Source organism: Thalassospira sp. MCCC 1A03138 (assembly GCF_002115785.1).
Classification (GTDB): Bacteria; Pseudomonadota; Alphaproteobacteria; order Rhodospirillales; family Thalassospiraceae; genus Thalassospira.
The window spans coordinates 691,166-921,851 of record NZ_JFJY01000001.1 but is presented as its reverse complement, the minus strand read 5'-3'; the positions used below and the strand labels follow the sequence as shown (position 1 = coordinate 921,851).

General features: G+C 55.2%; 216 protein-coding genes, 1 tRNA gene and 2 riboswitches (2 of these 219 cut by a window edge). Of the genes, 86 read left to right on the top strand and 131 right to left on the bottom strand.

Annotated elements, in window-relative coordinates:
* A protein-coding gene (locus tag TH468_RS04295) for an AraC family transcriptional regulator (protein ID WP_085642320.1) crosses the window boundary here: on the bottom strand, nucleotides 1-738 show its 5' portion. Its footprint begins 396 nt before the window's first position; only the first 738 of its 1,134 coding nucleotides appear in the window; it begins with the start codon at nucleotides 736-738; its stop codon lies off the left edge, out of view.
* Nucleotides 739-853: 115 nt separating this feature from the next.
* Between TH468_RS04295 and TH468_RS04290 the strand changes: the two genes are divergently transcribed.
* From TH468_RS04290 to TH468_RS04265, 6 genes are all read left to right on the top strand, one after another.
* The gene (locus TH468_RS04290) at nucleotides 854-2,962 is read left to right on the top strand and encodes a methyl-accepting chemotaxis protein (protein ID WP_085642319.1); all 2,109 of its coding nucleotides are present in this window, start codon (nucleotides 854-856) and stop codon (nucleotides 2,960-2,962) included.
* 284 nt (nucleotides 2,963-3,246) lie between these two features.
* Nucleotides 3,247-4,380 (top strand): efflux RND transporter periplasmic adaptor subunit, encoded by a 1,134-nt coding sequence (locus tag TH468_RS04285; protein WP_246832206.1) that lies wholly within the window; start codon nucleotides 3,247-3,249, stop codon nucleotides 4,378-4,380.
* A gap of 1 nt (nucleotide 4,381) precedes the next feature.
* Entirely contained in the window at nucleotides 4,382-7,534 is a 3,153-nt protein-coding gene (locus tag TH468_RS04280) for an efflux RND transporter permease subunit (protein ID WP_085642317.1), read from the top strand.
* A gap of 1 nt (nucleotide 7,535) precedes the next feature.
* Nucleotides 7,536-8,987 (top strand): efflux transporter outer membrane subunit, encoded by a 1,452-nt coding sequence (locus TH468_RS04275; protein WP_085642316.1) that lies wholly within the window; start codon nucleotides 7,536-7,538, stop codon nucleotides 8,985-8,987.
* Between the two features lie 100 nt (nucleotides 8,988-9,087).
* On the top strand, nucleotides 9,088-9,711 hold the full coding sequence (locus TH468_RS04270; protein ID WP_085642315.1) for an alpha-ketoglutarate-dependent dioxygenase AlkB: 624 nt from the start codon (nucleotides 9,088-9,090) through the stop codon (nucleotides 9,709-9,711).
* 274 nt (nucleotides 9,712-9,985) lie between these two features.
* Nucleotides 9,986-11,026 (top strand): LacI family DNA-binding transcriptional regulator, encoded by a 1,041-nt coding sequence (locus TH468_RS04265; protein WP_085642314.1) that lies wholly within the window; start codon nucleotides 9,986-9,988, stop codon nucleotides 11,024-11,026.
* Here TH468_RS04265 and TH468_RS04260 read toward each other — a convergent pair.
* The gene (locus TH468_RS04260; protein ID WP_085642313.1) at nucleotides 11,023-11,619 is read right to left on the bottom strand and encodes a DNA-3-methyladenine glycosylase I; all 597 of its coding nucleotides are present in this window, start codon (nucleotides 11,617-11,619) and stop codon (nucleotides 11,023-11,025) included. The genes TH468_RS04265 and TH468_RS04260 overlap by 4 nt on opposite strands.
* Here TH468_RS04260 and TH468_RS04255 point away from each other — a divergent pair.
* The 4 genes from TH468_RS04255 to folD all read left to right on the top strand — a co-directional run bounded on the left by TH468_RS04255 (nucleotide 11,618) and on the right by folD (nucleotide 13,481).
* Entirely contained in the window at nucleotides 11,618-11,839 is a 222-nt protein-coding gene (locus TH468_RS04255; protein ID WP_085642312.1) for a hypothetical protein, read from the top strand. The genes TH468_RS04260 and TH468_RS04255 overlap by 2 nt on opposite strands.
* A gap of 108 nt (nucleotides 11,840-11,947) precedes the next feature.
* Nucleotides 11,948-12,244: a YggT family protein gene (locus TH468_RS04250; protein ID WP_007089155.1), complete on the top strand. Its 297-nt coding sequence runs from the start codon at nucleotides 11,948-11,950 to the stop codon at nucleotides 12,242-12,244.
* 8 nt (nucleotides 12,245-12,252) lie between these two features.
* On the top strand, nucleotides 12,253-12,585 hold the full coding sequence (locus TH468_RS04245; protein ID WP_085642311.1) for a DUF167 family protein: 333 nt from the start codon (nucleotides 12,253-12,255) through the stop codon (nucleotides 12,583-12,585).
* Complete coding sequence (gene folD / locus TH468_RS04240) at nucleotides 12,582-13,481, top strand: bifunctional methylenetetrahydrofolate dehydrogenase/methenyltetrahydrofolate cyclohydrolase FolD (protein ID WP_085642310.1); 900 nt, start codon at nucleotides 12,582-12,584, stop codon at nucleotides 13,479-13,481. Before TH468_RS04245 ends, folD begins: the two co-directional genes overlap by 4 nt.
* A gap of 97 nt (nucleotides 13,482-13,578) precedes the next feature.
* Here the strand turns inward: folD and TH468_RS04235 are convergent, their stop codons facing one another.
* The 4 genes from TH468_RS04235 to TH468_RS04220 are packed head-to-tail and all read right to left on the bottom strand — an operon-like array spanning nucleotide 13,579 to nucleotide 17,577.
* On the bottom strand, nucleotides 13,579-14,613 hold the full coding sequence (locus tag TH468_RS04235) for an NAD/NADP octopine/nopaline dehydrogenase family protein (RefSeq protein WP_085642309.1): 1,035 nt from the start codon (nucleotides 14,611-14,613) through the stop codon (nucleotides 13,579-13,581).
* Between the two features lie 38 nt (nucleotides 14,614-14,651).
* Nucleotides 14,652-15,941, bottom strand: a complete 1,290-nt coding sequence (locus TH468_RS04230; RefSeq protein ID WP_085642308.1) for a TRAP transporter large permease — start codon at nucleotides 15,939-15,941, stop codon at nucleotides 14,652-14,654.
* 10 nt (nucleotides 15,942-15,951) lie between these two features.
* Nucleotides 15,952-16,431, bottom strand: coding sequence for a TRAP transporter small permease (locus TH468_RS04225; RefSeq protein ID WP_071240886.1), 480 nt, complete (start codon nucleotides 16,429-16,431; stop codon nucleotides 15,952-15,954).
* A 60-nt stretch (nucleotides 16,432-16,491) separates the two neighbouring features.
* Nucleotides 16,492-17,577 carry a TRAP transporter substrate-binding protein gene (locus TH468_RS04220; protein ID WP_139834627.1) on the bottom strand — a complete coding sequence of 362 codons (1,086 nt, stop codon included), beginning with the start codon at nucleotides 17,575-17,577 and terminating at the stop codon, nucleotides 16,492-16,494.
* A gap of 52 nt (nucleotides 17,578-17,629) precedes the next feature.
* On the opposite strand from TH468_RS04220, the gene TH468_RS04215 reads away from it, so the two are divergent.
* Nucleotides 17,630-18,541: a LysR substrate-binding domain-containing protein gene (locus TH468_RS04215; RefSeq protein WP_085642306.1), complete on the top strand. Its 912-nt coding sequence runs from the start codon at nucleotides 17,630-17,632 to the stop codon at nucleotides 18,539-18,541.
* Between the two features lie 11 nt (nucleotides 18,542-18,552).
* On the opposite strand, the gene TH468_RS04210 is transcribed toward TH468_RS04215, so the two are convergent.
* Nucleotides 18,553-20,481: an SLC13 family permease gene (locus TH468_RS04210; protein ID WP_085642305.1), complete on the bottom strand. Its 1,929-nt coding sequence runs from the start codon at nucleotides 20,479-20,481 to the stop codon at nucleotides 18,553-18,555.
* A gap of 216 nt (nucleotides 20,482-20,697) precedes the next feature.
* On the opposite strand from TH468_RS04210, the gene TH468_RS04205 reads away from it, so the two are divergent.
* Entirely contained in the window at nucleotides 20,698-21,921 is a 1,224-nt protein-coding gene (locus TH468_RS04205) for a winged helix-turn-helix domain-containing protein (protein ID WP_085642304.1), read from the top strand.
* A gap of 105 nt (nucleotides 21,922-22,026) precedes the next feature.
* On the opposite strand, the gene TH468_RS04200 is transcribed toward TH468_RS04205, so the two are convergent.
* The 7 genes from TH468_RS04200 to TH468_RS04170 form a co-directional block, all read right to left on the bottom strand.
* Nucleotides 22,027-22,797 carry an SDR family NAD(P)-dependent oxidoreductase gene (locus TH468_RS04200; RefSeq protein WP_007089149.1) on the bottom strand — a complete coding sequence of 257 codons (771 nt, stop codon included), beginning with the start codon at nucleotides 22,795-22,797 and terminating at the stop codon, nucleotides 22,027-22,029.
* A 77-nt stretch (nucleotides 22,798-22,874) separates the two neighbouring features.
* Nucleotides 22,875-23,882: an ABC transporter ATP-binding protein gene (locus tag TH468_RS04195; protein WP_085642303.1), complete on the bottom strand. Its 1,008-nt coding sequence runs from the start codon at nucleotides 23,880-23,882 to the stop codon at nucleotides 22,875-22,877.
* Between the two features lie 39 nt (nucleotides 23,883-23,921).
* Nucleotides 23,922-24,752, bottom strand: a complete 831-nt coding sequence (locus tag TH468_RS04190; protein ID WP_085642302.1) for a carbohydrate ABC transporter permease — start codon at nucleotides 24,750-24,752, stop codon at nucleotides 23,922-23,924.
* Nucleotides 24,753-24,762: 10 nt separating this feature from the next.
* The gene (locus tag TH468_RS04185) at nucleotides 24,763-25,635 is read right to left on the bottom strand and encodes a carbohydrate ABC transporter permease (RefSeq protein WP_007089146.1); all 873 of its coding nucleotides are present in this window, start codon (nucleotides 25,633-25,635) and stop codon (nucleotides 24,763-24,765) included.
* A 148-nt stretch (nucleotides 25,636-25,783) separates the two neighbouring features.
* Nucleotides 25,784-27,097, bottom strand: a complete 1,314-nt coding sequence (locus TH468_RS04180) for a sugar ABC transporter substrate-binding protein (protein ID WP_007089145.1) — start codon at nucleotides 27,095-27,097, stop codon at nucleotides 25,784-25,786.
* A gap of 195 nt (nucleotides 27,098-27,292) precedes the next feature.
* Nucleotides 27,293-28,246 (bottom strand): sugar-binding transcriptional regulator, encoded by a 954-nt coding sequence (locus TH468_RS04175; protein ID WP_085642301.1) that lies wholly within the window; start codon nucleotides 28,244-28,246, stop codon nucleotides 27,293-27,295.
* Between the two features lie 172 nt (nucleotides 28,247-28,418).
* The gene (locus TH468_RS04170) at nucleotides 28,419-29,438 is read right to left on the bottom strand and encodes an aspartate-semialdehyde dehydrogenase (protein ID WP_085642300.1); all 1,020 of its coding nucleotides are present in this window, start codon (nucleotides 29,436-29,438) and stop codon (nucleotides 28,419-28,421) included.
* A gap of 418 nt (nucleotides 29,439-29,856) precedes the next feature.
* On the opposite strand from TH468_RS04170, the gene TH468_RS04165 reads away from it, so the two are divergent.
* The 4 genes from TH468_RS04165 to sigJ all read left to right on the top strand — a co-directional run bounded on the left by TH468_RS04165 (nucleotide 29,857) and on the right by sigJ (nucleotide 33,206).
* Nucleotides 29,857-31,092, top strand: coding sequence for a cyclopropane-fatty-acyl-phospholipid synthase family protein (locus TH468_RS04165; RefSeq protein ID WP_246832205.1), 1,236 nt, complete (start codon nucleotides 29,857-29,859; stop codon nucleotides 31,090-31,092).
* Between the two features lie 146 nt (nucleotides 31,093-31,238).
* Nucleotides 31,239-31,664 carry a hypothetical protein gene (locus TH468_RS04160; RefSeq protein ID WP_085642298.1) on the top strand — a complete coding sequence of 142 codons (426 nt, stop codon included), beginning with the start codon at nucleotides 31,239-31,241 and terminating at the stop codon, nucleotides 31,662-31,664.
* A gap of 110 nt (nucleotides 31,665-31,774) precedes the next feature.
* Complete coding sequence (locus tag TH468_RS04155; RefSeq protein ID WP_085642297.1) at nucleotides 31,775-32,209, top strand: carboxymuconolactone decarboxylase family protein; 435 nt, start codon at nucleotides 31,775-31,777, stop codon at nucleotides 32,207-32,209.
* Nucleotides 32,210-32,324: 115 nt separating this feature from the next.
* Nucleotides 32,325-33,206 carry an RNA polymerase sigma factor SigJ gene (sigJ, locus tag TH468_RS04150; RefSeq protein ID WP_246832204.1) on the top strand — a complete coding sequence of 294 codons (882 nt, stop codon included), beginning with the start codon at nucleotides 32,325-32,327 and terminating at the stop codon, nucleotides 33,204-33,206.
* A 56-nt stretch (nucleotides 33,207-33,262) separates the two neighbouring features.
* Here the strand turns inward: sigJ and TH468_RS04145 are convergent, their stop codons facing one another.
* The 21 genes from TH468_RS04145 to ccoN all read right to left on the bottom strand — a co-directional run bounded on the left by TH468_RS04145 (nucleotide 33,263) and on the right by ccoN (nucleotide 54,494).
* Nucleotides 33,263-35,302 carry a hypothetical protein gene (locus tag TH468_RS04145; RefSeq protein ID WP_085642295.1) on the bottom strand — a complete coding sequence of 680 codons (2,040 nt, stop codon included), beginning with the start codon at nucleotides 35,300-35,302 and terminating at the stop codon, nucleotides 33,263-33,265.
* Nucleotides 35,303-35,460: 158 nt separating this feature from the next.
* Nucleotides 35,461-36,564 (bottom strand): 3-isopropylmalate dehydrogenase, encoded by a 1,104-nt coding sequence (gene leuB / locus TH468_RS04140; protein WP_085642294.1) that lies wholly within the window; start codon nucleotides 36,562-36,564, stop codon nucleotides 35,461-35,463.
* An 89-nt stretch (nucleotides 36,565-36,653) separates the two neighbouring features.
* On the bottom strand, nucleotides 36,654-37,265 hold the full coding sequence (leuD, locus tag TH468_RS04135; protein WP_007089130.1) for a 3-isopropylmalate dehydratase small subunit: 612 nt from the start codon (nucleotides 37,263-37,265) through the stop codon (nucleotides 36,654-36,656).
* A gap of 5 nt (nucleotides 37,266-37,270) precedes the next feature.
* Nucleotides 37,271-37,459, bottom strand: a complete 189-nt coding sequence (locus TH468_RS04130; RefSeq protein WP_007089129.1) for a hypothetical protein — start codon at nucleotides 37,457-37,459, stop codon at nucleotides 37,271-37,273.
* A gap of 11 nt (nucleotides 37,460-37,470) precedes the next feature.
* On the bottom strand, nucleotides 37,471-38,877 hold the full coding sequence (gene leuC, locus TH468_RS04125) for a 3-isopropylmalate dehydratase large subunit (protein ID WP_085642293.1): 1,407 nt from the start codon (nucleotides 38,875-38,877) through the stop codon (nucleotides 37,471-37,473).
* A 581-nt stretch (nucleotides 38,878-39,458) separates the two neighbouring features.
* Nucleotides 39,459-39,863 carry a 50S ribosomal protein L19 gene (gene rplS / locus TH468_RS04120; protein ID WP_007089127.1) on the bottom strand — a complete coding sequence of 135 codons (405 nt, stop codon included), beginning with the start codon at nucleotides 39,861-39,863 and terminating at the stop codon, nucleotides 39,459-39,461.
* Nucleotides 39,864-39,866: 3 nt separating this feature from the next.
* Complete coding sequence (gene trmD / locus TH468_RS04115) at nucleotides 39,867-40,583, bottom strand: tRNA (guanosine(37)-N1)-methyltransferase TrmD (protein WP_007089126.1); 717 nt, start codon at nucleotides 40,581-40,583, stop codon at nucleotides 39,867-39,869.
* Nucleotides 40,584-40,586: 3 nt separating this feature from the next.
* Nucleotides 40,587-41,261 carry a ribosome maturation factor RimM gene (rimM, locus tag TH468_RS04110; RefSeq protein ID WP_085642292.1) on the bottom strand — a complete coding sequence of 225 codons (675 nt, stop codon included), beginning with the start codon at nucleotides 41,259-41,261 and terminating at the stop codon, nucleotides 40,587-40,589.
* A gap of 45 nt (nucleotides 41,262-41,306) precedes the next feature.
* Nucleotides 41,307-41,711: a 30S ribosomal protein S16 gene (rpsP, locus tag TH468_RS04105; protein ID WP_007089124.1), complete on the bottom strand. Its 405-nt coding sequence runs from the start codon at nucleotides 41,709-41,711 to the stop codon at nucleotides 41,307-41,309.
* Between the two features lie 126 nt (nucleotides 41,712-41,837).
* Nucleotides 41,838-43,322, bottom strand: a complete 1,485-nt coding sequence (gene ffh, locus TH468_RS04100) for a signal recognition particle protein (RefSeq protein ID WP_085642291.1) — start codon at nucleotides 43,320-43,322, stop codon at nucleotides 41,838-41,840.
* 232 nt (nucleotides 43,323-43,554) lie between these two features.
* A complete protein-coding gene (gene panC, locus TH468_RS04095; protein WP_085642290.1) occupies nucleotides 43,555-44,424 on the bottom strand; it encodes a pantoate--beta-alanine ligase in 870 nt (289 codons plus the stop codon).
* A 42-nt stretch (nucleotides 44,425-44,466) separates the two neighbouring features.
* Nucleotides 44,467-45,315 (bottom strand): 3-methyl-2-oxobutanoate hydroxymethyltransferase, encoded by an 849-nt coding sequence (gene panB / locus TH468_RS04090; RefSeq protein WP_085642289.1) that lies wholly within the window; start codon nucleotides 45,313-45,315, stop codon nucleotides 44,467-44,469.
* A gap of 212 nt (nucleotides 45,316-45,527) precedes the next feature.
* Nucleotides 45,528-46,226 (bottom strand): cyclic nucleotide-binding domain-containing protein, encoded by a 699-nt coding sequence (locus tag TH468_RS04085; protein WP_007089120.1) that lies wholly within the window; start codon nucleotides 46,224-46,226, stop codon nucleotides 45,528-45,530.
* 81 nt (nucleotides 46,227-46,307) lie between these two features.
* Entirely contained in the window at nucleotides 46,308-46,496 is a 189-nt protein-coding gene (ccoS, locus tag TH468_RS04080) for a cbb3-type cytochrome oxidase assembly protein CcoS (RefSeq protein WP_085642288.1), read from the bottom strand.
* Nucleotides 46,493-48,877: a heavy metal translocating P-type ATPase gene (locus tag TH468_RS04075; protein ID WP_246832211.1), complete on the bottom strand. Its 2,385-nt coding sequence runs from the start codon at nucleotides 48,875-48,877 to the stop codon at nucleotides 46,493-46,495. The genes ccoS and TH468_RS04075 overlap by 4 nt, the downstream gene beginning before the upstream one ends.
* 44 nt (nucleotides 48,878-48,921) lie before the next feature.
* A complete protein-coding gene (locus TH468_RS04070; RefSeq protein ID WP_085642286.1) occupies nucleotides 48,922-49,440 on the bottom strand; it encodes a FixH family protein in 519 nt (172 codons plus the stop codon).
* A gap of 59 nt (nucleotides 49,441-49,499) precedes the next feature.
* The gene (ccoG, locus tag TH468_RS04065; protein WP_085642285.1) at nucleotides 49,500-50,996 is read right to left on the bottom strand and encodes a cytochrome c oxidase accessory protein CcoG; all 1,497 of its coding nucleotides are present in this window, start codon (nucleotides 50,994-50,996) and stop codon (nucleotides 49,500-49,502) included.
* 231 nt (nucleotides 50,997-51,227) lie between these two features.
* Nucleotides 51,228-52,100, bottom strand: a complete 873-nt coding sequence (ccoP, locus tag TH468_RS04060; protein ID WP_071240870.1) for a cytochrome-c oxidase, cbb3-type subunit III — start codon at nucleotides 52,098-52,100, stop codon at nucleotides 51,228-51,230.
* Nucleotides 52,101-52,115: 15 nt separating this feature from the next.
* Nucleotides 52,116-52,277, bottom strand: a complete 162-nt coding sequence (locus TH468_RS21970; protein WP_085642284.1) for a cbb3-type cytochrome c oxidase subunit 3 — start codon at nucleotides 52,275-52,277, stop codon at nucleotides 52,116-52,118.
* Nucleotides 52,278-52,293: 16 nt separating this feature from the next.
* On the bottom strand, nucleotides 52,294-53,022 hold the full coding sequence (gene ccoO / locus TH468_RS04050) for a cytochrome-c oxidase, cbb3-type subunit II (protein WP_007089113.1): 729 nt from the start codon (nucleotides 53,020-53,022) through the stop codon (nucleotides 52,294-52,296).
* Nucleotides 53,023-53,036: 14 nt separating this feature from the next.
* The gene (ccoN, locus tag TH468_RS04045; RefSeq protein WP_085642469.1) at nucleotides 53,037-54,494 is read right to left on the bottom strand and encodes a cytochrome-c oxidase, cbb3-type subunit I; all 1,458 of its coding nucleotides are present in this window, start codon (nucleotides 54,492-54,494) and stop codon (nucleotides 53,037-53,039) included.
* 472 nt (nucleotides 54,495-54,966) lie between these two features.
* Between ccoN and TH468_RS04040 the strand changes: the two genes are divergently transcribed.
* The 3 genes from TH468_RS04040 (at nucleotide 54,967) to pgk (ending at nucleotide 57,675) form a co-directional block, all read left to right on the top strand.
* Nucleotides 54,967-55,410 carry a hypothetical protein gene (locus TH468_RS04040; RefSeq protein ID WP_051682292.1) on the top strand — a complete coding sequence of 148 codons (444 nt, stop codon included), beginning with the start codon at nucleotides 54,967-54,969 and terminating at the stop codon, nucleotides 55,408-55,410.
* A 50-nt stretch (nucleotides 55,411-55,460) separates the two neighbouring features.
* Nucleotides 55,461-56,306: a diaminopimelate epimerase gene (gene dapF / locus TH468_RS04035; RefSeq protein WP_085642283.1), complete on the top strand. Its 846-nt coding sequence runs from the start codon at nucleotides 55,461-55,463 to the stop codon at nucleotides 56,304-56,306.
* A 175-nt stretch (nucleotides 56,307-56,481) separates the two neighbouring features.
* On the top strand, nucleotides 56,482-57,675 hold the full coding sequence (gene pgk / locus TH468_RS04030) for a phosphoglycerate kinase (RefSeq protein WP_085642282.1): 1,194 nt from the start codon (nucleotides 56,482-56,484) through the stop codon (nucleotides 57,673-57,675).
* Nucleotides 57,676-57,728: 53 nt separating this feature from the next.
* On the opposite strand, the gene TH468_RS04025 is transcribed toward pgk, so the two are convergent.
* The 10 genes from TH468_RS04025 to gpmI form a co-directional block, all read right to left on the bottom strand.
* Nucleotides 57,729-58,703, bottom strand: coding sequence for a squalene/phytoene synthase family protein (locus TH468_RS04025; RefSeq protein ID WP_085642281.1), 975 nt, complete (start codon nucleotides 58,701-58,703; stop codon nucleotides 57,729-57,731).
* 117 nt (nucleotides 58,704-58,820) lie between these two features.
* Nucleotides 58,821-59,519, bottom strand: coding sequence for a hypothetical protein (locus TH468_RS04020; protein WP_139834625.1), 699 nt, complete (start codon nucleotides 59,517-59,519; stop codon nucleotides 58,821-58,823).
* An 82-nt stretch (nucleotides 59,520-59,601) separates the two neighbouring features.
* Nucleotides 59,602-60,438 (bottom strand): alpha/beta fold hydrolase, encoded by an 837-nt coding sequence (locus TH468_RS04015; RefSeq protein WP_085642279.1) that lies wholly within the window; start codon nucleotides 60,436-60,438, stop codon nucleotides 59,602-59,604.
* Between the two features lie 48 nt (nucleotides 60,439-60,486).
* Nucleotides 60,487-61,293 carry a methyltransferase domain-containing protein gene (locus tag TH468_RS04010; RefSeq protein ID WP_085642278.1) on the bottom strand — a complete coding sequence of 269 codons (807 nt, stop codon included), beginning with the start codon at nucleotides 61,291-61,293 and terminating at the stop codon, nucleotides 60,487-60,489.
* A gap of 75 nt (nucleotides 61,294-61,368) precedes the next feature.
* Nucleotides 61,369-61,560, bottom strand: a complete 192-nt coding sequence (locus tag TH468_RS04005; RefSeq protein ID WP_007089103.1) for a hypothetical protein — start codon at nucleotides 61,558-61,560, stop codon at nucleotides 61,369-61,371.
* 86 nt (nucleotides 61,561-61,646) lie between these two features.
* Nucleotides 61,647-62,243 (bottom strand): RNA pyrophosphohydrolase, encoded by a 597-nt coding sequence (locus tag TH468_RS04000; RefSeq protein ID WP_085642277.1) that lies wholly within the window; start codon nucleotides 62,241-62,243, stop codon nucleotides 61,647-61,649.
* Between the two features lie 38 nt (nucleotides 62,244-62,281).
* On the bottom strand, nucleotides 62,282-63,745 hold the full coding sequence (locus tag TH468_RS03995; protein WP_085642276.1) for a divergent polysaccharide deacetylase family protein: 1,464 nt from the start codon (nucleotides 63,743-63,745) through the stop codon (nucleotides 62,282-62,284).
* Nucleotides 63,746-63,846: 101 nt separating this feature from the next.
* The gene (locus tag TH468_RS03990; RefSeq protein WP_037990521.1) at nucleotides 63,847-65,151 is read right to left on the bottom strand and encodes a S41 family peptidase; all 1,305 of its coding nucleotides are present in this window, start codon (nucleotides 65,149-65,151) and stop codon (nucleotides 63,847-63,849) included.
* Nucleotides 65,148-66,497 (bottom strand): murein hydrolase activator EnvC, encoded by a 1,350-nt coding sequence (locus TH468_RS03985; RefSeq protein WP_246832203.1) that lies wholly within the window; start codon nucleotides 66,495-66,497, stop codon nucleotides 65,148-65,150. Before TH468_RS03985 ends, TH468_RS03990 begins: the two co-directional genes overlap by 4 nt.
* Nucleotides 66,475-68,067, bottom strand: coding sequence for a 2,3-bisphosphoglycerate-independent phosphoglycerate mutase (gpmI, locus tag TH468_RS03980; RefSeq protein ID WP_085642275.1), 1,593 nt, complete (start codon nucleotides 68,065-68,067; stop codon nucleotides 66,475-66,477). Before gpmI ends, TH468_RS03985 begins: the two co-directional genes overlap by 23 nt.
* Before the next feature lie 274 nt (nucleotides 68,068-68,341).
* Nucleotides 68,342-68,441: riboswitch (glycine riboswitch) on the top strand.
* Between the two features lie 3 nt (nucleotides 68,442-68,444).
* Nucleotides 68,445-68,571, top strand: a riboswitch (glycine riboswitch).
* A 70-nt stretch (nucleotides 68,572-68,641) separates the two neighbouring features.
* On the opposite strand from gpmI, the gene TH468_RS03975 reads away from it, so the two are divergent.
* Nucleotides 68,642-70,057 (top strand): L-serine ammonia-lyase, encoded by a 1,416-nt coding sequence (locus tag TH468_RS03975; RefSeq protein ID WP_007089097.1) that lies wholly within the window; start codon nucleotides 68,642-68,644, stop codon nucleotides 70,055-70,057.
* Nucleotides 70,058-70,209: 152 nt separating this feature from the next.
* Entirely contained in the window at nucleotides 70,210-70,743 is a 534-nt protein-coding gene (locus TH468_RS03970; RefSeq protein WP_085642467.1) for a dihydrofolate reductase family protein, read from the top strand.
* A 6-nt stretch (nucleotides 70,744-70,749) separates the two neighbouring features.
* Here the strand turns inward: TH468_RS03970 and TH468_RS03965 are convergent, their stop codons facing one another.
* The 5 genes from TH468_RS03965 to TH468_RS03945 all read right to left on the bottom strand — a co-directional run bounded on the left by TH468_RS03965 (nucleotide 70,750) and on the right by TH468_RS03945 (nucleotide 74,395).
* Nucleotides 70,750-71,406: a hypothetical protein gene (locus tag TH468_RS03965; protein ID WP_085642274.1), complete on the bottom strand. Its 657-nt coding sequence runs from the start codon at nucleotides 71,404-71,406 to the stop codon at nucleotides 70,750-70,752.
* Nucleotides 71,407-71,508: 102 nt separating this feature from the next.
* Nucleotides 71,509-71,967 (bottom strand): 23S rRNA (pseudouridine(1915)-N(3))-methyltransferase RlmH, encoded by a 459-nt coding sequence (rlmH, locus tag TH468_RS03960; RefSeq protein ID WP_085642273.1) that lies wholly within the window; start codon nucleotides 71,965-71,967, stop codon nucleotides 71,509-71,511.
* A 92-nt stretch (nucleotides 71,968-72,059) separates the two neighbouring features.
* Nucleotides 72,060-72,449: a ribosome silencing factor gene (rsfS, locus tag TH468_RS03955; RefSeq protein WP_007089093.1), complete on the bottom strand. Its 390-nt coding sequence runs from the start codon at nucleotides 72,447-72,449 to the stop codon at nucleotides 72,060-72,062.
* 54 nt (nucleotides 72,450-72,503) lie between these two features.
* On the bottom strand, nucleotides 72,504-73,112 hold the full coding sequence (locus tag TH468_RS03950; RefSeq protein ID WP_085642272.1) for a nicotinate-nucleotide adenylyltransferase: 609 nt from the start codon (nucleotides 73,110-73,112) through the stop codon (nucleotides 72,504-72,506).
* A complete protein-coding gene (locus TH468_RS03945; protein ID WP_085642271.1) occupies nucleotides 73,109-74,395 on the bottom strand; it encodes a glutamate-5-semialdehyde dehydrogenase in 1,287 nt (428 codons plus the stop codon). Before TH468_RS03945 ends, TH468_RS03950 begins: the two co-directional genes overlap by 4 nt.
* A 304-nt stretch (nucleotides 74,396-74,699) precedes the next feature.
* On the opposite strand from TH468_RS03945, the gene TH468_RS03940 reads away from it, so the two are divergent.
* A complete protein-coding gene (locus TH468_RS03940; RefSeq protein ID WP_085642270.1) occupies nucleotides 74,700-76,556 on the top strand; it encodes an ABC transporter ATP-binding protein/permease in 1,857 nt (618 codons plus the stop codon).
* Here the strand turns inward: TH468_RS03940 and TH468_RS03935 are convergent.
* Nucleotides 76,546-77,502: an AEC family transporter gene (locus TH468_RS03935; RefSeq protein ID WP_210402204.1), complete on the bottom strand. Its 957-nt coding sequence runs from the start codon at nucleotides 77,500-77,502 to the stop codon at nucleotides 76,546-76,548. The two genes, TH468_RS03940 and TH468_RS03935, sit on opposite strands and share 11 nt — an antisense overlap.
* A gap of 127 nt (nucleotides 77,503-77,629) precedes the next feature.
* Between TH468_RS03935 and TH468_RS03930 the strand changes: the two genes are divergently transcribed.
* The gene (locus TH468_RS03930; protein ID WP_168177065.1) at nucleotides 77,630-78,247 is read left to right on the top strand and encodes a DUF4269 domain-containing protein; all 618 of its coding nucleotides are present in this window, start codon (nucleotides 77,630-77,632) and stop codon (nucleotides 78,245-78,247) included.
* Here the strand turns inward: TH468_RS03930 and TH468_RS03925 are convergent.
* From TH468_RS03925 to nadB, 4 genes are all read right to left on the bottom strand, one after another.
* Nucleotides 78,237-79,319 carry a sensor domain-containing diguanylate cyclase gene (locus tag TH468_RS03925; RefSeq protein WP_168177064.1) on the bottom strand — a complete coding sequence of 361 codons (1,083 nt, stop codon included), beginning with the start codon at nucleotides 79,317-79,319 and terminating at the stop codon, nucleotides 78,237-78,239. The genes TH468_RS03930 and TH468_RS03925 overlap by 11 nt on opposite strands.
* A gap of 43 nt (nucleotides 79,320-79,362) precedes the next feature.
* A complete protein-coding gene (locus TH468_RS03920) occupies nucleotides 79,363-80,448 on the bottom strand; it encodes a sensor domain-containing diguanylate cyclase (RefSeq protein ID WP_085642266.1) in 1,086 nt (361 codons plus the stop codon).
* Nucleotides 80,449-80,525: 77 nt separating this feature from the next.
* Entirely contained in the window at nucleotides 80,526-80,975 is a 450-nt protein-coding gene (locus tag TH468_RS03915) for an MOSC domain-containing protein (protein WP_085642466.1), read from the bottom strand.
* Between the two features lie 50 nt (nucleotides 80,976-81,025).
* Complete coding sequence (gene nadB, locus TH468_RS03910) at nucleotides 81,026-82,672, bottom strand: L-aspartate oxidase (protein WP_246832202.1); 1,647 nt, start codon at nucleotides 82,670-82,672, stop codon at nucleotides 81,026-81,028.
* 228 nt (nucleotides 82,673-82,900) lie between these two features.
* Between nadB and TH468_RS03905 the strand changes: the two genes are divergently transcribed.
* Nucleotides 82,901-83,320 carry a GFA family protein gene (locus TH468_RS03905; RefSeq protein ID WP_085642265.1) on the top strand — a complete coding sequence of 140 codons (420 nt, stop codon included), beginning with the start codon at nucleotides 82,901-82,903 and terminating at the stop codon, nucleotides 83,318-83,320.
* A gap of 20 nt (nucleotides 83,321-83,340) precedes the next feature.
* Here TH468_RS03905 and TH468_RS03900 read toward each other — a convergent pair whose 3' ends face one another.
* The 9 genes from TH468_RS03900 to TH468_RS03860 form a co-directional block, all read right to left on the bottom strand.
* The gene (locus tag TH468_RS03900; protein ID WP_085642264.1) at nucleotides 83,341-84,324 is read right to left on the bottom strand and encodes an SAM-dependent methyltransferase; all 984 of its coding nucleotides are present in this window, start codon (nucleotides 84,322-84,324) and stop codon (nucleotides 83,341-83,343) included.
* Nucleotides 84,325-84,402: 78 nt separating this feature from the next.
* Entirely contained in the window at nucleotides 84,403-85,158 is a 756-nt protein-coding gene (locus TH468_RS03895; protein ID WP_085642263.1) for a carbonic anhydrase, read from the bottom strand.
* A gap of 222 nt (nucleotides 85,159-85,380) precedes the next feature.
* Nucleotides 85,381-86,682 carry an esterase-like activity of phytase family protein gene (locus TH468_RS03890; RefSeq protein WP_085642262.1) on the bottom strand — a complete coding sequence of 434 codons (1,302 nt, stop codon included), beginning with the start codon at nucleotides 86,680-86,682 and terminating at the stop codon, nucleotides 85,381-85,383.
* 183 nt (nucleotides 86,683-86,865) lie between these two features.
* On the bottom strand, nucleotides 86,866-87,468 hold the full coding sequence (locus tag TH468_RS03885; RefSeq protein WP_085642261.1) for a flavin reductase family protein: 603 nt from the start codon (nucleotides 87,466-87,468) through the stop codon (nucleotides 86,866-86,868).
* A 91-nt stretch (nucleotides 87,469-87,559) separates the two neighbouring features.
* Nucleotides 87,560-88,849 (bottom strand): amidohydrolase family protein, encoded by a 1,290-nt coding sequence (locus TH468_RS03880; protein ID WP_085642260.1) that lies wholly within the window; start codon nucleotides 88,847-88,849, stop codon nucleotides 87,560-87,562.
* Between the two features lie 69 nt (nucleotides 88,850-88,918).
* A complete protein-coding gene (locus tag TH468_RS03875; protein WP_085642259.1) occupies nucleotides 88,919-89,860 on the bottom strand; it encodes an ABC transporter permease in 942 nt (313 codons plus the stop codon).
* An 11-nt stretch (nucleotides 89,861-89,871) separates the two neighbouring features.
* Nucleotides 89,872-90,942: an ABC transporter permease gene (locus tag TH468_RS03870; RefSeq protein ID WP_085642258.1), complete on the bottom strand. Its 1,071-nt coding sequence runs from the start codon at nucleotides 90,940-90,942 to the stop codon at nucleotides 89,872-89,874.
* Complete coding sequence (locus tag TH468_RS03865) at nucleotides 90,939-92,531, bottom strand: ABC transporter ATP-binding protein (RefSeq protein ID WP_085642257.1); 1,593 nt, start codon at nucleotides 92,529-92,531, stop codon at nucleotides 90,939-90,941. The genes TH468_RS03870 and TH468_RS03865 overlap by 4 nt, the downstream gene beginning before the upstream one ends.
* A gap of 124 nt (nucleotides 92,532-92,655) precedes the next feature.
* Nucleotides 92,656-93,669 carry a BMP family protein gene (locus TH468_RS03860; protein ID WP_085642464.1) on the bottom strand — a complete coding sequence of 338 codons (1,014 nt, stop codon included), beginning with the start codon at nucleotides 93,667-93,669 and terminating at the stop codon, nucleotides 92,656-92,658.
* 464 nt (nucleotides 93,670-94,133) lie between these two features.
* On the opposite strand from TH468_RS03860, the gene TH468_RS03855 reads away from it, so the two are divergent.
* Together TH468_RS03855 and TH468_RS03850 are read left to right on the top strand one after the other, a co-directional pair.
* Nucleotides 94,134-95,234 carry a site-specific DNA-methyltransferase gene (locus TH468_RS03855; protein WP_037990538.1) on the top strand — a complete coding sequence of 367 codons (1,101 nt, stop codon included), beginning with the start codon at nucleotides 94,134-94,136 and terminating at the stop codon, nucleotides 95,232-95,234.
* 142 nt (nucleotides 95,235-95,376) lie between these two features.
* A complete protein-coding gene (locus TH468_RS03850) occupies nucleotides 95,377-95,586 on the top strand; it encodes a hypothetical protein (protein WP_062951580.1) in 210 nt (69 codons plus the stop codon).
* Between the two features lie 83 nt (nucleotides 95,587-95,669).
* Here the strand turns inward: TH468_RS03850 and mutY are convergent, their stop codons facing one another.
* Nucleotides 95,670-96,740 carry an A/G-specific adenine glycosylase gene (gene mutY / locus TH468_RS03845; RefSeq protein WP_139834624.1) on the bottom strand — a complete coding sequence of 357 codons (1,071 nt, stop codon included), beginning with the start codon at nucleotides 96,738-96,740 and terminating at the stop codon, nucleotides 95,670-95,672.
* Between the two features lie 80 nt (nucleotides 96,741-96,820).
* Between mutY and TH468_RS03840 the strand changes: the two genes are divergently transcribed.
* The 8 genes from TH468_RS03840 (at nucleotide 96,821) to TH468_RS03800 (ending at nucleotide 104,837) form a co-directional block, all read left to right on the top strand.
* Nucleotides 96,821-97,444, top strand: a complete 624-nt coding sequence (locus tag TH468_RS03840; protein WP_085642256.1) for a DUF721 domain-containing protein — start codon at nucleotides 96,821-96,823, stop codon at nucleotides 97,442-97,444.
* A 233-nt stretch (nucleotides 97,445-97,677) separates the two neighbouring features.
* A complete protein-coding gene (locus TH468_RS03835) occupies nucleotides 97,678-98,274 on the top strand; it encodes a thioredoxin domain-containing protein (RefSeq protein WP_085642255.1) in 597 nt (198 codons plus the stop codon).
* A 74-nt stretch (nucleotides 98,275-98,348) separates the two neighbouring features.
* Nucleotides 98,349-101,882, top strand: a complete 3,534-nt coding sequence (smc, locus tag TH468_RS03830) for a chromosome segregation protein SMC (protein WP_085642254.1) — start codon at nucleotides 98,349-98,351, stop codon at nucleotides 101,880-101,882.
* 489 nt (nucleotides 101,883-102,371) lie between these two features.
* A complete protein-coding gene (locus tag TH468_RS21900) occupies nucleotides 102,372-102,725 on the top strand; it encodes an AtpZ/AtpI family protein (RefSeq protein WP_007089068.1) in 354 nt (117 codons plus the stop codon).
* Between the two features lie 33 nt (nucleotides 102,726-102,758).
* The gene (locus tag TH468_RS03815) at nucleotides 102,759-103,481 is read left to right on the top strand and encodes a F0F1 ATP synthase subunit A (RefSeq protein ID WP_007089067.1); all 723 of its coding nucleotides are present in this window, start codon (nucleotides 102,759-102,761) and stop codon (nucleotides 103,479-103,481) included.
* Between the two features lie 60 nt (nucleotides 103,482-103,541).
* Nucleotides 103,542-103,766: an ATP synthase subunit C family protein gene (locus TH468_RS03810; protein WP_007089066.1), complete on the top strand. Its 225-nt coding sequence runs from the start codon at nucleotides 103,542-103,544 to the stop codon at nucleotides 103,764-103,766.
* 74 nt (nucleotides 103,767-103,840) lie between these two features.
* On the top strand, nucleotides 103,841-104,326 hold the full coding sequence (locus TH468_RS03805) for an ATP synthase subunit B' (protein ID WP_007089065.1): 486 nt from the start codon (nucleotides 103,841-103,843) through the stop codon (nucleotides 104,324-104,326).
* 4 nt (nucleotides 104,327-104,330) lie between these two features.
* Entirely contained in the window at nucleotides 104,331-104,837 is a 507-nt protein-coding gene (locus tag TH468_RS03800; RefSeq protein ID WP_007089064.1) for a F0F1 ATP synthase subunit B, read from the top strand.
* Between the two features lie 100 nt (nucleotides 104,838-104,937).
* Here TH468_RS03800 and TH468_RS03795 read toward each other — a convergent pair whose 3' ends face one another.
* Nucleotides 104,938-105,903, bottom strand: a complete 966-nt coding sequence (locus tag TH468_RS03795; RefSeq protein ID WP_085642252.1) for a glutathione S-transferase family protein — start codon at nucleotides 105,901-105,903, stop codon at nucleotides 104,938-104,940.
* A gap of 166 nt (nucleotides 105,904-106,069) precedes the next feature.
* Between TH468_RS03795 and TH468_RS03790 the strand changes: the two genes are divergently transcribed.
* Entirely contained in the window at nucleotides 106,070-107,002 is a 933-nt protein-coding gene (locus tag TH468_RS03790; RefSeq protein WP_085642251.1) for a LysR family transcriptional regulator, read from the top strand.
* A gap of 2 nt (nucleotides 107,003-107,004) precedes the next feature.
* Here the strand turns inward: TH468_RS03790 and TH468_RS03785 are convergent, their stop codons facing one another.
* From TH468_RS03785 to TH468_RS03770, 4 genes are read right to left on the bottom strand one after another with little or no spacing between them, the layout of a single operon-like run.
* Entirely contained in the window at nucleotides 107,005-109,080 is a 2,076-nt protein-coding gene (locus tag TH468_RS03785) for a hypothetical protein (protein WP_085642250.1), read from the bottom strand.
* Nucleotides 109,077-111,794, bottom strand: coding sequence for a DUF4159 domain-containing protein (locus TH468_RS03780; protein WP_085642249.1), 2,718 nt, complete (start codon nucleotides 111,792-111,794; stop codon nucleotides 109,077-109,079). The genes TH468_RS03785 and TH468_RS03780 overlap by 4 nt, the downstream gene beginning before the upstream one ends.
* Nucleotides 111,791-112,744 carry a DUF58 domain-containing protein gene (locus TH468_RS03775; RefSeq protein WP_085642248.1) on the bottom strand — a complete coding sequence of 318 codons (954 nt, stop codon included), beginning with the start codon at nucleotides 112,742-112,744 and terminating at the stop codon, nucleotides 111,791-111,793. The genes TH468_RS03780 and TH468_RS03775 overlap by 4 nt, the downstream gene beginning before the upstream one ends.
* Before the next feature lie 3 nt (nucleotides 112,745-112,747).
* On the bottom strand, nucleotides 112,748-113,785 hold the full coding sequence (locus TH468_RS03770; RefSeq protein WP_139834623.1) for a MoxR family ATPase: 1,038 nt from the start codon (nucleotides 113,783-113,785) through the stop codon (nucleotides 112,748-112,750).
* A gap of 115 nt (nucleotides 113,786-113,900) precedes the next feature.
* Here TH468_RS03770 and TH468_RS03765 point away from each other — a divergent pair, with 115 nt between their 5' ends.
* Genes TH468_RS03765 through TH468_RS03745 form a run of 5 tightly spaced genes read left to right on the top strand, consistent with a single transcriptional unit; the run spans nucleotide 113,901 to nucleotide 117,431 of the window.
* On the top strand, nucleotides 113,901-114,482 hold the full coding sequence (locus TH468_RS03765) for a DUF1285 domain-containing protein (protein ID WP_085642247.1): 582 nt from the start codon (nucleotides 113,901-113,903) through the stop codon (nucleotides 114,480-114,482).
* Nucleotides 114,479-115,114, top strand: a complete 636-nt coding sequence (locus TH468_RS03760; protein WP_085642246.1) for a CoA pyrophosphatase — start codon at nucleotides 114,479-114,481, stop codon at nucleotides 115,112-115,114. Before TH468_RS03765 ends, TH468_RS03760 begins: the two co-directional genes overlap by 4 nt.
* Before the next feature lie 19 nt (nucleotides 115,115-115,133).
* A complete protein-coding gene (locus TH468_RS03755) occupies nucleotides 115,134-115,421 on the top strand; it encodes a hypothetical protein (RefSeq protein WP_085642245.1) in 288 nt (95 codons plus the stop codon).
* A gap of 52 nt (nucleotides 115,422-115,473) precedes the next feature.
* Entirely contained in the window at nucleotides 115,474-116,784 is a 1,311-nt protein-coding gene (locus TH468_RS03750; protein WP_085642244.1) for a CCA tRNA nucleotidyltransferase, read from the top strand.
* A 2-nt stretch (nucleotides 116,785-116,786) separates the two neighbouring features.
* Nucleotides 116,787-117,431, top strand: a complete 645-nt coding sequence (locus TH468_RS03745) for a GDSL-type esterase/lipase family protein (protein WP_085642243.1) — start codon at nucleotides 116,787-116,789, stop codon at nucleotides 117,429-117,431.
* 24 nt (nucleotides 117,432-117,455) lie between these two features.
* Here TH468_RS03745 and TH468_RS03740 read toward each other — a convergent pair whose 3' ends face one another.
* From TH468_RS03740 to TH468_RS03725, 4 genes are all read right to left on the bottom strand, one after another.
* Nucleotides 117,456-117,797 (bottom strand): hypothetical protein, encoded by a 342-nt coding sequence (locus TH468_RS03740; protein WP_063095297.1) that lies wholly within the window; start codon nucleotides 117,795-117,797, stop codon nucleotides 117,456-117,458.
* 125 nt (nucleotides 117,798-117,922) lie between these two features.
* A complete protein-coding gene (locus tag TH468_RS03735) occupies nucleotides 117,923-119,764 on the bottom strand; it encodes a GGDEF domain-containing protein (RefSeq protein WP_085642242.1) in 1,842 nt (613 codons plus the stop codon).
* Nucleotides 119,765-119,977: 213 nt separating this feature from the next.
* Complete coding sequence (xerD, locus tag TH468_RS03730; RefSeq protein WP_085642241.1) at nucleotides 119,978-120,916, bottom strand: site-specific tyrosine recombinase XerD; 939 nt, start codon at nucleotides 120,914-120,916, stop codon at nucleotides 119,978-119,980.
* 12 nt (nucleotides 120,917-120,928) lie between these two features.
* Nucleotides 120,929-122,863 carry an antifreeze glycopeptide gene (locus TH468_RS03725; RefSeq protein ID WP_085642461.1) on the bottom strand — a complete coding sequence of 645 codons (1,935 nt, stop codon included), beginning with the start codon at nucleotides 122,861-122,863 and terminating at the stop codon, nucleotides 120,929-120,931.
* A 611-nt stretch (nucleotides 122,864-123,474) separates the two neighbouring features.
* Here TH468_RS03725 and TH468_RS03720 point away from each other — a divergent pair.
* From TH468_RS03720 to TH468_RS03695, 6 genes are all read left to right on the top strand, one after another.
* Complete coding sequence (locus TH468_RS03720) at nucleotides 123,475-124,077, top strand: shikimate kinase (protein ID WP_007089047.1); 603 nt, start codon at nucleotides 123,475-123,477, stop codon at nucleotides 124,075-124,077.
* Complete coding sequence (gene aroB, locus TH468_RS03715) at nucleotides 124,074-125,213, top strand: 3-dehydroquinate synthase (RefSeq protein ID WP_085642240.1); 1,140 nt, start codon at nucleotides 124,074-124,076, stop codon at nucleotides 125,211-125,213. Before TH468_RS03720 ends, aroB begins: the two co-directional genes overlap by 4 nt.
* A gap of 123 nt (nucleotides 125,214-125,336) precedes the next feature.
* Nucleotides 125,337-126,611: an HlyC/CorC family transporter gene (locus TH468_RS03710; RefSeq protein ID WP_085642239.1), complete on the top strand. Its 1,275-nt coding sequence runs from the start codon at nucleotides 125,337-125,339 to the stop codon at nucleotides 126,609-126,611.
* Nucleotides 126,612-126,847: 236 nt separating this feature from the next.
* The gene (locus tag TH468_RS03705; protein WP_085642238.1) at nucleotides 126,848-127,297 is read left to right on the top strand and encodes a CBS domain-containing protein; all 450 of its coding nucleotides are present in this window, start codon (nucleotides 126,848-126,850) and stop codon (nucleotides 127,295-127,297) included.
* Nucleotides 127,298-127,426: 129 nt separating this feature from the next.
* On the top strand, nucleotides 127,427-128,014 hold the full coding sequence (locus TH468_RS03700) for a DUF2889 domain-containing protein (RefSeq protein WP_085642237.1): 588 nt from the start codon (nucleotides 127,427-127,429) through the stop codon (nucleotides 128,012-128,014).
* Between the two features lie 74 nt (nucleotides 128,015-128,088).
* Complete coding sequence (locus TH468_RS03695; RefSeq protein WP_085642236.1) at nucleotides 128,089-129,429, top strand: hypothetical protein; 1,341 nt, start codon at nucleotides 128,089-128,091, stop codon at nucleotides 129,427-129,429.
* An 8-nt stretch (nucleotides 129,430-129,437) separates the two neighbouring features.
* Here the strand turns inward: TH468_RS03695 and TH468_RS03690 are convergent, their stop codons facing one another.
* The 3 genes from TH468_RS03690 to TH468_RS03680 form a co-directional block, all read right to left on the bottom strand.
* Complete coding sequence (locus tag TH468_RS03690) at nucleotides 129,438-130,019, bottom strand: cytochrome c (protein WP_085642235.1); 582 nt, start codon at nucleotides 130,017-130,019, stop codon at nucleotides 129,438-129,440.
* A complete protein-coding gene (locus TH468_RS03685) occupies nucleotides 130,019-131,272 on the bottom strand; it encodes a sorbosone dehydrogenase family protein (RefSeq protein WP_085642234.1) in 1,254 nt (417 codons plus the stop codon). The genes TH468_RS03690 and TH468_RS03685 overlap by 1 nt, the downstream gene beginning before the upstream one ends.
* 150 nt (nucleotides 131,273-131,422) lie before the next feature.
* Entirely contained in the window at nucleotides 131,423-131,713 is a 291-nt protein-coding gene (locus tag TH468_RS03680; protein WP_210402203.1) for a BolA family transcriptional regulator, read from the bottom strand.
* A 160-nt stretch (nucleotides 131,714-131,873) separates the two neighbouring features.
* On the opposite strand from TH468_RS03680, the gene TH468_RS03675 reads away from it, so the two are divergent.
* The 4 genes from TH468_RS03675 (at nucleotide 131,874) to gluQRS (ending at nucleotide 136,551) form a co-directional block, all read left to right on the top strand.
* Nucleotides 131,874-132,518 carry a J domain-containing protein gene (locus tag TH468_RS03675; RefSeq protein WP_007089038.1) on the top strand — a complete coding sequence of 215 codons (645 nt, stop codon included), beginning with the start codon at nucleotides 131,874-131,876 and terminating at the stop codon, nucleotides 132,516-132,518.
* Nucleotides 132,519-132,713: 195 nt separating this feature from the next.
* Nucleotides 132,714-133,721: a cobaltochelatase subunit CobS gene (gene cobS / locus TH468_RS03670; protein WP_085642232.1), complete on the top strand. Its 1,008-nt coding sequence runs from the start codon at nucleotides 132,714-132,716 to the stop codon at nucleotides 133,719-133,721.
* Nucleotides 133,722-133,775: 54 nt separating this feature from the next.
* Complete coding sequence (gene cobT, locus TH468_RS03665; RefSeq protein WP_037990567.1) at nucleotides 133,776-135,692, top strand: cobaltochelatase subunit CobT; 1,917 nt, start codon at nucleotides 133,776-133,778, stop codon at nucleotides 135,690-135,692.
* A gap of 19 nt (nucleotides 135,693-135,711) precedes the next feature.
* The gene (gluQRS, locus tag TH468_RS03660) at nucleotides 135,712-136,551 is read left to right on the top strand and encodes a tRNA glutamyl-Q(34) synthetase GluQRS (RefSeq protein WP_085642231.1); all 840 of its coding nucleotides are present in this window, start codon (nucleotides 135,712-135,714) and stop codon (nucleotides 136,549-136,551) included.
* Here the strand turns inward: gluQRS and TH468_RS03655 are convergent.
* Nucleotides 136,526-137,470, bottom strand: a complete 945-nt coding sequence (locus TH468_RS03655) for a LysR family transcriptional regulator (protein WP_085642230.1) — start codon at nucleotides 137,468-137,470, stop codon at nucleotides 136,526-136,528. The genes gluQRS and TH468_RS03655 overlap by 26 nt on opposite strands.
* 105 nt (nucleotides 137,471-137,575) lie before the next feature.
* Between TH468_RS03655 and TH468_RS03650 the strand changes: the two genes are divergently transcribed.
* Together TH468_RS03650 and TH468_RS03645 are read left to right on the top strand one after the other, a co-directional pair.
* Nucleotides 137,576-138,175, top strand: a complete 600-nt coding sequence (locus TH468_RS03650; protein WP_085642460.1) for a short chain dehydrogenase — start codon at nucleotides 137,576-137,578, stop codon at nucleotides 138,173-138,175.
* A 200-nt stretch (nucleotides 138,176-138,375) separates the two neighbouring features.
* The gene (locus TH468_RS03645; protein ID WP_085642229.1) at nucleotides 138,376-140,442 is read left to right on the top strand and encodes a bifunctional diguanylate cyclase/phosphodiesterase; all 2,067 of its coding nucleotides are present in this window, start codon (nucleotides 138,376-138,378) and stop codon (nucleotides 140,440-140,442) included.
* Between the two features lie 89 nt (nucleotides 140,443-140,531).
* Here the strand turns inward: TH468_RS03645 and TH468_RS03640 are convergent, their stop codons facing one another.
* Nucleotides 140,532-140,723, bottom strand: a complete 192-nt coding sequence (locus TH468_RS03640; RefSeq protein WP_007089031.1) for a hypothetical protein — start codon at nucleotides 140,721-140,723, stop codon at nucleotides 140,532-140,534.
* 496 nt (nucleotides 140,724-141,219) lie between these two features.
* On the opposite strand from TH468_RS03640, the gene rpmB reads away from it, so the two are divergent.
* Together rpmB and TH468_RS03630 are read left to right on the top strand one after the other, a co-directional pair.
* The gene (gene rpmB, locus TH468_RS03635) at nucleotides 141,220-141,513 is read left to right on the top strand and encodes a 50S ribosomal protein L28 (protein WP_037990572.1); all 294 of its coding nucleotides are present in this window, start codon (nucleotides 141,220-141,222) and stop codon (nucleotides 141,511-141,513) included.
* A gap of 371 nt (nucleotides 141,514-141,884) precedes the next feature.
* Nucleotides 141,885-142,451 carry an HNH endonuclease gene (locus TH468_RS03630; protein WP_007089028.1) on the top strand — a complete coding sequence of 189 codons (567 nt, stop codon included), beginning with the start codon at nucleotides 141,885-141,887 and terminating at the stop codon, nucleotides 142,449-142,451.
* An 85-nt stretch (nucleotides 142,452-142,536) separates the two neighbouring features.
* Here the strand turns inward: TH468_RS03630 and TH468_RS03625 are convergent, their stop codons facing one another.
* From TH468_RS03625 to TH468_RS03610, 4 genes are all read right to left on the bottom strand, one after another.
* On the bottom strand, nucleotides 142,537-144,684 hold the full coding sequence (locus TH468_RS03625) for a TonB-dependent siderophore receptor (protein WP_085642228.1): 2,148 nt from the start codon (nucleotides 144,682-144,684) through the stop codon (nucleotides 142,537-142,539).
* Nucleotides 144,685-144,786: 102 nt separating this feature from the next.
* Nucleotides 144,787-145,689: an AraC family transcriptional regulator gene (locus TH468_RS03620; protein ID WP_085642227.1), complete on the bottom strand. Its 903-nt coding sequence runs from the start codon at nucleotides 145,687-145,689 to the stop codon at nucleotides 144,787-144,789.
* 250 nt (nucleotides 145,690-145,939) lie between these two features.
* The gene (locus tag TH468_RS03615) at nucleotides 145,940-146,446 is read right to left on the bottom strand and encodes a disulfide bond formation protein B (RefSeq protein ID WP_085642226.1); all 507 of its coding nucleotides are present in this window, start codon (nucleotides 146,444-146,446) and stop codon (nucleotides 145,940-145,942) included.
* A gap of 14 nt (nucleotides 146,447-146,460) precedes the next feature.
* Nucleotides 146,461-147,048 (bottom strand): YqaA family protein, encoded by a 588-nt coding sequence (locus TH468_RS03610; RefSeq protein WP_085642459.1) that lies wholly within the window; start codon nucleotides 147,046-147,048, stop codon nucleotides 146,461-146,463.
* A gap of 222 nt (nucleotides 147,049-147,270) precedes the next feature.
* Here TH468_RS03610 and TH468_RS03605 point away from each other — a divergent pair.
* Nucleotides 147,271-147,356: transfer RNA gene (locus TH468_RS03605), tRNA-Leu, on the top strand.
* A 398-nt stretch (nucleotides 147,357-147,754) separates the two neighbouring features.
* Nucleotides 147,755-148,042 carry a helix-turn-helix domain-containing protein gene (locus tag TH468_RS03600; protein WP_085642225.1) on the top strand — a complete coding sequence of 96 codons (288 nt, stop codon included), beginning with the start codon at nucleotides 147,755-147,757 and terminating at the stop codon, nucleotides 148,040-148,042.
* A gap of 124 nt (nucleotides 148,043-148,166) precedes the next feature.
* On the opposite strand, the gene TH468_RS03595 is transcribed toward TH468_RS03600, so the two are convergent.
* The 5 genes from TH468_RS03595 to TH468_RS03575 are packed head-to-tail and all read right to left on the bottom strand — an operon-like array spanning nucleotide 148,167 to nucleotide 152,762.
* A complete protein-coding gene (locus tag TH468_RS03595; protein ID WP_085642224.1) occupies nucleotides 148,167-149,210 on the bottom strand; it encodes an L-idonate 5-dehydrogenase in 1,044 nt (347 codons plus the stop codon).
* 3 nt (nucleotides 149,211-149,213) lie between these two features.
* Nucleotides 149,214-150,488 (bottom strand): TRAP transporter large permease, encoded by a 1,275-nt coding sequence (locus TH468_RS03590; protein WP_085642223.1) that lies wholly within the window; start codon nucleotides 150,486-150,488, stop codon nucleotides 149,214-149,216.
* Complete coding sequence (locus TH468_RS03585; protein WP_210402202.1) at nucleotides 150,485-150,994, bottom strand: TRAP transporter small permease; 510 nt, start codon at nucleotides 150,992-150,994, stop codon at nucleotides 150,485-150,487. The genes TH468_RS03590 and TH468_RS03585 overlap by 4 nt, the downstream gene beginning before the upstream one ends.
* Before the next feature lie 55 nt (nucleotides 150,995-151,049).
* On the bottom strand, nucleotides 151,050-152,024 hold the full coding sequence (locus TH468_RS03580; protein ID WP_085642221.1) for a TRAP transporter substrate-binding protein: 975 nt from the start codon (nucleotides 152,022-152,024) through the stop codon (nucleotides 151,050-151,052).
* 27 nt (nucleotides 152,025-152,051) lie between these two features.
* Nucleotides 152,052-152,762 carry a GntR family transcriptional regulator gene (locus TH468_RS03575; protein WP_085642220.1) on the bottom strand — a complete coding sequence of 237 codons (711 nt, stop codon included), beginning with the start codon at nucleotides 152,760-152,762 and terminating at the stop codon, nucleotides 152,052-152,054.
* A 128-nt stretch (nucleotides 152,763-152,890) separates the two neighbouring features.
* On the opposite strand from TH468_RS03575, the gene uxuA reads away from it, so the two are divergent.
* Both uxuA and TH468_RS03565 read left to right on the top strand, forming a co-directional pair.
* Nucleotides 152,891-154,114 (top strand): mannonate dehydratase, encoded by a 1,224-nt coding sequence (gene uxuA, locus TH468_RS03570; RefSeq protein WP_085642219.1) that lies wholly within the window; start codon nucleotides 152,891-152,893, stop codon nucleotides 154,112-154,114.
* Nucleotides 154,111-155,562 carry a mannitol dehydrogenase family protein gene (locus TH468_RS03565; protein WP_085642218.1) on the top strand — a complete coding sequence of 484 codons (1,452 nt, stop codon included), beginning with the start codon at nucleotides 154,111-154,113 and terminating at the stop codon, nucleotides 155,560-155,562. Before uxuA ends, TH468_RS03565 begins: the two co-directional genes overlap by 4 nt.
* Before the next feature lie 211 nt (nucleotides 155,563-155,773).
* On the opposite strand, the gene TH468_RS03560 is transcribed toward TH468_RS03565, so the two are convergent.
* The 17 genes from TH468_RS03560 to TH468_RS03480 form a co-directional block, all read right to left on the bottom strand.
* On the bottom strand, nucleotides 155,774-157,558 hold the full coding sequence (locus TH468_RS03560; RefSeq protein ID WP_085642217.1) for an adenine deaminase: 1,785 nt from the start codon (nucleotides 157,556-157,558) through the stop codon (nucleotides 155,774-155,776).
* Nucleotides 157,555-158,484, bottom strand: a complete 930-nt coding sequence (locus TH468_RS03555; RefSeq protein ID WP_085642216.1) for a nucleoside hydrolase — start codon at nucleotides 158,482-158,484, stop codon at nucleotides 157,555-157,557. The genes TH468_RS03560 and TH468_RS03555 overlap by 4 nt, the downstream gene beginning before the upstream one ends.
* Complete coding sequence (locus tag TH468_RS03550; protein ID WP_085642215.1) at nucleotides 158,484-159,518, bottom strand: ABC transporter ATP-binding protein; 1,035 nt, start codon at nucleotides 159,516-159,518, stop codon at nucleotides 158,484-158,486. The genes TH468_RS03555 and TH468_RS03550 overlap by 1 nt, the downstream gene beginning before the upstream one ends.
* The gene (locus tag TH468_RS03545) at nucleotides 159,511-160,290 is read right to left on the bottom strand and encodes an ABC transporter permease (protein ID WP_085642214.1); all 780 of its coding nucleotides are present in this window, start codon (nucleotides 160,288-160,290) and stop codon (nucleotides 159,511-159,513) included. The genes TH468_RS03550 and TH468_RS03545 overlap by 8 nt, the downstream gene beginning before the upstream one ends.
* Nucleotides 160,287-161,144 carry an ABC transporter permease gene (locus TH468_RS03540; RefSeq protein ID WP_246832201.1) on the bottom strand — a complete coding sequence of 286 codons (858 nt, stop codon included), beginning with the start codon at nucleotides 161,142-161,144 and terminating at the stop codon, nucleotides 160,287-160,289. The genes TH468_RS03545 and TH468_RS03540 overlap by 4 nt, the downstream gene beginning before the upstream one ends.
* A gap of 79 nt (nucleotides 161,145-161,223) precedes the next feature.
* A complete protein-coding gene (locus tag TH468_RS03535) occupies nucleotides 161,224-162,249 on the bottom strand; it encodes an ABC transporter substrate-binding protein (RefSeq protein ID WP_246832200.1) in 1,026 nt (341 codons plus the stop codon).
* Nucleotides 162,249-163,286 carry a LacI family DNA-binding transcriptional regulator gene (locus TH468_RS03530; protein ID WP_139834622.1) on the bottom strand — a complete coding sequence of 346 codons (1,038 nt, stop codon included), beginning with the start codon at nucleotides 163,284-163,286 and terminating at the stop codon, nucleotides 162,249-162,251. The genes TH468_RS03535 and TH468_RS03530 overlap by 1 nt, the downstream gene beginning before the upstream one ends.
* 263 nt (nucleotides 163,287-163,549) lie before the next feature.
* Nucleotides 163,550-164,794, bottom strand: coding sequence for a HAMP domain-containing sensor histidine kinase (locus tag TH468_RS03525; RefSeq protein ID WP_085642456.1), 1,245 nt, complete (start codon nucleotides 164,792-164,794; stop codon nucleotides 163,550-163,552).
* Nucleotides 164,795-164,856: 62 nt separating this feature from the next.
* Nucleotides 164,857-165,537, bottom strand: coding sequence for a response regulator transcription factor (locus TH468_RS03520; RefSeq protein ID WP_085642212.1), 681 nt, complete (start codon nucleotides 165,535-165,537; stop codon nucleotides 164,857-164,859).
* Nucleotides 165,538-165,610: 73 nt separating this feature from the next.
* Entirely contained in the window at nucleotides 165,611-166,204 is a 594-nt protein-coding gene (locus TH468_RS03515; protein WP_085642211.1) for an NTP transferase domain-containing protein, read from the bottom strand.
* Entirely contained in the window at nucleotides 166,201-167,196 is a 996-nt protein-coding gene (locus tag TH468_RS03510; protein WP_085642210.1) for an XdhC family protein, read from the bottom strand. The genes TH468_RS03515 and TH468_RS03510 overlap by 4 nt, the downstream gene beginning before the upstream one ends.
* 72 nt (nucleotides 167,197-167,268) lie before the next feature.
* Nucleotides 167,269-169,437 (bottom strand): xanthine dehydrogenase family protein molybdopterin-binding subunit, encoded by a 2,169-nt coding sequence (locus TH468_RS03505; protein WP_085642209.1) that lies wholly within the window; start codon nucleotides 169,435-169,437, stop codon nucleotides 167,269-167,271.
* A 3-nt stretch (nucleotides 169,438-169,440) separates the two neighbouring features.
* Nucleotides 169,441-169,902, bottom strand: a complete 462-nt coding sequence (locus tag TH468_RS03500; protein ID WP_062951502.1) for a (2Fe-2S)-binding protein — start codon at nucleotides 169,900-169,902, stop codon at nucleotides 169,441-169,443.
* Between the two features lie 105 nt (nucleotides 169,903-170,007).
* Entirely contained in the window at nucleotides 170,008-172,728 is a 2,721-nt protein-coding gene (locus TH468_RS03495) for a sensor histidine kinase (protein WP_085642208.1), read from the bottom strand.
* Between the two features lie 2 nt (nucleotides 172,729-172,730).
* Nucleotides 172,731-172,955: a hypothetical protein gene (locus tag TH468_RS03490; RefSeq protein WP_062951500.1), complete on the bottom strand. Its 225-nt coding sequence runs from the start codon at nucleotides 172,953-172,955 to the stop codon at nucleotides 172,731-172,733.
* A 24-nt stretch (nucleotides 172,956-172,979) separates the two neighbouring features.
* Nucleotides 172,980-173,363, bottom strand: a complete 384-nt coding sequence (locus tag TH468_RS03485; protein WP_231858231.1) for a response regulator transcription factor — start codon at nucleotides 173,361-173,363, stop codon at nucleotides 172,980-172,982.
* Nucleotides 173,364-173,431: 68 nt separating this feature from the next.
* Nucleotides 173,432-175,015, bottom strand: coding sequence for a helix-turn-helix domain-containing protein (locus TH468_RS03480; protein WP_085642207.1), 1,584 nt, complete (start codon nucleotides 175,013-175,015; stop codon nucleotides 173,432-173,434).
* 201 nt (nucleotides 175,016-175,216) lie between these two features.
* Between TH468_RS03480 and TH468_RS03475 the strand changes: the two genes are divergently transcribed.
* The 5 genes from TH468_RS03475 (at nucleotide 175,217) to TH468_RS03455 (ending at nucleotide 180,407) form a co-directional block, all read left to right on the top strand.
* A complete protein-coding gene (locus TH468_RS03475) occupies nucleotides 175,217-176,578 on the top strand; it encodes an ABC transporter substrate-binding protein (protein ID WP_085642206.1) in 1,362 nt (453 codons plus the stop codon).
* A 133-nt stretch (nucleotides 176,579-176,711) separates the two neighbouring features.
* The gene (locus tag TH468_RS03470) at nucleotides 176,712-177,728 is read left to right on the top strand and encodes a branched-chain amino acid ABC transporter permease (protein WP_085642205.1); all 1,017 of its coding nucleotides are present in this window, start codon (nucleotides 176,712-176,714) and stop codon (nucleotides 177,726-177,728) included.
* A 1-nt stretch (nucleotide 177,729) separates the two neighbouring features.
* Nucleotides 177,730-178,893, top strand: coding sequence for a branched-chain amino acid ABC transporter permease (locus TH468_RS03465; RefSeq protein ID WP_085642204.1), 1,164 nt, complete (start codon nucleotides 177,730-177,732; stop codon nucleotides 178,891-178,893).
* Nucleotides 178,894-178,896: 3 nt separating this feature from the next.
* Nucleotides 178,897-179,658 (top strand): ABC transporter ATP-binding protein, encoded by a 762-nt coding sequence (locus TH468_RS03460; protein WP_085642203.1) that lies wholly within the window; start codon nucleotides 178,897-178,899, stop codon nucleotides 179,656-179,658.
* On the top strand, nucleotides 179,655-180,407 hold the full coding sequence (locus tag TH468_RS03455; RefSeq protein ID WP_085642202.1) for an ABC transporter ATP-binding protein: 753 nt from the start codon (nucleotides 179,655-179,657) through the stop codon (nucleotides 180,405-180,407). The genes TH468_RS03460 and TH468_RS03455 overlap by 4 nt, the downstream gene beginning before the upstream one ends.
* A gap of 119 nt (nucleotides 180,408-180,526) precedes the next feature.
* Here TH468_RS03455 and TH468_RS03450 read toward each other — a convergent pair whose 3' ends face one another.
* Nucleotides 180,527-180,997 carry an Lrp/AsnC family transcriptional regulator gene (locus TH468_RS03450; protein WP_085642201.1) on the bottom strand — a complete coding sequence of 157 codons (471 nt, stop codon included), beginning with the start codon at nucleotides 180,995-180,997 and terminating at the stop codon, nucleotides 180,527-180,529.
* Between the two features lie 142 nt (nucleotides 180,998-181,139).
* Here TH468_RS03450 and hppD point away from each other — a divergent pair, with 142 nt between their 5' ends.
* The gene (gene hppD / locus TH468_RS03445; protein WP_085642200.1) at nucleotides 181,140-182,252 is read left to right on the top strand and encodes a 4-hydroxyphenylpyruvate dioxygenase; all 1,113 of its coding nucleotides are present in this window, start codon (nucleotides 181,140-181,142) and stop codon (nucleotides 182,250-182,252) included.
* A gap of 498 nt (nucleotides 182,253-182,750) precedes the next feature.
* Nucleotides 182,751-183,059 (top strand): hypothetical protein, encoded by a 309-nt coding sequence (locus TH468_RS03440; RefSeq protein ID WP_085642199.1) that lies wholly within the window; start codon nucleotides 182,751-182,753, stop codon nucleotides 183,057-183,059.
* A gap of 176 nt (nucleotides 183,060-183,235) precedes the next feature.
* On the opposite strand, the gene TH468_RS03435 is transcribed toward TH468_RS03440, so the two are convergent.
* From TH468_RS03435 to TH468_RS03425, 3 genes are all read right to left on the bottom strand, one after another.
* Complete coding sequence (locus tag TH468_RS03435) at nucleotides 183,236-184,549, bottom strand: TRAP transporter large permease (RefSeq protein ID WP_085642198.1); 1,314 nt, start codon at nucleotides 184,547-184,549, stop codon at nucleotides 183,236-183,238.
* On the bottom strand, nucleotides 184,549-185,016 hold the full coding sequence (locus TH468_RS03430; RefSeq protein ID WP_246832199.1) for a TRAP transporter small permease: 468 nt from the start codon (nucleotides 185,014-185,016) through the stop codon (nucleotides 184,549-184,551). The genes TH468_RS03435 and TH468_RS03430 overlap by 1 nt, the downstream gene beginning before the upstream one ends.
* Nucleotides 185,017-185,081: 65 nt before the next feature.
* On the bottom strand, nucleotides 185,082-186,140 hold the full coding sequence (locus TH468_RS03425) for a TRAP transporter substrate-binding protein (protein WP_085642196.1): 1,059 nt from the start codon (nucleotides 186,138-186,140) through the stop codon (nucleotides 185,082-185,084).
* Nucleotides 186,141-186,327: 187 nt separating this feature from the next.
* Between TH468_RS03425 and TH468_RS03420 the strand changes: the two genes are divergently transcribed.
* Complete coding sequence (locus TH468_RS03420) at nucleotides 186,328-187,224, top strand: IclR family transcriptional regulator (protein WP_085642195.1); 897 nt, start codon at nucleotides 186,328-186,330, stop codon at nucleotides 187,222-187,224.
* Here the strand turns inward: TH468_RS03420 and TH468_RS03415 are convergent.
* Entirely contained in the window at nucleotides 187,181-187,618 is a 438-nt protein-coding gene (locus tag TH468_RS03415) for a MarR family winged helix-turn-helix transcriptional regulator (protein ID WP_085642194.1), read from the bottom strand. The two genes, TH468_RS03420 and TH468_RS03415, sit on opposite strands and share 44 nt — an antisense overlap.
* A 79-nt stretch (nucleotides 187,619-187,697) precedes the next feature.
* Here TH468_RS03415 and hmgA point away from each other — a divergent pair, with 79 nt between their 5' ends.
* The 3 genes from hmgA to maiA all read left to right on the top strand — a co-directional run bounded on the left by hmgA (nucleotide 187,698) and on the right by maiA (nucleotide 190,808).
* Nucleotides 187,698-189,077, top strand: a complete 1,380-nt coding sequence (gene hmgA, locus TH468_RS03410) for a homogentisate 1,2-dioxygenase (RefSeq protein WP_085642193.1) — start codon at nucleotides 187,698-187,700, stop codon at nucleotides 189,075-189,077.
* A gap of 64 nt (nucleotides 189,078-189,141) precedes the next feature.
* Nucleotides 189,142-190,161 carry a fumarylacetoacetate hydrolase family protein gene (locus tag TH468_RS03405; protein WP_085642192.1) on the top strand — a complete coding sequence of 340 codons (1,020 nt, stop codon included), beginning with the start codon at nucleotides 189,142-189,144 and terminating at the stop codon, nucleotides 190,159-190,161.
* A complete protein-coding gene (gene maiA, locus TH468_RS03400) occupies nucleotides 190,158-190,808 on the top strand; it encodes a maleylacetoacetate isomerase (RefSeq protein WP_085642191.1) in 651 nt (216 codons plus the stop codon). Before TH468_RS03405 ends, maiA begins: the two co-directional genes overlap by 4 nt.
* Here maiA and TH468_RS03395 read toward each other — a convergent pair.
* Nucleotides 190,805-191,059: a hypothetical protein gene (locus tag TH468_RS03395; protein WP_085642190.1), complete on the bottom strand. Its 255-nt coding sequence runs from the start codon at nucleotides 191,057-191,059 to the stop codon at nucleotides 190,805-190,807. The genes maiA and TH468_RS03395 overlap by 4 nt on opposite strands.
* A 213-nt stretch (nucleotides 191,060-191,272) precedes the next feature.
* Between TH468_RS03395 and TH468_RS03390 the strand changes: the two genes are divergently transcribed.
* Nucleotides 191,273-191,710 carry an Lrp/AsnC family transcriptional regulator gene (locus tag TH468_RS03390; protein ID WP_062949586.1) on the top strand — a complete coding sequence of 146 codons (438 nt, stop codon included), beginning with the start codon at nucleotides 191,273-191,275 and terminating at the stop codon, nucleotides 191,708-191,710.
* A gap of 54 nt (nucleotides 191,711-191,764) precedes the next feature.
* On the opposite strand, the gene TH468_RS03385 is transcribed toward TH468_RS03390, so the two are convergent.
* Together TH468_RS03385 and TH468_RS03380 are read right to left on the bottom strand one after the other, a co-directional pair.
* On the bottom strand, nucleotides 191,765-193,006 hold the full coding sequence (locus tag TH468_RS03385; RefSeq protein ID WP_062949584.1) for a saccharopine dehydrogenase family protein: 1,242 nt from the start codon (nucleotides 193,004-193,006) through the stop codon (nucleotides 191,765-191,767).
* Nucleotides 193,007-193,057: 51 nt separating this feature from the next.
* Nucleotides 193,058-194,155 carry a carboxynorspermidine decarboxylase gene (locus tag TH468_RS03380; protein ID WP_085642189.1) on the bottom strand — a complete coding sequence of 366 codons (1,098 nt, stop codon included), beginning with the start codon at nucleotides 194,153-194,155 and terminating at the stop codon, nucleotides 193,058-193,060.
* Nucleotides 194,156-194,676: 521 nt separating this feature from the next.
* Here TH468_RS03380 and TH468_RS03375 point away from each other — a divergent pair.
* From TH468_RS03375 to TH468_RS03365, 3 genes are all read left to right on the top strand, one after another.
* Nucleotides 194,677-195,150, top strand: coding sequence for a nuclear transport factor 2 family protein (locus TH468_RS03375; RefSeq protein ID WP_085642188.1), 474 nt, complete (start codon nucleotides 194,677-194,679; stop codon nucleotides 195,148-195,150).
* 7 nt (nucleotides 195,151-195,157) lie between these two features.
* Nucleotides 195,158-195,748 (top strand): TetR/AcrR family transcriptional regulator, encoded by a 591-nt coding sequence (locus tag TH468_RS03370; RefSeq protein WP_085642187.1) that lies wholly within the window; start codon nucleotides 195,158-195,160, stop codon nucleotides 195,746-195,748.
* Nucleotides 195,749-195,876: 128 nt separating this feature from the next.
* A complete protein-coding gene (locus tag TH468_RS03365) occupies nucleotides 195,877-196,362 on the top strand; it encodes a VOC family protein (protein ID WP_085642186.1) in 486 nt (161 codons plus the stop codon).
* Between the two features lie 7 nt (nucleotides 196,363-196,369).
* Here the strand turns inward: TH468_RS03365 and TH468_RS03360 are convergent, their stop codons facing one another.
* The gene (locus tag TH468_RS03360; protein WP_085642185.1) at nucleotides 196,370-197,401 is read right to left on the bottom strand and encodes a LacI family DNA-binding transcriptional regulator; all 1,032 of its coding nucleotides are present in this window, start codon (nucleotides 197,399-197,401) and stop codon (nucleotides 196,370-196,372) included.
* Between the two features lie 185 nt (nucleotides 197,402-197,586).
* On the opposite strand from TH468_RS03360, the gene TH468_RS03355 reads away from it, so the two are divergent.
* The 5 genes from TH468_RS03355 to TH468_RS03335 all read left to right on the top strand — a co-directional run bounded on the left by TH468_RS03355 (nucleotide 197,587) and on the right by TH468_RS03335 (nucleotide 203,578).
* Nucleotides 197,587-199,140, top strand: coding sequence for a sugar ABC transporter ATP-binding protein (locus tag TH468_RS03355; protein WP_085642184.1), 1,554 nt, complete (start codon nucleotides 197,587-197,589; stop codon nucleotides 199,138-199,140).
* The gene (locus TH468_RS03350; RefSeq protein ID WP_085642183.1) at nucleotides 199,133-200,146 is read left to right on the top strand and encodes an ABC transporter permease; all 1,014 of its coding nucleotides are present in this window, start codon (nucleotides 199,133-199,135) and stop codon (nucleotides 200,144-200,146) included. Before TH468_RS03355 ends, TH468_RS03350 begins: the two co-directional genes overlap by 8 nt.
* Nucleotides 200,147-200,210: 64 nt before the next feature.
* Nucleotides 200,211-201,179 carry an ABC transporter substrate-binding protein gene (locus TH468_RS03345; RefSeq protein ID WP_085642182.1) on the top strand — a complete coding sequence of 323 codons (969 nt, stop codon included), beginning with the start codon at nucleotides 200,211-200,213 and terminating at the stop codon, nucleotides 201,177-201,179.
* A gap of 143 nt (nucleotides 201,180-201,322) precedes the next feature.
* Nucleotides 201,323-202,378, top strand: a complete 1,056-nt coding sequence (locus tag TH468_RS03340; protein ID WP_085642181.1) for a sugar phosphate isomerase/epimerase — start codon at nucleotides 201,323-201,325, stop codon at nucleotides 202,376-202,378.
* 36 nt (nucleotides 202,379-202,414) lie between these two features.
* Nucleotides 202,415-203,578, top strand: a complete 1,164-nt coding sequence (locus TH468_RS03335; RefSeq protein WP_062958672.1) for a Gfo/Idh/MocA family protein — start codon at nucleotides 202,415-202,417, stop codon at nucleotides 203,576-203,578.
* A 126-nt stretch (nucleotides 203,579-203,704) separates the two neighbouring features.
* On the opposite strand, the gene TH468_RS03330 is transcribed toward TH468_RS03335, so the two are convergent.
* On the bottom strand, nucleotides 203,705-205,300 hold the full coding sequence (locus tag TH468_RS03330) for a hypothetical protein (RefSeq protein ID WP_139834621.1): 1,596 nt from the start codon (nucleotides 205,298-205,300) through the stop codon (nucleotides 203,705-203,707).
* 419 nt (nucleotides 205,301-205,719) lie between these two features.
* Between TH468_RS03330 and TH468_RS03325 the strand changes: the two genes are divergently transcribed.
* From TH468_RS03325 to TH468_RS03295, 6 genes are all read left to right on the top strand, one after another.
* The gene (locus TH468_RS03325; protein ID WP_085642179.1) at nucleotides 205,720-206,685 is read left to right on the top strand and encodes a D-glycerate dehydrogenase; all 966 of its coding nucleotides are present in this window, start codon (nucleotides 205,720-205,722) and stop codon (nucleotides 206,683-206,685) included.
* 203 nt (nucleotides 206,686-206,888) lie between these two features.
* Complete coding sequence (locus TH468_RS03320) at nucleotides 206,889-208,052, top strand: TRAP transporter substrate-binding protein (protein WP_085642178.1); 1,164 nt, start codon at nucleotides 206,889-206,891, stop codon at nucleotides 208,050-208,052.
* 360 nt (nucleotides 208,053-208,412) lie between these two features.
* The gene (locus tag TH468_RS03310; RefSeq protein WP_007088957.1) at nucleotides 208,413-208,985 is read left to right on the top strand and encodes a TRAP transporter small permease subunit; all 573 of its coding nucleotides are present in this window, start codon (nucleotides 208,413-208,415) and stop codon (nucleotides 208,983-208,985) included.
* A 44-nt stretch (nucleotides 208,986-209,029) separates the two neighbouring features.
* A complete protein-coding gene (locus TH468_RS03305) occupies nucleotides 209,030-210,451 on the top strand; it encodes a TRAP transporter large permease subunit (protein ID WP_085642176.1) in 1,422 nt (473 codons plus the stop codon).
* 12 nt (nucleotides 210,452-210,463) lie between these two features.
* Complete coding sequence (locus TH468_RS03300; RefSeq protein ID WP_085642175.1) at nucleotides 210,464-211,825, top strand: amidase; 1,362 nt, start codon at nucleotides 210,464-210,466, stop codon at nucleotides 211,823-211,825.
* Nucleotides 211,822-212,007 (top strand): hypothetical protein, encoded by a 186-nt coding sequence (locus tag TH468_RS03295; protein ID WP_007088954.1) that lies wholly within the window; start codon nucleotides 211,822-211,824, stop codon nucleotides 212,005-212,007. The genes TH468_RS03300 and TH468_RS03295 overlap by 4 nt, the downstream gene beginning before the upstream one ends.
* A gap of 60 nt (nucleotides 212,008-212,067) precedes the next feature.
* Here the strand turns inward: TH468_RS03295 and TH468_RS03290 are convergent, their stop codons facing one another.
* The 13 genes from TH468_RS03290 to TH468_RS03230 all read right to left on the bottom strand — a co-directional run bounded on the left by TH468_RS03290 (nucleotide 212,068) and on the right by TH468_RS03230 (nucleotide 225,125).
* The gene (locus TH468_RS03290) at nucleotides 212,068-213,255 is read right to left on the bottom strand and encodes a sulfotransferase (protein ID WP_085642174.1); all 1,188 of its coding nucleotides are present in this window, start codon (nucleotides 213,253-213,255) and stop codon (nucleotides 212,068-212,070) included.
* Nucleotides 213,252-213,995 (bottom strand): hypothetical protein, encoded by a 744-nt coding sequence (locus tag TH468_RS03285; protein WP_085642173.1) that lies wholly within the window; start codon nucleotides 213,993-213,995, stop codon nucleotides 213,252-213,254. Before TH468_RS03285 ends, TH468_RS03290 begins: the two co-directional genes overlap by 4 nt.
* A gap of 30 nt (nucleotides 213,996-214,025) precedes the next feature.
* Nucleotides 214,026-214,310 carry a hypothetical protein gene (locus TH468_RS03280; RefSeq protein ID WP_085642172.1) on the bottom strand — a complete coding sequence of 95 codons (285 nt, stop codon included), beginning with the start codon at nucleotides 214,308-214,310 and terminating at the stop codon, nucleotides 214,026-214,028.
* Nucleotides 214,307-215,704 carry an arylsulfotransferase family protein gene (locus TH468_RS03275; RefSeq protein ID WP_085642171.1) on the bottom strand — a complete coding sequence of 466 codons (1,398 nt, stop codon included), beginning with the start codon at nucleotides 215,702-215,704 and terminating at the stop codon, nucleotides 214,307-214,309. Before TH468_RS03275 ends, TH468_RS03280 begins: the two co-directional genes overlap by 4 nt.
* Nucleotides 215,705-215,971: 267 nt before the next feature.
* Nucleotides 215,972-216,466 carry an Lrp/AsnC family transcriptional regulator gene (locus tag TH468_RS03270; protein WP_085642170.1) on the bottom strand — a complete coding sequence of 165 codons (495 nt, stop codon included), beginning with the start codon at nucleotides 216,464-216,466 and terminating at the stop codon, nucleotides 215,972-215,974.
* A complete protein-coding gene (gene doeB / locus TH468_RS03265) occupies nucleotides 216,463-217,467 on the bottom strand; it encodes a N(2)-acetyl-L-2,4-diaminobutanoate deacetylase DoeB (RefSeq protein ID WP_085642169.1) in 1,005 nt (334 codons plus the stop codon). Before doeB ends, TH468_RS03270 begins: the two co-directional genes overlap by 4 nt.
* A gap of 107 nt (nucleotides 217,468-217,574) precedes the next feature.
* Nucleotides 217,575-218,756: an ectoine hydrolase DoeA gene (doeA, locus tag TH468_RS03260; RefSeq protein ID WP_071239610.1), complete on the bottom strand. Its 1,182-nt coding sequence runs from the start codon at nucleotides 218,754-218,756 to the stop codon at nucleotides 217,575-217,577.
* Nucleotides 218,757-218,815: 59 nt separating this feature from the next.
* A complete protein-coding gene (gene eutC, locus TH468_RS03255; RefSeq protein ID WP_085642168.1) occupies nucleotides 218,816-219,808 on the bottom strand; it encodes an ectoine utilization protein EutC in 993 nt (330 codons plus the stop codon).
* A 5-nt stretch (nucleotides 219,809-219,813) separates the two neighbouring features.
* Nucleotides 219,814-220,803 (bottom strand): hydroxyectoine utilization dehydratase EutB, encoded by a 990-nt coding sequence (gene eutB / locus TH468_RS03250; protein ID WP_085642167.1) that lies wholly within the window; start codon nucleotides 220,801-220,803, stop codon nucleotides 219,814-219,816.
* Between the two features lie 10 nt (nucleotides 220,804-220,813).
* Complete coding sequence (locus tag TH468_RS03245; RefSeq protein WP_085642166.1) at nucleotides 220,814-221,596, bottom strand: Asp/Glu racemase; 783 nt, start codon at nucleotides 221,594-221,596, stop codon at nucleotides 220,814-220,816.
* 97 nt (nucleotides 221,597-221,693) lie between these two features.
* Nucleotides 221,694-222,977, bottom strand: a complete 1,284-nt coding sequence (locus tag TH468_RS03240) for a TRAP transporter large permease (protein ID WP_085642165.1) — start codon at nucleotides 222,975-222,977, stop codon at nucleotides 221,694-221,696.
* A gap of 12 nt (nucleotides 222,978-222,989) precedes the next feature.
* On the bottom strand, nucleotides 222,990-223,574 hold the full coding sequence (locus TH468_RS03235) for a TRAP transporter small permease (RefSeq protein WP_246832198.1): 585 nt from the start codon (nucleotides 223,572-223,574) through the stop codon (nucleotides 222,990-222,992).
* A 153-nt stretch (nucleotides 223,575-223,727) separates the two neighbouring features.
* Entirely contained in the window at nucleotides 223,728-225,125 is a 1,398-nt protein-coding gene (locus TH468_RS03230; protein WP_085642163.1) for a PLP-dependent aminotransferase family protein, read from the bottom strand.
* A 239-nt stretch (nucleotides 225,126-225,364) separates the two neighbouring features.
* On the opposite strand from TH468_RS03230, the gene dctP reads away from it, so the two are divergent.
* On the top strand, nucleotides 225,365-226,384 hold the full coding sequence (dctP, locus tag TH468_RS03225; protein WP_085642162.1) for a TRAP transporter substrate-binding protein DctP: 1,020 nt from the start codon (nucleotides 225,365-225,367) through the stop codon (nucleotides 226,382-226,384).
* A gap of 111 nt (nucleotides 226,385-226,495) precedes the next feature.
* Here dctP and TH468_RS03220 read toward each other — a convergent pair whose 3' ends face one another.
* Nucleotides 226,496-226,867, bottom strand: coding sequence for a hypothetical protein (locus TH468_RS03220; protein WP_085642161.1), 372 nt, complete (start codon nucleotides 226,865-226,867; stop codon nucleotides 226,496-226,498).
* 253 nt (nucleotides 226,868-227,120) lie between these two features.
* Between TH468_RS03220 and TH468_RS03215 the strand changes: the two genes are divergently transcribed.
* Nucleotides 227,121-227,732 carry a TetR/AcrR family transcriptional regulator gene (locus TH468_RS03215; protein ID WP_085642160.1) on the top strand — a complete coding sequence of 204 codons (612 nt, stop codon included), beginning with the start codon at nucleotides 227,121-227,123 and terminating at the stop codon, nucleotides 227,730-227,732.
* Between the two features lie 132 nt (nucleotides 227,733-227,864).
* On the opposite strand, the gene TH468_RS03210 is transcribed toward TH468_RS03215, so the two are convergent.
* Nucleotides 227,865-229,265, bottom strand: coding sequence for an aspartate aminotransferase family protein (locus tag TH468_RS03210; protein WP_085642159.1), 1,401 nt, complete (start codon nucleotides 229,263-229,265; stop codon nucleotides 227,865-227,867).
* A 39-nt stretch (nucleotides 229,266-229,304) separates the two neighbouring features.
* Nucleotides 229,305-230,686, bottom strand: partial view of an NAD-dependent succinate-semialdehyde dehydrogenase gene (locus TH468_RS03205; protein ID WP_085642158.1) — the 3' portion only. Its footprint extends 106 nt past the window's final position; the window shows 1,382 of its 1,488 coding nt (coding positions 107-1,488); the start codon falls outside the window, past its right edge; it ends in the stop codon at nucleotides 229,305-229,307.

The following is a 230,686-nucleotide window of genomic DNA, read 5'->3' as shown; positions in this document are numbered from 1 at the left end:
GGCACTGTATAAAAGCTGGCTATCGCGTTCGAGTAGGGTTGTTGTCTGGTGAAGATCAGGTCGGAACATGCGGTGCAGGGATTGCAGTTGCAGATGCAGTTCCGGATCATCGACCACATGATTGCCAAAAAACGGCAGGCCGGTGCTTTTGGGGGACAGTTCAGCCACCAGATCGCCAAAGATTTCGTGCGCGATGAACATGATCTGATACTGGTAGCCGTCATCACAGGCCGGGCCGCCGTCATGGACCTGCATCGGGTTCATCATCAGCAACTGACCCCGCCGGGCGACATAGTTGGTGCCGCCGGTCATGAATTGTTCGGCCCCGTTCAGGATGGTGCCGAACGCATAATAATCATGACTGTGTTTGGGAAAGGAAAAGCGTTTGTAATCGGCTTCGAACAGATCAATGCCGTCTGCCGCCCGCCAGTGACGGGCGACTTCGCGGGAGGGATTTGATTTCCGTGCGCCGCGCGACGGATCATGTCGAAGTGAATGCGCCATGGCGCAAGTATAAACATCCGATGGCCTTTCGGCTTGGACAATATTGTCACCGATACATTTACCGGTTTTGCCGGTTTGATCGACCAGAAGCGAATCGGTAAACAGAGTGTAAATTTTGCCCGAAAGGGCCGCGGACATAGGGATATGGTGCGCCTGAACGATGGTATAGAGTGCTTTCGTGTCGGGGATTTTGCGGCGCGGCAAATGTTCGAATGAACATTCAAAAGTCCCCATCTGTCCGTGTTGTCATAGACAAATGCGGATTTCATCTAACTGTTACAAAAACGACGGGAAACTCGGGTTAGAGACACGGGAAATATGTCCCCCATTCCGGATCATTGGAGATCCCATGTTTCTTGACCGTATTCGTATCGGTTACCGCATTTTTGCGGGGTTTCTTGCGCTTGTCATCATGCTGATCGGGTTAAGCGCCCTTTCATCATGGTATCTGCTGGGTTTTGGTGGTCATGCGGACCGTATTGCCAAAAGTACGCAGCTTGTCGGGCTTGCAAACGAATATGCGTTGAAGCTTGAACGGTTGTCGAACCAGGTTCTGCTGTTTGCCCAGACGGTTGATCCGCTGGATCGTGACGGGATTGCAACATTGCGCGAAAGTGCCGAGGCCAGCGGTAACAGGCTGATCAATCAGCTTCGTGCCGAAGGCGACGTGGCAAAGGCCGATGCGCTGGAAAGCCTTAATGCAGAATATATCGCGACGTTGGAGCCGCTTGTTCTGCGGGCGGAAAACCTGACGGCGGCGTCCGATACCATGCTGCTTGGGGCGCATCAGCTTGGCAAATCGGCGGGCGAACTGGTTGATTTCATCACCAAACGCGATCCTGCCCTTGCCGAAAAATATGTCGACAAGCTTGGTTCGGCCAACCTGAGTGCCATCGTCAACAGTTTGCAATATGCCATTTTGCGTACCCCGGAAGCGCTTGATGCGGCACGCACGGAAACCTCGACCCTGACCGACCTTCAGGAAGAAATCAAAAACGCCATAGGCGGGCTGAAACGCGCGGACAAGAAGCTGTTTTCCTATGCGGTGCGCGACAATGACCTATTGAAGCAGGGCGCGAACCAGCTTGAGGGGTCAATCGGTGGCTTCCGTCAGTCGATGGATGATTTCAAGTCAGCCGTCCGCGAAGTGCAGGCGATTACCCAGAATATCCGCGAGGAAGCGGTAGCGGGCCAGAACATGCTGGTTGAGGCGGCGCATAGTGAATCTGAAAACAAAGCGATCACCAATATGGTGGTGGCCGGGATCGGCGCGCTGATTGCCTTTGGTCTGGCGATCACGATTGCGCTTAGCATCCTGAGGCCGCTACGCCGGGTGAATGGCGATATGACGCGGTTGAGCGAAAACAACACCGATATCGATCTGGTCGATTTCAATCGCGGCGATGAATTTGGCGCGATGTCGCGCACGGTTGCGATCTTCCGCGAAAATGCGCTTAAGATCGAACAGATGGCCGAGGAACGCATTGCCCTTCAGCGCGAGGAAGAAGAAAAACGGCGCGCATCACTGGGGGCGATGGCCGAAACCATCGAAGGCGAAACCGCAGGTCTTGTGCAATCCGTCACCCATCAGGTGACCCGGATGCGCGAAGCGGTGGGCGAAGTTGCCGCTGCCGCCGAACGTGTGACCGGCCAGACCGAAATGGCGACCAATGCGGCCGAACAAAGCCAGTCGCACGCCCATTCGATCAGCGAGGCGGCAACGCGGCTTTCCGATGCCATCGGGTCGATTGCCAACCGTGTTGACCGGCAGCGCGCCATTGCTCAGAACGCGGTGGGATCGACCCAGCAATCCGCCGAGGCGGTCGATGACCTTCGCGAAGTGGCGACCAGCATTGAGCAGATTGTCGATCTGATCCGCGGGATTGCGGGGCAGACCAACCTTCTGGCGCTTAACGCGACCATCGAGGCGGCACGCGCGGGCGAGGCGGGCAAAGGCTTTGCCGTGGTCGCAGCCGAGGTCAAGAACCTTGCAGGTCAAACCGCGCAGGCAACCGAGCAGATCACAGCCCATGTCAGTGCGATGGGCAATGTGACGGATCGTTGTGTTCGGTCGATGGAAGATGTCGGTGTGACCGTGCGCGACATGATGTCGATTTCCGAAGAAGTGGCAGGTGATGTTGAACATCAGCGCCGCGAGACCGAGGAAATCAGCCTTGCGATTGCATCGGCCAGTGATGCCGCCCTTCATGTCAGCAATGCCATCCACGAGGTATCGCGCGATATTGAGGTGACGCGGAAACTGAGCATCGATCTGACACGTCGTGCCGATGAGGTTGACCGTAATGTGACGGAACTTTCGGGGTCGCTTGACCGGGCGGTGGAATCGGCGGCCAGTGATGGCACAGAGGATGATGACGGTGATGTGCCCGTCACGGCAAAGGATGGGCGATCCAATCTTGTCGATTTTCCGGGGATGTATATTCGCGGTGCTGCCTGACAGGATATCCGGTTTCCGGTCCGGTCAGAAGCACCCCAGAAGAAGCTCAGAAGAACCTTAGAAGCCCGCGCAAAAATGTGCGGGCTTTTTTGTGCGAAAATCTGGTTTATCAATCGGACCGGGGCATCCTTGCGTATTACCTGATCAGTACAAGTTGCGACATTTCTGATACAATTTTCCGGTCGCTGCCCTTCGGGAACTAACGTAATGTCTATGGTACTGACATTAAGACATTTTCAGCGATGTCTTTGCATCATTTCAGAACACACAAGAACGGGCATTCGATGTCACGCACAGGTAGGCTAGTCGTATTTCTTTTGATCATTGCCGCAGTTGGGGGCGGCTGGTTTGCCTATGACAGGGGCATGCTGCCCTTTGTTGCGTCAAACGGCCCGTCGGATGCGGACGGTGCAACGCGCACGGGCAACCCGGCGCTGCCAGTGATTGCCGAATATGCCAGCGTGATGGAAGAAAAGACGGTTGTTGAGGCGGTCGGCACCGGCCGGTCAACATTGGGTGTTTCGATTTATCCGGCGGTTTCGGGCGAAGTCAGTGATGTTCTGTTTCATGCCGGTGAAAAAGTCGCGCGCGGTCAGGTTCTTTTGATCCTTGATTCGGATCGGGAACGGCTGGCGCGGGATCTGGCATCGGTTCAGGTCAAGGATGCCAAGCAGCTTCTGGATCGTTACGAGCAGGCAAGGCCGCTTGGCGCGGTATCGGCAAGCGAGGTGGATGCGGCACGCACCGCCCTTGCCGAGGCGCGCATAAGGCTGGATCAGGCCGAGGTTGACCTTGCGGACCGCACCATTCTGGCACCGTTCAATGGCACGGTTGGCATTCCGCAGGTGGAGCCGGGCGACCGTGTGGACAGTTCCACATTGATTGCGACACTGGATAATGTTGAAAGTGTTCTGGTGGATTTCGAGGTTCCCGAAACCCGGTTTGACAATGTGAAGATCGGTCAGTCGCTTCGGGTGGAGACATGGAGCCTTCCGGGGGAATGGTTTGAAGGGACGGTTGATTCCATTGCCAGCCGCATTGATCCCGAAAGCCGGACATTTAAAGTGCGTGCACGCATTCCGAACCCGACCGGGCGGCTTTTGTCGGGGATGTCGTTTGCGGTTTATGTCGATATCGAAGGCAAGACCTATCCGTCGGTGCCGGAAATTTCGGTTCTGTGGGGTGATGGCGGGACCTATATCTGGCGGATCAAGGATGACAAGGTCGAACGTGTTCCGGTCCGGGTCGTAAAGCGGACACAGGGACGTATCCTGCTTGATGGGCCGATTGACAAGGGTGACCTTGTGGTCGTTGAAGGCGTGCTTCGCCTGCGGCCGGGCCGTGATGTGGCGGCAACCATCCGCGGCGGTGATGAAACCGGTGTTGCCCAGCGCAACGACACCGGCGAAGGGTCGTAAGATGCAGGACGGGAATCAGAACGAAAACCAGAATGATCTGGCGTCACTCAGCATCCGTCGCCCTGTTCTTATTTCCGTGGTGTCGCTTTTGATCATTCTGGCGGGTCTTGCCGCCATGCTGGGTGTTGAAATCCGCGAGCTGCCCAACGTTGATCAGCCGACGGTCACGGTTTATGCGACCTATGACGGGGCATCGCCCGAAACGGTTGATGCCGAGGTCACAAGCCTTCTTGAAGGGGCAGCGTCGCGCGTCAGTGGTGTCAAACGCATCAGTTCAAACAGCGAAGAAGGCACGTCGCGGGTTCGCGTCGAATTTTATCCTGACATTGAAATCAATGACGCCGCCAATGACATTCGCGAGGCGGTCAGCCGCGCGTCAAGAACCCTTCCCGATGAGGTCGAGGATGTCCGCGTGGTCAAGGCCGATGCCGATGCCAGTGCGATCATGCGGCTTGCGGTGGTCAGCAACCGCCTGACCGAGGAAGAGCTTGCCAATATCGTTGATGACCAGATCAGCCCGGCGCTGCTTTCCGTGCCCGGTGTGGCCGAAATCACGATCAATGGCGAACGCGAAAAGGTTCTGCATGTCCGGGTCGATCCGCTGCGACTGGCGAGTTACGGCTTTTCGGTTCAGGACGTTGCGGATGTCCTGAAAACCGCCAAGTTCGACATTCCCGCCGGCAGTTTTGATTCCAGCGATCAGAAGCTTTTTGTCCGGGCGGATGCGTCGGTCTGGGAGGTCGAGGACGTCAAACAGATGTTCATCCGCAATCAGGTGCGGCTGGGTGATGTGGCGGATGTCTATTACGGGCCCGATGATGCGACATCCTATGTGCGCCTTGATGGCCGGACCGTGATCGGGCTTGGGGTTGTCAGGCAGGCGCAGTCAAACACCATTGCGATATCGGATGGCATTCGCGAGGTGGCCGAACGGCTGAACAGCCAGTACGACGATATCGATGTTTTCGTGAACTCGGACGATGCGGTGTTTATCGAAGGCGCGCTTTGGGAGGTTCTGAACAGTCTGGCGCTGGCGATCATTATCGTGATCGGGGTTCTGTATCTTTTCCTGCGGTCCTTTACCGCGACCCTGATCCCGACAGTGACCATTCCGATCGCGCTTGTCGGGACGGTGGCCGCGATCTGGATGATGGGTTTTTCGATCAATATCCTGACGTTGCTGGCGCTTGTTCTGGCGACGGGGATGATTGTTGATGATGCGATTGTGGTGCTGGAAAACATCCAGCGCCGCCGTCATCAGGGATTGGGATCGATGGCGGCCGCGGTTCTGGGGACGCGGCAGGTGTTTTTTGCGGTGATTGCCACCACCCTGACGCTGGTGTCGGTGTTTGTGCCGATTTCGTTTTTGCCAAGCACGGCGGGGCGGCTTTTCAGGGAATTCGGTTTCGTGCTGGCGTTTTCGGTGGCGGTGTCGTCGTTTGTGGCACTGTCGCTGTGTCCGATGCTGGCGTCGCGTTTAAAGCATATTGACCCGCATGACGGGGACAAGGATGCCAAGCCGAACTTTCTGGAACGGGTCGGGTTTTACTGTTCGGGGATTTACAAAAACATTCTTGAATGGGTTTTGCGGTTCCCGCTGATTACCCTGATCGTGTCGATCTTTGCCGGTGTGCTGGCCTTTGGGGTTTATAACAGCGTCACGCAGGAACTTCTGCCCGACGAGGATCGCGGCCGTATTCTGGTGTCGCTGCGCGGGCCGGACGGGGTTGGCATTGATTACATGGACCGGCAGGTCGAAACGGTTGAAAACATCCTGCGTCCGATTGTCGAAGCCGGGGATGCCTATAACATCTATACGATTGTCGGTCTTTGGGACCCGAACCGTGCGCTGGTGATTGCGCCCCTGGTGCCGTGGGATGAACGCAGCCGCAGCCAGCAGGAAATCACCGGTTCGATCCGTGGGGCGCTTGATGCACTGCCCGGTGTGCAGGCCTTTGTCTATCAGCCCAACAGCCTTGGTTTGCGTGGCGGTACCGGCGAGGGATTTGAGTTTGCCCTTACGGGGACGAATTACCGCACACTGGCGGCGAATGCGCGCGCCATGCAGCAGGAGCTTGAGGCGAATTATCCGCAGTTTGTCGGGCTTCGGGTTTCCTATCAGACGACACAGCCGCAATTGCTGGTGAATATTGACCGGCAGCGGGCATCCGACCTTGGCATTCCGATCGAAAGCCTTGATACGACGCTGCGTGCGATGATCGAAGGATATGAAGTTACCGAGATTACGGTCGATGATGAAAACATCCCGGTCAAACTGCGCAGCAGTGCGGGCAGCATCAATGATCCGTCGGATCTGGAGAATCTGTTTGTCAGCAACCGGGATGGTCGTATTTTACCGCTATCTTCGGTGATCAATCTGAGCGAAGAGGCGGTGGCATCGGAACTGGATCGCGAGGGACAGCAGCGCGCGGTCAAGATTTCGGGCAACCTTGCGCCGGGATATACGTTGCAGCAGGCAGTGGTCGATATTGATCAGGTCGGTGACAAGGTCCTGCCGCCCGGGGTGAATGTTCTGTTCCTGGGCGATGCGGCGACACTGGGCGAAACATCGCATGATGTGCAGATCACCTTCCTGATTGCGGTTCTTGTGGTGTTGCTGGTTCTGGCGGCACAGTTTGAAAGCTTCATGTCTGCCCTTGTCGTGGTTCTGACCGTTCCATTCGGTCTGGCTGCGGCGATTTATGCGCTGGGCATCAGTGGCACATCGATCAATATCTACAGCCAGATCGGGTTGGTGATGCTGGTCGGGCTTATGGCCAAGAACGGTATTCTTGTTGTCGAATTTGCCGATCAGTTGCGCGATGCCGGGAAATCAGTACGCGAAGCGGTGCATGATGCGGCGATGATCCGCCTGCGCCCGATCATGATGACAATGATTTCAACCGTTCTGGGTGGTTTGCCGCTTGTGCTTGGCACCGGGGCCGGGGCGGAGGCGCGTGCCGCGATTGGCTGGGTGGTGTTTGGCGGGCTTGGTTTTGCAACGGTCTTTACCCTGTTCCTGACACCGGTTTTATACCTTTTGCTGGCACCGCTGGTTTCAGCCCGTGCCGATGGCGGCAAGAAACTGCAAAGCCAGTTGCGGGCTGCGGAAAGCATCCCGGACAAGGGCGAGATTGAAGGAAGTGCCAGCTAGAATGTCTGTAAAACGTCTTTCAATCTGTTGTGCCCTGCCGCTTATGATCGGACTTTCGGCCTGTCAGACGGTCGGGCCTGATTATGTTGCGCCGAAATTTGATCTTGTCGGGGCCTATACCCCGGCAGTACCGGTGATTGCCGCCAATCAGGCCGATCATGGCCGTTGGTGGGAAAGTACGCGTGATCCGGTTCTTTCTGAGCTGATTGCGCTTGGACTTGCCAATAACCTTGATTTGCGGATCGCGGCCAGCCGGATTGAGGAAGCCCGGGCGGTGGCGCGCGGTGTTTCGGGGGCAAATGGCATCGAGGTCGGCGCCAGTGTTAACGGCGATGCCGAACGCGGCACATCGTCGCGCGAACGTGGCAGCCAGACCACCGATATCGGATACCGGGCCGGGATTGATTTTTCATGGACGGCGGATGTCTGGGGCGGGCAGCAGCGCGAGGACGAAGTCGCGTTGGCGGATTATCTGGAACAGGTGTATCTGCGCGAAGACGTTTACCTGACGGTGATTGCCGATATCGTGCGCAACTATATCGAGCTGCGCGGTACGCAGAAACGGCAGGAATTGCTGCGCAGTTCGCTTGATCTGCAACGCCAGACCAGCAACATCGTGCAGGTCCGGATGCAGACGGGGCTGGCGTCCGAACTTGATCTTTCGCGTGCACGTGCCGAGGTTTCCGATATCGAGGCGACATTGCCGACATTGCAGACCGATATTGACCGGTCAATCAATGCGATTGCCATTCTTCTGGGGGCGCAGCCGGGAAGCTATCGCGACCGTCTGGTCGATGTGCAGCCCCTGCCGGAATTTGACAGTGCGCCGCCGATTGGCATTCCAGCCGACCTTTTGCGCCGTCGCCCTGATGTCCGCGCGGCCGAGCTTTCATTGATTTCCGCCACCGCCGAAATCGGGGTTCAGACCGCCGATCTTTATCCTGAATTGACGCTGGACGGGTCACTCGCGCTTGGGGCAACGGGGTATGGCTCTGGCCCGATTGTGCGAACCGCCATGGCCGCCATCGGGGCGCTGATTGATGCGACGCTTTATGATGGCGGTGCCCGGCAGGCCGATATCGATGTTGCCGAACAACAGGCGCAGCAGGCATTTTACAGCTATCAGCAGACGCTTCTGGTCGCCATTCAGGATGTTGAAAGTGCGATTTACGGCTATGTCGGGGCGGTTCAGCAGCGCGATTCCCTGATTTCATCGGTGCAGTATCACCGTCAGGCGTTCGAGCAGTCGCGGGTGCGGTATGTTCAGGGGCTTTCAAACTTCCTTGATGTTCTTGATTCGCAACGCACCCTGACGCAGTCCCAACAGGACCTGGCGGATGCGGAAACCGATCTGGAACTGGAAACCATCAATCTTTATGCCGCTGTCGGGCTGAGCGTTGATGATGTCGAACGTTATGCCGATAAGGCTGGGATTGACATGAATAATGGCTAACGCCGCCAAACATCTGTAATAACGCTGATTTCCATAAGCTGTTGCTTGTTTTCGCCGTCAGTTCGGCCTAGGTCTTGGGTATCGTGAACCGGGGAAGAAAATGACGGGCGATCTGTTTGCCAATGAGCCACCACACAATCTGCTGCCCTTTGACGGGGAGGCATTGCTGCTGCGTGAAGTCATGGCGGCAGGTGATGCGGATCGTGCGTTTGAACGGCTGTTAAGCGGCATTGTCTGGCAGCAGGAAATTGCCAGGCTGATGGGGCGCGAGATTGCCGTGCCGCGATTGACGGCATGGTATGGTGACGTGGCCTATCGTTATAGCGGTGTTTATCACCCGGCATCACCATTTCCGAAAATTGTCGTGCCACTTCGTGAACTGGTCGAAGAAAAATCCGATGCGTCGTTTAACACGGTTTTGCTGAACCAGTATCGCGACGGGCGCGACAGCGTTGCATGGCATGCCGATGACGAGGATGTGCTGGGCGAAAATCCGGTTATTGCCAGCCTGTCATTTGGTGAAGAACGCCGGTTCCATTTTCGGCACAAGAAAACCGGGGATCGGGTCAGTGTCGATCTGCCGCATAATTCGTTGCTGATCATGCGGGGTGCGACACAGCATCACTGGTTACATCAGATTCCCAAAACCGCGCGCCAGATCGGGCCCCGGATCAACCTGACATTCCGTCATACCGCACCGGAAAACAAGGTGCGCGACCGATGATTTCGGGGGGCTCTGAAAAAAAGCCGCCCCGGTCAGGGCGGCTTGAAGTCAGCAATTCGAGATTGCCGGGAAAACCGTCAACACCGGGGTGCAAACGGACAAACATATCGGCTGTTGCGCAATCGGTGCGTACAATAATGAATCGATTCAATGAATGCAGTGTGGCGGTCCGAAAGGGGTTCTGTCAATATCGGGATGAACCGATTCAAAAAAATGTCGCGTGATTGCCGGTTAATCCGCAAGCCGGGGTGAATAAAGGGGAGACATCGCAAGCATGGCAAAACGGGTACGTCTTCTGGATGTGGCCAAGGCGGCCGGGGTATCGCAGGGCACGGCATCAAATGCCTTTGGCAAGCCTGATCTGGTTCGCAAGGAAGTCCGGGAACGCATTCTGGAAGTTGCCAGAGAGCTTGGTTATCGCGGGCCGCATGTGATGGCGCGGATGCTCCGCACCGGTAAGGCCGGGGCGCTTGGCGTGGTGTTTCCCGATAACCTTGAATATGCGTTCAGTGATCCGGTGGCGATTGAGCTTCTGCGCGGTGTCGGGCGGGAATGTGCCCGTCAGGCGGTCAATATGATGATCATTTCCGCCGAAAACCCCGAACAGGCGATTACCGCGATCAACAATGCCGCCGTTGATGCCTTTCTGGTGCATTGCTATTCCGATGACAATGACATCATTTCCGCCATTCAGCGCCGCAACCAGCCATTGGTCTGCATTGATACCGATATTGCCGGGGCGGCGGGAACCGTGGTGCTGGATGATTTTGCCGGGGCGGAAATGGCGGCCCAGCATTTGATTGATTGCGGCGCGCGCAAATTCGCCATCCTGTCCCTGCAGGCCAACAAGGCGGAAAATTTCGGCCCGATGAATGCCAAGCGCCGCGGGGCGGTTAGCCACCGTGTGGTGCGCGAACGGCTTGGCGGATATCACGCGGCCCTTAAAAAGGCTGGGATCGCGATTGAGGATATCGTCCATATCGAATGCGAAAACATGTCATCGCACAGTGCCGAAATGGTCGAAACCATGTTGCGCGATCATCCGGAAGTCGACGGTATTCTGGCGATGTCCGATGTGATTGCCATTGGTGCTCTTGATGGTGCGCGCGCAAGTGGCCGAAAAATCCCCGAGGATCTTAAGGTCATCGGCTTTGATGGCATTGCGGAGGGCGAACGCACCGACCCGCCATTGTCGAGCATCCGCCAGGATTCCGTTGAAAAGGGGCGTTTGGCGGCCGAAATGGCGCTTGGCGAGGCGGAAAGCGACAGCCGCGTACTTGAAACCAGCCTGCTTGTCCGTGGATCGACGGCCTAAGCCGATTTACCCGAAAGGGCCGCGTAGCAGTGGCAATCGGTGGTGTGGTCCATCACAAGGCCGGTGGCCTGCATGAAGGAATACATGATTGTCGTGCCGACAAACTTCATGCCGCGTTTTTTGAGCTCCTTGGACAGGGCGTCGCTAAGTGCGGTGGATACGGGGACGTCAGAGATGGCTTTCCAGTGGTTGATGACCGGTTTGCCGCCGATGAAATCCCAGATATAGGCATCGAAGCTGCCAAATTCCTTCTGGATTTCGATGAAGGAGTTGGCATTAAGGATGCTTGCCGCGACCTTGGCCCGGTTGCGGATGATGCCGGGATCGGCCAGAAGGGCCTGTTGTTTGGCCTCGTCATACCTGGCGATCTTCTGGACATCGAAATTATCGTAAGCCGCGCGATAGGTATCGCGCCGCGCAAGGATCGTCAGCCAGCTTAAACCGGCCTGCGCACCTTCGAGGATCAGCATTTCGAAGAAGTGCCGGTCATCATGAACCGGAACGCCCCATTCCTGATCGTGGTAATCGACGTAAAACGGCTTGTCGAGATGGGTTTCGGCCCATTTGCAACGGGGGAGCGTATTCGCCGACATGATCGATCCTTCTTTGTCGTTTGATGGCTGCGCATTTTTGGATGGGATCGGCGGGGCTGGCAAGCCTGATGACTTTATCCTGACATTTCTCCTGACAAAAACTGTCGGGGCGGGGATGTTCTGTGAACTATTTTGGCGAAAAGGTCATGCCAAAATCGCGCAATGTCTGGTGAAGCATGTCACATCATGTGGAAAACTTGATGAAAGCATCGGAAAATAGGTGCTCTGTGCTTGCGCCCGGAGCCAAGGCCGACTAGGTTTTGCAGCGTGTTAACTGTAATTCCGATCAGATCGGCCCGATCTGGACCGACTGCTACAAGGAGCGGCGATGCTGGCGATTTTTTGGCTTATTGACACCGTTATCGGTATCTACATTTTCATGCTGATTGCGTCGGCAATCCTGTCATGGCTTGTGGCATTTGACGTGATCAATTCCAGCAACCGGTTCGTTTATATGGTTGGCGATTTCCTCTATCGGATTACCGAACCGGCATTACGACCGATCCGCCGGATCATTCCGAATCTGGGCGGCATCGATATTTCGCCGATCATCCTGATCCTGATCCTGCAGTTTGCCAATATGCTGATCCAGACAGACGTGCGCGCGGCGTTGCTGGGTTACTAAGCCCGCAGATGGGTAAACCGTTCTGCGAGAAGCTTTCGGATGGCACCGGCATCAAGGTGTTTTTGCGGCTGACGCCAAAGGCTTCGCGAAATGCGATTGCCGGTGTGGGCGTTGATGGCAACGGGCAGCAGCAGATCAGGGCGACGGTTACGGCGGTGCCTGAAAATGGCAAGGCGAACATCGCCCTGATAAAGCTTTTGGCAAAAACGGCCAAATGGCCTAAATCGTCAGTCGAAATTGTTGCCGGACATACGGACCGCAACAAGGTGCTGGAAATTTCAGGCGATCCGGACGCACTCATTGCGCAACTTCATGAATTGACGGGCGGACAAGACATATGAGCGACGCAAAAATCATCGACGGCAAAGCATTCGCGGCCAAATTGCGCGGCGATATCGCAGCAGAAGTGGCCAAGATCAAAGATGCGCACGGCGTTACGCCGGGCCTTGCGGTTATTCTGGTCGGTGAAGACCCGGCAAGCCAGGTTTATGTCCGTAACAAGGGCAAGCAGACCCTCGAATGCGGCATGAATTCGTATGAGCACAAGCTTTCCGCCGATACGTCGCAGGAAGATCTTCTGGCGCTGATCGCAAAGCTGAATGCCGATCCCAAGGTTCATGGCATCCTGTGCCAGTTGCCGGTGCCCAAACATATCGACGATCAGGCGATCCTTGCCGCGATTGATCCGGCCAAGGATGTTGACGGCTTCCATGTCGTTAATGCCGGTGCGCTGGCAACCGGGGGCGAGGGCTTTGCCCCCTGCACGCCTTATGGCTGCCTGATGCTGCTCAAAGACACGCTTGGTGATCTGTCGGGGATGCGCGCGGTGGTGGTGGGCCGGTCCAACATCGTTGGCAAGCCGATGGCGCAGTTGCTTCTGAAAGAAAGCTGCACGGTGACCATCGCCCATTCGCGTACCCGTGACCTGCCCGAAGAAGTCCGCCGTGCCGATATCGTCGTTGCCGCGGTGGGGCGCCCGAATATGATCAAGGGCGACTGGATCGCGCCGGGGGCCACCGTGATTGATGTTGGTATCAACCGCGTTGAAGGTGCCGAGGGCAAAATGAAGCTGGTCGGGGATGTCGAGTTCGAAACCGCATCCAAAGTCGCCGGGGCTATTACCCCGGTTCCGGGCGGTGTCGGCCCGATGACGATCGCGTGTTTGCTCAACAATACCCTGATTTCGGCATGTCGTGCCAATGGCCTTGCGGTGCCGAACCTTGGTTTTGATAGCTAACGTTTGCAAGCTCATGACACAAGCATGAAAGGCGACCCGAGCGGGTCGCCTTTTTCGTTTTGTTTATATTGGTAACAAACCTGATCGTCCGGGAGGCTTAGGCTGCATGGTCGAGCACAGAATCAAGTTCCATCAGAACTTGATTCATCATGTTGTTTCCTTCCCAGAGGTCGCGGCCGAGATAGGTTGACAGGACCTGAATTCCCGCTTCGTGCAATGTTAGCGGTTTTCCTATCCGACGTGCGAGTGCGCACAGGGGAACCAAACCGAACGGTACATCTTCGGTGATGTATCGTGTATCGAGCGAGATCGGTCCTTTCGTTCCGGGTGCACGGGCGTATACCTGTTGTGCCATTTCCGAAACGCTGCCCGGTACGATACCAGGAAAGGTCATGAGATAATGTGCGAACACGTCGCGCACTTCGTAACCAAGGCATTTTGCCAATGCAGTTCGTTCGAGATCGAGCTGTTCGATCATGCGACCCACGACAGGGGTGATACACTGGTAATTCTCCCAGTCCTCGCCCCGCTCGATGCGCGTCAGGTTGGCTAGTGAATTTGCCAGATGGATCGGCGGGTTCAGGTTGCTAAACCCGATCATTGCCGGATGCGCCACCATTCGGAAGCGATCTCCAAACAGTGTTTTGCATAATTCCAATGCCTTGGCCGGATCATCAAATCCGGCCGATGCCATGTCAATTGTATCGCGTATTGTACCGATACGGATATCGTTGGTTTTTCTCTGTGCGGTTGCAACGGTGGTAGACCACGAGATGCTTTTTGCCTGTCGGCTCGCCATTCTAAGCGCGGAAGACAGATAGAGAGAAGCAAAGGACAGTTCCGCACTAAAGATAACCACTTGGTCATTATGCAAGAGAGGAGCCAGTGCCTCTATTGTGGACTGCGTGCCTGTTGCACATCGTGTGAGCACAAGCGTATCTGCGAATGCAACAGCCTGCTCTGCGGAGTTCGCCGTCGGGATGTCCCTGCTTTCTTCGAGGCACCCTGTAAAGTGCCATTTTTTTTCGTCAGGATGGCTTTCGGACCATAATCTGACCTCGTGCCCTGCCTTCATAAGCAAGGCACAATAAGTCAGCCCGACGGGACCGCCGCCGATCACTGTTACTTTCATGATAACTCCTTAGGTACGACGCTGTTCGGCGCAGAATGTCAAAAGGCTTCCGGGAAAAATGTCTTTGGCAGGTACAAGAATATTTCCGGGAGAAAGATCACGAACATGATGATCGAGATCGTTATTGCGACGATGGGCAACACTGCGAGGAAAGCACGTGGCATATCTACTTCGCCAATTTGTGCTGCGATGAGCAGACATATGCCGTAGGGTGGTGTGGTAAGGCCAATGGCAAGCGACAGGCAGACCACGAGTGCAAGATGGATGTCGGGAATTTGTGCGATGACACCCAGCTCTTTGATGATCGGCAGGAAAATAATCACTGCTGTCATCGGGCTTAGGACGGTTCCGACGACCAGGGAGAAAATCATCAGCATGATCAGTACCCCCCAGTCTTGATGGGACACGGAGGCGATTAACTCAGCGACATCCCGTGCGACGCCCAGATAGGAAATAAGCCACCCCATTATCCCGGCTGCAGCGACTGCAAACATCGGCAAGGAATAGGCAACCACGGTTTCACATAAAATGGTGAAGAGGGCACTGGGCCGAATGGTGCGATATACGATCACCGCTAAAACCAGTCCCACGAGTGCAGCGATTGCCGATGCTTCGGTGGCGGTAAAGACGCCGCTTGTAATCCCGCCAAGAATAATCAGCGGAATAAGAAGGGCAGGTGCAGCGCGGCGCGTTGATTTTCCGCGTTCTTTCCATGGCATTTTGACGGTGTTTACCACCCCGTGACGCGAGGCCACGAAATAGGTGTAGCCCATCTGGCCAAGACCAATAAGGATTCCGGGAAGGATGCCGGCCATGAACAGTCCTGCGATAGAAACATTCCCAAACGCCCCATAGATGACGAAAAGAATGGACGGGGGAATGATGACGCCCAGTGTCGAAGATGTGGCGGTCAGGGCGACCGCAAATGGGGCAGGATAGCCAGCCTTTTTCATCGCCGGGATCATAATGGCGCCGACACTGGCGGTATCGGCCGCGGCCGATCCCGACATGCTGGCAAACATCATGCTGACGAGCACGTTGATGTGCCCCAATCCGCCTTTGATGTGCCCGACCATGGATTGAGCAAAAACCATGAGACGATCGGTAATTCCGCTGTCATTCATCAGGCGTCCCAACAGCAGAAAGAACGGGACTGCAAGTAGCGCAAAGGAATTCAGGTTTGAAAGCATCTGGTTTACGACCGATACAGTCGGCAGACCCAGATATAGTACGGTCGCTAGCGAGGACAGCCCTATGGCAAATGCAATTGGCACCCGCAGAAGAATGAGGGACAAAAAGCCAGCGATCAGGATAAGGATCGGAGTCATTTCGGCAGCCTTAGGAATGTTTGGGGAAAAGGCGGCACCAGGTGTCTGCGACGAGTTCAATCGCAAAAAATGCCATGGCCGCACCAGAGACGGTGACAACGATATTCTGGAAAAACATCGGATAACCGAGCGAAAATGAGAAGCGTCTCCAGCTCATTTCGGCATAGGTCAGACCGTCTGTAGCGAGTACGTAGATCAGGGGCAGGCAGAGTACCAAGGCAAGAAGCGTGAGTGCCAGATTGGACCGCACGAAATGCACCGGGAAAATTTCCACCACGTAGTGAGCGCCTCTTCGGAAACCCACGGTCGCCCCCAGAAAAACGCTCCATATAAAACAGAACATCGCGATTTCATCGGTCCAGATAAAGCTGCCGGGCAGAAAGTTTCGCGAGGCAATTTGGAACAGGACACAAGCGATGAAGGCAAGAAAGAACAGGCCACCAGCGATAAAGTAAACCCGCTCGACAACAGAGTTGAATTTGTGAAGCATAACGGTCTCCCAGATTTTGTTGCGGCGGTGCGGATCATTGTCGACCGCCGCAACAAGAGATCATTTCAGTGCACGAATGGCGTTTAAGACCTCGGTCGCGCCGATTTCCTTGGCGACTTCGTCGTGCAGCGGTCGAACCACTTCAATGAAGGGAGTCTTGTCAACTTCGGTTACGGTCACTTTGCCTGAATCGATAAGGGGCTGCAGCAGCGAGCTGTCATATTCGATGCCCTTGTCAATCCCTACGACGGCGGCTTTGGCAGCAGCAGCCCGGAAGATTTCTTTGTCATCATTGGAAAGTCGGTTCCATGCGATGCTGCTGATTGTGATGTGACTGACCAGGAACTGATGCTGGGTCTTTGAGTGATAGGGCGCAACTTCATAAAGCTTGTTTCCTACATAGGCACTAATAGAGCTTTCGAAGGCGTTTGCGACACCGGTTTGCAGTGCGGTGTAGAGTTCGGTGAAGGGCAGCGAGACTGGCTGTGCTCCGCTGGTTTCCCACATCACGGCATCCAGACGCGACCCTGGAACTCGCATTTTAAGGCCAGAAAGATCTTCGAGATTTGCGACTTCGTGCTGGTTGTTCGACAGGTTGCGGATGCCGCCACCGGTCAGAGCCAGCAATTTCAGGCCATTTTCGCTTTGCTCGTAGACACGGTTAAAATACGAGACAACCTCGCTATCGGGAGCCATTGCCTTACGGAAAATGTCGATATTTGGGAACAGATAACTGATGCTGAAAAGCTGAAATTCGGGGAAGAACGGTGTTGCTTCCTGAGTGCCGCCGATCAGCAGGTCGATTGTGCCTAATCGCATTTCGTCAAGGGCAGTTGCATCGCGCCCAAGAGTGGCGCCACCAAAGATTTCGATTTTAACCCGACCGTTGGTCGCGGTTTCGACTTCGGATTTGAGGGTTTCAGCGGCATCAAGCCAAGGATGAGGCGGATTGCCCTGAGTGGATAAACGCAGGGTTTGCGCGTCGGCGGCGAACGTGGTCGTAGTAAGAACGCATGCCGCAAGCGCGAGCATAAGATATCTCATCGGGTTGGTCTCCCTGATTTCAAGTAGCAAGTTTTCTTGTGCTCTGAAGGTCGTTCCATCGAGCATGAACCAAGAGTGAGTAAAATTTAAAATAATGTCCAATAGCGATTTTATATGCCATTATGATTTCATGTTATACTAGGTAGCAGGAAATATGGCGTCACGTATCACCATTCGACAAGTTGAGGCATTTCGCCTTTTGATGACCAGCGGGACGATGACCGAAGCGGCCGAGAGGATGTCGATCTCTCAGCCTGCTGTCAGCCGCCTGATTTCCGATCTTGAAGCAACGCTGGACATGCGGCTTTTTGAGCGTTCCGGTCCGCGGCTTCAGGCTACTCCTGCCGCATCACGTCTGGTGGGGGAGGTTAATCGTGTCTTTGTGGGGCTCGACTTTGTAGAAGAGGCGGCAAGGCGTATACGCCGTTTTCCAATGGATCCCTTCCGCATTGCAGCTCCGCCTTTCCTATCGCATACATTTGTCGCTCATCTTGTTGCTAGCGTGGTCAAGGAAATTCCGGAATTGACCATCAGTCTTCATACGGATGATTCGCATGCCATTGCCGATCAGATTTCGCGCGGCGAACATGATTTGGGTTTCTGCACATTGGGTCCTGTTACGCAAGATATCAGGGTTATGTATCGTGCAGTGATCGGATCCGTTGCCCTGATACCATCAGATCACCCGCTGGCGTCCAAATCGACAATCAATGAATTTGATCTCGATGGTGAGAATATCTTTGTCTTAGGACGCAGTGGCGCAATAAGACCCCAGATCAATGAGATTTTTGAAAAAGCCCAAGTCGAGTTGAAAATCGCTGGTGAGGTTCTTCATGCGTCTTCTTGCGCCAGTTTTGTGGCTGAGGGTCTGGGAATTGCCATTCTGAATACGATCTCAGCACGTATGGCTCCCGAAGGGCGTACAGTGATCCGCCCGTTCAGTCCGGCGGTTACCCAAGAATTTGCCGCCATAACGCCTTCGCGTGTGACCGCCCCAAGAATAACCGATGCTTTTGTCCGACATTTACCCGAGGTGCTTGAGTATCAAGGCCGTATTGAACCTTAGCCCGCATTCCGTTACAGCGGCCAAACCCATAGAAGCATAGGCACCCCAACCGCCACCACGATGATTTCAATCGGCAGGCCGAGCCGCCAGTAATCACCAAAGCGGAAGCCGCCGGGGCCGAGGATGAGTGTGTTGTTCTGGTGGCCAATCGGGGTCAGGAAGGCGCAGGATGCGCCGATGGCGACCGCCATCAGGAAGGCGTCAGGATTGGCGTCGAGTTGTGCGGCACTGCCAATTGCAATCGGGCACATGACGGCCGCCGTGGCGGCATTGTTCATGAAATCCGAGAGTGTCATGGTGATGATCAGGATCAGGCCAAGGGCGATGATGGCATTCCCCTGTGCGACCCAGTTTAACAGGAAGCGGGCAACCAGATCGGCCGTGCCGGTGGTTTCCATGGCATTTGCCACCGGGATCAGGGCGGCAAGCAGGACAATCACCGGCCAGTCCACCGCGTCATAGACATTGCGCGGTGCCACCACGCGCGCCACCATGGCGATCAGAACCCCGATGGCAAAGGCAACGGCAGCGGGCATGACGCCAAAGGCGGCAGCACCGATGGCCGCGGCCATGATGCCCGTGGCCTTTAGCGCCTGAGCATTGTCGGGGATGCGAAGCGCGCGTTGCGCCAGCGGCACACAGCCAAGGCGCGATGCAAAATCATGAATGGCTTCGGGCGGACCTTGCATCAAAAGCACGTCGCCGGCCTTCATTGACATGGTACGCAACCGCGCCATCGAGCGTTGCCCCTGCCGCGACACCGCCAAAAGGTTTACGCCATACCGGGTGCGCAGATGGATATCGGTGGCGGACCGGCCGATAAAGCCGGAGTTCGGCAAAATCGCCAGTTCCATGAGCGCAATGTCATCGGACTGGATCGCGCCGCGTCGGCTGTTATCCGGGTTTTCCGCATCTGTTTGGGGTGTTTTGGCATGTTTTTCGGTCTTCGAAGACGCTGTGGCCGTAGATTTTGCATCAGAATCGGCTTTTTCATTCGAATTTTCGGCTTTTTCGAGTTGTTTAGCTTCCTTTTCCTGCGCTTCGAGGTCGCGTAATTCTTCTTCGAGTTTCAGATCAAGGGCGGAAAGAGCTACGGCAAGTGCTTCGGGGTCGGCCTCGATGATCAGGATGTCGTTTTCATAAAGTTCGCGATAAGGGTTGGGGGCGGGAATGCGTTTTTCGTTGCGGATCAGGCCGATGACCTGCGCGTCGCCCTTTTCAAGTTCGCGGTTTACATCGCGCAGCATCATGCCGATCGCCTTGCTGCCCGCGGCAATACGCGCCTCGGTCAGGTAGGAGCCGGTTTCAAAGCCCTCGGCCCCTGCGCGTTCGCGGGTGGGAACAAGCCAGCGGCCAAACACCATTACGAAAACCAGACCGGCGGCGGCAACAACAATCCCGACCGGAGTGTAGTCAAACATCGTAAAGCCGCCCTCGCCGGCCTCGGCGCGGAAACCGGCAACGATCAGGTTGGGCGGGGTCCCGATCAGGGTGGTCATGCCGCCTAGGATAGATCCGAAGGCCAGAGGCATAAGGATTTTGCCCGGTGGCAGGTTCTGTTTGGCGGCGATTTGCAGGGCGACGGGCATCAGAAGGGCCAGCGCGCCGACATTGTTCATGAAGGCCGACAGGATGGCGGCCAGCAGGCTGAGGGCAGCCATGGTCACGACCGGACCGGCGGATTGCGGTAGAACCATGCGGGTCAGGTTATCGACCGCGCCTGATTGCTGAAGTGCCGATGACAGGATCAGGATACAGGCAACCGTGATCACCGCCGGATGACCGAAACCCTGAAAGGCCCCATCAACCGGCACTAGCCCCGCGACCACGCAGCAGAGCAGGGATGCCATCGCAACCATGTCATGACGCCAGCGCCCCCACAGGAACATGACGACCGTTCCGACAAGAATGGCAAGGATCAGGATTTGTTTGAGTTCCATGGATGCCTGTTTGGTTGCTTCATCGGGTTGAAAACATGGTCAGGATCAAAGATGGCAGAAACATAGATGCCACAAGGCATAGAAACCGCGGGGAATAGAAACCGGCCATAGGAAACGATCCGACCCACCGAAATGTTCCTGCAATCTACTGACATAATTGTCAGGAGGGTATGATACCATCACACTGTTTTTCTTTGCGATTTTTCAAAGGCCACCATGATTAACGACAAAGCCGCGATTTCCGTGTCCGCCCGACAGGCGCGCAATCTGGCCCTTGCCGCGCAGGGGTTTGATCAGGACGAAAGCCGCCCGGTGACCAAGCGCCGGATCATGAAAGCCATTCGCCAGACCGGCATGTTACAGGTCGACAGTGTCAATGTTCTGACGCGTGCGCATTATATGCCGGTTTTTTCGCGGCTTGGCGTTTATGACCCGGCGGACCTTGATCAACTGAGCTGGGGCAACGCCCGGCAGCGGCGGTTGTTTGAATATTGGGGCCATGAGGCATCGATGATCCCGGTCGAGGATTACGGGTTTTATCGCTGGCGCATGGCGGATGCCGCCGAGGGCAAAGGCACCTGGGGGCAGATCGCCAAAATGATCCGTGATCATCCTGAATTTGTGCGCAGCATTCTGGATCGGATCGAAAAGGAAGGGGCACTTGCCGCCAGTGATCTGGAACAGGAAGGCGCATCAAGTTCGAAATGGTGGGGATGGTCGAAAACCAAAACCGCGATGGAATTCCTGTTCTGGAGCGGGCAGGTGATGGCGCGCAAACGGCGCACCAGTTTCGAGCGGGTCTATGATCTGCCCGAACGGATCATCGGCCCGGAGGCGCTTGAACCTGCCATGCCGCGTGCCGAAGCCCAGCGTGCCCTGATCCGCAACGGGATTGCTGCGATGGGCATCGCGACCGAGGCTGATCTTCGGAAGTATTTCCGCCTGCCGACAGAGGATGCCAAGGCACGGGTTGCCGAAATGGTCGAAGACGGCACTTTGTTGCAGGCGGATGTCGAGGGCTGGAAACAGCCGGGATATTTGTGCCCGCATGTCAATCCGCGCTGCCGGGCAAAGCCAACCGCCCTGATGGTGCCGTTTGATCCGATCATGTGGGAACGCGACCGGGTGGAACGGATTTTCGGTTTCAATTACCGGATCGAAATTTATGTCCCGGCGGAAAAACGGCAATATGGCTATTACGTTCTGCCGTTCATGCAGAAGGGGGAATTTGTTGCGCGAGTTGATCTGAAATCAGATCGGCAGGAAGGGGTTCTTCGGGTGCAGAGCGCGCATCTGGAAGACGCTTGTGATGCGGCCACCGTTGCGGGCGATCTGATGGTGCATCTGTCGCGACTGGCGCGGTTTTTGGGGCTTTCGGGTGTCGCGGTTGTCCCGTGCAATCCGTTTTCGGTGTATCTTGCCGGTCAGCATCAAGGCTAAAAAGGTGAACGGGGCGTAGGTCCCACAACCACGCCCCGTTCCACCACGGTCCTGACCTGATCGCAGAAGCTTCAGGACAATGCGATCAACAGTTTTACCTGTGCCTTACCAGCAGGTATAACCCCCATCAGCCAGGACAATGGAGCCGGTCATCAGGCTGGACGCGTCGGATGCCAGGAACAGCACAACCGATCCGATTTCCTCGGTCAGGCCAAGGCGGGCCATCGGGGTACCATTGATCCAGGCGTCATACATGTCCGGCTTGGATTTCACGAATTCATTTAGCGGTGTTGCGATATAGGTCGGTGCAACCGCATTGACGCGCACGCCGCGTCCGCCCCATTCGGCAGCCAGCGATTTGGTCAGATGATGCACGGCGGCCTTGGATGCATTGTAATAGGCCTGTTCCTGCGGCTTGTTGACGATGAAGCCCGACATGGAGCCGACATTGACGATCACACCGTTTTTCTTGGCCAGCATCTGTTTGCCAAATTCGCGGCAGCACCAGAATGTGCCGTTCAGGTTGACGTCAATGACGTTAAGCCAATGTTCATCGGTCACGGTTTCAGCCGGGGTTTCGGAACGTGCGATACCGGCATTGTTGACCAGAATGTCCACGCCGCCTTCACGGCCCATTTTTTCGGCACTGGTGCGGACCTGATCGGTGTTGGTGACATCCATGATGTCGATATCGGCGGTGTAGCCCTTTGATTTCAGGTAATCACGGCCTTCTTCGGCCACACCTTCGCTGATGTCACCGATAATGACATGCGCGCCTGCTTCGGCCAGTGCCTCGCAGCATGACAGGCCAATTGCGCGACCGCCCCCGGTGACATAGGCGCGGCGTCCGGTAAGATCGAACTTTTTAAGGTACATTTTGGTCTCACATTCTTGTGGTGGTCAGGCGGGGTCGCACGGCGTGTGGGGTAATGCGGCCCGGTTGTTTGGAAATCCTAGAGCTTGCCCAGTGCGATGCCGTTCGCGTCAAAACGATGGATGCGGTCCCGTTCCGGGGTCAGCCAGATCTTGTCATGTTCGCCCAGCGGAACTTCGCCGGTTGCACGCACGGTCATCGGCCCAAAGCCGTCTGCATTGACGTGCAGATAGGTTTCGGCACCAAGATGTTCGGCAATCTTGACGGTTGCGGGAAGATCGCCGCTTTCGGTACTGACGGCGACATGTTCGGGGCGAATGCCGACTTCGTGGCAGTCATATTTTCGGGCGTAGTCGCCACCGAGGAAGTTCATTTTCGGCGACCCGATAAAGCCCGCGACAAACTTGTTGGCGGGATTGTTATACAGTTCCATCGGTTTGCCGACCTGCTCCACCCGACCTGCCTGCAACACAACAATCTTGTCGGCCATGGTCATGGCTTCGACCTGATCGTGGGTCACATAGATCATCGTGGTTTTCAGTTCCTGATGAAGGCCGGTGATTTCAAGGCGCATATTGACGCGAAGGGCTGCATCAAGGTTTGAGAGCGGTTCATCAAACAGAAAGGCCGCCGGGTTACGCACAATCGCACGACCGATTGCGACACGCTGGCGCTGCCCCCCGGAAAGCGCGCCGGGGCGGCGTTCCAGATAGTCTGTCAGGTTAAGGATTTTGGCCGCGTTCTGGACCTTTTCGTCGATGACAGCCTTGCTTTCCCCGGCCATTTTCAGGCCAAAGGCAATGTTGTTATAGACCGTCATGTGCGGATAAAGCGCGTAGGACTGAAACACCATCGAAAGACCGCGTTTTGCCGGTGCCTCGTTGGCGACGTCAGTACCGTTGATCAGGATTTTGCCATCAGTGACGTCTTCAAGACCGGCGATCAGGCGCAGCAAAGTGGATTTGCCACAGCCTGATGGGCCGACAAAGACAACAAATTCACCATCATTGATATCAAGATCAACACCCGGAATAACATCCAGCGTTCCAAAGGTTTTCTTGACTTTTTCCAGTCGGATAGCACCCATTTCGGTGTTCCTTCTTGTTGAATTTCGATCAGGCGGCGGTTACTTGACCGCGCCAAATGTCAGGCCACGAACAAGCTGTTTCTGCGAGAACCAGCCGATGATCAGAATCGGTGCAACCGCCATCGTCGATGCGGCTGAAAGCTTTGCCCAGAACAGCCCTTCGGGACTGGAATAGGAGGCAATGAAAGCGGTCAGCGGGGCAGCATCGGCGGTGGTCAGATTCAGGGTCCAGAAAGCTTCGTTCCAGGCCAGGATGATGTTGAGCAGCATGGTCGATGCAATGCCCGGAACCGCCATTGGCAACAGCACAAAGATGATTTCCTTGGGCAAAGTGGCCCCATCCATGCGGGCGGCTTCAAGGATGTCGGACGGGATTTCCTTGAAATAGGTGTAAAGCATCCAGACCATGATCGGCAGGTTCATCAGGAACAGAACCATGATCAGACCGAACCGGGTATCGAGCAGGCCCCAGTCGCGAAACACCAGATAGATCGGGACCAATACGCCAACCGGCGGCATCATCTTGGTCGACAGCATCCAGAGCAGGGCATCCTTGGTCCGTTTGGTCGGATTGAATGCCATCGCCCATGCACAGGGCACGGCAAAAAGCAGACCCACCAGGGTGGAGCCAACCGAGAGGATGACCGAATTCATGGCAAAGCGGAAATAATCGGACCGTGCCTGTACCTCGGCGTAGTTTTCCAGCGTCCAGTCGAACGACATGAAGCTTGGCGGGATCGATACGGCTTCAAGCTCGGTCTTGAAGCTGGTCAGGACCATCCAGAAAATCGGGAAGAAAATCAGAAGCCCGACAATCCAGGCAAAGATCGAAAAACCGATATGGCCAAGGGCTGTTTGTTTGTTTTCCATCTCGTGTCCCCTACCTGTCCAGGTTCTTGCCAATGAGGCGGATCAGGAAGATCGCCACGATATTTGCCAGAACGACAGCAACGATACCGCCCGCCGATGCGCCGCCAATGTCGTATTGCAGCAGGGCCTGCGTATAGACGAGGAAGGCGATATTGGTGGTTGCAAGCCCGGGACCGCCACCGGTTGTCACGAAAATCTCGGCAAACACGGTCAGCAGGAAGATCGTTTCGATCAGCACGACCACCGTGATCGCACGGCTGAGGTGGGGTAGCGTGATATAGAAGAAAATCGAAACCGGGCCGGCACCATCCATCTGGGCGGCTTCCTTTTGGTCGCGGTCAAGCGATTGAAGGGCGGTCAGCAGGATCAGCACGGCAAAGGGCAGCCATTGCCACGATACCATGATGATGATGGCCGTTAGCGGGGCTTCGGAAAACCAGTCGATTGACTGGAAGCCAAGCGAATTGGCAATCCAGGCAAACATGCCCGACACCGGATGCATCAGAAGGTTTTTCCAAACCAGCGCATTCACGGTCGGCATGATGAAGAAGGGGGCAATCACCAGCAGGCGCAGGATACCGCGGCCGAAAATCGGCTGATCAAGCATCAGGCCCAGCAGAACACCGCCGACCACCGTGATCACAAGTACCGATCCGACAAGCAGAAGCGTATTGGCCAGCGACGCAAAGAACGCCGGGTCGGTCAGGAAGAATTCATAGTTCAGCGTACCAACCCATTCTTCCATACCGGGCGAAAGAAGGTTGTAACGCAGGAACGAAAAATAAATTGTCATGCCCAACGGCACGATCATCCACAAAAACAAGGCGATGATCGACGGTGCAGACATAATGCGCCCGGTCAGGGTAGAGGACCGTGTCGACATGATGTGCTCCCTGTTTGAAGTCCCTGTTGCCTCGATCCGGATGGAAAGAGGGTGGCGGTCAGAAGTGCCGCCACCCCAAGTTCATCAGGTCAAGGAGGCACAGGCCAGAATTCATTGCACTAGGTGCGGCATCCTGGCCCGTCATGCATCAGTAGTAACCAGCCTTGCGCATGGTGCGGTCGGTGCTTGACTGTGCGGATGCAAGCGCATCTTCAACAGTCGAGGAACCGGCCAATGCGGCAGAGAACTGCTGGCCTACCGTGGTGCCGATACCCTGGAATTCAGGGATCGCGGCAAACTGAACGCCGACATAGGGCTTCGGCTTCATGGTCGAATTGATCGGATCGGCACTGTCGATGGCGAGAAGGGTTTCGTCAGCGAAAGGTGCGGCTTCCAGATATTTCGGGTTTTCGTACAGGGACATACGGGTACCCGGCGGAACGTTGGCCCAGCCTTCTTTGGAGGCTACGAGTTCGAGATAGTCTTTCGAGGTTGCCCAAGCGATGAATTTCTGGGCGGCTTCGACTTTCTGGGAGCCGGTCGGAATGCCAAGGTTCCATGCCCAGAGCCAGTTGGCACCAGTGCAGGTCTCAGCACAGGGGGCTTCGGTGAAGCCGACCTTGTCGGCAACGGTCGATTCTTTGGGGTTGCTGACAAAGGATGCTGCAACGGTTGCATCAATCCACATGCCGCATTTGCCCGAGTTGAACAGCGAAAGGTTTTCGTTAAAGCCGTTCGAGGTTGCGCCCGGAGGACCATATTTGCCGAGAATTTCGACATACATGTCGAGGGCGTTTTTCCATTCGGCACTGTCGAAGGTCGGGTTCCAGTTCTCGTCAAACAGGCGTGCGCCATAGGCATTGCCCATGGTGGTGATCAGCGCCATGTTTTCGCCCCAGCCGGCCTTGCCGCGCAGGCAGATGCCATAAACACCGTTATCCGGGTCATGAAGCTTTTTGGCGATGTCGAGAGTCTGGTCCCAGGTCAGGCGACCATTGATGGTGATGCCTGCTTTTTCAAACAGATCGGTGCGGTACATCATCATCGAGCTTTCGGCATAGAAAGGTGCCGCATAAAGCTTGCCATCGTTGCTTACGGCGGAACGGATGGCGGGCATGATGTCATCGGTATCGTAATCGGCACCAAGGTTATCGAGCGGTGCCAGCCAGCCCTTTTCGGCCCAGATCGGAACCTCGTAGGTGCCGATGGTCATGATGTCATACTGACCGCCCTTGGTGGCGATGTCGGTGGTAACACGCTGACGCAGGGTGTTTTCTTCGAGCGTAACCCATTCAAGGGAAATGTCGGGGTTTTTGGAGGTGAAGTCATCCGTCAGCTTTTGCATGCGGATCATGTCACCGTTGTTCACGGTAGCAATGGTAAGTTTTGTTTCGGCATTGGCGGAGAATGCGACACCGCCTGCCAACAGCGCGCAAAGCGCTGCTCCCGTTACGCGTTTCATAGTTCCTCCCAAAGGACTGTGTACCCGATGGGCAAATTATCTTGCCCGTTTGATCATTTGTTCAGGTAATGAGCATTCACTCAATTTAAGGATGCCTTGTCAAACGAAATCGTTTTTGCGCTGCAACAAGAAAACCCCGCCAAAAGCTTTGGCGGGGTTGATTTCTGTATTGATTCAAAACGTGTTTTGCGGTGCCTAGCTTTGCAGCAAAGCTTCGGCGGTGGCTTCGTCGGTGATCAGTGTGGTGATCAGTTTGCCGCGCATTGCCCCGCGAATCGCGGCGACCTTTTTGGCCCCCTTGGCGACGGCAATCGTGTTTTGCGCGGGAATATGGATTGGCGCACTGGTGACGCGGTGATTGACATCGTGATCAAGGATCGCGCCATTTTCATCAAATGACCAGCTGACGACTTCGCCGATACCGCCGTTTTTTTGCAGGGATTGCAATTCATCCCTGCTGATGAAGCCATCGATATAAAGCGGTGCATCGGCGCCAAGATCACCCACCCCGACAAAACGCACATCGGCCTTGGCGGCAAGATGCATGATATTGTCCATCGGCGGTTGTTGCTGCATCTGGGCGCGCACATCGGCACTTTCGACAATTACCGGGATCGGCAATGGATAGTGAGGCGCGCGGGTGCGATCCGCCAGATCGGTGACCGCATCATAGAAACTTGCAGCCCCGTCATGGGCAATGGTCCCGACAAGGGATACGATCTTGTGATGGCGGGCATCGACGCGTTGAACTTCATCGACCATGCCGCGCATCGCACGCCCCGTGCCAATCGCAATGATCTTGGGATTGGGGGATTGCAGAACGCGTTCAAGATAGGTCGCGGCCGTCTGCGCCATGCCAAACATGGCATCGGGGGCGGCGGGATCGGTCGGCACCACTTCGCAGTTGGCTAGGCCAAATTGCTCGCACAGCGATGCAGCCAGTTCCATGCAGCGCGCAATCGGATGATCAAGGCGGACTTTGACCAGACCTTCGCTAATGGCGGCAGACACCAGACGCTGTGCGGTGGGGCGTGAAACGCCAAGTTTGGTGGCGATTTCGTCCTGCGTGTTGCCGGCGCAATAATAAAGCCAACCCGCGCGGGCGGCTTCGTCAAGCCTTGCAGCTTCTTTGCGTGTTCGTTTTACCATCCCTGTCCTCGATTTATTTTTCTTTATGGATCGCAGCGCTGATGGCGGGAGCGCCGGTTAATCGATATAAATTCCCTATCGTTTTTTTGCGGTTCTGACCAGCGGGAATGATCCGGGCAAAAAGAAACCCGCCGATCCCGGCGGGTTTCGAAGACGTTTATTAGGGGCGCGATTATTTCTTTGGCAGATATTCCGCGACCAGCATTTCGGCGATCTGAACCGCGTTAAGGGCGGCCCCTTTGCGCAGGTTGTCGCCCACACACCACAGCGAAAGACCGTTTTCGACCGTCGGGTCCTTGCGCACGCGCGAGACGAAAACATTATCTTCGCCCTGGACTTCCTGCGGTGTGACATATCCCTCGTCCTGGCGGTAATCCACCACGGAAACACCGGGGAAAGCTTTCATTGCCTTGCGGGCTTCTTCGACGGTGACCGGCTGTTCGAATTCGATATTGATGGCTTCGGCATGGCCGACAAAGACCGGCACCCGCACGCAGGTCGCATGGACCGCGATATCCGGATCAAGGATCTTGCGGGTTTCGGCGGTCATTTTCCATTCTTCGCGGGTCGCACCGTCATCCATGAATTCGTCGATATGCGGGATGACGTTAAAGGCGATCTGTTTGGTGAACTGTTCTTTGACCGGCAGATCGTTGACGTAAATGCCCTTGGTCTGATTGAACAGTTCATCCATCGCCAACCGACCGGCACCAGAAACCGACTGATAGGTTGCAACGACAACGCGTTTGATCGGTTGCAGGTCGTGCAGGGGTTTAAGCGCCATGACCATCTGAATGGTCGAGCAGTTCGGATTGGCGATGATGTTTTTCTTGGCGTAACCGGCCAGCGCGGCACCATTTACTTCTGGCACGACCAGCGGTACACCGGGTTCCATTCGCCAGTAGCTGGAATTGTCGATGACAACGCAACCCGCAGCAGCAGCCTTGGGCGCCAGCGTTCTGGCCGTTGCGCCACCGGCAGAGAACAGCGCGATATCGACCTTGGAAAAATCGAAGGTTGCGGCATCTACGACCTTGATTTCCTTGTCACCGTAATCCAGTTCGCGGCCGACCGAACGCGAGGAGGCGAGTGCGAAAATTTCATCGGCCGGAAATTGGCGTTCTTCAAGCGTATTGAGCATCTCGCGCCCGACATTTCCGGTCGCGCCGACAACGGCGATTTTATAGCCCATCAGGAGCCTCTTTCAGTCTTTCTGGCATTGCTTATACGCGTTGCCCCTCTTTGGTATGGGGCGTCGTGATTTGCATATGCCTGTGGATAATCGTCTGTACAGTATGGGGCGAGATGTAAGGTTTTATGGAGTACCACGCAAGGAGTTCGTTGGCTTTTACCTCTTGAGATTGCAAAAAATTCTGGCAGAATTACCCACGGGGTTCGAGTACCGAACCCTAAATCAGAATCGTTCGGCCCCGGCTTTGAGTTTTCTGTTTTCACTGTCTGCGGGTACGCGGCGCACCAAGTAGCCGTTTCAGCATTTCCTTTTCGAACGATTGACCAGACGATCCTGATTTAGGGTCCGGTACTTATGTGAAATCCGGCGACGGGTTTTACGTGGGGCGATGGCATTTCCGGCTTAAAAAGGACGGCAGATGACGTACCCGATGACACTGGACTGGACACAGAAAAAGGTTCTCGACTTTTTTCGGGAACATGTCACGCGCGGAACACTGGTATTCCGGGCGGACGATAGACACGAGATTGTTCTGGGGGATGGCAGCGCTCCCAGGGCAACAATGACTGTACCGAACTGGACCGACACATTGAAAATGGCGCTAAGTCCCGATCCGGGATTTGGCGAGTCTTATATGCGTGGCGGTTTTGAAGTGATATCGGGCGAGATGGAAGACCTGATCAGGGTCTTGCGGCTTAATTTCGAAGGCGGCCATTCGGCAAACGGATTTGGCCTGTTTATCGAAAAGCTGCAATCGCTTAAATTCCAGATCGCGCAATTTACCTCGGTCAAGGCCGCGTCCCGGCGCGTGCGCCATCATTATGATATCGGGAATGACCTTTATACCCGTTTCCTTGATCCGGAAATGCAGTATTCCTGCGCATTCTGGGACGATGGTGCCCAGACGCTGGAAGAGGCGCAGAACCGCAAAATGACTTTGACCACCCAGCGGCTGAAGATTGACCAGCCGGGCCTTCGGGTGGTTGATGTCGGGTGCGGCTGGGGCGGGCTTAGCCGCTTTATCCGGCGGACCACCGGGGCGGAGGTGCACGGGATCACCCTGTCGACCGAACAATATAACTGGGCGCTCGAACGCAAGGCGGAACTGCCAGATAACTTCCACGAAGGTCTTGGATATCATCTTCTGGATTACCGGTTGTTTGCCGATGCGAATGAAGGGAAATACGACCGGGTTGTTTCGGTTGGCATGTTTGAACATGTCGGGCGGCCGCAGTTCAAAACCTATTTCGAGAAGGTCGGCAAATTGCTGAAAGCCGGGGGGCGGGCGGTGATCCATACGATCATCAAGCCGCGCCCGGAATTCACATCGCCGTGGATTGATCGCTATATTTTCCCCGGTGGTTATATTCCGGCGGTGCATGAAGTGATCGAGGCTGCGGAAAACGCCGACCTTAAAGTCGAAGCATCGCATTTCCATGCCGGACTGAACTATGCCCGAACTTTGGTCGCGTGGCGCGACCGGTTCCGCGAGATTGCCGATCAGCTTGACCCGGAAAAATACGACACCGAATTCAAACGGATGTGGGAGTTTTATCTGGCGGGCTGCATCAATGCCTTTGACGAGCGTGAAGGCGGTGGGGGGATGCGGGTCGGGCAGTTTGTTTTCACCAAACCCGGTTATCGTTTTACGTAAAAACGCATCGGTCGGGCTGTCGTTTTGCGGCAGTCCGACCCATATAACATTATTAACGGGCCAAAGAGCCCGGACAGCGTGAACCGTGAAACAACCGGCACGGTGTAGAACGCGACCATCCGGTTGTTCCTTCGGGAGGAAACAACATGCAGAACATGACTCACCGGGAAACCCCGGGCGCACGTGCATATTCCACCCAGATCACCCATCGCACCGGCCCCCATATCGGCCGCGTTGAGGACTATGTCCGGGCGCTTCGATCCATTGATATGTCAAGTTGCGAACGCGACATGCTGCGCGCCCATGCCAAGGCACCGGGGCGCGAAATTACCGGTAATCAACTGGCAAATACGATTGGTCATTTCGGGTCCCGGATCGGGAACAGGAAATACGGCAAATTGGCGCAAAAAATCGCCCTCGCGGCCGAATTGCCGATGTGCAAATCCGATGTCAGCGATTATCTGGCGGCGGTCTTTACGCTGGCAGATGGTGAACAGCAAAATAGCGAAGACTGGCATTGGGTCATGCATGAAGAGGTCGTCGAAGCCTTGAAAAAGACCCGCATCGTATAGAATTTCGGGCGCGATAAAATTTTTTTGCCAGATATGTAACGCGGACCATAGCTGTTTCGTCCTGATTGCAGAGGGAGATTCCCCCCGGTTTGCAATCACGGAGAAACATGATGAGCCGTTTTGACGTTCCGAAATCGAGCCCGAAAATTTTTGAAGCGATGCTGGGTCTTGCCAGCAGCCTTGAAGATAACCCGCAGATCCCGCGTGTCCTGCGCGATCTGCTGGAATGCCGAGTGTCGCAAATCAATGGATGTTCGCATTGCCTGCGCATGCATTCCAAAAGTCATGCCGATCACGGCGGCGATGCGATCAAGGTGACCATGCTGGCGGTCTGGCGCGCGGCCAAGGGATATGACGAAGCCGAACGGGCAGCACTTGACTGGGCCGAATGCCTGACCGAGGCGGTGGATCAGGACCGTATTTCGCAAAGCTATCGCAATCTTGTCGATCATTTCGAAAAAGACGCCATTTCCGAGCTGACCTGCATCATTTCAACGATGAATGCCTGGAACCGTCTTGGTATTGCGCAGCATGAGTTTGCCTGATCGCAATCCCCGATCCGATAGGGTCTTTGCTTCGTCAGACCTATCGGGCAGGATGACCTCCAAATCGGCGATACGGGCCTGTCCCGTATCGCTTCATGTGTTTGACGGGGATCGCATGGCAGATCAGGTTTTCGAAACCCATCGCGGGCGGCTGCATGCCCTTGCTTATCGTATGCTGGGCAGCCATGCCGATGCCGAAGATGCCGTGCAGGATGTCTGGTTACGCTGGCGGGCGGCGGCAAAGGATGACATCCGCGATGCGACCGGCTGGCTGGTGCGGGTCTGCAGCAATATCTGCCTTGATGTTCTGAAATCGGCACGTCGCAGGCGTGAACATTATGTCGGGCAATGGTTGCCCGAACCCTGGGTGCCGCCAGTTTTTCCTGAAGCGGAAAACAACCTGATCGAACGGGATGGCCTGGGGCAGGCCTATGTCATGATGCTGGAACGGTTGGGACCGGTTGAACGGGTGGCACTTGTTCTGCACGACGTTTTTGACTGGTCACACGAAGATATCGCCCCGGTGATCGAGCGGACCGAAAACAATACCCGCCAGATCCTGTTTCGCGCACGCCGCAGGGTGAACCGCGAAGACGACCGTGATCCAACCCCCGTTCCAGATAGCGAGACCGCAAACAGGGAACAGGTCACAGCCTTTGTCGATGCCCTGATCCACGGTGATCTGAACGCGTTGATCGGGCAACTGGCCCCGAACGTGATCATGCATTCCGATGGCGGAGGCAAGGCAAGTGCCGCAGTTAATCCGATATTCGGTGCAGATAAGGTTGCGCGGTTCTTTGTCGGTCTCTGGCGCAAGAATCCGGTGCAAGACATTGAATTCAGGACCGTTGACGGGCAGGAATACTGGGTGCTTGTGCGTGAAGGCGACCGGGTGGCGACCGCCATCAGTATGGCCATGCACCAAAACGCAATAACGGATGTTTTCATCCACCGAAACCCCGACAAACTGGCGCGTTTCGATGATCTTGGATCGTGAACATGAAAACGGGCCGGATCATCACGATCCGGCCCGTTATTTTTATTCTGCGGCTGTCATTGGCCGTTGGCGGTAATACGAAGGCCCAGCATTTGCGCCCCCATCTGGGGGAACATCAGGCCACCGGCCGCCATGCCCATCGCAACCGGTTCCTGCGGTGCCAGTTCGATCAGCAGGTGGCGCGGATCATCAACCCATGCCAGCAATTCGCCAAACGCATCATAAAGCGTTGCGTCGTCGGCAAATTGTTCCTGCGCCTGCATCAGGTTCATGGTGACCAGCATTTTCATGTCTTCGGCGGTGTTGCCATTAAGCAGGGAGGCAACGCCCAGGGCAAAAGGCAACATTTTTTCACCTGAAATTTCAAGGCGTGCACCGCGGAAGGCCGTGTCAACCGTCAGGGCCTGTTCGAGTGCAGCGTCATCGCCGATCCGGGTTTTCAGAAGACGGGTCATGACGTCATCGTTGATCCCGGTGACCGTGACCGAAAGGCCGATCTGACCGATATCGCGCAGGGCAACCTTGTCGATGCTGTAAACAAAATCGCCAGCCGTCTCATCCCAGATAATGCTGTTGGAGACATCCAGCACAAGATCATCGAAGCTGTTGATACCAAGATAGATTGCGGTATCGTTGCCACCGGTAATGCTGTCATCAAGGGTGGCATGCAGCCCTTCGAGGGTGCTGTTGTTGATTTTGACAAATGTCAGTGCGCTGTTTTCAGGGGTGAAAGGCTTTTCAAGGGCGCTTTTGAAGCTGTCGAGCCGGATTTCGACCTTTTCACCGTCCGGCGCGCCCGAGAATGAGAGGCCATTTATGGAAAACGCACCGTAAAGCGCCTGACTGAGCGGCAGGTTCATCTGACCCAGTGTGAAATCTTCGAACTGGTCGATATGTTGACCAACCATTTCATCGGCAACGTCGTAAATTTCGCCAAAGCCGGTGATTGCCATTAAATCCAGATCGGTGACGGAAAGTCCGTCCAGACCGAAATTGGCGGGCCCGTCCGGGGTTTTCTGCGTGATGTGGCTTCCGGTGATGTCGATCCCGGCAAGCCTGCCATCACGCATGTCGCGTAATGTGACATTATCGAGCGCGATTTCGACTTCCTCGTCGGAAATTACCGGGTTTTTGACGATGATTGTCTGGAAGGAGGTGTTTTCGACCATCTTCCTGGCGTCCGCCATGCTGAGCCTTGTATCAAGATCAATCATGTCACCCGTCAGATCGACGCGGAAATCAGCAAGTGAGATTTCGCCAATGGCAAGCCTGGCAGGATTGTCTGGCTGCTGCATCGACAGACCGGTCAGCGTGCCGGATTTGATCACCCGGGATTCCAGACCCGACAGGGCAATTGCATCAACCGACATTTCCAGGCCTGCGTCATCGGTAAACGACAAGGTGGTGGCCGAAATATCGTCACAGATGGCGAAATCGCGGGCAATGTCGGGATCGAAACTGGCGATCAGATCGGCCGGTCCGGCACAGCCGGCAAAGGTCATATTGTTGATGCTGCTGGTGATTTTTGTTTCCTGATCATCCATTTTCCAACCGGTGATGTTCAGGGCATCGATATTGGCCGAACCGGCATTTTCCGCCAGCAGGTGATCAATATTGATGCGGCGGATGTCGCCATCCGAAATGGTCAGGTTTTGCAGATCAGCACGACCGGTGGCGATGTCGAAATTGCGCGAAGCCAGGTCCATCGCAAGATCGCCAAGTTCCGCCTTCGGGGTGGTGATGCCATAGGCATCATAGGCAATTGCCAGTTCTTCGAGATCGGCCTGACCGGCAATGCCGTTGCCAAACGGGTTTGCCCCGATCAGGGTCAGCCAGTTGACCTGCTTGAGATGCATTGATCCGATGGTGTAGGTCACACCGTTAGGATCGATCAGTTTGACGTTCTTGGCGGCCAATGTGCGACCTAGAAGCGACATTTCGAAATTGGAAAATTCGCCGCGAAGGTCTGAGTCCGGGCTGCTGAGGATCGTGCGGAACCGGTTTTCTAGATAGGCAGGCGCCTTGTAGTGAAGACCGGCACCCGCGGCGGCCAGAACGGCAAGGCCACCGACAAGAAGAACTGTTTTTTTGCTCATGTTATCCAGCTTTTATTATGTTTCTGCACGTATGGGATGCAGACAGTAGTTGCCTGGGCAACATCTTTGTTGTCGCGCAACAAGTCAAGGAAACGTGCTTATGACAAAGGCCGGATCATTGACCCGGCCTTTGTCTTTTTGAAGCGTGATCGGAAAGATCAGGCGATCTTGTCGAGTTCGTTGATCAGGGATTCGCCCATGACGGTGGTCGAAACCTTTGCCATGCCCGGCTGCATGATATCAGCGGTGCGAAGCCCGCCTTTCAGAACGTTCTGAACGGCGGTTTCGATCATGGTTGCATCATCGCCCATGTCGAACGAATAACGCAGCATCATGGCGAAGGACAGGATGGTTGCCAGCGGGTTTGCGATGTCCTGACCTGCGATGTCCGGGGCGGAGCCGTGCACCGGCTCGTAAAGCGCCTTGCGCGCACCGCTTGCATCGGCAGCACCCAGCGATGCGGACGGCAGCATGCCAAGAGATCCGGTCAGCATGGCGGCACAATCGGAAAGGATGTCGCCAAACATGTTGGTGGTGACCATCACGTCAAACTGTTTCGGATTACGGACCAGCTGCATGGATGCGTTATCGACATACATGTGGCTGACTTCGACTTCCGGGAAGTCCTTGGCAACGCGTTCAACAACTTCGCGCCACAGAACGGTTGATTCCAGAACGTTGGCCTTATCGACCGAACACAGGCGTTTGTTGCGTTTCATGGCCATGTCAAAGGCGACACGGGCGATACGTTCAACTTCCGGCTCGGAATAAACCAGCGTGTTGAAGCCAAAACGCACACCGTCGCGTTCTTCGATGCCGCGCGGCTGACCGAAATAGATGCCGCCGGTCAATTCGCGCAGGATCATGATATCCAGACCCTTAACGACGTCTTCCTTCAGCGTCGAGGCACCGACAAGCGCATCAAACACAAGGGCCGGACGCAGGTTGGCAAACAGGCCCATTTCCTTGCGGATTTTAAGCAACCCGCGTTCCGGTTTGATATCGAAGGGAAGGTTGTCCCATTTCGGACCACCGACAGCACCAAGAAGAACCGCATCGGCCGCCATGGCATCGGCAAGCGTTTCGTCGGTCAGCGGGTTGTTGTGCGCATCAATTGATGCGCCGCCGATCAGACCTTCGGTGATTTCGAAATTGACGTTACGCTTCTTGGCCATCCAGTCCATGACGCGCTGAACCTGGCGCATGACTTCGGGGCCAATGCCGTCGCCGGGCAGCATCAGAACTTTTTTGGTGGTGCTCATCAAACAATCCTTCCCAGATATTATCGGGGTCGTTCACCCCATATCGACAAAAAGGGCGGCAGACCGATCTGGCCTGCCGCCACTTTGAATTACAGCGACAGCCAGGGCTGGGACGCAGCGCGCTTGGCTTCGAAATCGTTGATCGCGTCGCCCTTCTGCAGGGTCAGACCGATGTCATCAAGGCCGTTCAACAGGCAATGTTTGCGGAACGGTTCGACATCAAACGTGATGCAACCGCCATCCGGACCATGGATTTCCTGTTTTTCAAGATCAATTGTGATGGTGGCGTTTTCGCCGCGTTCGGCGTCATCCATCAGCTTGTCGACATCTTCCTGCGGCAGACGGATCGGCAGAATGCCGTTCTTGAAGCAGTTGTTATAGAAAATGTCGGCAAAGCTTGGCGCGATGATGCAGCGAATGCCGAAATCAAGCAGCGACCACGGCGCATGTTCGCGCGATGAACCACAGCCAAAGTTGTCACCTGATACGATGATCTTGGCATTGCGATAGGCCGGTTTGTTCAGGACGAAATCCGGGATTTCGTTGCCCTTGTCGTCATAGCGCATTTCATCAAACAGGTTCTTGCCAAGGCCCGAACGTTTGATGGTTTTAAGGAACTGTTTCGGGATGATCATGTCGGTATCTACATTGATCATCGGCAGCGGTGCTGCCACACCGGTGAGGGTCGTGAACTTATCCATTAATCTTATCCCTTGCTTCCAGTTTCCCAGGCAAGACCGAGGGCCTCGATCAGTTCCTCGGTTGCGTCGATATCCTTCGCTACGAATTCGGGCAGGTTGATCCCGGTCAGCTGCGGGAGCAGCTGTTCAAGGATCGGTGCCCGGCCGCAGCGCGCTGCGCCGTCACGGAAACTGATGAATGCTCTTTCTGCCATGGGTTTCTGCCTTAACCGAGTTTGCGGACGTCAGTCAGATGACCGGTGACTGCTGCGGCCACGGCCATCGCCGGGCTGAGCAGGTGGGTACGGCCACCACGGCCCTGACGGCCTTCGAAGTTACGGTTGGAGGTCGATGCGCAACGCTCGCCCGGCTCCAGTCGGTCCGGGTTCATCGCCAGGCACATCGAGCAGCCCGGTTCACGCCATTCAAAACCGGCTTCGAGGAAAATCTCGTGCAGGCCTTCGGCCTCGGCCTGTTCCTTGACCAGACCGGAACCCGGAACGACCATGGCACTGACGTGATCGGCAACCTTGCGACCCTTGGCGATAACCGCCGCGGCGCGCAGGTCTTCGATACGACCATTGGTGCAGGAACCGATAAAGACGCGATCAATCCTGATGTCTTCGATGTTGGTGCCAGCCGTCAGGCCCATATATTCGAGCGAACGGGCGATGGCTTTCTGTTTGCCGGGATCCTTGGCGTCGGACGGTGCCGGGACTTTGCCGTTAACCGGTACGACGTCTTCCGGGCTGGTGCCCCAGGTGACCTGCGGGATGATGTCGGCAGCATTGATTTCGACGATCTTGTCGTAATGCGCGCCTTCGTCAGACGGAAGGGTCTTCCAGTATTCGACGGCCTGTTCGAATGCGGCACCTTTGGGTGCCATCGGGCGGCCCTTGATATATTCAAAGGTTTTTTCGTCCGGTGCGATCAGGCCTGCGCGTGCGCCGCCTTCGATCGACATATTGCAGACGGTCATGCGGCCTTCCATCGACAGCGAACGAATGGCCGAACCGGCATATTCGATCACATAACCGGTGCCGCCAGCCGTGCCGATGCGTCCGATGATGGCAAGGGTGATGTCCTTGGCAGTAACGCCCGGATGCAGATCGCCTTCGACTTTGACCAGCATGTTTTTTGCAGGTTTCTGAACCAGCGTCTGGGTGGCCAGAACATGTTCGACTTCGGACGTGCCGATGCCAAATGCCAGGGTGCCGAATGCACCGTGGGTCGAGGTGTGCGAATCGCCGCAGACCATGGTGACACCCGGCAGGGTGAAACCTTCTTCCGGGCCGACAATGTGGACGATGCCCTGACGCAGGTCATTCATCGGGAAGTAATGGATACCGGTATCCTTGGCGTTCTGGTCAAGGGTGTTGACCTGGATACGGCTGTCTTCTTCCTTGATGCCTTCGGAACGGTCCGTGGTCGGAACGTTATGATCCGGAACCGCAAGGGTCAGTTCCGGGTGGCGCACTTTGCGGCCAGAATTGCGAAGGCCTTCGAAAGCCTGCGGGCTGGTCACTTCATGAACGAGATGGCGGTCAATATAAATCAGGCAGGTACCATCATCCTGCGTATCAACCACGTGACTTTCCCAAATCTTGTCAAAAAGGGTTTTAGGCGCACCCATCTCGACCTCCTCTTAAAATCGATCTTTTATGCAGCGACGACCAGACAGTAGTGCCGGCAAAGGACATTAAACCGGGGATGTTTTTTTACGACGGCAATCCTGGGATTGCGATGTCATGTGGCGCACGGCGTCGCCTGTTCCTCCGGGCATCCGGGTTTGTCCCGATATGCGAAATTTTATTATCCAGAACCGCACGGACTTGATCATTTTTGCCGCGGGAGTGCCTTTATACACTCAAGCTTCCAAATCGCAAGCAACCCGGCGCGTGTTTTTTTACGCTACTGCATCTTAAAGTAGATTCGGGGAAAATTGAGCATCTTGTGGTAGCCAAAACTACCATATTCCGGGGTGAGGCAGCCAAAGCAGGGATAGCTGATATAAAATAAAGTTATATGTTATTCGCAAGGTTTCCGCGCGTTACATCGATCAGGCATGAAAACCGGCGATTCGATATGATGCACGCATAAAGTGTATTTGCCGGTTGTTTGTCGCCCGAAACCACAGGCAATGGAAACAGCCCAAAAGAAACGGGCCCACCCGAAGGTGAGCCCGCCAATCATTCCGACAATGCGGAACGCAGATTATTTCTTGCGTTCTGCAGCCGTCAGTTTGCCTTTGTGACCGGTGGTCTGTTCGGCGATACGCGCCGATTTACCGGTACGGCCACGCAGGTAGTAAAGTTTTGCGCGACGAACGTCACCGCGACGGACGACTTCGATTTTGTCGATCGCCGGGGAGTAGTTCTGGAAGATACGCTCGACACCTTCGCCCGATGCGATTTTACGCAGGGTGAAGGACGAGTTCAGGCCGCGGTTTTTCTTGGCGATGCAGACGCCTTCGAACTGCTGGATACGCTCGCGGGTGCCTTCAACGACTTTCAGGTGAACACGGACGGTGTCGCCTGCGTCGAATTCCGGAACTTCGCGTTTTGCAGCGATTTTATCGAGCTGATCTTTTTCGATCTGCTGGATGATTGCGTTGGTCATGGTTTAACCCTCTTTGATGTGCCCGCGTGCGACATACTGATCCCAAAGGTCAGGACGCCGAGCACGGGTAATTTCTTCTGCCTGAGCATGCCGCCAGGCTTGTACCTTGGCATGATGTCCGGAAAGCAAGATCTCCGGCACGTCACGCCCGTTCCAATTGGCCGGGCGCGTGTAATGCGGATATTCAAGCAACCCGGTTTCAAAGCTTTCCTCGTCGACGGATTCGGTCTTGTTGACCACACCTTCGATAAGGCGAATGCACGATTCAATCAGGACCATGGCCGGCAGTTCGCCGCCCATGAGGATGTAGTCGCCAATGCTGATTTCCTCGACCTGATGTTCATCAAGTACGCGCTGGTCGATACCTTCGTAACGACCGCACAACAGGATGGCACCCGGTCCCGCTGCCAGTTCGCGGCAACGTTTCTGGTTCAGCATTTTCCCGCGCGGGCTGAGATAAATCAGCGGCAATTGCGGAGCTTCCGCACGCAATTCACGCAGGGTGGCGTCGACAATATCCGGGCGCATGACCATACCGGCCCCACCCCCGAAAGGATTGTCGTCAACAGTGCGGTGACGGTCGGTTGCATGATCACGGATGTCTTTGACATCCAGCGACCAGATCCCGTTTTCCAGTGCCCGTCCGGCCAGAGACTGGCCGAGCGCGCCCGGGAACATTTCCGGGAACAGGGTTGCAACCTTGGCCTGCCACACAGACATCGATCAGGCCTCCTTTCCGCTGCCGGTCGCAGTTTCTGCGCCTACTGCATCGGCAGTGACGGCATCAGAATCGCGGTCGGCCTGAGAGTCCTTGCGGGAGCTGCCCGGACGGCGGGTACGATTTCCCGGTCCTTCTTCTTCCTGCAAAAGCCCCTCGGGCGGATTTACCACCAGCTTGCGTTCCGAAAGCACCACATCGGGCACGACTTCCTTGGTAAACGGCAGGACGACGACTTTGCCACGGACTTCTTCCAGCGCGATTTCGATCACATCGCCCGCGCCAAAATCAGCCACACCCCGTACGGTCCCGAACAGCGAACCATCAACATGATGGGCTTTCAGGCCGACAAGATCGGCAAGATAGAATTCGTCTTCGTCTTCCGTTTCCGGCAGGGCCGTCCGCGGTACGTAAAGCTTGGTTCCCCGCAGCCGTTCGGCGGCGTCCCGGTCGTTCACACCATCGATCTTGGCGATCAGCTGGTCGCGAACATGTCCGACAGGAGACAGTTTGAATTTCGCCTGTCCCTTGGCGTCGAACAACGGGCCGTAACCGACAAGGTTATCCGGATCGACGGTATAGCTTTTGACGCGCACGGCACCACGCACCCCGTGCGGGGCGGTGATCATGCCGACGCAGACAAATGCATCGTCGGTTTTGGATTTGCGGGTATCAGCCATTTCGGTTCACAAATTTCCGGTATCTGATCAAAGCGTGCGAAAAGCTTATTCTTCGCTGGCAGCTTCTTCAGCAGGAGCCGCAGCAGCTTCGGCAGCTGCAGCAGCAGCGGCTTCGGCTTTTTCAGCTTTCTCACGAAGACGTTCCTGGGCTTTCGCTTTCGGAGCCGACTTCTGGGGCTGTTCGGTCGGTTTGAACGCGTCAGCCAGGCCAGCTTTGCCCAGGAAACGTGCAACACGATCGGTCGGCTGTGCGCCAACGCCCAGCCAATATTTGATGCGCTCTTCTTTGAAGGTTACGCGGTTGTCAGCATCCTTCGGGAGCATCGGATCATAGGTACCGACTTTCTCGATGAAGCTGCCGTCACGCGGGGCACGGGCATCTGCAACTACGATACGGTAGTACGGACGCTTTTTGGCACCGCCACGGGAAAGACGAATCTTGACAGCCATTCGGATAAGTTCCTTTCAGCTTGGGTTTGTAGTCTTCAAGTTACGATCCCGGAGGATCAATTTATTCCGGTTCAGGGAACCGGGGTGTTTGGTTCTTTCGAAAAATCTTGAGAACCGGGGGCTTGGCTATTTCTTTTTACCGAACCCCGGAAATCCCGGCGGCAAACCACCGCCGCCCAATCCCGGGAGCCCGGGCGGTAATCCGCCCCCGGCACCGGGAAATCCTTTTGGCAACTTGCTCATGTCGGGCATGTCGCCGCCTTCGAGCATCGAGGAATCCATTTTCGGCATGCCGCCAAACAGTCCCTTTTTGCCCATCTTGCCCATCTTTTTGATCATGGTGGACATGGTCTGATACTGTTTGAGCAGCTTGTTCACATCCTGAACCGAAAGACCGCAACCTGCGGCAATACGCTTTTTGCGCGATGCCTTGATCAGGGCCGGGTTTTCTCGTTCCTTGGGCGTCATCGACAGGATGATCGCCTCCTGATGGGTCAGAAGTTTGGGATCAAGCTTGGTCTGCGACATCTGTTTTTTCAGCGCGCCCATGCCCGGCAGCATCCCCATGATGCCGGAAAGATCACCCATTTTCTGAAGCTGCTTGAGCTGGGAAAGAAGATCGTTCAGGTCAAACTGACCCTTTGCGAGCTTCTTCGCCATTTTCTCGGCGTCTTCCTGCTTGATCGTTTCGGCAGCCTTTTCGACAAGGCTGACGACATCGCCCATCCCGAGGATACGGTTGGCTATACGATCCGGATGGAAGGCTTCCATCTCGTCGATTTTTTCACCGGTACCGAGCATCTTGATCGGGCAACCGGTGATCTGGCGCATCGACAGGGCCGCACCACCACGTGCATCACCGTCTATACGGGTCAGAACGATACCGGTGATGCCGACCTTGTCGGCGAATTCCTTGGCCACATTGACCGAGTCCTGACCGGTCATCGCATCGGTGACCAGAAGGGTCTCGGCCGGGTTGACCGCGTCACGGACCTGGGCGACTTCGCTCATCAGTTCCATATCGATATGCAGGCGCCCCGCGGTATCGAGGATGACGGCGTCATAGCCTTCCTTGCGGCCCATATCCATTGCGCGTTTTGCGATCGATACCGGCTTTTCGCCCATAATGATCGGCAGAACGTTCAGGCCGTTATTGTCGGCCAGAATTTTCAACTGCTGCTGGGCGGCCGGGCGATAGATATCAAGCGACGCCAGCAGGACTTTCTTGTTGCGCTTTTTGGTCAGATGCAGCGCGATCTTGGCCGAGCTCGTGGTTTTACCCGAACCCTGCAAACCGACCATCAGGATCGGGACCGGCGGGGTGGCCGCAAGGTTGATATCCTCGCCTTCGCCCAGCATGTTTTTCAGTTCGTCATGAACGATCTTGACGACCATTTGGCCCGGTGTGACCGAACGCAGAACGTCCTGACCAACCGCACGTTCGGTTGCATTGGTGATGAATGATTTGACGACCGGCAGCGCCACGTCAGCCTCAAGCAGGGCGACGCGTACTTCGCGCATGGCTTCCTTGACGTCGGATTCTTTCAGCGCGCCACGTCTGCGCAGCTTATCAAGAACCCCGCCAAGGCGATCGCTTAGTCCTTCAAACATTCCAAATCCCGTCTGTGTTTCCGGTGTTTCCACTGTGTGCGCACAAAAAACTAAAACCCAGTGCTCGACAACTCGAGGACTGGGGGAGTCACCCCTTGGGCGACCTTTGTTGCGCAGGGTTTATGCGATAGGGGGGATAGAGTCAAGCGCAATCAGGCGCAAAAGCGCGATGTTCTGCGCTTTTGATGCCAATCGCATCGCAATCCGCGATTCATCGCGGCCAAGCCGCTGTTTAACCCGTGATGTTGATCGGGTCGATGGCGTGATTGTCGATCAGGCGGGCTTTGCCAAGATGGGCGGCGACAAAGACGCGGCTACTTTTGCGCACCCGATCTTCGACCCGTTCAAGCGTGTCTGCATCGCGGATTTCAAGGTAATCAATCGATTTGAAACCGGCGTTCAGAATATCTTCGCGCCCCTTGCCCAGAAGCGGGACGATTTCCGCTCCTGTTGCTGCGGCTTTGGTGATTTCGCCCAAAACCCGGTCAAGTGTCGGGGCAATCGCGCGTTCTTCCGGTGTCAGATAGCGGTTGCGCGATGACATCGCCAGACCGTCATCTTCGCGCAGGATCGGTGCGCCGATGATTTCGACCGGGATGTTCAGGTCGGTGGTGAAACGGCGGATGACCATCAGCTGCTGATAGTCTTTCTGGCCAAATATCGCGCAATCGGGCAGGGCTTGCAGCAGAAGTTTGGTGACGATCTGGGCAACGCCGTCGAAATGGCCGGGACGGGAAGCACCGCACAGGACGTTGGTAAATGACCCATCGACGCTGACACGGGTGGCAAAGCCATCGGGATACATTTCTTCGACCGAGGGGGCAAAGCACAGCTCCACCCCGGCGGCATCAAGCATTTTCTGATCGTCTGGCAGTGTACGGGGATAGGCACCGAAATCCTCGTTCGGGCCGAATTGCGTCGGATTGACGAAAATGCTGACAATGACGCGGTCGGCGTGATTGCGGACATGATCCGTCAGGCTGATATGACCGGCATGAAGGGCACCCATCGTCGGGACCAGTGCCACGCGCAATCCTTCTGCGCGCCACCCGGCAACAACCGCGCGCAGTTCTGCAACGCTGTGAACGGTTTTAAGCGTCATGTTCGTCTTGTCGATCGTCTGTTGGGCAAAAAGGCGGCACCGTTATTTTACGGCGCGCAACTTGCCGGGTTTGGTCACGCCAAAGCAATGATCGTCGGTCGGGAACTGACGGGTCCGGACTTCGGTGGCATAGTTTTCAACCGCTTTGGAGACCTGATCGCCCAGATCGGCATAGCGTTTGACGAATTTCGGGGTGAAATCGGAAAACAGGCCAAGGATATCCTCGGTCACCAGCACCTGCCCGTCGCAGGCAACAGATGCACCGATGCCAATCGTCGGAATGTCGATTTCCGCGGTGATAAGCCGTGCAACGGCCTCGACCGTGCCTTCGACAACCACTGAAAATGCACCGGCTTTGGCGACAGCCTTGGCATCGGCAATCACCTTGGCAGCAGCTTCTTCGCCGCGACCCTGGCTTTTGAAACCGCCCATGGTGTTGACCTGCTGGGGCATCAGGCCAATATGGGCCATGACGGGAATGCCCCGCTGGCTGAGGAATTCGACGGTGTCAGCCAGTTCGGCGCCACCTTCGAGTTTCACCCCCGCGCATCCGGTTTCGGCAAGAATGCGCGATGCCGTGCGAAAAGCCTGTTCTCTGGATTCCTGATAGCTGCCAAACGGCAGATCGACGATCACGCAGGCGTTGGAACTGCCGCGCATGACGGCCTTGCCGTGGTTGATCATCATGTCGACGGTGACGGCAAGCGTGCTTTCCATGCCGTACACAACCATGCCCAGTGAATCCCCGACCAGAAGAAGATCGCAATGCGGGTCAAGGCGTTGCGCCATCGGCGTGGTATAGGCCGTCAGGCAGACAATCGGTTCTGCACCCTTGCGGGCACGAATGGCAGGAACCGTGATGCGGCCCTGTTTTCTGGTGGTGGCACTCATGACGTTTCTCCCCCGGTGTTACCGGATTTGGCTGCCCGATCTATGTCAGGCGTGCCGTCATGTTTACAATATGATGACCATTTGCGGGAACTGTTTTTTCGCAATCGCGAAACAGGCTTTTGGTCGAATAGCCTTTAACAGGAAGGGTTCCCTATTGTTGCCGCAGGATATTCTGTCCATTTCGGGATTTGTTGTGCAATTGCACAACGCAATCACAAGCCTTCAGCAAGATCTTCAAGCATATCAATGCCGACGGCTTCGATATGGCGATTATCCTTAAGCGTGATCGTTGCTTCCTTGCGCAGCTGCGTCAGGGTACGTGAAACCGTTTCAATGGTCAGGCCAAGGTAATCGGCGATGTCCGAGCGGCTCATCGGGACCTGAATCGTGTCGCTTTCCTCGCCGCGATGTTCCTGACGGCGGGCCAGCATCAAAAGGAAGGACGCAACCTTTTCCTTGGCCGTCTTGCGACCCAACAGCAGCATCTGATCCTGTGCGGCGGCAAGTTCGTCAACCGCCATGCCCAGCATGCGTTTTTCAAGACGCGGGAATTCGTCAAACAGCTTTTCAAGCTTCTCGCGCGGGAAACGGCAGGCGGTTACCGGCTCGATTGCCTCGGCGGTGTAGCTGTATGTGGTGTTCAGCGCCAGACCAAGGAAATCACCAGGGAACAGGAAACCGGTGATCTGGCGGCGGCCGTCGCCCAGAAGTTTGTATAGTTTTACCGAACCCGACGTGACGTTAAACACGTAATCGGCATCTTCGGCTTCGTGAAAAATCGTGCTGTGCGGGTCGAACTGAACATGGGTCAGCATCTGGCGCAAACGATCATGCTCCGTGCCCTGCAAAGAAGAGCAGAAGGTCAGGTCCTTGATTCCGCAGGCCTCACAAAGCTGGGAACGGACAGACATGGCAAACTCCGGAGCTACATGTACTTAAGATGTCAGATTGGAATTAATCTATGCGATCTGACTGCATCAGTTCAAGCGATACTAACGTTTGACTCCGTTGTTTTTCGTATGGCTGTCCTGCGGTTGCTGTTCATCGTCATCAAAAAGGATGCGATTGGCGGCTCCTTCCATGTCATCGAACTGTCCTGATTTAAGCGACCACAGAAATGCTGCCAATCCGAGAAGTCCCAGAAACAGGGCGATTGGTATCAGAAGTAATAGGTTGCTCATACTGACGGCGCTCCTGCCTCTTGGGCATGTACGGGGAGGGCGGAAGGATCTTCGGCCCGCTGTTTGTTTCTTCCAGATCGCAGGCGCAATGCGTTGGCAATCACAATCAAAGAGGATGAAGACATCGCAATGGCGGCAATCAGTGGTGTGACCATGCCCGATACCGCCAATGGAATCGTGATCAGGTTATAGGCAAATGACAGGGTGAAATTCTGCCGGACAAGCCGGTCGGATTTCCTGGCAACGTCGATGGCCTCGATCACGGCCGAAAGGCGGTCACCCTGAAACACGATATCGGCGACATTCTGGCTGATTTCGGCTGCACTTGCCGGTGACATGGATGCATAAGCTGCGGCAAGGGCCGGCGCATCATTAATACCGTCACCGACCATCAGGTCACATTTGCCATTTTCGGCGCGACGGGCGATTTCGTTTGCCTTGTCCGCCGGTGAAAGCTGCGCCTTCCAATCGCGAATGCCCAGTGTTTCCGCAAGCCGGGCAACCGTCACGGCCCGGTCCCCCGATAGCAGCGATATGTCAAAACCACGCGAAGACAGGGTTTCAATTACCTGTTCGGCATCATGACGCGGGGCATCGTGGAAAACAAAACGGGTTGCGGCCCGGCCCGGTTCCTGCAACCACATTTCGGGGCCCGCAATGTGGCTGGACAGGTCGGCATTTTCCGCAATGCCGCAAAATGCACGGCTGCCCAATCGGACCGTGCCAGCGGGCAATTCTGCTGATAGTCCCTGGCCGGGATGTTCCGAAACATTGGCGATTGGCGTTACATTTCCGGCGGCCCGTACAAGGGCACGCGACAGTGGGTGGGTGCTATTGGCCGCGATGGATGCAGCCAGTTCAAGCGCAGTGTCATCGTCCGGATTGGAGATCAATTCGGGCTTGCCGGTGGTCAATGTGCCGGTCTTATCAAAAATGACACCGCGAATACGGGTCAGTCTTTCAAGGGCCGTGGCTGATTTGACCAAGATACCAGCGCGCAACAGCCGCCCGGTCGCAATCACCTGAACAACCGGCACGGCAAGGGCAAGGGCACAGGGGCAGGTGATGATCAGAACGGCAATCGCATTCATCAGGGCATCCTGCCAGCCAATCCCGCCAATCAGCCACCAGCCGAGAAATGTCGTGCCCGAAAGAAGATGAACCACCGGGGCATAGGATTTGGCGACACGGTCGGCAAGGGCGACATATCGGGCGCGTCCCTGTTCGGCGTTTTCCATTAACCGTACAATTTCAGCCAGAAGCGTTGTTTGACCGGTCGCAGTAACGCGGATGCGCAACGGAGCCGATATATTGGTTGTTCCGGCGAAAACGGTTGTGCCTGGTTTGGCGGTGTTCGGGATGCTTTCCCCCGTGATCAGGCTGGTATCGATATCCGATTGACCATCAAGGATTTCACCATCAATGCCGATCCGCTCCCCCGCTGCCACCAGAACGATCATGCCCGGTTTGGCCTTGTCCGGTGCGATCAGTCGGCGGGTGCCATCGTCACCCAGAACCGTGACCGAGCGCGCATTCAGCGATAGCAGATGTTCGGCGGCTGATCGGGCCTGACCACGGGCGCGGCTGTCAAGATATCGGCCAACCAGCAGGAAAAACAAAAGCGTTATGGCAGAATCGAAATAGGCATGGGGGCCGCCGCGCATGGTTTCAGCCAGACTCATGCCAAGGGCAAGAATGACCCCCAGGCTGATCGGCACATCCATATTGACCCGGCGATTGCGGATGGCACCCCATGCGGAGCGGTAAAACGGCATTCCGGCATAGACGGCTGCCGGAAGGGCAATCAGGGCCGATATCCAATGGAAAAGATCGCGGGTTGCCCCGCCCATTCCCTGAAAATATCCGGCCCAGACAGAAACCGACAGCAGCATGACGTTGCCCGCGGCAAATCCGGCAACCGCCAGACAGCGCAGCAATTCGCTGTTGCGGGCCTGTGTTGCCTGTTCTAGCGCTGCGGGATCGAACGGGATCAGCCGGTATCCCATCTGCAGAACCGGTTTAACCAGTTCATCCACATCGGCAATGTCACCGTTCCATGTCAGCCGTAACCGGCGGGTGGTCATATTGACGCGCGCATGCAGGACAGACGGATTTTTTTGCAGCAGGGTTTCGATCAGCCAGACACAGGCCGCACAATGTATGCCATCCACCATCAGGTTAAGATGATGAACGCCTTCGTCGTCGGTGCTGACAAGATCGGTGAAATTAACCGCAGCGATTTCATCGCTATCGGGGCGCAATGGCCGGGCTTTGGGATCGATGCTTCGGCGGCTGTAATAGGATTTAAGACCCAGATCGCCCAGAAGTTCAAACGCACCTGCACATCCCCGACAGCAAAAATCAGGCCCGACCGGTGACATCGAGGTCACCGGATCTCCACAATGGCGGCAGGTGGTTTGGGGGGTCATGGTTTTACGACAACGGTCTCGACAGTCTGATAATCATCACCAAGGGCGCGCGCGATGGTCCGGATTTCCCAACGGCCATAAACCGGGAACGCGGCACTTGCCCGATATTCCCCGGGCGCGATTTCCGCCATTCGCACGGTCTGGTCAAGATCGTCACGGTCCGAACGCCGCAAAACGATTTCCATTTTGGCACCGCTTATCGGTTGGGAATCGCGATCCCGGAACAGGACAGTAACCGTCGCAGACTGATTGATCAGACCCTCGACCGACAGTTTGCTGCGCCATCCCAGTTCGGCCTGACGCTGCGCGCCCGACATTGCGGCGTTATAATTGTTGCCTTCTTCGAAGGCGTGTTTGGTGACAAGTCCGTTCCAGCTTGTCATTGAAAACGTGATCAGCGAGATGTTGGCGATCAGCATGATCGCAAAACCGCCAACAAAGTACCACGGGATCAGACGATCCGATTTGCGCGGACCCGCAACAGAGGATGGTGAGGTTGTGGTCTGGGTCGTCATCTTTCTATCTCCTGTCCGGCGCAATAGGGTCGGTGGCCGGATCGTCAGGCGGGTGTCGGTTATTTCGGACCGGCAAATACGGTATCATAAGTTTCGCGAATATTGTCCTTTGGATCGGTCACGCTGAACTCGAACGGTGTGGCTTCGCCGTCCAGTGCTTCTGGATCGGCCGCAACAAAGACACGGAAACTGCCAACGCGGTCCGGGGCAACATCCAGGCTGAATGTGCCATCTTGGTTAGGTGTCAGACCGATAACCTGAAAATCGGTGGCATCAAGTCCTTCGATTGTAAGGATATAGGTTTTGGCAGCCTGTTCCTTGTTCAGGACCTTTAAGGTGTAGCCATTTCGGACATCACCATCGGACAGTCGGACGAATATCGGGTTGCGATCCCGCAAAACGTTGACTTCAAGCGTCGAGCGATTGAACAGGCCAAAGGCCATCACGCCTGCGACCAGCATCACGATGATCGAATAGAAAACGGTACGCGGCCGGACGATGCGGATTTTGGTCGCCTTGCCATGCGCGCGCAACTGGCTGTTTTGCACCGAATCAAACCGGACCAGATCACGCGGGAAGCCGACCTTGTCCATCATTTCGTTGCAGGCATCGATACACAGGCCACAGCCGATGCATTCCATCTGCAATCCGTCACGGATATCGATCCCTGTCGGGCAGACGTTAAAGCAGGCATAGCAATCAATGCAGTGGCCAACTTCCGGGACTTCGCCGCGCACAAGGTTCTTGCGCTTGATCGGACCACGCGGTTCGCCGCGCCAGCCTTCATAGGTGACGATCATCGACTCGTCATCAAGCATCGCCGACTGGAAACGCGGCCATGGGCACATATAGGTGCAAACCTGTTCGCGCGCCCACCCGGCCAGCAGATAGGTCGAAAAAGTCAGGAACGCGATGGTGACATAAACACCCAGTGACGCATCACCGGTAAAGATATCGACCATGACCGTCGGCGCATCGTGGAAATAAAGCACAAACGCACCGCCGGTTGCCGCGGCAATCACCAGCCATGAAAGATGGGTTGCGCCGATTTTCCAGATTTTTTCGAATGTCCAGGGCGATTTGTCCAGACGCATGCGCGCATTGCGATCCCCCTGGATATGACGTTCGACCAGCATGAAAAGATCGGTCCACACCGTTTGCGGACAGCCATAACCGCACCAGATGCGGCCAAACAGCGACGTTGCCAGAAACAGACCGATCGCGGCAAGGATCAGAAGGCCGGTGATGTAATAGACTTCCTGCGGCCAGATCTCGATAAAGAAGAAATAGGCGCGGCCAAGATCCATGTCGATCAGCACGGCCTGGTCCGGTGCCGAAGGTCCGCGGTCCCAGCGCAGCCAGGGAACAATCCAGTAAATGGCAAGCAGAGTGACCAGCGCAAACCATTTCAGGTTACGGAAACGGCCCGAGACCCGTTTCGGATAGACCTTGTCGCGGGTTTTATAGAGTGGCTGGTCGCGGTCATCTTCCGGCAGTGTATCGTTTTGCGGGATCGGATGTGCGGGATCGGGCTGTTGCAAATGGGGCATGGCCATTGTCGCTACCTGACTGTTGGGCCGCATCGCCGATAACTGCTCTCTTGTGGCTTTGGGGCCACCAGTTATCTGCATGGTGCACAACATGGCATGCGGCATGCCATGTCGGATTAGGATTATTCAAATTGCAGTGCCAACATACGAAAAACCCGCCGCACCCCACCATGACACAAATCAATTTTTGATCAGATCACAGTGTATAAAGGTGCGGCGGGCAGAAGATTTTAAAGGTTACTGACCGCCACCAAGCGAGTGGACATAAACCGTCAGCATCTTGATGGTTTCTTCGTCAAGACGACCACCCCATGCCGGCATGACGCCACCACGCGAATTGGTCACGGTTTCGGTAATGGTTGCGGCATCGCCACCATACAGCCAGATCGCATCCGTCAGGTTCGGTGCCCCCAATTCCTGAACACCCTTGGCGTCTTCGCCATGGCAGGATGCGCAGTTATCGGCGAAGACTTCCATGCCGCGGGTTGCTGCGGCCTTGTCGGTTTCGCGTCCGGTAAAGGACAGGACATACTGAACAACATCATTGATGCCTTCGCGTTCCAGTATCTCGTCACGACCAAAGGCAGGCATATCGTTGAAACGCGTATCGTCATTGGCATCCCAGCGGACACCGACATGCAGCGTTTCATTGATGGTTTCAAGCGAACCACCCCACAGCCAGTCATCGTCCTGAAGGGATGGGAAGCCCGGGTTGCCCGAACCGCCCGTGCCATGACACGGTGCGCAGTTTTCTGCGAACACGGCCTTGCCACCTGCCATCGAGAAGTTCAGCAATTCGCTGTCATTAACGATTTCATCCAGATCCAGTGCTGCCAGACGCTCCATATACGGTGCGCGTTCGGCGGCAACATTGGCCATGGTTTCATGCAGTTGGGTCCGGTTGGTGGTTTCGAACATACCGGTAAGGTAGCTCGTTGCCGTCGGCCAGGACGGATAAACCACCCAATAGCCGACCGACCAGACGATCGTGGCCCAGAAAACATAGACCCACCAGGACGGCAGCGGTGTATTCAGCTCTTTGATGCCATCCCATTCATGACCGGTGGTTTCGTGGCCCGAAACCTGGTCTTTTTCGACATGTGTCGACATAGCTCGGTTCTCCCCCTATTCCTCATCCCGAAGCGGAATCCGGGCATGCTCTTCCATGTCTTTCCGGCGCTTTTTGCTGGGCCACATGACCCAGGCAATGATCGCCCCGAAAAGCAGCATTAGCCACAGACCCCACAAGGGTCGGAAAAAGTCAGCGAGTTGCGTAAAGAATTCCATGACGTTCCCCTTCGCCTTAGCGCAGGTTCAGTTGCGGGTTGTAGGTGGTGAAATCGACCATGCGACCCAGGACCTGCAGATACGCGACCAGTGCATCCATTTCGGTCAGTTTCGCGGGGTTTCCGTCAAAGTCACCGGTTGCCGCATTCGGATAACGTGCAAGGAGTTCATCGTAATCCTCGTCCGCCATCGCCTGCAGATACAGGTCGGCCTTGGCATTCTCGATCTGCTCGTCGGTATAAGGAACACCAACCATTTTAAGCGTCTCAAGATGGGCCTGGGCGTCATCGAACTTCAATTCGCGTTCCGCCAGGAACGGATAGCCCGGCATGATCGATTCCGGCACGACAGAGCGCGGATCTTTCAGGTGGGCAACATGCCAGTCGTTGGAATATTTGGCACCAACGCGGGCAAGATCCGGTCCGGTACGTTTCGATCCCCACTGGAACGGATGGTCATACATCGATTCCGCGGCAAGGCTGTAATGGCCATAACGTTCGACCTCGTCACGGAACGGACGGATCTGCTGGGAATGGCAGTTATAGCACCCTTCGCGGAGATAGATGTTGCGACCCGCCTGTTCGAGCGGTGAATAGGGACGGACCCCTTCAACCTTCTCGATGGTCTGTTCCATCGTGAACAACGGCACGATTTCGACAATACCACCGATGATGATGGTCAGGAAAATCCCGAGGATGAGAACAAAGACGTTCTTCTCAACAATGTGGTGTTTTTTCAGAAGCATTTTTCACATCCCCCTTATTCGGCTGCTACGGTAGCAGGTGTGCCGATCGGTGCTTCGCGACGCAGATCACCCTTGATCGTCTTGTAGACGTTCCAGACCATGATCAGCGATCCGAGCAGGAAGAGCAGGCCACCGGTTGCACGAATGATGTAGTAGGGGTGCATTGCTTCAACGGTTTCGATGAAGGAATACTGCAGGAAGCCAAGATCGTCGTAGGCACGCCACATCAGGCCCTGCATGATCCCCGAAACCCACATCGACGTGATGTAAAGAACGATACCGATGGTACCCAGCCAGAAGTGATAGGCAACCAGACGCATCGAATACAGGCGTTCACGATGCCACAGAACCGGGATCAGGTGATAGATCGCACCGAAGGAAACGAAAGCCACCCAGCCAAGCGCGCCGGAATGAACATGTCCGATGGTCCAGTCGGTATAATGCGACAGGCCGTTGACTGCCTTGATCGACATGACCGGGCCTTCGAAGGTCGACATGCCATAGAAACCGACGGCAGCAACCATGAAGCGCAGGACAGGGTCGGTACGCAGTTTGTCCCAGGCACCCGAAAGCGTCATCAGGCCGTTGATCATCCCGCCCCAGGACGGCATCCACAACATGATCGAGAAGGTCATGCCAAGGGTCTGCGCCCAGTCAGGAAGGGCCGTGTAGTGCAGGTGGTGCGGACCAGCCCAGATATAAAGGAAGATCAGCGCCCAGAAGTGAATGATCGACAGGCGATAGGAATAAACCGGACGTTCGGCGCGTTTCGGAATGAAGTAATACATCATGCCGAGGAAACCAGCCGTCAGGAAGAAGCCTACCGCGTTATGACCATACCACCACTGCGTCAGCGCATCCTGCACGCCTGAGAACATCGAGTAGGATTTAGTCCCCATGAAGGAAACCGGAATCGCCAGGTTGTTGCCCAGATGCAGCATTGCGATCGTCACGATGAAGGCCAGATAGAACCAGTTCGCAACATAGATATGCGGCTCATGACGCTTCAGCAGGGTTCCGACGAACATCGCCAGATACGCAACCCACACCACGGTCAGCCAGATATCAACAAACCATTCCGGTTCGGCATATTCGCGGCCCTGGGTAACCCCCGTAACATAGCCGATTGCGGCCATGACGATGAACAGCTGATAGCCCCAGAAAACGAATGCCGGAAGTGCTTTGCCACCATAAAGCGGCGTGCGGCAGGTCCGCTGCACGACATAGAACGACGTTGACAGAAGCGCGTTACCGCCAAAGGCAAAAACCACCGCCGAGGTGTGCAACGGCCGCAGGCGACCGAAATTCAGAAACTCGTTATCGAAATTAAGTGCCGGAAATGCGAGCTGCCAGGCAATTAAATCGCCTGCCAGAAATCCGACAACGCCCCAAAATACGGTCGCCAGTGCGGCCCAGCGCACGACGTCCATATTATAATTAACAGCAGCAGGCGTTGATGCTGTCTGTGCCATGCTCCCCTGGCTCATGCTTGACTCCCGTTCAAGGTGTTCGGGTGAGTTGTCCCCAATCCGATCGGTCAACTCCATCAGTCCCGTGGTGGCATGGTGCAACACATGTCATCCCCTGCCACCTGCACCAAAAGCCCCACCGCTGCCGTGATGCGCTTTTGGCAGCATCACATGCAAAACGGACGAGGCTTTCGATTGTCAGGTGATTATGCGGGTTGAAGCTTTACGCGCCATTGATCCACGTCAATATTGACTCGTAAAACCGCGGAACCCCTCAATCTCAAGACAAAGCTCGCCCGCATTGCGGGACAATTGATTGCTAAGCGTGTTTATGCGCGTTTGGGTCTGTAAAGGTGTTGATACAGGTCAAGGTCAACACGAAATCTTTGCGCCATGATTGCTGAAAATCGTGGGAAGAGTAGCAATCATGTCAACAACCTATCAGGCAAGACCCCTAACACATCACACGGCGGATATGACTTTTCCGCTCGTGCAGATGATGCAGACCGGTCTTACGTTTGAGCGCTGGCGTGAATTTGTTGCCGAATTCTGCACTGATCGAGCCAATAGCATGATTGGGGCCGGATGCGACGATATCCTGTGGCAACGCCCGCGTGGCATCATCGTGATTGCCAATGAACGGGGATATATCCACGGTCTGTTTTCCTATCAGGTGCGTGACGACATGTCCGAGGGACTTGTCCTGCATGTCGACAACATCATGGCCGTCGAGATTGTTTCACGACCTTATGTGCTTGATGCGATGCGCGACGCGATGAACCGGCTGGTTCTGGATCATCATTGTGCGGCGGTTCATGTTTCGGTCGGTGAAATGGAAGAACGCCTGCGCGACTATTTCAGCGGGGCCGGCTTTGTGCCGCGCAAAATCCGTTATTGTGCCCCGGCTGCCCAGCATTGACGGCGCTGACTTTGGTGGACGATATCCGCTGACACCGTTATAAGGCGGTTATGAACGGTATTCCTTTTGTCAAAATGCATGGTCTGGGAAATGATTTCGTTGTCTTTGACGGACGACGCGATCCCGCCGTGCTTGATCTTGATAACGCAACTGCGGCCCGCATCGCCGACCGCAAAACCGGAGTCGGTTGTGATCAGCTGATCGTGATCGAACCCGCCCGCGATGATCTTGCCGATGCCTTCATGCGCATTCGCAACAATGACGGGGGCGAGGTCCAGGCCTGTGGCAATGCCACACGCTGTGTGGCGAGCATCGTCATGGGCGAACTTGGCCGCAAGGATGTCATTATCCAGACCGTCGTCGGATTGCTTGATGCCAATGGTCTGGCCGATGGTCGTGTCACCGTCGATATGGGGCAGGTCAAGCTGGACTGGCGCGATATCCCGCTGGGTCAGGCGGTTGATACCAACCATATTCCGCTGTCCTTGGGCGGTTTGTCGGATGCGGTCGGGGTCAATGTCGGCAATCCGCATGCGGTGTTCTTTGTTGACGATGCCGAGTCGATTGATATCGAAAAGCTTGGCCCTGTCCTTGAACATCATGAAATGTTTCCCGAACGCGCCAATATTGAGGTTTGCAGCATCATTGGCGAAGACCGGATTCGCATGCGGGTCTGGGAACGCGGTGTCGGTGTGACGCGCGCCTGTGGTACGGGTGCCTGTGCGGCCGGTGTTGCCGCTGCGCGCCGCGGTTTGACGGGGCGGAAAACCGAAATCATTCTCGATGGTGGTCCGTTGACCATCGAATGGCTGCACGATGATCATGTTCTGATGACCGGGCCGGTCGCGACCAGTTTCTCGGGCTTTTTGCACGGATCCCTTCTGGGACAGCATTGATTGAATTTCTGGTTCCGACCCGCGGGCACCCTGATGGGTCGGTATCGTTCTGAACGGTTTCCCCGGTTGCACAATGCCTGTTCGTCGGGCAAAAGGGCGCAAACGGGTTCTTCGTTCAACCCATGTCGGGACGCCCCCTCCCGTTTTCTGTGAAACTCAAAAGCAGGTTCAGATAATGGCTGACTTCAATACGCTTGACGGTGTCAATGTCGCTGGCAAGCGCGTTTTGCTGCGCGCTGATCTTAACGTTCCAATGAAAGACGGCGTTGTGGGTGATACCACCCGCATCGAACGGACGGTTCCGGGGTTGATCGAACTGGCGGATGCTGGTGCGAAACTTGTCGTGATCACCCATTTTGGCCGCCCCAAGGGCGAACGCATTGCCGAAATGTCGCTTAAACCGGTTGCCGATGCGCTTGCCAAGCAGCTTGGGCGTCCGGTGAAATTCGCCGATGATTGCATTGGTGCGGCCGCAGCAGACGTCGTGAACAGCCTTAAGGACGGTGAAATCGCGGTTCTGGAAAACCTTCGTTACCACGCCGCAGAGGAAAAGAACGATCCGGCCTTTGTCGCCGAACTGGCAAAGCTTGGCGACATTTACGTCAATGATGCGTTTTCGTGCGCGCACCGTGCCCATGCCTCGACCGAGGGGCTGGCCCGCAAACTTCCGGCCTATGCCGGTCGTCTGATGCAGGCCGAACTTGAAGCCCTTGGCAATGCGCTTGAAGCGCCGAATCATCCGGTGATGGCAATCGTTGGCGGTGCCAAGATTTCAACCAAACTGGATCTGCTTGGCAATCTGGTCGCCAAGGTTGATCAACTGGTGATCGGTGGCGGCATGGCCAATACCTTCCTTGCGGCCAAGGGTGTAAATGTTGGCAAGTCGCTGTGCGAACACGACCTTCTGGCAACGGCGCGCGAGATTTTTGCCAAGGCCGAAGCCGCCAATTGCGAAATCGTCCTGCCGGTCGATGGTCTGGTCGCCAAGGAATTCAAGGCGCACGCCGATCACACCGTATCTGACATTAACGATGTCGATGCTGATGGCATGATCCTTGATGCCGGGCCGAAAACCATTGTCGATCTGAACAAACGTCTCGAGTCCTGTGAAACGCTGGTCTGGAACGGTCCGCTGGGTGCGTTTGAAATTGCACCGTTTGATACCGCGACGGTTTCGGTCGCCCGGCAGGCGGCCAAACTGACCAAGGCTGGCAAACTTCTGTCGGTTGCGGGCGGTGGCGATACGGTTGCGGCCCTGCGTCACGCCGATGCCGATCAGGATTTCTCCTATGTCTCAACCGCGGGTGGTGCCTTCCTTGAATGGCTAGAAGGCAAGGAATTGCCGGGCGTTGCAGCCCTGCGTGGCTGATCTGTATCCTTGCTGAGATCAAAGGAAAAACCCCGCCGATTGGCGGGGTTTTGCTATCCGGGAAGGCTGTTTCCGGCGGTTTGGGTGATGATTGTATCGCGGTCCTTGAGGAACGCGGCGTAACCATTATCCATCATCGCACTGGCAAGTTCGATATAAACGGCAAACAGGCGTGACAGGGTGTCGGTTTCTTCCGCATCAAGGATCGCCAGAAGTTCAGCCGACCGGGCTTGCCCGGTTTCAAAATGTTCCCATGCGCGTTCCAGCAGAATAGTGCCCAGGCGGTCCAATTCGTCATATTTCTTCTGCCCGATGGCATTGCGGATTTCGCCAAGCGTGATATCGGCGGCAATCAGGATTTCGGCTGGTATCGTCACCAGCCTGTCCGGGCCTTTGATATCGTCTGGAAGATCGCGCAGGATATGCACCACGTAACAGAAAATCGCCATGTCGCGCGCATGATAAAGCGGTGGGTTGGTCAGGGGGGATGTATATCCGATTTCGTTATCGAATCGTGCCGATAGCAGATAGACAAAAATCGATGCCGGGGCGGCAGTTGCCCCCTCGCAATAGGCGATGAAATCGTCCCATTCATCCATCGGGTCTTCGGCAACATCGCGGCGCAATGCATCGGCCAGATCAACCCATGGATCAACTTCCAGGTCGCTTCGGCCCAAAGTCAGACGCAGGGCATCAAATACCTGCTGGCTGAGCGGGCCGCTTTCGGGATGGGGGTTATCGCCATCGATCTTGGCAGCCTGGATTTGCTGCTGCCAGTGATCAATCGCAATCAGGGTGTCTTCGCGGGCATAGTCGCGTTCATGATCGGTCAGTTCAAGGAACCCGTCATCGACAATATCGTCGATCACCCGCATCGATGCATAGGCCGCCAGAAAGAAACGCTGCCGTTCCGGGCCAAGGCGCATGGCCGCACGGTAAAGATTGGCATTTTTTGCTGCGGCAAGGTCGTTGCAGGCGGAAAAGGCATCGGCATTCGGCCCGTCTATCGGTGCTGGCATTCTTGTCATGCGGCGTTTCGTCTTTTCCTGATGATCCTTCTAGGAGTCATACAGCCTCGTTCGGGCAGGCAAAAGGGGAATTGAGCATTTCGTAAAAGATCACGGCCAAATTAAGGGGGCCTGATCCTAGAATTCCAGGCGATATCCGGCTGTCAGACCCAGCATCGCGTCAAAGCGATCAAGCGCACCGGTATTCGGATCAGGGGCAAGATCACTGGTCAATCGACCATGTAACCCGATCCAGATATCCTGAAACGGCATATAGGACAGGCTGGCGGCAATGCCCGCATCATCCGTGCCCGAAGGGTTGCCGGGATTGCCCGAAAAGTTATGGCGGTAAAAGCCACCGGGATGGTGCGTGGGGGTGACATCAAAATCATTGCGTTGGTCGGTGCCAATGCTTTGCCCGATCGGGCCATTCAGTTCGAAAACCGGGCCAAAGGCAAAGCCCAGATCCGGGCGTGGGGCGTAGCCAATTCCGAACTGGGCCGCAATGCCGTTGTTTGTCGTTGGCTGGCTGTCGATTTCAAACCACAGAAGCGATGGGTCACTTTCCCCATCGGTGGATGGATTGTTCAGGACAATGCCGTGATTTCGACGAGGGGCGAAATAATTGCTCATCCCGCCGGGCAGCGCGGGGGGCAGTATTCCGGGGACCAGTGAATTTGGCGAACTGTCAGTCTGGGGCATGCCAATTGTCACACCGGTTTCATCTGGCGTGGCGGGCTGGATCGACTGGGCACGGGCCGCGTGCGAAAAACCGCCCGTTGTCGCGGCAACGGCAAGAATCGCAACAGACCACGCAATTGGACTTGATACATGCATATCTCGTGTTCCGACAACCTGATCGCAACTGGTGCACATCCCCTTGTGCAAACAAATTCTGGATGTTTCCGGCCCCGGTTTGTCAGTCGGCAAGGAACGCCTTGATGGCTTTTATCTGTTCCTCGTCATTCAAATGGGGTGCATGTCCGCAATTTGCTACAGTTAAAATCGGCATTTCCGGTTTTTGTTCCCGCATTTTTTCGACAATGGCGGGGGGAATCAGATCAGATTTCGCACCGCTGATCAGCATCACCGGGCAAGAAATAGCGTTGAATTGATCCCATGCATCAAAAGAATCAATATGTTCGGCAAAGACGCGCATGACTTCGGGATCATAATGCATCATGAAATTTCCGTTCGGCAGACGTCGCACCGAGCGCGCGGAAATAAATGACCAGGTGGCTTCGTCGGTGATGCCAAACGGCGCATAGATCAGTTTGACGATTTCTTCGACATCATGGATCGTTTCAAATTCCGGGGTGGCCCCGACATAGGATTTGATCCGTGCGACTGCCGCAGCGTCAAGTTCCGGTCCGATGTCATTTAAAACCAGCTTTTCGATCCATCCCGCGGCTTCGGCGGTCATGGCAAGCCCGATCAACCCGCCCATTGACGTTCCGATCCACTTGCAGCTTGGAATCCTGAAATGTTCAAGCATTTCGAAGGTCTGTGCGACATAGAAGGGCAGGGTATATTCCCGGTCGGGATTCTTGGCCCATCCCGAAAGCCCGCGTCCGATCATGGACGGGCACAGGACAAAATACGTATCAGTGAAATGCGGCGCGACATGATCAAAATCATCGGCCAGTCGCGCCAGACCGTGGCTCATGACAAGGGCTGGTTTTTGGGGATCGCCCCACGTCCTGACATGAATTTCATAGCCGCAACAGGGAATAAAATGGTCACGAAAGGCGGGCATGGGCTGCTCCGTTTGTAATGCCCGCCAATAGAGACTTTAGCGTCGAATTTATGCGTCGCGTTTGCGGGCGATCATGAATAACCGGTTGAATGGAAACAGTGTGACGCCATCATCACGCGGCGGATAGACCTGTTTCAAGCGGGTTTTGTATTTTTCACAAAATGCGGCGCGCGCATCATCATCGGGCAGGGCGGCAAGAACCGGGCGCAAGGCGGTCGATGATGTCCAGTCGAAAACGGGGTCTTCCCCATGCAGGATATGGCAATACTGGGTCTGCCACAGGTCAATGGCATCGCAATCGGTGGACAGGACATCAAAATAGTCGCCCGGTCGCATGATCCGGATTTGCTGGGTCGCCCCGGCAACCGCATCGCGCCATTCAATTCCGGCTTCGCCAATCAACTGATGACTGGGTGCCAGGAAATTGTTCGGCACCTGAATGGCCAACAGCCCGCCGGGACGCAAAAACCGTATCAGGCGGGGGAACAGTTTGGCATGTTCGGGAATCCATTGCAGGGCGGCATTGGAAAACAGGATATCAACCGGGCTATCCGGTTCCCATTGCGCGATATCGGCCTGTTGCCATTCGATATTCTCGTCGCGCTTGGCGGCTGTTTCCAACATTTCTGCTGAAGAATCGATCCCGACAATCTGGACATCGGGATTTTCCGGTGTGCGATACGCCTGATCAAGCAACGCGGTGATGGATCCCGGCCCGCAGCCAAGATCGACAATGTGACGTGGCAAAAAGCCATCCGCCGGTTTGGGCAGACGGGCAATCAGGTCTTTTGCCGGGCGGCGACGTTCATCGCCAAAAAGACCGTAACGAACAGGATCCCAGTGTGTATTGCTCATACTCTGATCCATAACCTGCCCGGTCCCGAAATAAAACCTCAAAGGCGATATCTACCGATATCTCGGCGGCAGACCTTATTTATGCCCGTCTTTTTCCAGCTGGTCATAATGTCCCTTGATCAGTGCGAACATGAACAGCACCGCACCAAAGAACAATGCCAGGCCCACAAAATAGGAATATCCATCATGTGATCCCGAAGCATAGAACAGGCCGAAAATCCCCACCACAATCGTCAGGACACCAAAGATCAAGCGATCCGCACCCATCTTAGAACTCCTCTAAACTTCTGATGCATCTTGATTTTCTGCAATCTATCGATTTGAGCGTATTGATCAAGAAATAACGTGGCGTCTTATGCCGTCCCCAAATTTCGAATTCTTTGAGGTACATCACGAAAGATTTCGACAAGTTGCAAATAAACCGGCCTTTTGAACGGGACAATCAGATCGGGCAAAGTTCCGAAATCGGTCCAGCGCCATGCATCAAATTCAGGATGGTGAACATCAATTTTGATATGTTTTTCCTTACCCGTAAAGTGCATGGCAAACCATTTCTGTTTCTGGCCGCGATACTTGCCGCCAAATGCCTTGCCAATCAGGTGATCGGGTAAATCATAGGTCAGCCAGTCGGGTGTTTCGGCGACGATTTCGGCCTTGTCGGTGCCGATTTCTTCGGACAATTCGCGAAGTGCTGCCTGTTCGGCGGTTTCGCCATCATCTATCCCGCCCTGTGGCAATTGCCATGCGCCTTCAAACCCGATCCGGTTGCCGATCCAGACCTGTCCCTCATCGTTAAAAAGCGCGATCCCGACACAGGGGCGATAAGGCAGGTCTTCTGCGGTCAGCGTTGATTTGTCCGTGCTGCCGGTTTTTATCTTCTGATCCCCGGCCTTCTGATCATCGCTGGCTTTGGCTGCCTTCTTTGATTTGCCGCCCGATTTCTTCGCCATCAATACCCCCTGACAAACCGCATACGGTGGCGGTGTCATCAATTTTCGATTGTTTCACTTTCGCCGTCACCAGTATCGGACGGGGCGGCATCCTTTTGGGCGCGTTCCTCGGCCAGTGCGGCGTCACGCCGGGCGGCTTCCGCCTCGTCCGCAGACTGCGGTGTGACCTGCAATTTTGCAAGCGCCGAAACAGGTGCAAGCTGAACGCCCTGGCGGGCAAGTCGTGCCGACCAGTTCCGAAGGCGCTGTATGGTCACCGGATAGGATTGCGCAATTCCGATGGCAACGCCGTTGCTTTTTGCCAGTTCGACCAGATCGTTAAGCCGGGCGTCGATTTGTCGGCGACTTGGAATTTCGTCGATCATGATGTTGCCAACGGCATTCGGACTATCGGCATTCGATGCCAATTGCGCGCCAAGGCTCACGGACCCGGAATTGGTACCTTCAACATACATAAGACCGGTCCGGTCGACGAATTCGATCACCGGACGGATGGCGCTATCGAGGCTTCCGAATTTCGACCCAAGATAACTGACGACACCCGCATAGCCCGGGAACCGTGCGAGCAACCATTCAAGTCGCACAAGGTTTTCCCCTTCCGGCAGGCTGGTCAAAAGCGCGCGCGGACCGGGATCAGATAGCGGGAAGTCGATCGGCTCCATCGGCAACTGCAAGAATATCTCGTGGCCCATGGCGCGGGCATCGGCGGCGACCTGTTGCAGATTGTTGGCATAGGGCGACAGCGCCAGCGAAATATTCAACGGCAAATCTTCGATTGCCGCCTTCGTTCTGGTGCTGTTCAAGCCTATACCGGTCACGATGATCGCGACATAGGGCTGGCCTTCAACCCGTTCGAAGGGCCGTTTATAGGCATCAAACGGCGTCGTGCCATCATCGGCAATCCGCGGAATACGACCGAAACTGCCCTCTTCATCCAGACCAGGAAGCGGAGCCGGGCGCAGGGGATCTGGTTCTATCGGCTGATCAAGTGCGCCTTCTTCGGCTAGGGCGGCGAGTTCTTCCGGGGTTGGTGTTGTCGTGCCATCCACTGCGCCCTCCTGACCGGGGGTGCCAACCAGATCTGAAACGCCTTCAAGCTGTCTGGCGATGTCTTCGGCACTTTGCGGATTGTTGGGATCACTAGCGGCTTTGGCCAGTGCTTCCTGCTCGGCGCGCGTGCGTTCTTCGACGTCGCGCACACCTTTGGCGATTTCTTCCTGAAGCTCGCGCTCGGTCCCGGGAACGGCGACGATGGTTTTGGGTGATCCAAGATGAAACAGCCGCCAGCCGGTTTCAGGATCAAGGATCGGGATAAGTCCGACACCCGCCGCGGCAATCGGGCTTAAAAACAGCGCAATGATCAGGAGTTTTGACAGCCACCAGCGCCGTGATGGCGGATGCTTGGGCAAACGTGCCCATTGAACCTCGATCGGCAACTCGTTAAAGGGAAGATCCTCGTCCGACAGAGCGTCTGAAACATCATCTGTTTCAGGATCGCCCATGTCATCAAGAGAATCCCGTTCCTTCTTTCGGCCAAACCGTAAGGATTTTATGAGTTTCCTGATCACGAAAGGTCAGTCTCTTTCGGTCTGCGGATCGCACCTCACCCTTGCGGGCGGGGTGCGAACAGGGCGATGCCGCGGATCATGTCAAGTGCACGGGACAGTTGATAATCTTCCAGCGCTATTTCCTCGGCGGCATTGCGGCGATCATTTGCATCGCTTTCGGCGTTGCTGATGGTTTCATCCTCGTTGCGCAATGCACCATTCAGATCAGCCTCGGATCGGCGCTGGGCGGCTTCGATGCTTTCGACACGGGCCTGCGGGACGATGATGTCAGGCACGATGCCGACTTCCTGGATCGATTTTCCCGACGGCGTGTAATAGCGAGCCGTGGTCAGACGCAGTGCCACATTGCCGGGCATCGGAAGGATTGTCTGAACCGATCCCTTGCCGAAACTGCGTGTTCCCATGATGACCGCGCGGCGGTGATCCTGAAGGGCACCGGCAACGATTTCGGATGCGGATGCCGAACCGTCATTGATCAGAACGATCATGGGAAGTCCGTCGGCAAGATCGCCCGGACGGGCATTGTAACGTTCGGTATTTTCGGTATCGCGCGGGCGGGTTGATACGATTTCACCCTTATCAAGGAATGCGTCCGAAACCGAAATCGCCTGATCGAGCAAACCACCAGGATTGTTGCGCATGTCAATCACAAGGCCCTTGATTTCCGGGCCGATCTGGTCGCGCAACTCGGTGATCGCACGTTGCAGGCCGCTAAAGGTCTGCTCGTTGAATTTGGTGATGCGGATATATCCGACATCATCCTTTGCTTCGGATCTAACCGACTGGATCTTGATCACGGCCCGGGTCAGGGTGACATCAAACGGTGCGGTTTCACCCTTGCGCATGATGGTCAGGATAATGTCCGTATTGACCTTGCCGCGCATCATTTCAACCGCTTCGTTCAGGCCAAGACCACGGATCGGTTTGCCATCGATATGGGTGATGAAGTCACCGGGTTGCAAACCTGCCTTTTCGGCAGGCGTGTCATAAATCGGGGAAATGACTTTGACAAAGCCTTCTTCCATCGTGACTTCAATACCAAGCCCGCCGAACTCGCCGCGGGTATCGACCTGCATTTCCTCGAAATTATCCATATTCAGATAGGAGGAATGCGGATCAAGCGATGTCAGCATGCCGTTGATGGCCGCTTCGATCAGCTGCTTGTCATCGACTTCTTCGACATATTTCGATTTCACCTGTTCAAACACATCGCCAAACAGGTTCAGCAGCCGATAGGTTTCGGCTGATGTTGTTGGTGAAGATTGCGCCAGCGCGGGCGAAGCAAGGCCCAAAGTCATGCCGGTAGCGAGTGCGAATACTGCCAATCGAGAGGTTTTCATCCACTTACCTTGCCGTTTTTCGAGGCCAGCCAGGGAAGCGGATTGATCGCTTCACCGTCATGGCGCATCTCCAGATAGAGTTTAGGCGATAATTCACCCATTATTCCAACAGGTTCACCCGCCAACAGATATTGTCCTACCACACTGTCGAGCCGATCAAAACCAGCGATAAGGCTATGGTATCCTTCGCCGTGTTCGATAATCAAGAGGCGGCCATAGCCACGGAAGGGCCCGGCGAATACAACTTTGCCGTCAAAGGGCGATACGACCTGCGCGTTTGGGCGTGTGTCGATCTCTATCCCTTTGGAATGTGTAACCGCCAATCCGTCCGGTCCGCGGGACCGTTCACCAAACAATGTAACGACCTTGCCGCTTGCGGGCATACGCAATTGTCCGTGTGCCAACGTGATCGAACTGCCGACAGAAAGCTCTTCATCATTTGCCGATGATGCCTTGCTGGCAGGGGCTGTTTTTTCCGCAGGGGTGGCGGGCGGCTCGTTTCTGGCAATTGTCGATGGGGCCGGGGCCGGTTTGGGTTCCGTACGCTTGGCGATCTGGCGTTCCGGTTTCATGCGGGGTTCGGGAACGCCTTCCGCCCGCTTTTTCAGGCTTTCCAGAAGATCGCCCAATGATTTTGCCTCGGTCGCCAGTTCATTGACGGCACGCGATGCCATTTTGGCCTCGGCCTCGGTTTCCGAACGCAGTTTGCGCTTTTCGTTAAGCAGGGCGGCCAGTGACTGGCGCTCTGCCTGTAATTCTTTGGTGGCGGCTGCCATTTCGCTGCGGCGCGTGCGGATGTCTTCGCGAAGGGTGCCAATTTCTTCAAGCTCGGCGCGCAAATCGCGCGCATGCTGTTCAACACCGGGCAGGGCGGCCTTTAACAGGATGGCTGACCGCAATGTATCCTGCGGGCTGGTCGGAAGGGCGATCACAGCTTCGGGCGGGGTGGTCGACAAACGCTGCAAGGCCATCAGGATGCGGGCATATTGCCCGGCTTTGTCTTCAAGGCTGGTGGCGGCCCGCTTTTCGCGCACTTCAAGTTCGGCAAGCTGATCTTCAAGATCGGTCAGGGTTGTTTCAAGGCGCTGGGCGCGTCTGGCGACCGAAATGGCTTCGGATTGAAGCGCCTGTTCCTCGGTCCAGAGTTCGCGCGATTTGCGCGCCAGGAATTCTTCCTGCTTTTGCTGCTCTGACAACTGGCTTTCAAGTTTATCAAGCTGACTGTCGACCTTGCGTAGCGACTGGGCAAAAGACGGCGCTGCCCCGCCCGCGATCATGGCTGCAATCACAGCCAGCGCAGGCAGGGCGGTCTTGGAACGCAGATCAGTTCGCAAGAAGCGCATCATTCCCTTTCAAACCCTTGATCAACGGTTTGCCGGTCATTTCCGCCGGTTGCGGCAGCCCAAGAAGCTGCAATAAAGTCGGTGCCACGTCGGCCAGACGACCATTTTCCAGTGTCGCGCCTTCGGGTCCATTCACCAGAATGGTCGGCACCAGATTAAGCGTATGCGCGGTGTGCGGCTCGCCGGTTTCCGGATCCACCATCATCTCACAGTTCCCGTGATCGGCGGTAACGAACATCACGCCGCCCACCGATTTAACCGCATCAACAACCTGCCCAAGGCAGGTATCAACCGCTTCGGCGGCCTTCATCGCGGCGGACAAAATACCGCTATGGCCGACCATGTCGGGGTTGGCAAAGTTCAGAATGATCGCGTCATAGGTTTCAGCCCTGATCGCCGCCACCAGCTTTTCGGTCACTTCCGGGGCCGACATTTCCGGCTGCAAATCATAGGTCGCGACCTTGGGCGATGGCACCAGAATACGGTCTTCGCCTTCGAAAACCTGTTCTTCGCCGCCGTTAAAGAAGAAGGACACATGCGGATATTTTTCGGTTTCCGCGATGCGCAACTGCTTCATGCCAGCCCTGGAAACGACTTCACCAAAGATATTTGGCAACACCTGCGGCGGATAGATCGCATCCATATATTTTGCATGGTCGGATGAATATTCAACCATACCGGCCTGCACGGCAAATCTGATCGGGGTGCCACGGTCAAACCCGTCAAAGTCCGGTCCGCAGATCGCGGCCAGAATTTCACGTGCGCGGTCGGCCCGGAAATTGGTCATCAAAAGCCCGTCGCCGTCTTTCATGCCGGCATAATCGCCAATCACGGTCGGCAGAACGAATTCATCCGTGGTGTCGGCATCATAGGCAGCCCTGATTGCGGCTTCGGCACTTTCAGCGGTGCGGCCATCGTCGTAATTCTTGCCCTTTACCATCGTGAAATAGGCCTGGCTGACGCGTTCCCAGCGATTGTCGCGGTCCATCGCGTAGTAGCGCCCGGTGACGGTCACGATTTCAACATTGGCATCACCAATCAGTGCGCGGAATTTTTCAAGGAATTTGGCTGCACTTTTGGGGGCGGTATCGCGGCCATCCAGGTAGGCATGGATTTTTACCGGCACACCGGCCGATGCGATGATTTTGGCCAGCGCTGCCATATGGGCCTGATGGGAATGCACCCCGCCTTCGGACAGAAGCCCCGCGATATGACAGACACCCCCGCTTTCTTTCAGCTTGGCGATAACCTTTTTGACGGTATCGGTATCTGCGATCGAACCGGTTTTGACAGCCTCGTCAATTTTTGGCAGTTCCTGCATCACAACCCGGCCGGCACCAAGATTCATATGGCCGACTTCGGAATTGCCCATCTGCCCTTCGGGCAGGCCGACATCAAGACCGCAGGCTTTCAGAAAGCCGGTCGGATTGTTGGCATAAAGCGCGTCCCAAACAGGGGTATTGGCCAATGCAACTGCATTGTCCTTGCTTTCCTCGCGATAACCCCATCCATCCAGAATGCACAGCACCACCGGACGCGGGCGCTTTACGGTATTTGATACAGTCACAATCATAATCCCACGAAGTAAAGTACACGAAATAAGGTAAAAGGCTGAATTACCGGTAAAGATGGTTATTTTCCGGTAATTTTGCCATCCGTACAAAGACGCCGGGCGCGGTGGGTCCGCCATCAGACGCTGCCAATCATAGCATTTTCAACGCGCAATCTATCATGAATGCCGGTATTGAACAGCCTTCCGACCGGGTATTTTTTGTGCGCTTGCAAAGTCGCTTTTTGACAAGGATCATCACCTAGCTGTAATCTCGGACGTTACGGTGATACCTCGAATAACCGCGATGGGAGAGCCCGCTTTGATCCCGCGATCAGATCGGCGCCGAAGGAGCAATAGCCCCGAAAACTCTCAGGCAGATGGACCGTTGCGGATTGAGGCTCTGGAGAGAGAAAGCGGTACGGGGCCAACGCCCGGCACCATATTTCCACCGAAGGATGAAGCCATGGCGTCAAAGACTTCTTTGTTTTTGGCAACAGGCGCACAATCTCAGGTCAAGGGACAGAGGGGGCAAGACACCGGTTCTATAACGTCATGTGGCATTGATCCGCATGACAAAGAGCCGTGGGAGGCCCATTTGACCGAAGAAAATAAGCAGCGTCCGCAAGACGTTAATCTTTCCGTTGTCGATCTTTATACCATCGGGATTGGCCCATCGAGTTCGCATACGGTCGGCCCGATGCGCGCGGGCTATCGGTTCTGTCTGGAACTCGAAGCCCGGAATCTTTTGGAAAAAATCGGCTCGGTGATTGTCGATCTTTACGGATCGCTTGCCCTGACCGGCAAGGGCCATGCCACCGATACCGCGGTGATCATGGGGCTTTCGGGGGAACGACCGCGTTCGGTTGATCCAGACCGGATCGCACCGACAATGGATGCGATTGATAAAGATCACGCATTACAGCTTTACGGCGCGCACCCGGTTGCTTTCAACCGGGATACCAACCTTGTTTTCCATATGACCGAAAGCCTGCCCGAACATCCCAATGGCATGCGGATCACCGCCTTTGACCGTGATGGTGTTGTTTTGCACAAACAGGAATATTTTTCGGTTGGGGGTGGGTTTATCGTCTCGGGCGATGATCGCGGCGCGGAATATTCCGGCGATAATATCACGCTGCCTTATCCCTTTTCCTCGGCCGATGAACTGATGGCGATCTGTAAAAAGGAAAAGCTGTCGATTGCCGAAGTCATGGCCGAAAACGAAAAAAGCTGGCGTGAACCTGCCGAGACCGAGGAATTTGTCGACCGCGTGCATCGCGCGATGATGGATTGTATTGAGCGTGGCTGCAAAACCGATGGCATCCTGCCCGGCGGGTTGAATGTCAAACGGCGTGCGCGCAAACTTTACCTTGAACTGACTGAACGGCCAGAAGCGGGGCTTAAGGACCCGTTGACCGTGATCGACTGGGTCAATCTTTATGCCCTTGCGGTTAACGAAGAAAATGCTGCCGGTTCGCGCGTCGTGACCGCCCCGACCAACGGGGCGGCGGGTGTTATTCCCGCCGTGCTGCGCTATTACGAACGGTTCGGGGCCAATGTGACACAGGGCAAAATACGCGAATTCCTGTTAACGGCGGCGGCCATTGGTTCGATCTATAAAAAGCGTGCGTCGATTTCGGCCGCCGAAGTCGGTTGTCAGGGCGAGGTCGGTGTGGCCTGCTCAATGGCGGCAGGCGCGCTTTGTGCCGTCATGGGCGGTACGCCCGAACAGGTTGAAAACGCCGCCGAAATTGGCATGGAACACAACCTTGGCCTGACTTGTGATCCAATTGGCGGTCTGGTGCAGGTGCCCTGCATCGAACGCAACACCATGGGGGCGGTCAAGGCGATCAATGCTGCCCGTCTGGCGATGCGCGGCGATGGTCAGCATACCGTGTCCCTCGACAAGGTGATCGAAACCATGCGCCAGACCGGCATTGATATGCAAAGCAAATACAAGGAAACCAGCCAGGGCGGGCTGGCGGTCAATGTCAACGTGGTCGAATGTTGAGCTGACAGTTTGAAATACCGACCAAACACCCTCGAAGCCGCCGTTTCGGGGGTGTTTTTCATCCGGCCTGATTCTTGCCACCTTGCGCCTGCAATCTGATATCATTGAGAAATCAAAAACGGGGCAAAGACCCCGAACAGGTTGGGCAAAGCATGAAAAAGAAACTGTTCCGCATCTATATCGCGGTCAGTCTGGATGGCTATATCGCGCGCGCCAATGGCGCGGTTGACTGGCTTGATCAATTCGATCCGGCCGAGTTCAATTTCGAGGGCTTTCTGGGCGCCGTGGGAACACTGATCATCGGGCGAAAAACCTTTGATCAGGTGATGGAATTTGGCGACTGGCCCTATGAAGATCGCCGCACGATTGTCCTGACATCGCGCGATTTGCCCGATAACCGCCCGGCCAATACAGAGGCCTATGGCGGTAGTCTTGTGGAACTTGCAAGCCAGCTTTGCGATGACAGGTCCGATACCGGCGATATCTGGATCGTCGGCGGGGCCAGTGTTGTGACCCAATTCCTGTTTGGCGGCCTTGTCGATCAGCTTGAAATGTTCATTATCCCTGAAATTCTGGGCGATGGCATCCGGCTGTTTGGCCGGGATGCTGTGGGCACGACACCGAAACTGGTGGCATCGGAGCACTACAAGTCTGGTGTCGTGCGTATGCAGTATGATTTGCGTTAAAGCCGGTTACTTGAGCGTTTCCAGTTTTTCGGCAATCTTTGATGAAAGTTCGCGTAGGGCATTAACAGCACTGCTTTGCCAGTCGCTGTCGAGGACCATCTGCATCTTTTCCTGATAGCTGTCGGTGACTGTAACCGGTTCGCCCTTGTTCAGTTCGTTGCCTTTCAACGTCACTTCAGACTTGTTATGCACCGTGACCTGCCAGAAACCGGGTTCGAACCATGACCAGAACCTGATCAGGTCGGCATCGACGGCGTCGGCGCTGTCATACTCGGCGTCCCCCGGTTCAAGAACACGGTATCCGGCCTGTTTGAAGCCGTTTGAAATTGCCTTGTTGACGGCATCTGCAACGGTTTTGCCTTCGGGGAGCAGAACATCCCCCATCGCCATTCCGTAACCATTGCGTTTGCGGGCATAGGCACGCGACGTAAAGGTTACATCATCAATTTCGTCATTCGACAGTGACGGAATGTCTGGCGTGGATGGATCAATCTCGAACTGGCGTTTGTCTTCGACCGAAACGATTTTGACGGCTGGACCGGTCGCCGGGTTTTCGATTTTGGCTGGTTCCTGAATTTCGACAACGCTACGTGAAGCTGCGCACGCGCCGGTAAGCATCGCTAGGCCAATAACGGCGACGACCTTTAAGCATTTGGTTTGCATCGTTAATTCCCCTTCTCAAACAGATAAATGAATACTCACGGACAAATTTTGAAACAACTTATCCAAGAGTGGGGGAACCAATGCTTTTGGTGACTTTAGGGGTTATTCCCGGTGATAGGGATGATTGGTCTGGATGGCGTGGGCGCGAAAAAGCTGTTCGGCAATAAGGGCGCGCACCAGCATATGGGGCCATGTCGCCTTGCCAAGTGACCAAAGCGTATTGGCGCGTGTTTTGATGGCGTCCCCATGCCCGTCGGCCCCGCCAATGGCAAAGACGATATTTCCGGCATATTGATCGATCCAGCCTTCAAGCTTTGCGGCGAAATCGATGGAGCCATATTCGCGGCCATGCTCGTCAAGCGCGACCAGAAAGGCATTATCGGGAATGACGCCCAGCAACAGCTCCGCCTCGCGGTCTTTAAGCTGATTGGGGGGCCGCTTTTTCTTCTCTTCGACTTCCCGTACGACAAAGGGCCAGCGCAGGCGGGCTGCGTAATGGTCAAAAAGATCTTTCTCGGGGCCGTTCTTCATCCGGCCCACTGCAGCAAGGGTAATTTGCATCTTTCCGATCCGGCTCCGGCCCGCCTCCGGCCCGCTTTGGGCCACCGATGGCCAATCCCCGCGGTGAGCAGGGCAAACCGGGGCGGACTGTATTAATACAGTCGCGCCGCCTGCTGTTTAAGCGCCGGATTTTCAACGCCCCACATCTGTTCTATGTTGTAGAAAGCGCGAACTTCCGGGCGGAACAGATGGACGATGACATCGCCGGCATCAACCAGAACCCAGTCGCCCTGTTCCTTGCCTTCGGCCTGGGCACGGCCCTGACCTGCTTCTTTCAGCTTTTCGACAATATGCTCTGCCATCGACGCCACCCGTCTGGAGGATGACCCGGTTGCAATGATCATATGATCGGCAAGGGAGGTTTTATCGATCAAATTAATGGTGACAAGGTCTTCGGCCTTGTCGTCTTCTAGCGTGCTCTGGATAAGGGCAAGAAGCTCGCCCGGGGTCAGAGTCTTTTTTGCGGTACCTATGGTCGCCACCTCAATTTACGCAAGAGAGCCCGATCCGTTTCGGATCCGGGGAACTCCCGCCGGTCAAACCTGCCATCTGCCTTCGGCGCGGATTGCGGTCGAAGAAGCCGGATGGCGCTTTATTGGCAGGTAAACCCAGGCCGGAACATCGAGATCGGCCAGCAAACCCGCCCTGTCCGATTGGATGCGCCAGCGTTCCATACGCTTGGCTGCCGTCCCGGACAATGCCTTGTTAGAATACCCCTCGCGGTCAAGAACCGCAATGGGAGCGCGCAAAATCAACCTGTCCCACCATTTCCATTTATGAAACTGGGCCAGATTGTCCGCCCCCATCAGCCATACGAACCGCGTTCGGGTAAAACGACGCTGCAAGGCTGCGAGAGTGTCGGCCGTATAACGGGTTCCCAGTTCTGATTCAATTGCAGAAACAACAATGCGGGGATGCTTTGCCAGCATCAGCGCCGAATCGAACCGGTCGGCAAGGTCGGCCATACCCTGGGCGGGCTTGAGTGGGTTTTGCGGCGACACCAGCCACCAGACTGCATCAAGTTGCAGGGTTTTCAAGGCTTCCAGCGATATATGCAGATGCCCTTCATGCGCCGGGTTAAACGACCCGCCCAGTAATCCGACGCGGGGCGGGGCACTATGACTTCTGGGCGTCGAAAAACTCATGGGCGGGTCTGGCCGGTGCCGCGCACGATGTATTTATAGCTGGTCAGCTGTTCGACTCCGACCGGGCCGCGTGCATGCAGCTTGCCCGTCGAAATGCCAATCTCGGCCCCCATGCCAAATTCGCCGCCATCAGCGAACTGTGTCGATGCATTGACGATCACGATGCCGGAATCAACACCATTGAGGAATGTCGCGGTCGCATCGGTATCCTCGGCCAAAATGGCGTCGGTGTGATGCGATCCATATGTGTTGATATGATTGACCGCTTCTTCGACGCCATTGATGACCTTGATCGACACAATGGCATCAAGGTATTCGGTGATCCAATCATCGTCCGTGGCAGGCAGGATGCGGGTGTCTGCCTTTTGCGCGCTGGCATCGCCACGCATTTCACATCCCTTGTCGGCAAGGGCAGCGGCAATTTTCGGCAACAGATCATCGGCAACCACCTGATCAATCAGGATGGTTTCGGTCGCACCGCAAATGCCGGTCCGGCGCATCTTGGCATTCACCACGATATCGACGACTTTGGTCACATCCGCACTGGCATGGACATAGGTATGGCAAAGCCCTTCCAGATGCTTGAACAGGGGAATCCGGCTTTCATCGGTAATGCGCGATATCAGCGACTTGCCGCCGCGTGGGACGATGACGTCGATGTAATCGGACAGTTTCAGCATCTCGCCAACGGCGGCGCGATCCGTCACCGGGATCATCTGAAGCGCATGTTCGGGCAAACCGGCATCGAGAATACCGGCAAGCATGCAGTCAAAAATCGCGCGGGATGAATGGAAGCTTTCCGAACCACCGCGCAGGATGGCGGCATTGCCCGATTTGATGCACATGGCACCCGCATCGGCCGTCACATTCGGGCGGCTTTCATAAATGATGCCGATCACGCCAAGCGGCACGGACACGCAAGCGATATCGAGCCCGTTGTGTTCGGGGCTCCAGCGCGCAAGTTCGCGACCAACCGGATCGGGAAGGCCGGCAACTGCCTCAACCCCGGACGCCATGCTTTCGATGCGTGCAGGATCAAGCGCAAGGCGATCAAGCAATGCGGGTGTCAGGCCCTTGGCACGGCCTGCTTCCATGTCACGCGCGTTGGCGGCCAGAATGGCATCGGCATTTTCGCGCAATTTGCGTGCTGCGGCTTTAAGGGCTGCGGCTTTTGGTTCGGACGGGACCTGTGCCAGTTTCAGCGAAGCTTCACGGGCATTGATGCCCATGTCGCGCATCAATGCTGCGATGTCCTGGTTTTCGATGCTGGCAAGTGCCGTCATGGTCCTGTTTCCGTTCCTTGAAGATTTCCCGCGCCGGAATTTACAGGGCGGGCTTATCGTAAAATTATCGACAATTTGACAAAATATCCCTCTGACTGCGCAACTGCAATCGTGTAGCGTCGATAAATCAACGTTCTGCCAATTATCCCTTAGGCCGCAGCACACGCTTTCTTGTGTGACTTGCTTGCCAAATCATTGATTCGGCGCCATCTGTTGTTTTTTGGGGACGGGCCATCAATCAGGAATTCAGGGCCGTGCCGGACAAGCCGCATGGTACCTGCCAGGGGATAAGAACTTGAAAAACATGGGTGATAACCAGCCAACAGCCCGCGCTGAATTTGGTGTTGTTAAAACTTTTCTGCCGTATCTGTGGCCGCGTGGCGAGTTCGAACTCAAGGTTCGTGTGGTTATTGCCCTTTTGTTTCTGGTCGGGGCGAAGGTCGCCAATGTTTATGTGCCGGTTCTTTACAAGCACGCGGTTGATGCGCTGGGTGGCGGTGCGAAGGCCGGGACGGGTACAACTGGGGCCGATACGACATCGCTGATCGTTGTTCCGGTGGGCATCATCGTCGCCTATGGGCTTGTGCGTGTTTTATCCTCGGCCTTCGGGGAATTGCGCGATGCGGTGTTTGCCAAGGTCGCGCAACGCGCCATCCGGACATCCGCCCTCGGTGTCTTTGAGCATCTGCATGCCCTGTCGCTGCGGTTCCATCTGGATCGCCAGATGGGCGGGCTTTCGCGCGCGATCGAACGCGGGGTCAAGGGGATTGAATTCCTTTTATCCTTCATGCTGTTCAACATCCTGCCGACCCTGCTTGAAATCTTCATGGTCTCGGGCATTCTGTGGGTGCTGTATGATTTCTGGTTCGCGCTGATCACCTTTGTCACCATCGTGATCTATATCGCCTTTACCCTGATCGTCACCGAATGGCGGATGAAGTTCCGCCGCGAAATGAACCAGCGCGATGACGAGGCCAACACCAAGGCCATCGACAGCCTGATCAATTATGAAACGGTCAAATATTTCAATAATGAGGATCACGAATCCCGTCGCTATGACAATGCCCTGCGCGGTTACGAGACCGCGGCGGTGAAATCCCAGGAATCTCTGTCCAAACTCAATATCGGGCAGGGTGCAATCATCGCGGTTGGTCTGGTTCTGAACATGCTTCTGGCGGCCAAGGGCGTTCAGGACGGCAATATGACAGTGGGCGACTTCGTGCTGGTGAATACCTATCTGCTGCAACTTTACATGCCGCTGAACTTCCTTGGTTTTGTCTATCGGCAGATCAAGCAGTCGCTGACCGACATGGAACGCATGTTTTCGTTGCTCGATGTCGAAAAGGAAGTCGAAGACAAGGCCGGGGCACCTGCGTTGGCTTGTGCTGATGCGGCAATCCGGTTCGAGGATGTCAAATTCGCCTATAACCCGGATCGTCAGATTCTGAAGGGTGTCAGTTTCGAAGTTCCGGCGGGCAAAACCGTTGCTGTTGTCGGACCAAGCGGGGCGGGCAAATCGACCCTGACCCGCCTGATGTTCCGTTTCTATGACGTCTCAAGCGGTCGGATCACGATTGACGGGCAGGATATCCGCGATGTATCGCAAACATCCCTGCGCCGTTCGATCGGTATCGTGCCGCAGGATACGGTCCTGTTTAACGATACGATTGCCTATAACATCGCCTATGGTCGTCCCGGCGCGGAAGAGGCGGAAATCACCAATGCTGCCAAACTCGCCAGCATCGATGGCTTCATCGCCGGTTTGCCGCAGGGTTTTAAAACCATGGTCGGCGAACGCGGGCTTAAACTTTCCGGCGGCGAAAAACAGCGTGTATCGATTGCGCGCATGTTGCTCAAACGCCCGAAAGTCATGATCTTTGACGAGGCGACATCGGCCCTTGATACCCGCACCGAAAAAGACATCCAGCAGGCGCTTCGTGATGTGTCGCGCGGGCATACGACGCTTGTGATTGCGCACCGGCTCTCGACCGTGATCGATGCCGATGAAATCATCGTTCTGCGCGACGGGCAGGTCGCCGAACGCGGCCGCCATCAGGACCTTCTGGCACATGACGGGCTTTATGCTGAAATGTGGGCCCAGCAGCAGGAAATCCGCGAGGCTGAAGAAATCCTTGCCCATGCTGGGGATGTCAAGGCATAGGTCCAAAAACCTGCGTGGTGTCAAGCAGCCAAAGGGCGGTTGATATGGTGATGAAGGATAGTGACGTTGCGATCATAAGCGATGCGGCACACAATCCTTCATGGCCATAACGTTGTCCAAAGACAGCATAGATGCTCAGCATCGGCGAACAGGCAAAACTGACCGCGGCAATTTGCAGGACCGGCTCCATCGGTGGCATCAACCAGACAAGGGAAAATACGATCAGCGGATGCAGGATCAGTTTGCCAGTAACGATCCGCGCCATATCAACGCGCATACCCCGGATTTTAAGCCCGACAAGACCCGCTCCGATCACAAACAGCGCCACCGGTCCCGATGACATTGCCAGCATGTCGATGGCTTTCAGGGCCGGGGCGGGCAATTCAATCCCGGTCAGCGAAAGACAAAGGCCTGCAAAAATCGCGATGATGATAGGTGTTTTGCAAAGGTTTTTTAATGCCGTGCCAAGAACCTGAAGCCGTCCCTGTCCGTTATTGTTCGCACTGTCGCCCAGCACAAGAACCAGCGGCATCATCACCAGCGTTTCGATCATCACGCACAGTGTTAATGCTATCGCTGCCGGTGGGCCCAGCACCTGAAGCGCGATCGGATAGCCGATAAATCCGCTATTGGAGAATGACATGCCCAAACCCTGCAGGGTCGCATTGGCAAAGGATTTCCGGGCGATAAAGCGCGTATAGGCAATCCCGATTGTCAGAATGATTAACGAGCCGCCGCCATAGGCAATCAGAAATTCGCCGTGAATGATGTCGGCAATTGGCCGCCCTGAAAGGGTTTTGACCAGAAGGGCCGGTAGGGCAAAATTCATCACGAACGACCCCATGCCGCGCGCGACATCCTGCGCGATGATATTTTGCCTGACCGCGACATAACCCAGTGCGATAATCAGGAAGATGGGGCTGGTGATCGCCAGAATATCAAGCATATTGGGGCATATTCCGAAACCGGCGCGGATTGTCTGATCGACAGACCGCGGTTGTGCCAAAAATATTTGATTTCATTACATATCCCGTGCAATGGCAGACGGGTCAAGAAATGGAATGGATTTATCAATGAACCAAACGGTAATGGATTGGCCGGAAAGTCTGATGCCCGACGGATTTCACGGTCTTGATGCTCTGCAATCCGTTTCCCCGCGTGGTCAAAAGGCCGCCGCTCTGCTTTTGCGACATGGCGTCTGGAATGAGTTTGTCGGGTTTGATCCCATAGTTGTCGGAACTTTTCCGATCAATCTTGATATTGATGGATCGGATATCGACATTCTGTGCCACTGCCCGGATTTTGATAGTTTCGAGGCCCGGGTACAGTCGGCTTTTGATCTTTTTGATGGTTTTCGACTGCATCACCGGCCGGCGACGGAGCATGTCGGTGCGGCTATTGTTGTGCGGTTTGTTTTGGATGATTTGCCGGTCGAGGTTTTTGCCACAGGCACACCGTCGCAAAGCCAGTTCGGCTTTCGCCATATGCTGGTAGAGGCGCGCGTGATTGCTCTTCTGGGGGAAAGTTTTGCATCAGAGATCCGGCAATTGAAACGCGAAGGCATCAAAACCGAACCGGCCTTTGCCCTTATGCTTAACCTTGGCGGAGATCCCTATACCGCGCTTGATAGACTATATGATCTTGGGCCGGATGCCCTGCGTGATCGGGTTATGGCCGCGATCACCCCTTAAGATCATCGAGGCTGCCAAACGCATCAAGTGCGCGGTAACGCACGGTATCACGTCCGCTTTCCTTGGCCTCATAAAGGGCTTCGTCGGCAATCCTCAGAACATCAAGCGGTTCATAATCATCGGTTGATTCATTTGAAATCCAGGTTGCCCCGACGCTGACCGTGATCGGAACGGGGTTGCCGTTCATATCGCTGACCCGGCATTGATCGCGCACCGTATCGCACAGCTTGTAGCCAAGATACATCGTCTGTTCGAGGCGAAGACCGGGCAGGATACAGACGAATTCCTCGCCTCCGAAACGGCCGACGATATCATGATCGCGAAGACTGGACGACATGATGGCGGCTATACCCTGTATCACCTTGTCGCCGATCAGATGGCCATAGTTATCGTTGACCTGCTTGAAATGGTCTATATCAAGCATGAATACCCCGGCTGATCCGCCCTTGATACGCGAGCTCGACATTTCGCGGGCCAGTAATTCCTCAAGCCCGCGCCGGTTCCACACGCCGGTAAGGCTATCGATCATCATGTCGCGATGTGCGGCATCAAGATCGGCCAGAAGCTGTCTTTGGCTGCGCTCGGTATAGCGAAGGGCAAGAACCGTTTCGACCCAATGAGCCAGATCCTTGAGCGTTTCGATCTCGCTATCTGAAAAATTGCGCGTTTTTGAATCGATAATACAAAGCGTGCCGAGCTTGTAACCTTCGCGATTGGAAAGCGGCACCCCTGCGTAGGATCGGATATGAGGCGCTCCCAGAACCAGCGGGTTGTCGCTGAAACGTTCATCAACTATGGCATTGCCAACAACAAGCGGCGCGTCATGCATGATCGCATGCCCGCAAAACGAAATGTCACGCGGCGTTTCGGGAACGGCCAGATTGATCCGCGACTTGAAAAACTGCCGATCGCCATCAAGCAGGGAAATGGCAACGATTTCGGTTTTGAAAATGCGTTCGGCAAGACGCGTGATCCGGTCAAGTTCCGGATCGCGCGGTGTTGACAGAATGCCCATGCTTTCAAGTGATGTCTGTCGCTCGTTCTCGTTTTCCGGCGTGGGCGCAGCTTTCAAGGTGTTTCTCCCATTACAGCATTGTTGGTGTTCTAGGTAGAATTTAATGCCGTTCAAATAATCCCTTGTTGTGTGGTTCGATTGAGGCGGGTGAGAAGACCACCCGGTCCCGTCCGCTATGCTTCGCGGTATAGAGCGCTTCATCCGCGATTTCGAAGATGGTCTTGCGGCTGTCATTGCTGCAACCAGCTGCAATCCACGTTGCCCCGATGGAAATGGTCACACCAAGGGTTTTTCCCTCGCTGGTTTCTATGGGGGTGATGCGCAGAATCTCGCAGAGTTTTTCGGCGATTTTCGGAGTCATGTCGCGCGTGATACCGGGAATTACACAGACAAATTCCTCGCCGCCGACACGGGCTATGATGTCGTTTTCGCGCAAATGCGTCTTGAGCATCTCGGCAATGCTGATGATGACCTCATCGCCAATCAGATGTCCGTGCGTGTCATTGACGCATTTGAAATGATCGATATCGCACAGTAGAATCCCGCATGGTTCGGGTAGCGGCACACCCTCGGGGGCGAGTTCACGATCAAGAATTTCCTCAAGCCCGCGCCGGTTCCAAAGCCCGGTCATCGGATCGATCATGCTTTGGCGAACCGCTTCATCAAGGCTTCGCAAAAGCCGTTTCTGGCTGAATTGCGCAAACCGGAGCAAGAGAACCATATCGACCAGATAGGCAAGGTCCTTCAGGTTGTCGATGTCGTGCGGGCTCATGTCGCGCGGTTTGTCATCAAAGATGCAAAGCGTTCCGACCGGATGGCCTTCGTGATGATGCACGGGCATTCCGGCATAAAAAATCACCGGCGTATCGCAGATCACCAACGGATTATCGGAAAACCGTGGATCAATCCGGGCATCCCTGATCACCATCGGTTCGGTTTGGGTGATGGCATGTCCGCAGAACGAAATATCGCGACGGCTTTCCAGTTTTTCGAAATTTGCCCGGGATTTGAAAATCTGCCGGTCATGATCCAGTACCGTCACCGTGGCCGATTTGACGTCAAAGATACGTTTGGCAAGCGACGTGATGCGATCAAGTTCGGGCTCGGCATCAAATGTCGCAATGCGCATGCGCGTGATGATCGCCTGACGTTCGGCCTCGTTCGGCGGTATTGGTGCAAGTTCCATCCTGATCCCCGACCATGATTCTGCCTTTTAAGTGGGAAGCCGATGCGGGATTTCCAGATGGACCAATCCCCGATCAATCAGGAATTTGGGTCAACAATCACCGCATCACCCAGTCGTATTGTCGCGGGTTCAATAGTGCGGCAGGTGATCCCACCCCGCCAGTCCGGTGTCAGCGCCTTTTCAAGGCCCGGTGCGGCGTCTTCCATCAGACGGCAGGGATCGGTCTCGCCAGTGATTTCAAGCACCAGTTCTCCGATCCGGATACGTGCACCGGGCGTGTGAGGTAATTTCACGCCGCGTACCAGTAGATTGGCGCGGCGTGTGGTCCATGGCAAATCCATGCGATCAATTTCGCGGCACGCCGCCTGCCAGTCTTCCTCCGCCAGAACCGTAATCTGTCGTTTGCGAAGCTTGCCGCGGTAATCGCCATCCACACCAAGATCAAGGCTGACAGAAACCCCATCCAGCGTTTCCATGGGCGCTCGTGACCGGGCCTTGCGTGCAATGCCAATCAGGGTGGCTGTCATGATGATCTCCGGATTTGATTCGCGAATGCAGTGAAAGCACGTCTTTTCGATCAGGTTTTCCATTGTCCGGAAACGACCCATCGTCCGGCGAAGTTTTCCGGCACCAGAATGGTCTGGCGCGGGGTTGCACTGTCATCACGTTCAGGATAATCGGTGGTGTAATGCAGGCCGCGGCTTTCATGGCGCCACAATGCCGACTGGATGATCAGCTTGGCGACAACAGACAGGTTACGCAGTTCAAGCAAGTCGTTGGTTACACGGAAATTGCCGTAATATTCATCAATTTCCGACAGCAGCAGATCAATGCGATGCTGCGCACGTTGAAGGCGTTTGGTGGTGCGCACAATACCGACAAAGTCCCACATCACGTTGCGCAACTGTTCCCAGTTATGGGCGACAATGACTTCCTCGTCGGAATCGGTAATGCCAGTTTCGTCCCAGTCCGGCAGGTCGTTGAAGCGGTCATCAACCGGAAGGGCTTCGACAATGTCGCGCGCCGCCGCCTCGCCAAATACCAAGCATTCCAGAAGCGAATTTGACGCCAACCGGTTCGCACCGTGAAGGCCCGTGCCCGCACATTCACCAATTGCATAAAGACCGGTCAGATCGGTACGACTGCGAAGATCGGTTAAAACCCCGCCGCAGGTATAATGCGCTGCCGGAACAACCGGGATCGGTTGCTTGGTCATGTCGATGCCATATGTCAGGCATGTTTCATAGATGGTCGGGAAATGTTCGCGGATGAAATCTTCGCCCTTGTGCGTGATATCAAGGTAAACGCAATCTGCACCCAGACGCTTCATTTCATGGTCAATCGCGCGTGCGACAATATCGCGTGGGGCAAGTTCGCCGCGTTTGTCAAACCGGTCCATGAAACGTGTGCCATCAGCCAGCAGCAGTTTGCCACCTTCGCCCCGAACGGCCTCGGTAATCAGGAATGATTTGGCCTGCGGATGATACAGGCAGGTCGGGTGAAACTGGCTGAATTCCATATTCATCACCCGGCAACCCGCACGCCATGCCATGGCAATGCCATCGCCTGTTGATCCGTCGGGGTTGGATGTAAACCGGTAAACCTTGCTCGCCCCCCCGGTGGCAAGCACCACGGTGCGCGCATTGAACGACCGGACCTTGCCGGTTGTCAGATCAAGCGCATAGGCCCCGATGCATCGGCGGCCTTCGCCGCCAAGCTTGCGGTCTGTCACCAGATCAATCGCAAGGTAATTCTCAAAAATCTTGATGTTCGGATGTTTGACCGCCTCGCCCTGCAGGGTGGTTTGCACCGCGCGCCCGGTGGCGTCGGCGGCATGAACGATGCGGCGGTGGCTGTGCCCGCCTTCTCGTGTCAGGTGAAAGGGCTGGTCATTGCCGCCCTCCGGATCACGGGTCAACTGAATGCCAAGTTCATCAAGCCATTTGATGGCATTGGGGGCATTGCGCGCTACAAATTCGACGGTATCGCGTTTGCACAGTCCGGCACCGGCAATCAGAGTATCTTCGACATGGCTTTCGATGCTGTCGGCGGCATCAAGAACGGCGGCAATCCCGCCCTGCGCCCAGTTGGTTGAACCATCGTCAATCTTGCCCTTCGATAGAACGGCTACCTTTACATGCGGGGCGAGTTTCAGTGCAGTGGATAAACCGGCAGCACCGCTGCCGATGACAAGCACATCATAGTGGAAGGACAGATCGGTCATGATATCCCATCGCTTGTGAGGCAAGGCGACGGATGGCATCTGGCGCGGTGGCGTCATCATCCGGGGCCCGAACAGAAGCGGCAGAATAGGACTGCTTGTGACGAAGCTCAAACATTATCGTCGTAATTTTGCCAGCAATTACATTGATATTGTAACATGTCATGCTTGCATGACATGCGTCATCGCCCAGATACTGGGAAACGGAGTTTGATCAGAAGGGGAAGGTAGATGAACGCATCGATACCATCCGGGAAAGTTCATTCTGGCGGCTGCCATTGCGGCGAAGTCCGTTATGAAGTGCACGGCAAATTGCATGATACCAAGATTTGTCACTGCAAACTGTGCCGCAAACTGCATGGCCATGTCAGTTCATATGCCCGGGTGGAAAAGGATGCCCTGCATCTGATCCGCGAAGAAGGATTGCGCTGGTATCGCCTTTCCGATCAAAGTGACCGGGGCTTTTGCAAGGAATGCGGATCATCCCTGTTCTGGCGACCGGTCCGTTCACAGGAAGTTGCGATTACACCCGGAACGCTTGATGGTGCATCGGGCATATCGACATCTGCCCAGATGTTTTGCAAGGACAAGGGCGACTATTACCCGATTGATCCGGCGATCCCCGCCTATGACGGGGATGACGAAGCCTGACTGGACGAGTTGATGCGCAGTCAGTCCTGATCGGTCACGCCGGGGACCTTCATCCAGGTCAGTTCGTGCTTGTTGTTGTAAAGATGCACGACCTTTGATCCGGGAATGTCGGCAAACTGGGTAATAGCGGCATAATCAGTGTCGCCCTGCAGCTTGATGGTGCAGATGAAATTGGTTGCCATGCCAGCATCCATCCACTGATTGACCAACTGGAACAACCGGTCCGGATAACAGATCACATCCGAACAGAGCCAGTCGATATAACCGACTTCATCGGGGTTAAGTCCGAATGCGCTTTCCTGCCGGAAATCGACACGTGGCAATTTGGCGATCTTGGGGTCAAGCCGTGCCTTATCGATGCTGATCACATCGGTGCCAAATTCATGCAAAACCCATGTCCAGCCGCCGGGGCTGCCGCCCAGATCCATGGTACGATCACCGGCTTGCGGTGTTACCCCAAGTCGCGTAAAGGCTTCCCACAGTTTCAGATAGGCGCGGTTGGGCGGGGTGGTCTTGTCTTCTTCAAACTCGACCTCGCCGTTTTTCCATGGGCTGGAACAATCCATCGACGCGATGATCGTATCGGGATCGGTCAATGTCCATGAACCCAGTGGCGCGGTCGGGGCCGGTTCCCCAAAAAACTGCCGTTTGGCCGATACATGCGGCAGGTTGGCCTCGATCAGTTTCGCACGCGAAAAATGATCGAACTTGAACATGGCCCAGTTGCGCTGATTGAATTTCAGGATCTTGGCCGCACCCTTGATCGACGGGATTGCCATACGCACCGGGTTGCGCCAGACATTCTGTGCCCAGAAAACCCGGCGTTCAGGGCCGGGTGCAAACATCAGCCGGTCGTGGCTTTCGATCACGTCGCCAAGTTCGGCGCGCAACTGATCTTCAAAGCCGACAGGGGCCAGATAGCCGGTCGCATCCATCGGCTCGATGACCGCATCGATGCCATCGGGGATGTCAAAAGTCTGGGGGGTGTTTGTGTCCTGTTTCATAGGGCTGCTTTTACCGCGCTTTATCAGCCGGTAAAAGCAGCAAATTGTCGGTGTCGGAAAAGCCGACCCAAGTCGGATTTATTGTAGGACAGGACGGGCAAACACGCTTTGTACCGGGCGATTGTTTGGCCCGTGCTGTGTACCGGCAAATGCCGCCAGTTGGGTTTCTGAAATCGTTTGCGGCTGTTTCTGAACAAGCCACGCGACGCCTTCGCTGCATGGCGGTGTCGTCAGCGATCCGTTGAAACGATAATAATCGCGGTCTTCCGCCAATACGCTGTCGATGGTCGTGTTGTCCGGTGTGGCTTTGCTGTCACCTGCTTTTTGCGGCATGTTTGCCCAGAACGAAGCCAGTGCGGCATTTTCGGCACCGATGTCATACATGATTCCAACCACGGCAAGGTTCCCGTCTTGGTCGGCATGCACCAGATGTGCTTCAAGCGCAAAGGACTTGCCGCCAATATGGTTTTCGCTAGGGGCGTGGAAATGCATCTGGATCAGGTCAAACCGATGCTCGTTCAGGGTGATATAGGCCCCTGAATTCATGTTGATTTGGATCGTATGGCCGTTATTGACGATTTCCCTGGCGGTGACGTCGTAATGGAAATCGATTGGCGGTAAATCCGCATCGATATTGTTTGCAAGATTGATCGGGCTTTGGTTTTTGCCGGTCCCGCAAAGCTGATAGGCTGGATCAAGTGTCGACCAGTACTCTGGCGCACCGGAACCGTCATATCCCCATTTCGAATGGGTCTGTTCTGCGGGTACAGCGGAACAGCCTGCCAACAAAAGTGAAAAAGCCAGCAAGCCGGTCGGGGAAATTGCTTTTCGCATGCTGCGATCCTGTCTGAGAGAAGGTGCCGTGCCATGGCATCGAAAGAATATGATCATTCTTTCGTGTGCAGATATTATCCCGATTTTGAAAAATACCAGCTTATCGGATTGCTTTATTTATTTGAAACCGATCAGTCGTTCGAATGCAGGAACCGTTTTCCGGGCATGAAAAAGGGCAAGCAACCTGTGGCTACTTGCCCGTAAATCTTCGAAAGTCGATGATCAGAACTTGTCGGCCTGAACCAGACCGTCGATCAGAAGCACCTTGGTGGCGTCACCCTTGATGCCGAAGTCGTTGTCATTGATCAGGGCCAGCGCACCGTCACCCATCACCGCAAGACCTTCGATCTTGGTCGGAGCCATCGGGTAATCGGCACTGTCAAAACGAAGCGTTTTGGCAACTGCCTTCAGGTCAAGCTTCGACAGGTCGTTTTCCTGTTCAAGCGACGGGCTGGTCGACATATCGTCCCAGCTCGATGCCAGAATGTTCGATGCACCATCCAGTTTGACTTCATGCAGTTTGGTGGTGCCATCGGTCCGTTCCAGAACCAGCAGGCGATCATCGCCAAGTGCCATGACTTCGGAAATGCGCGGGGCATTCTGTTTGTCGGATGGATCGTTGCGGAAGGTCTGCGGATCATCCAGCTGATAGATATATTCGCCGGAAAGTTCGTCCTTCACGCGGTCATACACGAACAGGCGGGTGTTCTTTGCCTTTTTGTAGGCATCCGCATTCGGGTTGGCCAGCGGGTTCTGTACCATGAAATACAGTTTGCTTTCATCGGGCGACACGGCCATCGATTCAATGCCGCGGTTGGTCTGGCGGGTGACAAGGATCGCCGGAAGACCGCCGCTAACCTTATAGGCAGCACCTTCGAAGTCCTTTTCCGAGCCGGCCGGAACAATACGTTCATTAACCGTGCCGTCGGCAGCGACATGCAGGATCGACGGGCCATTTTCTTCACCGATCCAGTACGAACCGTCCGACAGGCGAATGATACCTTCGGCATCGATGGACGAAACCGACTGTGCCAGTTCCTTGCCATTTGCATCCACGGGCTTTTCGGTTTTGGCAACTGACAGCTTATTGGTCAAACCGGTCAGCGGCACACCATTCCGGTCTTTCAGCGCAATGACATCCTTGACGTCAAAGCTGCCGTCATCATTCAGGAAGATCGTGTAGATCGATGGCGAATAATCCGGGGTCGGATAGACGCGAACCTTGCGGCCCTGACAAACGACGTCTTCGGAAACGCCAAGAACGTCCTGCACATCGCCGCAAACAAAGTTCGGACCACGGTCGGAAACGGCATAGAACATATTGGACGGATCACCCGGACGGCGATAGGCCCCCGAACCGAAACCAACCGTTAGGTGGCGTGCCTTGCCGCCATCCACCATGACGGTCGACAGATTGTTAATCGCACTTTTGGTTTCGAAAACCTTGACGTCACCTGCCATTGCCGTTGTCGCAAGAAGCATGGTCGCAATACCGGCAAAACCGGCTGCAATTGTCCGTTTCATGGTGTGATCCCCCACATCGTGTAATGTATACGAAGAAACGCCTGAAACCGGTTTAAGCATCGGTTCAGGCGCAAGTGATGGAGCTCACATTAGAATTTTACAGTGACAGTTTGTTTGCAATTGCGGGTCGTTTCCGTGAAACAACAGAAGGTCGTAACCTATCGTCGTAAACCAGCAGGCTGTTTACCAGAAATCCTCGCGCCGGACGATAAAGGTTTCCGCAACACTGGCATATTCGTGATAGCCTAGTCGTGCCAGCGGTTCGAACAGGGTGACGTCAACCATGCCGTCGCGAATGACCGCATCATCGATGTGCAATCCGATCACGGTGCCGATCACCATGGCACTCGGGCGGTCCGGGTTGGCGCTGGGCAGGTCGACGATCTGGAATACCTTGCATTCCATATGGATCGGAACACCCTTGATCCGGAACGGGGCCACCGTTTGCGCCGGTTCCTTGGTCAGACCGGCATATTCAAATTCATCTTCGCCCGGTGGTAACGGAGCGGAACAGAAATTGATTTCGCGCAGCATGGCACGCGGGGTAACGGCGGCAATAAATTCGCCGGTTTCTCGCGCATTGGTCAGACTGTCGATTGAGCCACCTGATGAAAACATCACCATCGGCGGATTGCCGTTAACTGCATTGAAAAACGAATAGGGGGCCAGATTGGGTCGACCCTGTTTATCGACCGTCGAAATCCAGCCGATCGGGCGCGGGGCCACACAGGCCTTGAACGGATCATGTGGCAGATTATGTGGCGTTTTGCCCGGTTCGTAAAACATGGCGCTTCCCGGTAATGTGCATTGACCCCCATCATATGGGGTGTGATGCGGAATGGATCACGTGCCGAAATTGTTTCAATTGCGTGGTTGGTTATTTCCCCGGTGCGTAATCATCGCCGCGTATAGTTTCCGGCCGTTGCGAAAGATGCAGGCGGGTTTGCTGCAACGGGGTTTCGGCGATGATGTTGCCACGCCGAATGACATAAAGCCGGTTGGCGCGAAGACGGATGGCTTCGATCGTATCGCGGGCCTGTAACACGACGAAATCGGCATTGTTGCCAACCGCAATCCCGTATCCTTCAAGCCCCATGATCTTTGCAGGTTCGGTTGTTACTGCGTCAAAACACGCCCGAATATCATCACGTGACGTCATCTGTGCGACATGAAGCCCCATCGATGCGACTTCAAGCATATCGCCCGATCCCATCGAATACCATGGGTCCATCACGCAATCATGGCCAAACGCCACGGTAAGCCCCGCCTTGCGCAATTCCGGCACGCGCGTCATGCCGCGACGCTTGGGATATGTATCGTGACGACCCTGAAGGGTGATATTGATCAATGGGTTGGCAATCGCGCTGACCTCGGCCTCGGTCATTAGGGCGATCAGTTTCGATACGTAATAACTATCCATCGAATGCATCGATGTCAGATGCGATCCGGCCACCCGCCCCTGAAGGCCAAGGCGCTGCGTTTCATAGGCCAGCATTTCGATATGACGTGACAGCGGATCATCGGTTTCATCGCAATGCATGTCAACCCGGAGGCCGCGTTTGGCCGCCATTTCGCAAAGTTCGGTAATGCTTTGCGCGCCGTCCGCCATGGTGCGCTCGAAATGCGGAATGCCGCCAACAACATCAACGCCCTTGTCCAGTGCGCGAATGACATTCTGCTTTGCCGTCGGGCTGCGCAGATAACCATCTTGCGGAAAGGCAACCAGTTGCAGATCGATATAGGGCGCGACCTGTTTTTTGACCTCAAGCAATGCATCAACCGCCAGCAGACGGTCATCGCAGACATCGACATGGCTTCGAATGGCAAGCAGGCCCTTGGACACTGCCAGATCACAATAGTGAAGTGCGCGCTCGATCACCGCTTCAATGGTCAAAAGAGGTTTCAGTTCGCCCCAAAGCGCGATGCCTTCGAGTAACGTGCCCGACTCATTCATCCGTGGCAGGCCCAGGGACAGGGTCGCATCCATATGGAAATGGCTGTCGACAAAGGGCGGGCTGACCAGCATTCCGTCACAATCGATTTCCTCGGCCGCCAGGATCGGCAATTGTGGCCCGATTTCGATGATTTTGCCGTCCTTACATGCGATATCAAAGCCGGTACGACCATCGGGCAGATTGGCATTTTTCAGGATCAGATCGGCTTGCATGGTGGTGTCCTTCGAAAGTGGAGCTTTTAAATCATCAGAGTCTTGGGTTGGCTGGGGCGGTGATGCAAATCAACGCTGCCCCTTGAACCATGGCACCAGCAATGCCTTGGGATAATCGGCCTTGCGCGCGACAATGATCAGGGCGGCAATCGATAACAGATAAGGCATCATCAGGAAAACCTGCGATGGCAGGAACGCACCGACCTCGGTTTGCAGGCGGACCTGAAACGCATCAAACGCACCAAATAGCAACGCGCCCAGCAATGCCTTGCCCGGTCGCCAGCTTGCAAACACCGTAAGCGCAATGCAAACCCAGCCACGGCCATTGATCATGCCAAAGAAAAACGCATCAAACGCCGACATGGTCAGAAACGCACCGCCCAATGCCATCAGGCTCGATCCGGCAACCACGGCCCCGATGCGCAGCGCATAAACCGATAACCCTTGCGCCTCGACCGAGGACGGATTGTCGCCAACCGCCCGGATCGCAAGGCCAAGTGGAGTGCGATACAAAACCCAGCCGGTGACAAACACCATGACAAGCGCTAGCATTGTAAGAGCCGTTTGCGAAAGCAGTGCCGGGCCGATAAACGGTAAATCTGACAGGATCGGGATATCAAGCGGCTGGAACGGGATGATGCGCGGCGGGGACGACACATCGGGCAATGCCGTGCGATAGGTGAAATACGACAGACTGGTCGCCAGCAACGTGACCCCGATCCCCGACACATGCTGCGACAGGCCAAGCGGCACGGTAAGGATCGCATGGATCAGGCCGAAAAAGCTCCCGGCCAGGGCGGCGAACAGAACGCCACCCCATAATCCGGCACCCAGCCAGACAGCCATCCATCCTGCCATCGCCCCGGCTGTAAAAATCCCCTCGATGCCAAGGTTAAGAACTCCGGCGCGTTCACAAATCAGCGCGCCCAGCACCCCGAAAATCAGCGGGGTGGCAATGCGAAGCGCTGCGGCCCAGAAATTTGCGGTCAAAAGGATATCGATGATTTCCACGGTCTTTCCCCTTAACCCGCCGATTTCTGATGTTCGAAACGGACCTTGAACCGGGTCAGAAACCCGCCAATCAGAACGCATAACAACGACATCGCGACAATCAGATCGGCCAGATAACTTGAAACGCCGATTGCGCGGCTCATGGAATCAGCACCGACAAAAACCGATGCCACAAACACGGCGGATATGATCACGCCAACCGGTGAAAGGCGAGCCAGCATCGCAACGACAATCCCGGCATAGCCATAACCCGGCGACAGATCGGTTGCTAGGTAACCCCGCGTTCCTGCCACTTCCGATACACCGGCAAGCCCGGCTAAACCGCCCGATAGCATCGCGACCAGTACCATGGTTTTGGTTACCGAAATTCCGGAAAATCTGGCTGCGGCGGCATTTTCACCGACCGCACGAATTTCAAATCCCCAAACGGTGCGTTTAACGAAAATCGCCAGCGCCACGGCGCAGGTCAGCGCGATCACCAGCCCCAGATGCACCCGCATCCGTTCGATCAGTGGCGGCAAAACAGCACTATCGATTACCGGTTCGGACTGTGGCCAACCCATCGACATCGGGTCTTTGAGTACGCCTTCGAGCATCATTTGCACAAACAGAATGACGATGAAATTCAAAAGCAGGGTGGTGACGACCTCGTCCACGCCCAACCGCGTTTTCAAAAGTGTCGGCCCGATCAGCATCACCGCCCCGGCGACAGCCCCGGCAATCAGCACCACCGGGATCATGATATAACTTGGCCCGTCAATGACGCCTGATCCGATGGCAACGGCGGCCATGGACCCCATGTAAAGCTGCCCCTCGGCCCCGATATTCCAAAGCTTGGCCCGAAATGCGATGGCAGCCGCCAACCCGGTCAGGATCAGCGGGGTCGCACGTGTCAGCATTTCCGAAATTGAAAACATCGATCCGAACGCGCCGCTAATCATCAGGCCATACGCCTTGATGATTGGTGCCCCGGCCAAGGCAAGTGGGATCGCTGCCAGAAGAATGGCGATAATTGCCGCCATGACGGGGATGCCATAAACCATGATTGCGGATGGATTGGTGCGGGGTTCAAACCGGATCACGCCGGGTCTCCTGATCTTGGGGTATTCTCATCGGTTTTTTTCTGTCCGGCCATCATCAGACCGAGCTCGGACCGGTCGATATCATGTGCCGCAATCGCGGCCGATACATGACCGGCATGGATCACCGCAATCTGATCGGAAAGGGTCAGAAGTTCATCGAGATCTTCGGATATCAAAATCACCGCCGCCCCGCCTTCGCGTGCCTCAAGAAGCCGCCTGTGGACTTCGGATTGCGCACCAACGTCAAGTCCGCGTGATGGCTGATTGGCGAGGATCAGTTTTGGTGATTTTTCAAGAACTCGCGCAAGAATAAGCTTTTGAATATTTCCGCCAGATAACAGTCGCGCCGGGGCATCCGGGCCCGGGCAGCGCACATCATAATCTACAATTGCATGTTCGGCCCGTTTGCGGATTGCCTCGAAATCAAGAAAGCCAAATTTCTGATAATCGCGGGATCTGACATCTTCGATGGCGATGTTTTCCGCCACCGTCATCGATCCGACCATGCCGTCATGATGGCGGTCTTCGGGAATGCGAGCGATGCCATTCTGGGCGAACTGATGGGCATCGAATTTCGTGACTTTTTCACCAAAAATCTCGACTGAACCAATATCGGGACGATCCAGCCCGGCAATCAATTGTGCCAACGCCGCCTGCCCGTTGCCCGATACCCCGGCAATGCCAAGAATTTCGCCTTCACGCGCCATAAGGTTCACCCCATGAAGGGAACGTCTGGCATCGCCACGATCAATCGTGACATCCCGAAGTGCTATGACCGGTTTGCCCGGTGCGCGTTCGCTGCGTCGGCTGACCGGAACATCACGACCGACCATCAATTCGGCAATCGATCGCCGGTCGGCTTGATCGGTTGCCATTTCGCCAACTTTTTTGCCGCCACGCAGAACCGCGATGCGATGGGAAACCGCCAGAACCTCGGCCAGTTTATGGGCAATGATAATGACCGAAAGCCCGGTCGCGGCAAGCTGGCGAAGGGTTGCAAAAAGGCTGTCTGCCTCCTGCGGCGTCAGAACCGCGGTCGGTTCGTCAAGCACCAGCAAACGGGCATCGCGATAAAGGGCTTTAAGGATTTCAATGCGCTGCTTTTCGCCAACGGTCAGTTTGTGAACCGGCTGATTGAGGTCGACATTAAGACCCGATCCCGCCATCAATTTCGCCAGTTTGGTGCGCGCTTTGGTTCGGTCGCGGCGCAGGCGGAAAATCGGTTCCGTACCAAGGACGATGTTATCAAGGCCGCTTAGATTTTCGGCCAGCGCGAAATGCTGATGAACCATGCCGATGCCGGCATCAAGGGCCGCCTGCGGTGCACCGGGTTCAAGCGGGGCAAGGATACCATCCGCACCCGCGACCATCACGGTTCCCGCGTCGGCGACATAATGGCCAAACAGGATGTTCATTAGGGTGGTTTTGCCCGCACCGTTTTCGCCAAGCAGGGCAACGATTTCGCCCTTGTGCAGATCAAGGTCGATGGCGTCATTGGCGATCAGGGGGCCGAATTTCTTGGTGATTGCAGCCAGTTGCAGCAGCAATTGCCGGGACGTTTTCAAAGATGGGTTGGCAGCAGATGACATCCGGCTGATCCGTTAATTTTTATGTGTCACGCCTTGGCCGTATTGCGATAGCGGCGGGGGTGTTCCCCGAAAACGAAAGGCAGTCCGATGTTTAAACCGGACTGCCAGCAAAGTGGAAGAAATCTTACATGGAAGATTTAGGTTCTTCGTCATTTACGTTGACGGTAAAGCTGCCATCGAGAATTTCAGCCTGCTTGGCTTCAACTTCGGCAACGGTTCCATCGGGCAGAAGGGCGCCATCCAGAACGACGGTGCCGCCACCCGGTGCCATATAGCTGAACTTGCCGTAATCTTCGGCCTTGAATTCGCCCGCCTTGACGGCGGCAATAGCGTGATCAACGGTCGGTTCCATATGCCAGAGTGCCGAACCCAGAATGGTGCCCGGATAATCGGCTGCGGTATCAATCACGTTGCCAACCGCAAGAACACCGCGTTCCTTGGCAGCATCCGAAACGCCAAAGCGTTCTGCATACATGACGTCGGCACCCTTATCGATCATCGCAAACGCGGCTTCTTTGGCCTTGGGTGGGTCATACCAGCTATTGATGAAGGTCACGGTGAATTCGACATCCGGATTGACGGATTTGGCGCCTTCCATAAAGGCATTCATCAGGCGGTTGACTTCCGGAATGGCAAAGCCCCCGACCATGCCGATCTTGTTCGATTTGGTCGCCTTGCCAGCCGCCATGCCGACCAGATAGCTTGGTTCATGGATGTAGTTGTCAAAGACCGAGAAATTGTCGCCTTCCGGGCCGAAGCTCGAACCCATCAGAAACGCGGTTTCGGGATAATCGGCGGCAACCTTCCGAGCCGCGCGTTCAACACCGAAAACTTCGCCCAGAATAAGGGCTGAGCCATTTTCGGCATATTCACGCATCACGCGTTCATAATCGGTATTGGCGACATTTTCAGAAAATTCATAGGTGATGTCGCCGCGTTCCTGGGCTGCATTCAGCGCCTTGTGGATACGTGAAACCCATTGCTGTTCGACCGGAACGGTGTAAATCGCCGAAACCTTGATCGGGTCGGCGGCCATTACCGGTGCCGGTGCACCAAGGCCAAAAGATACCACCGCTGCGGCTGCGGCCATGGCCGACAGCATTGCGCGACGGGAAAGATGGAAAGTACCAGACTTCATGATGTCCCCCTGCAGGTTATTGCCAATTTTGGAAATTCTACTTTTCTGCGTATTTGATATGCAGATTGTATACATGATCATAAGAAGGGCAAATGCAGAGTTGTCCAAACGGTCAAATTACCGTTTTCGGCTAAATTGCTGTAACGCAATTCACATCAGGATGTATTGAACTACGTGAAGATACGGATGCGCGCGTTAGCTATCTGCGAGTTCACATTTGAATTCTTGCCGCATATACCCGGTCAGACCAGAACGAAATCAAGGAGTCCGATGAAGATATGCGGGGTTTTTGACCGCTACTGTCCGGGATGAAAATCTTCCTGTTTTTGGGCCGAACCGGTTAAGATTGTCTAAACGGCTGAAATTACTTTGAAACTGTCGCGACTCCTTGAAAATTTTCGGAGTCTATTAACTTTTTGCGGTGATGCTTTCCTCAAGAAATATGGGGGAACCTGGAACGCATCATGACAAAGAAGACATCCTTACCGCTTGATCAGGTTATGGTCGGGGACTGCATCGAACTGATGAACAGCCTGCCGGAAAAGTCGGTCGATCTGATTTTCGCCGATCCGCCCTATAACCTGCAGTTGGGTGGCGATCTGCTGCGCCCTAATAATTCCAAGGTCGACGCGGTTGACGATCATTGGGACCAGTTTGACAGTTTCCGTCACTATGACGATTTCACCCGCGACTGGCTGACCGCCGCGCGCCGTGTCCTTAAGGATACCGGTGCGATCTGGGTGATCGGTTCGTATCACAACATTTATCGCGTCGGCACGGTGATGCAGGATATCGGTTACTGGATCCTGAACGACATCGTGTGGCGCAAAACCAACCCGATGCCGAATTTCCGCGGCAAACGTTTCTGCAATGCGCATGAAACCCTGCTGTGGTGTTCGAAAAACGCCGAGCAAAAGGCGATCACGTTCAATTACGAAGCAATGAAGCAGCTTAACGAAGGACTGCAGATGCGGTCCGACTGGTTGCTGCCGATCTGTTCCGGGTCCGAGCGTCTGAAGAATGAAAAGGGCAAAAAGGTCCATCCAACCCAGAAACCCGAAGCATTGTTGCAGCGTGTTCTGCTGGCGACGACCCGTCAGGGCGACGTTGTGCTTGATCCATTCTTTGGTACTGGCACCACCGGTGCGGCAGCGCGCCGTCTTGGCCGTCATTTCATCGGGCTTGAGCGCGAAGAAGAATATGCCAAGGCCGCCAAGGAACGCATTGCCAAGGTTCAGATGCTTGATGGCGAGAGCCTCGAGATGACGGAGTCGAAACGGTCGCTTCCGCGTATTCCGTTTGGTGCGGTCATCGAACGTGGCCTTCTGGCACCGGGCGACAAGATTTATGACAACCGGGGCAATGTTGCAGCGCTTGTTCGTGCCGATGGTTCGATCAGTCACAAGGACAATGCCGGTTCGATCCATCAGATCGGAGCCCATGTTCAGGGCGCACAGGCTTGTAATGGCTGGACTTACTGGCATTACAAGTGCGACGGGCGACTGGTTGTGATCGACAATCTGCGCAGTCAGCTTCGTAAGGAAATGGGACAGGTTTCCGCCTGATTTCTTGCAGTGCAGCATGCAAAAATAGATATGAACCAGAAGGCCGGGATGGTTGGAAAACCTTCCGGCCTTTTGCATTTGGCGGCAATTCTTGCTATATCTTGGGTATTGGAATTATCCGTAAGGATAGATGGAGAGCCCCATGCAGGTTGGCGCAACAGGTAGTGCCGCTTATGCACCGAACCCGGTCCAGATTCAGCAGGCAACTGCGCCGATCGCCGAAACTGGTGGTAACGATCTTCAGTCACCGCCGACTCAACGGGTCGACCAGGTGGCAGAAACCGATACATCGCAACAATCGGCCCCGCCCAGCAGCACGGGTCGTGGACAGGTCATTGATATCTACGCCTGACCGATTGCATACGAGTTTAAAAGGCCCGCGCCGGGATGGCAGCGGGCCTTTCTTTTTGTTTAGGTGAATCGATTGAATCCGGTTCAGCGGTACTTCAGCGCATGTCGGACGATTTTTTTCATCACCGTCGGCAGGGCAAATTCCGATAACCCGTCAATTGTTGTCCAGCTGCCATCAAGCTTCGCGGCATCGCTTTCAGATATGTTGGCGGCAAGAACCGTCACATCGAGATGGAAATGGGTGAAAGTGTGCCCGACAGTGCCATCCAGTTCCGTCCAGTTGGCCTTGATCGGGGCTTCGGACAACATCACGTCGTCCGGGGCCTCAATCGCACGCCAGTCACTGCCAGGCACTTCGTAAAGTCCACCCAGAAGACCCTTTTCCGGGCGGCGCCGGACAAGGATTTTACCGTCTTCGCGCCGTATCCAGAAGGCATAGCCAACCCGGGTTGGTTTGGCGGGTTTCTTACGTTTTTTGGGTAGTTCCGGGGCAATGCCCGATTTGCGACCTTCGCAGGAGGCCTGCCAAGGACAAATGCCGCATGCTGGATTGCGCGGCGTGCAGATGGTTGCCCCCAAATCCATCAGTGCCTGCGCGTAGTCGCCCGGCCGATCAGACGGGGTCAGGGCCGCCGACTTTTCCTTGATTTCGGGTTTGATTTCGGGCAGTGGGGTTTCAAGCGCAAACAGTCGGGAAATGACCCGCTCGATATTGCCATCGACCGGGCTTGAATGACGGTTAAAGGCGATGGCTGCAACGGCGGCGGCGGTATAGGGACCGATGCCGGGCAGCTTCAGAAGGTCTTCTTCGGTATCGGGGAACCGGCCGCCATATTCATCGGCAACAACCTTGGCGCATTTGTGCAGGTTGCGTGCGCGTGCGTAATATCCCAGCCCTTGCCAGGAATGCAGAACTTCGTCGAGATCAGCATTGGCAAGATCTGTTACGGTCGGCCAGCGTTGCAGGAATGCTGCGAAATAGGGACCGACCGTAATCACGGTGGTCTGTTGCAGCATGATTTCGCTCAGCCAGACGCGATAAGGGTCCTGTGCGTCGCCCGGTTCAGCACGCCATGGAAGGGTGCGATGATGACGGTCGTACCAGTCCAGCATGGTCCGGCCAAGGTGATGGATTTCGTCGTTGGTGAAATGCACGGCGTTCCCGTGTTATGTTGCGGGGATGAAAACGGGTAATTACGTTTAGGTTCTTAGCAGACCCTACGAAAGAAGCGGGCGTGAGCAAGCAAAAAGATATGACCGATACGCCGACACATAGCACGCCAGATCAGCGTGCCGATATGGTTGCGGCAAAAAATGCGGTCAAAAAGAAACAGAAAATTACCCCGATGGGCAGTTCGGAACGCCGCATGGGCCTGCGCAATATTGCCGCCATGGTTGGCAATCTGACGCGTCCGCTGGTGCGCAAACGCGGTTTCTTTCAGGCCGAAATCATTTTGCACTGGTCCGAAATTGTCGGTCGAGATCTTGAACAATTCACCATGCCGGTCAAATACAATCCGCCACGCGGCGAAAATGCAGGGGGTGGGACGCTTGTGATCCGAGTGACCGGGCCCGTGGCGATTGAATTGCAGCACCGCATGCCGCAGATCATCGACCGGGTGAATACCTATTTCGGATATCGCGCGGTTGAACGCATTAAGATGATGCAGGGCGATATTTCTCGCCCGGAGCGCACCGTCAAACGGCCGGAAAATGTGCCCGAAGGTCCTATCCGCGAAACCAGCGAAGTCGATATCGCCAAAATCGAAGACCCGCATCTGCGCGAAGTGCTGACCCGGCTCGGACGTCGCATTTCGGGGGATGTTCACGCGCGGGGGCAACCGGGACAGAAGAAATAGCCGGTGAAATTGCGTTTCAAATCACGTGTAAGTCATTTGCCAATCAGGGGCCCAAAGCTTTATTCCGGTGCGGGCTGGATCGAATCATTTTCCCATAATGTGTGATCACGGAGTTGCCGCATTTCCAAACGATGTTGGCGACTCGTTGGCTCATTAGCGCTTTTGGGGGGCGTGTTGACTCCCGCGCTGCAACAGGCTTGTAATCACAAAATATTGTTTTAACGGAGGTTTCCTTGCTGAAGGCAGTTAAGTTTTTTGCGGTCGCATTCTCGTTTGCGATTGGTGTTGTCGGGGCGCAGCAGGCCAAGGCTGTGGAATATAAGGAACATGTGCTTGGCAATCCGGATGCGCCGGTGACGATCATCGAATATGCATCGCTGACCTGCCCGCATTGCGCCGCGTTCCACAATGAAACCCTGCCGGAAATCAAGAAATCGCTGATCGATACCGGTAAGGCGAAACTGATCTTCCGCGATTATCCGCTTGATGGTGTTGCTGTGCGCGCCGCTGCTGTTGCGCAGTGTGCCGGGGATGATCGTTATTTCGGTGTTCTGGGGATGCTGTTCAAATCGCAGATGACCTGGGCACGTGCAGCTGACCCGATCGAAGGGATCAAACAGGTGGTCCGTTTTGCCGGTATGGATAGCGACGCGGTTGATGCCTGCATGGCGGACGAGGCCCTGATTGATGGGATCGTTGCATCGCGCATGCGTGGCGAACAGGAATTCAAGGTCAATTCAACGCCGAGCTTCGTGATCGATGGCGAAACCTTTGCCGGTTCGCGCGATCTGAAATTCTTCGAAGACAAGGTCGAAGAACTGACGGATTGATAGTGATGATTTTGCCGGATGCCGCCAATGCAGTATCCGGCATTCAGGGGAAGAAGGGCGGACCGGGGGCATGATTGGTCCAGTTTAGATCGCTACGGCTGACGGGGTTCAAATCCTTCGTCGATTCAACCGAATTATTGGTAGAAGACGGGCTCACAGGTGTTGTCGGCCCGAATGGCTGTGGCAAATCCAATCTTGTCGAAGCGCTGCGCTGGGTCATGGGGGAAACCTCTGCCAAACAGATGCGCGGCTCGGACATGTCCGACGTTATTTTTGGCGGCACATCGTCCCGTCCTGCCCGAAATGTTGCTGAGGTTACTGTCGTTCTGGATAATGCGGAACGTAAAGCCCCGGCAATGTTCAACGATCACGAGACACTTGAAGTCGTTCGACGCATCGAACGCAGTGGTGGTTCGAATTACAAGGTTAACGGCAAGGATGTCCGCGCGCGTGACGTCCAACTGCTGTTTGCTGATGCGGCAACCGGGGCGCGGTCAAACGCCATGGTGTCGCAGGGCAAGATCGGCGCGCTGATCGGGGCGAAACCAAGCCAGCGCAGACTTGTTCTGGAAGAAGCCGCCGGGATCACCGGCCTGCATTCACGCCGCCATGAGGCCGAGCTTCGGCTTAAAAATGCCGAACAGAATATGGAACGTCTTGAAGACGTTCTGGTTACACTTGATAGCCAGATCGCATCCCTGCAAAAGCAGGCCCGACAGGCCGAACGGTATCGCAAACTTTCCGAAAGTATTCGCCAGACCGAGGCATTGCTGTTCCATATCCGCTGGACCGATGCCGACAAACGGCAGGCAGATGCCCGTGAATTGCTGGTGCTTGGTGAAAGTGCCGTGCGTGACCTGACCGGTCAGGTGACCGAGGCCACCACCATTCAGGCCGATATCGCGGCAAGCCTTCCCGAACTTCGCAAAAAAGAAAGCGATGCGGCAGCGGCCCTGCAGCGCATGCTGATCGAGCGTGAGGGGCTGGACAAGGACAAGGCTCAGATCGAAACCCAGATGTCGCAGCTTCGTGCGCGTATCCAGCAGATTGAGGCCGACCTTGCGCGTGAAGCCGAACTGGCAAGCGACGCCGAAGGGGCGTTGAACAAGCTTAAGGCCGAACGCGAAGAATTGGGTGAAGCTCAGGACGGCGAGGATGACGAGCTTGACGAGGCAAAGGAACGCGCCGTCGAGCAAGCCGCGCGGGTCGAGACGCTGGAAGGGCAGGTTGACGAACTCACCAACCGGGCAGCGGCCGAGGAAGCCCGTCTTAAAAGCGTTCAGCAGAGGCTAAGCGAACTTTCCGCCCGCCGGTCGCGCCTGACGGAACGCTATGACGAGGCGGTCGCCCGTCTTGATGATATCCGGGTTGAAGCCGATTTTACCGATGCCCTTGAAGAAGCCGGTCTGGCGCTTGAGGAATGCGAGGAACTTTGCGAGCAGCGCAAGCTTGCCATCGAAGATGCCGAGATGCGCCTTGCCGAATTGCGGGATCGTGAAGACAGCCTGAAAGCGGCCGAAACCGCATCGCGCGATGCGCTTCGTGATGTCGAAAGCCGCAGGGCACGGCTCGTGGCCGAAATCGAAGCGCTTGAAAGTTTGGTAAAGGGGAACGCCGATCAGCAATTCCCTGCGGTGATCGAAAAGCTTTCAGTGACAAGCGGTCTTGAAATGGCGATGGCTGCGGCACTTGGCGAGGACCTTGACGCGCCCGATGCCGAAGATGCCCCGATGCACTGGTCGGCGGTTGATCCCGGCGCGGATGACCCGGCCCTGCCCGATGGGGTTCAGGCGCTGGCAAAATTTGTTGAAGGTCCGGCATTGTTGAACCGCCGCCTTTGGCAGATCGGGGTTGTCGATGATGAGGCAACCGGCAACTGGCTGGCCAAAACGCTGAAAACCGGGCAGCGGCTGGTGTCGCGCGAAGGCGCGCTTTGGCGGTGGGATGGTTACCGAATCAAGGTTGGTGCGGAACTTCCAGCAGCCGCACGTTTGCGGCAGCGTAATCGACTTGAAGAATTGCGCCTTGAGCTTGAGGAAGTCGACGAGGCGGTCGAACTGGCGGCGGAAAAGGCCGATACGGCACGTGAAAATGTCGAACGTCTTGAGGAAGATGTCGAAGCCGCGCGCAATGGCGAACAGGAAGCCCATCGCGCCCTTCGCGAGGCAGAGGGATCTTTGGCTCGCGCGCGTGAGGAAATTGCCAATATCAAACGTGACGCCAGCGCCATTGAAGGCCGCCTGCAACATGCCGAAGAAGCCGAAAAGCGCGCCAAGCAGGACCTTGATGAACTGATCGCCGAGCAGGAAGAACTGGCGGCAACGCCCGAGGAATCGAGCGAAGGCCTGATGGAAATCAAGGCTGAGCTGATTGAAAAACGTGCCGAACTTTCGGATGCGCGCGCCGATCAGATGGAAGCGCGCAGCCAGCTTGAACGCATGCAGCGTGATGCATCGGGGCGTCGCAAGCGACTTGAATTTGTTGAAAGCGAAATAGCGTCCTGGAACGATCGCGCATCGGGGGCGGGCGAACGCGTTGCCCAGCTTCGGGAGCGTCAGGAAGAAGCGCGGATGGAGATCGAGGAGCTTGAGCTTAAGCCCGACGAGATCGAAGAGCGCCGCGCGATCCTTTCCGACCGTATCGAGATTGCCGATCAGACACGCAAGGATGCGGCTGATGAATTGGCACGTGCCGAAAATGCGCAGCGTGAAGCGGATCAGAACCTTAAGGAAGCGGAACAGAAACTGGCCGAGGCCCGCGAAGGCCGGGTTCGGTGCGAGGCTCTTCTGGAGCAGGCAGAACAGCATCGTCGCGATTTGATCGAACGCATTCGCGAACGGGTTAATGCCACGCCTGATCAGCTTGTCGAACTGGCCGAAATCGATCAGACCAAGGAATTGCCATCCGAAGACGATATCGAGGCCCGTTTGCAGCGTCAGTCGCGCGAACGCGAAAACCTTGGTGCGGTTAACCTGAGGGCCGAGGTCGAACTGGCCGAGATGGAAGAACAGAAAGACACACTGGTTTCCGAACGCGATGACCTGATCGCCGCGATTGATAAATTGCGCAATGGTATCAACCAGCTGAACCGGGAAGCGCGAAACCGCCTGAAAGCGGCATTTGACGAAGTCGACAAGCATTTCCAACAGCTGTTTGTTAGGCTGTTTGGCGGTGGTGGCGCGCATCTGATGCTGACCGACGCGGATGACCCGCTTGAAGCTGGTCTTGAGATCATGGCATCTCCGCCGGGCAAGAAATTGCAGCACCTTTCATTGCTGTCAGGGGGCGAGCAGGCATTGACCGCGGTTGCGCTTCTGTTTGCGGTGTTCCTGACCAACCCGGCACCGATCTGCGTGCTTGACGAAGTTGACGCGCCGCTTGATGACGCCAACGTGGACCGGTTCTGCAAGCTGCTTGAAGCCATTGGCCGTCACGCCAATACGCGCTTCCTTGTGATTACCCATCATCGCATGACCATGGCCCGCATGAACCGCCTGTTTGGGGTGACGATGGCGGAACGCGGGGTTTCGTCGCTGGTGTCAGTGGATTTGCGTCAGGCTGAGGTCTATTCTCAGAAAGAGCAAAAAGAGCTCGATTTTACCAACTGATCATTTGCTTTAGCCAAGTTAAGGATTTTGCTTTGGTGCAATCCGTTTGCCTCTTATTAAAAGGGCTGGTTTCAGATGAATCGGTTTGATGTCACGCGGTTTCTTGCCGTGGATATGAAGCTGTTAGCAGGAAGCCGGAGCGAAACCGCGCGGCAAAAGGCGGAAATCAATAAAAAGCGATTGATTTCACAATGGTTACTCAGAAGCCCAATTCAGCGGTTCAACTGGCCAGGAACCAAGGGAAACCGCCAGTTGTAAGCGGTTGTTTATGGAAAACTCTGATAAATGCAGCTGCGACTATCGCCTAACGTCAAATGTGAATGATCACACATTTTGACAGTAAAATTGTTATAAAACAGATGTTTAATGTCAATTTTGTGCCCCCGGCAAGGTGGGGTTTTACGGCTTGACAGCCTATGGGGCGCTAAGTATGTTGCCCGCGCATTTCCTTGCGACGTTTGCAAGGCTGCCACAGCGGGGTTCACGACAATGAGCGATGATAAAGATCGCGCTTCATTAGCAGAGCTTGAAAGCAAGTTGGTGGCCGTAGCAAGCAAGCGTGAAGAAACGCACAGCCCGAACCGGGCGACCGGCAAACCATCCCAAGGGATGGCATTAGGAATGAGAATTTCGGCGGAAATGATCGCTGCTGTTCTTGTAGGACTATTGATTGGCTGGGCGCTGGATCGGGTGCTTGGTACGACGCCCTGGCTGCTTGTTCTGTTTGTATTTCTCGGAGCAGGTGCTGGTGGTCTTAACGCTTATCGGGTGGCCAAAGGATTCGACAGTGCAGTCGGACTTGGACGCGCGATGGGGGAGCGCAAGCAGGGGGACAAGGATTAGCCTTGGCCCTCAAAAGATTGAGCGAGGATTACGGTGGCTGGACCGCTAGAGCAGTTTGAAATCAAGCCCTTGGCCGAGCTTTCGGTTGCCGGCATTGATGTTTCCTTCACCAACTCCGCACTTTGGATGGTGATCGCAGCCGTTCTCGTAACGGGCTTCATGACGCTCAGCATGCGTCGTGGGGCATTGGTACCTGGCCGTTGGCAGGGTGCCGCCGAGGTGATGTATGAATTCGTCGCCAATATGTTGAAAGATAACGTGGGGACCGCGGGTCGCAAGTATTTCCCGTTCGTTTTCACCCTGTTTATGTTTGTTCTGTTCGGGAACCTGCTTGGCATGATCCCGCACAGCTTTACTTTTACGAGCCATATCGCTGTGACTTTTGCGATGGCTCTGGTGATCTTTATCGGTGTGACCATTATCGGCTTCGTTCGCCACGGTACGCATTATTTCCGGATGTTCTTCCCGGCAGGTGCGCCGATTGCAACGGCCTTCATTCTGATCCCGATTGAAATCATCTCCTATTTCTCTCGTCCGTTCAGCTTGGCGATCCGACTGTTTGCGAACATGACCGTCGGACACATCATGCTGAAAGTGATTGGCGGGTTCGTCGGCCTGATCGGCATCTTCGGCGTCCTTCCGTTTGCTCTTCTGACGGGGATTACGGTTCTGGAGTTCGGCATTGCTGCGCTTCAGGCTTATGTCTACACCATTCTCACCTGCATCTATCTCCATGATGCAATCCACATGCACTAATGCTCGTGGACCGGTGTGATCTCTTCTGATTGCCTTTAAGAAATTCGAAAGGGTGAAGTTATGGAACTCGATGCTGCTAAGATGATCGGTGCTGGCCTGGCTGCTATTGGCATGATTGGTGCCGGTATCGGGGTTGGTAACATCTGGTCGAGCCTGATTGCGACTGTTGGCCGTAACCCGGCTGCAAAAGGCGACGTTGAACTGTATGGCTGGATCGGCTTTGCCGTTACCGAAGCTATTGCACTGTTCGCACTCGTCGTTGCGCTGATCGTTCTGTTCGGCTAATCGGCGCCTTTTGCGCGAATACTCGGCCCGGCGAGGATACCCCTCGCCGGTGTCGTTGAATTCGGGAGTAGGCTATGCCGCAGTTTGATATTGCGACGTTCTCGGAACAGATCTTCTGGCTGTTCGTTATTTTTGGCATCCTGTATTTCCTGATGTCGAAAATCGCGCTGCCGAAGGTTGGCGAAGTTCTGGAACGCCGTCACAAGACCATTGAAGACAATCTTGGCAAGGCTCGGGCGTTGAAAGACGAAACCGATGCCGCTATTGCGAAGTATGAGGCTGCCTTGGCAGAAGCTCGTGATGCCGCACAGGCAGATATTCGCGAAGCAACGGAAAAAGCAGCTGCAGAGCAAGCTGCGAAAACCGAAGCGCTGGTCAAGAAACTGTCGAAAAAGACCGCTGATGCCGAAAAGGCAATTGCCGGTGCGAAAGACGACGCAATGAAAGGTGTGGCTGAAGCTGCATCCGAAATCGCCCGTGAAGCAACCGACAAGCTTATCGGTGTCAAGGTTCAGGCCAAAACTGCCGACAAGGCTGTTTCGGCGATCGTAGGAGAGTAAGAAGATGGCAACCCCGCACGAGGTTACGTTCCTTACCGATCCTTACACCTGGACCACGCTTTCTTTCTTGCTGGTTGCCGGTTTCGGCGGTTTCAAGGCTGTTAAGGGTATTTCCGGCGCACTCGACAAGCGTGCGCAGAAAATCTCGGAAGAGCTGGATGAAGCACAGCGCCTGCGTGAAGAAGCTCAGGAGCTTCTGGCCAAATATCAGGCCAAACAGCGCGAAGCATTGAAGGAAGCGGATGAAATCCGCGCCCATGCCAAGGTGGAAGCCGACCGCATGCTGGAGAATGCCCAGGCTGAACTGAAAGCGTCGCTGAAGCGTCGTGAACAGCAGGCCATGGACCGTATTGCCAATCTCGAAACCCAGGCCATTGCCGAAGTTCGTGCCCGTGTGGCCGAAATCGCGGCACAGGCCACATTTGCACTGGTTTCCGAAAAGGTTACTGCTGCAAAGGCAGACGAGCTTGTCGATAGCGCAATTGCGGAAATCAAAGGTCGCCTGAATTAATAATTTCCGGTTTTCGGAATGCAAAACCCCCGCAGAACTTCTGCGGGGGTTTTGTTTGGGCGTGGTGTTGTCAGCCGACAAATCGGGCAGGGCGTGCTATCTATCCGGCGAACTGTTTGTCTCGGACATGTGGTATATCAAGATCGAGAACAGGTCCCTTGGGTACGATGCCTGTCGGGTTGATCATCAGGTGGCTTTCATAATAGTGGCCCTTGATATGTTCAAAGAACACGGTCTGTTTAATGCCGGGCACCTGATAAAGTTCGCGCGTATAGGCCCAAAGATTTGGGTAGTCCTTCAGCATTTTCAGATTGCATTTGAAATGCCCGTGATAGACCAGATCAAAACGGATCAGGGTGGTGAATAACCGCCAGTCGGCCTCCGTCAGGCGGTCCCCCGTCAGATAGCGATGGGTCGACAGACGATCTTCCAGCCAGTCCAGAGTGCCAAAAAGCGTTGTCACGGCATCTTCATAAGCACCCTGTGCGGTCGCAAAACCGGATTTGTAAACACCGTTATTAACATCGTTATAGACACGCTCATTGATCGCATCGATTTCGAGACGGAGGTCTTTGGGATAGTAATCGCCGAGTTTGGCACCCAGAGCATCAAAGGCGGTGTTGAGCATCCGGATGATGTCAGCAGACTCATTGCTAACAATCCGGTTGGTTTTCTTGTCCCACAGTACCGGCACCGTAACTCGCCCAGTGTAGTCGGGTTCTGCTGCTGTATAAATCTGATGCATGAAACGGTAATTGCCAAGATGATCTGGCAGCCCGTCATCTGGGGCAAATTCCCAGCCATTTTCAAGCATGCGCCAATGCACGACCGAAACTGAAATCATGTCTTTCAGTCCCTTGAGGGCGCGGAAGATCAGCGTGCGATGTGCCCACGGGCAGGCATAGGAAACATACAGGTGATAGCGTCCGGCTTCGGCGGGGAATTCTGCGTCTCTGTCTTGAGACAGCCAGTTCCGGAATGCGGAATCCTGCCGTTTGAACTTACCGCCGGTCGATTTCGTGTCGTACCATTGGTCTTTCCATTCTCCGTCGACCAAAAGGCCCATAATCGTATCCTCCGGTTTTTGTTGGTCCCGTGATATGCCGATTACGTGCGGCCGGGGTGGTTGTTCCCATCATCGTCATTTCCCCGTTGAACGCAATCGGGCGATATGACATTAATTTGTTTCCAAATGGGCAACAATTATTCGGTACTCGGACAGGGGCGAAGCAATGCTGATCGGCAATCTGGATGGAATGACGGTTTTTGCCCGCGTTGTGGAGGAGCAAAGCTTTTCCGGTGCCGCGCGCAAACTTGCCATGTCCAAATCCGCAGTGAGCAAGCATGTTACCAAGCTTGAAGACAGTCTTGGCATTCGTTTGCTTAATCGCACGACACGCCGGTTGAGCCTGACCGACGCGGGGGCAACTTTTTATCAGCACTGCGCGCGCGTGGTTGAGGAAATCGAAACAGCCGAACATGCCCTGACCGATTTACGGGGCACACCGCGGGGTACGCTCCGGATTTCGGCCCCGCTGACATTTGGCCAGCGGTATATGCCTGATCTGGTGTCTGAATTCATGGGCCTGCATCCGGGTTTGCATGTCGATATTCATCTGGCCGATCACATGGTTGATCTGGTTGCCGAAGGGTTCGATATGGCCATCCGCATTACCCGGTTAAAGGATTCCAGCCTGATTGCCCGCAAGCTTGCCGACTATAACGGTTATGTCGTCGCATCGCCGGGCTATATCGCCGAACATGGTGAACCCAAACATCCAACCGAATTGGCCAACCACCGAACACTTGCCTATACCAACCTTCCCAGCCCGAATGTCTGGGAATTTGAAGGGCCAGAAGGGCAGATCAATGTTCGCGTCAATCCAGTTATGTCGTGTAACAATGGTGACTTCACTTCGTTCGCGGCCACCCGGGGCCTGGGAATCGCGCGCGAACCGGAATTCATTGTTGCCGAGGCGCTTCAAAAAGGATCACTGGTCGAAATCCTGAGGGAATATAATTCGCTGGCCAGTGGCGGGATTTACGCCGTGTATCCTGAACGACGCCATCTGCCAACCAAGGTGCGCATTTTCATCGATTTTCTGGTGGAAAAGTTCCGTGGCGGATTATGCAATTTCCACAAAACGATGTATCCGGCTGAATAAGGCTACTTACTTTCAGTCCGCCAGCCGATCAGGCACATCACCCCCAGAAGAATAGCAATGACCGGAAGCGGCAATAGATTGGTAATGCCACCGATCACTGTGCGATAGCTTTCCGTTTCCATCAAACCCGCCCAATTGCTGCCAAACCAGACACGTTCTTCTTTTACGCGGCGGAAATCGGGAAGTCCCTTTTCGAGGCGATCAATGTATCCGCCATTGGCAAGAACCAGTTCGTGTAACAGATCTGGTGTGGAGTTGGTGTTGCGGCGTTCACTGGTCAATACATCTCGGTCGACATGTAATGCCGACTGTGTCCCCCCGTCGCGGTCAAGGGCCTGAACACGGATCAGGCCGCGTTCTGCGATGGGCAGTGTAGCCTGCCATGTCTGATCGGATTTCCGTTCAAAGGCAGTGCGCACAACTTCACCGGTTTCCGGATTGGCGCCGGTTGCGGTTGTCGGTTCAGCCCCGATCTTGCGCCAGATCAGGGTTAGACTTTTACCATCAGCACTGCGTTCGGTGGCGATGGTGTTTTCGTCAAGGGCAGGTTCCTTCATCAGCCAGTGTGACAGTCGGCGCAGCAATTCGGCAATCGGTCCCCCACCATCATGGCCGCGCTGCCAAAGCCACATCTGATCCGAACTCAGCATCGCGGCCCGGCCTTCTTCAACGCGCCGCAATGAAAGCAGCGGTAATTGATCCGCCCCGGTGAGAAGCGTCATAACGTCGTTGTCAGCTTCGCGGGTTTCGATCTGCCGATACCAGCGACCCCATTTAGGGGGGGTATTGAGCGATCCTGCAATCGGGGCTGTGACTGGATGAATGCGCCCGGCTGTATTCACGCGAGGGGCAAAAGGTTGTTCAATGACACGCCCCGTTGCGCGAACCGGCATCAAATCACCCAGAACTGTGTTTGAAAGCCCGTCAGGTCCAAGATATTCCGGTCCTGCGACCACAAGAGCCGCACCACCCCAGCGGACATAATCAACGACCTTTTCCAGATAATGGGGGGGTAAAACTCCGCGCATCTGATAACGATCAAAAATGATCAGATCGAATTGCCGCAGACGCACTTCAAACAGGTCACGGATTGGAAACGGGATCAGGGCCAATTCGTTGATCGGGGTATCGTCGCCTTTCTCTGGTGGGCGAAGGATTGTGAAATGCACCAGATCAACGCCGGGATCGGCACGCAGAAGGTTCCGCCATGCCCGTTCACCGGGATGCGGTTCGCCCGAAAGCAGCAGGACACGGAGCCGATCACGAACGCCGGTCGTTTCAAGGATCAGCCGGTTGTTGGTCTGATCTGATTCGTCAGGATTTTCATCCATGCGCAATTCGGCGATCACCGGCCCGGCATGGGGCACAGGAATGGTGACGCGGTGCGGCTCATTGGCTGGCAGCGTCAGATTCCGTTCGGTGCCATCTTCGTATAGCATGCGGACCGATACCGGGCTTCCGGTCGAAAGGTTGCGATCAATGGCTTCGACCATGAAATCCGCGTTCTTGCCAACAATGCCGTAATCGGCTGTCTGGCGAATTTGCAAACGACGGTCGTGTTCATCTTCACGCCCGGTGATGAGCGCATGCAGGGGGGCGCCAAGATCGAGATTGGCGGGAATATCGTGAACTTGACCGTCGGTAATCATGACAACCCCGCCCAGTCGTTCGCGCGGGATTCCGCCAAGAAGTCGATCAAGGGCGGCAAACATCAGGGTATCGGTTTCACCCGGCACATCTTCGATGCGCAGTTCAATACTTGGATCGTCGGCAAAGCGGTTGCGTATCTGCGAAATTGCCGCATCCGTCTGGTCTGTGCGGTTGCCGATATTCTGGCTATTGGAACGATCCACCAGCACAAGCACGATATCGCTTAACTTTTCGCGGTTCTGATCGGTAAATTGCGGGGCAATCACTGCCAGCAGCATCAACGCCATTGCGATTGCCCGCCAGATCGTACCCCGCAGGCGAAATACCGCAAAAAGCAGAATGGCGATAACACAGGCGATGGTAAGTATTTGCAGTAGTTCGACATCAAGCAATGGTGCGATCTGAAAATCCTGCCAGCTCTCGTTCATCGGCCAAGCCTTTCAAGGATTGCAGGCAAATGGACCTGATCCCCCTTGTAACTGCCGGTAAGCGCATACATCACCAGATTAATCCCAAACCGCCAGGCCATTTCACGCTGACGGGGGGAAATATCATCGGTGCGGCTCTCTGTCTGGATGCCTTCGTTCAGCATCCAGGCCGATGCCCAGTCATTCCCGCCAAACAGAACAGACGCAACACCGTCCAACCGTTGATCGGGCCTTGCATCAAGCCAAAGCGGCGCAGTAAAGCGGCCATAGGCATGGTCCAGCAGATAGAAACTTCGAAACAGGATATGATCGCCCGGTGCCTTGTCGAGAATCGGGATTTCCAGCCCGGCCAGTAATCGACGCAGGCGGGCGGGTTCTACTTCCTGATCACGGCTGTCAATCAGGATCATGCCACCGCTATCGAGATACCGGTTGATCCGCGACCGGGCGAAGTCGGAAAAAGGTTGCTGTCCGTCAACCAGAGGCCAATAGATCAGCGGATAAAAACTGAGATCATCGGCTTCTGGGTCAATAGCATCTGGAGCGGCCAGATCGGCGGCAGTCCGCCGACGCAGGATTTCGGTCAAACCGGCTAGTCCCGACTGACTGAGACGGTCAATCGGTGCAACATCCGTCTTGAGATAGGCGATACGTGGTTGCAAGGCGGCGGCCTGTGTCTCGACCGCCATGGCGTCGCGTCCATCCAGCAGCATCGTCATCGTTACTGAAGCACCGATAAATGCCAGTAGAAGGAGAGATGTCAGGGCATCTTTATGCCGCGCGCGTCTTAGGCTGACATGATGTACCAGTATCAAGGCAACCCCGTCAAGGATCAGAAGCAGCATCGCGACCATCAAGCACATCGCGGCAAGATCAATCTGGTCCTGATCGGTGATTTCGCGCATGTCCGTGTCGGACGGCCATCGTACCTGGCTGTCAAGATTTTCAAGGAATGAACCGAGGTTAAGCGCAACGGCCTGACCATTTTCGCCGTATATCCCCGGTGGGTGTCGTGGGTCAGGCATCGGCAAGGGGGTGCGCAAGGGCAGGATCGTTGCATCAGGTTGATGGGCACGACCAAAGCCATCAAGCACGGATTGGGGGGGCAGGCTTGTTTGCAGTTCGGCCCCTGACCGGTCACTTGGGCTTGCCAGAGGTAAAAGACGTTGCCAGATTTCGACAAACAGCCCTGACATCGGAAGGTTCGACCAGTCCGCCCATGGGGTTACATGGAAAAGAACAATTCGCCCGGCATTGCGCGGGGCACTTGTGATCAGAGGGGTGCCGTCGGTCAGGCGGGCCCATGTTTTGGCAACAATTTCCGGATCGGGTTCAGCAAGAAGTTGTCGGCTTACTGTGATTTCTTCGGGAATCGGGACGCCGAAAAATGGACTGGTTTCCGGAAATGCCAGAAGTCGTTTCGGTTTTTCCCAAGACATCGATCCGCCGAAATCCCGATTGCCAAGACGCAGTGTCACGGGCAGGAATTCCGGTTCGACCTCGGTCGTGCTGTCCCCGGCGAAGCGTACCAGCATGCCGCCATCCCGGACCCAGCGTTCGAGGACAGAATATTGGCTGCCAAGACCGGAAATCGGTCCGGTGGCGACGAGAATATCCATCCCGCTTTCAAGTAGCTTTCCAAGTGGGGCATAGGTTAGGTCCGCATAGGGGGAAATTGCCCGGTCCAGAAAGAAATATCTATCAGAGAGCAGCACCGGACTATCGCCGGAACTAACAATCACGCCGACTTTTCGCTGTTGCCAGCGGGCACCGGTTTGAAAGACCGTGGCAGCGGATTCTATGCCTTCTATTCCTACGGACTGTATCGAATTGGTGATGTCGTTGGGTAGTGGGATTTCGGTTCTGGTCTGATGGGTTGCTGGTTCAATTTTTAAGGTGTGACGCAACAGAACCTGACCACGTTCATTGCGCGCAAGAAGAGCAAATTCGCCTGGCGCATTCACATTCTGATGGGCCAGGGTGATATCAAGTCCGGTACGGTTGCGTGTCAGCGATTGAACCGCGATGCGGTTTTCACGTTTGGGACCAAGTACGGTAATCGGTGCAATGGTACCAAGTTCGTTGGCAAGATCGGCCTTGGCAGGTTGTTCCATATTATCCGTCAGCCACATAATGCTGCCGATGGAATTGGCCATATGCTGATGGTCCGCGATCCGGTTTGACAGGGCCATGTAATCAGGGGCCCAGGGGCGGGGATGCAGGCGATCAATAAAACGGTCAGCTTCGTGCGGTGATAGCGGGCCGATAATATCGGGTAATCTGGTTGTTGTTGCACCGTACGCTTCGGGTGCGGTTTGTGCGATATAGATACTGCGCAAATCAAGCCGTGCCTGATTGATGATCTGACGAAGGCCGGTGCGATATTCCTGCCAGTTCGCGGCCGATGACCAGCTGTTTTCGGCAATGATCAGAATAGCGCCCTCGTTGCGCGAAAATTCCGTTCTGTTAAGCACGGGGCGTGCGGCAGTAAGGATCAGCATGGTCAGGATGAGGCAGCGTAAAAGCGTTTGCCAGATAGGTGCGCGTTGCATGTCGCGGCGGTTGGCGCGCAGCCCCCGTAACAGTCGAGCTGCCGGAAAAACGATCTGTTTGGGCGGCCGTGGTGCGGATCGGATGATCAGCCAGACAATCGGCAAAACCAGAAGACCGGCCAGCATCGCAGGATATAAAAAGGTGATGGCCGCAAGGTTCATCGCGGCCTCGTCGGACTGTTGCGGTTCATCGCCGGACGGCCACGTCCGTTAGAGCCGCTTTGGCTTTGGCGTTCGCTTAGATGCTGATAAAGGGCAAGCAGAGTAGGGCTTGCACTTTCCGATGTTACATGCTGATCACACAGCCAGTCGTTTTCACGCGCAGCATCCCTGATGTCAGCGCGCCATGTTCTGGCGCGCTGGCGGAAACCTTCCCGAAGGTCTTCGAACCGTTCGCTTCGGTATATTATCTGATCGTCGGTATCCATGAAATTGACCCGACCGGTAAAGGGGGGCTCTATTTCAGCGGGATCAAGAACATGCACAAGTGCGCCGTCATTCTGATACTGGCCAAGGGTTTTGATCGCGCGGATCGGTGACTGACTGCTGTCGATGAATTCCAGAAAATCACCCAGCACCAGAACGGAATGTTTGCGACCGGCATGCATCGAACCGGCATGGTCGGTGATGTTACCCGGGCTTGCCAGCATGGCGTGGGCCAGTTTTTCAAGATGTTCGGCAGATGTGATGCGGGTCCGTTCGGCATCGAATGTTCCGACCGTTTCCCCGTTGCGCAGCAGCAGATCGGCAAGTGCGATGGAAATGACAAGAGTGCGTTCGGCCTTGAAAGGGATGTCTCGTGCAGACGACCAGTACATGGATGGCGATAGAACCGGCCAGATCCAGTAATTGTGGCTGGCCTGCCATTCGGTCTGACGGATAAAGGTATGATCGCTACGCGCGGAACGACGCCAGTCGATCTGGTTGGTCGGGTCGCCAGTGATATAGGGGCGGAACTGCCAGAAATCGCTGCCAGGGCCGACTTTGCGGTTGCCATGAAGGCCGCTTCGCAAGCTGATCGCCATGCGTCGGCTTTCATCGATCAGTTGCGGCAATCGGGCCGCAAGTGCCCGCGCTGCTGCAACATGATCGTGGACCGCAGCCAATGCCAATTCTTATTTCTCCTGCAGGTGTTCCAGCGCGTTGGTGATCAGGCCTCTGGCGGTGAAACCCTCGGCACGTGCCCCATAGGTCAAGCCGAAACGATGGCGAAGCACCGGAACGGCAAGGGCTTCGATATCTTCGATTGACGGGGCGAAGCGGCCAAACAGCATGGCACGTGCGCGACAGGCAAGCGACAGGGCCTGTGCCGCACGTGTGCCGGGGCCCCAGGCAACATTATCGCGGATATCGGCCATATGCGTGCTTTCCGGTCGGCATTCGCGGCAAAGTGCAATGATGGTATCAAGCACCCGGTCGGGCATTGGCAGACGCCGGACGAAATCCTGTGCTTCGGCCAGATCGTCGGCCTGAAGCACCTGCCGCGGGCGCACAGGATAGCGGCCAGTGGTTTCGGTTACGATGCGTCGTTCTTCATCCTGATCGGGATAGCCCAGCCGGACTTCCAGAAGGAAACGATCAAGCTGTGCCTCGGGCAGGGGATAGGTGCCTTCTTGTTCCAGCGGGTTCTGGGTTGCCAAAACGTGGAACGGTTCCGGAAGCTTGTGGCTGTAACCGGCGACGGATACTTCGCGTTCCTGCATGGCCTGCAACAGGGCGGACTGGGTGCGCGGGCTGGCGCGGTTGATTTCATCGGCCAGAAGCAACTGACAGAAAACCGGGCCCTTGATGAAACGAAATGCGCGTTTACCGTCTGCGCCTTCTTCCAGAACTTCGGAGCCAAGGATATCGGCCGGCATCAGGTCAGGTGTGAACTGGATACGCTTATCAAGCAGGCCAAGGACTTTTCCCAATGTATGGGCCAGTAATGACTTGCCAAGTCCGGGCGCCCCCACCATCAGGACATGTCCGCCGGATAAAATGCCGATAAGTGTTTGCTCTACGGCTTCATTCTGCCCAAATATAACAGATGAAACCATCTTGCGGGCCTCGTTCAACCGGCCAACACAGGCGTCAAGCCGCCCTGCGTCGCGTTCAAGGCTGCTGTCTTGTGAAAGACCCATTTCTTCGGGAAAACGTGGCGCGTTTGTCATGACAGGAAACTTTGCTTCCTCTGTTGTGCCGGTAATCGAAGCCGGTTACCCAATAAGGATGGTATCAGCGTTATAAAAGCGCGCAATCTTTTGGTTTCGGACCTAAGTGTATAGCATGAGCAGTAACGAAAAAACCGTCGATCTTGCCGAAAAGCTCTGGACCCGCCTTCGCGCCGGAAAACCGGCAGGTGGACGCCATCCACAGATATGTGGCGATATTCCCATGTCTATAGGTCGTGATGGAACCTGGTTCTATCAAGGTGGGCCGATTGGCCGTATCGAACTTGTCAAACTTTTCGCATCTGTCCTGCAACGCGACGAGGAAGGCGGGCACTGGCTGGTGACCCCGGCCGAGATGGCGCGCATTGAGGTCGAAGATGTTGCTTTCATTGCGGTCGAGCTGGAAAAAACCGGCGAGAGTACGGCATCTGTCATCCGTTTTCGAACCAATATTGATCAGTGGGTCGAGCTTGATAAAAATCATGGTTTAAGGGTTGAACACGATCCCGAAACTGGTGAACCGTCGCCCTATGTGAAGCTTGATCGCGGTCTTGAGGCCCGACTGAACCGGGCTGTATTTTATCAGTTGGTCGATATGGCCGACGAGCTTAAAGAACCGGAGACCGGCAAAATGCGTATTGGTGTTTACAGTAACAATCAGTTCTTCGAGATCGGAACGCTGGAGGCTGGAGAATGACACCGGCCCAGATCATTGCCGCGCTGAATGCGCCGCGTGATGATATTCTGCAACGGCGTGGGGACCACACGGTTGACTATCCGGGATCGAAATCACGCGCGCGCGACTTTGCCGAGGGGGAACTGATTGCGCGTCCGGCAGCCGTTCTTGTGCCGGTTGTGCGTCGCGACGAAGGCCTGCATGTGATTTTGACGCGGCGCACCGACCATCTCAGCGATCATGCCGGGCAAATCAGTTTTCCCGGTGGTCGTCAGGAAGACCATGATAGTACCCTCGAGGAAACGGCCCTGCGCGAGACCGAGGAAGAAATTGGTCTGGCACGGACACATATCGAGCTGGTTGGCCGTCTGGACGATTATTATACCGTAACCGGCTATCAGGTGACACCGGTCGTTGGACTGATCACACCACCTTTCGAACTTGCGCCGGATGCACATGAAGTGGCAGAAGTGTTTGAAGTGCCACTGGAATTCATCCTTGAACCCCACAACCAGAAACTTCAGACCGTGACCTTCGAAGGGGTAAAGCGCCGCTATTTTGCCATCCCGTATCAGGAATATTATATCTGGGGGGCAACGGCTGGAATGCTGGTGAATTTCAGCGAGGTTCTTAAGGCGAGTACTGAACGGTAATGATTGGAGACTATCGGTAATGCTGCGACAGATTATTCAGATTGCCATTCCCGTAATCCTGCCGTTTCTTGTTTACGGTCTTTGGCTTAAGTGGGCGCGGGCAAAGGCCATTCGAGAAGGACATGATGTTATTCCGCCCTGGGACAAAGGGCCGTGGCTTTTGCTGCTTGGTATTGGTGTGGCATTGGCGGCGGTAATCCTGATTGTAACGGCACTCGGGACTGGTGCATCACCTGATTCCATTTATCATCCGCCTGTATTAAAGGACGGTGTCGTTCAGCCGGGATTTTTCGAACCCAAGGAATAACCCGGAAAAAAGACATCCGCCTGCAAGGTTTCAGGCCAGCAAAGATTTATCGATGACCGAACTGACAGCAACCGGGCATCTGCAGCCCTACGGGGTGATGAAGCATCCCGACACGGGGCGAGTATTTGATGCAATTGCAGCACATGGCGGCACTGCCCGCTTTGTTGGCGGGATCGTACGCGATGCGCTTTTGAAACGCGATCTGATCGATGTGGATATCGCGTGCGACCTGAAGCCGGAAGAAACCGTTGTTGCCCTTGAAAAGGCGGGGCTCAAAGTTATCCCCACTGGGCTTAAACATGGCACGGTGACGGCGATAACCGATGCATCGGCCTATGAAATCACGACGCTGCGCATTGATGTCACGACCGATGGCCGTCATGCAGAAGTCGCCTTTACTGATAGCTGGCTTGGCGATGCCAGACGTCGTGATTTTACATTCAATGCGCTTTATTGCGATCTGGACGGGACGATCTATGATCCGTTTGACGGTGAAACAGATTTGCGCGAGGGCCGGGTACGTTTCATCGGTATTGCCGAAGACCGGATTGAAGAAGATTACCTTCGTATCCTGCGATTTTTTCGGTTTCAGTCATGGTTCGGGCGGCCCCCCCTTGATCCGATTGGTGCGGAAGCTTGCCGTAAGGGGGCGCAAGGTCTTCGGGGTATCTCACCCGAGCGTATTCGCGATGAGATGCTTAAATTGCTGCGTTCACGCAGCCCGGCCGCCACGATTACCGAAATGATCGGTTTTAATGTGTTACCGGTTATTTTGCCGGATCTGGCAGATACATCTCGGCTACGCATGATGGAATGGCTTGATAGTACGGCTCTTGCCGATCCGGCCATTCGGCCCGATCCGCTGCGCCGTCTTGCAGCCTTGTATCGTGTGCCGGAAAATGTTGAGGATGATCTGCAGGCGGCAACCGAATTTGGCAGGGCATTGCGATTGTCCAACGACGAAGCCGACCGTTTCGCGGCAATGATTTCCAATGCCAATCTTATCAGTGCCGATTTGTCCGAGGATACGGTCCGACGTGATCTTTATCGCATCGGGCCGGATGCCTTTCGCGATGCGGTTTTGATTGCCTGGGCGGCGCGTGCGGCGATCCCGCCACGGGCCAGCAGTGGCGAAAACCGCGATTGGCAGGCTTTGTTGCAGGCGGCAACAGATTGGGTGGATGTTAAAATGCCAATTCAGGGGCGGGATCTTCTCGCAGCGGGTTTTGTGACCGCTGGGCCGACAATGGGCTGGTTGTTGAAGATGGCGGAAGAATACTGGATTGCCAATGCCTTTGCGCCCGGTCGTGAGGAACTGATGAATTATTTGGCGGCGCAGAATGCCGCAAAGTTGCAGGAGTAATCATGGCCGAAGGCGTTACAGGTCATCGTATTTGCTGTTTTGGGGACAGTCTGGTCAATGGCGTGCGCGATGGGGATAAAGGTGGTTGGCCAATACGGCTAGGTCGCCGGTTGCTGGACGAGGCCAAGCGCGAAACGACGATCTATAATCTGGGCATTCGTGCCGAAACCAGCGAGGGGCTGAAAGCCCGTTGGAAGTTCGAGGCCGAACTTCGCATGGTGCCGGAATTCCCGACGGTTTTGATGTTCAGTTTTGGTGTGAATGATGCCAACCATGCCGAAGACCGTGGTGAGGAAACTACCATGCGGGTTTCCCCCGCCAAATCGGCGGCAAATGCAGCAGAGATCATAGGCGAAGCATCCAAATTGGCGCCGACCTTGTGGATCGGACCGCAGGCAGTCATTGACGGCGGCAAGTCTAGTAAGGAAATCAACGAACGCCTTGAAGGGCTAAACCAGATATATGCCGAAACGGCGCGGGGTTTTGACGTGCCTTATCTTGATCTGCATGCAATGACGCTTGCCGATCAGGATTGGCAGCGCGCGCTTCGTCGTGGAGATGGCTATCACCCGGACCGGGCCGGTTATGACCGGATTGCAGAACTGATCTGGAACTGGGATGGGTGGAAACGTGCCCTTGGGCTTTAAGGCCGGTTTATCGTTGCTGTCAGGTTAGACGTAGAAATCAACAAGACTGCCACGGTTGTTGGCACCGCTGGCGAAGGTGTGACTGGACTTCCCGTTGGCCCCGTAGCTGTTGGCGGCATCATCGGTCTGATTATTTTCAAGTGTCAGGGCAGTCTGGCCATCCTGAAACCGGCGTTCATTGCGGGCTGTTTCCGCGGCACGCTGAACGCGTTCGATTTCTTCGTCAGAAAGCTGGATCGAGTTTGCGACCTGCTCGACGGATTGCTTCTGTTCCTGCTGCGTCTGGGATGCACGTGGCGATACCGGACTTGCCGGGCGAACCGGAATCGGTGGCAGAATTTCAGAAGTGCTGGTAACGCTGACCATGATGGCGGGACGGCTCGCTACATTTGTTATAACGGGCAGCAAAACAGGTGTGCTGCATTTTCCGGATTTTAGCGTCAGCGATTTTAAAGAAAAGCGTTATTTGCAACGATAACGCGTATCGCCTGTTATCCGGGTTCCTGTATCATCGGCGCGATATTGTCCGGCGCGTAATGGCCCGCGGCAAAGCGGGTGACGCTATTTTTGGCAATCGTTTTGAGTTTTGCGGCCTCGATCGAGATATGGTCAAGCGTAATGTCTGTGCGTTCCGGCGGGATACGTACCAATGCCGCACTAACCGTCATCAAAGGAAATTCGCTGCTTTCTCCGTTGCGCCCCTTGCCGATCAGGTAACCCTGATCTCGGGTTTGGGCGTCATAGAAACTTTTGATCTGTTCATCGAACATGGATTGGGCACGTTGAACCGCACTTACGGCATCCTCGAAGTCAATTGACTGGACATAGGCAAAGAAATCATCGCCGCCGATGTGACCAACAAACCAGTCATTCTGGCTTAGCGCTTTACCCAATATATCCTTGAAAAGCAGTATGGCGCGATCCCCTTGCCGGAAACCGTAAAGGTCGTTGAAGGGTTTGAAATTGTCGAAATCAAAGTAAACGGCAAAGCGACGACGGCGCGGTTTGGCAAGTGCGTTGGCCGCGTAGCGATAAATCGCACTGTTTCCAGGAAGACGGGTCAGCGGATTTTCATCGCGCGCATTTAGCGTATTGCGTTCATTAACCGCGCGCAGCAGGGCACTTTGATCAAGCACGCCAAGGTAAACCCCCTTTTCAGTCAGGATCACACCGTCAAGCGAGTTTGCCGTGACAAAGGTTTCAAGCAGTTCTGACAGACTGGTATTGATATCGGCAATTGGGCAGCGGCGCAAAAAACGGCTGATATTTGTGCGGTTGGCCGGGTTTTGCAAAAGCTCGCGACCAAATGGCGTGTATATGAAAGCCTTGAAATCCGAATCCCTGATCACGCCAAGCGGTTCGCCCTGCCTGTTGATAACCGGTGCAATGGCGATGTCGGTATTTTTCTGGAAATAGGACAGGATTTCCACCGGATTGATGTTGTTTTCGATCGGTGGCGTCTCGAGCAAATAGGACCGCAAAACATCGCCGTCGCGTTCTACCCCGCGCCGGTTTTCTATCGCAACCCCGGAAATGGCAGGGACGATATCTGTACGTTCCGGCAGGTCGACCGATGGCCGTGCAATGAAAAATCCCTGCACCAGATCGCATCCAATCCGTCGACAGCACAAAAACTCTTCGCGGGTTTCAACGCCTTCGGCCACGACCTGTGCGGCAATCATATGCGCGAAAGCCGTGATTTGGGATACAAACAGTTCCTTGCGCCGGTCGCGATCAATCCCGTCGATGAAGAACCGGTCGATCTTGATGATGTCTGGTTCGCATTCGTAAAGCGCGCGAAGCTGGGCAAAGCCGCTGCCATAGTCGTCGATCGCAACCTTGAAACCCTGACTGCGATATCGCGTCAGAATATCCTGAAGGTATTGGGCGTTGCTGATGTCGTGACGTTCTGAAATTTCAAGAAAGATGGTGTCGCGTTCAAGACCGGCCTTACGCAGCAATTCGGCGGTGCGGCCCGGCTGATAATCCGGGGTACGGACCACACGACTGTCAAAATTGTAAAATAGTTTCAATCGGCGTGCTTCGGGCAGGCGGGCAAACTTTGTAATCGCCTTTTCGCGCAGCATCATGTCAACACCGTGCAGATTGCCGGTTTCCCACGCCGTATCGAAAAGGGACTGGATCGAGTCAAAGCCGCTGTCTTCCCAGCGACGCAAAAGCGCTTCGTAGCCAAATATGTGGCCGGTATGCGGGTTGACGATCGGTTGAAAGGCAAAGTCGACTTTTTCGACGATCTGCTTCCAGTTCCGAAGGCGGAGTGCCGAGCCGGCAGCTCTGTCCGCGGTCAGTTCATCCTCCGCATCAAATGCCAAGGCTATTCCCCGATCTTGAAAAATTTACTGAATCCTCTGAACGGCAGGAGCATCACGGTACATGCAAAGCTCCTAACGCAGGATCGGCAACAACCTGATGACAGTACAGTTACGAATATATGACATCCGCAGAAAACCGACACTTTTCACAGCATTTGGTCGAGGTTTCTTATACAGAGAGCTAGACAAATTTTGAGATTCTGGCGGGCGGAGTCAGCCACGTTGCAGTTGAGCAAGCGGATGGTGTTCCTGCACAAGGCCACGTAACCGCGATTCGAGGACGTGGGTATAGATTTGTGTCGTTGAAATATCCGAATGGCCCAGCATCTGTTGCAGGCTGCGCAAATCGGCCCCGTTTGCCAGAAGGTGGCTGGCAAAGGAATGACGCAAGACGTGCGGGGAAACCCGTGACGGGGCAATTCCGGCTTCGGCGGCAAGGTCCTTGACCATATTGAGGAACATCTGGCGCGTCAGATGACCCGATTTACCGCGCGACGGAAACAGATAGGGTGATTGACCGGGCTGGTTTGCCTTGGTGACCGGAATAAACGATGCCCGGACTTCAAGATAATCCCTTAAGGCATCACGGGCAGGATCGGACAGCGGAACGAGCCGCTCCTTGTTTCCCTTGCCACGAACGATCAGCATTTGCGGGTCACGCGCCGCAGCGGCAAAAGGCAGTTCAACCAGTTCGGAGACGCGCATGCCGGTGGCATACATCAGTTCTACCATCGCCAGAAGGCGTTTGCCCTTGATGCCGTCATGATTGGTGGCAGTGACAATCAGTCGATCAATTTCATCAATGGTTAGGAATTTTGGCAATATATTGCCCTGCCTAGGGCTGTCTATATGGGCAGATGGATCGTCATTGCGATATCCATCGGCATAAAGGAATTTGTGCAACTGCCGGACGGCGGAAAGCCGACGGGCCTGGGTTCGCGGCGCCAAACCGGCATCGCCAAGCGATGCCATATATTTCCGGACATGGATGTCCTGCGCACCGATCAGGTCCGATTTTTGCGTTTTCAGACTTGCAACATAATCTTCCAGATCACGGCGATACGCGTCGAGCGTATGAATGCTTGCCCCACGTTCTGCTGCCATCATTTCCAGAAAGGCCGCGACAAGATTGCTGTTAAGCGGCTGCGCCACGATATCTGTCCGTTATTGGCTTCGAGCCATCAGGATTTCGACGGCAAGACGGCGTGCCTCGCGGTTAAGCCCGATATGGTTGAGTGCGGCAACCGCGTCCGAAAGATCCTTTGGATCACCGTTGGGAGCCCCTGCAACCTGCTGCGCATGAATGGCAAGGGCGACGGTTTTGCCGCGCTGCATATTCATTGCTGCGGTTTCCAGATGATGGTTGACTGCCGTGCTTACGGTTTGGCGTTCATCAAGATAGGGCGCGGTCAAAAGCGCATCCCAAAGTGCAATCGGGACTTCAATGCCAAAGCCGTCAAACAGGCTAAAGATCAGTTCTGAATCACGTTTTGCCTGAATCTGATCGCCGCGGGCAGCGTCCATTTCCTGCCATTCGGTCATACGGGCGCGGTGTTTGGCCTGTGCGTCGTTCATCGGTGCAGAAGTTTTGGCCGGTGGCGTAAGAGTTACAGCACCGCCCAGTCCATAACGGACAGGCGTTGTTGCCCCATCGTCGGGCAGATTAACCGTGACACTGCCATTCGACCCGTCGGCTATTTCGGTGGCGGTTGGTGTTCCGGTATCTTCAAGTCCGGCAAGTGCCAGAACCGGATAAAGAAGGATCAGACGGGATTCGATATCGTTGCCCGGATTGGAACTGTTTTTGGCGGTTTTCAGCCAACCGGAGGCACGTTCCATATTGTTTGCCGCAATCGAGGATTTTAGCGCATCAATCGCAAACCACGAAAAATCACTATTCACCGGGATATCGGTCAGCAGATCGGACGTCAGGCGTGATACCTGAACGAAATCACCATTGATGATTGCAGATTCATAAAGGGCAGCAAGGATTTCCGCACGGACTGCTGCAACGTCACTTTTGGCGGCCGCCTGATACAGTTTGGCATATTGGCGGGCCTGAACTCCTTCGGGGGCTTCGTCAAGTGCATTGGTTATCGCATCTGCGTCAAAAGAGACGTCGCTATAAATCTTGCGCAGCTGTGCGGCTTCGATCAGGCCAAGTTTTTCAGCCTTGCGGGCGGCTTCAAGGCGCACATCGGTCGACGTTGCACGCGCATTGATCATGCCCAGAATGGCGGCGGCATTACCGGTTTCAAGTTGATTGGTCGGAATGCTTTGCTTGGCGATTTCAAGAAGCGCAATATAGATCGAGCGCAACGTGTTCAGCGAGTTCATAATGTCTTGTGACGGGGCCGATCCATTCCGGATTGCAGATACCAGACCAAAGAAGGTTTTGTCGGTTTCGCCTTCCATTTCACGGACCAGATCTGTCGAAAACGATGCCGATGTCCGGTCATTGGCATGAAGCGCGCACATGACAGCGGCTTTGAGCCAGAAAATATCGTCGAAGCTGTTGCTGTAACCATCGATGGCCGCACAGGCATCATCAAGTTTTCCGGCAATCATCAAAGCATTGACTTCGGCCTGTGCCAGCAGCGAGCCCCGTGCCCCTTGTGGTGTGGCACGGACCAGATCAATCGCACCGTCCAGTTCACCCATATTGATCAGCTTGGCAGCACGTGTTTCAAGCATGCTGATTTCCTTGTGATCATCGGGAACGGCCGCGATGCTTAACAACAGGCGACGTGCAAGGTCGCGGCCCGTATGCGTTGCGGGCATTGCCGGAATATCTGTCAGAAGACGTGCCGCCGTTTCCCGGCTTGTGCCGTTCCACATATCGGCACCAAATCCGCCACGTTCACGTCCCAGTGTGCCAACGGCCTCGGCATCAACAGCTTGCAACGTAACCGTCTGGACCGCGTCGGGGTCGCTTGGGAATGTATCTGGTAGTGTACCGGTACCCTGACCAAAATTGCTGTTTTGGCCCGAATTGCCGCCTGTTGCAGGGGCGGTCGCATCCGGTTGCGAATTTGCGTTCTGTTCTGCTTCCTGTTTCAAAAACAGCGGCACCGGTGCCTGCGCGTTGGCAAAAGCCACGGGCAAGGTGATTCCTGTCCCTGCCATCATTGTGACGAAACAGGATTGCATCAGCAGGCGAGAACGCAAGCGCATGTCAGTTGAACCTCGAATTCGGGATGGTTTCTTCCATCTGGGTCGTTGGCGATGGAATATCCCAAGTGACCAAAAATGTTGCGCCACCAGCGATGACAGCAATGATCAGTAATAAAATGAGACGCGAAATTATCTTCATGGTTATCCAGACTTCGGTGCGTTGGTTCGATATGCGCAAAGATCAGTATGCGGGGCCCGGTAAAAGATGCAAGACAGAGCCGAACCGCTTTTGCCCAAAGCCATGAATTCAGCCTGTGATTTTTCCAACCCCGTTCCCCGAACCTTTTCCCTGACATTCCAATTCGGCGATATAAAGGCAGTTTAGGGTCCGGGTCCTCACAGAGGGTTAACGCGATGGCCAAAAGTTTTTGGCGAGTGCAAAAATCTCGCCGCGTACCGGAATTGCTCAGATCCCTCGTGTAGCGAAGGAATTTGTCGGTGAACAGTGCGGTTTGCTTGCGTTCAGGCCGCAGCTGGCCTAAAGAAATAGGTAAATTGTGTGATAACCGGATTAAAGACAGGACTGCAAACCGATCATGGAGAGCAATATTGCCGAGTCGGGTTTGCGCGATGACGTGATTGCAAATATCCGGACAGGGCTGAAAGGCCGACCGCTGGTGTTTATCGGTCTGATGGGGGCCGGGAAAAGCTGCATCGGACGTATGGTCGCCAAGGCACTTGATCTGGATTTTGTTGATGCTGATCGTGAAATCGAGGAAGCCGCAGGCTGTTCGATTGCCGACATCTTCAAGCTATACGGCGAAGAAGCATTTCGCGAAGGTGAAGAACGCGTAATCGCGCGTCTGCTGGATGGCGAGCCGCTTGTGCTTGCGACCGGTGGTGGTGCGTTTATTCGCGAAAAAACTCGGGAACTTATTCTGGAAAAATCGGTCTCGGTCTGGCTGCGTGCCGACCTTGATCTGTTGCTGCAGCGTACCAGCGGGCGAACGCATCGTCCGCTGCTCAATAATGGCGATCCGCGTCAGATTCTTGGCGATCTGATCGAGGCGCGCTATCCGGTCTATGCCGGAGCAGACATCATTTTTGACTGTGACGAATCCTCCAAGGAAGAAACGCGCGACGGGGTCATTGCCCTGCTTGGCCGTTCATTCGATAAAGACGGGAATATAATCCGGTGAACAATCAGACGTCTCCTCTTGTGGCAAATCATGACGTTTTGCGCGTCGAACTTGGTGCGCGCAGCTATGATATTCTGGTCGGCAGCAATCTTTTGGCAGATACCGCAAGCCATATCGCGCCGTTCGTCAGAAAGGCCGGTGTCGTCGTTATCAGTGACGCGACGGTGGCGGAACGCCATCTTCCGGTGGTTCTGGCATCGCTTGACGGGGCGGGTATCGCGCATCGCGAAGTGATCGTTCCTGCCGGTGAAAAATCCAAAAGCTTTGCCGTATTTGAAGATGTTATCGAACAGATTCTGGCGATGGGGATCGAACGTTCGACCCTGATCATGGCACTTGGTGGTGGGGTGGTTGGCGATCTTGCGGGTTATGTTGCAGCGTCGCTTTTGCGTGGTCTTGATTTCGTTCAAATTCCGACAACCCTGCTTTCACAGGTCGACAGTTCGGTTGGTGGCAAAACAGGTATCAATTCGAAATCGGGCAAAAACCTTGTCGGTGCATTCCATCAGCCTCGCCTTGTTTTGGCAGACACGGCGGTTCTTGATACATTGCCGCGCCGCGAAATGCTTGCCGGGTACGCCGAGGTTGTTAAATACGGCCTGATTGATGATCCGGAATTCTTTGACTGGCTTGAACAGAACGCCGAAGCCGTTTTGAGCAACGATGGTGCGGAGCGCCGCGAAGCCGTGATGCACAGTTGTGCAGCCAAGGCGCGGATCGTGTCTCAGGATGAACGCGAGTCCGGGAAACGTGCTCTTTTGAATTTGGGCCACACATTTGGGCATGCGCTGGAAGCGGAAACCGGATACGGCGCAAAGCTTCTGCATGGCGAAGCCGTCGCGATGGGGATGGTCATCGCCCATGACGTTTGCGCGGCAATGGGCATGGCCCCGGCTGGTGAAAAAGAACGGATTGCAAGTCATCTGAAATCTGTTGGTTTGCCGGTATGTGCGTCCGAAGTTCCGGGCATGCATTGGGATATTGATCGTTTGATCGGCCATATGTCGCGCGATAAAAAAGTTCGTGACGGTGAGATCACGTTCGTCATGACGCGTGGTATCGGCAAGGCTTTTACATCGAAGGCGATGGACATTCAGAAAATGCGTGCTGCCATTACCCGTTCCTGCCACGGCTAGGGCAAAAGTTCGAGGCAATATCGACTGTGAACATGATGACTTGCCCGATCAGAGATTGACCTGATACGCCGCAACAGCACAAAGTAAATATCTGTTGCGTACACCCACTGGAGACGAACCTGAATGACAATCACGATTGTCGTGATTTTTATCCTGCTGATGCTTTCGGCTTTCTTTTCTGGCTCGGAGACTGCGCTGACAGCAGCATCAAAGCCAGTCATGCATCACAAGGAACAGGATGGAGATCAGCGGGCAGGGATCGTCAACCGGTTGCGCCAGTATCAGGAGCGGTTGATCGGTGCCATTCTGCTGGGTAACAACCTTGTCAACATTCTGGCATCTGCCTTGGCAACGTCTGTCATGATCGAGCTTTTTGGTGAACGCGGTGTCGTTTACGCGACCGCGGCCATGACGGCACTTGTGCTTATATTTTCTGAAATTCTGCCAAAGACCTATGCGCTTCAGCATGCAGACAGCATGGCGCTGCGCGTTGCTCGACCGATGAGTATTCTGGTTGTTGTTTTTGCGCCGGTTACCCAGACCATTCAGGTGCTGGTACGTGCCACCCTGCATCTTTTTGGCAGCGGCGACGGCCCGGGAACTGACCGCGAGCGTGAATTGCGCGGTGCCATTGAATTGCATGCGGATGACGTCGTTGTTGGTGATCATCATGCCGAACGCACGATGTTGCATGGGGTTCTTGACCTTGAGGATGTCGGGGTCTGGGAAATCATGGTGCATCGCCGCAAGGTGCAGATGATTGATATCACGCGCCCGATGGAAGAAATCCTTGATACGGTATTGGCAAGCCCGCATACGCGTATTCCGATCTATGACAAGGATCCGGATAACATCGTTGGCGTTTTGCATGCGCGTGAAGCGCTGAAAGCGATCGTCCGGGGGGCAAAGCCTGAAACGGCAGAAGACGTTCGCGCGCTGAGTTCCGAACCCTGGTTCATCCCCGATAGCACCACGCTTGCCGATCAGCTTAAGGCGTTCAAGGAACGTCATGAGCATTTCGCGATTGTCGTCGATGAATATGGGGCGTTCGAAGGCGTCGTGTCGCTTGAAGATATCCTTGAAGAAATTGTTGGCGATATCGCCGATGAAACCGACGTCGAGGTTGTTGGTGTTCAGCCGCAAACCGATGGATCGGTCATTGTGCGCGGTGATGTGACCATTCGTGACCTTAATCGTCGTTTTGGCTGGCGTTTGCCCGACGAAGAGGCCGCAACCGTTGCCGGGTTGTTGCTTTATGAAACCCGCCGTATTCCCGATGTCGGACAGCAGTTCCGATTCCATGGACTGGAATTCGAAGTTCTGCGTCGTATTCGAAATCAGATAACCCGCATCAAATTACGTGAAGTGCGCGAAGTCGCAACCGACGATACGAACTAGCAATGATTGCATCAAAACAAACGGGCTGCACGGGAAACCGGGCGGCCCGTTTTGTTTTTTGGGTGTAAAAATGTTCTTTTAAATCTACTTATCGGTTAAAATGATCGGCAAAGGTCTTGATCGATGTGATTGCAGGGCTACTTGCAAATAAGGGCCCCGGACGCATTTGATGCGTTGTTTTCAGCAATCTGATCGGGGTAGGGCACGTGGCAACAGCAACCCGCAGAGGGAAAAACATGGATACGAAAATCGTACCTGGTGTGGTCAAAGAGCAGTCGATCGCAACCTTGAATCCAGTAGACTCGGTCATGGACGCCGTCAATATGATGACCGAACGTAAGATCGGTGCCGTGATCATTGTCGATAACAATGCCAGGCTTGCCGGCATCTTTACAGAGCGTGACCTTGTAAACCGGGTTGTCGCAAAGGGTCTTGATGCGGCATCTACCCCCCTTAAACAGGTTATGACGGCTGATCCCGATACACTCGCACCCGGCGATACGGCGATGAACGCCCTTGAATTGATGAGTGCGCACCGTTACCGACATCTTCCGGTGCTTGATGGAGAAAATGTCGTCGGCATGGTTTCGATCCGCGATCTGTTCAATGTCGTGAAGGCACAGCTTGAAGAAGATTTGCGCGAACGCGAAAAGTTTATTTTCGGGTCCGATTACGGCGTCGCGTAAATCAGGTTTAGTCCATGTAATATGCTTTGGGCGGCTGATGCGGAGGTTCCGCATCAGCCGTTCTGCGTTTTTGAAGGTTGACAACGTGCAAGTTACTGTCTTTACGTTTACGTAAAGGAGATATATGCCATGCCCTTATCAAGCCCCGCGGAACGTGACCATATCCATACCCGCAACGTTACCTGCACCGGATATCGTCGCAAGGACGGTCTTTGGGATATCGAAGGCCATATCACCGATACCAAGACATACGGGTTTGAAAATAACGACCGGGGCGAAATTCCCGCCGGTGTACCGATCCATGAAATGTGGCTGCGCATTACTGTCGGGGATGACATGGTGATAAGTGCGGTTGAAGCCGTCACTGATCATGCCCCGTTCAATGCCTGTGATGAAATTGCCCCGAACTACGCTGCACTGGTCGGACTTCGGATCGGGCCGGGGTTGAAACAGCACATTCGCGAACGGGTTGGTGGCATTCACGGATGCACGCATCTGACCGAACTGATGGGACCGGTGGCAACGACCGCGTTTCAGACAATCTTTCCAATCCGGGCGCGTGAGGCTGAAGAACGCCGTAAGCAGGCGGAAAAGGATGGCACCGCATCATACCCGCCGAAAAAGCGCCGATCCCCGTTGGTCAATAGTTGCCACGGGTGGCGAAGTGACGGAGCGGCGGTCAAGCGCATCGCGCCTGATATGTATACCGGTGACTAATTAGTCTGTCTTGTAACGCTGTCATTACACCCCAATATCATCATCGACGGGGTTTGGTGAATGTCAGGTGTTTTATGAGACGCCACATACTACCATCGGGACAAAAGCTTTTGGGGCAATCCGCATTGGCCTATCGCAGTATTTTGCTACAGGCCCTGATTGCATTTATGTTTGCGATTACGTTGAAAGTTTTGCCCCTACAAGCACAAGAGCAGGACATTGTCGGTTCATCCGGAGAAAACGCGTTTCTGATCCTTCAAACCAATCTGCAGCCCCCCTATCAGCAATTGCAGGACGGTATTCTGAGAGGCTACTCGATCACCGTATTGAATTGTGCTTTTGACCGGATCGAGGTTGGGTACGGAATTGCGATTGCCCCCCGCCAGCGCAATCGGGAGATGGTGCGAAACGGGCAGGCGGACGGATTCTTCCTGGCGCGGATCAGTTCCTTCATGGACGAATATGCCGAACCAACTTTACCGCTTGCGCTTGAAAAATGGGTCTGGATTTCGGCCGCTGGGCAACAAGGCAGTTTCGCGTCAAGCCCGACACCCGACAGTCTGCTTTCTGTTGGTGCCATCCTTGGCTCCAACGAAGCAGAATGGCTGGCAGAGCAGGGGTATCAGGAAATTGCCAAGGCACCCTCCATCAACTCCCTGATTTCGCAGGTCCTGGCCGGGCGCGTTGAATACGCCTTGGTCGACAAACAGACATTCGAGGCCGCGCGCGACAGCATGGGCAACCATGAAGCTCAGTTCAACGTCCAGTTCGAACGATATGCCCCGCTTGTTGTTTATATTGGGCGGGAATATACCCGCCTTAATCCCGGGCTGATTGCATCACTGAATACGGCGCTGGGTGCATGCGAAACCTTACCCATGCAGCTTGAGGGTTGGGAACGTGATCTGATTACTCGTCAGCAGTTACCGGCGATCCGCGCCATGGCGGCGAATGCGGAACTTGTTGGGGCGGTCCGGTCTGCAATGGGTGGAGCACAAATTCAGCCAGATGCGATTGTCGAAATCGATCGCGAATGGCGTCAGGGCAGTGAAGGTGGGATTGCCAGTCCGAAGGCAACCGAAATCCTTGAAGATCCGCTTTCCGATATCTTGCGGGCCTTTCAGGAAAGTGACGCCGACAATATTGCCGAAATATTCGTATTCGATACCAGCGGCGTGGTTATCGGCATGAACCGGTTGACGACCGATTTCGATCAATCAGATGAGCAAAAATTTGAGGTTGCCATTGGACATGACCCGGATTTAAGTCAGATCGCCGACATCTATTTTGATGGATCAACCCGTGCCTTTCTGTCGCAGGTTACGGTTCCGATCATTAATCCGGAAACCGGAGATGTTATCGCGGCAATGACGGTTGGCCTTGATGTTTCAGGGGCACTGCGACCCGACAGCTGATTTTGGTTTCAATTCGGTTTGGTCGGATCGGTGATGTTGATCGTAATCGCACTGTACCAGTCTGCTGCGGTCTGCATTCCTCTATCGTCAAGCTCGGTTGCAATTGGCGACATGATGTCATGATTGCGCTTGCCGTTTCGGAACGCTTTTAACTGTGTTTCGAGATAGATATTGGTTTCACCGGCAAGGTTGGGAACGTCCGGCATTTCCGAAATCCCGTTTGAACCATGGCAGGTGCTGCACAGTTCCGGTGCATCATCGGGGTTTTTCCCGGCTGGCAGTGTGGCAGTCACATCAAAATGGTTGTACCAGGCTGCGGCGTCGGTGATCTGCTGGTCGGTTAAGCTGCTGGCAACCACAGTCATCATTTCATGTTCCCGGCTGCCATCGCGAAACGCGCGCAATTGGGTTTCAATATATGCTGCGGGTTCGCCGCCGATATGCGGTGCAATAGGGATGCGGGCAAATCCGTCCAGACCGTGACAGGTTCGGCATATCCCCGCAACTTTCCGACCGGCATCAATGTCCTGTGCCAAGGAAGCCTCGGCGGGCAAAAGCCCGCCGAGAATCACGATAAGCAATATCCGCATTATTTCCCCTCGTACCAGATGCGGTACAGGGCACCGGCAAGGTCGTCCGATACAATCAGGGACCCGTCGCGCAGCTGGGCGACATCAACCGGGCGGCCAAGATACTCCCCGTTTTCATCGATCCAGCCTTCGGCAAAGGGCTCTATGCGGGCCGTGCCGTCACTGTCGATAAAGGTTACCATTACGCGCGCGCCGACCGGCGTAGTGCGGTTCCACGATCCGTGCTGGGCCGAGAAAATCGCATTCTTGTATTGGGCCGGGAACATCTTGCCTGTGTAGAAGGACATGCCAAGGTCGGCAGCATGTGCAATGGTTTCGACTGCGGGCATCACGACATCATAGGGAACTTCTTCACCGGCATATTCATTTGTCCGAACGTTGCCGCCGCCATACCAGGGATGGCCGAAATGCTGACCGGCTGATGTCTGGTGATTGATTTCACCGGGCGGGATGTCATCACCCATGCCGTCAACCTGATTGTCCGTCCACCATAGTTCGCCGGTTTCCGGATGGAAGTCATGACCGACGGAGTTCCGGACCCCGTATGTGTATACTTCACGACCGGTTCCATCGATGTTGATGCGTATAATACCGCCGATCCCGTGTTGGCGATAAAGATCAAGCTTGTCCTTGGGGGAAACGTTGAAGGGTTGTCCAAGCGAGATATAAAGTTTGCCATCCGGGCCGATTTTGCAAACACGTGCGGTGTGATTGTAGCTTTCTTCGGACGGTGGAATCAGCTCACCCTGTTTAACGACATTGAATGCCGCGACATCGGGGCTTTCATAGAAAAATTCGGCGGCGGGGAAGGTCAGAACCCTGTTTTGCTCTGCGATATAGAGCATGCCATCGGGAGAGAAGCACGGACCGTTGGGAATGGAGAACCGCAAGGACGGGGCGAAGTCCTTGACCTCGTCGGCAACACGGTCCTTGTTGCGGTCGGTTACCGACCAGACCTTGTCCTTGCGCGTGCCGACAAATGTCACAACTCCTTGCGGGCCAACGGCGATATGACGGGCATCGGGCACAACGGCATAAAGGGCAATCTTGAAACCGTCCGGCAGAGTAATGCGTTCAAGCGTTTTCTTGATGCCGTCAGCATAGTCACCGGTTTGCTCGATTCTTGTGAACTCGCTGGTGCCTGTTGACTGGAAATTGGAGAGTTTTTCAAGATTGTCCGGGGCGGGGGCCTGTGCGTAGGCTGTTCCAGACATAAACAGGGCGACGCTTGCCCCGATAAGGCGCGTTCTCATAACCTAGTCCTCCCGTTTGTATCGGGCGCAGATTTGACCGGCGCCCGTGCCCCATATGCAGGAGACTGCGTATCGGGCTTCTGGGCTATTATTGCGCCGAAAAACAACGGTCGTCTAAGTTGATTTCACGATGCGGAATAAGCGCATTGGTTATTTTTGGGGCGCAGCCGCTGCATATTCGGAAGGTGTCATGGTTTTCAAAGCCAGCGCGTGAACGCGATCTTTCAGAAGCTGATCAAGGGCTGCGTAAACCAGCCGCTGGCGATTGACTCGGTTCTCGCCATCAAATTTTTGGGAAACGACCAGTACGGAAAAATGCGACTCTCCGCGTGGGTCGGCGCCTGAATGGCCGGCATGTTTTGACGAATCATCGATGATTTCAAGTTTCTCGGGGGCGAATTCCGCGGTCAGGATATCGCTAATCTGTTGGGCTACCTGCATGACAATGGCCTCATGTTTCGGTGTGTTTCGCATGAATTAATGCGAAAATCTGACTGTTGGCACTGTTGTGGCACGCGATGGCAGTTTTTCAAGCCTTTTATCGCATTAAAACGGCTCGTATGATATTGCGAAGCTTGATGATCAGAACATATAAACGCAGATGAACCGCGGCCAACGCAACAAACGCAAAACCCTTTATCATGAAGAACCAGACCTGCCCGTATGTGAATGGCCGGGATGTGAAGGTCATGGGGAATTTCGTGCGCCCAAGGACCGCAAACTTCGAGAGTACTATAAGTTCTGTCTCGACCATGTCCGGGAATACAACAAGTCCTGGAACTATTACGAGGGCATGAAAGCCGAAGACATCGAAAATGATGTCCGGCGTGATACCCATTGGCAACGCCCGACATGGCGGTTCGGGCATATTCGCGGTGCCAAGAAACCGTTCAACTTCAAATTCAGCGACGGTTTCGGCTTCTTTAACGAAGATGGTGATCCGACCCATCATGGCCCAGGGGGTGACCCCGCGGGGGATCGCCGACGCAAAAGCGAAGATGCCCAGCGTCGCGCGGGGGCTATGGGCATGCCATCCGAACAGCAACAGGCCATGGCAACGCTTGATCTTCCTTGGCCGTTTTCCAAGGACGAGCTGAAGTCAAAATACAAGGCGCTGTCGAAAAAATACCATCCCGACGCCAATGGCGGCGACAAGGTTGCCGAAGAACGCTTTAAGAAAATCAGTGCAGCCTATTCGTCGCTGATGAGATACATCCGTGATCTGGAAGCACGTGTTTCCACGTAATCAGAGACTGGTGTCGGGCGAAATTTGATAAAATCTGCCTTGCAATTCGTGCCGCGGACCTTTTCATTGTTCGATCCATTGGCGGCGATAGATTTTTTTTGCGCATCTTCCCTTTGTCACGCGCATCTTAGCCGCTATTAATGAGCTAGTTTCAAACGAGACCGCGTCACCGGTCCGATAAATGCGCGAGTACTTATGAGCCAAGGTTACGAAGCGACAGGTGCAGCCGCCGAACATCCGCTGGATGCACCAGACATCAAAATCTCCGTTCGTGAAGCGTTCGGGATTGATTCCGACATGAAGGTTCCGGCATTCAGCCAGGGCAGCGAACATGTTCCCATGATTGATCCGACCTATCGGTTTGATCGCGATACCACGTTGGCCATTCTGGCGGGCTTCGCCCATAACCGCCGCGTGATGATCCAAGGGTATCACGGTACGGGTAAGTCGACCCATATCGAACAGGTTGCTGCACGTCTGAACTGGCCTTGTGTTCGTGTAAACCTTGATAGCCACATTTCGCGTATCGACCTGATCGGCAAAGATGCCATCGTGTTGCGCGATGGCAAACAGATCACGGAATTCCGCGAAGGCATTTTGCCCTGGGCGCTAAAACGTCCAGTCGCGATGGTCTTTGATGAATATGATGCGGGTCGCCCCGATGTGATGTTCGTTATCCAGCGTGTTCTGGAAGTCGATGGCAAGCTGACCCTGCTTGATCAGAACAAGGTCATCCATCCGCATCCGAATTTCCGCCTGTTTGCGACGTCAAACACGGTCGGCCTTGGCGATACCACGGGCCTATATCACGGGACCCAGCAGATCAACCAGGCCCAGATGGACCGTTGGTCGATTGTTGCGACCCTTAACTATCTGTCGGTTGCCGATGAAACCAACATCGTGACCGCCAAGGTGCCGTCGTTCAACAATGCCGAAGGCCGCAAGAAGATCGAGGCCATGGTTGCCCTTGCCAACCTGACCCGCCAGGGATTTGTCGCAGGCGATATTTCGACTGTCATGAGCCCGCGTACCGTTATTACGCTTGCGGAAAACGCCGAGATTTTCGGGGAAATTTCCTATGCGTTTCGCGTGACGTTCCTTAACCGTTGCGACGAGGTCGAACGTCCGATCCTGGCTGAATATTATCAGCGGTGCTTTGGCGAGGAACTTCCCGAAGAAGCCATCAATGTGATGGTCCGTTAGGATCATCCGTTGTTAAAGCAAATCGGCGACCTGATTCCAGAAGCGAGTAGAGCAATGAAGAATGATGAAGCGCTTTCCGGATTTTTGCGCGGCACAGCGGCGACATTTCGCGCGCTTGCCGGACGCAATGATCTTGAAGTCGGCTTTGTCAAAGGCGGTCGGGCAGGTGGCTATGGCGAACATGTGCGCCTGCCGATGCCCAAACAGGCGCTGCCGAAGGACGAGGTTGCCGATCTGCGTGGGGTTGCCGATGGCTGGGCGTTGAAACTGCGTCACCATGATGTGGCCCTTCATGCCCGCCGTATGCCCGAAACCGCCGAGGCACAGGCCGTTTACGACGCGCTGGAAACGGCCCGTTGCGAGGCGGTCGGTTCGCGTTATTTCCCGGGGGTCCGCAAGAACCTGCGTGAACATGCCGAACAGGATTGTCGTGCCAAAAACTTCCATCGGTTGACGGCGCGCGAAGATGCACCGTTTGCTGATGCAATCGGGATGCTGGCGCGCGAGATTTTTACCGGTGAACCCGCCCCGTCATCGGCCCGCCCGCTGATCGATCTGTGGCGTGCCCATATCGAAGAAAATGCCGGTACAGACCTGAACGATCTTCGCGATCTGATTGACGATCAGGATGCGTTTGCACGGGGATTGCGCCGCCTGCTTGATCATTTGTCTCTTGAAGATGATATCGACGAAGCCCCGCCTGAAAATGACGGCGAGGATGAGGACGAAAAAGAAGGCGAAACCGACCCGGATGAGGAACTTGACAGTCAGGGTGGCCAGCAGGGGCAGGCCGACGAGTCCGAACCTGATGGTGATGATCAGCAGCAGGATGCCGGTACCGAAGAAGCCGAAGCCGGTGAAGGCGATATCGATGACCAGCAGCTTGAAGCCATGTCGCAGGAAGAACAACCTGCCGGACCCGGTGAACAGCCTGAATTTGATGGTCGGAACGAACCGATTGAACGCGGCTATGAACCCTTTACGCGTGAATTTGATGAAATCGTAACTGCCGACGAGCTTTGTGAAGGTCTGGAGCTTTCGCGTCTGCGCGCCATGCTCGATAAGCAGCTTGCGAATTTGCAGAATGTCGTTTCGCGCCTTGCCAACCGCTTGCAGCGCCGCCTGATGGCGCAGCAAAACCGTGGCTGGGACTTTGACCTTGAAGAAGGCATCCTTGATGCGGCGAAGCTGGCACGTATTGTTTCAACACCTTCGACCTCTCTGTCCTTCAAACAGGAACAGGATACAGATTTCCGCGATACGGTCGTGACGCTGCTGATCGATAATTCCGGTTCCATGCGCGGGCGCCCGATCACGATTGCCGCACTATCGGCCGACATTCTGGCGCGTACCCTTGAACGGTGCGGGGTGAAGGTCGAAATCCTTGGTTTCACTACCCGTCAGTGGAAAGGCGGGCAATCGCGCGAAAAATGGGTTGAAAGTGGCAAGCCGCCAAAACCCGGCCGTCTCAACGACCTGCGCCACATCATCTATAAGGCAGCCGATACGCCGTGGCGGCGCGCGCGCAAGAATCTTGGCCTGATGCTGCGCGAAGGATTGCTTAAGGAAAATATCGACGGCGAAGCCCTGCTTTGGGCACACGAACGCCTTCTGGGCCGCTCTGAACAACGCCGGATTCTGATGGTGATTTCCGACGGGGCACCGGTCGATGATTCGACCCTGTCGGTGAATTCCGGAAATTACCTTGAACGGCACTTGCGCGAGGTCATCGACTGGATTCAGACCCGTTCGCCGGTTGAACTGCTTGCGATCGGGATCGGACATGATGTGACCCGCTATTACCAGCGTGCGGTAACGATCAACGACCCCGAAGAGCTTGGCGGGACGATGTTGCGTGAATTGTCCGATCTGTTCGATGAACAGGGGGGGCGTCAACCCAAGCGTCCGATGCGTCATGTGCCTGCGGATACCGCCAAGGACAAGGCGACCGGTGATCGTGACCGCTGGTAGGTTATGGGATAGGGCCGTTATGACAGCCATTACCCGCTTTGCCCCCAGTCCGACCGGGTTTCTGCATCTTGGTCATGCGGCCTCGGCCCTGTTTTCCGCAAAACAGGGCGGGCCGGATGGCCGTTTCCTTTTGCGGATCGAAGATATAGATCAAACCCGCTGTCGCCCGGAATATGTTAATGCGATCTTTGAGGACCTTGCTTGGCTGGGGCTTCGATGGGAAGAACCTGTTCGCATTCAGTCGCAGCATTTCCGTGATTATGAGAAGGTCCTGGATCGTTTGACCGATGCCGGGCTGCTTTATCCGTGCTTTTGTACGCGAAAAGACATTCAGGAAGAAATCGCGCGGATTGGAAATGCGCCGCATGGGCCGGATGGTGTGCTTTACCCGGGGACCTGTCGTAATCTTAGTGCGTCCGAACGCGCAGATCGTGTTGCGACGGGGGAGAGCTATGCGCTGCGTCTGGATATGGAGCATGCCCTTAGACAGGTCGCCAGCCCGTTATCGTGGTATGACCGCAAGGTTGGCAAGCAGGATGCAACGCCGGAAATATTTGGCGATGTTGTTCTGGCGCGCAAGGATACGCCGACCAGCTACCATCTATCGGTAATCCATGATGATCATTTGCAGGGTATCAACCTTGTCACCCGTGGTCAGGATCTGTTTGTTGCAAGCCACCTGCATCGCCTCTTACAGGAATTGCTGGGGTATGATGTTCCTGAATATCATCATCATGGTCTGCTTACGGGCCCGGATGGCAAACGGTTTGCCAAGCGCGACAAATCAAAAACACTGCGATCCATGCGTGACGAGGGCATTAGCGCCGAAGAGGTTATTGCGCTGAGCGGATATGTCTAGGCGACGTCGTTCTGGTTTCCAGAAGGTCAGGGCGTTCGACGAACCAGCTACGAATAAAATCAATCATCAACCGGTTTTTGACCGGCAGATTTTCTTGATAGGGGTAAACCAGATAGATCGGTCGTAACGGCGATGAATAGCCATCTAGTGCCGTTTCAAGCAATCCATCGAAGATTGCCGGAAGGGCAACATACCGGGGCAGTCGGGCAACGCCCAATCCGCGGATCGCGGCATTGCGCAACAGCGGATAATGGTTAAGGCGCAGATTGCCCTGTGCCGGAACTGATTGTGCGCCATCATCGGAAAAGAAAACCCAGTTGCCGTCCTTGTAGTACTGAAAATTCAGTAGGCAATTGTGATTTCCCAGATCGGCGGGTGTTTCGGGTTTCGTATGCTTTGCCCAGTAGGTAGGGCTTGCGCAGATCAGTTCGGACAATTGACCCAGCGGAATGGCAACCTGTTCTGGGTCGTCGGTTAATCCGACGCGAATGGCGATATCGATATGGGCAGATTGCAGCGCGCGGAAGGTGTTTTCCAGTTCCATTTCGATCTGTATGCGTGGATGTGCTTTTTGAAATGCGACGATGATGTCATCAAGAAACATCTCGCCAAACGAAACGGGAACCGTAATGCGAACGGTGCCGACCGGTTCGCCGCGAAGAGCCTCGACGGCTTCGAATGCGGCGGTAGCACTTTGGGTGATATTCTGACAGTAACCCAGAAATGTGATCCCGATTTCGGTTGGTTCTACCTTGCGGGTTGACCGGAACAGCAATTGCACCCCCAGCTCTGATTCCAGTCTTTTGACGTGCTGGCTGATCAGGCCCTTGGACACGCCAAGTGCCTTGGCGGCATGGGTAAAGCCACCGTTTTCCATGACGGCCGCAAAGCTGCGCATTTCATTCAGATAATCTTTCATTGTTTATAATATTAAACAAAATGTTTGGAAATAACCAGATTATCCTTTCAATTGTCTTATGAGACAGTCCTTCCATCGAAGCACTTTTCAAGGATGGAGGATCAGATGAAAGTTCTTTTGGTAGGCGCATCGGGGATTGTCGGGCGCGGGATTGATTCCGAGTTGTCCCAACGCCACGACATCATCCGTGCGTCCCGCGCAAGTGGAGACGTTAATGTTGACCTTACGGATATCGCATCAATCCGTGCGATGTTTGAAAAGGTCGGCAAAGTCGATGCGGTTGTTTCTGCGACCGGAAAGGTTCATTTCGGTGATTTCGCCGAAATGGACGATGACAAATACCGCATCGGGATCAATGACAAACTGATGGGGCAGGTCAATCTGGTGTTGGTTGGGCGTGATCACGTGGCAGACAATGCATCATTCACGCTGACCACTGGTATCCTGTCCAAAGATCCGATCCGTTACGGTAGCTCGGCCTCTATGGTGAATGGTGCAATCGAGTCTTTTGTGCGGGCTGTTGCAATCGAAATGAAACCGGGGCTTCGCATCAACGCGGTCAGCCCCGGTGTGATCCTTGAGGCCATGGAAGGCTATGCTCCGTATTTCCGCGGGCATGATCCCGTTCCGGCGGCACGTGCAGCCCTTGGCTATGCCAAATCGGTCGAGGGTCTGCAGACCGGGCAAGTCTTCGAGATATTCTGAGGGTATATGCTGACGATCTGGCATCGAAAGTCGACCGGGGCAAAACCGGGTCCCGGTCGACTTTGGGGCTTACAAGGGGCATTGCTTCAAAAAAACGCACTTTCTATCTGGAATTATTTAGGGTGACTGCTTACCATCCAAATAGCTAATGTTGCGCATCCGATTGTTAAGCGTGTAAACGGCTATAACGGAATTTCCGGATGGGGCAGTTCACAGCCAGGATGGCTGACACCTTAAAGCGGCTGCTTTTGGAACCCGGACACGGGACCGAAGCAGGGCCGAAACTGCAAAAGAAGGTTCGCGCGGACCTTCTTGATCTTGCCTATCGCAACAACTGGGCGAACGTCCTTGTCAATCTGTCGGCCGGAAGTGGTCTTGTCGGGACGCTTTGGTTTCAATCCGAACTATCATTTGGCATGACCGTCTGGATTTGCGTGATTTTTGCAACGACGGTGATCCGGCTTTTTGTCGGGTATCGCTATCATGTCGAACGACGGCTGATTTCGGCATTTGATGATGCGGAATTCCATAAATGGTTTATGCTATATGCCTTTGGTGTTTGTTCCGGGGCTATCCTTTGGGCGTTGGCGTCAATCTTTGACTTGCCAACGCAAAGTAATGAAAGCCGGTTCGTAACCCTGATCATATTGGCGGGGCTTGCCGGTGGCGCGACCGGAATTCTTGCACCTGTTTTCAGGGTCGGCCGGTTCTATCTTCTGATGTTGCTAATGCCTGCCTGTATTGTTCTGATTGTCATGCCGGAACCGAATTACGTTCTGTCGGGACTGGGCTTTATCTTTGCAACCGTCATGATGATCACCCATCGCAATAATCACGGTATTCTGTATCGGTCGCTTGTGCTGAAGCACGAAAACGACTCTCTAGTTGACGACCTGCGCGAGAAAAACCGGATAACCGAGAACTGGAATGCGACACTTGAGGCTCGGGTGGCGAAACGAACCCGTGAACTTCGCAATCTTCTGGTGCGCGACACCCTGACAGGATTGCTGAACCGTGATGGCATCGTTTCCTGGTTTGAAGAGGCGCGCACAAGCTGGGGCAATCGTGCCTATGCCGTTCTGTTCATTGATCTTGATCATTTCAAACAGATCAATGACGGGCTCAGTCATGCGATCGGTGATCTGGTGCTTAAGGAAGTTTCGCACCGTTTACGGGAATATGTCGATGATCGTCATGCTGTAGGGCGGTGGGGTGGTGATGAATTCATCATGATTCTGACTGATCAGCCGGAAAATCTGCATCAGCTGGTTGACCAAACCATCCCCGAGGTCCGGGCGGCTGTTAACCGGCCAATCCATATCGCACGGCAGACATTGCATGTCGGTTTCAGCACTGGTGTGGCATTTGGCATCGACCATAACCCGCAGATTGCGGAATTGATCCATTGGGCCGATCTGGCCGCAGCCGAGGTTAAGCGGTCTGGGCGTGGCAGCGTGCAAAGTTATGACAGCAAGTTGCTTGTTGAGCAGGAACGTCGTTTGGCTATCAATCAGGCCCTGCGTCAGGCTTTGTCCGCCAATGAGCTTTTTCTTGAATATCAGCCGGTCGTTAGTGCGAAGACGGGCGACATTACCGCCTATGAAGTGTTGCTGCGCTGGGAAAGTGCAGAGCTAGGCCGTGTACCACCAGACGAGTTTATTCCGATTGCTGAGGAATCTGCGCTGATTGTCGATATCGGCGAATGGGTGATGCGCGAAGCCTGCAAAACGATTCTGGACTGGTTCGGCTTTGCCGGTGGGCCCAAGATTGCGGTTAACGTGTCGGTGCGTCAGATCGTTGTACCGCGTTTTGCCCGTATGGTGGAAAATCTGCTGCTTGAAACGGGTCTGCCAGCCAACCGTCTGACTATTGAAGTGACAGAATCGATCTTTGATATCCGGCGCACACAACTGATTTCAGAAGTCCTGTCTGATCTGCATGACCAGGGAGTGGAAGTACATATTGATGATTTCGGTACCGGCTATTCATCGCTTTCCCGCCTGCATCAGATCCGCGTCGATGCGGTCAAAATCGATAAATCGTTCATCCTGAAAATGGATGTCAATTCACGAGCGGTGATCGAAGGCGCCATTCTGATTGCACATCGGTTCGGTCTTGATGTGATTGCCGAGGGTATTGAGACCGAGCAGCAACGCAGCGAACTTGCGGCGATGGGGGTTGATGCCTATCAGGGATATTTCTTTGCCAGACCGTCGGTGGGGCCTTGTGAAAATCCCCATTGGCAACAAAGAAGTTCAGCCGTCTGATCGTGATTTTTCAGGCGAAAGCCCCCAAACAATAAAACGGCCCGCCGAAACTGGCAGGCCGTTTTATTGTTTGCAGACAGCGCCTAGGATTAGCGGCTGAAATCCAGAAGCACGAGGAAGACGACCGGGACCAGTGCGAGTGCGACGTAAATCCACACCGATGCAATCGGCACACCGAAATGCGCAAGCACATAACCGGCCAGATACAAAACAAGGCCGATCACAGCGACCAGCAGAATGCCCAAAAGGGGCAAGGATACCTTGGAATCGGTTTTCATCATGCGCAGTGCTCCCCAAGCGTGTGCGGAATAACTATGGCGACACGCTAACACCGAATGCGCGATGATGTTTTGACAAGGATCAATCTGGGTGACGTTGGGTGTTCTGACCTCTACCTTCTGAATCCTTAATAAAGAACGTAACGTCAAATAGCCGATATGGGCGGCGAGAAGGCCCGAACCCGACTTTATATTTGTTTGTCTTTGTCGGATGCCGTTCAGAATCGGGTCGTGTCATCGTGATGTAATTGCCAAACCGAACCGGGGGTATGGTTGTGTGTCGGGGAAAATCGCTTGATTCCGTGTGGTTGAGATGGGAAAAGCCGTCCTTGCGTGATGCAATATGAACGGATTGCGCAAAACAGGTGTTTTTGTCGCGTAAAAGCGTGGATGAAGGCTTGACGACATCTGTCAGAGACGGTAATAACCCGGCTCCAAGCGCGGGCCTGCCTGTCAGGCCAAGCGTCCTTTTGCGAATTATAGACCAGGAGATCAGGTCATGGCACGTCGCTGCCCGGTATCCGGCAAAGGCGTTTTGGTCGGCATGAATGTGAGCCACGCCCACAACCGCACCAAACGTCGTTTCCTTCCCAACCTTCAGCCGGCTTCGCTGCTGAGCGAAGCGCTGGGTCGTTCGGTGCGTCTGCGTCTGACCACCAATGCGATCCGCACCATTGAAAAACGTGGTGGTCTGGATGCATATGTGCTCGGCACTGCAGCTTCCAAGCTGTCGGCAGAGCTGGTGAAAGTCAAACGCCAGATCGCCAAAGCTGTTGAAGCGAAAGCTGCCTAAGGCAGACTTTTGCTTTAAGAATTACGAAGGCTCGCGATTGCGGGCCTTTCGTTTTTAACAGATTTCACATCGCCCTGTTCCGGGGCCATAAAAGGGTCGTGCATCATCGATGCGCGGCCTTTTTGTTTGTCCGGGCGTTGATGTGCCTGATTGCGAGTCGTACCCGGTGTTGCCGGTTTTGCGTAAATGTTTGCGACTCGGCCTCAAGCGGGATTTGCGCTTTGCGAAAATTGGTCTATACTTTTCTCTATCAGTGATTTACGTGACCGCGTCGCATGGATTGATGAAACGTCATGATATGTTCATCACCCGCGATTCTCGAACCTGCTAAATAGTGGGTGCGACTCGGTAAACACGGTGGAGCGGATGATATGCATTTATCGCCCAATGCGTGTCCGGCACTTGTCCTTAACGCCGATTTCCGGCCGTTAAGCTATTTCCCGCTGTCCTTGTGGTCCTGGCAGGACACGCTTAAGGCAGTGTTTCTGGAACGCGTTGATGTTCTTTCGGAATATGATCGCGAAGTCCATTCCCCGTCTTTCAAAATGAAACTGCCGAGTGTCATATCGCTCAAGGAATATGTATCGCTCAAAAGCAGTCCGGCCTTTACCCGGTTCAACGTTTTCCTGCGTGACCAGTTTTCCTGCCAGTATTGCGGGGATCGTCTGCCGACCAGTGACCTGACATTCGATCACGTCATTCCGAGGTCGCGGGGCGGGCGAACGAACTGGTCCAACATTGTTACGGCCTGTTCGGACTGTAACCTTTTCAAGGGTAGCCGATCGATCAGGGAAGCCGGACTCCGGCTGCGCAGGACCCCCGAACAGCCGAGCATGCACGAACTCCAGACAATCGGACGCCGCTTCCCGCCAAACTATCTTCACGAAAGTTGGCGGGATTTTTTGTATTGGGATACCGAACTGGAATACGACTTCTGATCCGGGTTCGGTATATGTGGACAAAGTAAAAGCACCGTCGTTTCCGGCGGTGCTTTTATATTTTACGAAGTCTTTCGCAATCTGACTACCAGCGATATTTGACCGTGGCGAGAATCGTGCGTCCCTGACCGTAGTAGCAGGCATTTGTTCCCGAGCAACTTGCGACCCAACGTTCATCCGTCAGGTTGGTCGCATTCAATGCCAGAAGGTAGCCTTCAATCTCATAGTGGATGCCGGCATCGAACAGAGTGGTTGACGGGACTTCAACGGAGTTTGACTGATCAGCGTACTGTTTGCCGAGATAGCGAACGCCACCATTGAACCCAAAGCCACTCATTGTGCCGGACTGTAACGTATAATCAGCCCAAAGAGATGCTGTATGTTCCGGAACGCCGACCGGGGCTTTGCCCTGATAGCCATCGTTGTCTTTGGTGACTTCGGCATCGTTGAAACTGTATGCAGCTTTGCCAACCAACCCTTCAAAAGGCTCAATGGTTGCTTCCAGTTCGATACCGCGCGAGCGGACCTCGCCTGACTGGATTTTACGTGCTGTATCGTCAGGGTCGGTTGTCGTGACATTTTGACGGCGCAGATCATATAAGGCAGCGGTTAACAGGCCATCGAAGCTTTCAGGTTCGTATTTGGCACCAATTTCGTATTGTTGACCTGTTTCAGGATCGAAGTTTTGCGTTCCCTGACTTGCGACGGGGGTAAAAGATTCCGAGTAGCTGATGTATGGCGTCAGGCCGAGTTCGGTTTTGTAAACGAGCCCGGCCTGACCGGAAAAGGCATGATCGTTTTTGCTGCTCTCTGCGCCGTTATTGGCGTTGTCGTATTTTTTCTCGTCTGACCAGTCCTGACGACCGCCAAGGGTCAATACCCAATGTTCATCAAACTCGATCTGATCTTGTGCATAAACACCTAGCTGGCGAAGCGTTACATCGTCATTGTACCAAGTCGTCAGGGCAGACAGAGTTCCGCCGTAGGACGGGTTATAGACGTTTAGCGCCGACGCACTGCCGAACGCGGCATAACGATCATAGATGTAATGCTGATAATCCAGCCCGGTCAGAAGGGTGTGATTGACGGTTCCGGTTTCAAACCGGGTTTCCAGCTGGTTATCAATTGTAATGGCATGTGCGTTCTGGTCGGTGCGCAGGAGACTGCGATTTAGCGTGCCAGCATTTACATTTGCCCAGCCGTTTCCGTAGATTGTTTTGTAATCGACATCAACAAAGGCATATCGCGCGTTTTGGCGGAATGTAAGATCATTCGTGAAGTCATGGCTGAGCTCGTAACCGAGTGAATACTGAATGCGCTTGTAGCCCTCAAGCGCCGGTTCCCCGGTAAAGACATCAACTGGAATTGCACCATTGGGGGCGCTAAATATTGTTCCGACGGCGGGCAGCCAGTTGTTTGCCGAGCCGGTATCGTCTTCCTGATAATGGGTGAGAAGGGTCAAGGAAGTGTCGTCATTTTCCCATTTCAGTGATGGCGCAAGATAAATCCTTTTGTCGTCGACCATATCGGTCTGGGTGCCGGAATCTTTGACGAGGCCTGTAACGCGGTAAAGAACGCTTCCGTCTTCAACCAGCTTGTTGCCGATGTCAAAGGCCCCTTGTTTGTGATCGAAGCTGCCGGTTTGCATTTCTACTTCGTTCAGCATGTCTGCATGAGGGCGCTTGGAAACGACGTTGACGATACCGCCCGGTGCATTCTGACCATAAAGAACCGATGTCGGGCCACGCAGGAGTTCAATGCGTTCTGCCCCATATGCCTCTTGCTTGAATGACGCATAACCCGATGAGCGAAGCTGCATACCATCGCGGTAAAGGCCTATGTCCTGTTGGGCGAAGCCCCGGACTTTGAACCAGTCATAGCGGGTGTCGTAACCATACAAATCCGGTTGAATGCCCGGCGAATATTTAAGGGCATCCATAACGGTCTGGGCTTGGCGTGTTTCGATCTCTTTTTTTGAGACGACCGATATGGCGCGGGGCGTTTCCGAGATCGCGGTACCGGTTTTGGTTGCTGTTGCGCTTTGCTTTGCAACATATCCCTTAACAGGTGACGTTGCTGTTTCACTTTGTTGGTCGGCTTCGATCACGATGGGATCAACAAGGATTTCGTCTTCGGCCTGTTGTGCGAAAGCCTGCATTGGTGATGTTGCGAAAATCATTGCAACACTGCCAAGAAGGGCGGTTCTTAAGTTCTTGTCTCTGAAGGACTTCATTGGGTCTGTTCCCTGCGTCAGTTGTCACGTGTGACGTCCCGATAGCACGCAGCGAAAGGAGAAATATTGAACCCTATTTGGCTATATTGAACGGTTTTTGGTTTAATTTACGATAGCCTGTTCACGGCGCCATGCGCCGGGTGTGGTGCCTGTGATTCGGCGGAATACCCGTGTGAGATGGGCCTGATCTGCAAAGCCGATTTGGGTTGCGATGGATGCCAACGGAGTATCGCATTTACGCAGCATGGTTTTGGCACGTTCTATTCTGGCTTTCATCTGCCACTGGTGGGGCGGCATGCCTGTACTCTCGCGAAAAGCCGAGCAGAAATAAGATTGAGACAGTCCTGCAAGTTCGGCTAATTCATCCAAGCGAATAACGCGACCGCAATTTTGTTCAATATAATCGACAGTCCTGCGTAGCTGGAACGGGGCGAGCCTGCCGCGTTTGCGTGTCGTATCGGTTTCTGGCATCGGTGCCAGAAGGGCGCTGGTCAGTGCGGTCAAAAGTCCTTCACCATAGAGCGCCGGTGATGGGCTATCGGTTGCGATGTCGTCGGCAATCATGCGCACAAGCGCATTGATGCGCTGATCATAAAAGCCGATCCGCGGCATTTCGAGGACGCTGGGATCTGCCTTGTAGCCAAGACATTGTTCAAGCCGCTGTGTATCAAGATGGATGTCAAGATGGCGCAGGCGGCATGAGCCCTGTACCTCGGAGGTGACATGCATGCCGGCCGGAATATAGAACAGGCACCCCTGATCACCGCGACCTTCACCGGTATGGTTTTTGCTCGCGCGAATGCAAAATTGTGCATCCCCGGCGCATTCCAGAATGGCAACCAGTCGCGGCGCTTCCGAGACATAACTACCACCCGAGGTTTCTGCACATTGCACATGCCATAGATCGGTAATCCCTGTGTTCCAGCGTCTGAAACGAAGTTCTTCTAGGAATGTGATTCCTTCGATCTTGGTTGTCATATGGGGATGGAATGTCTGGTCTGGCATTCCGGCCTATATCCTCGCTGGGTATATTTGCTCTTCGGTCGTGCTCGATCAGCGCAGACCTATCTGGTTCGGTATTCCTTAAGGTTGCGGATATTATAAGAAGAATTTCATGCAAACAAGAATAATTCGCATTATTATTTAACGGAAGGAAAAAGAGTATCTCGTGTCCGCAATCTGGTGTTTTTTTCGCAAAAAAAGCCTGCCAGCAAAGCGTCTGGCAGGCCGGATTTCGGGTTTGATTTTGATCGTTCTAGCGTTTCATCCACCGTGATGGGGCGATCAGGCAAAGGATCGTCAGCGCGGCCGAGAAGAAGACATTGACCGTTGGCATAGTGATGCCAAACAAGGCCCAGTCGATCTTGTCACAGCGGACAATCGGCTGGGCCATCAGTTGCGCTTTCAGGTCGGCGACCGATGCCGCACCGCTGGTAAGGCCGCCACACATGGCCGGGCCTTCCCACCAGAGTTCCTGAACGCCGACATGATAGATCGCAATCCCGGTACCAATGGCAAAGGCAACACCGCATAGATAAACAAGAACCCGCGAAGCACCCGGTATGCGCAGCAACAAAAGGGCAAGAATGGCAAGGCCACCGGCAACATAAAAAGGTACGCGTTGATAAAGGCATAACACACAGGGCAAAAGCTTCTGCACATACTGCGCATAGAAGGCAAAGCCGAGGCTTCCGGTAGAAATCAGGAAAAGGGCAACAGGTGGCAGGGCCGGGGCATAATGTGCGCGGAGCAATTTGATCATCGGGTTTTTCCGTATTAACCGTGCGGGATCAGTTTGATGGCGGCAAATCCACCGACAAGAACCACGACAAATATGGTAAAAACGAGGCCAAGCCGCCTTTCGATAAAGTCGCGAATGACCGGGCCAAACTTCCAGATCAGGGCTGCAATAATGAAGAAGCGCAAACCGCGCGCCAGAACTGATGCAACCATGAATATTGTCGGATCAAGTGCTGTCACACCCGACAGGATGGTAATGACCTTGTAGGGGAACGGGCTTATCCCGGCGATGAATACTGCCCAGGCACCCCATTCGTTATAATAATCGCGGAATACGTCGAACTTGGCGCTATAGCCGTAAAGCTGCAATACCGGTTGGCCCATGCTTTCAAAAAGGAAGTAGCCGATGCCATAGCCAGTAATGCCGCCCAGAACAGACCCGACAAGGCAGACCAAGGCATAACGCCATGCTTTGGTTGGTGCCGCGATTATCATGGGAATCAGCAGGACATCGGGCGGGATTGGAAAAATCGAACTTTCCACAAAGGCGACAATGAAAAGCGCAATGGCAGCGTGACGATGGGCGGCCAGTCCAAGGGTCCAGTCATAAAGGCTGCGCAGCACGGAAACGCCCTTTGCGGTTAAGACGATAAAAACAATGCGGCGCGGTGGCCGATATGGGGGTGATGTAACCGCATTTGGCCTTTTGCCGCAATGACCTTTTCCCGCAGAAAGCCCCATCCAGTTGACAACGCAATTTTTGCGCAAAGCCCCATTGACCGGACGAAAATTACAGCTATTATCCGCCCCCACGATGGCGGGTGCGCAACGCACCCATATGTGCCGGCCCCTGTGGCGGAATTGGTAGACGCGGCAGACTCAAAATCTGTTTCTCTTTGAGAGTGGGAGTTCGATTCTCCCCGGGGGCACCATCGACCTGTAAAATTAACGATAAGTCGTTGATTTTTATAAGTCATCATAACACGCAAAATCTTCTCGATAGCCGGGTGATACACAAGAGGTGGTACACCAGAGGTTTTCATGCGTACTTTGACTTATCTTAAAAGAAGTCCCCAAACTGGCGTTTATAACGTGCGTTGTCGCATTCCGAATTCGCTTCAACCGTTTTTTGACGGTTTTTCGAATTCACCAAAAGTCTCGAAACTCGTAACATCAGATAGGCAAAAAGCCGTGCCCTACCAATCATCACTGAAATTCAGCAACGCTTTGACAATGCGGCGAACACTAATCAAGCGTCTGATGTTGATGATCCCATCGCAAACAGTCTTACCGACGATTCAGTTCAATCATCTGCTCAATCGGATCTAGGTTGCGGTGGGAACGATTCTTCCTCGAAGAAATTTTCAAAATTCGCCACACCAAACTGATCCAGAGAATTACGTCTTTCCTGATTGATTTCGAAGAACGCAGTGGCGAGAATCTGGATGGCGAGGACGAGACGAACTTTCCTGAAAAACGTCATATCGTAAGCCGCATTGTCATTACGCCAGAAACATTCTCGCGCTCGCTCCGTAAGCTAGAGGCAACAGGCGAAATTGCCGCCGAACCGAAACTGCGCATCATTAACCGGGCGGTTTTGTACGAGCTTTCGCGCTAGAATTATGACGGCTGGTCTGACCTCTCGCCATATGAAAATGTGTGCGAAAGGGTTCCCTCTTCGTAAACACAAAGACTGTAGCACATATGCTGCCACAGCCTTTTTGATGCCTGAACAGGTATGCTCAATTGGCGAAAGACAATTGAACCTTCACCGATTTGCTTCGATCACGTGCGACGTCAAATGCTTCTTGTGCTGCTTCAAGCGCGAAGGTTTGGGTGATGATTGGGGTTACATCAATGTCGCCGCTATCAATCAAGCGCACAGCATCTGCAAATTCCGCGTGGAACCGGAAAGTTCCGGTGATTGTGATTTCCTTGGCGACCAGCGGGTTGAAGGGGACAGGGATCTCACCTGCAACCCCAACCTGCACGAGAATACCCTGCGGCCGCAAAACACTGATTGCAGAACGTAATGCCGCCGGGGCTGCCGAACATTCCAAGCAAACGTCAAACAGACCTTTGTCCTGTTCATAGGCTTTCAGGTCGTCTGCGGCATTGGCGATATTGATGGTGCGGGTTGCACCCATTTGCTGCGCAACATTCAGCGCGAAATCCTGCAAATCGGTAATAACAATTTCACTGGCCCCCGCACGTTTGGCTGCGGCGGCACAAAGGCTTCCAATCGGGCCGGCCCCGGTAATCAGAACCTTTTTCCCCGAAAGGTCACCAGCACGTGCTACGGCATGCAGACAGACTGCCAGTGGTTCTGCACAGGCGGCATGGCCGATATCTGTTTGATCGCTGATCGCAAAGCACTGGCCTAGCCGGACATTTACCAGATCACGGAATGCTCCCTGAATATGGGGCATTGGCATTGCAGAGCCAAAGAACTTCATGTTCAGGCAATGCTGCTGCAGGTTTTTCTGGCAATAGCTGCACGTACCGCATGGGTGACTTGGATTGATCGCTACCTTTTGTCCGATTGCAAGCCCGGTAACATCGGGGCCAAGTGCAACAATCGTCCCAGCGGCTTCGTGGCCCAGAATGATCGGTTCGCGCACTCGGATCTGGCCGATTCCGCCTTCGAAATAATAATGCATATCCGAACCGCATACACCGCCGGCACCGACGCGGATAAGAACTTCGTCATGGGCGGGAGCAGGGGCGTTTTCAGTTTCGATCCGCAGATCGTCTTGGCCATACAGACGGCAAACACGTGTTTGCATAGATTACTCCATCAGGGACGGCAGCCAAGTTGACAGCGCCGGGATATAGGAAACAAGAAACAGGATCAAGATGTTGGTCAGAAGGAACGGCATCAGGGCCCGGATCACCGTGGTGACCGGCGCCTTGGCAATGTTTGCGCAGATAAATATGCAAATCCCGACCGGCGGTGTTGTCAGACCAATCATCAGGTTGAGAACTGCGAACACGGCAAAGTGGATCGGATCAACGCCGACATTGGTCGCCAGTGTCAGAAGCGGCACAAACAGGATGATCAGGGCTGCGATGGTTTCCATGAACATGCCGACGACAAGCAGCACCAGATTGATCAGTAGAATGACGACATATTTATTGTCTGTCACGGACAAGACCGCATTCGAGATCATCTGGGGAATGCGTTCAGAAACCAAAATCCAGCCAAACACGTTGGCCAAACCGACAAGGGCCAGAATGGCCGCCGCGGTGATGGCACTATCGACAATGATTTTTGGAACCTTGCGCAGTGGCAGTTCACGATAAATGAAGCAGCCAACAATCAGGGCATAGAGGCTTGCGATGACGGCGGTTTCTGTAGGCGTGACTATGCCGCTTAGCAGGCCACCAACGATCAGTGCCGTCATGGCAAGAGCCCAGAAGGCCCCCATGAAGGAGCGAAGCAGTTCGCCAAAGCCCTGCCATGGCTGGTGGGGGAATTTGCGACGAACAGCGATGATGTAGCAGGTAATCATCATGGCAATGCCCATCAGGATACCCGGGATGGCCCCGGCGATGAACATTTTGCCAACAGAGATACCTGAAAGTGCGCCGACGATGATCATTGGCATGCTTGGCGGGATGATCGGGCCAACCGTAGATGAGGCCGCGGTCACCGCCGCAGAAAAGGCAGGGGTATAACCGGCGCGCACCATGCCGGGAATCATCATGCCCCCGATGGAAGCAGCATCGGCAACCGCAGTGCCAGAAATGCCACCAAACAGCATGGAGCCGGTAACGTTGGTAAGGCCCAGCCCACCGCGCATCCAGCCTACCATTGCATTAGCGAACCGGACGATGCGCGGCGTGATGCCGCCCCCATTCATCAGGTTCCCGGCAAGGATGAAGCCAGGAATGCAAAGAAGAACAAAGACGTCCATTCCCGCGAACATTTTTTGCGGGATGACGACGAGCGGAATGCCTTCAATGAGCAGATAACAAAGCGAAGACAGGCCCAAAGTAACGGCAACGGGAAGCCCGATAACAAGGCCAAGGGCGAAAACGCCAAGTAAGATTGCAAGGCTCATGGGAAGTCCTTTGTCGTGTCTTCGGGTTTTCCGTCAGATACACCGGCGATAACACGGATCATACGCAAGGTTGCGAAAAGGCTAAGCAGCACGAGAAGGATGAATACCGTCGCGTGAATAAAGTCCATGCGGACCCCGAGTGCAGGCGAGGTTTGCATGACACCGATGGAAACGAACCTCCATGCGGGGGATACCAGAATCAGGCAGAAGCCAGTGGTTAGTGCGGCTGAAACGAACATGAGCGCCCGCTGTATGCGCAGGGGTAGCATTTCGCATACGATATCAACATTGACCAATTCACCATTGCGGAACGAGAGGCCAACACCGAAAGCGGCGAGAAATAGCAGGGCATAGCGCGTTAGTTCTTCTGTCCAGACCGGAGAGCTGGGCATGAAGGTGCGCGAAAAGACCTGTATCAGAACCGTGCACATCAAGATGCTGAAGGCAGCCCCCGTTGCGATGCGACACATTGCGATAATGAACGCGTATAATCTGGCAAAAAGCACGTTGCTTCCCCGTCGGAAAGGGATCGGTCATGCGAAGTGACCGATCCCGCAAATTTTATTTTGCGAAGAGTTCTTCGACGAACGGACGAATTTCGTCGGAAACATTGGCGAGAACTGCATCTTTAGCTTTTGCAGCAAAGGCCTTTTTGTCAACTTCAACAAAGGTCATGCCTTTTTCCTGAAGTTCTTTGGTCAGGCGTTCTTCGTCCGCGGCGAACAGGTCGCGTTCGTAAGCTTGTGCGCGTTTTGCAGCCTCGGTCACAGCAGCCTTGTCTTCGTCAGACAGGTTGTTCCAAGTGATTTCCGAAATGGTCAGGTAGATCCATGAACGAACATGCTCGGTTTTGTTCACGAATTTCTGAACTTCATCGAAGCTGGCGGAATCGATGAGTGCAAGCGGGTTTTCCTGCGCGTCAATCGTGCCAGCCTGAAGCGATGTAAATACTTCGGAAAACGCCATCGGTGTCGGCTGTGCGCCAAGCGCCTTCCAGACATCGAGGAACAGCGGCACGTTCGGAACGCGCATTTTCAGACCATTAAGATCATCCGGGGTTTTGATTTCACGGTTCGAGGTCAGGTTACGCGGACCACGTGCAAAATAGGCGATCGGACGAATCTGTGCCTTTTCGACGATCTGATCTTCGATTTTTGAACCGATTTCGCCGCTGGCAACCGCATCCATGTCTTCTAGCGTGGGATAGGCGTAAGGCACAGCCAGAAGGGCTGCCATCGGAGCCCAGTTCTGAAGGCTTTCACCGGTAATGGTCATGTCGACCGAGCCAAGCTGCATGCCGTTGATCAGGTCGATTTCCTTACCCAGGGTTTCGTTCGGGAAAACCTGGACTTCAATACGGCCATCGGTCAGCGCAGAGACTTCTTCGCCGAATTTCAGAGCCGCTTTGTGCCAAGAGTTCTGTTCATTGGCGAGGTGGCCAAGTTTCAGAGTTACTTCTGCGGCAAATGCGGACTGGCTCATCATGACGGCTGCCACACCGGCAAAGATCAAATTTTTCGTAGTTTTTCTTAGCATCGGTTCCTCCCTATTCGGTTTGATGCTTTACGGAGAAGACGCAGAAGTCGCGTCGTCAAACAGCTCCGATCTGGAGCGTGCTATATCAGGCAGCGTATGCAGGATTTCACGAAGGTGTTTCCGCATGGCCGCACAGGCTGTTTCGGGATCGCGCGAGGTTATCGCCGAAACAATTTGGACATGCTGTTCGATTATTTCATCCATCGGAAACTGGAAGTAGCTGAGATACCGGACCCGGTCGAGTTGGGCGCGGACGTCTTCGACGACTTTCCATGCATAGGTTTTCCCCGCGGCTTCGGCGAGGCAGCGATGGAAGTCATGATCCAATTTCAGAAACGACCGCGCATCGCCTTGGATTGCCTTGCGCTGATCGGAAATCAGTTGTTCGAGACGGGCAAGAAACGTGTCGTCGGGTTCTTTAGCAACAAACCGTGCAATGTCGGCTTCAATCGCTTCGCGGACAAAGCGCGCGTCAAGAACAGCGGCAACAGAAATTTTACGCACATAGGTTCCGCGCTGCGGACGAACTTCTAAAAGGCCCTCGTCGGCAAGCTTGATGAAAGCTTCGCGGACCGGTTGGCGGCTGACATTAAAATGTTTTGCAAGTTCTGCTTCGGACAGGCGCACACCGGGAAGCAGGTCCGTACACACGATCCGTTCGCGTATGATGCGATGGATCTGTGGGCCGACAGCCTGATCGTGTGTGATTTCCCAGTCGTTTTGTTCGGGATCGCCCATCAATCTCTCCTTGCTTTTCTGAGTCATGATGCATACTACCATACTAGTCAACAAAATTATGTCGTGATACTGTTCACAACCGTTATAGTTCGGTGTTGAAGACACCACGCCAATACAGAGAGAAACACATGAAACAAACCTGGAGATGGTTCGGCCCGAGTGACCTGGTCAGCATTGACGATATTTGTCAGGCCGGTGCACATGGTGTGGTTTCCGCCCTTCATCATGTGCCGAGTGGCGCTGTCTGGACCCCCGATGAAATTGCCAAGCGTCATGCTGAAATTGCCACCATGAAAGATGGTGCACCGTCGGGGCTGACCTGGGATGTTGTTGAAAGTCTTCCGGTTTCCGAGTCGATCAAGCGGCAGGTTGGTCCATGGCGTGATCATATCGAAGCTTACAAGCAAAGCCTGCATAACCTTGCTGATTCCGGGATCAGCATTGTCTGCTACAACTTCATGCCGGTTCTTGACTGGACACGCACGCATCTGAATTGGCGACTATCCAACGGTGCAACCTGCATGCGTTTTGACCTGACCGATTTCGTCGCATTTGACCTGTTCATCCTGAACCGTGCCGGTGCGGAAAATGACTATCCCGCCGGAATCGTTGCCGAAGCCAAAAACCGTTTTGCCGAAATGACGGACAAACGCTGTGCCGAGCTGGAACGAACGGTTGCCTTTGGTTTGCCCGGCTCTGTTGAAAACCTCTCTCTGGATGATCTGCGTGCATTGCTTGAAACCTATGCAGCGATTGACGCTGATAGGCTTCGCGCCAATCTGGTCGCGTTTCTTGAAGAAGTTGTTCCGGTCGCGCGCGAGGTCGGCATTCGTATGTGCTGTCATCCCGATGATCCACCCTTCGCGCTTCTGGGGTTGCCGCGGATCATGTCGACCGAAGACGATTACGCCTTTATCATGCGTGCTATCGATATCCCGGAGAACGGTATTACGTTGTGTTCCGGCTCGCTTGGTGTCCGTCCTGAAAATGACCTGCCGGGGATGATGAGGCGCTGGGGGGATCGCGTGCATTTCATCCATTTGCGCAATACCAAACGCGAAAGCGAAGGCTTGCCGTGCAGTTTTCACGAGGCAGAGCACTTGGACGGTGACACCAATATGGTCGATCTGATCGAGGAAATCCTGCGAGAGGAAGCTCGGCGGAAGGCTGCGGGACGTGCGGACTGGAACATCCCCATGCGTCCGGATCACGGGCAGGATATTCTTGATGACCTGAACCGGAAGGGGCAGCCGGGTTATCCGGCGATCGGGCGTCTCAAGGGGCTTGCCGAGTTGCGGGGGGTAATGACGGCACTTTCTGCAAGGTTTGATCTGCTTGGGGTTCAAAAATGATACCTTCGGATAATTCCACTGCTGCCCCCAATGCAGATATGGCAACGGCCGGTATCGTGCATATCGGTATTGGTGCTTTTCACCGCGCCCATCAGGCGGTTTATACTGACGTGGCAATGCAGGCCAAAGGCGGGAACTGGCGCATCATCGGTGTCAGTTTGCGTAGCACTGATATTGTCGACGCCCTGAATGCCCAGGACTGCGCCTTTACGGTGATTGAACGTCATCCGGATGGCCCCAAGGCCCGCAGGATCACCAGCCTGTCAAAGGCAATAGCGGCTTCGCGTGATGTTGCACCGGTTTTGGATGCACTTGCCGATCCGGCAATCCGGATTGTTACCATTACGGTCACCGAAAAGGCATATGGCATTGATCGGGTGTCGGGAACGGTTCAGGCGGAAAATCCGGCTGTAAAACATGATCTGGCATATCCCGCCACGCCAACCGGGCTTCTCGGGATATTGGTTGCCGGGCTGAAGCGCCGCAAACAGGCGGGCATTCGTCCATTTACAATTGTTTCCTGTGACAATCTGCCATCGAACGGGGTGTTGTTGCGCAACGGTGTGATTGACTTTGCCAAGCGGAGCGACCCGGACCTTGCAGGCTGGATCGAGGATAATGTGTCCTTCCCCTCGACGATGGTTGACCGGATTACCCCGGCTGCGACAGCGACAACGCTTTCGGATGCCAAGCGTTTAACCGGGATGGACGACCCGGCGGCAATTGAAACCGAACCCTTTTCACAGTGGGTTATCGAGGATGATTTCCCCGATGGTAGGCCTGCCTGGGAAGAAGCCGGTGCAATTCTGGTTCACGATGTAGAGCCTTACGAGCTTATGAAGCTCCGTATGCTTAACGGCAGCCACTCCCTGATCGCCTATTTGGGGCAAGTCGGTGATTACCGCTATGTCCGCGACGCAATGGCGAACGAGGCTTTCTCGCAACTTGTTGCGCAGCATATGGAAAATGCTGCTGCAACGATGGCACCGCTTGCCGGGATTGATTTTTCGGATTACGGGGCCGAATTGGTCGAACGTTTCCGTAATCCCGAAATCGCACACGAAACCCGTCAGATTGCCATGGATGGCACGGAAAAACTCCCGCAGCGGATTTTCTCCCCGGCTTGTGACCTGCCGCAGGAAAGCAAGATGCTCGGCACGTTTGCCCTTTGTTTTGCTGCCTGGATGGCTGTGATGCGCCAGCGTGTCAACACTGCGCCAGACGGAGCTGCAGAACTGCTCAATGATCCGCGTGCAAACGAAATCAGGGAAGCACTGGCGGATAGTCAGGATGCAGCCGCGATATGCGAAAAACTTTCCGGTCTTAAGGGCTGGATGCCCAAACAGTTGCAGGATAGCCCGTTCTGGCGTGAAGCCGTAATTAAACGCCTTTCGATACTAATGTCGGACGGTGCCGATGCCGCCATCAGGCACGAGATCAATACGTGACTTTACTCCGGTTCATTGCGATCCTGCAGATGCAAAATAGTTCGATCCTGTCCTGTTTAACGACCTTGATCCCGACGAAACATTCCGCTAGTTGCATGAGCGCTTCCTGCCGATCAATTATCAGTCGGTGTATTTTGCGTCATTGAATGGGGCGAAGTAATACTACAATACCCCTCTATATCACGATCAAAATAGCGGGGTATTTTGCGATCTAAATGATTTCCAGAACCGGCGTGGTCAGAAGTTGACCGGTGGTAACATCGCCGATCCCGCGGTCGGTTTGGTGCGGGCCGGGATTGCAGGCCAATGTTGCGCCGAACAAGGCTTTGAAAACCAGATAGGGCGGTTGCCAGTCGACAATCGCATCCGTGGCGGTTCGGATATCGGCAAATTGCTGCGCAACATGATCCATGGGGGCATCCGAAACCAACCCGCAAAGCGGCAGGGGAAGAAGGGCATCAAGCTTGCCGTTTGATGCCACCGCCATACCGCCACCGGCACGGATGACGGCATTGGCCGCCACCATCATGTCGCGCGGGTTGCCGCCAAACACCGTAACGTTGTGGCTGTCATGCGAGACGGTGGTGCAAACAGCACCTTTCCAGTCACCCCATCCGGTCAGGAAGCCGACGCGTGGTTTGCTGTCCGCCTTTCCGTGGCGATGGGCAACCGCGATCATGGTCGTGCCCGAAGGTGGCACAACATAGCCGTCTTTTACATCGGTGTCAGCCGTCGCCCAGCGGGTAAAGCGCGGTCGGTCGATGATGGCAATCCGGACGCGATCCCCGGACGCAGGCACGCGAAAATCATCAATGCTGAGGACATCCATCTTCATTGTGTCGGAAAGGGGGGCGGGATCAATCGAAACGGCTTTCGCCGTCATTTCGCCGGCCTCGGAAACAATCTCGCCATTTGCGATGACATGGCGCGCCTGAAAATCGGTCAGGTCGTCAAAGACGACAATATCGGCACGCCGTCCGGCGGCAATCAGACCAAGATCGGAACGGCCAAGGCGCATCGCAGCATTCAGGGTTGCCGCCCGCAACGCCCATTCCGGTTTCATGCCATAACGGACCAGACGACGCACCACGTCATCAAGCCCGCCAGCATTGAACAGGTCGTCGGGGAAGACGTCATCGGTACACAGCGTGACGGTTTGTGGCAGGAAACCCAATTCATTAAGCGTTTCGACAAAACCCGGCAGCAGATGATCGTGCGATCCGCGCATTTCAACCGCAAGACCGGCACGCAGTTTTGCCATCAAATCATCGTTTGAAACCAGTTCATGGTCGGAACTGACCCCGGCCGTCATAAAGGCGGCAAGATCGGGTCCTTCGAGGCCGCGCGCATGACCGCAGACAAGTTTCCCGGACGCAAGCCCAGCCTGCACGATATTGGTCATGCGCGGATCGCGATCAATCACGCCGCGCATATTCATGACTTCGGCAACCCCGGCGATTTCTGGCCAGGAGAGCATTTCGGCCATGGCATCACCGTCAAAATCAGCACCGGACATTTCAAGGCCGGGCGCAGCAGGAACGCAGGATGGTGCCAGAACAAGTACGCGCAGTGGCAGGTCACGTGTTGCTTCAATCGCCCAGCGGACACCATCAAGCCCCCGCACATTGCCAAATTCATGCGGATCCCAGACGATTGTGGTGACGCCGCGGGCAACGACCGTCTCGGCATAGATCGCTGGTGTGACCATCGAGCTTTCGATATGCATGTGTGTATCGATCAGGCCGGGGTTGACATAACCGCCCCGTGCGCTGATGATTTTGCGGGCGTCGCTTCTGGTTGCCGGTTCATGGACGCTTGCGATCATTGGCCCAATCAGGCCAATATCGGCCTTGCGGATTTCACCGGTCACCATATCGACAAGCTTGCCACCGGTAATCAGGATATCGAACGGTTCATCGCCGCGTGCGGCGGCGACGGCACGTGTGCGCAATTTATGGCAGGTCAGATCACCGGGTTCTGTCGTGCGGTTATTCATTTCGCTGCTTCCGCCTTCAGGGCTGAAAAGATCAGGTCGCGCGCGCGTTTTGTGTCAACAGAAACGGCATATTGCGCGTTTTTGATCGCGGTCGGGTTTGGGGCAACAATGGTTTGCCCACGCGAAGGACCGTGGCTGGTATCAATTTCGATATGTGCATCGGCAAAGCTGATCGCATCTTCATCAATCACGGCGACCGCCGCGCAAGGATCGAAAACCGCCATCGCATCGCGCCCGCGTGACAGGGCGATATTGATGTATCCTTCGGTCAGATCGGCCAGAAGACCGGCATTTTTTCCGCCAGCATTGCGGATAGGTGTCACATCATTCGGGGTGGCCAGTACCTGCCGACAGAGATCAAGATCCACCATGCGCAGGGGCACCTGATGGGACAGGGTAATGGCAACAGCTTCGGGGTCGGCAAAGGCATTATATTCGGCGAGTGCGGTGTGATTGCCGCGCGTTACGGCACCCCCCATCCATGTCACACGGTCGATTTTGCGCGCCAGATCAGGCCGGGCCAGAACCAGGGATGTAATATTGCCAAGCGGGCCAAGGGCCAGAATATGGCGTTCATCATCCGGTCCGGATTTGCCTTCAAGCCAGTTGCAAAGACCGTCGAACGCGCTGCTTTCGGCAATCGGACGGCAATCGGGCAGGTGTGCGCCGCTTGATTGCATGCCAAGGGGGCCAAGAATCCGTTCGGCGGTTTCAAGTCCGCCCATAACCGCCGTTTCCCGACCGGTATAGATTTTGAAACCCCAGCCAAACTGGCGTGCGGCACTGGCTGCATTGATCCGCACGCGTTCAAGCGGGGAATTCCCGGCAATCAGGGACATTCCGTCGATCCGCTTTCCGGCATGGATGACAACCAGCACCGCGGCCAGATCGTCAAAGCCCATATCGGTGTCGATCCACAGTCCCATCAAAGGCTCCCGACGCGCGATAGGGGGGCGGCCTGCGATACAGGCAGATCGAATTTCAGGACAGAACTGAATTCATGGGCCGGAAGGCTGGCATCGCATTCCGCCTTGATCGGGCCAAGCGGGGTATCAAGCAGGTATTCCCGTGTGCCCCCGGCAAATGACGTACCGCGTATCGTGCCCTCGAACGGTCCACTGCCAAGGGAGACCATCGACGGTCGCCAGGCAAGGCCTTTGGCATCAGTCGGGGGCGTCACCGAAAGTTCGACAGTTCCGGTCGCGGTTTTGAGTTTGCCGTTTTCAAGCGCAAAAACATTTTCAAACCCGACAAAGTCCGCAACAAAATCGGAAACCGGGCGGTTATAGATGTCTTCGGGTGTGCCGATCTGTTCGATATGACCATCAAGCATCACGATAATCCGGTCGGCCATGGCAAGGGCTTCGACCTGATCGTGGGTGACGAAGATCATCGTGACACCGCTTTCCTTTTGCACACGCTGTAATTCGGTGCGCATTTCAAGGCGGAGCCGTGCATCAAGGTTTGATAGCGGTTCGTCAAGCAGCAGCACCTTGGGTTCCATAACCATCGAACGCGCCAGCGAGACGCGCTGCTGCTGGCCGCCGGAAAGCTCGGCGGGTTTGCGTGTCGCGAATTTGGACAGGCCGACAGTCCGAAGGCCTTCCTGCACCTTGTCGTCCAGTTCCTTGCCGCGAACACCCATCAGCTTCAGTCCGAAGGCAACGTTTTCATAGACGTTAAGGTGCGGGAACAGGGCATAGGACTGAAACACCAGCCCGACCGGGCGTTTGTTGGCGGGGGTCCGGGTGATGTCGACATTATCAAGGATGATCTTGCCCGATGACGGCTCCATCAACCCGGCAATGGCGCGCATGGTGGTGGTTTTGCCGCAGCCCGACGGGCCAAGCAGGGCAACCAGTTCACCCTTGCCGATATCAAGATCCATTTCCGGTACGGCAACATTTTTACCGTAAGACAGGGTCAGTTTTTCAAGACAGAGAAAGCGGGCATCAGACATAGCGGGAAAATCCTAGGAAACGTTCGGCCAGAAAGACAATGCCCAGCGACATGAAGGCAAGCAGCGCGGACAGAGCTGCGACCGACGGGTCATAGGTTATTTCCATATAGGCGAGCATGTCGATTGGAAGGGTTCGGACACCGGGCCCGGATAAAAACAGGGAAACCGGCACTTGATTGAAGCTGGTGACAAAGCCCAGAATGAAGGCGGCGAGAATACCGCCACGGATATTTGGCATCACCACGCGGAAAAAGGCGCCAATCCGCGACGACCCCAAAAGCACGGCGGCTTCTTCGATGTCAGATTGCAAGTTGTTAAGGCTGGCTGACACCACGCGCACCGCATAGGGCAGGATCAGTGCGGTATGCGCCAGAAACAGAGCAAACAGAATGCCGAAATTGAAAGGTACGACGAAGTAACGCAGCAGTGCCAGACCGACAATGATGCCCGGCACAATGATCGGTGACGATACGATGGTCCGGATGGTTTCCGCACCGGGGACCTTGTAGCGCGACAGCGCATAACTTGCCGGAATGCCAAGGATCAGGGCGGCAAGCGTGCCGCCGATGGCAAGAAACATCGAGATGCCGAAACTCGCACGGAAGCTTTCGACCTCGAAGACTTTCAGCACCCAGCGTAGAGATAGTCCCTGTGGGGGGAAGGCAAGCGTTTCGCCGGCCGACAGCGATGCCGCGATAATGATCAGGAACGGACCAATCAGAAAGGCCAGTACCAGTAAAAGAATGATCGGGGAAAACAGCTTGTTGGTCATCGCTTGTTCCTCGCGGTGGCAAGGCGTTTGAGCAGAAGATTGGCCGCAAATGCCATGACGATCAGGATCAGGGCGATCACACTGGCCGATACGAAATCATTGGCAACAGTCACGCGCTGATACAGCAGGGTTTCAAGCATCAGGACCTTTGAACCGCCGAGAATGGCCGGGGTGATATAGGCGGTCATTGATCCGGTAAAGACCAGCGTACCACCGATCACAAGGCCTTCTTTGGTTAGTGGCAGGATGACTTTGGTGAAAACCTGCAACCAGTTGGCACCGAGAACGCGGGCGGCCGGCACCGCATCGCGCGGCATGTTTTCAAGCGCACTGATCAGTGAAATGATCATGAGTGGCAGGAACAGTTGCAGCAAGCCGATGAAAACGGCGGTTTCGGTGAACAGGAAGCGGATCGGTTCATCCGATAGCCCGACGGCAACCAGTGCCTTGTTCACAAATCCGGTCCGGCCAAGGATCACCAGCCACGCATAGGTCCGCGCCACCGGTGAAATCATTAGCGGCAAGACAACAAGTCCGGTGATCCGGCCCTTGCCCTTTGGCGGCAGGTTCACGATTGCAAAGGCTGCAGCATAGCCGATGACGGCCGAGGCGGCGGTGACCAGCGCTGCCAGTTTGAGCGTGCGCAAAAAGACAGTCTGATTAAGCGACTGGGAAAAGAAATCGATATAGGCCTGTATCGTCCAGCTATCGCCCGACCCAAAACCTTCGGACAGAAGAATCAGAACCGGGGCCAGAAAGACCACAGCGGCAAAGATCGCGGCAGGGAGGACCAGCGCAAAGGCTTCGGCCCGGTTCTGAAACATCTCGGCAACCTTGTCTTCGGTTAAAGTCAATAAGTTATGGCGTGAGCAAGACCCGCCGGATCGGGGAAAATGGGAGGAGGCCCATATCCGATAATGATCATGGTGGCGATTACTGGCCGACCTTGTTGTTCCATTCCGACAACCAGGTTTCCTGATTGTCGATGGCAACCTGTGACGGGATCAGATGCAGATTGGCAACGGTATCGGCCCCATAGGTCAGGTTTTCGGCAATCTCGTCGGAAACCTTGACGTCCTTGTTGGCCGGGCTGTCGACAAGGTTTTCTGCCAATGCCGTCTGGATTTCGGTCGAAAGCCATAAATCCATGAATTCAAGCGCAAGGTCGCGGTTCTTGCTGCCTTTGGTCAGGACCATGACATTCATGCCGCCGGACTGGCCTTCCTTCGGCGTTGCCCATTTGATCGGCAAATCCATTTTCGAAAAACCGGACCATGCAAAACGCCCGATGGGTGCGGCCCAGATTTCTTCCTGCTGCATCAACTGCACCAGTTGGGAAGAACGGACATAGAAGGTAACGATCTCGTCCTTCTTTTCGCCAACGGCGGCAATCGGGGTTTTCAGCGATGGGTCTTCATCGCCAAGGGCCTTGCCGAGCATATAAAGCGTCAGCGGGCCCTGTGTGGTGGTGACGTTCGGAAGGGCAACATGATCAACCACGTCTTCGGCCAGAAGGTCCGCCCAGCTTTCGACTGTCATCTTGTCAGAACGATAGGCAATCGAGCTGGCATAGAAGGTATAACCGATGCTCATGCCATCGCCGTTCGGGTCTTTGGCAATGTCGTAGAGTTTGTCAAAGTTCGACAGTTTTGATGTGTCGACTTTGTCGGTTAGGCCGTCCTTGGCAGCTGCCAGTGCATCACGCATGGAAATAACCGCAAGGTCGATGACCGGATCGGCTTTGTTGGCTTCGATTTTGGCAAGACGTTCGACCGAGTTGCCGGTTTCGACAACCAGTTCGCAACCGCATTTTTCTTCGAACGGGTCATACAGGATTTTCTTGAATTCATCCTGTGCAAAACCATAGACCGAAATGGTCAGGGTCTTTTCCTGGGCCTTTGCCGCACTTACGGACAGCAAAAGGGCAGCAGAAGCCATAAGCAGTTTTTTCATCGGCATCACAGCGTTTCTCCGGTTGGGAAGGGTGCGTCTGGGGAAGCTGCCGGTCCGCTTGACGCGCGAACCATTAGTTCCATCGAAACCTTGGACGTATCGGCAGTGACGGTCTGTTTTGCCGCCTTGCCATTTTGACCGGCGGGTTTGCCCTGTTCGATTTCACGGACAAGGGCGGCGATGGCCAGCTCGGCAATCCGGGCCATATCCATATGCACCGTGGTTAGCGACGGGGTCACCACGGGGGAAAAAATCAGATCGTCAAAACCGGTTACGCTGACCTGCTGAGGGACCTTGATCCCGGCGGTCTGCAATTCGGTCAGAACGCGAAGAGCATGTAAATCCGAAACGGCAGCAATCGCGGTCACATCGTTTTTGATGTGGTCAATCAGGCCAAGCGATGCCCGTTCGCCACGTTCGTGCATCAATGTTTCAAGCCAGATCGTCGTATGACGGGTATTGCGGCCAAGTGCCGATTTCATGCCGCCGATGCGGTCATTTTGCACATTCGATGCCGGATCATGCCCGACCAGAAGAAAATTCTTATGCCCCAGATCGACCAGATGGCGCGCAACCTTCGCCCCGCCTTCCCAATGGTCCGCCGAAACGGTGTTGCCCGGTGTTGAAGGGGTATCGACCATTGCGACAGGACATCCAACATCGCCGATCCGTGTGCCACGACGCGGAATGACGACCAGACCATCAACACCTCGTTCGATCAGGCGACTGATGGCCTGTGTCTGGGTGGTGACCTTGCCACGCGAGTCCGCAATCAGAACCCCATATCCGACATTTGATGCCGCCGCTTCCATAGCCTGCGCAATTTGCGGGAACAGCGGATTGGAAATATCGGGAAGGACAAGCCCCAGAACATTTGATCGGCCCGTGCGCAGTGCACGGCCTGCATTGCTGGGAACATAACCAAGTTCGTCGGCTTTTTTGCGGATTTTATCGACCAAATTGGCCGATACCCGGCCCTTTCCCGACAGCGCGTTCGATACGGTTGCCGAAGACACGCCCAAGGCGTCGGCAATCATGCTCATATTCGGTCCGGAACGCGGTGAAGCCACTTAATACCCCCGTCAAACATCCAAAAGATGTGATCTGGCAACATTGATTAACTGGTTAATCGATTAATCATACGCTACTGGACTCTTTTTAAAGAGTCGAGGGTAAATTTATACAATATCCTGTCCTCCGCGTTCTGTGCGGACTTGTTGTTCGTCGATTTTGAAGTTGTTCAGGAAATAGCTGCTCTATAATGGCATTTCTTTTTCCATATCGGGTATTGGCGTGCTGTGGGGCCTCAGGTGTGGTTGCTGACTGCGAAGATTGCGCGCATGCCGCCCGCGGCAAGGAAGGTTGTATCGCAATGCCAGTTGCAGCGTTCGCAAATCCGGCGCACCAGATGCAGGCCGATGCCTTCGCCCTGATCGCGGACATAATCGCCGGCACAGGTCATCAGGTTGTTTTCGACAATCAGTCTGTTGGCTTCAAGCCGGACAGTCACCTGCCCCTTGGGGGTGTGTTCGAACGCATTGCGGATCAGGTTGGATACGACAATCATCAGGGCGGCAGGCGATGCAATGATCTCGCCGCTTTCATCATCGGCACTGAATTCGCATGTCAGGTTCTTGCCGTCTGTCAGATAGGCAAGATCAACGATGGCTTCGCGCACGAAGGCCGGATAGTCGATCTTTTCCTGAATACCGTTCGGCGTTGCTTCGCGCCCCAGCCAAAGCAGGGTTTCAATCAATTGCTGCATGTTGCGGTTGGCGCGTTTGATGCGCGCGGCCAGCCGGACCTGAATTTCGTTTAACGGTGTTTTATCGAGCAATTCGACATTGCCGCTGACAATCGTTACCGGGGTTCGCAATTCATGGCTGGCCTGACGGAGGAATTCGCGTTCACGTGTCACGAACTTGTCGACCCTTACAAGTGACTGGTGCAGTTCCTTGGCGACATCATTGAGTTCGGTAAAGCCGAAATCGGGGACCGGTTGATCGAGATTTTCCGTCGACAGGGTTTTTGCCCAGCTTTGCAGGTTCTCCGATGGCTGCGTCATGCGTTTGCCGATCAGCCAAAGCACATAGGCAAATATCGTAACAACGCCAAGCGCAAACGGGATGGAAAGAAAGGCCAGTTTGTGCAGGCGCGCAAAATAGACGCTGTCCTCATCACCCGCGTGATAGGTTTGCAGCAGCATGATTTGCGTGCCGTCGGCAAGAATATGGGGAAACACCAGAAAGACCGGGTTATCGGGGTCTTTTTCTGCGGCATATTTATCGGTGTTCAGATAGTAAAGCTCGCCCGGATCGATATCATCGGGCTTGTAGCGGTCGCGCAGGCGTTCCGGTAACGCATCATAATCCGTGAAGGTCTGGATGTTGAAGCCGTTGGGAAGCGGGGTCGCCGGGTCTTTGGCGCGCATTTCATCATATTGTTCCGCGATGGTCTGCAACTGGAAACTCGCGACCATCCACTTGCCATACAGCATGTAGAAATTAACGATGCCGGTATAGATCACCAGCGTAATGACAAGTGCCAGCAAAACGTAGTTCCGCACAAAGCGGGAAAAAGTTTTCTGGATTGGTGCGCAGGAATGCATTTCTTTTACTCGCGAAGGGCCACGCCCTGGCCGGCAACTGTATGTATCAGGTTTTGATCGAATGGTTTGTCGATGCGCATTCGCAATTTGTAAAGATGCGTTTTAAGCGCATTGGTATCTGGCGGATCGCCCTGCCACAATGCCATCGACAATCGTGACCGTGTCACGACATGAGGACTGTTCTGGGCAAGAACTTCCAGAATGGTCCAGCTTGTCGGGGACAGACTGATTGCCTGTCCGGATCGCGCAACATGTCTGTTTTCAAAATCAACGATCAGATCGCCAAGCGAAAACCGCCGGATTTCGCCACTGCGGCGGCGCGACAGAACCCTTGTACGCATCAGAAGTTCTTCAAGCGCAAAAGGTTTGACCAGATAATCATCCGCCCCGGCACTGAAACCTTCAAGCTTGTCTGCGAGTGTATCGCGCGCTGTCAGCATCAGAACCGGGGTGTCGATCCCCTCGTTGCGCAAGGCGTTGCAGATGCTGATGCCATCGCGAAACGGCAACATGATATCAAGCAATATCACATCATATTCGCCAGTCAGTGCGCGCTGAAAACCCGTTTCCCCATCAAAGGCGTGATCGCATTCGATGCCTTCTATTGTCAGGTAATCGCTTATTGTTCCGGCAATATCCATGTTGTCCTCGACCAGAAGGACCATGATGTTGGCGGTTGATTTCATGTGCTTGTGGTTCCGGTTTCGGCGATTTTGCCAGATGCTGAAGATACCAGATTGCCCTAAAAGCGGTGAAAGGTCAGCCCGGTTCGAAAAGCCGGTTGGCAAACAGTTTCAGATCATCCTGGGTGTCGATGTCGAACGCTGCATTTGGCATGGCGATCGCACTGATATCGTGACTGCTGCTATTGAGCACCTGTTGTGCACCGCGGGCGCCGTCCAACTTGGAAAGTTCCGGGAAATATGCGGCTGGAAACAGGGCGGGGACGCCGTTCATTTCCTTATACCGGGATGCTATGACGTGGCTTCCGTCAAAGGCATTCAGAAGTTTCTGATAGTCGTTGCCGGTTAACCCGATCTGATCCGAAAGGGAGATTAGAACACCGTCATATGTTCCTTCGGCGCAAATTCCGGCAATCCCTGCTGCAATCGATGATCCCATGCCAAATTGCCAATTATCATTCGTGATGGTTTTTGCGCGATTGCTGATCACCGAAAGGATTTCATCGCGAAATGCTCCCAGCACGACATAAAGATCATCGTTGAAAATGGGACGAAGCTGATTAATGGCGTGCTCCAGCATCGGCTTGCCATCGATATCGGCAAGCTGTTTGCGTCCGCCAAATCGTGTGCTTTCACCCGCTGCAAGGATAAGACCGGCAATCTTCATCATTCAGCCGCCTGAGCGAGTGCCGGGGCGGCATCAAGTTTGTAAAGTGCCGCATGAATACCCGATAACATTGAAAGTGCGATGCTTTCGGGTAGTTGTCCGCCAATATCGATCCCGGCGGGGCTGGCTACCGGGAAGGGCAGGGCAAGCTTGGCAATTTCCGCACGTTCAAGAACATCGACAAAACGATGCCGCGGGCCAAGCATGGAGACATGACGCAGCTGGCTGGATTTCAGAATTTGAAGAGCCTTGGCATCAATATCAATGCTGTGCGACATCAGGATTGCCGCATCGACACGATGTTGCGCAACATAGTCAACCATTGTTGTGTCGATCTGACGCAGGATGTTGTCTGCCTTCGCGAAATGTTCGGGGCGGGCATTCGCGGGGCGCGGGTCAACCAATGTGGTTTTCCAGCCCATTTCATGTGCGATGGAAACCACAGGCCGCGCATCCAATCCACCCCCGATGATCAGGATGTGGGGTTCAGGCACAATCGGGGTTACAAGCCAGTCACCATCAGACCGGTTTTCGATATAGCCGGTGCGCTGGCCGGTATGGTCCGCATGTTTGAAATATCCGCGGGTATCGCCGACTTTCTGAAAATACAGACCGCTTTGGCGCACCATCAAAGCACCGCAAAGATCGGAAAGCCCAAGGTCATTTGCGTGGTCAAGGGGTTGCAGCATGATGAATACCTTGCCGCCGCAACCAACACCAAGCCGGAATGACAGGTCGTCTTCGTCATTGCCATCATAAACCAGCATGACCGTTTTGCCGGTAACCATGGCGCGCCTTGCGTTACGAATGATATCGGCTTCAAGGCAGCCGCCGCTAAGCAGCCCGAATTGCTGCCCCTGCCCGTTGATCAGCATCATGGCCCCGGCCTTGCGATAGGCCGAACCCTCGGTACGATAAACCGTACCCAGAACCCATTCGGTATCTGTCTTGTTTTCCTGCCAGGCGCGTAGCATGACTGATAACTGGTTACTCATGATGTGCTCCCGCAAAAGGGGCTGCCCGGGGGACGGGTGGGGACCCGAAAGTGATCCCCCGGGCAGCATGCCTTACACGAAGTCGAAACCGGCTTTGGTCATCGGAAGATCCGTGATCCGTTTTCCGGTTTTGGCAAAAATGGCGTTGGCAACAGCCGGAGCGGTCGGGGGGACGCCCGGTTCGCCAACGCCCGTAGGGGCATTGTTCGATTGAACAATTGCCACTTCGATGGCAGGCATTTCGGCATTTCGAAGCAGTTCGTAATCCGGGAAGTTGAACTGGTCGACTTCACCATCCGTCAGGGTGATTTCGTTGCGGAAGGCGGCACATAATGCATAACCGGCACCGCCTTCCATCTGTGCGCGGATGACATCGGGGTTAACAGCTACCCCGCATTCAACCGCCATAAACAGTTTGTTCACATGCACACTGGTGTCCTCGACCGTGACGTCGGCAACAACCGCAACGCAGGTATTGAACGAAAGGTGCGCGGCAAAACCACGTTTGTCGCCCTTTTCCCATCCGGATATCTCACGGACAAGCTTGATGGCTTCGGTCATGCGGGCCTGATTGGTGCCTGCCGGATCAAGCATCGCAAGGCGCATTTCGATCGGGTCCTGCCCCGTTTCGGTTGCGAGCATATCCATCAGTGTTTCCATGACATATCCGGTGTGGGTATGTCCCACCGAACGCCACCACAATATGGGGGTCGGGGTCTGGAAGTCGCTTAACCCGATGCCATGGTTGGGGATGGTATAAAGACTTTCGGTGACACCCTCGACCGATGTCGGGTCGATGCCATCCTGTACCATACCTTCCATCGGGCCACCCTTCATGATGGATTTGACAGCCATCCGGTGATCCCAGCCAATAATCTTGCCATCACTATCCAGACCGATTTTTGCCCGGTGTACGGCCATTGGGCGGTAATAACCGCCGCGAATATCGTCTTCGCGGCTCCAGACCAGTTTGACAGGAACCTTGCGGCCCGAAACGGCAAAGGCCATGGCGGCTTCGACATTATAGTCGGAGGCGCCGTTGGCACGACGACCGAACGAACCGCCGGCATAAAGCGTTCTGATCTCGACCTGTGACGGTTCCAGTCCAAGGGCGGCTGCGACCATTGGCCGGGTCAGGGTCGGAAACTGGCAGCCATCATGTAGGCGAACGCCATTTTCGGTTGGCTCGATGATGCAGTTTTCCGGCTCCAGCGGTGCATGGGCCAGAAACGGGAAGGTGAATTCTGCGTCAATGGTTTTGGTGGCATTGGCCAGAAGCGGTTCAACGGATGCCAGCGGGACTTCATGATTGGCGTCAAACTGCGGCGCATCGAGCAGTGCCTTGTGATCGGCAATCATGGCATCCGTGCTGCGTGTTTCGGCCTGGCTGAAATCCCATTCAACAGAAAGGGCATCACGTGCCTGAAACGCAGCCCAGGTGTTTTTGCCAAACGCCACAACTCCTGCCTTGTTGGGCAGAATTTGTGCGGCAATGAACCCTGCAACATCTTTGGACGCAGTGTCGTCAAAGGAGGTGACGGTGCCACCGAACTTCGGGCTGCGCATGATCGCGGCATAGATCATCCCCGGCAGATTGACATCCATTGCAAAGATTGCGGTGCCGTTCGTCTTGTCGGTGTTGTCCTTGCGATGCAGTTTGTCGCTGCCAATCAACTTGAACTGATCCGGGGTTTTAACGGTTGGTTTTTCAACCGCCTCAAGGGTTGCTGCAATCGCAACAAATTCTCCGAAATGACCGGAATTGCCACCGGATTTCAGCATACCGTTTTCAACGGTGATGCTGCTGGCATCGACACCCCAGTTCTGGGCAGCCGCACGGACCAGAAGATCACGCGCTGCAGCACCGGCTTCGCGATATTGCATGAAGGAATTGGCGATGGATGTTGAGCCACCGGTTCCCTGTGCATGGAAGAACAGGTTGGCATAACGTTCATTGTCGGCAGGGGCGAATGCCGTCTGAACCGTCGCCCAATCGGCGTCGAGTTCCTCGGCAACCAGTGTCGTCAGGCCGGTGGTCGTGCCTTGGCCCATTTCAAAATGTTTGATGATGACGGTTACCGTGCCATCGGCATCGATTTTGACAAACGGGTTAAGGTCGGTTGCGGCAGCCACACCGCTGCCTGCTGCAAGAACGCCCTTGGCATTGACGCCGACCAGAAGGGCGGCGGTACCGGCGGCTGATCCGATCATGAAGCCGCGACGTGATACATTGATTGTCATGACTTATGCCTCCAGCTTTTCAGACGCCAGTTTGATGGCTTCGTTGATGCGTACATAGGTCACACAACGGCACGCATTGCCGTACATGTATTCCTTGATTTCATCGTCCGTCGGTTTCGGATTCTCGGTCAGAAGGCCGATGGCCGACATGATCTGTCCGGATTGACACCAGCCACATTGCACGACGTCCTTTTCGCGCCATGCGGCCTGGACAGCTTGGGCGATCTTGTCGGTTGCGCCTTCAATCGTCGTGATTTCGCTGTCGACAGCGTCTTCAATAAAGGTCTGGCAGGAACGGGTCGGATACCCGTCAATGTGGACGGTACAGGCGCCGCAATAGGCAACGCCACATCCAAACTTGGTGCCGGTAAGTTCCAGTCCGTCACGCAGAACCCATAATAGCGGGGTGCCGGGTTCTGCTTCGACGGTACGGGATTCTCCGTTTATTTTTAGCTGATACTGCATGACCGCCTCATCTCTCTCGATAAATTATGATTTATCTTCTGATGAGCGGGGGTAACCGATGGGTAAACGCCAATTGGAATGGTTAAAATGGGGTTGGGCTGGCAATCAGGCGGCGGGAACAAAGACCCTGAAGGTCGCACCACGACCCGGTGGACTCTCAACCCAGATCTTGCCTTTGCAATGTTCCACGACATGTCTGGCGATAGCCAGACCAAGGCCGGAACCGGACGGACGGGGTTTGTCATCGGGGTATTTCCCGCCGCGGGCAAATTTATTGAAGATTACCGCCTGTTCGTCTTTGGTGATGCCGTTTCCGTTATCGGTGATCGAAACAAGATAACCGCCATCCATGACTTCACCGCGGACCTTTACGCTGGGATCACGGGCCGCAGAAAATTTTGCGGCGTTCGACAACAGGTTGATAAAGACCTGTGTCAGCCGGTCGCGATCCACATGCAGCGTGACAGTCGCGGGCGACAAGTCGAGTTCCAGATCAACCCCCTTGTTGTCGAGCAATCCTTTGATTGCTTCGACGCTTTCGTAAAGGACGGACCGCGGATCAACATTTTCCGGGCGCCAGTCGGAATGACCGGCCTCAAGCCTGGCAAGATCAAGATGGTCGTCAATCAGACGGGTCAGGCGTTCGCTTTCGCGCACGATAATTCCCATGAAATGTTCGGCGCGTTCCGGATCAAGTTCCGGTGTGTCGACAAGGATTTCGGAGAAGGACCGGATTGAGGTGAGCGGCGTTCTGAATTCATGACTGACCATGGTCAGGAATTCGTCTTTCAGGCGATCAAGTTCCTTAAGCCGTTCATTGGCAGCGCGAAGTTCGGCCGCTGCACGTTCCAATTCGTGCGATTTCTGTTCAAGGCGCTGGGAATATTCGATCACATGCGACGTTTCCTCGAGAATTTCGAGGACTTCATCAAGACTGACCATTTCCCCCTTGGCGACCGAGGAAACCATTACGCGCGCCGAAGCCGCCCCGATGGACCCGGCAAGCAGCCGTTCGGTAAAGGCGATCATGTCGGCATTGGCTTCGCCTTTGCCGCGCCAGGGCGTTTCGCGCGTCCAGCCGAAATCGCGAAAGGAATGAAACGCGCGTTCACGGCCCAGAAAACGTTCAACCAGTTCATACAGATCGTCAATCGTTGCCGATGACCGCCATATGACGGTTTCCTGACCTTTGCGCAGAAACGCATCGACAAACAGGGTGGCCTGAATGCGTTCCAACGCGCTTGGCGATGTGAACAGGCTGATCAGGACATAGGCCGCTGTATTGAGTGTGATTGACCAGATCAGGGCATGGGTGAGTGGCTCGAACCCGGTTAAACCAAACAGGCTTTCAGGTCGAAGCCAGGGGTGACCAAATGCACCATGTTCGATCAGTGTCGGGTTCATCCAGCCGCTATCGGCAAGCGATGGCAGCAGCAGGGTATAGGCCCAGATGGCAAAACCGATCACAAGGCCAACCTGCGCACCGGTTTTGGTGCCCCCCTTCCAGTACAGGCCGCCAATCATGATCGGGATGAATTGTGCGGTGGAGGCAAAGGATATCAGGCCGATTTCAGCCAATGCATCGCTGGCTCCGGCCGACCGGTAATAGGCAAAGCCCATAAACACCACCAGCACAATGGAAGCGCGCCGGATGAAGATCAGAAGGCCGGTAAGATCATCGCGTTCGGTGACGCGCAGCCACCGAATGCGCAGCAAGGCGGGCACGACAAGGTCGTTACAGACCATGGTCGAGAGTGCGATTGTTGCGACGATCACCATGCTGGTGCTGGCGGATAATCCACCGACATAGGCAATCAGGGCCAGTAGCGAATGGCCCTCAAAAAGGGGTACGGAAATCACAAAGAAATCCGGATCGGCCCAGCTTGGCAAAACGCCAAGGCCCGCCAAGGCAATTGGCAGGACGAACAAATTCATCGCCAGCAGATAAAGCGGAAAGGCCCAGCTTGCGGTCGACAGGTGGCGTTCATCGACATTTTCGACGATGATGACCTGAAACTGCCGCGGCAATGTCAGGATTGCCGCCATGGACAGCATCATCAACGTCATCCAGCGTGCGCTGCCGTTTTCGGGCAGTTGCAGCAAGGATGCGGTTTGTGGATTTGCCGCGGCCTGATCAAACAGATCGCCCAATCCGGCAAACATGAAGAAGCAGACAAAAATGCCGACAGCAAGCAGAGCGAACATTTTGACAAGGCTTTCAAAGGCGATGGCTGCGACCATGCCTTCGTGATGTTCATCCGCATCAATAAACCGGGTGCCAAACAGAATGCCAAACAGGGCAAGACCAAGGGCTGCCCAAAAGCCGCTATCGGCAAACATGGGTACCTGATTGACGACCGGGCCGGTCATCGCCCCGCCCCAGACGGTCAGAACGGTATAGCTGGTGGCAATCGCCTTAAGCTGGAGCGCGATATAAGGCGTTGTTCCGATCACCGTGATCAGGGTAACCAGCATCGATAATTGCGTGCTTTTGCCATAGCGCGATGAAATGAAATCGGCGATGGATGTGATGCGATGCGCCTTGGAGATGCGCAACATCTTGCGCAGCAAAAACCACCATCCAAGGAAAATGACTGTCGGTCCGAGATAGATCGTCAGATATTCAAGGCCGTTTCGTGCAGCCGACCCGACCGCGCCATAAAATGTCCAGGATGTGCAATAGACCGCAATGGATAGGGTATAGACAGTCGGATTGCGCACCCATGATCGTCCGTCGCGTGCCCGTTTGTCCCCCCACCATGCGATGGCATAAAGCAATCCGACATAAGCAAGCGAAACCGTGATCACCAGTTCGGAGGATAGCATGCCTATTCCCTTTCCTCCGTCTGGATGCTGTGACGGAGGGCGCGGGTGATGAGCGCACAGCAGCCGATAAGCAAGGCCCAGCCGGCAAAGAAATAAACGAACAGGATGGGTAACCCGAACAGCGTTCCTTCAAGCGAAAAGACCCCGACCAAAGGCGGGATCCATGCAAAGAACGCAACAAGGGCAAGAACAAAGGCGCGTTCGGTAAGTTTCCGGGGTGGGGTCATTGGCCAGCTCCCGCTTTTTTGCGCCTAGTTCCGGTCGCCAGCCAGCATGGCTTTGACGCGTGAAACCACATCGCGGGTGGAAAACGGTTTGGTGACAAAGTCGTCAACGCCAAGCTCAAGTCCTTTGCGTCGGTCGACCTCACGGGTTTTGGCCGTCAACATCATGATCGGAACGGGACGGGTTTGAGGATTTTCGCGAACGGCGCGGACAACATCAAAGCCGTCACAGCCCGGCATCATGACATCAAGCAGAACCATGTCAGGAAGGTCGCGCACAATCATTGCGATGGCCATCTGGCCATCGGTTGCAACGCTGACGTCATAGCCTTCCTTCTCCATCAGAAAGCTAAGCGATTCGACGATGGTTTCCTCGTCCTCGGCTATCAGGACCTTCGGTCTCTCCGTCACGGACGTTCTCCCCAATATTCGAATTATTATATATTCGATCCTAACCGGTTATTGCGCGAGTTTTAATGCTACTTTGGGGTGGTATGGATCTCGTGCCCTGTATCGGCAACCGCATAGGCGCGCTGCATGCATTCCATACGTGGGCATTGACGGCATCCAATGCCAACCGGAACTGCGGCCTGCGGGGTATCAAGCGGTAATCCGTCTGCATAAACAATGTCACGGGCAAAGGCCGTGTCGCAACCGATCATAACGGAATAAACCGATTGCGGCACCCTATACCCTCCGGCACCAGTGCGCACCGCACGCGCAATAAAAAGATATTCGCTTTCATCGGGCAGGCGAACAAACTGCGGTATTACCCGTTCTGGCGTCAAATAGGCTTCGTGAACTACCCAACGAGGGCAGGCACCGCTGTAACGCGGTAATTGCAGGCCGGATGCCGAAAAACGTTTGGAAATATTGCCAGCAATATCGGTGCGCATGAAGTGGAACGGAATGCCTTCTGCACCCGGGCGGCGCAAGGTCGTCAGGCGGTGGCAGACCTGCTCCCAGCTTGCGGCAAAGCGTTGCTGCAGCAATTCGATGTCATGCCGCAAAATCTGGGCCTCGGCCCGGAAGCTGTCATAGGGGAACAGAAGGGCGGCCGCGAAGTAGGATATCAGGGCCTCGCCTGCGCGTTGGCGGGCGGCATCGGTGCCAAGGTTGGCGCGGTCCAGGATGTCATTGACCGTATCCTCGCCTTCCAGTCGGCAAATGATCCGTGCAGCATGAAAGCGTGTCGAGGTGATCGGCATCGCGCGCGAAAACCGAAGATGGGAATCCGCGCGGTTCCAGTCGAACCCAGATGCGGGCAAATCTTCGGGGGGCAAACGATCAACCCGGATTTGATGATGTCGTTCCAGATGCTTGATCAGGTCGGTCAGAAACAATCCACCTGCGGGATCAATGACAGCCCGCATCTCATCCGCCCGATCTTCGAGTGTCGGGAAATAGTTGGCATTGTCATAAAGCAGGTCGTCGACTTCCTCGGCGGGGCTGGCGGCAGGGCGTCCGGCATCACCGCGTTCAAGGAAGCTGAAAATCTCGGTTGCTGATTCTGCCAGTCTTTGGGATTCCCGGACCAGTGTGGCGTTGAAGCGCGCCCGTTGTTCGGCAGGCAGGTCATCGTAATCGTCAAAGATTTCGGCAACTGTTCGGATTGACGTGATGCGGGTCAGGATTGAATGGCTGGCCTCGGCCAGGAACGGATCGTGGCTGAGCCGTTCGGACAGATTGTCGATTTCCTCTAGCCCGTTGCGATAGGCGCGATAAAGCGACAGGAAGGCGGAAATCATGCCCGGTGCTGCTGCGATCATTGCCGGAAATTCACGCGGGATCAGCGGTGTTTCACGAAAAACCGGATCGGTTGAGGCTTCACCAAGATCGGCAAGCAGGCGGCTTTCTTCCGACCCTGACAGGGCATGGGGCTGGATTTCAAGCGCGCTTGCCAAACGCAGCAGTAATCCACCGCCAATCGCACGGCGGTTATGTTCGATCAGATTGAGATAAGAGGGCGAAATTCCCGCGGCCTTGGCCAGGGCATTCTGTGTCAGGCCGATATCTTTGCGCCGTCCGCGAATACGATGTCCGATAGGTGCCTGACGGGACATGGCGTGCCCTTTTCTTGACAAAATTTACAAATTTTCATTTGAGTTGTTCATATATTTACAAAAAAACTGTTCTTGTTCAATCACATATTGATTCATTTTCAACTAGTCCCCATTGTTTTGACAGGTCGACAAAAACATTAACCAAAAAACGCGGCCTCAGATTTTTCTGAAACGCATCCCAAGACATTGGGGAGGAAAACCATGTCGGAGACCAAGAACACCCGAAATGTATCCCGTCGTACGGTTCTTAAAGGAACGGCTGCGACAACCGGGGCTGCGCTAATTGGCGCATCATTCCCGATGCATTTCATCAAAGATGCCCATGCACAGACTTTCCGGGGCGACCCGGGTAGCTCGGGCAGCGTCAAGTTCGGTTTTAACGTTCCGCAGTCCGGTCCGTATGCCGATGAGGGCGCCGATGAATTGCGCGCCTATCAGCTCGCTGTGAAACACCTGAACGGTGAAGGCGATGGCGGTATGCTTAATACCATCAAGCCGCTGGAGCTTAAGGGGAATGGCGTTCTGGGCAAGAAGGTCGAATTCGTGACCGGTGACACCCAGACCAAATCCGATGCGGCACGTGCTTCGGCAAAGCGTATGATCGAAAAAGACAATGTTGCAATGATCACCGGTGGTTCGTCATCCGGTGTGGCCGTGGCCGTGCAGGGTCTGTGTCAGGAAATGGGCGTGATCTTCATGGCCGGTCTGACTCACTCGAATGACACCACCGGCAAGGACAAAAAACGTTATGGCTTCCGCCATTTCTTCAATGCGTACATGTCCGGTCAGGCGATTGCGCCGATACTGAAGGAAGAATATGGCACAGATCGTCGTGCCTATCACCTGACGGCGGATTACACCTGGGGCTGGACCCAGGAAGAATCGATCAAGGCCGCAACCGAAAATATCGGCTGGGAAACCGTGAACACCGTTCGCACACCGGTTGGTGCGGGTGACTTCTCGCAATATATCACGCCGGTTCTGAACTCTGGCGCGGATGTCCTGATCCTGAACCACTATGGCAAGGACATGGTCAACTCGCTAACACAGGCGGTTCAGTTCGGTCTGCGCGACAAGCAGGTAAATGGCAAGAACTTCGAAATCGTCGTTCCGCTGTATTCCCGTCTGATGGCACAGGGTGCCGGTGATGCTGCAAAAGGCATTCTGGGGACCACCAACTGGCACTGGTCATTGCAGGATGCCGGTTCGCAGGCGTTTGTGAAATCGTTCGGTCAGGAATACGGCTTCCCGCCGTCACAGGCCGCTCACACCTGCTATGTCCAGGCACTGCTTTATGCAAATGCCTGCGAAATGGCCGGTACTTTCGCGCCTTGGGAAGTCATCAAGCAGCTTGAAGGTTTCGAGTTCGATGGTGCGGGCAATGGTCCGACCCTGTATCGCGCAGAAGATCACCAGTGCTTCAAAGACGTTCTGGTCGTGCGTGGCAAGCAGGAGCCGCAGTCCAACTTTGACCTTCTTGAAGTGGTCAAAGAGGTTCCGCGCGCGCAGGTCGAATATCCGGCCGATATGTTCGGCGGGGAACTCGGCCCGTACAAGGTCTGATCCCCTTTCTAACGCAACAGGCCGGGCCGACTGTCATTTGATGGTCGGCCCGACTGCCCCGACGGGCGCTGTCTTTGGCAGTCGCTTTGGCTTTCTGTTCGTTAAGTCCTTTTGAACATGCGGCGGATAATCAATGGACGCTATATTTCTTCAAATCCTGAACGGTCTGGACAAGGGGGGCGCTTATGCGCTGATTGCCCTTGGTCTGACCCTGGTGTTCGGCACGCTTGGCGTGGTGAACTTTGCCCATGGTGCCATCTTCATGATCGGCGCCTTTTGTGCGGTGACGCTGGAAAAAATCCTGACACTTTCCGTCCGGGTCAAGGACGAGTCAGTCACCTTCTTTGATGCCTACAAGGAAACGCCTTATCTTGAAGTCTGGTTTGGCGATACCGGCACGGCGATTATTGATTGGTCTGTGCCGTTATCAATCATCCTTGCCATTCCGGTCATGCTGGCGATTGGCGTGATTATGGAACGCGCACTGATCCGGCATTTTTATAAACGGTCCCATGCCGAGCAGATCCTTGTGACATTCGGTCTGGCGATCGTGTTGCAGGAACTGATCAAATCTTTCTTCGGGGCGAACCCGATCCCGCAGGGTGCGCCGGAAATTGTTGCCGGTTCCGCCAATATCGGGGCGTGGATCGGCCTTGGGGAATCCGTGGTTTATCCATGGTGGCGTCTGATTTATCTGCTGTTTTCGACAATTATTATCGGTCTTGTTTTCTCGTTCCTGCATTTCACGACCTATGGAATGGTAGTGCGTGCCGGCATGGCCGACCGTGCAACGGTCGAACTGCTTGGCATCAATATCGAACGTCGCTTTACCATCGTGTTTGGCATGGCTGCGGTGGTCGCAGGGTTGGCGGGTGTGATGTATACGCCTGTCTTGCCGCCCGATTATCACCTGGGGATGGACTTCCTTGTCCTGTCCTTTGTCGTCGTTGTTGTTGGTGGCATGGGATCGCTCCCGGGGGCGGTTCTGGCAGGTTTCCTGCTTGGTATCCTGCAATCCTTCTCGTCGATGACCGAAGTGAAAGACATCTTTCCCGGTATCGACCAGATCATCATCTACCTTGTTGCCGTCGTGATTCTGCTGACCCGTCCGCGTGGTCTGATGGGTCGACGGGGCGTGATGGAGAGCTGACATGTCAAATACTCAAATCGTCTCGCCCAAGCAGGACCTGATTTATATGCTGGTTCTGTCGGTCGTGGTCCTGACCATGCCGATCTGGCTCAAACCATTCGGCGCGGCCTATCCCGACCTGATGCAGAAATTCATGATCTTTGGCATCTTTGCCATTGGTTACAACATTCTGTTTGGCCTGACCGGGTATCTTTCATTCGGTCACGCAGCCTTCCTTGGTGTCGGGTCCTATACCGCGGTCTGGTCGTTCAAATTGCTGTCGATGAATGTCCTTCCGGCGATGATCTTTGCCGTGGCGCTTTCGGGATTGTTTGCGCTTCTGATCGGCTATGTCTCGTTGCGTCGTTCGGGGATTTATTTCTCGATCCTGACGCTGGCCTTTGCGCAGATGTCCTACAATCTGGCTTATTCGGTTCTGACGCCGATCACCAACGGGGAAACCGGGCTGCAACTGACACAGGGTGATGCCCGTGTTCTGGACCGAATGGCCGGGATTGAAGCAACTGCCGGTCTTCCGTCGCCCAACCTGTTTGGCATAGAGGGCATCGGATATTCCGGCTTTTACATCTGCGCGGTTCTTCTGATCATTTCGTTCTTTATCTATCTGCGCATCTTCCGTTCACCTTTCGGGTTGAAGTTGCGTGCGATCAAGTCGAACCAGAACCGGATGGGGTATACCGGCTATAACACCCGCCCGTATCTTATGACCGCCTTTGTCATTTCGGGCATGTATGCCGGTCTGGCCGGGTCGCTTCTGGCGGTGACCGATCCGCTGGCCGGGGCGGAGCGCATGCAGTGGACGGCATCGGGCGAGGTTGTTCTGATCACCATTCTTGGCGGTGCGGGAACACTGATTGGTCCGTTGCTTGGTGCCGGGATCATCAAGTATTTCGAAAACATCTTTTCGGCCTTTAATGATCAGGTTCTGCAGAATGCGTTTTCGTTCCTGCCGGACTGGCTTGGCCATGCGGTGGCATCGGTTGCAGGTCTGTTCGTTGGTGATGGCTGGCATCTGACCCTTGGTCTTGTCTTCATGCTGATCGTGATCTTCCTGCCCGGCGGGGTGATGGAAGGGATCAATCGCCTGTGGCGTCTGATCCGGAACCGTTCAACATCCTTCGAGAATCACGAAAAAGAACAACAACCTTCGACGAGGGAGGTCTGATCGATGTCCGACTACATTCTTGATGTTACCGATGTCGACAAGAATTTCGGCGGCCTTCGTGCCCTGTCCGACATCAACCTTCGGGTCAAGGAAGGAACGGTTCATGCCATCATTGGCCCGAACGGTGCGGGAAAATCGACGTTGCTTAACGTGATTGTCGGTCGTCTTGCACCAAATCGCGGGCGGGTTTTACTGGGTGATGAAGTGCTGACCGGCAAGCATCCCTACGAGATCAATCAGCTTGGCGTGGCGCGTGTTTTTCAGACCCCGGAAATCTTCCCGGATCTGTCATTGCTGCAAAATGTGATGGTGCCTGCCTTGGCCAAGCGGGATGGCGAGTTCAATATGAGCTTCCTAAAAAGCCTGTTTTCGGAACGCGAAATTCGCGCCGAGGCGGAACATATGCTCGAAGATGTCGGATTGATCGAGCATAAGGAACATCTGGCCGGTTCCATGTCGCGTGGTGACAAGCGCCGTCTTGAGCTTGCCATGTGCCTGAGCCAGCGGCCGAAACTTTTCCTTCTGGATGAACCGACCGCTGGCATGTCGCGACATGATACCAACCGCACGATTGATCTGCTGAAACGGATCAAGGAGCGCGGGATGACCAAGGTGATTATCGAACATGACATGCATGTGGTGTTCAGCCTGGCGGACCGCATCAGTGTTCTGGCGCAAGGCGCGATCATCGCCGAAGGCACCCCGGAAGAGGTGCGCAACAATCCCAAGGTCAAGGAAGCCTATCTCGGAGGGGAAACGGTATGAACGCGGTCCCGACAACAAAACCCGTCACCAAACAGGGCGGTGATCCGGCCTTTTTCTCGGTCTATGATCTGCATGCCTATTATGGCGAAAGCTATATCGTTCAGGGTGTCAGCTTCGATATCCGCGAGGGCGAAATCCTGGCGCTGCTTGGTCGCAATGGTGCGGGCAAAACATCAACCCTGCGTGCGCTGGCGCGCATGGATGATCCGGAGCTCAAACATGGTGAAATCTGGCTTGATCATCAGCCGCTTCACAAGATGAAGGCATGGCAGGCCGCGAGGCTTGGTCTGCAGCTCGTGCCCGAAGATCGCCGGATCATTCCGGGCATGACGGTTGAGCAGAATCTGGAACTGGCGCAGATTGCCGAACCAATCGGCTGGTCGATCCAGCGCATTTACGAGCTGTTCCCCCGTCTTGGTGAACGTGCCGAGCAGGAAGCCATCACCCTTTCGGGTGGGGAGCAGCAGATGCTGGCAATCGGCCGTGCATTGGCGCGTGATATCAAGCTGCTGTTGCTTGATGAACCTTATGAGGGTCTTGCACCGGTCATCGTGCAGGAGATTGAAAAGACACTGGAAAGTGTCAAGAAACTCGGCATCACGACGATCATTGTTGAACAGAACGCCATTGCAGCGCTTAAACTTGCGGATCGCGCGATCATCATGGATAGCGGGCAGATCGTGTTTGATGGCTCGGCACAGGCGGTTCTCGATAACGAGGAACTGCGCGACCAGTATCTTGCGATCTGATCTTGTGAGCTTACAGGGGGAGGCTCCCGGCATCTTTGGGTAAGGGTATGTCGGGATGTCAAAAGACCGCGCCCGATGGCGCGGTCTTTTCGTGTTCGGGGCGTGTCACGCGGGCGCTGTTATTGCGCCTCCAGAGCCAGTCCCTCGAAGTCCTTGAGCACGTTAAGCACAATCGAGGTTTTGACATGCTGCACGGAATCGTGAGGCAGCAAAACCTCGTTCACGAAATGCGAAAGGGCGGCAAGGTCCCTGGTCACGACCTTCAGGTGATAATCCATTTCCCCGGTCAGGGAATAGGCTTCCAGCACTTCGGGAAGGTTGGCCAGCAGTTCGGAAAACCGTTTGGCATTGTCGCGATTGTGGGTGGCCAGGGTCACGGAAATTACCACCATCAGGCCAAGGCCCATTTTTTGCCGGTCAATGTCGGCGCGGTATCCGCGAATGAAACCTTCGGCCTCGAGCCGGGCGCGGCGGCGCGAACATTGCGACGGCGATAATGCGATCCGTTCTGACAGGTCATTGTTGGTCAGACGCCCGTCGCGTTGCAATTCGGCAAGCAGTTTCAGATCAAGTTTATCAAGTTGCGTCATTCATGCACCATTTTGATAATCTGCGCATGATATGTGTATGAAATACCGAAAATCAACCGTGAATGCACGCACATTGCGGGCGATCTGGCGCAAGATAGGTCCATAACAAGAACCTTTCTAATTCCAGATCAAGGAGCCTTCGATGGGACCGTTTCCACATGATGCCCCCCGCGCAACGATCACTGCCGATAACCCGGCCGGAACGGATGGCTTTGAGTTCGTCGAATTCGCCCATGAAGAGGCCGAAAAGCTTGAAACCCTGTTTACGCGCATGGGCTATACGCCGGTTGCCAAGCACAAATCAAAGAACATCACTGTCTGGCGTCAGGGTGACATCAATTACATCCTGAATGCCGAGCCCGGTTCGCACGGGATGAAGTTCGTTGAAAAGCACGGCCCCTGCGCGCCGTCGATGGCGTGGCGTGTGGTGGATGCCAAACATGCCTTTGATCACGCGGTTTCCAAGGGGGCGGAGCCATATCTTGGCGATGACAAAACCCTTGATGTCCCGGCAATTGTCGGCATCGGCGGGTCGCTTCTGTATTTCGTCGATGCGTATGGTGAAACCGGTTCGGCCTATGACGCGGAATTTGACTGGCTGGGCGAACGCGACCCGAAACCCGAAGGGGTCGGTTTCTATTATCTCGACCATCTGACGCATAATGTCTATCGTGGCAATATGGATAAATGGTGGGATTTCTATCGCGACCTGTTCAATTTCAAGCAGATTCACTTCTTTGATATTGCTGGTAAAATTACCGGTCTGGTCAGCCGCGCGATTACATCGCCGTGCGGCAAAATCCGTATTCCGCTAAACGAATCAACCGATGATAAAAGCCAGATCGAGGAATACCTCAAAAAATACAAAGGCGAAGGTATTCAGCATATCGCGGTTGGTACGGATGGCATTTATGACGCGACCGACAGGCTTGCGGCCAATGACCTTAAATTCATGCCCGGTCCGCCCGATACCTATTACGAAAAGTCCCATGACCGCGTGCAGGGGCATGACGAGCCGATCGAGCGCATGAAAAAACATGGCATCCTGATCGATGGCGAGGGCGTTGTGGATGGCGGCATGACCAAAATCCTGTTGCAGATTTTCTCGAAAACCGTGATCGGTCCGATCTTCTTTGAATTCATCCAGCGCAAGGGCGATGAAGGCTTTGGCGAGGGCAATTTCCGCGCCCTGTTTGAAAGCATCGAAGAAGACCAGATCCGTCGCGGCGTTCTGAAAGTCGATGCGGCGGAATAGGGCAGTTGAGCAGGGTAGGCGGATTAAATTGCGCCTGCCCAAGTTATTGAAAAAAATAACATTCTCGCCGTGCTGAGCTTTGGGGGGGGGAATTTTTTTTCCGGATTTTTGTAAAAAGTTCTTGATTTGTTCTTTTTATTGTGTCATAAAGATAAAGTCAACAGGACAAATGGGTCCGGAGACAAAACCCGCAAAGCGTGATCCGCTTTTGCGGGTTTTTTGCGTTTCGGGCGGCAAAAACAGGAATGGGATGATGGGGCAGCGACCTGACAGGATGACATGGCGGGGACGGCGTCGCCAAAGGGACGTCAATGGCGCATGGAAAAGTCATTACGGCGGTGGTGCATCCGGGCCGTGAGGCCGTCGGAAATTTACAAAAAACTGTGGTTTATCATGACGGGAGAGATGTGCCTTTGGGGCAAGGGTTTTGGTTCGGGGCAGGGATAGTCGGGGCGAAGTTGGTCCGGTCCAGTTCAGTCCGGTCGGTGAAGCGTGACAATGCCGAGAATCAGCGGGCCCGAATTGCGCCCGGATTGGGGCGGCACGGGATCGTTTGGCCGGGTTGCCGGGGTGGCAGACAGTATCGCTTGCCAGCGGGCTGGTGGATCGTTCGGAGATGCCGAAAGGTTGGTGATCGATGGCGGGATTTGTGTCTGCCATGCAGCAACGCTGCTGCCCTTTGGGGCGAGGTGCGTTTTGGGTCAACCGAGAGCGACGGGTGTTTTTTTCGGAGCGGCGTGGTCCGTCTGGTCGGTGGCGTTTGGCGATGCCGGGGCTGTGGGGTGGCTGGATTGGCTTGGTGATTGATCAAATCGTCATTCCGGGCGCAGCGAAGCGTAGACCCGGAATCTGTGCGCCATTGAAAGAGGCTGGATTCCCGCTTTCGCGGGAATGACGATCAGGTTGGGAATGCTTTGTCAGCGGTCTGGGGTTGGGCTGCGTTTCCAACTTGGACCGAAAGCGGCCAAGCCGGGGCCTGATCGCTAGTAGGCACCAAACCCCAGAAGATGGGGCAGCCACAGGACCAGACCGGGGATAGCGACCATCAGGATGACGCGGATGAAATCGGCGGCGAGGAAGGGCAGGATGCCGCGTGACAGGGTGGTGATGGTCATGTCGGACGACACGCCCTGAATGATGAACAGGTTCATGCCAATCGGGGGCGTGATCAGGCCGATTTCAACAACCGATACCAGAACAACCCCGAACCAGACCGGATCATAGCCGACGCCGGTAATCACGCCATATGCCGGAACCACCGTCAGAAGGATCATGGAAAGGCTGTCCATGAAGCAGCCGAGTACGACGTAAAACACCAGAAGCGCGATCAGAACGACTAGCGGCGAGTACCCTTGCGTGGTGATCCAGTCCACGAGAGTCTGGGTCAGGCCGCTGGTTTCGATGAAGAAATTGAAAAGGGCCGCCCCGATCAGGATCAGGAAGATCATCCCGGTCATGCCAGCGGTTTCGCGAATGCCGGTGCGTAAAACCGTCCAGTTCAGCCGTTTGCGCAGGAACGCAAACAGCAATGCGCCACCGGCACCAACAGCCGCGGCTTCTGTGGGGGAAAACAGGCCAGCATAAATCCCGCCGATCACCAGAACGATCAAGACGATGGCATCCCACATGCGCAGCAATGCGCCCCAACGCTGCGACCAGGGGACATAGTCGCTGACCGGGGCCAATGAAGGATTTCGCATGACCTGAATGCGGATGGAGGCGATGTAAAGCACGGTTGCCAGAAGGCCCGGGATCATCGCACCGGCAAACAGCGCGCCGATGGATTGTTCGGTCATCAGGGCATAGATCACCAGCAGAATTGAGGGCGGGATCAGAACGCCAAGCGTGCCGCCCGCGGCAATCGATGCCCCGGCAAGACTTTTGGCATAGCCACGTTGGCGCATTTCAGGAAGGGCGACCCGACCCATGGTCGCACAGGTCGCAAGCGATGATCCGCAAATCGCGCCAAATACCGCGCTGGCCCCGATGCTGGATGCGGCCAGGCCGCCCGGACGATGGCCGGAAAATGCGGTGATACCGCGAAACAGATTGCCCGATAGCCCGGAATGAGAGGCAAACACGCCCATGAAAATGAAGAGCGGCACCACCGAAAGGCCATAGGGGAATATCGCCTCGAACGGGAGGCTTGCCATGACGTAGCTTGCCGACATCCAGTCGGTCAGAAGCAGGGTGCCGATGATGCCGACAACCGCCATTGCGACCGCGACCGGCACCCGCAAAAGGGCCAGTGCGAGAGCCGCCACAAACCCGATCAATCCCGCCCATTCCGTCGCCATCAGTTATTCTCGTCCGTTAAAAGCAGTTTTAGAAATTGCACAAGACACACCAGTGTCGAGATCGCCATGCCGGTCAGAAGGAAGGCCCAGAACAGGATCATCGGGATCGCAAGGTTCTGCGACACATCGCCATAGGTCCATTGTTCCATCGCACGGCCCCACGACAGATAAAGCAGGAAGGCCATCAGCCCGGCGCATAAAAGCGGGATCAATCGATCAATGGTTTTAAACAGGATGCGAAGGCGGTTCTTGCCGATCAGGTCAACCGTGACATGGGCATGGGCGCTAAAGGCATAGGGGATCGCCCATGAGGCGGCGGCCATAACGCAAAACTGGGTCAGGTCGACTGCCCCCACCAGCGATTGCCCGCCAATGCGCCGCCAGATGATATCGACAACCACAATGGCAATCGCCCCGATCAGGGCCGCCATGCCGACAAAGGCCAGAATGTCGGTCAGTCGGTTCATCAAGTGATCCATTTGGTGAACCGCGGCATAAAGCCGCGATCCACCGGATTTTTCAGCGCGATGCGTCATTTGTCGCCAGCGTGATATTTGGCATCAAATTCCGAGATCAGTTCCTGTGCGCGTTTATAGATGGCGTCGGGGTCGGAGACGCCCTTTTCCTTCAGCCCGGCCAGATATTCCTGGATCATCGGCTGGGATGCTTCCTGCCATTTGGCACGGGTGGCGTCATCGATCGTGATGATTTCATTGCCGTGCTGCTGCGCATTGGCCTTGCCAACGGCTTCCCATTTGGTCCACCAGTCGCCAAATTTTCCGACAAGGACGTCGCCTGAAATCTCGTCAATCGCGGCACGGACATCATCGGGCAGGCTGTCATATTTTTTCTGGTTCATCACGAAATAGAAGCCGGCGGTATAGGCCGCGGCATCGGTGTGATATTTCAGAAGTTCGTTGGCCTTGACCGCGTTGACCAGATCCCAGGTGGCAACCAGACCTTCGATATTGCCCTTTTGCAGGTTTTCGTAAATCGCCGAGGGCGGCAGGCCGACCGGGGATGCGCCAAAGGATTCCAGCATGGCCGAAATCGCCGGGCTTGGCGTTCTGAGGCGCAGGCCCTTGAGATCGTCAAGGGATCGAACCGGGTTATCAAGGGTGTGGATCAGGCCGCCCGGGTGGGTGAACAGGGCAAGGAGCTTGAAGTCTTTATAGTCGCTGCCAAGCAGGCCTTCCTTGTAAAGCGTCCAAAGGGTTTCAGACCCGGAATCGGCATATTTCACCAGAAACGGCAGTTCAATGATCGAGGCGGCCGGATAGCGGTCACGCGGGATGCCGTTCAGGCCAACAGCCATATCCATCACGCCCGCGCGGACCTGATCGGCCTGACGGTCGATTTTGCCAAAGGCCGATGTCGCGTCATAAATTTCGACTTCGACCTTGCCGTTGGTTTTTTCCGACAGTTCCTTGCCCCAGCTTTCGAGGAAGTCTTTCTGGAAGCCGTGGCTTGGCGGCAGATAGTGGCTGACCTTTAGCGTGATGTCGGCGGCATGGGCCATGCCCGCACCGGCCAGAATGGTTGCCCCGGCCAGAAGCCCAAGCAGTGTGTTGCGAAGTTTCATCGGTTTCATGTTCCTCTCCCTGTTTTCTGATCATGTGTTTGATCGTGCTTTTGATCGGTCCGGTGCCAAGGGCGCATCACGGCCGCTGATGGGCTTTCCACGTTCTGATCATCGGTGTGGAGTGCTGTTTTTTCTTTGAATTGGAATTATGATATATATAATCAATTACGCAATATGAAATTTATGCAGGTAAATTTTGACCAAAGCCCCATCGAAAAACATCCCGGTTGCGGATAGCGACATCGATATTTCGGACGCGGTTGATGCGGCGGATACGCGCAAGGGCATTCAGTCGGTCGAGGTCAGCGGCGTGATCATTGCGGCATTGTGCGATTTCAAATTCCCGGTGCCGTTAAAGGATCTGGCGGCGGCGGTTGATATGCCACCGGCCAAGGTTCATCGCTATCTTGCCAGTCTGGTGCGGATCGGTCTTGCCTGGCAGGATGATCTGACCGGGCTTTATGGCCTTGGGCCGATGGCATTGCGGATGGGCATTTCGGCGATTGAACGCAATGATGTGGTGATGCGCGCCGGTCGGCTTTTGCGCAATCTGGCGATTGATTTGCGGTCGTCCGGGCATCTGGCGATCTGGGGCGAACGGGGGCCGGTCCTGATCCGGACCGAACATGGCGGGCCGCCGATCATATCGACCATGGGGCTTGGCACGGTGATGCCGTTATTGCGGTCGGCCACCGGGCAGGCGTTTTTATCGACCATGCCGCGCGGGGCGATTGAGCATGTGATCCGGGCCGAGCAGGATATCCTGCACTGGGATGATGCGACGGTGGATCGGTTGATTATCGAAACGGGCGAACGCGGTGCGGCGGTGATCGAGGGCGATATCGTGCCGGGTTTATCGGCGATCAGTGCGCCGGTCTATAATCTGGACGGAGCGGTGGCATGTTGCGTGACGCTGATGAACCCGAAGGCCAATTATTTCCAGCCGGGGCAACCGGCCTTTGACGTGTTTTTGCGCGCGATTGCCGATTTCACCCAAAGCTGGGGCGGGAAGCCGCGCGATGAGGCCGAGGACATTCAAACAGCAATTATCAAAGATCATTCAGCTTTGTCAGGAGGTCGGAAAGACGTTTGAAATCCGCATCGCCCAGAAAATCGCGGACCTTTTTGTCATAGGCAATGCCTGCCTCGCACAGTGACTGAAAGGCCGATTGGCCCTGCGAGGTCAGTTCAAGGCGATGAACGCGACGATCATTTTCGTTCTGGACGCGTCGGAGCCAGCGGCGTTGTTCGATGGAAAAAACGGCACGCGAGACCTTGGTTTTGTGCAAGCCCGTATGGGTGACGATTTCGGTCGCGGTAAGCGCGCCATATTGCCCAAGGGTTGCCAGAACCCGCCATTCGGATCGCGTCATCCGGTATCGGTCGCGATAGATGTCGCGGAAGCCAAGACTGACCTTTTCGCTGGCGTGGTGCATCAGAAACGGCAGAAAGCGGTGCAGATCGAATTCGGATTTCTCGGATTTCATGGCTTTAAAAGGCTGTTTGATAGTTACAAAAATTACAGTTACGGCTGTAACTATATCGAAGATTGGTAGGAAAAAGGCAATGACGGATCACAAGGTTACAACTGGAACCGCCGGAAATGCTGCAAACGGCGTTGCGAACGATCTGCGTTACATGCCCGGTTTTGGCAATGATTTTGAAACCGAAAGCCTTCCCGGTGCCTTGCCGCAGGGGCAGAACAGCCCGCAGAAATGCGCCTATGGCCTTTATGCCGAACAGCTTTCGGGGTCACCCTTTACCGCGCCGCGCGGCACCAATGAACGGTCGTGGCTGTATCGCATGCGGCCCAGTGTGCGCCATAACGGGCGGTTCAAATCCTTTGCCCTTCCGGAATGGAAAACAGCCCCTTGTGTGAATGACCATAGCCTTGCACTGGGTCAGTTGCGCTGGGACCCGGTGCCGATGCCAACCGAACCAACCGATTTCATTTCCGGTATGCGCACGGTGACCACGGCCGGGGACGCCATGACCCAGACCGGCATGGCAAGCCACGTATATGTGTGCAACACCGATATGGTGGATGACTATTTTTTCAATGCGGATGGCGAATTGTTGGTGGTGCCCGAAAGCGGCACGCTTCGGATTTTTACCGAACTTGGCATCATGGATGTCGCGCCGCTTGAAATCGCATTGATCCCGCGTGGCATGATGTTCAAGGTTTCGATCGTAACACCCGTGATCGAGGGCGGTGCGCGGGGTTATGTCTGCGAAAATTACGGTGCGAAATTCACCCTGCCGGAACGTGGGCCGATTGGCGCCAACTGCCTTGCCAATCCGCGTGATTTCAAGACACCCGTTGCGGCCTATGAGGACAAGGAAACGCCATGCCGGATCCTGATCAAATGGTGCGGGCAGTTCCACGAAACCGGGATCGGGCATTCGCCGCTTGATGTGGTGGCGTGGCATGGCAATTACACGCCGTTCAAATATGATCTTCGGACATTTTCGCCGGTCGGCGCGATCCTGTTTGATCATCCCGATCCGTCGATCTTTACCGTGCTGACCGCCCCGTCGGGCGAGGCCGGAACGGCAAATATCGATTTTGTCATCTTTCCGCCGCGCTGGATGGTGGCGGAACATACCTTCCGCCCGCCATGGTATCACCGCAATATCATGTCGGAATTCATGGGGCTGATTTGCGGGCAATATGACGCCAAGGAAAAGGGATTTGTTCCCGGCGGCATGAGCCTGCATAACATGATGCTGCCCCATGGCCCGGATGCGTTCGGGTTTGAAAAGGCATCGAACGGGGAGCTTGGCCCGCAGAAGCTTGAGGGGACGATGGCCTTCATGTTTGAAACCCGTTTTCCGCAGCAATTGACGAAATTTGCCGCCGAACTTGAAACGCTTCAGGATGATTATCTTGATTGCTGGGACGGGCTGGAACGCAAATTTGATGGCACGCCCGAAGGTCGCCCGTAAACGGCGACCGGTAAAAAGAACATCACAGGACTTAACGACAGGAATGCCGGAGGCATAAAAACCGATGAAACTTGCAACCCTTAAAAACGGCATCCGTGACGGCCAGCTTGTTCTGGTGACCAAAGACCTTAAGGAATATGTCGATGCCAGTGCGATTGCGCCGACATTGCAGGCAGCGCTTGATAACTGGGATAAAGTTGCGCCGCGCCTGAGCGAACTGGCCGATGAAATCGCCGCCGGATCAACGATTGCCAAACGTTTTACGCTTGATGAAACCAAGCTGCATTCACCCCTGCCGCGGGCGTTTCAGTGGGCGGATGGGTCGGCCTATGTCAATCATGTCGAACTGGTGCGCAAGGCGCGCGGGGCGGAAATGCCCGAAACATTCTGGACCGATCCGCTGATGTATCAGGGTGGTTCGGACAGTTTCCTGGGGCCGCGTGATGATATCCGCATGGCCGATACGGCATGGGGCATTGATATGGAAGGCGAGATTGCCGTTGTGACCGGCGATGTGCCGATGGGCGCATCGATTGACCAGGCGCGTGATGCGATCCGTTTGATCATGCTGGTCAATGATGTTTCGTTGCGTGGCCTCATCCCCGGGGAGCTTGCCAAGGGGTTTGGTTTCTTCCAGTCCAAGCCGTCCTCGGCCTTTTCGCCGGTGGCGGTGACGCCGGACGAGCTTGGCGATGCGTGGGATGGTGGCAAGGTGCACCTGCCGCTTTGTGTTGATCTGAACGGGAAGCCATTTGGGCGCGCCAATGCCGGGGTCGATATGACCTTTGATTTTGCCCAACTGATCGCGCATGCAGCGAAAACCCGCCCGCTTTGTGCCGGATCGATCATCGGGTCGGGCACGGTTTCCAACAAGCTTGACGGTGGTCCGGGCAAGCCGGTGGCGCAGGGCGGGGCGGGTTATTCCTGCATTGCCGAAATCCGCATGATCGAAACCATTGAAAACGGCAAACCGGAAACCCCGTTCATGCAGTTTGGCGACCGGGTCAGGATCGAGATGCTTGATGCCAATGGTCAGTCGATCTTTGGTGCGATTGACCAGAGTGTTGTGAAGTACGAAGCATGAGCGACGTCATCCTGTATGATTATTGGCGGTCTTCGGCCAGCTATCGGGTCAGGATTGCGCTTTCGCTGATGGATATGGCGTATCAGACCGTTGCGGTTGACCTTCTGGCGGGGGCGCATAAATCGCCCGATTTCCGCAAGCGCAATCCGCAGGGGTTGGTACCGGCGCTTGAGATTGACGGGCTTGTTCTGACCCAGTCCCTCGCAATCATCGAATATCTGGATGAGACCCGCAGCCATGCGGGTTTCCTGCCCAAGGATGCGGTAGGGCGGCAGCGCGTGCGGGCACTTTCGCATGCGATTGCCATGGATATTCACCCGGTCTGTAATCTGGGTGTTGTCGGCAATGTCATGAAGCAGGCCGAGGCCCACGGGGAAGACCCGGCGAAGGTGCGGCTGGACTGGATGGGGAAATATATTGGCGAGGGGCTTGAGGCGTTTGAACGGCTTCTGGACCATCCGGGCACGGGCAGCTTTTGCCACGGTGATCGGCCATCAATGGCCGATATCTGTCTGATCCCGCAGATTTATAATGCCCGGCGGTGGGAGGTCGATTTAAGCCACCTTCCGATGATCAACCAGATTGCTGAACGGTGCCTTGCGATGGACGCGTTTGCACGCGCCCATCCTGATCTTTGTCCGCGTTAGTTGCTGCTGGCCGGTTTGCCGGTCTGGCAGGCCTGCGCAATGGTGCTGCGGTCAAGTCCGATATCGCGCAGCATGAAATCGGGATAGTCGCGCAGCAATGCGGCATCCCGGGCGATCTTGCGGCGGTGCGCAACCGTCTGAACGGAAAGGACGAGCCAGCGCCAGACAGCATTGCCGAACGACGCATTCGCGGTCGACCCGGCATGGGGGGCGGTGGCGGCGAGGGAGTTGGTCGTGATCTGTGCTTGCATGATGCTGGCTCGCTAGTTTGCTTTGCTAATGAGGTTCGAAATCGGTTTCGAACACAGGTAAAAACTAGCCCGCCTTTGACGACTTCGGTGCGCAAAGATCGCAAAAGCGTGCGAAATTTCCGCAAATTTTTCGTAAAAACGATTTTTCTTATCGGCCCGGTTCGGTCATTGTTTCGGGCGTATTGACGACCATGCGTTTGGGGCAGGGGCATTTTGACTGAACTTGATAAATTCGACTATCGCCTGCTGGAACTGTTGCAGCAGAACAGTCGTCTGACCGGAACCGAATTATCGGCACAGGTGGGGCTGTCATCGGCGGCGTGTCTTCGCCGGGTGCAGCGTTTGCGCGAAACCGGTGTGATCGAACGCGACGTTGCGATTGTGTCGCCCAAGGTGTTTGGCAAACGGATGATGATCATTGTTTTGCTGACCATGGATCGTGACCGGCCGGATCGTTATATGCTGATGCGCGAGGAATTCGGCAAAATGCCCGAAGTCGTGCAATGCCATCACGTGACCGGGGCGCATGATTTTGTCCTGCGCATCCAGGTCGCCGACATGGATGAATATAGCGCGTTCGTGGATCGGGTTTTTCATGAACCCTATATCAAGCGCTATGAGAGCCTCGCGGTTCTGGGGTCGCTTAAATAAAAACGGCGGGCATCAAAGCCCGCCGTTCGCATTTTGGATCATCAGGATTATGGCTTAGGCGAAATCAAGCGCCCGGTCGCCGTTGGCATCCTTGATGCGGGTCGGAAGACCCATGCCGTTCAGAAGGTTCAGGAACGGTTTGGACGGCAGTTCTTCGACATTGGCCATCTTTTTCACATCCCATTCGCCGGTGGCGATCAGCATGGCGGCCGCGACCGGCGGAACGCCAGCGGTATAGGAAATGCCTTGGCTTCCGACTTCCTCGTACGCGTCCTTGTGGTCGGCGACGTTATAGATCAGGACTTCGGTTTCCTTGCCATCCTTGCTGCCCTTCACCAGATCACCGATGCAGGTTTTGCCGGTATAATCGGGTGCGAGCGAGCTTGGGTCCGGCAGGCAGGCCTTGACGACCTTGAGCGGCACGACTTCGAGGCCCTCGGCCGTCGTTACCGGTTTTTCCGACAGCAGGCCGATATTGTTCAGGACCGTGAAGACATTGACGTAATGATCGCCAAAGCCCATCCAGAAACGGACATTGGGGACGTCGAGGTTCTGTGACAGGGAATGAACCTCGTCATGGCCGGTCATGAAGGTCTGGCTTTCGCCGACAACCGGCATGTCCCAGATTTTCTTGACCTCGAACATCTTGTTTTCCTGCCAGGCGTTGTTCTGCCAGGAATAAACCGTGCCGGTAAATTCGCGGAAATTGATTTCCGGGTCGAAGTTGGTGGCAAAATATTTGCCATGGCTGCCGGCATTGATGTCGATGATGTCAATCGAGTCAATCTTGTCGAAGTAATCCTCGACCGCCAGTTTGGCATAGGCATTGACCACGCCCGGATCAAAACCGACGCCCAAAATTGCGGTGACACCGGCCTTTTCGCATTCTTCACGGCGTTTCCACTCGTAATTTGCGTACCAGGGTGGGGTTTCGCAGATTTTGTCCTGTTCTTCATGGATGGCGGTATCGAGATAGGCAACGCCCGCCTTGATGCAGGCCGACATGACCGGCATGTTGATGAAGGCGGAGCCAACATTGATGACGATTTCGCAGCCGGTTTTCTTGATCAGTGCGACGGTGGCATCGATATCGGTTGCGTCAAGCGCATGACCTTCGAGGACGCCGGCATTCTTCAGGTTTTTCTTTTCATGAATGCTGTCGATGATTTTCTGGCATTTTTCCGCCGTGCGTGACGCAATATGGATATCGCCAAGCACATCATTATGCTGTGCACATTTATGCGCGACCACCTGTGCGACGCCACCTGCGCCGATAATCAGAACATTCTTCTTCATTTCGGGCCAAAAACTCCCTTTTTACGAATAGATGAAACCCAAAGCGCCTCTTTACGAAAGGCTCGAAACATAATCATCGAAGGTGAACTCACGTACAACGCGCTCGCTGCCGTCGAGTTCCTTGATCACGATGGACGGCATGCCGACACCGTTGAACCAGTTCTTTTTGACCATGGTGTAACCGGCGGCATCCTGAATGGAAATGCGGTCGCCGACCTTGATCTCGTTTTCGAAATTGAATTCGCCAAAAACGTCACCGGCAAGGCAGGATTTGCCGCAGATCATATAGGCATGATCGCCTTTGTTCGGCTCAATCTTGGCGGTTTCGCGATAGATCAGAAGATCGAGCATGTGGGCCTCGATAGAGCTATCGACAATCGCAAGGTTTTTGCCATTGAACAGCGTATCAAGCACGGTGACCTCAAGGGTCGTGCTTTTGGTGATCGAGGCTTCGCCCGGTTCGAGATAAACCTGAACGCCGTATTTTTCCGAGAAGGCCTTGAGCCGGGCGCAGAATTTATCGAGCGGGTAATTGTCACCGGTGAAGTGGATGCCGCCGCCGAGGCTTACCCATTCAACGCGCGACAGAAGCGAGCCAAATTTGGTTTCGATATCGCCCAGCATTTTGTCGAACAGATCGAAATCGGCGTTTTCGCAGTTATTGTGGATCATGAAGCCGGAAATGCGGTCCATGACGGCCTCGACCTTGGTGACGTCCCATTCGCCCAGACGCGAAAACGGGCGGGCCGGATCGGCTAGATCGAAGCTGGAACTTGAAACCTGCGGGTTCAGGCGAAGGCCGCGCACAATGCCCGATGCGGCATCGGCAAAGCGGTTAAGCTGGCTGATGGAATTGAAGATGATCTTGTCGGCGTTTTCGATGACTTCATCGATTTCGGAATCGGCATAGGCCACGCTATAGGCATGGGTTTCTTTGCCGAATTTCTTGCGGCCCAGTTTGACTTCGTGCAGCGACGAGGATGTCGTGCCATCCATATAGTCCGACATGAAATCGAAGACCGACCAGGTTGCAAAGCATTTCAATGCCAGCAACGCCTTTGCGCCGGAATGTTCGCGCACATAGGCGATCTTTTCCATGTTGCGCAGCAGTTTCGATTTATCGATCAGATAATAAGGCGTATGCGGCATCGTATTCTGGTTCCTCGACCGAAGGCCCTGTTTTCAGGGACCGAAAAGACAACACGGAAAACGTCCGTCGACCGGCAAACATTCCCCGCAAGGTTCGGCATTCAAGCCCGGTTTGCGCCAACGAATTTCATACCATCGATGCGAAGGCTCTTTGTGCCTGTATCGCATGCGCCGCGACCCAATAGCAGCGGCGCGCACATGGGTCAACAGTATGACCGCATCCGATGATCGCATGGCCCGTTGATCGGCGCGGTTGGCGGGGCGTTTAAAGCAGGGTTTGCGGCATTAACAGTTTGATTCCATAGGAAAACAGGCCGTGATCAGATGCAGGTTTCCGTTTCGTGAAACTTGGGCCTCCCCGGCGGGGCTTTGCGCATGTCCGATTTCCAACAGTATCACCAAATCGCGGATTTTGCATGGTGGCGGGGCAAAAAGCCCGCGATGGCATCTGCGCTATTGCTTTTTTGTACCGAATGGATAATTGTTTACCGATTGGTACAATAAAATTGATGGAGCCGACGATGAGTGAGCTACGCCAACCCCTGCCGCCCTTTACGAGGGAAACCGCAATCCAGAAAGTCCGCATGGCCGAAGATGGCTGGAACAGCCGTGATCCGGCGCGGGTGTCGCTGGCTTACACGTCTGATACGATCTGGCGGAACCGTGCAGAATTTGCCAATGGCCGTGAGGAGGTCATTGCCTTTCTGACCCGCAAATGGAACAAGGAACTGGAATATCGATTGATCAAAGAGCTGTGGGCGCATGACGGCAACCGGATCGCGGTGCGTTTTGCCTATGAGTATCGCGATGATTCGGGGAACTGGTATCGGGCCTATGGCAACGAGAATTGGGAATTTGCCGAAAATGGCCAGATGCATCGCCGGTTTGCCTGCATCAATGACATGCCGATCCGCGAAGAAGACCGCAAATTCTTCTGGGACCGTTCGGGGCCGCGCCCGGCCGATCATCCGGGCCTGTCTGATCTGGGATTATAAGTAAGCCATGCCAAAGATTATCGCGGAGCGTTCCGATGTTATTCCCGTCCTTGCGGAGATTTTCCGCGAGTATGGCTATGAAGGGGCGAGCCTTTCACTGATTGCCAGCCGGACGGGGCTGGGAAAGGGCAGCCTTTATCATTTCTTTCCCGGCGGTAAAGAGCAGATGGCATCCGAAGTGCTTCGCGAGATCGATGGCTGGTTCGAGGACGCGGTTTACAAGCCGCTGCGTGACGCAGACGACCCGCGGGCGGCGATTTTGGAAATGTGTCGTTCGGTTGCGACCTATTTCTGGTCGGGCAAGCGGGTGTGCCTGATCGGGGCCTTTGCGCTTGATAATGTGCGCGACCGTTTTTCAGACGCAATCCGCGATTATTTTGCGGTCTGGCAGCGGTCGTTGCAGCAGGCGCTTGTCCGGATCGGGCATGATGCGGACCGGGCATCGGACATTGCCGAAGATGCGATTTTATCGATCCAGGGGGCGCTGGTTTTATCGCGCGCGCTGGACGATGCGGCGGTGTTTGAGCGCGCCATGGCGCGGGTTGAAACCGGGTTGCTGGCGGGGCCGGATCAGGGAAACGGGCACACGGGATCCTGACGGGGTGTGAGACCATCACGGTATCAAAAAATGACAAATTGCCGACCGTGCGGCCCTTGATCATCGGGATGCGATGACTAAGTTTTATAATGATTTAAATCACCCAAGCGACAAATGAGGAGGCGTCCATGCCTGCACCCGTCAGTGTCGATCACTTGGCCTTTCCGACCCGCGATCTTGCGGCGACGGATGATTTTTATTCCCGTGTTCTGAAGGCCCGGCTGGTTCATGCCGAAAGCGGTTACAGTCCGTCATGGAAAAGCGATTTTCTGCTGATTACCTTTGCGCTGCCCGATGGAACGCGGCTGTCATTCTTTGACTGGCCAGCCGATACGGGGCCGTATCCCGATGATCCCGATATGCCAGATGATGTGTTTCATATCGGGTTGCGCTGCGATGCGCCGCGCGATGTGATTGCCTGGCAGAACCATTTGTTCCAGCACAAGGTGGTTTACCATAACGAGGATGACGGGAAATCGCGGCGGTTGTTCATCCGTGATCCGAACGGCATCCGGTTTGAAATCTTTGCCGCCGATCAGCCGAAATACAGCAACGATCACGAAGATCGGGCGCGGGCCGTTTACGAGGAATGGCAGAAGATCGCCAATCGCTGATCGCTGATTAATTTGGGCAGGGGCCGGTGCTTTGGCGGATGATCAGTTCGGTCGGGACAATGACCGGATTTTCCGCCGGTTCCGGGATAGTACCGGTTTTGTCGAGCCGTGCGAGGAGCAGCGAAATCGCCTGTTCACCCAGACGTCGGCGCGGTTGACGCACGGTTGTGAGCGGCGGGTCGTAATTGGCGGCCAGATGGATATCATCGAAACCGACCACCGAAACATCGTGGGGCACGCGAAGGCCGAGTTCCTTGGCCGCGACAATGACGCCGATTGCCATGCCGTCCGACGAACAGAAGAACGCCGTCGGGCGGTTTTTGCTGTCTTTAAGCAGGGCACGGGCCGCCGAAATACCCGATTCAATTGAAAAATCGCCGCTATAGATCAGGGACGGGTTTGCTTCGATGCCGCTGCTGGAAAGTGCGCGGCGATAGCCAGCAACCCGGTCGGTCGTCAGGATGTTGCTGGCGGGGCCGGCGATATGGGCGATGCGGCTGTGACCGAGGTCGAGCAGATGTTTTGTCGCGCTATGGGCGGCCTTTTCATTGTCGATGATCACGGTCGGCAGGTTGCAGCCCGGAATGCGTTCGCAGGCAATGACGACGGGCGGAATGATGCCGCGCGGCGTATTGGCAAGCGGTGCCGGAAGGCGGCCGTTCAGCAGGATCATGGCATCGGCCTGATTGCTGCGCAGGTAGGCGGCATAGGTGGCTTCGCGTTCGGGTTCGTTCTGGGTATCGCCGATCAGGACGTTATAGCCGGCCTTGCTGGCGCCCTGTTCGATTCCCGATAGAATTTCCGAAAAGAAAGGGTTTCCGATATCGGGTACCAGCAAAAGGATCATGCCCGACCGGTTCAGGCGGAGGTTTCGGGCCATGACATTGGCGGTATAACCGGTCGCGGCGATGGCGGTTTGCACTTTTTCGCGCGTGCTTTCGGAAACCACATGGGGTTTATGCAGCGCACGGCTGACGGTGGCAATGGATACCCCGGCATGTTCGGCAACATCTTCAATCGTCGCGATTTTTTCGATCATTCTTCTTCCTACTCTGCCGCTGATAGGCTGTCCAGCGGCATTGATGCCCGTGCTAAGGCCGGATTTCCGACGTGATTTTCATCACAACACGGCAAATGTAAAGGTTTACATAGATAATGAAAACGTTTACACAAGAGGCAATCAAAAGTTGATCGCATCAATGCGACGCTAGGGAGGCTACATAAATGACGGATGCGGCTGTTCATGCCGTTAATCCCGGTATCGGGGGCGAAGTACGTCTTTCCGGCCGGAAGATTTGCAAATCATTTGGCCCGGCACAGGTGCTTTTCGATGTTTCCATCGATCTGCATGCAGGCGAGGTGCACGCGCTTTTGGGCGAAAACGGTGCGGGCAAATCGACACTGGTCAAAATCCTGTCGGGCTATCACGAACCGACCGAGGGCGGGCTTGTCCTTGACGGGGCGGAGGTCAGCTTTGCCGATAGCGAGGCGGGCGAGGGGCATGGGGTGATCCTGATCCATCAGGAGCTTAACCTTGCCGAGCAGCTTACCGTTGAAGAAAACATTTTCCTGGGTCGCGAAATCAAACGGGGCTGGTTCCTTGACAAAACCGCGATGCGGGCGGAAGCCCAGCGGCTTCTGGAACAGCTGCAATGCGATGTCGATCCGCGTACCCGTATTCGTGATCTTTCGGTTTCTGATCGCCAGATGGTCGAAATTGCCAAGGCGCTGAGCAAAAAGGCCGATATCCTGATCCTTGACGAACCGACCGCGGTTCTGACCGGGCGCGAGGTCGAGATCCTGTTTGATCAGATCCGGCGTCTGCGCGAACAGGGTGTCGCGATCCTTTATATTTCCCACAAGCTTGATGAAATCAAAGCCATTGCCGACCGCGTTACCGTGCTGCGCGATGGCCGCCATATCGTGACCGAGCCGGTTGTTGACCTGAGCAAGGATGACATGGCGCGTCTGATGGTCGGGCGCGATATCAAACAGATGTTCCCGCATCGGGTATCGGATACCAGCGCGCCGATTGTTTTGTCGGTGCGTGATCTTTCGGTGCCCGGACAGGTGCGCGATGCGAGTTTCAACCTGCATAAGGGCGAGGTGCTTGGTTTCGCCGGGATTGTCGGCGCGGGGCGGACCGCCCTGATGGAGGCGATTATCGGCCTTCGCGAGCGGTCATCGGGCACGATAGAGCGTAATGGCGCGCCGGTTCGCATCGCCAGTTTGCAGGATGCCAAAAACAGCGGCATTGCCTATCTGACCAAGGATCGCAAAGGCAGCGGGTTGCTGCTGAATATGGATATGCGGCCCAACCTGACCTTGCTGGCGCTGGAAAAATTCGGGCGTGTGATCGTTGATCGCAAGGCGGAAGAAGCCGCCCTTGAAAAGGCGATTGAGGCGTTTGATATCCGGGCGGCCGACCGCAAGGCAAAGGTTGGTGATTTTTCCGGTGGCAATCAGCAAAAGCTGTTGCTGGCGAAGGTCATGGAAACCGATCCGGATATCGTGATTATCGACGAGCCGACACGCGGCATCGATATCGGCACCAAAAGCCAGATTTACCATTTTATCGGCGATCTGACCGATCGCGGAAAATCCGTCATTCTCCTGTCGTCGGAAATGCCCGAAATGCTTGGCCTGTCGGACCGCATTGCGGTCATGGCGGCGGGACGCATTACCGGCATTCTTGAAGGAAACGACCGCAACGAACATGAAATCATGCGGCACGCGACAGGAATATCAGGCCAGGAGGGAGTGTCTGTTCATGAGTAGCCTTGAGCGCCGCGCGGCCAGTGCCTCGTCCCGTTTTTCCATCGATTTCAAGGCACTTGGCCCGTTTTTGGCCCTTGTGGTGCTGTTTGTTCTGGGAACGGCGATCAATGACGCCTTCCTGAGTGGCGGCAACCTTTCGAATATTTTCACCCGTGCGGCCTTCATCGGCATTATCGCGGTCGGTGCGACCTTTGTGATCACGGCGGGCGGGATTGATCTTTCGGTCGGTTCGATGGCGGCGTTCATATCCGGTGCGATGATTGTCGTGATGAATACGCTGGTCGAGACACTCGGACCGGGGCTTGAAACCGTTCTGATCGGCATTGTGGTAAGCATCATCCTTGGCATCGGGGCCGGGGCGGTCAACGGGCTGGTCAGTACCAAGGGCAAGATCGAGGCCTTTATCGTGACGCTTGGCACGATGGGGATTTACAGATCGCTTGTGACCTATATGGCCGATGGCGGCACGCTGTCGCTTGATTTCGAGGTGCGCGGGACCTATCGCCCGGTTTATTACGGCGAATTGCTGGGCATTCCGGTGCCGGTTCTGGTGTTCCTTGCAGTGGCGATTGCGGGTTATGTGTTGCTGAACATGACGCCGTTCGGGCGCAAATGTTTTGCCATCGGCTCGAACGAGCAGGTTGCGCGTTATTCCGCGATCCATGTCGACCGGGTCAAGACGATGACCTATGTCATTCAGGGGCTTTGCGTGTCGATTGCGACCATCATTTATGTGCCGCGCCTTGGTTCGGCATCCAGTTCGACCGGTGTTCTTTGGGAACTTGAAGCGATTGCGGCCGTGATCATCGGCGGCACGATGCTTAAGGGTGGTTATGGCCGCATCTGGGGCACGGTGGTTGGTGCGATCATGCTGACCACGATTGGCAATATCCTTAACCTTACTGACGCGATCAGCAATTACCTGAACGGGGCTGTTCAGGGCTTGATCATTATCGTTGCCGTGTTCCTGCAACGCGGGGACTGGCGACGCAAGAAAAGCAAATAACCGGCGATCAACGTCCGGTTCAAGATGACGTACAGAATCATTTTTTGATCAGGAGGAAGCTTGAATGAAAACGATTACAAAGTTTCTTGGGGCGGCCTGCGTTGTGGGTCTTGGTCTTGCATCGACCTTGGCATCGACCACGGCACTGGCACAGGAAAAGGTAAAGATCGGGGTTTCAATTCCGGCGGCGACCCATGGCTGGGCCGGTGGTCTGAACTATCACGCGGAACAGGCCGAAAAGCGCCTTGAAGCGACCTATCCGAACCTTGATATCATCGTTGTTACCGCCAATGGTGCGGGTGAACAGGCCAACGATCTTGAAGATCTGGTATCGGTTCAGAATATCGATGCGCTGGTGGTTCTGCCGTTTGAATCCGATCCGCTGACCGTGCCGGTCCAGCAGGTCAAGGAAGCGGGCAAGTTTGTTACCGTGGTTGACCGTGGTCTTTCCCTGCCGGGGATCGAGGATGTTTATGTTGCGGGTAACAACCCGGAACTCGGCCGTGTATCGGGCGAATACATCAAGGATCGTCTGGATGGCAAAGGCAAGATCGTTATCCTGCGCGGTATTCCAACCGTGGTTGACGAGGAACGCGTCGAAGGTTTCATGACCGAAATCGAAGGATCGGATATCGAGGTCCTTGATATGAAGCACGCCAACTGGAACCGCGATGACGGGTATGAAGTCATGCAGGACTTCCTGTCGCGCTTCCCGGAAATCGATGCCGTCTGGGCACAGGATGATGATATCGCGCTTGGCGTGATCGAAGCCATCAAGCAGGCCGACCGGACTGATGAAATGTTCATCGTTGGCGGGGCTGGCATGAAGGACATCATCAAACGCGTGATGGATGGTGATGAACTGACCCCGATTGACGTTCTGTATCCGCCATCGATGATCGCAACCGCGATGGACATCACCGCGATGAAGTTCGTTTCCAATGCGGCGGTCGAAGGCCGTTACATTCTGGGGGCGACCGTCGTGACCCAGGAAAATGCCGAGAACTTCTATTTCCCGGACAGCCCGTTCTGATCCGTAATGGCATGAGCGCATAAACGCGAGCAAGCAGAAGGAACCCCGCCCTGTCACGACAGGTCGGGCGGGGTTCGAATTTTACATCACTTTCGTCACCAGATGACATCCGGGCCACCCGGAAGAAAACACACGAGGTCAGTATGAAAACGCTTAAGGGACCGGCGATTTTCCTTGCCCAGTTTGCCGGGGACGAGGCCCCGTTTGACAGCCTTTCCAATATCGGACGCTGGGCGGCGTCGCTTGGCTATAAGGGGGTGCAGATCCCAAGCTGGGACAAGCGCCTGTTCGATGTCGAAAAGGCTGCCCAAAGCAAGGATTACTGTGACGAGGCCAAGGGCATTCTGGCCGAGCATGGTGTCGAGATTACCGAACTTTCGACCCATCTGCAGGGGCAGCTTGTGGCGGTTCATCCGGCCTATGACGAGATGTTTGATGGCTTTGCCGCCCCCGAAGTGCGCGGCAACCCCAAGGCGCGCCAGGAATGGGCGGTCAATCAGGTGAAGGCCGCGATCCGGGCATCGCGCCATCTGGGCATTGGCGATCATGCGACATTTTCCGGTGCCCTTGCATGGCCCTATGTCTATCCGTGGCCGCAACGCCCGGCCGGGTTGATTGAAACCGCGTTTGATGAGTTGGCGAAACGCTGGTTGCCGATCCTTGATGTGGCCGAGGAAAATGGCGTCAATGTCTGTTATGAAATCCATCCGGGTGAAGACCTGTTTGATGGCGTGACGTTCGAGATGTTCCTTGAACGCGTCAAAAACCACGCACGGTGCAACATCCTTTATGATCCGAGCCACTTTGTTTTGCAGCAGTTGGATTACCTTGATTTCATCGATATCTATGCCGACCGGATCAAGATGTTCCACGTCAAGGATGCCGAATTTAATCCGACCGGGCGACAGGGCGTTTATTCCGGTTATCAAAGCTGGGTCGGGCGTGCGGGGCGGTTCCGGTCGCTTGGCGATGGGCAGGTTGATTTTGGCGCGATCTTTTCGAAGCTTGCGGCGATTGATTTTGATGGCTGGGCCGTGCTGGAATGGGAATGCGCGCTTAAACATCCCGAAGACGGCGCGCGTGAAGGGGCCGATTTCATTCGCAACCACATTATCCGCGTGACCGAAAAGGCATTTGACGATTTCGCTGATGGCGGCACGGACGAGGCCACCAATCGGCGTCTGCTGGGGCTTGATTAAGCTAGCGGCAGAAAACCATTCAGGACGGAGATTGACATGACTGAGACGAAAAATCCGGCGCGGCGCATCCGCCTTGGCATGGTTGGCGGCGGGCAGGGGGCGTTTATCGGCGCGGTGCATCGCATTGCAGCCCGTCTGGATGACCGGTATGAACTGGTTGCCGGGGCGTTGTCGTCCAAACCCGATATTGCGCGCGCGTCGGCGGCGGAACTGTTTATTGCACCCGACCGGTCCTATGACAGTTTTGCCGACATGGCCAAACAGGAAGCCGCGCGTGCGGATGGCATTGATGCCTGTGCGATTGTCACGCCAAACCACCTGCATTTCCCGGCCGCCATGGCGATGCTGGATGCCGGTATTCATGTGATTTGTGACAAGCCGCTTTGCCTGAATGTTGAAGAAGCCGAATTGCTGGCGGCGAAGGTGCGCGAAACCGGGCTGCTGTTTGCATTGACGCATAATTACACCGCCTATCCGATGGTGCGCGAAGCCCGCCAGATGGTGCGTGATGGCAAGCTTGGCGATATCCGTCTGGTGCAGGTTGAATATCCGCAGGGCTGGATGGCAACGCGTGTCGAGGATACCGACAACAAGCAGGCCCATTGGCGTGCCGATCCGGCCAAGGCCGGGATGGGCGGGGCCTTGGGCGATATCGGAACGCACGCCCATAACCTTGCCGATTTTGTCACCGGGCTTGAGATTTCGGAATTGTGCGCGGATATCGACGCCATCGTGCCGGGCCGCAAGCTTGACGATAATGTCCAGATCCTGTTGCGTTACGACAATGGTGCGCGCGGGATGCTTTGGGCAAGCCAGGTGGCGATTGGCCATGAAAACGGGTTGCGGCTTCGGGTGTATGGGGACAAGGGCGGCATTGAATGGGCGCAGGAACATCCCAACCATCTGCATTTCCGCCCGCTTGATGGTCGCCCGGAACTGATGACACGCGGCGGGGCGGGGATCGGATCGGCCGGATTGCGCGGCGTGCGTGTGCCGCCGGGCCACCCGGAAGGGTATCTTGAAGGTTTTGCCAATCTTTACACCGATTTCGCCGATCAGCTGATCGCGCGGATCACCAATGGCAAGGCCGATCCTGCATCGATGCTGATCCCGGGGATTAATGAAGGCGTCAAAGGCATGAAATTTGTCGAGGCAGTGGTCCGTTCTGCAAAGAGCGGCGCGGTCTGGACCAAGATTTAAACGGTTATTGCCCGGGCACTATCCGGGAAAATAAACCAGACATTCTGTTCCCGTTTTTGGGTTCTTCCCGTCTGATCCTGTGTCAGGCCATCGGGCCGCCGCCAGCATGGTAGCGGCCCATATTTTTCAGTTCTGCACAAATTCCTTGCCATCAATGGTCAGAATTCGGCCATTGAAGCTGCATCGTGCACTGCCGCCGGGGATCGAGGTGCGTTGCAGAACCGCACCGCTTGATGCATCGCGATATATGCCCTGATCATATTGGAAGGTGATGCTGTCCGGGGTCGTATCAAATTGAAAATCGATATCGAACTGATACTGTGCCCCGCCGCCATAGGTGAATTGCCGGAAATGCCCGCTGCCGCTGCCTGATCCGTTCATGGTGTAGGTGGTCAGGTTGCCATCGGCGCTAAAGGTGCCGGTGGCGGTGGTGCAGTCATCAGCCTTTTGGGGCATGGCGGCTTCGCGCGCGGCTTGTTCAGCAGCGGCTTTGCGTTGTGCTTCTGCTGCCGCAGCGGCGGCGGCCATTTCAGCCTTGCGCTGTTCTTCGCGTTTCTGGCGTTCAATGTCGGCAAGGCGTTCGTCTTCGGCAATCTTTGCGTTGAGTTCGGCTTCTGATGCCAGTTCCTTGCCCTTGTAATACGGACAGGTTCCATCAGGCTGCGAGACCGAACCACACGGGCGCAATCCGATGAAATTTTCTTTCATTTCATAATTGTCGTATTCAACCCAGCGACCATCGGGGGCGGTCATGCGACCTTTTCCTGTCGGGTTGCCCCTGGCGATCTCGCCTTCCCAGACCGAGCCGCTTCGGCGGGTAAGTTTTCCTGATTTGGGCACAACAACATCAAATGTGCCTTCGAAGGTTTCCCCATTCTTCCATTTTACAATAGGGCTGGGGTCCAGCCTGAATTCTGACTGGTCAAAGCGTCCGTCAAACCTGCCGCCATCGGACAGTTCGAACGTGCCCGTGATGCTTTCGGGGGTAACTTCAGCCTCGATGATGCGGGCTTCTTCATTGCCATCCTTCGATATCCGAACGGGTCCGGGGCCGTTGACCTCACCATTGAGTTGCGGGCCGAAAAACTCGAACTTCCAGCTCCCATTCCGGGCAACGACGACAGGCAGAAATATCTCTTCGGTCCTGTTGAGTACAGTGGCCAACTGGAGCTGGAATTCGTTGTAAAACGGAAAGCGTTCGGACTTTACGGAGTTGGAGAAATAGCCGTATTCCCCGGTCAGGCGCAGCGTTTCTCCGGCTGAAATCGTAACGACCCTGTCGAATTTATTGACCGTATTATGTCGGACGATGACACGATAATCGCCCGGCCATAGTTGAACGCTATGCGTATTGGCGATGGTCAGCATTGGCCCGTTGACGCCAACAAAATTTTGGGTGTTGGCGGTGGGATAGACAAAAAGATACCAATCGTCCCCACTTGGTCCACCCCCGCCAACGAGGAGGGTCAGTAATCCCCATTTGTATGGCGACTTTTTTATCGTGCTTTCAGGCGTTGCAGACGCGGTATTTGCTTCAGCAGAGGCCGCCTGCTTTGTTGCAGGCGTGGTGCCTGAAGTTTCGCTTGCATTGGTGAGCGTACTGAAAAAGTCGCTGGTCGCGGTGGTGATGTCGGTCGTCTGGCAGCCGACAAGGGCAATGAGTGCGACAAGCAGGGTGCCTGCATGTGACAGACGGCGTGCTTTGAAAACAGCTTTCTGCATAGATCCCCCCCAACGCAGATCGAACATATCAATATTTGTGCATAGAAGCGTGAATTGGGAAAGAGGCAAAGGCAAACGCAGCGGCATGAAGTTTGTCGAGGCAGTGGTCCGTTCCAGCCAGCGTGGCGCTGTGTGGGGCAGCTTTTAGGTTCAGGAAACGGAACCAGCACGCAAATCGGAACATCCGGGGAGAAACGGGCGGTCCTTGTGATCGGCCGCCTGCTTTTTATCTGATTTGCTATGCCGTTACGGAAAGGGCGATTCGGACGGCTTTGGCGTGAAGCGTATCACTATCTGGTATTCCATCTGGTGGAAAAAACACCCCGATGAGTTGATCGTCTATTGCCCTGTTTGTCGCAAAGGTGTTTCATTGCATTATAAATAAAACTGCAATCCATGCAGAAATCAGGGAGTAGACGATGGCGGAAAAGCCGGTGCTACTGATCACCCGGCGTTTGACCGATGCGGTGCAGGCGCGTGCGGCGCGTGATTATCAGGTCATTCTGAACGACGCGGATCATGTGTTTTCACGTGAGGAGCTTCTTGCGCGCTGTCAGGATGTTGACGCCGTTCTTCCCTGCCATTCCGAACATTTCAGCGCCGATGTCATTGCCGATCTTGGCGATCGGTTGCGCATCATTGCCAACCATTCGGTCGGTGTTGACCATGTTGATCTGCAGGCGGCGAAAAAGGCCGGGATCACGGTCACCAATACCCCCGATGTGCTTTCCGATGCCACAGCCGAGATCGCCATGCTGTGCATGCTGGGTGCGGCCCGGCGTGGTGCCGAAGGCGATGCGATGGTGCGGGCCGGAAAGTGGGATTTCTGGTCGCCGGCCTTCATGGTCGGGCGGCAGGTGACCGGCAAGCGGTTTGGCGTTCTGGGCATGGGCCGTGTCGGGCAGGTTGCCGCCGAACGTGCGCGCGGCTTTGGCATGGAAGTGCATTACCACAATCGGTCCCGTTTGCCCGACCCCCTTGAAAAGGGTGCTGTTTTCCACGACACGGTCGAAGGACTTCTGGCGGTATCGGATGTTTTGTCACTGCATTGCCCGGCAACACCGGAAACCACCGGCATCATCAATGAAAAGACCATCGCAATGCTGCCCGATCGGGCGATCCTGATCAATACGGCGCGCGGCAATCTTGTTGACGAGGCCGCACTGGTCAAGGCGCTTGAAAGCGGGAAACTGTTTGCCGCCGGGCTGGATGTGTTTCGTACCGAACCGGGCGGCAATCCGGAATTGGCCGCCCTTAGAAACGTGTTCCTGTTGCCGCATATCGGCTCCGCGACCGAAGAGACGCGTGATGCCATGGGGTTTCGGGCACTTGATAATCTTGATGCCTTCTTTTCCGGTGGGCAACCACGGGATCGCGTCGCCTGATCGCGTCGCCAAAAACAAAAACATGCTGCATCCCGGAATTCATCAGGGTCCGGGAAATAACAATCGAAGAAAGTTTTCCACATGGTGGAAGGCCAAATATTCGATGTTCCTTGTATCGGGTCTGTCCCTATGTAAGGCTTAAAATCATCGCCAGTTTTCCGCCAATTAGTTGTCGGTCGCGGCGATAATTCTGGGAGGAAGTAATGAAAAAGATACCTACGCCTGAAGACGTGAAGTCGAAGCAAGTGTCCCGCCGTTCGTTCCTTACCAAGGGTGCTACCGGTGTTGTTGCCGGTGGCGCTGCTGCTTCGGGGCTGTTCGCCGCCCCGGCAGTTCATGCACAACCTGCACCTTTGGTCGTCAAAATGCAGACGTCCTGGCCGTCATCCGATATCTGGATGACGTTTGCCAAGCAATATGCCGATCGTGTCGAAGCCATGTCGGGTGGTCGCCTGAAGGTTGACCTTCTGCCAGCCGGTGCCGTTATCGGGGCTTTCCAGGTTCTCGATGGCGTCAATGATGGCGTGATTGATATTGCCCATTCCGTGCCGGTTTACTGGTACGGCAAGAACAAGGCGGCGTCGCTGTTTGGTACCGGTCCGGTGTTTGGTGGTTCGGCCACCACCATGCTGAGCTGGTTCTATGCCGGTGGCGGTGAAGAATTCTATCGCGAACTGACCCAGGACGTTATGGGGCTGAACGTGATTGGTCTTCTTGGCTTCCCGATGCCGGCCCAGCCGTTCGGCTGGTTCAAGGGGCAGGTCAATTCTGTCGCCGATATCCAGGGCTTCAAATACCGTACCGTGGGTCTGGCTGCTGATCTGCTGCAATCGATGGGTATGTCGGTTGCACAGCTGCCGGGCGGTGAGATCGTCCCGGCGATGGAGCGCGGCGTTATTGACGCGTTCGAATTCAACAACCCGTCATCGGATATGCGGTTCGGTGCGCAGGATGTGGCGAAGAACTACTATCTGTCGTCCTATCATCAGGCGTCCGAAAGCTTCGAGTTCATCTTCAACCGTGATTTCTATGAAGACCTCGACCCTGATCTGCAGGCGATCCTGCGCTATGGCGTAGAAGCTGCTTCGACGTCGAACACGGCACTGGCGATGGATAACTATTCGTCCGACCTTCAGAAACTGGCGGACGACGGCGTTACCATCCATCGTACATCGAAGGAAATTCTGGCTGCCCAGCTTGAAGCCTGGGACAAGCTGATCCCGCAGCTTGAAGAAGATCCGTTCATGAAAAAGGTTCTTGATAGCCAGCGTGCCTGGGTTGAGCGCGTGACCTATTATGAACTGATGAACTCGCCGGATTATCAGCTGGCCTATGACCACTACTTCCCGGGCAAACTGAAATTGTAATGAAACCGACTGGTTTCATACGGTTTGTCTGACCCAAAGGCTACCCCGGGGACCAGTGGTTTCCGGGGTGGTGCAAGGGTCATGACCCATTAATTTGATTGGAATGGCAGGCGTTATATTTGCGAAATCCAAGGAAAAGCCCGCCGAGCGGGTCGACATCCCGGACAAGGGATTTGACGCCGGAGTTCGCAAATATAACGCCTGTCCTTCGGATCAATCGGATTTGCACGGGCTACTTTGTCGCAAAACCTTGAAAGATAAACATCTTCCTGCGGTTTTGCTCCGCGTATCCGCACAAATCTGATTGACCATTTCAAACAAATTAATGGGTCCTGACCCTACGGTAACGGAAAAGACTTCATGATCAGTTTTATTGAATTCGCGGACAAGCTTTCGGCCTGGTTTGGCAAGGCTTTCGGGTGGCTCATCATCCTGATGACGTTGGGAATGAGTTACGAAGTGATGGCGCGTTATGTTTTCAACGCGCCGACGACATGGTCACTTGATGTGTCCTTCATCATGTATGGTTCGTTATTCATGATGGGCGGGGCCTATACGCTTTCACGCGGCGGCCATGTGCGGGGTGATTTCCTTTATCGTCTCTGGAAGCCAAGGACACAGGCGAGTGTCGATCTTGTGCTTTACATCTTCTTTTTCTTTCCCGGTATCACCGCCCTGATCCTGTCCGGCTGGAAATATTCGTCACGGTCGTGGGGATACGGGGAAGTCAGCGTGAACAGCCCGGCGGGTGTTCCGATTTTCCAGTTCAAGTCGATCATGGTGGCCGCAGGCATTCTTCTGTTCATTCAGGGGATCGCACAGGTCATGCGCTGCATCATGTGTATCCGCGAAGGATACTGGCGGGGTGCTGATGACGATGTCCAAGAAACCGAAGAATTGCTGATGAAGCAGCATGTCGCAAAAGACAATTAACCAAATCGAATTCCGCGATAACCGGTCCGAACGGAGCTGCAAACGTGATTGACGCACATGTCGCCCTGATGATGCTTGGCATCTTCATTATGCTTGTTTTCCTTGGCTTTCCCGTTGCGTTTACGCTGATGGCGCTGGGGATCGGTTTTGGTTACTACGCCTATTTTGACGCAGGACGCATGTGGCGTGCCTTTAACCGTCTGGCCGAGGACAGCGATAGTCTGACATCGGCGATCACCTGGGTCGAAGGGGCGGTGAATAACCGGATATTCGATCTGTTCATCAACCAGACATATACGGTGATGTCCAACGAGGTCCTGACTGCGGTTCCGCTGTTCCTGTTCATGGGCTACATCGTTGAACGCGCCAATATCGTCAATCGGTTGTTTTCGACACTTAATATCGCCGCCAAAAATGTCCCCGGTTCGTTGGGGGTTGCGGCCCTTGTGACCTGCGCGCTGTTTGCAACCGCGACCGGGATTGTCGGTGCGGTGGTGACCCTGATGGGGATGCTGGCACTGCCCGCGATGCTGAAAGCGCGCTATGACAAAAGCTTTGCCACCGGTATCATCTGTGCTGGCGGGACGCTGGGTATTCTGATCCCGCCATCGATCATGCTGATTGTTTATGCCGCGGCGTCGGGGGTATCGATCGTGCGGCTTTATGCCGGCGCATTGTTGCCGGGCCTGACACTGGTCGGGCTTTATCTGCTTTATGTGGTCGGGCGGGCCGTGTTGCAGCCCAAAGCCGCGCCGCGTCCGACATCGGATGAAATTCCCGATGTGCCGCTGCTCAAGGTTCTCTGGTTGCTGGCGACCTCGTTCTTCCCGCTGGCATTCCTTATTCTTGCGGTTCTGGGATCGATCCTGTTTGGTCTGGCAACCCCGACCGAGGCGGCATCCATCGGGGCGCTGGGCGGTATGATTCTGGCACTGGCGTATCGCGCGCTGACCTTCGACCGGTTGCGGGAATCTGTTTATCTGACGGTGCGGACATCGGCGATGGTGTGCTGGCTGTTTGTCGGGTCTTACACATTCTCGTCGGTGTTCTCGTATCTTGGGGGCGAGCATGTCATTGCCGAATTCGTTGGCGGGCTTGATCTGACGCCGCTTCAGTTTCTGCTGCTGGCGCAGTTGATCATCTTCCTGCTGGGCTGGCCGCTGGAATGGTCGGAGATCATCATCATCTTCGTGCCGATCTTCCTGCCGCTGCTGCCGCTGTTTGATATTGATCCGCTGTTCTTTGGCATTCTGGTTGCGCTGAACCTTCAGACATCCTTCCTGACGCCACCGATGGCGATGTCGGCCTATTACCTTAAGGGCGTTTCGCCTCCGGGTGTTTTGCTGACGGATATTTTCAAGGGAATCATGCCGTTCCTGTTCATGGTGATTGTCAGCATGGTGCTGATGTATACCTTCCCCCAGATCGTGTTCCATCTGCCTGATCTGTTCTATGGTGCACGATAGGAGGATGTGGTCATGACCCTTAATCCCTTGCTTAATCTTGACGTTGTTGAACTGCGCGACCGTTTGGCAAGTGGGGCGGTGCGCGCGGTGGAATATGCCGAAGCCTGTCTTGAGCGGATTGCCGCGCTTGAGCCCGACATTCAGGCGTGGGCCTATCTGGATGGCGATTACGTGATGGCGCAGGCCCGTGCGCTTGATGCGCGCCGCCAGTCGGGCATGCCGATCGGGCCGTTGCATGGGCTGCCGGTCGGGTTGAAGGATGTGATTGATACCGCCCGGATGCCGACCGAAAACGGTACCCCGCTTGATGCCGGGCGGGTGCCGACCGAGGATGCGGTGCTGGTCGAAAAGTTGCGTGCGGCGGGCGCGATTATCATGGGGAAAACGGTTTCGACCGAAATGGCGTTCATGTGCCCGTCGAAAACCCGAAATCCGCACAACATATCCCATACACCGGGGGGATCATCGGCCGGATCGGCGGCGGCGGTGGCCGCAGCGATGGTGCCGTTGGCAGTGGGGACGCAAACCGGCGGGTCGGTTATCCGGCCAGCATCCTTTTGCGGGGTGGTCGGGTTAAAGCCGACCTTTGGCGCGATTGCCCGCACGGGGGTTCTGGCCCAGTCGCCGACGCTTGATACCATCGGTGTTTTTGCCCGGTCGGTTGAAGGGGCGGCATTGATTACCGAAATCCTGTTTGGTCATGATGCCCGTGACCCCGCGACCACGCCGCAGCCAGTGCCAAGGTTGCTTCAAACGGCCCGGACCGACCCGCTGGTGACGCCGACACTGGCTTTTGTTCGCCCGCCGCAATTTGACGCCGTGGCCGACGATGACACCGTGATGGCCTTTCGCGAATTGACCAGTGCGCTTGGCGAACATTGTTTCGAAGCCCCGTTGCCCAAGGCATTTGATGATGCGGCGGATTTGCGCGCAAAGATCAATTTTGCCGAAATGGCGAAATGTTATTACAGCTATGAAAAGCGCGGACGCGATCAATTATCCCCGCAGATGACAGAGGCGCTTGATGCCGGGAACAGGGTCACGGCGCGGGATTATCTTGCCGCACTGGACTGGCGCGATCTTTACAATGTTGCGCTTGATGAAGTGTTCCAGCGATGCGATGCGATCATTACCCCGGCGGCCCCGGGACCGGCACCCGGAAACCTTGATACGACCGGGAATGCCATTTTTAACGGTCTGTGGACGTTATGCGGGACGCCTGCGATTACGCTGCCGTTGCTTTGGGCGGAAAACGGATTGCCGATGGGCGTGCAGCTTGTCGGGCGGCGCGGTGATGATGCGCGGTTGCTTCGAACGGCGCGCTGGCTTGTTGAATTTTTGTCGAATTCGGAAAATGAAGGAGCATCGTCATGACCACGTCACGTCTTGATCAGGCAATGGCGATCCTGGCCTTTATCGTGTTTGCCGGTTTTCTTGGCATTCTGTTTGGCTATGTCACGCGCTGGGATCTCGGCATTATGGTCGGGATCACGCTGGCCCTTTGTGGCTGGGATTTCTGGCATATGGGCACAGGGCGCAAAAGCGACCATCACTGATCGCTTTTGCCAGATATCGGATATCGATTAATTCAGGACGCGCCGGGGATTTGAAAATCGCTAGGCGCGTTTTGATTTTGCGATAGATGCGCCGTCCTGCTGTTTGCCGTCATATCCGAAACGGGAGGCTGCAATTGCCGTGACATCGCGGATCAGATCAATTTCTTCGTCGCTGAATTTCGGCCGGTAATAGGTCGGCGCGTGGATGGTCGGGGCGACTTCATTGATGATCGGTTCGGCATCGGGCAGTTCAACATGATCAAACAGACGGCGTAACTGATTTTCCGGGTCGGCGACGAAATCCTCGTACCGAACCACCAGCGTCGCAGCGCCAAGCGCCTTGTTCACGGTCATGCGATCCGCGATGTAATGGTGCAGGTCGCTCCAGTAATGGGCCCAGCCGGCGACTTCTTCGCCATCTTTCCAGTGTTTCATGATCTGGCGGGTGGCGTGCAGATCGCCGGTATTGATCGGACGACGATCAAGGCCGAATTCGTAATGGCCGACGCGCTGCATATGAGCGACCGCGCGCGGATTACCCTGTTCGCCCTTGCAGAACAGGTCGTGCTGCTTGGCAAGGGATGCGATATGCCACAGCGGATCACGCACCGGCAGGACGAACCGGGCATCGGGGAAGATCGAGAGCAGATATTCCATCCTTGTGACCAGATAGTTGGCCTTGGAGATATAGCGTTTGCCGCCGCGAATATGGATCAGTTTGCGGATGTGATCGCGATAGAACTTCTCGAACGCTGGGTTGCTGATCTGCCCATCAAGGACGTTGCTTTCATTCACGTCATGCAGGTGGCGGAAGAACGCCATCCAGATCATTTCCTCGAACGCTTCGGGGCTTTCGGGTGTGATGTTGATGCCATCCGCATGGGTGCGTTCAACCGCGACTTCCTTGCCCTTGGGGGCAAGGTCGACAAACTTGTTCCACAGATAGGGCGTGAAAACCGGCGGATAGTCGCGGTAACGATGGGTTGCCGCATCCGAATGACGGGCCAGCGTTTCCAGAAGGATCGTGCTGCCCGATCGGGCGAGGCCCGCGACAAAGACCGGCTTTTCTATTTGGACATCTTCAATCGCATCACCGGCAAGTTTCGTTTCGAAATTGCCAAGTCTGATCCATTGCATCGGGTGGCGGGCAATCAGGCCGCTTAGCCAGTTATCCCAGCCCGATACATGGAAGGCTGCGCCATTAGACGCGGGTGTGGTTGATTTTTCGGATGTCGTTTGGCCAGTCATTCGATGCGAAATCCTTTTTTGATCGCCAGCGACCCCAATACGAGGGCAAGGAAGAAAGTCAGTTCCCAGCCACGTGCCCAATCCGGGCCGGCGCTGATGATTTGTTGGGTTGGCAATTCGAAACGAAGCTGTGTTACCGGGCTGTCGTCAGGCAGATAGCCCGCCGGGTTGCCGATAATCAGGTTCCACCACTGTTTTTGATGGATCACGGGAATGGCGGCGGCTGGTGCCACCAGATAGGTTTCACCGTCACTGGCACCGGGCACCTGAACGACGGGGCAGGCACCGTCTTCCATGCCTGCCGGATTGATGCCGACCTGTTCGATGGTGACATTTTCCGGCTGGGCGCTGATGGAAACCTGCTGCCCCGGTGCCGGGCAGCTATAACCGTACTGCCCGTCCAGCCAGACGATCATCGCAAGGGCAGGCAGGGACGCGAGAACCGCCGGGCCGATGACAAATCCGACCAGTTTCAGCGATTGGGCCAACTGCGCCTTGGCCAGCTTCATGCCTTCGGCAAAGTCTTCGCCGTCGTCTTCGGCCATGGCCTGACGGGCTTCTTTCAGCCGTTCCTTGATCGCCTTGATGCGGGTTTGCGGCGACAGCCATTTATAGAGCAGCATCGATATCACGGCACAGATCAACGCCCAGATCAGGACACGGCCAAACGGCCCAAGGGCATCTGCCATCAGGGTATCAAATGCGCCAAAGGCGGGGGCGGGCCAATCGAGTATTCCCATGCTTTATCGTTCCTGCTGATCGTCTGCGGCTTAGGCTTTTGGCTGTTCGGACGGTGCCGAATGTGTGGTGCTGGCGGTGTTGGTGCCGGTGGTGTTCTGCTGCGCGCGTTTGCGTTTGCGCATCATTTTGCGAATTGGCCACAGCAGGACAAAACCGACGGCGACAAATACAGCCGCCAGAACCGCCCACAAGGCGGACAGCAGGCTAAGCCCGGCACCCGGTCCGACATAGGCCTGTGCGGGAAGGGCGGTCAGAAGGGTTGCGGCGGCAATCGTGGCGGTGCTGATCGAAAGCAGTTTCATGTTCTGTTTCATTGGTTGTCTCCATTCGTGGAGGTCGGGGTGAAGTCGGTGTCGCTATAAAGGGCGGCGCGTTCATCGCTGATGCGCTCGGCCTGCGACACGACGGGGATCAGTTTCTTGCCAGCGTTATCGGGATCATCACGGCGGATCGGGTTGTGGTATTCCCAGACGATCTCGCCTTCGGGGGTGACTTCGAGAAGGCGGCCACCCGATGATTCGGTGATCAGGGTATTGCCATTTTCAAGGCGTTGCTGATCAGCACGGATATTGCTGTCGAACCTGTGTTCGGCCGTGCCCTTGTATTCCCAGGTGATGCCGTTGGTTGCGGGATCGATTTGCAGGATGCGCGATTGACCGGCTTCCGGATCGGCAAGCTGCCCCTGATTGTCAAACAGCAGGATATCGCCGTTTGGCAGGACATCCGGGTCATGCTGCCCCAGCCAGGGGCCACGTGTTGCCCAGACGACTTTTTCCGCATCAATATCAAGCACGGCAATGATGCCAAGATCACGGAAGGACAGAACAACATCGCCCGCCTTGCCCTGTTCAAAGTTCTCTGCGGTTTCTTCGGTAATCAACTGGATCGTGTTGGTGTGCAGCACGTCCTCGTTCGAGAAATAGGGCGTGAAATCGACCATGTTGGCGTAGCTGGAATTGATCAGCGCATCGAGGATCGACACGCGTTTGATTTCCTTGCCTTCGGGGGACAGGATCACCGCGAAATCGTCCAGACGTGGCGGGGTCAGCTGTTTGCGGTTGGGATATGAGTTAAAGCGGAATTCCTGGGTCAGGGCATAAACCCGGCCATCGGGCGCAATCGAAAAATCGTGATGCGCGGTCCCCAGATATTTCCAGACCGGTTTCGAATCCCGGTCGATCTTGGCCATGCCATAGCCATATGGCGTGTCGCCCGCTGCGGTATATTGCACGATCAGATCACCATCGGGCGCCATTTTGGCGGTATGCCAATGCATGAAATCGTCTTTTTGCGGATTGGGGATCGGCGATGTTTCATCGTGGATTTCGCTGAACGGCATGCGCCATTCATGGACGATGTTGCCATCCATATCGACCAGCACCGCATGCGGCCCGTCACCCGATGAATACAGCGTCAGGCCTTTCTGGGTCTTGTCCGTTTTATTGATCGTCACACCGGTTTCTTCGGTCCGTGCCGGTGCCCAGAAATCAAGACGTTCAACACTGCTGTATTTCGTGCGTTGTTCCCACAATGCGGTGCCCGCACGCCAAGCATTTTTCATCGACTGGTAGGGTGGTACTTCGGCAAGTACGACAAACGCACCGATACCAAAGCTGATCGCGGCGATGCCGGTCATGAAAGCAGCAAAAAAGACTTTATCGCCGCGGTTGTTTTCCGCAGTTTCACTGGTTTGTTCAGGTGCAGGCACGCGATAATCTCCTTGTCATCTGACAAAAAGGTTACGCGGGCCTCCGGGCAAATTTACGGCCAATATCAAGGGGATTGGGGCGGTTTGGCCGCTTTTCGCCTTTGTTTCGCCCAAGAGTTTAATTGCTGGTGGGGATGTTTTTTGGGGCTTTCTTCCGGTGGGTGTGGGCGGCTTTCCGCCACATCATCCATCGCCGATCAACCGGGTGAAGGCAGGCGGAATGCCATCGCATGGCCATGGATGGCATTCCGGTGCAAAGCCGTTTGATTATCGGGTGCGGGCAGGCGGGTCCAGAAGGGCGTCAATCGGCGGGACTGGTGTTACCTTGACCTTTTTGGTGACGATATAGGTGAAATAGCGGTCAATGCCGATCCCCGCGATCAGAAGCCCGTCGATCAGGCGCTGATAGGCATCGACATCGCGGCAGAGCACCTTGAGCATATAATCCACCCCGCCGCCAAGGGCGTAGCATTCGACGATTTCCGGGATGTCCTGAACGGCCTTTTCGAAAATCGCGAAATCCTCGTGCTGGTGATGGCGCAATGTTACCTCGGTCATCACAAGCGTCGGTTTGACCAGCATTTCCAGATTGATATGGGCGTGATAGCCCGAAATGACGCCAAGGTCCTCAAGGCGTTTGAGCCGTTCCCAGCACGGGCTTGGCGAAAGGTTCACCGCCTCGGCCAGTTTGACCTTGGTGATGCGCCCCTCGCGTTGCAGCGTGAGCAGGATTTTCAGATCCTGATCATCCAGCCTGATCATTTCCCGACCACCTCGGCAATGACGGCAAGACAGTCGCCGGTTTTGATCAGGCCGGGGAAATGGCGACAGGCGACGATGCCGTCGCGCGGTGCCTTGTATTCGGTCGGCACCCAGCCGGTCCGGTTGGCATCGTAAACGCGCGCAATCAGATCACCGCGCGTGACCATCTGCCCTAGATCGACACAAGGTTCGAACAGGCCGCCTGAAACCGACGCAACGAAACAGTTGCCATCCGGCATATCGAGCATGACGCCGCTATCGTCGGGGACGTCGGGCTTACCTGTCAGAATACCGGCATGGATCAGAAGGTTGCGCACCCCGCGATCGGCAATCGCCACCCGTTCAGCCGTGGTTGACCCCCCGCCGCCCAGTTCGGTGGTGACGAATGTTTTGCCGGCTTCCTCAACAACCGTGTCGAACATGCCAACCGAATCAAGTTCCAGCATCATCATTGAATAGGGGGCGGCAAAGGCTTTCATCGCGTTTACGCAGCGGGCTTCCTGTTCCTTGTCGTCAAGGACGTGGACGGCGGCAAACGGGATGAAGTCCAGCGTCTTGCCGCCGGAATGCAGATCAAGGACGATGTCGGCTTCGGGCACCAGATGGCGCAGAACGTAATCGGCGATTTTCTGTGTCACCGTACCGTCGGCCTTGCCGGGGAAGCTGCGGTTAAGGTTGCCCTTGTCAATCGGGGAAGTCCGCGACGCATTCAGGAAAGCCGGGAAATTCATCGCCGGTAAAATGATGACCCGCCCGGTGATTTCAGCGGGTGACAGTTTCCCTGCCAGTTTGAACAGCGATACCAGACCTTCGTATTCGTCACCGTGATTGCCGCCGGTCAGAAGGGCGGTGGGGCCATTGCCGTTGCGAATGACCGTGATCGGGATCATCACAGCCCCCCACGCGGAATCATCACGCGAATAGGGCAGCTTTAAAAAGCCGTGATGAACACCATCCTGATCGAACGGGATCGTTGGCGTAATCGGGGATTTCTTTGTCATGGCCGTTTCCTTGCATAAAGGCAGGATACCGCGACCTTCGGTATCCTGCGTGTCAGTCTTGCACCGGCATTTTATCTGCGATGCGATTGTGATCGGCGGTATTCGCGTCAGTTTTTGACGAATAGCTGCCTTGGATAACTGGTCAGTGTCTTGCTGCCGGTTTCCGTGATCATCATGCTTTCGGTGATCTCGATCCCCCAGTCATCAAACCAGAGTCCGGGCATGAAATGGAATGTCATGCCGGGTTCAAGAACCGTGCGGTCACCGGGGCGCAGGCTCATGGTGCGTTCGCCCCAGTCGGGCGGATAGGAAAGCCCGATGGGGTATCCGCACCGGCTATCTTTGTGGATGCCGTATTTTTGCAGCACGCCAAAGAAGGCAATGGCGATGTCTTCGCAGACATTGCCGGGTTTGGCGGCTTCCAGCCCGGCCTGAAGGCCTTCGATCAGGGCACTTTCGGCATCAAGGAAACGCTGTTCGGGCTGCCCCAGATAGACCGTGCGCGATAGCGGCGCATGATAGCGTTTATAGCAACCGGCAATCTCGAAAAACGTCCCGGCATCGCCGGGGATCGGTTTGTCATCCCAGGTCAGATGCGGTGCACCGGCATCGGCACCCGATGGCAGCAACGGCACAATCGCCGGATAATCCCCGCCGATCCCGTCAATGCCGACAATCCCGGAACGATAGATTTCGGCAACCAGTTCGTTTTTCTTCATGCCCGGTTCGACAACTTCGAAAATGCGTTCATGCATGTTTTCGACGATGCGGGCAGCCTGGCGCATATAGAAAATCTCGGTCTCGGATTTTACGGCACGCTGCCAGTTCACAAGTGCCGTGGCATCATGGAACTTTGCATTGGGCAGATGGGCCTGCAATTGGGCGTAACATCTGGCGGAGAAATAGTAGTTATCCATTTCAACACCGATATTGCGCGTGCCCCAGCCGCGATGTTCGATCACCTCGGACAGGTAATCCATCGGGTGATGGGTGGTCGATTGCACATAGTAGTCGGCATAGGGGATGATGCGGTCATGGGTCATATAGACCGTGCGCTTTGCCCCGTTTGCGTCCTGCGACCGGCCGAACCAGATCGGATCATCTTCGATCGGGACGAGGACGCATTGGTGAACATAAAACGACCAGCCGTCATAGCCGGTCAGCCAGGCCATGTTTGATGGATCGGTCACGATCAAAAGATCGAGCCCCTTTTCCACCATGGCTTTTTTTGTTTTTTCCAGACGCTCGGCATATTCCTCGCGCGTGAAATTCAATTCAACCTGGCTCATTGCAGGCCTCCAAAAAAAGGCGGGGTTTCAGTTTTTCCTGACCCTGTTTCCCTTTGTTATTACGACGTGATCTCGGTCCCGGCCTTGGCTGCATCGCAGCGGGCACGGGCGAGAGTGGCGATTGCGGTGTCTTGGACACCCGTACCGGTCAGATCGGCAACCGTGATCGCATCATCGGACCTACGTCCAGATGCCGATCCGGCGATAACCTGCCCCAGTTCTGAAAATGTGTGGTCGGCCTTGATGATCTGGGCATCAATGGCGTGATGCAGTTCGCCCAGAATCCGGCATTGCGAGAGGCTGTCGCACACATAAAGGTCTGCCCGGCCGATCAATGCCGGGTCGATTTCGTTTTTATGTTCCGCATCCGACCCCATCGCGGTGACATGGGTGCCGGGTTTGACCCAGTCCGACAAAAGGACCGGTTCACGTGCGGGGGTGGTGGTGACAATAATGTCGGCATCCTGTGCCGCGGCCCGGCCATCGGGCGTTGCGGTTACGGAAAGGCCAAGCTCGCTGGCGCAGGCGGCGGCACAGAGTTCGGCCTTGGCCATGTCGCGTGCCCAGATGGTGGCCGATGTGATGCCGCGTACCAGTTTAAGCGTCTTGAGCTGCAGTTTCGCCTGCACCCCGGCCCCGAAGATCGCGGCATGTTTTGCATCCTTGCGTGCCAAATGTTTGGCGGCGACACCCCCGGCGGCGGCGGTGCGCACATCGGTCAGATAACCGTTATCGAGCATCACGGCTTCGAGCAGGCCGGTTTTGGCCGAAAAAAGGTTCATCAATCCGTTGACCGACGGCAGGCCGAGTTTCGGATTGTCAAAGAAACCGGGGCTGATCTTGATTGCGAAACTGTCGAGCCCCGGCACATAGGCGGTTTTGACATCGACCTCGCCATTGTGGTCGTCGATATCAAGCCGAAGGATCGGCGGCATCCGCACATCCTTGGTCGCCAGGGCCAGAAAGGCGTTTTCGATACAGGCGATTGCATCGGTATCAAGGGTGATCACGTTGCGAAGGTCGGTTTCGGTCAGAATTCTGATGTTGGGCATATCGATTACTCCGCCATCAGGTCGACGTCTTCGCCGCCGACAATACGTTTATGCAAATCCATATCGATATTGCAGCCGGTCGACAGAACGACCGTGGTGCCGGGATTATCGATCAGCCCGGCGCGAAGGGCCGCGATGCCAACGGCAGCCGCCCCTTCGATCACCTGCTGGTCATCGTGATAGGCGGCCCGGATGCCGTCGGCGATCTGGGCTTCGTTCACCAGAACAAAGTCATCGGTCAGATCGGCACACATATCGAAGGTGTACTGGTTGTTTTGCCCGATGCCGCCGCCAAGGCTGTCGGCCAGTGTCGGCAGTTCCCGAACCGCGGTCGGTTTGCCTTCCTGCAGGCTTGTGATCATGGCACAGCCGCGTTCCATCGAAATGCCGACAACCCGGATCGCCGGATTGATTGACTTTGCGGCCAGTGCCACACCCGCCAGAAGCCCGCCGCCGGATAACGGCACCAGAAGCGTGTTCGTTTCCGGAAGCTGTTCCAGAACTTCAAGGCCAAGGGTTCCCTGCCCGGCGATGATGTCGGCATGGTCAAAGGGGGGCAGCATGGTCATGCCCTTTTCCGCAACCAGACGGTCTACTTCCTTTTGGGCTTCGTCCTGCGAGGTGCCGGAAATGCAAATTTCGGCACCCTGGGCGCGGATGCCTTCGACCTTGTTTTTCGGGACCAGTTCGGACATGCAGATGACGGCGCGCACCCCGGCATTGCGCGCCGCATTGGCAAGGGCGCGGCCATAATTGCCGGTCGATACGCCGACAACGCCCTTTTCCTTCTGTTCGGGCGACAGTTTCAGAACGGCGTTTGCCGCCCCGCGCAGTTTGAAGCTGCCGGTATATTGCTGGTGTTCGCATTTCAGCCACACGGGCGATCCGATCCGCTCATACAGGCTGGCAGACGGGCGCAGTGGTGTATGGATCACATGGCCCGCGATGGTCTTGCTGGCAGAAAGGACATCACCAAGTGTGATGGGTTCCTTCATGGCGACCTCGTTACGATTTGTGTGGGGCGTGGTCAAACAGGGTTCCGAACCCCGTGACCGGTTTGTCGTATTTCATCAGATGCAGCGCATGCCAGATCATGGCCTGATTGCTGGTGATCACGGGCTTGCCCAGAAGCTTTTCCGCACGTTCGGCAATCTCGGCCGAGCGGATGGCCGTGCAGGAAATGAACACGGCATCGGCGTCTGGGCTGTTGGCCTGTAATGCCGCAGCCAACAGGGCATCGGGCGGGATTGCGGTCATATCAATGTCGTTTTCAAGCCCGAAACCCAGCAGCCGGGTCACATCGAAACCGCGCGCGATCAGTTGTTCGGCAACGGATCGGGTGACATCCAGAACATAGGGGGCGACCACGGCGATTTTTTGCGCACCGATTGTTCGCAATGCGACATCTGTTGCCAGCAACGGATTGGTCACCACCGTGCCCGGCATTCCCTTGTTGATCAGGGCTTCGATCCGGTCCGATCCATTGACCGCCGTGCCCGACGTGCAGCCGAAAATGGCAACATCCACCCCATAGCCCGGCAACAGTGTGCGTGCGGCACGTGGCAGATCGTCGGCCATGCTGCGCAGGGTGTCGACGGTGATGGGATTGGCATTTTCAATGCGGGTGGTGAACAGCCCGACATCGTGGGGGATGATGCGGCGCAGGTCATCCTCGCTGTTGAAATCGGTGGCGAGCGTAATCAGCCCGATCCGCCCGGCCGGGGCAACCGGATCAGGCAAATAGGACAGGTCTACCGGCTCTGGCGTGACCGCGGGGGCAACGGACATCGTCCTGAACTCCTTGATGGGGCGGGGCAATGATTGCCCGCACCCCGGTTTGATCTTGTGGTTCGTCTTTTCCGGGACGATCCCGGATCCCTGCCGGTTAACGGAATGCCATGGTCGGCAGGAACAATGCGATCTGCGGAACAAAAACCAGAATCACGGCGGCCAGCAGAAGCATGAAGATAAAGGGCGGCGTGCCCCGGATGACCTCGTAATAAGGTCGCCTGAAGATCGCGATGGCGGTGAAAATATCGCAGCCAAATGGTGGCGTTGCCGACCCGATGGCGACCTGCAGGGTCACCAATGTACCGACCAGCACCGGATCAAGCCCGGCATCGCGCACCAGCGGCATGAAGATCGGTGTCAGAACCAGAATGACCACAATCGGATCAACGAACATGCAACCGATAAAGAACGCGATGCAGATTGCAGCCAGGATCAGATAGCTGTTCGCGCCTTCAAGGCCCAATGCACCGATCACGTGCTGTGGGATCTGGGCAAAGGAAATCACGAAGGAGAAAGTTGTACCCGCGCCGACAAGGATGAAGACCACGGCGGTGATCAGGCCGGTCGAACGGGCGATTTCCAGCATTTCCGACCATTTCACCGACTTGAAGATCAGAACCTCAAGGATGACGGCATAGACCACGGAAACGGCGGCGACTTCGGTCGGGCTGACCCAGCCGAGATAGATGCCGCCAACAATCAGAACCGGGAACATGATGGCCGGACCGGCATTGACGACCGCCTTGCCGCGTTCCGCCCAGCTCATGCGCGGGATGGTCGGGATGTTGTTCCTTTTCGCGTAGTACACGCAATAGGCCGAAAACATCAGCAGGATCAGAATGCCTGGGCCGATCCCGGCGAGGAACAGTTCGCCGATGGATACCTTGCCGACGACGCCAAACACGATCATGCCGATGGAGGGCGGGATCAGAAACGCGATGTCACTGGCATTGATGATCAGGGCCATGGCAAAGCTGTCTTTGTAGCCTGCCTTAAGCATTTTCGGGCGCAATGGTCCGCCCATCGCCACCACGGTTGCCTGTGTCGAACCCGACACCGCGCCAAACAGCGTACAACCAAGGGCAGTGGTAACCGCAAGGCCGCCGCGCACATGACCGACAAAGGTCATGGCAAGATCAATCAGCCGGTTGGCCGTATGCCCCTTTGTCACGATATCGGCGGCAAAGATGAACATCGGCACGGCAATCAGTGCCACCGGTGAAATCCCGGTCACCATTTGCTGGATCAGAATTTTGGGATCAATCGGCATGTAGAAGGTAAAGGCGACGACGCTGGCCATGGTCAGCGGCACCATCATCGGGAAACCCAGCACCAGAAGGACGAGCATCACAATGAGAATTGTGGTTCCAAGATCCATTTTTCCGTCCCCCTACAGATGATGGTCGTCAGCTTCGGAGAACGTATCTTCAACCCGGTACGACAGATGCGTTCCGGGTCTGACGATATTCGTTACCGCGGCAAGTACGAACTGGATCCCCGTGACGGTTAAGCCAAAGGGTACGATGAGGACGGTCAGATAGTAGGGAATGCGAAGGGCAGGCGTCAGGCGGTTGGACTGGATCAGCGATGAAACATAGCCGATAGAATACCATGCCAGAAGAAACAGAAGGGCCGCCGTGCCCAGCGTGATGATGATCATCATGATCTTGCTGGCCTGCGGACCCAGCATATCGGTAAAGGCCGACATGCGGATATGGCGCCCCATGCGGGCGGCTTCGCTGATGCCGACGAATGTGACAAGAATGATCAGAAATTGATTGAGCTCTTCGGAAAAGAAGATGCTCGAACTGAAACCCAGCCGCATGATCACATTGGCGACCGTATTCACGGCCATGACCACGATGCTCCACCCCAGTAACTGACGCTCGACAACGGATAAACCGTCATCAAGTCGTTTCAGCACCGATAGCACCCCGCCTTTCGGCGCGGGAGCCTCCCCGTTAGAATCTGACATACGACCTCCATGATGCGCGTGCGAGACATTCTTGCTGAACGTTGTGTGTGGTTATTGGTTCCCTCCCACACGTTTCCTGTTCGCTTCGCGCCAGACAGTCAGAATAAAAACGGTTTGTGACGGTTCAATCAGATTTTTGTCATGACACAAAAATCAATACATAACGTCGAAGGCATGGACACCCGGCATCTGTTCCATCGTATGACGGATCTGCATGAGGCCGTGATGCAGGGACGGGGTATCCACCGCCCCGCCGACACAAATCCGGATGGCATTCGGGCGGGGGATCTTGACGGTCATGAAGGGATCGGAAATCGTTACCGCAACCCCGTTTTTCCGCAGTTCCGAGGCAAACCATTCCTCCTGCCAGTGATGTGGGATACGCACCCAGGCACTGAGCGATGTGGGGTGATGGCGGACGACGGCATCACCCAGTATTTCCGCAACAAGGGCCTGTCTTTCACGCATCAGGGCGCGTTGGACCGTTACCGCCTGTTCGACGGTGCCATCGGCAATCCAGCGTGCGCCGATCTCGGCCATTAATGGGGTGCCCATCCATCCGGTGACTCGCAAAACGCTGCTGGCACGGATCGACAGGTGCTGTGGTACGACCAGAAAACCGGTGCGAAGTCCCGGCATGACGATCTTGGTCAGGCTGGAAACGTGGAAGCCCAGACGCGGAAGGAAGCTTGTGATTGGTGGCAGGTTTTGTTCAAGAAGAGGGCGATAGACGTCGTCTTCGATGACATAAACACCGTAATGCTCGGCGATCTCGGCGATTCGTTTGCGCCGTTCAAGCCCCATCAGGCAGTTGGTAGGGTTGGTATAGATCGGCGTGACGACAAGGGCGCGGATGTGGCGCGCACGGCATTCGCGTTCGAACGCGTCGGGCAGAATGCCCTCGTCATCAGTGGGCAATGCTCCCAGCTTGAAGCGCAGGATGCTGGCGGTGCCGATAACCCCATGATCGGTCAGGCTTTCGGTCAGCACGACATCATCGGGCTGAACCACGGTGGCAAGGGCGGTAAAGACCCCCTGTGCCGCGCCATTGGTGATCAGGATATTGGGAAGCTCGGCTGAAATTCCCATCGATGCCAGCCATTTGCTGCCGATTTCGCGGTGGTATTCGAACCCTGCGACCGGGCGGCAGCTTTCCATCCAGTTATGGTGGGTTTCCTCGGCCAGTCTGCTGTGTATCTGGCGCGACAGATCATTGTGGAAATCGGTATAGGCGGTGCGCACAATCGACAGGTCGATCAGGTCGGGCTGGCGGTTATCCAGAATGAAGGTCGATGCGCGATCGGTCAGGCGTGCCTGGACGAATGTGCCGCGCCGTCGTTCGGACCTGAGATAACCCTGCCGTTCTACTTCCTTATAGGCCGCACTGACGGTTTGCACGCTGACATGCAGCCGATAGGCCAGTTCACGATGGGTCGGCATGCGGACATCATGGCGAAGGCGTCCGGCCTCGATATCGGTGATGATCGCTTCGACGAGGGCCTTGTATTTCGGTCCCGTATCGCCGCTCAGGTCAATATTTGGCAGCCACATCCTGTTGATTTCCAGCCTTTTCTACCCTTGTGCCCCCTTGGGGGGTTTTCCCAACCCTAACATGACCTGAGGGTTAATGTGTAGACGTCAATGTTATTTTGTCATGATACAAAACTAACATTGACCTGATGCAGGAACATTTCAACACTTTGCGCGTTCATAACATTGATGTGCCAACTAATCGCCGCCGATAAAGGGTTAAATCCCGGTCGTCGCGGCACAATAAGGGAGACTTCGATATGAGTTTGAACAAGCTCTTCAAGGCGACCTTGTCTGCCGCCGCAATCTTTGCGGTTGCCGGGACAGCCGCCCAAGCCGAAGAATGGAAATTTGCGCATGAGGAAAGCCCGGGCGATGTGCAGGACCTGTATGCACAGGAATTCAAGCGCCTGGTCGAGGAAAAAACCAACGGTGATGTGACGGTTACCGTCTACACCTATGGCCAGTTGGGCACGGAAAACGACATTACCGAACTGACGACGGCGGGGGCTGTCCAGTTCTCGAACGCGTCGCCGGGCCATCTGGGCACCTTCGTTCCGGAAATTCAGGTTTTCGGCGTTCCCTACCTGCTGTCGCAGGATAACGAGGTGAACAAGGAAGTCCTGTCGGGCAGCCCGACGATCTATGACGGCCTGTCGAAGGATTTTGAGTCCAAGGGTCTTAAGCTTTATACCATGTATCCCGAAGGCGAGATGGTCTGGACCACCAAGAAAAAGGTGACCCAGCCGTCCGAATTTGATGGGGTGAAATTCCGTGTCATGACGTCGCCGATCCTGATCGAAAGCTATGAGTCCTTCGGTGCTGATCCGGTGGCATTGCCGTGGGGTGAAGTTTATTCCGGCCTCCAGACCAGCGTGATCGATGCACAGGTCAACCCGATCTTCTTCATCGAAAGTGCGAAATTCTATGAAGTGACCGACTATCTGATTTATGCCGGTCAGCAGCAATACACCACCACCGTGGTGTCGAATGCCGCCTTCTATGACGGCCTGTCTGACGAGCGCAAGGAAATGCTAAAGGAAGTCAAAGCCGAACTGGATGACTTCATCTACGAAGCCCAGGAAAAGGCAAATGCCGAGGCACTTGATCGCATCAAGAAAGCCAAGCCGGGCATCGAAGTCATCAAGCTTGATGACGAACAGCGTGCCGCATTTAAAAAGGCATCGGCTGGAATCGGTGACAGCCTTGTCAGCGAAGTCGGTGGCGACACCGAAGAGGTGCTGAATGCGCTTCGCAAGGAATTCGGCACCGAGATGTAATTATCTCTGACTGCAATTCCCCGTTCGCGGGATGATATCGGAAACCCCTGCAATGTTGGCCGCAGGGGTTTCTTTTTGTCTGCTTTTGGTGAGGGTGCCTGTCACAGGCCGCTATTGATCCGAAGCGGGCGCTGGAAGGTGATGGCGGCAAATAGCGCGCCCGCCCGCCAGTGTCAGAAGCGACCCGATGATGGCGATGGCTTCGGTGCCACCCTGATGGGCGATGGCAATACCGATGCCCATAACGACCGATCCGACAATTGCGCAGCCAGCCTGAATGCTGGCGATTCTAGAGCGTGTCAGCCCGATCAGACGGTAATAGGTGCCATAAAGCGCCAGACTGACCCAGCCCAGAAGATTGAGATGGGCGTGGGCGGCAAGATTGCTGTGATCGCCGCTTCCGGCCATCTGCATGCCCCAAACCATACCTGCAAGCCCCAGACAGGCGGAAACTGTCCAGCAAATGCGTGGCAAATTATTCATCGCGGTTTCCCCGACATATGTTGAGAATGATCCCTCAAAACGAAACTGTACGGTACAGTTTCGTTTTTGACAAATGAAAAATGTGGTCTGATCGCGTTCAAGGATTTACAAAACGGATTGCCATGAAACGGAACCGTACAGTTCTGTTTGGCGGTTCGACGTGCTTGGGGGAACTTCCGGTCCGGAATGAGCCCGCCCGCTTGATGCCTGTGACGATGCCGATGACGAAACCAGCAACAAGGAGCCCGGTTATATGTCTGCCGAAAGCCTGACCCCAAAACAGCAGGAACGCCGTACCCGGATCCTTGAGGCGGCCGCAACAGAACTGCTTGATATGCGTGATGACAGCACGGCGGTGGATCGGATAGCGACGCGTGCCGGGACGTCAAAGGCGACCATCTATCGGTACTTCGGGGACAAGATCGGGCTTGAACGTGCAATGGTCGCGTGGCTGTGCGAACGTGCCCGCGATCCTTTGGAGGGGGTCACCGTCTGGCCATACAATCCGCGTGCGACCCTGATCGCCATAGCTACGGCCTTTGCGGATGGCATTTTACGTGCCCCGGTGATGGATCTGCATCGTTATGTTGTTGCGCGCACCCCGACCCACCCGGAGCTGGGGGAAATCTTCTGGAATGCCGGGCCGGAGGCAACCTATGAAAAAGCGGCCAGGCTGATGACGCAAATCCATTTGCCGTCAAATCTGCGCGCGATTGCCCCGCGCCAGTTTGCCGAACTGTTCATCAACATGCTGACCGGCAGCATTCAGCTTGGCTATTTCTGCAAAGGCCCGGTTGTGCTTGAACAGGATGACATGGCCAAACGGATCGAGGACGCGGTAAACGCGGTCGGTTTTCCGCCGTGATTTAAGCATTCAAATCGGTGCCAGCGTATAGCTGAGCGCAAAAAACAGAGGCCGGCATGGGTCCGGCCTCTGAAAGCATCCGGTCGGGAGAATGCACCAACCGGATGGGAGCGTCCTTTGTCGGTATGCCGGTTACTTGCCGCTTGCGACCTCGTTAGCAACGGCATCGACGGCCTGTTTGGCGATGTCGATGACCTTATCGATTTCGGCCTTGGTGATGCAAAGCGGTGGGGCGAAGCCCAGGATATCACCATGCGGCATGGCGCGCGCAATCATGCCGCGTTCAAGGCAGGCGGCCGAAACGCGCGGGCCGATTTTCGCATTCGGATCGAACCGTTCCTTTTTGGTTTTATCAGCGATAAATTCCAGTGCCGCCATCAGGCCAACACCGCGCGCCTCGCCAACCAGCGGATGTTCGTTAAAGGTTTCGCGCAGGCGTTTCTGGAAATAGCCCCCGGTATCGGCCGCATTGCCGGTCAGGTTTTCACCATCGACAATATCAAGGTTGGCATTGGCGGCAGCCGCACAGACCGGATGGGCGGAATAGGTCCAGCCATGACCGATCGGCCCCATCTGATCCGACCCCTGTTCCAGAACCTTCCAGACGCGTTCGCCAATGATAACCCCCGAAAGCGGCAGGTAGCCAGATGTAACACCCTTGGCAATCGTGATCAGATCGGGCTTCATGCCGTAATGGTGCGAGCCGAAATAGGACCCGGTACGGCCAAAGGCGGTGACAACCTCGTCGGCGACCAGAAGAATATCATATTTGTTCAGCACCTTCTGGATCGCGTCCCAGTATCCTTCGGGCGGGGTGATGATGCCGCCCGTACCCATGACCGGTTCGCCTATGAAGGCGGCAACGGTTTCCGGGCCTTCGCGCAGGATCAGTTTTTCGAGATCATCGGCACAGCGTTTGGCAAATTCGGCCTCTGTCTCGCCCGCGTCGGCATTCCAGTAGTGATGCGGGCAGGTGGTGTGCAGGATTGGCGCGCGTGGCAGATCGAACGCGTTGTGGAAGGCTGCCAGACCCGTAAGGCTGCCGGTCATGATGCCCGAACCGTGGTAACCGCGCCAGCGCGAGATGATTTTCTTCTTCTGCGGCAGGCCGCGGATATTGTTGTAATACCAGATCAGTTTGATGTTGGTTTCGTTCGCATCCGACCCCGACATGCCGTAATAGACGCGCTGCATGCCTTCTGGTGCCGATTTGACGATACGATCCGACAGGCGGATGACCGGCTCGTTCCCATGCCCGACATAGGTATGGTAATAGGCCAGTTCCTTGGCCTGGGCGTAAATCGCATCGGCGATTTCGGTGCGGCCATAACCGACATTCACACAGTAAAGACCGGCAAAGGCATCAAGCGATTCCTTGCCTTCGGTATCATGGATGTAAATCCCCTTGCCGCCATTGATGATGCGGTTGGGGGTTTCGCCCGCCGCGTGCTGGCGCATATGGGTCGAGGGATGCATGAAATGGGCGCGATCCATTTCCTGCAGATCGGCGGTGGTGTTTTTGATGACATTCATTTTGCTTCTCCCATGTGAATGCGGTGGCTGCTGCGCATGTTACTGTTTGAACGCGGCGCAGACATATTTGAGTTCTGTGAATTCTTCGAGGCCGTGGCGCGACCCTTCGCGGCCAAGGCCGGATTGCTTGACCCCGCCAAACGGGACCGGTGCGCCGGTGATTTTCACGCAGTTCAGTGCGACCATGCCGTATTCAAGTGCATTCGAAACACGCGCGGCGCGATCATGATCCCTGGTATAGACATAGGCTGCCAGACCATATTCGCTATCATTGGCGCGGCTGATGACTTCTTCTTCGGTATCGAACGGGATCACAGGGGCAACCGGGCCAAAGGTTTCCTCGTGATAGATTTTCATATCTTCGGTCACATCGGCCAGAAGGGTCGGGGCATAGAACAGCCCGCCCATCTTTTTGCCGCCGGTCAGAACACGGGCACCCTTGGCGCGGGCATCTGCAACATGTTCATCGCATTTGGCAACTGCACGATCATGCATGAGCGGACCGATTTCGGTGGTTTCATCAAGCCCGTTGCCAACGCGCAGTTCGCCGATTGCCTTGGCATATTTGTCAAGGAACGCATCATAGATATCACGATGGACAAAGATGCGGTTGGCGGCAAGGCAATCCTGCCCGCTGGTGGCGAATTTGGCCCCAACCGCGTGATTGACAGCCTCATCCAGATCGACATCGGGGAACAGGATAAACGGCGCATGTCCGCCCAGTTCCATCGACATCTTTTTAACGGTCTGCGCACCTTGCGACAGAAGCAGTCGGCCGACTTCGGTCGAGCCGGTGAAGGATAGCGCACGCACAACCGGGTTGCCGCAAAGTTCGCCGACAACCGGATTGGGATCGCCGGTCACGACGTTAAAGACACCGGCCGGGATACCGGCCCGTTCGGCCAGTTCGGCAAGGGCGGTGGCCGAAAACGGTGTTTCGGTCGCCGGGCGGACAATCATGGTGCAACCGGCTGCCAGTGCGGCCGCGGCCTTGCGCGTGATCATCGCACACGGGAAGTTCCACGGTGTTACTGCCGCGGTGACGCCAACCGGTTCGCGTTTGACACTCATATTCCGGCCCGGAAGATGAGACGAAATGTTTTCGACATTCACCCGTTTGGCTTCTTCGGCGAAAAATTCGATGAAGCTTGCGGCGTAGTCGATTTCGCCACGGGATTCCGAAATCGGTTTGCCCTGTTCAAGCGTCATTAGAAGTGCCAGGTCTTCCTTGTTTTCGATCAGAAGATCAAACCAGCGGCGCAGACGTGCGGCGCGATCCTGCGGCAGAAGGGCGGCCCATGTCGGAAAGGCCGCATGGGCCGCGGCAATCGCGTTACGGGTTTCGGCAATGCCCATATTGGGCACAGTTCCAAGAAACGCACCGTCGAACGGATTGGTGACTTCGATAACCTGGCGATTGT

Bases quoted from the DNA above. Each gene is read 5' to 3' on its own strand.
- TH468_RS04290 (WP_085642319.1), top strand. From the start codon at position 854: ATGTTTCTTGACCGTATTCGTATCGGTTACCGCATTTTTGCGGGGTTT.
- TH468_RS04285 (WP_246832206.1), top strand. From the start codon at position 3,247: ATGTCACGCACAGGTAGGCTAGTCGTATTTCTTTTGATCATTGCCGCA.
- TH468_RS04280 (WP_085642317.1), top strand. From the start codon at position 4,382: ATGCAGGACGGGAATCAGAACGAAAACCAGAATGATCTGGCGTCACTC.
- TH468_RS04275 (WP_085642316.1), top strand. From the start codon at position 7,536: ATGTCTGTAAAACGTCTTTCAATCTGTTGTGCCCTGCCGCTTATGATC.
- TH468_RS04270 (WP_085642315.1), top strand. From the start codon at position 9,088: ATGACGGGCGATCTGTTTGCCAATGAGCCACCACACAATCTGCTGCCC.
- TH468_RS04265 (WP_085642314.1), top strand. From the start codon at position 9,986: ATGGCAAAACGGGTACGTCTTCTGGATGTGGCCAAGGCGGCCGGGGTA.
- TH468_RS04255 (WP_085642312.1), top strand. From the start codon at position 11,618: ATGATCGATCCTTCTTTGTCGTTTGATGGCTGCGCATTTTTGGATGGG.
- TH468_RS04260 (WP_085642313.1), bottom strand. From the start codon at position 11,619: ATGTCGGCGAATACGCTCCCCCGTTGCAAATGGGCCGAAACCCATCTC.
- TH468_RS04250 (WP_007089155.1), top strand. From the start codon at position 11,948: ATGCTGGCGATTTTTTGGCTTATTGACACCGTTATCGGTATCTACATT.
- TH468_RS04245 (WP_085642311.1), top strand. From the start codon at position 12,253: ATGGGTAAACCGTTCTGCGAGAAGCTTTCGGATGGCACCGGCATCAAG.
- folD (WP_085642310.1), top strand. From the start codon at position 12,582: ATGAGCGACGCAAAAATCATCGACGGCAAAGCATTCGCGGCCAAATTG.
- TH468_RS04235 (WP_085642309.1), bottom strand. From the start codon at position 14,613: ATGAAAGTAACAGTGATCGGCGGCGGTCCCGTCGGGCTGACTTATTGT.
- TH468_RS04230 (WP_085642308.1), bottom strand. From the start codon at position 15,941: ATGACTCCGATCCTTATCCTGATCGCTGGCTTTTTGTCCCTCATTCTT.
- TH468_RS04225 (WP_071240886.1), bottom strand. From the start codon at position 16,431: ATGCTTCACAAATTCAACTCTGTTGTCGAGCGGGTTTACTTTATCGCT.
- TH468_RS04215 (WP_085642306.1), top strand. From the start codon at position 17,630: ATGGCGTCACGTATCACCATTCGACAAGTTGAGGCATTTCGCCTTTTG.
- TH468_RS04210 (WP_085642305.1), bottom strand. From the start codon at position 20,481: ATGGAACTCAAACAAATCCTGATCCTTGCCATTCTTGTCGGAACGGTC.
- TH468_RS04205 (WP_085642304.1), top strand. From the start codon at position 20,698: ATGATTAACGACAAAGCCGCGATTTCCGTGTCCGCCCGACAGGCGCGC.
- TH468_RS04200 (WP_007089149.1), bottom strand. From the start codon at position 22,797: ATGTACCTTAAAAAGTTCGATCTTACCGGACGCCGCGCCTATGTCACC.
- TH468_RS04195 (WP_085642303.1), bottom strand. From the start codon at position 23,882: ATGGGTGCTATCCGACTGGAAAAAGTCAAGAAAACCTTTGGAACGCTG.
- TH468_RS04190 (WP_085642302.1), bottom strand. From the start codon at position 24,752: ATGGAAAACAAACAAACAGCCCTTGGCCATATCGGTTTTTCGATCTTT.
- TH468_RS04185 (WP_007089146.1), bottom strand. From the start codon at position 25,635: ATGTCGACACGGTCCTCTACCCTGACCGGGCGCATTATGTCTGCACCG.
- TH468_RS04180 (WP_007089145.1), bottom strand. From the start codon at position 27,097: ATGAAACGCGTAACGGGAGCAGCGCTTTGCGCGCTGTTGGCAGGCGGT.
- TH468_RS04175 (WP_085642301.1), bottom strand. From the start codon at position 28,246: ATGGTAAAACGAACACGCAAAGAAGCTGCAAGGCTTGACGAAGCCGCC.
- TH468_RS04170 (WP_085642300.1), bottom strand. From the start codon at position 29,438: ATGGGCTATAAAATCGCCGTTGTCGGCGCGACCGGAAATGTCGGGCGC.
- TH468_RS04165 (WP_246832205.1), top strand. From the start codon at position 29,857: ATGACGTACCCGATGACACTGGACTGGACACAGAAAAAGGTTCTCGAC.
- TH468_RS04160 (WP_085642298.1), top strand. From the start codon at position 31,239: ATGCAGAACATGACTCACCGGGAAACCCCGGGCGCACGTGCATATTCC.
- TH468_RS04155 (WP_085642297.1), top strand. From the start codon at position 31,775: ATGAGCCGTTTTGACGTTCCGAAATCGAGCCCGAAAATTTTTGAAGCG.
- sigJ (WP_246832204.1), top strand. From the start codon at position 32,325: ATGGCAGATCAGGTTTTCGAAACCCATCGCGGGCGGCTGCATGCCCTT.
- TH468_RS04145 (WP_085642295.1), bottom strand. From the start codon at position 35,302: ATGAGCAAAAAAACAGTTCTTCTTGTCGGTGGCCTTGCCGTTCTGGCC.
- leuB (WP_085642294.1), bottom strand. From the start codon at position 36,564: ATGAGCACCACCAAAAAAGTTCTGATGCTGCCCGGCGACGGCATTGGC.
- leuD (WP_007089130.1), bottom strand. From the start codon at position 37,265: ATGGATAAGTTCACGACCCTCACCGGTGTGGCAGCACCGCTGCCGATG.
- TH468_RS04130 (WP_007089129.1), bottom strand. From the start codon at position 37,459: ATGGCAGAAAGAGCATTCATCAGTTTCCGTGACGGCGCAGCGCGCTGC.
- leuC (WP_085642293.1), bottom strand. From the start codon at position 38,877: ATGGGTGCGCCTAAAACCCTTTTTGACAAGATTTGGGAAAGTCACGTG.
- rplS (WP_007089127.1), bottom strand. From the start codon at position 39,863: ATGACCAACGCAATCATCCAGCAGATCGAAAAAGATCAGCTCGATAAA.
- trmD (WP_007089126.1), bottom strand. From the start codon at position 40,583: ATGTCTGTGTGGCAGGCCAAGGTTGCAACCCTGTTCCCGGAAATGTTC.
- rimM (WP_085642292.1), bottom strand. From the start codon at position 41,261: ATGGCTGATACCCGCAAATCCAAAACCGACGATGCATTTGTCTGCGTC.
- rpsP (WP_007089124.1), bottom strand. From the start codon at position 41,711: ATGGCTGTCAAGATTCGTCTTTCCCGTGGCGGTGCCAAAAAGCGTCCG.
- ffh (WP_085642291.1), bottom strand. From the start codon at position 43,322: ATGTTTGAAGGACTAAGCGATCGCCTTGGCGGGGTTCTTGATAAGCTG.
- panC (WP_085642290.1), bottom strand. From the start codon at position 44,424: ATGACGCTTAAAACCGTTCACAGCGTTGCAGAACTGCGCGCGGTTGTT.
- panB (WP_085642289.1), bottom strand. From the start codon at position 45,315: ATGAGTGCCACCACCAGAAAACAGGGCCGCATCACGGTTCCTGCCATT.
- TH468_RS04085 (WP_007089120.1), bottom strand. From the start codon at position 46,226: ATGTCTGTCCGTTCCCAGCTTTGTGAGGCCTGCGGAATCAAGGACCTG.
- ccoS (WP_085642288.1), bottom strand. From the start codon at position 46,496: ATGAGCAACCTATTACTTCTGATACCAATCGCCCTGTTTCTGGGACTT.
- TH468_RS04075 (WP_246832211.1), bottom strand. From the start codon at position 48,877: ATGTCACCGGTCGGGCCTGATTTTTGCTGTCGGGGATGTGCAGGTGCG.
- TH468_RS04070 (WP_085642286.1), bottom strand. From the start codon at position 49,440: ATGACGACCCAGACCACAACCTCACCATCCTCTGTTGCGGGTCCGCGC.
- ccoG (WP_085642285.1), bottom strand. From the start codon at position 50,996: ATGGCCATGCCCCATTTGCAACAGCCCGATCCCGCACATCCGATCCCG.
- ccoP (WP_071240870.1), bottom strand. From the start codon at position 52,100: ATGTCGACACATGTCGAAAAAGACCAGGTTTCGGGCCACGAAACCACC.
- TH468_RS21970 (WP_085642284.1), bottom strand. From the start codon at position 52,277: ATGGAATTCTTTACGCAACTCGCTGACTTTTTCCGACCCTTGTGGGGT.
- ccoO (WP_007089113.1), bottom strand. From the start codon at position 53,022: ATGCTTCTGAAAAAACACCACATTGTTGAGAAGAACGTCTTTGTTCTC.
- ccoN (WP_085642469.1), bottom strand. From the start codon at position 54,494: ATGGCACAGACAGCATCAACGCCTGCTGCTGTTAATTATAATATGGAC.
- TH468_RS04040 (WP_051682292.1), top strand. From the start codon at position 54,967: ATGACTTTTCCGCTCGTGCAGATGATGCAGACCGGTCTTACGTTTGAG.
- dapF (WP_085642283.1), top strand. From the start codon at position 55,461: ATGAACGGTATTCCTTTTGTCAAAATGCATGGTCTGGGAAATGATTTC.
- pgk (WP_085642282.1), top strand. From the start codon at position 56,482: ATGGCTGACTTCAATACGCTTGACGGTGTCAATGTCGCTGGCAAGCGC.
- TH468_RS04025 (WP_085642281.1), bottom strand. From the start codon at position 58,703: ATGACAAGAATGCCAGCACCGATAGACGGGCCGAATGCCGATGCCTTT.
- TH468_RS04020 (WP_139834625.1), bottom strand. From the start codon at position 59,519: ATGCATGTATCAAGTCCAATTGCGTGGTCTGTTGCGATTCTTGCCGTT.
- TH468_RS04015 (WP_085642279.1), bottom strand. From the start codon at position 60,438: ATGCCCGCCTTTCGTGACCATTTTATTCCCTGTTGCGGCTATGAAATT.
- TH468_RS04010 (WP_085642278.1), bottom strand. From the start codon at position 61,293: ATGAGCAATACACACTGGGATCCTGTTCGTTACGGTCTTTTTGGCGAT.
- TH468_RS04005 (WP_007089103.1), bottom strand. From the start codon at position 61,560: ATGGGTGCGGATCGCTTGATCTTTGGTGTCCTGACGATTGTGGTGGGG.
- TH468_RS04000 (WP_085642277.1), bottom strand. From the start codon at position 62,243: ATGGCGAAGAAATCGGGCGGCAAATCAAAGAAGGCAGCCAAAGCCAGC.
- TH468_RS03995 (WP_085642276.1), bottom strand. From the start codon at position 63,745: ATGGGCGATCCTGAAACAGATGATGTTTCAGACGCTCTGTCGGACGAG.
- TH468_RS03990 (WP_037990521.1), bottom strand. From the start codon at position 65,151: ATGAAAACCTCTCGATTGGCAGTATTCGCACTCGCTACCGGCATGACT.
- TH468_RS03985 (WP_246832203.1), bottom strand. From the start codon at position 66,497: ATGATGCGCTTCTTGCGAACTGATCTGCGTTCCAAGACCGCCCTGCCT.
- gpmI (WP_085642275.1), bottom strand. From the start codon at position 68,067: ATGATTGTGACTGTATCAAATACCGTAAAGCGCCCGCGTCCGGTGGTG.
- TH468_RS03970 (WP_085642467.1), top strand. From the start codon at position 70,210: ATGAAAAAGAAACTGTTCCGCATCTATATCGCGGTCAGTCTGGATGGC.
- TH468_RS03965 (WP_085642274.1), bottom strand. From the start codon at position 71,406: ATGCAAACCAAATGCTTAAAGGTCGTCGCCGTTATTGGCCTAGCGATG.
- rlmH (WP_085642273.1), bottom strand. From the start codon at position 71,967: ATGCAAATTACCCTTGCTGCAGTGGGCCGGATGAAGAACGGCCCCGAG.
- TH468_RS03950 (WP_085642272.1), bottom strand. From the start codon at position 73,112: ATGAGTTTTTCGACGCCCAGAAGTCATAGTGCCCCGCCCCGCGTCGGA.
- TH468_RS03945 (WP_085642271.1), bottom strand. From the start codon at position 74,395: ATGACGGCACTTGCCAGCATCGAAAACCAGGACATCGCAGCATTGATG.
- TH468_RS03940 (WP_085642270.1), top strand. From the start codon at position 74,700: ATGGGTGATAACCAGCCAACAGCCCGCGCTGAATTTGGTGTTGTTAAA.
- TH468_RS03935 (WP_210402204.1), bottom strand. From the start codon at position 77,502: ATGCTTGATATTCTGGCGATCACCAGCCCCATCTTCCTGATTATCGCA.
- TH468_RS03930 (WP_168177065.1), top strand. From the start codon at position 77,630: ATGAACCAAACGGTAATGGATTGGCCGGAAAGTCTGATGCCCGACGGA.
- TH468_RS03920 (WP_085642266.1), bottom strand. From the start codon at position 80,448: ATGGAACTTGCACCAATACCGCCGAACGAGGCCGAACGTCAGGCGATC.
- TH468_RS03915 (WP_085642466.1), bottom strand. From the start codon at position 80,975: ATGACAGCCACCCTGATTGGCATTGCACGCAAGGCCCGGTCACGAGCG.
- nadB (WP_246832202.1), bottom strand. From the start codon at position 82,672: ATGACCGATCTGTCCTTCCACTATGATGTGCTTGTCATCGGCAGCGGT.
- TH468_RS03905 (WP_085642265.1), top strand. From the start codon at position 82,901: ATGAACGCATCGATACCATCCGGGAAAGTTCATTCTGGCGGCTGCCAT.
- TH468_RS03900 (WP_085642264.1), bottom strand. From the start codon at position 84,324: ATGAAACAGGACACAAACACCCCCCAGACTTTTGACATCCCCGATGGC.
- TH468_RS03895 (WP_085642263.1), bottom strand. From the start codon at position 85,158: ATGCGAAAAGCAATTTCCCCGACCGGCTTGCTGGCTTTTTCACTTTTG.
- TH468_RS03890 (WP_085642262.1), bottom strand. From the start codon at position 86,682: ATGAAACGGACAATTGCAGCCGGTTTTGCCGGTATTGCGACCATGCTT.
- TH468_RS03885 (WP_085642261.1), bottom strand. From the start codon at position 87,468: ATGTTTTACGAACCGGGCAAAACGCCACATAATCTGCCACATGATCCG.
- TH468_RS03880 (WP_085642260.1), bottom strand. From the start codon at position 88,849: ATGCAAGCCGATCTGATCCTGAAAAATGCCAATCTGCCCGATGGTCGT.
- TH468_RS03865 (WP_085642257.1), bottom strand. From the start codon at position 92,531: ATGTCATCTGCTGCCAACCCATCTTTGAAAACGTCCCGGCAATTGCTG.
- TH468_RS03860 (WP_085642464.1), bottom strand. From the start codon at position 93,669: ATGAAGTCTGGTACTTTCCATCTTTCCCGTCGCGCAATGCTGTCGGCC.
- TH468_RS03855 (WP_037990538.1), top strand. From the start codon at position 94,134: ATGACAAAGAAGACATCCTTACCGCTTGATCAGGTTATGGTCGGGGAC.
- TH468_RS03850 (WP_062951580.1), top strand. From the start codon at position 95,377: ATGCAGGTTGGCGCAACAGGTAGTGCCGCTTATGCACCGAACCCGGTC.
- TH468_RS21900 (WP_007089068.1), top strand. From the start codon at position 102,372: ATGAGCGATGATAAAGATCGCGCTTCATTAGCAGAGCTTGAAAGCAAG.
- TH468_RS03810 (WP_007089066.1), top strand. From the start codon at position 103,542: ATGGAACTCGATGCTGCTAAGATGATCGGTGCTGGCCTGGCTGCTATT.
- TH468_RS03805 (WP_007089065.1), top strand. From the start codon at position 103,841: ATGCCGCAGTTTGATATTGCGACGTTCTCGGAACAGATCTTCTGGCTG.
- TH468_RS03800 (WP_007089064.1), top strand. From the start codon at position 104,331: ATGGCAACCCCGCACGAGGTTACGTTCCTTACCGATCCTTACACCTGG.
- TH468_RS03795 (WP_085642252.1), bottom strand. From the start codon at position 105,903: ATGGGCCTTTTGGTCGACGGAGAATGGAAAGACCAATGGTACGACACG.
- TH468_RS03790 (WP_085642251.1), top strand. From the start codon at position 106,070: ATGCTGATCGGCAATCTGGATGGAATGACGGTTTTTGCCCGCGTTGTG.
- TH468_RS03785 (WP_085642250.1), bottom strand. From the start codon at position 109,080: ATGAACGAGAGCTGGCAGGATTTTCAGATCGCACCATTGCTTGATGTC.
- TH468_RS03780 (WP_085642249.1), bottom strand. From the start codon at position 111,794: ATGAACCTTGCGGCCATCACCTTTTTATATCCTGCGATGCTGGCCGGT.
- TH468_RS03770 (WP_139834623.1), bottom strand. From the start codon at position 113,785: ATGACAAACGCGCCACGTTTTCCCGAAGAAATGGGTCTTTCACAAGAC.
- TH468_RS03765 (WP_085642247.1), top strand. From the start codon at position 113,901: ATGAGCAGTAACGAAAAAACCGTCGATCTTGCCGAAAAGCTCTGGACC.
- TH468_RS03760 (WP_085642246.1), top strand. From the start codon at position 114,479: ATGACACCGGCCCAGATCATTGCCGCGCTGAATGCGCCGCGTGATGAT.
- TH468_RS03755 (WP_085642245.1), top strand. From the start codon at position 115,134: ATGCTGCGACAGATTATTCAGATTGCCATTCCCGTAATCCTGCCGTTT.
- TH468_RS03750 (WP_085642244.1), top strand. From the start codon at position 115,474: ATGACCGAACTGACAGCAACCGGGCATCTGCAGCCCTACGGGGTGATG.
- TH468_RS03745 (WP_085642243.1), top strand. From the start codon at position 116,787: ATGGCCGAAGGCGTTACAGGTCATCGTATTTGCTGTTTTGGGGACAGT.
- TH468_RS03740 (WP_063095297.1), bottom strand. From the start codon at position 117,797: ATGGTCAGCGTTACCAGCACTTCTGAAATTCTGCCACCGATTCCGGTT.
- TH468_RS03720 (WP_007089047.1), top strand. From the start codon at position 123,475: ATGGAGAGCAATATTGCCGAGTCGGGTTTGCGCGATGACGTGATTGCA.
- TH468_RS03710 (WP_085642239.1), top strand. From the start codon at position 125,337: ATGACAATCACGATTGTCGTGATTTTTATCCTGCTGATGCTTTCGGCT.
- TH468_RS03705 (WP_085642238.1), top strand. From the start codon at position 126,848: ATGGATACGAAAATCGTACCTGGTGTGGTCAAAGAGCAGTCGATCGCA.
- TH468_RS03700 (WP_085642237.1), top strand. From the start codon at position 127,427: ATGCCCTTATCAAGCCCCGCGGAACGTGACCATATCCATACCCGCAAC.
- TH468_RS03695 (WP_085642236.1), top strand. From the start codon at position 128,089: ATGAGACGCCACATACTACCATCGGGACAAAAGCTTTTGGGGCAATCC.
- TH468_RS03690 (WP_085642235.1), bottom strand. From the start codon at position 130,019: ATGCGGATATTGCTTATCGTGATTCTCGGCGGGCTTTTGCCCGCCGAG.
- TH468_RS03685 (WP_085642234.1), bottom strand. From the start codon at position 131,272: ATGAGAACGCGCCTTATCGGGGCAAGCGTCGCCCTGTTTATGTCTGGA.
- TH468_RS03680 (WP_210402203.1), bottom strand. From the start codon at position 131,713: ATGCAGGTAGCCCAACAGATTAGCGATATCCTGACCGCGGAATTCGCC.
- TH468_RS03675 (WP_007089038.1), top strand. From the start codon at position 131,874: ATGAACCGCGGCCAACGCAACAAACGCAAAACCCTTTATCATGAAGAA.
- cobS (WP_085642232.1), top strand. From the start codon at position 132,714: ATGAGCCAAGGTTACGAAGCGACAGGTGCAGCCGCCGAACATCCGCTG.
- cobT (WP_037990567.1), top strand. From the start codon at position 133,776: ATGAAGAATGATGAAGCGCTTTCCGGATTTTTGCGCGGCACAGCGGCG.
- gluQRS (WP_085642231.1), top strand. From the start codon at position 135,712: ATGACAGCCATTACCCGCTTTGCCCCCAGTCCGACCGGGTTTCTGCAT.
- TH468_RS03655 (WP_085642230.1), bottom strand. From the start codon at position 137,470: ATGAAAGATTATCTGAATGAAATGCGCAGCTTTGCGGCCGTCATGGAA.
- TH468_RS03650 (WP_085642460.1), top strand. From the start codon at position 137,576: ATGAAAGTTCTTTTGGTAGGCGCATCGGGGATTGTCGGGCGCGGGATT.
- TH468_RS03645 (WP_085642229.1), top strand. From the start codon at position 138,376: ATGGGGCAGTTCACAGCCAGGATGGCTGACACCTTAAAGCGGCTGCTT.
- TH468_RS03640 (WP_007089031.1), bottom strand. From the start codon at position 140,723: ATGATGAAAACCGATTCCAAGGTATCCTTGCCCCTTTTGGGCATTCTG.
- rpmB (WP_037990572.1), top strand. From the start codon at position 141,220: ATGGCACGTCGCTGCCCGGTATCCGGCAAAGGCGTTTTGGTCGGCATG.
- TH468_RS03630 (WP_007089028.1), top strand. From the start codon at position 141,885: ATGCATTTATCGCCCAATGCGTGTCCGGCACTTGTCCTTAACGCCGAT.
- TH468_RS03625 (WP_085642228.1), bottom strand. From the start codon at position 144,684: ATGAAGTCCTTCAGAGACAAGAACTTAAGAACCGCCCTTCTTGGCAGT.
- TH468_RS03620 (WP_085642227.1), bottom strand. From the start codon at position 145,689: ATGCCAGACCAGACATTCCATCCCCATATGACAACCAAGATCGAAGGA.
- TH468_RS03615 (WP_085642226.1), bottom strand. From the start codon at position 146,446: ATGATCAAATTGCTCCGCGCACATTATGCCCCGGCCCTGCCACCTGTT.
- TH468_RS03595 (WP_085642224.1), bottom strand. From the start codon at position 149,210: ATGCAAACACGTGTTTGCCGTCTGTATGGCCAAGACGATCTGCGGATC.
- TH468_RS03590 (WP_085642223.1), bottom strand. From the start codon at position 150,488: ATGAGCCTTGCAATCTTACTTGGCGTTTTCGCCCTTGGCCTTGTTATC.
- TH468_RS03580 (WP_085642221.1), bottom strand. From the start codon at position 152,024: ATGCTAAGAAAAACTACGAAAAATTTGATCTTTGCCGGTGTGGCAGCC.
- TH468_RS03575 (WP_085642220.1), bottom strand. From the start codon at position 152,762: ATGGGCGATCCCGAACAAAACGACTGGGAAATCACACACGATCAGGCT.
- uxuA (WP_085642219.1), top strand. From the start codon at position 152,891: ATGAAACAAACCTGGAGATGGTTCGGCCCGAGTGACCTGGTCAGCATT.
- TH468_RS03565 (WP_085642218.1), top strand. From the start codon at position 154,111: ATGATACCTTCGGATAATTCCACTGCTGCCCCCAATGCAGATATGGCA.
- TH468_RS03560 (WP_085642217.1), bottom strand. From the start codon at position 157,558: ATGAATAACCGCACGACAGAACCCGGTGATCTGACCTGCCATAAATTG.
- TH468_RS03555 (WP_085642216.1), bottom strand. From the start codon at position 158,484: ATGGGACTGTGGATCGACACCGATATGGGCTTTGACGATCTGGCCGCG.
- TH468_RS03550 (WP_085642215.1), bottom strand. From the start codon at position 159,518: ATGTCTGATGCCCGCTTTCTCTGTCTTGAAAAACTGACCCTGTCTTAC.
- TH468_RS03545 (WP_085642214.1), bottom strand. From the start codon at position 160,290: ATGACCAACAAGCTGTTTTCCCCGATCATTCTTTTACTGGTACTGGCC.
- TH468_RS03535 (WP_246832200.1), bottom strand. From the start codon at position 162,249: ATGCCGATGAAAAAACTGCTTATGGCTTCTGCTGCCCTTTTGCTGTCC.
- TH468_RS03530 (WP_139834622.1), bottom strand. From the start codon at position 163,286: ATGAGCATGATTGCCGACGCCTTGGGCGTGTCTTCGGCAACCGTATCG.
- TH468_RS03520 (WP_085642212.1), bottom strand. From the start codon at position 165,537: ATGAAATCAACCGCCAACATCATGGTCCTTCTGGTCGAGGACAACATG.
- TH468_RS03515 (WP_085642211.1), bottom strand. From the start codon at position 166,204: ATGATGAAGATTGCCGGTCTTATCCTTGCAGCGGGTGAAAGCACACGA.
- TH468_RS03510 (WP_085642210.1), bottom strand. From the start codon at position 167,196: ATGAGTAACCAGTTATCAGTCATGCTACGCGCCTGGCAGGAAAACAAG.
- TH468_RS03505 (WP_085642209.1), bottom strand. From the start codon at position 169,437: ATGACAATCAATGTATCACGTCGCGGCTTCATGATCGGATCAGCCGCC.
- TH468_RS03500 (WP_062951502.1), bottom strand. From the start codon at position 169,902: ATGCAGTATCAGCTAAAAATAAACGGAGAATCCCGTACCGTCGAAGCA.
- TH468_RS03495 (WP_085642208.1), bottom strand. From the start codon at position 172,728: ATGCTATCCTCCGAACTGGTGATCACGGTTTCGCTTGCTTATGTCGGA.
- TH468_RS03490 (WP_062951500.1), bottom strand. From the start codon at position 172,955: ATGACCCCACCCCGGAAACTTACCGAACGCGCCTTTGTTCTTGCCCTT.
- TH468_RS03480 (WP_085642207.1), bottom strand. From the start codon at position 175,015: ATGTCCCGTCAGGCACCTATCGGACATCGTATTCGCGGACGGCGCAAA.
- TH468_RS03475 (WP_085642206.1), top strand. From the start codon at position 175,217: ATGTCGGAGACCAAGAACACCCGAAATGTATCCCGTCGTACGGTTCTT.
- TH468_RS03470 (WP_085642205.1), top strand. From the start codon at position 176,712: ATGGACGCTATATTTCTTCAAATCCTGAACGGTCTGGACAAGGGGGGC.
- TH468_RS03465 (WP_085642204.1), top strand. From the start codon at position 177,730: ATGTCAAATACTCAAATCGTCTCGCCCAAGCAGGACCTGATTTATATG.
- TH468_RS03460 (WP_085642203.1), top strand. From the start codon at position 178,897: ATGTCCGACTACATTCTTGATGTTACCGATGTCGACAAGAATTTCGGC.
- TH468_RS03455 (WP_085642202.1), top strand. From the start codon at position 179,655: ATGAACGCGGTCCCGACAACAAAACCCGTCACCAAACAGGGCGGTGAT.
- TH468_RS03450 (WP_085642201.1), bottom strand. From the start codon at position 180,997: ATGACGCAACTTGATAAACTTGATCTGAAACTGCTTGCCGAATTGCAA.
- hppD (WP_085642200.1), top strand. From the start codon at position 181,140: ATGGGACCGTTTCCACATGATGCCCCCCGCGCAACGATCACTGCCGAT.
- TH468_RS03440 (WP_085642199.1), top strand. From the start codon at position 182,751: ATGCCGAGAATCAGCGGGCCCGAATTGCGCCCGGATTGGGGCGGCACG.
- TH468_RS03435 (WP_085642198.1), bottom strand. From the start codon at position 184,549: ATGGCGACGGAATGGGCGGGATTGATCGGGTTTGTGGCGGCTCTCGCA.
- TH468_RS03430 (WP_246832199.1), bottom strand. From the start codon at position 185,016: ATGAACCGACTGACCGACATTCTGGCCTTTGTCGGCATGGCGGCCCTG.
- TH468_RS03425 (WP_085642196.1), bottom strand. From the start codon at position 186,140: ATGAAACCGATGAAACTTCGCAACACACTGCTTGGGCTTCTGGCCGGG.
- TH468_RS03415 (WP_085642194.1), bottom strand. From the start codon at position 187,618: ATGAAATCCGAGAAATCCGAATTCGATCTGCACCGCTTTCTGCCGTTT.
- hmgA (WP_085642193.1), top strand. From the start codon at position 187,698: ATGACGGATCACAAGGTTACAACTGGAACCGCCGGAAATGCTGCAAAC.
- TH468_RS03405 (WP_085642192.1), top strand. From the start codon at position 189,142: ATGAAACTTGCAACCCTTAAAAACGGCATCCGTGACGGCCAGCTTGTT.
- maiA (WP_085642191.1), top strand. From the start codon at position 190,158: ATGAGCGACGTCATCCTGTATGATTATTGGCGGTCTTCGGCCAGCTAT.
- TH468_RS03395 (WP_085642190.1), bottom strand. From the start codon at position 191,059: ATGCAAGCACAGATCACGACCAACTCCCTCGCCGCCACCGCCCCCCAT.
- TH468_RS03385 (WP_062949584.1), bottom strand. From the start codon at position 193,006: ATGAAGAAGAATGTTCTGATTATCGGCGCAGGTGGCGTCGCACAGGTG.
- TH468_RS03380 (WP_085642189.1), bottom strand. From the start codon at position 194,155: ATGCCGCATACGCCTTATTATCTGATCGATAAATCGAAACTGCTGCGC.
- TH468_RS03375 (WP_085642188.1), top strand. From the start codon at position 194,677: ATGAGTGAGCTACGCCAACCCCTGCCGCCCTTTACGAGGGAAACCGCA.
- TH468_RS03370 (WP_085642187.1), top strand. From the start codon at position 195,158: ATGCCAAAGATTATCGCGGAGCGTTCCGATGTTATTCCCGTCCTTGCG.
- TH468_RS03365 (WP_085642186.1), top strand. From the start codon at position 195,877: ATGCCTGCACCCGTCAGTGTCGATCACTTGGCCTTTCCGACCCGCGAT.
- TH468_RS03360 (WP_085642185.1), bottom strand. From the start codon at position 197,401: ATGATCGAAAAAATCGCGACGATTGAAGATGTTGCCGAACATGCCGGG.
- TH468_RS03355 (WP_085642184.1), top strand. From the start codon at position 197,587: ATGACGGATGCGGCTGTTCATGCCGTTAATCCCGGTATCGGGGGCGAA.
- TH468_RS03350 (WP_085642183.1), top strand. From the start codon at position 199,133: ATGAGTAGCCTTGAGCGCCGCGCGGCCAGTGCCTCGTCCCGTTTTTCC.
- TH468_RS03345 (WP_085642182.1), top strand. From the start codon at position 200,211: ATGAAAACGATTACAAAGTTTCTTGGGGCGGCCTGCGTTGTGGGTCTT.
- TH468_RS03340 (WP_085642181.1), top strand. From the start codon at position 201,323: ATGAAAACGCTTAAGGGACCGGCGATTTTCCTTGCCCAGTTTGCCGGG.
- TH468_RS03335 (WP_062958672.1), top strand. From the start codon at position 202,415: ATGACTGAGACGAAAAATCCGGCGCGGCGCATCCGCCTTGGCATGGTT.
- TH468_RS03330 (WP_139834621.1), bottom strand. From the start codon at position 205,300: ATGCAGAAAGCTGTTTTCAAAGCACGCCGTCTGTCACATGCAGGCACC.
- TH468_RS03325 (WP_085642179.1), top strand. From the start codon at position 205,720: ATGGCGGAAAAGCCGGTGCTACTGATCACCCGGCGTTTGACCGATGCG.
- TH468_RS03320 (WP_085642178.1), top strand. From the start codon at position 206,889: ATGAAAAAGATACCTACGCCTGAAGACGTGAAGTCGAAGCAAGTGTCC.
- TH468_RS03310 (WP_007088957.1), top strand. From the start codon at position 208,413: ATGATCAGTTTTATTGAATTCGCGGACAAGCTTTCGGCCTGGTTTGGC.
- TH468_RS03300 (WP_085642175.1), top strand. From the start codon at position 210,464: ATGACCCTTAATCCCTTGCTTAATCTTGACGTTGTTGAACTGCGCGAC.
- TH468_RS03295 (WP_007088954.1), top strand. From the start codon at position 211,822: ATGACCACGTCACGTCTTGATCAGGCAATGGCGATCCTGGCCTTTATC.
- TH468_RS03290 (WP_085642174.1), bottom strand. From the start codon at position 213,255: ATGACTGGCCAAACGACATCCGAAAAATCAACCACACCCGCGTCTAAT.
- TH468_RS03285 (WP_085642173.1), bottom strand. From the start codon at position 213,995: ATGGGAATACTCGATTGGCCCGCCCCCGCCTTTGGCGCATTTGATACC.
- TH468_RS03280 (WP_085642172.1), bottom strand. From the start codon at position 214,310: ATGAAACAGAACATGAAACTGCTTTCGATCAGCACCGCCACGATTGCC.
- TH468_RS03270 (WP_085642170.1), bottom strand. From the start codon at position 216,466: ATGATCAGGCTGGATGATCAGGATCTGAAAATCCTGCTCACGCTGCAA.
- doeB (WP_085642169.1), bottom strand. From the start codon at position 217,467: ATGACAAAGAAATCCCCGATTACGCCAACGATCCCGTTCGATCAGGAT.
- doeA (WP_071239610.1), bottom strand. From the start codon at position 218,756: ATGAGCCAGGTTGAATTGAATTTCACGCGCGAGGAATATGCCGAGCGT.
- eutC (WP_085642168.1), bottom strand. From the start codon at position 219,808: ATGCCCAACATCAGAATTCTGACCGAAACCGACCTTCGCAACGTGATC.
- eutB (WP_085642167.1), bottom strand. From the start codon at position 220,803: ATGAAGGAACCCATCACACTTGGTGATGTCCTTTCTGCCAGCAAGACC.
- TH468_RS03245 (WP_085642166.1), bottom strand. From the start codon at position 221,596: ATGTCCGTTGCCCCCGCGGTCACGCCAGAGCCGGTAGACCTGTCCTAT.
- TH468_RS03240 (WP_085642165.1), bottom strand. From the start codon at position 222,977: ATGGATCTTGGAACCACAATTCTCATTGTGATGCTCGTCCTTCTGGTG.
- TH468_RS03235 (WP_246832198.1), bottom strand. From the start codon at position 223,574: ATGTCAGATTCTAACGGGGAGGCTCCCGCGCCGAAAGGCGGGGTGCTA.
- TH468_RS03230 (WP_085642163.1), bottom strand. From the start codon at position 225,125: ATGTGGCTGCCAAATATTGACCTGAGCGGCGATACGGGACCGAAATAC.
- dctP (WP_085642162.1), top strand. From the start codon at position 225,365: ATGAGTTTGAACAAGCTCTTCAAGGCGACCTTGTCTGCCGCCGCAATC.
- TH468_RS03220 (WP_085642161.1), bottom strand. From the start codon at position 226,867: ATGAATAATTTGCCACGCATTTGCTGGACAGTTTCCGCCTGTCTGGGG.
- TH468_RS03215 (WP_085642160.1), top strand. From the start codon at position 227,121: ATGTCTGCCGAAAGCCTGACCCCAAAACAGCAGGAACGCCGTACCCGG.
- TH468_RS03210 (WP_085642159.1), bottom strand. From the start codon at position 229,265: ATGAATGTCATCAAAAACACCACCGCCGATCTGCAGGAAATGGATCGC.